The sequence below is a fragment of the Lentzea sp. HUAS12 genome, assembly GCF_024125735.1.
Lineage (GTDB): Bacteria > Actinomycetota > Actinomycetes > Mycobacteriales > Pseudonocardiaceae > Lentzea > Lentzea albida.
In genome coordinates this window covers 399,994-625,659 of the sequence record NZ_CP099738.1, presented here as the reverse complement: position 1 = coordinate 625,659, position 225,666 = coordinate 399,994, and the positions used below count along the sequence as shown (strand labels likewise).

230 protein-coding genes and 3 pseudogenes (2 of these 233 cut by a window edge) are annotated in these 225,666 nt (G+C 70.9%); 106 read left to right on the top strand and 127 right to left on the bottom strand.

The genetic code is table 11. The features are described from left to right. Nucleotides 1-273, top strand: the 3' portion of a protein-coding gene (locus tag ND450_RS03095) for an NUDIX hydrolase (RefSeq protein WP_253324640.1). 201 nt of this gene lie to the left of the window's left edge; 273 of the gene's 474 nt are visible here — the last part of the coding sequence; the start codon falls outside the window, past its left edge; it ends in the stop codon at nt 271-273. Here the strand turns inward: ND450_RS03095 and ND450_RS03090 are convergent. After that, nucleotides 270-734, bottom strand: coding sequence for a formate dehydrogenase accessory sulfurtransferase FdhD (locus ND450_RS03090; protein ID WP_371927635.1), 465 nt, complete (start codon nt 732-734; stop codon nt 270-272). The two genes, ND450_RS03095 and ND450_RS03090, sit on opposite strands and share 4 nt — an antisense overlap. A 138-nt stretch (nt 735-872) precedes the next feature. Next, nucleotides 873-1,166 (bottom strand): hypothetical protein, encoded by a 294-nt coding sequence (locus ND450_RS03085; protein ID WP_253324639.1) that lies wholly within the window; start codon nt 1,164-1,166, stop codon nt 873-875. A 66-nt stretch (nt 1,167-1,232) separates the two neighbouring features. Between ND450_RS03085 and ND450_RS03080 the strand changes: the two genes are divergently transcribed. Further along, a complete protein-coding gene (locus ND450_RS03080; RefSeq protein WP_253324638.1) occupies nt 1,233-1,373 on the top strand; it encodes a hypothetical protein in 141 nt (46 codons plus the stop codon). 7 nt (nt 1,374-1,380) lie between these two features. Here the strand turns inward: ND450_RS03080 and ND450_RS03075 are convergent, their stop codons facing one another. From ND450_RS03075 to ND450_RS03050, 6 genes are all read right to left on the bottom strand, one after another. Continuing rightward, nucleotides 1,381-2,550 (bottom strand): 4-hydroxybenzoate 3-monooxygenase, encoded by a 1,170-nt coding sequence (locus ND450_RS03075; protein WP_253324637.1) that lies wholly within the window; start codon nt 2,548-2,550, stop codon nt 1,381-1,383. Nucleotides 2,551-2,573: 23 nt separating this feature from the next. Further along, nucleotides 2,574-2,933 (bottom strand): 4-carboxymuconolactone decarboxylase, encoded by a 360-nt coding sequence (gene pcaC, locus ND450_RS03070; RefSeq protein WP_256557431.1) that lies wholly within the window; start codon nt 2,931-2,933, stop codon nt 2,574-2,576. A 9-nt stretch (nt 2,934-2,942) separates the two neighbouring features. Then, nucleotides 2,943-4,070: a lyase family protein gene (locus ND450_RS03065; RefSeq protein WP_253324636.1), complete on the bottom strand. Its 1,128-nt coding sequence runs from the start codon at nt 4,068-4,070 to the stop codon at nt 2,943-2,945. Beyond that, the gene (locus ND450_RS03060) at nt 4,067-4,561 is read right to left on the bottom strand and encodes a protocatechuate 3,4-dioxygenase subunit alpha (protein ID WP_253324635.1); all 495 of its coding nucleotides are present in this window, start codon (nt 4,559-4,561) and stop codon (nt 4,067-4,069) included. Before ND450_RS03060 ends, ND450_RS03065 begins: the two co-directional genes overlap by 4 nt. Continuing rightward, nucleotides 4,554-5,291 (bottom strand): protocatechuate 3,4-dioxygenase subunit beta, encoded by a 738-nt coding sequence (gene pcaH / locus ND450_RS03055; RefSeq protein WP_253324634.1) that lies wholly within the window; start codon nt 5,289-5,291, stop codon nt 4,554-4,556. The genes ND450_RS03060 and pcaH overlap by 8 nt, the downstream gene beginning before the upstream one ends. Before the next feature lie 70 nt (nt 5,292-5,361). Beyond that, complete coding sequence (locus tag ND450_RS03050; RefSeq protein ID WP_253324633.1) at nt 5,362-6,168, bottom strand: cellulose binding domain-containing protein; 807 nt, start codon at nt 6,166-6,168, stop codon at nt 5,362-5,364. A 222-nt stretch (nt 6,169-6,390) separates the two neighbouring features. Here ND450_RS03050 and ND450_RS03045 point away from each other — a divergent pair, with 222 nt between their 5' ends. After that, nucleotides 6,391-6,804 carry a ribonuclease domain-containing protein gene (locus tag ND450_RS03045; protein WP_253324632.1) on the top strand — a complete coding sequence of 138 codons (414 nt, stop codon included), beginning with the start codon at nt 6,391-6,393 and terminating at the stop codon, nt 6,802-6,804. 3 nt (nt 6,805-6,807) lie between these two features. On the opposite strand, the gene ND450_RS03040 is transcribed toward ND450_RS03045, so the two are convergent. Beyond that, the gene (locus tag ND450_RS03040) at nt 6,808-7,938 is read right to left on the bottom strand and encodes a CdaR family transcriptional regulator (RefSeq protein ID WP_253324631.1); all 1,131 of its coding nucleotides are present in this window, start codon (nt 7,936-7,938) and stop codon (nt 6,808-6,810) included. Between the two features lie 163 nt (nt 7,939-8,101). Here ND450_RS03040 and ND450_RS03035 point away from each other — a divergent pair, with 163 nt between their 5' ends. Continuing rightward, entirely contained in the window at nt 8,102-9,883 is a 1,782-nt protein-coding gene (locus ND450_RS03035) for an FAD-binding dehydrogenase (protein ID WP_253324630.1), read from the top strand. Nucleotides 9,884-9,921: 38 nt separating this feature from the next. Here the strand turns inward: ND450_RS03035 and ND450_RS03030 are convergent, their stop codons facing one another. The 4 genes from ND450_RS03030 to ND450_RS03015 form a co-directional block, all read right to left on the bottom strand. Next, nucleotides 9,922-10,524, bottom strand: a complete 603-nt coding sequence (locus ND450_RS03030) for an AAA family ATPase (protein WP_253324629.1) — start codon at nt 10,522-10,524, stop codon at nt 9,922-9,924. Nucleotides 10,525-10,532: 8 nt separating this feature from the next. Beyond that, nucleotides 10,533-12,467: a potassium transporter Kup gene (locus ND450_RS03025; protein ID WP_253324628.1), complete on the bottom strand. Its 1,935-nt coding sequence runs from the start codon at nt 12,465-12,467 to the stop codon at nt 10,533-10,535. 135 nt (nt 12,468-12,602) lie between these two features. Next, on the bottom strand, nt 12,603-13,625 hold the full coding sequence (locus ND450_RS03020) for a glycosyl hydrolase (RefSeq protein ID WP_253324627.1): 1,023 nt from the start codon (nt 13,623-13,625) through the stop codon (nt 12,603-12,605). Between the two features lie 135 nt (nt 13,626-13,760). Further along, nucleotides 13,761-14,792 carry a LacI family DNA-binding transcriptional regulator gene (locus tag ND450_RS03015; RefSeq protein ID WP_253324626.1) on the bottom strand — a complete coding sequence of 344 codons (1,032 nt, stop codon included), beginning with the start codon at nt 14,790-14,792 and terminating at the stop codon, nt 13,761-13,763. A 443-nt stretch (nt 14,793-15,235) separates the two neighbouring features. On the opposite strand from ND450_RS03015, the gene ND450_RS03010 reads away from it, so the two are divergent. The 5 genes from ND450_RS03010 to ND450_RS02990 all read left to right on the top strand — a co-directional run bounded on the left by ND450_RS03010 (nt 15,236) and on the right by ND450_RS02990 (nt 20,589). After that, entirely contained in the window at nt 15,236-15,517 is a 282-nt protein-coding gene (locus ND450_RS03010) for a metal-sensitive transcriptional regulator (protein ID WP_089919890.1), read from the top strand. 57 nt (nt 15,518-15,574) lie between these two features. After that, on the top strand, nt 15,575-16,405 hold the full coding sequence (locus ND450_RS03005) for a hypothetical protein (protein WP_253324625.1): 831 nt from the start codon (nt 15,575-15,577) through the stop codon (nt 16,403-16,405). Then, entirely contained in the window at nt 16,395-18,590 is a 2,196-nt protein-coding gene (locus tag ND450_RS03000; RefSeq protein WP_253324624.1) for a cation-translocating P-type ATPase, read from the top strand. The genes ND450_RS03005 and ND450_RS03000 overlap by 11 nt, the downstream gene beginning before the upstream one ends. Nucleotides 18,591-18,644: 54 nt before the next feature. Continuing rightward, entirely contained in the window at nt 18,645-19,502 is an 858-nt protein-coding gene (locus tag ND450_RS02995; RefSeq protein ID WP_253324623.1) for an SGNH/GDSL hydrolase family protein, read from the top strand. A 133-nt stretch (nt 19,503-19,635) separates the two neighbouring features. Next, nucleotides 19,636-20,589 (top strand): class I SAM-dependent methyltransferase, encoded by a 954-nt coding sequence (locus ND450_RS02990; RefSeq protein WP_089919880.1) that lies wholly within the window; start codon nt 19,636-19,638, stop codon nt 20,587-20,589. 51 nt (nt 20,590-20,640) lie between these two features. On the opposite strand, the gene ND450_RS02985 is transcribed toward ND450_RS02990, so the two are convergent. Beyond that, nucleotides 20,641-21,252: a TetR/AcrR family transcriptional regulator gene (locus ND450_RS02985; RefSeq protein WP_253324622.1), complete on the bottom strand. Its 612-nt coding sequence runs from the start codon at nt 21,250-21,252 to the stop codon at nt 20,641-20,643. A 71-nt stretch (nt 21,253-21,323) separates the two neighbouring features. On the opposite strand from ND450_RS02985, the gene ND450_RS02980 reads away from it, so the two are divergent. The 3 genes from ND450_RS02980 to ND450_RS02970 are packed head-to-tail and all read left to right on the top strand — an operon-like array spanning nt 21,324 to nt 24,693. Beyond that, nucleotides 21,324-22,181, top strand: a complete 858-nt coding sequence (locus tag ND450_RS02980) for a metal-dependent hydrolase (protein WP_253324621.1) — start codon at nt 21,324-21,326, stop codon at nt 22,179-22,181. Continuing rightward, nucleotides 22,181-23,077: a PDR/VanB family oxidoreductase gene (locus ND450_RS02975; protein WP_253324620.1), complete on the top strand. Its 897-nt coding sequence runs from the start codon at nt 22,181-22,183 to the stop codon at nt 23,075-23,077. The genes ND450_RS02980 and ND450_RS02975 overlap by 1 nt, the downstream gene beginning before the upstream one ends. A 2-nt stretch (nt 23,078-23,079) precedes the next feature. Next, the gene (locus ND450_RS02970) at nt 23,080-24,693 is read left to right on the top strand and encodes an SDR family oxidoreductase (RefSeq protein ID WP_253324619.1); all 1,614 of its coding nucleotides are present in this window, start codon (nt 23,080-23,082) and stop codon (nt 24,691-24,693) included. 38 nt (nt 24,694-24,731) lie between these two features. Here the strand turns inward: ND450_RS02970 and ND450_RS02965 are convergent, their stop codons facing one another. The 6 genes from ND450_RS02965 to ND450_RS02940 form a co-directional block, all read right to left on the bottom strand. Then, complete coding sequence (locus tag ND450_RS02965; protein WP_253324618.1) at nt 24,732-25,169, bottom strand: M48 family metallopeptidase; 438 nt, start codon at nt 25,167-25,169, stop codon at nt 24,732-24,734. Further along, complete coding sequence (locus ND450_RS02960) at nt 25,166-26,638, bottom strand: carboxylesterase/lipase family protein (RefSeq protein ID WP_253324617.1); 1,473 nt, start codon at nt 26,636-26,638, stop codon at nt 25,166-25,168. The genes ND450_RS02965 and ND450_RS02960 overlap by 4 nt, the downstream gene beginning before the upstream one ends. Nucleotides 26,639-26,678: 40 nt before the next feature. Continuing rightward, nucleotides 26,679-27,185 (bottom strand): DUF4231 domain-containing protein, encoded by a 507-nt coding sequence (locus ND450_RS02955; RefSeq protein ID WP_253324616.1) that lies wholly within the window; start codon nt 27,183-27,185, stop codon nt 26,679-26,681. 53 nt (nt 27,186-27,238) lie between these two features. Beyond that, nucleotides 27,239-28,207 (bottom strand): NAD(P)-dependent alcohol dehydrogenase, encoded by a 969-nt coding sequence (locus ND450_RS02950; RefSeq protein ID WP_253324615.1) that lies wholly within the window; start codon nt 28,205-28,207, stop codon nt 27,239-27,241. Between the two features lie 116 nt (nt 28,208-28,323). Beyond that, the gene (locus ND450_RS02945; RefSeq protein WP_253324614.1) at nt 28,324-28,917 is read right to left on the bottom strand and encodes a VOC family protein; all 594 of its coding nucleotides are present in this window, start codon (nt 28,915-28,917) and stop codon (nt 28,324-28,326) included. A 29-nt stretch (nt 28,918-28,946) separates the two neighbouring features. Continuing rightward, nucleotides 28,947-29,393, bottom strand: a complete 447-nt coding sequence (locus tag ND450_RS02940; protein ID WP_253324613.1) for a VOC family protein — start codon at nt 29,391-29,393, stop codon at nt 28,947-28,949. A 104-nt stretch (nt 29,394-29,497) separates the two neighbouring features. Here ND450_RS02940 and ND450_RS02935 point away from each other — a divergent pair, with 104 nt between their 5' ends. Then, nucleotides 29,498-32,164, top strand: a complete 2,667-nt coding sequence (locus ND450_RS02935; protein WP_253324612.1) for an AAA family ATPase — start codon at nt 29,498-29,500, stop codon at nt 32,162-32,164. 7 nt (nt 32,165-32,171) lie between these two features. On the opposite strand, the gene ND450_RS02930 is transcribed toward ND450_RS02935, so the two are convergent. From ND450_RS02930 to ND450_RS02910, 5 genes are all read right to left on the bottom strand, one after another. Further along, entirely contained in the window at nt 32,172-33,155 is a 984-nt protein-coding gene (locus ND450_RS02930; protein WP_253324611.1) for a hypothetical protein, read from the bottom strand. Between the two features lie 97 nt (nt 33,156-33,252). Continuing rightward, nucleotides 33,253-34,212 carry a DUF3466 family protein gene (locus ND450_RS02925; RefSeq protein ID WP_253324610.1) on the bottom strand — a complete coding sequence of 320 codons (960 nt, stop codon included), beginning with the start codon at nt 34,210-34,212 and terminating at the stop codon, nt 33,253-33,255. Nucleotides 34,213-34,359: 147 nt separating this feature from the next. Then, entirely contained in the window at nt 34,360-35,106 is a 747-nt protein-coding gene (locus ND450_RS02920) for an SDR family oxidoreductase (RefSeq protein WP_253324609.1), read from the bottom strand. A 68-nt stretch (nt 35,107-35,174) separates the two neighbouring features. After that, nucleotides 35,175-36,041, bottom strand: a complete 867-nt coding sequence (locus ND450_RS02915; protein ID WP_253324608.1) for an RNA polymerase sigma-70 factor — start codon at nt 36,039-36,041, stop codon at nt 35,175-35,177. Between the two features lie 63 nt (nt 36,042-36,104). Next, nucleotides 36,105-37,073 (bottom strand): hypothetical protein, encoded by a 969-nt coding sequence (locus tag ND450_RS02910; RefSeq protein ID WP_253324607.1) that lies wholly within the window; start codon nt 37,071-37,073, stop codon nt 36,105-36,107. A gap of 122 nt (nt 37,074-37,195) precedes the next feature. Here ND450_RS02910 and ND450_RS02905 point away from each other — a divergent pair, with 122 nt between their 5' ends. The 6 genes from ND450_RS02905 to ND450_RS02880 all read left to right on the top strand — a co-directional run bounded on the left by ND450_RS02905 (nt 37,196) and on the right by ND450_RS02880 (nt 39,871). Next, nucleotides 37,196-37,702: a DinB family protein gene (locus ND450_RS02905; protein WP_253324606.1), complete on the top strand. Its 507-nt coding sequence runs from the start codon at nt 37,196-37,198 to the stop codon at nt 37,700-37,702. A 147-nt stretch (nt 37,703-37,849) separates the two neighbouring features. Further along, nucleotides 37,850-38,104: an enolase C-terminal domain-like protein gene (locus ND450_RS02900; protein WP_253324605.1), complete on the top strand. Its 255-nt coding sequence runs from the start codon at nt 37,850-37,852 to the stop codon at nt 38,102-38,104. Next, nucleotides 38,041-38,403 (top strand): enolase C-terminal domain-like protein, encoded by a 363-nt coding sequence (locus tag ND450_RS02895; RefSeq protein WP_253324604.1) that lies wholly within the window; start codon nt 38,041-38,043, stop codon nt 38,401-38,403. Before ND450_RS02900 ends, ND450_RS02895 begins: the two co-directional genes overlap by 64 nt. Nucleotides 38,404-38,405: 2 nt before the next feature. Further along, complete coding sequence (gene catC, locus ND450_RS02890; RefSeq protein WP_253324603.1) at nt 38,406-38,693, top strand: muconolactone Delta-isomerase; 288 nt, start codon at nt 38,406-38,408, stop codon at nt 38,691-38,693. After that, a complete protein-coding gene (locus tag ND450_RS02885) occupies nt 38,690-39,433 on the top strand; it encodes an adenylyltransferase/cytidyltransferase family protein (protein WP_253324602.1) in 744 nt (247 codons plus the stop codon). The genes catC and ND450_RS02885 overlap by 4 nt, the downstream gene beginning before the upstream one ends. Before the next feature lie 24 nt (nt 39,434-39,457). Continuing rightward, nucleotides 39,458-39,871, top strand: a complete 414-nt coding sequence (locus ND450_RS02880) for a hypothetical protein (protein WP_089919825.1) — start codon at nt 39,458-39,460, stop codon at nt 39,869-39,871. Between the two features lie 116 nt (nt 39,872-39,987). Here ND450_RS02880 and ND450_RS02875 read toward each other — a convergent pair whose 3' ends face one another. Further along, nucleotides 39,988-40,899 (bottom strand): serine protease, encoded by a 912-nt coding sequence (locus ND450_RS02875; RefSeq protein WP_253324601.1) that lies wholly within the window; start codon nt 40,897-40,899, stop codon nt 39,988-39,990. A gap of 97 nt (nt 40,900-40,996) precedes the next feature. Here ND450_RS02875 and ND450_RS02870 point away from each other — a divergent pair, with 97 nt between their 5' ends. The 9 genes from ND450_RS02870 to ND450_RS02830 all read left to right on the top strand — a co-directional run bounded on the left by ND450_RS02870 (nt 40,997) and on the right by ND450_RS02830 (nt 49,070). Next, on the top strand, nt 40,997-41,677 hold the full coding sequence (locus ND450_RS02870) for a response regulator transcription factor (protein ID WP_253327847.1): 681 nt from the start codon (nt 40,997-40,999) through the stop codon (nt 41,675-41,677). Continuing rightward, nucleotides 41,670-43,352 carry a cell wall metabolism sensor histidine kinase WalK gene (locus ND450_RS02865; RefSeq protein ID WP_253324600.1) on the top strand — a complete coding sequence of 561 codons (1,683 nt, stop codon included), beginning with the start codon at nt 41,670-41,672 and terminating at the stop codon, nt 43,350-43,352. The genes ND450_RS02870 and ND450_RS02865 overlap by 8 nt, the downstream gene beginning before the upstream one ends. Before the next feature lie 40 nt (nt 43,353-43,392). Then, nucleotides 43,393-43,926, top strand: a complete 534-nt coding sequence (locus tag ND450_RS02860; protein WP_253324599.1) for a hypothetical protein — start codon at nt 43,393-43,395, stop codon at nt 43,924-43,926. Continuing rightward, nucleotides 43,923-44,948: a peptidoglycan-binding protein gene (locus tag ND450_RS02855; protein ID WP_253324598.1), complete on the top strand. Its 1,026-nt coding sequence runs from the start codon at nt 43,923-43,925 to the stop codon at nt 44,946-44,948. Before ND450_RS02860 ends, ND450_RS02855 begins: the two co-directional genes overlap by 4 nt. Next, on the top strand, nt 44,945-45,619 hold the full coding sequence (locus ND450_RS02850) for an ABC transporter ATP-binding protein (RefSeq protein ID WP_253324597.1): 675 nt from the start codon (nt 44,945-44,947) through the stop codon (nt 45,617-45,619). Before ND450_RS02855 ends, ND450_RS02850 begins: the two co-directional genes overlap by 4 nt. Further along, nucleotides 45,616-46,842: an ABC transporter permease gene (locus ND450_RS02845; protein ID WP_253324596.1), complete on the top strand. Its 1,227-nt coding sequence runs from the start codon at nt 45,616-45,618 to the stop codon at nt 46,840-46,842. The genes ND450_RS02850 and ND450_RS02845 overlap by 4 nt, the downstream gene beginning before the upstream one ends. Nucleotides 46,843-46,865: 23 nt before the next feature. After that, on the top strand, nt 46,866-47,534 hold the full coding sequence (locus ND450_RS02840) for a DUF4328 domain-containing protein (RefSeq protein ID WP_253324595.1): 669 nt from the start codon (nt 46,866-46,868) through the stop codon (nt 47,532-47,534). Nucleotides 47,535-47,583: 49 nt separating this feature from the next. Next, nucleotides 47,584-47,997, top strand: coding sequence for a MarR family winged helix-turn-helix transcriptional regulator (locus ND450_RS02835; RefSeq protein WP_256557429.1), 414 nt, complete (start codon nt 47,584-47,586; stop codon nt 47,995-47,997). A 104-nt stretch (nt 47,998-48,101) separates the two neighbouring features. Further along, nucleotides 48,102-49,070, top strand: a complete 969-nt coding sequence (locus ND450_RS02830; protein WP_253320933.1) for an IS481 family transposase — start codon at nt 48,102-48,104, stop codon at nt 49,068-49,070. Between the two features lie 10 nt (nt 49,071-49,080). Here ND450_RS02830 and ND450_RS02825 read toward each other — a convergent pair whose 3' ends face one another. Next, nucleotides 49,081-50,019, bottom strand: a complete 939-nt coding sequence (locus ND450_RS02825; protein WP_253324594.1) for an NmrA/HSCARG family protein — start codon at nt 50,017-50,019, stop codon at nt 49,081-49,083. A gap of 110 nt (nt 50,020-50,129) precedes the next feature. Between ND450_RS02825 and ND450_RS02820 the strand changes: the two genes are divergently transcribed. After that, nucleotides 50,130-50,546 (top strand): hypothetical protein, encoded by a 417-nt coding sequence (locus ND450_RS02820; RefSeq protein ID WP_253324593.1) that lies wholly within the window; start codon nt 50,130-50,132, stop codon nt 50,544-50,546. A 14-nt stretch (nt 50,547-50,560) separates the two neighbouring features. On the opposite strand, the gene ND450_RS02815 is transcribed toward ND450_RS02820, so the two are convergent. Continuing rightward, nucleotides 50,561-50,890: a hypothetical protein gene (locus ND450_RS02815; protein WP_253324592.1), complete on the bottom strand. Its 330-nt coding sequence runs from the start codon at nt 50,888-50,890 to the stop codon at nt 50,561-50,563. A gap of 100 nt (nt 50,891-50,990) precedes the next feature. Then, a complete protein-coding gene (locus ND450_RS02810) occupies nt 50,991-51,356 on the bottom strand; it encodes a hypothetical protein (protein ID WP_143091689.1) in 366 nt (121 codons plus the stop codon). Between the two features lie 121 nt (nt 51,357-51,477). On the opposite strand from ND450_RS02810, the gene ND450_RS02805 reads away from it, so the two are divergent. Further along, the gene (locus ND450_RS02805) at nt 51,478-52,509 is read left to right on the top strand and encodes an NAD(P)/FAD-dependent oxidoreductase (RefSeq protein WP_253324591.1); all 1,032 of its coding nucleotides are present in this window, start codon (nt 51,478-51,480) and stop codon (nt 52,507-52,509) included. Nucleotides 52,510-52,587: 78 nt separating this feature from the next. Here ND450_RS02805 and ND450_RS02800 read toward each other — a convergent pair whose 3' ends face one another. From ND450_RS02800 to ND450_RS02775, 6 genes are all read right to left on the bottom strand, one after another. Further along, the gene (locus ND450_RS02800) at nt 52,588-53,217 is read right to left on the bottom strand and encodes a DedA family protein (protein WP_253324590.1); all 630 of its coding nucleotides are present in this window, start codon (nt 53,215-53,217) and stop codon (nt 52,588-52,590) included. Nucleotides 53,218-53,406: 189 nt separating this feature from the next. Then, a complete protein-coding gene (locus tag ND450_RS02795) occupies nt 53,407-56,121 on the bottom strand; it encodes an AbfB domain-containing protein (RefSeq protein ID WP_253324589.1) in 2,715 nt (904 codons plus the stop codon). 7 nt (nt 56,122-56,128) lie between these two features. After that, nucleotides 56,129-57,097 carry an ABC transporter permease gene (locus ND450_RS02790; protein ID WP_253324588.1) on the bottom strand — a complete coding sequence of 323 codons (969 nt, stop codon included), beginning with the start codon at nt 57,095-57,097 and terminating at the stop codon, nt 56,129-56,131. After that, nucleotides 57,094-58,065, bottom strand: a complete 972-nt coding sequence (locus ND450_RS02785; protein WP_089919789.1) for an ABC transporter permease — start codon at nt 58,063-58,065, stop codon at nt 57,094-57,096. The genes ND450_RS02790 and ND450_RS02785 overlap by 4 nt, the downstream gene beginning before the upstream one ends. After that, complete coding sequence (locus ND450_RS02780; RefSeq protein ID WP_253324587.1) at nt 58,022-59,548, bottom strand: sugar ABC transporter ATP-binding protein; 1,527 nt, start codon at nt 59,546-59,548, stop codon at nt 58,022-58,024. Before ND450_RS02780 ends, ND450_RS02785 begins: the two co-directional genes overlap by 44 nt. Next, nucleotides 59,538-60,578, bottom strand: coding sequence for an ABC transporter substrate-binding protein (locus ND450_RS02775; protein WP_253324586.1), 1,041 nt, complete (start codon nt 60,576-60,578; stop codon nt 59,538-59,540). Before ND450_RS02775 ends, ND450_RS02780 begins: the two co-directional genes overlap by 11 nt. A 125-nt stretch (nt 60,579-60,703) precedes the next feature. On the opposite strand from ND450_RS02775, the gene ND450_RS02770 reads away from it, so the two are divergent. Then, nucleotides 60,704-61,693 carry a LacI family DNA-binding transcriptional regulator gene (locus ND450_RS02770; RefSeq protein ID WP_089920249.1) on the top strand — a complete coding sequence of 330 codons (990 nt, stop codon included), beginning with the start codon at nt 60,704-60,706 and terminating at the stop codon, nt 61,691-61,693. Beyond that, nucleotides 61,690-62,244, top strand: a complete 555-nt coding sequence (locus ND450_RS02765; RefSeq protein ID WP_253324585.1) for a hypothetical protein — start codon at nt 61,690-61,692, stop codon at nt 62,242-62,244. The genes ND450_RS02770 and ND450_RS02765 overlap by 4 nt, the downstream gene beginning before the upstream one ends. Here the strand turns inward: ND450_RS02765 and ND450_RS02760 are convergent. From ND450_RS02760 to add, 5 genes and pseudogenes are all read right to left on the bottom strand, one after another. Then, nucleotides 62,220-62,725 (bottom strand): annotated as a pseudogene (locus ND450_RS02760) (O-acetyl-ADP-ribose deacetylase). The gene ND450_RS02765 and the pseudogene ND450_RS02760 overlap by 25 nt on opposite strands. 4 nt (nt 62,726-62,729) lie before the next feature. Next, entirely contained in the window at nt 62,730-63,995 is a 1,266-nt protein-coding gene (locus ND450_RS02755; protein ID WP_253324584.1) for a tannase/feruloyl esterase family alpha/beta hydrolase, read from the bottom strand. A gap of 11 nt (nt 63,996-64,006) precedes the next feature. Beyond that, nucleotides 64,007-64,375: an STAS domain-containing protein gene (locus tag ND450_RS02750; protein ID WP_253324583.1), complete on the bottom strand. Its 369-nt coding sequence runs from the start codon at nt 64,373-64,375 to the stop codon at nt 64,007-64,009. A 70-nt stretch (nt 64,376-64,445) separates the two neighbouring features. Continuing rightward, complete coding sequence (locus ND450_RS02745) at nt 64,446-65,363, bottom strand: AraC family transcriptional regulator (protein WP_253324582.1); 918 nt, start codon at nt 65,361-65,363, stop codon at nt 64,446-64,448. 52 nt (nt 65,364-65,415) lie between these two features. Further along, nucleotides 65,416-66,411 carry an adenosine deaminase gene (gene add, locus ND450_RS02740; protein ID WP_253324581.1) on the bottom strand — a complete coding sequence of 332 codons (996 nt, stop codon included), beginning with the start codon at nt 66,409-66,411 and terminating at the stop codon, nt 65,416-65,418. Between the two features lie 189 nt (nt 66,412-66,600). Between add and ND450_RS02735 the strand changes: the two genes are divergently transcribed. Continuing rightward, nucleotides 66,601-67,083, top strand: a complete 483-nt coding sequence (locus ND450_RS02735) for a nucleotidyltransferase domain-containing protein (protein ID WP_253324580.1) — start codon at nt 66,601-66,603, stop codon at nt 67,081-67,083. Nucleotides 67,084-67,093: 10 nt separating this feature from the next. Beyond that, on the top strand, nt 67,094-67,816 hold the full coding sequence (locus ND450_RS02730) for a class I SAM-dependent methyltransferase (RefSeq protein ID WP_253324579.1): 723 nt from the start codon (nt 67,094-67,096) through the stop codon (nt 67,814-67,816). Here ND450_RS02730 and ND450_RS02725 read toward each other — a convergent pair. Next, the gene (locus ND450_RS02725) at nt 67,806-68,201 is read right to left on the bottom strand and encodes a nuclear transport factor 2 family protein (RefSeq protein WP_253324578.1); all 396 of its coding nucleotides are present in this window, start codon (nt 68,199-68,201) and stop codon (nt 67,806-67,808) included. The genes ND450_RS02730 and ND450_RS02725 overlap by 11 nt on opposite strands. A 57-nt stretch (nt 68,202-68,258) precedes the next feature. Between ND450_RS02725 and ND450_RS02720 the strand changes: the two genes are divergently transcribed. Both ND450_RS02720 and ND450_RS02715 read left to right on the top strand, forming a co-directional pair. Beyond that, nucleotides 68,259-68,831, top strand: coding sequence for a PadR family transcriptional regulator (locus ND450_RS02720; protein WP_253324577.1), 573 nt, complete (start codon nt 68,259-68,261; stop codon nt 68,829-68,831). Nucleotides 68,832-68,846: 15 nt separating this feature from the next. After that, nucleotides 68,847-69,155 (top strand): hypothetical protein, encoded by a 309-nt coding sequence (locus ND450_RS02715; RefSeq protein WP_089919765.1) that lies wholly within the window; start codon nt 68,847-68,849, stop codon nt 69,153-69,155. A 7-nt stretch (nt 69,156-69,162) separates the two neighbouring features. On the opposite strand, the gene ND450_RS02710 is transcribed toward ND450_RS02715, so the two are convergent. Next, the gene (locus ND450_RS02710; RefSeq protein ID WP_253324576.1) at nt 69,163-69,555 is read right to left on the bottom strand and encodes a GNAT family N-acetyltransferase; all 393 of its coding nucleotides are present in this window, start codon (nt 69,553-69,555) and stop codon (nt 69,163-69,165) included. A gap of 216 nt (nt 69,556-69,771) precedes the next feature. On the opposite strand from ND450_RS02710, the gene ND450_RS02705 reads away from it, so the two are divergent. Both ND450_RS02705 and ND450_RS02700 read left to right on the top strand, forming a co-directional pair. Continuing rightward, nucleotides 69,772-70,791: a YbaB/EbfC family nucleoid-associated protein gene (locus ND450_RS02705; RefSeq protein ID WP_253324575.1), complete on the top strand. Its 1,020-nt coding sequence runs from the start codon at nt 69,772-69,774 to the stop codon at nt 70,789-70,791. A gap of 53 nt (nt 70,792-70,844) precedes the next feature. Then, on the top strand, nt 70,845-72,176 hold the full coding sequence (locus tag ND450_RS02700; protein ID WP_253324574.1) for a M28 family peptidase: 1,332 nt from the start codon (nt 70,845-70,847) through the stop codon (nt 72,174-72,176). 56 nt (nt 72,177-72,232) lie between these two features. Here ND450_RS02700 and ND450_RS02695 read toward each other — a convergent pair whose 3' ends face one another. Next, nucleotides 72,233-74,209 (bottom strand): bifunctional diguanylate cyclase/phosphodiesterase, encoded by a 1,977-nt coding sequence (locus tag ND450_RS02695; protein ID WP_253324573.1) that lies wholly within the window; start codon nt 74,207-74,209, stop codon nt 72,233-72,235. 139 nt (nt 74,210-74,348) lie between these two features. Between ND450_RS02695 and ND450_RS02690 the strand changes: the two genes are divergently transcribed. Together ND450_RS02690 and ND450_RS02685 are read left to right on the top strand one after the other, a co-directional pair. Beyond that, the gene (locus ND450_RS02690; RefSeq protein WP_253324572.1) at nt 74,349-75,404 is read left to right on the top strand and encodes a sugar ABC transporter substrate-binding protein; all 1,056 of its coding nucleotides are present in this window, start codon (nt 74,349-74,351) and stop codon (nt 75,402-75,404) included. Between the two features lie 42 nt (nt 75,405-75,446). After that, nucleotides 75,447-76,868, top strand: coding sequence for an amidohydrolase family protein (locus ND450_RS02685; RefSeq protein WP_253324571.1), 1,422 nt, complete (start codon nt 75,447-75,449; stop codon nt 76,866-76,868). On the opposite strand, the gene ND450_RS02680 is transcribed toward ND450_RS02685, so the two are convergent. The 5 genes from ND450_RS02680 to ND450_RS02655 form a co-directional block, all read right to left on the bottom strand. Then, nucleotides 76,855-77,841 (bottom strand): alpha/beta fold hydrolase, encoded by a 987-nt coding sequence (locus tag ND450_RS02680; protein ID WP_253324570.1) that lies wholly within the window; start codon nt 77,839-77,841, stop codon nt 76,855-76,857. The genes ND450_RS02685 and ND450_RS02680 overlap by 14 nt on opposite strands. A gap of 63 nt (nt 77,842-77,904) precedes the next feature. Further along, nucleotides 77,905-80,418, bottom strand: coding sequence for a LuxR family transcriptional regulator (locus ND450_RS45840; protein ID WP_305885203.1), 2,514 nt, complete (start codon nt 80,416-80,418; stop codon nt 77,905-77,907). Nucleotides 80,419-80,448: 30 nt separating this feature from the next. Further along, on the bottom strand, nt 80,449-81,333 hold the full coding sequence (locus ND450_RS02665) for a DUF5829 family protein (RefSeq protein ID WP_253324568.1): 885 nt from the start codon (nt 81,331-81,333) through the stop codon (nt 80,449-80,451). Nucleotides 81,334-81,444: 111 nt separating this feature from the next. Beyond that, nucleotides 81,445-82,137 carry a MerR family transcriptional regulator gene (locus ND450_RS02660; RefSeq protein ID WP_253324567.1) on the bottom strand — a complete coding sequence of 231 codons (693 nt, stop codon included), beginning with the start codon at nt 82,135-82,137 and terminating at the stop codon, nt 81,445-81,447. 7 nt (nt 82,138-82,144) lie between these two features. After that, nucleotides 82,145-83,440, bottom strand: coding sequence for a serine hydrolase (locus tag ND450_RS02655; RefSeq protein WP_253324566.1), 1,296 nt, complete (start codon nt 83,438-83,440; stop codon nt 82,145-82,147). 221 nt (nt 83,441-83,661) lie between these two features. On the opposite strand from ND450_RS02655, the gene ND450_RS02650 reads away from it, so the two are divergent. Genes ND450_RS02650 through ND450_RS02630 form a run of 5 tightly spaced genes read left to right on the top strand, consistent with a single transcriptional unit; the run spans nt 83,662 to nt 87,716 of the window. Further along, nucleotides 83,662-85,170 carry an Hsp70 family protein gene (locus ND450_RS02650; protein WP_253324565.1) on the top strand — a complete coding sequence of 503 codons (1,509 nt, stop codon included), beginning with the start codon at nt 83,662-83,664 and terminating at the stop codon, nt 85,168-85,170. A gap of 2 nt (nt 85,171-85,172) precedes the next feature. Continuing rightward, complete coding sequence (locus ND450_RS02645) at nt 85,173-86,327, top strand: tetratricopeptide repeat protein (RefSeq protein WP_253324564.1); 1,155 nt, start codon at nt 85,173-85,175, stop codon at nt 86,325-86,327. Next, entirely contained in the window at nt 86,327-86,806 is a 480-nt protein-coding gene (locus ND450_RS02640) for a nucleotide exchange factor GrpE (RefSeq protein ID WP_253324563.1), read from the top strand. Before ND450_RS02645 ends, ND450_RS02640 begins: the two co-directional genes overlap by 1 nt. Beyond that, complete coding sequence (locus tag ND450_RS02635) at nt 86,788-87,375, top strand: toll/interleukin-1 receptor domain-containing protein (RefSeq protein ID WP_253324562.1); 588 nt, start codon at nt 86,788-86,790, stop codon at nt 87,373-87,375. Before ND450_RS02640 ends, ND450_RS02635 begins: the two co-directional genes overlap by 19 nt. Continuing rightward, on the top strand, nt 87,372-87,716 hold the full coding sequence (locus ND450_RS02630; protein WP_253324561.1) for a hypothetical protein: 345 nt from the start codon (nt 87,372-87,374) through the stop codon (nt 87,714-87,716). The genes ND450_RS02635 and ND450_RS02630 overlap by 4 nt, the downstream gene beginning before the upstream one ends. 64 nt (nt 87,717-87,780) lie before the next feature. Here the strand turns inward: ND450_RS02630 and ND450_RS02625 are convergent, their stop codons facing one another. Both ND450_RS02625 and ND450_RS02620 read right to left on the bottom strand, forming a co-directional pair. After that, nucleotides 87,781-89,466 carry a glycosyl hydrolase family 8 gene (locus ND450_RS02625; protein ID WP_253324560.1) on the bottom strand — a complete coding sequence of 562 codons (1,686 nt, stop codon included), beginning with the start codon at nt 89,464-89,466 and terminating at the stop codon, nt 87,781-87,783. Nucleotides 89,467-89,628: 162 nt separating this feature from the next. Beyond that, on the bottom strand, nt 89,629-90,459 hold the full coding sequence (locus ND450_RS02620) for a patatin-like phospholipase family protein (RefSeq protein WP_253324559.1): 831 nt from the start codon (nt 90,457-90,459) through the stop codon (nt 89,629-89,631). Between the two features lie 160 nt (nt 90,460-90,619). Here ND450_RS02620 and metH point away from each other — a divergent pair, with 160 nt between their 5' ends. The 3 genes from metH to ND450_RS02605 all read left to right on the top strand — a co-directional run bounded on the left by metH (nt 90,620) and on the right by ND450_RS02605 (nt 97,272). Continuing rightward, nucleotides 90,620-94,192, top strand: a complete 3,573-nt coding sequence (gene metH, locus ND450_RS02615; RefSeq protein ID WP_253324558.1) for a methionine synthase — start codon at nt 90,620-90,622, stop codon at nt 94,190-94,192. Between the two features lie 126 nt (nt 94,193-94,318). After that, nucleotides 94,319-95,353, top strand: coding sequence for a sugar ABC transporter substrate-binding protein (locus tag ND450_RS02610; protein ID WP_253324557.1), 1,035 nt, complete (start codon nt 94,319-94,321; stop codon nt 95,351-95,353). After that, entirely contained in the window at nt 95,350-97,272 is a 1,923-nt protein-coding gene (locus tag ND450_RS02605) for a bifunctional diguanylate cyclase/phosphodiesterase (protein ID WP_253324556.1), read from the top strand. The genes ND450_RS02610 and ND450_RS02605 overlap by 4 nt, the downstream gene beginning before the upstream one ends. On the opposite strand, the gene ND450_RS02600 is transcribed toward ND450_RS02605, so the two are convergent. Beyond that, on the bottom strand, nt 97,263-98,198 hold the full coding sequence (locus ND450_RS02600) for a phosphotransferase (RefSeq protein WP_253324555.1): 936 nt from the start codon (nt 98,196-98,198) through the stop codon (nt 97,263-97,265). The two genes, ND450_RS02605 and ND450_RS02600, sit on opposite strands and share 10 nt — an antisense overlap. 54 nt (nt 98,199-98,252) lie before the next feature. On the opposite strand from ND450_RS02600, the gene ND450_RS02595 reads away from it, so the two are divergent. From ND450_RS02595 to ND450_RS02575, 5 genes are all read left to right on the top strand, one after another. After that, nucleotides 98,253-98,687 carry an NUDIX domain-containing protein gene (locus ND450_RS02595; protein WP_253324554.1) on the top strand — a complete coding sequence of 145 codons (435 nt, stop codon included), beginning with the start codon at nt 98,253-98,255 and terminating at the stop codon, nt 98,685-98,687. 282 nt (nt 98,688-98,969) lie between these two features. Continuing rightward, the gene (locus ND450_RS02590) at nt 98,970-99,857 is read left to right on the top strand and encodes an AraC family transcriptional regulator (RefSeq protein WP_253324553.1); all 888 of its coding nucleotides are present in this window, start codon (nt 98,970-98,972) and stop codon (nt 99,855-99,857) included. Between the two features lie 21 nt (nt 99,858-99,878). Then, a complete protein-coding gene (locus ND450_RS02585) occupies nt 99,879-101,690 on the top strand; it encodes an FAD-dependent monooxygenase (protein WP_305885202.1) in 1,812 nt (603 codons plus the stop codon). Further along, complete coding sequence (locus tag ND450_RS02580; RefSeq protein WP_253324552.1) at nt 101,687-102,691, top strand: maleylacetate reductase; 1,005 nt, start codon at nt 101,687-101,689, stop codon at nt 102,689-102,691. The genes ND450_RS02585 and ND450_RS02580 overlap by 4 nt, the downstream gene beginning before the upstream one ends. After that, the gene (locus ND450_RS02575; protein ID WP_253324551.1) at nt 102,688-103,563 is read left to right on the top strand and encodes a dioxygenase; all 876 of its coding nucleotides are present in this window, start codon (nt 102,688-102,690) and stop codon (nt 103,561-103,563) included. The genes ND450_RS02580 and ND450_RS02575 overlap by 4 nt, the downstream gene beginning before the upstream one ends. Here the strand turns inward: ND450_RS02575 and ND450_RS02570 are convergent. The 3 genes from ND450_RS02570 to ND450_RS02560 all read right to left on the bottom strand — a co-directional run bounded on the left by ND450_RS02570 (nt 103,557) and on the right by ND450_RS02560 (nt 108,391). Next, nucleotides 103,557-106,568, bottom strand: coding sequence for an amidohydrolase family protein (locus tag ND450_RS02570; RefSeq protein ID WP_253324550.1), 3,012 nt, complete (start codon nt 106,566-106,568; stop codon nt 103,557-103,559). The two genes, ND450_RS02575 and ND450_RS02570, sit on opposite strands and share 7 nt — an antisense overlap. Nucleotides 106,569-106,674: 106 nt before the next feature. After that, nucleotides 106,675-107,928, bottom strand: a complete 1,254-nt coding sequence (locus ND450_RS02565; RefSeq protein ID WP_253324549.1) for a PIN-like domain-containing protein — start codon at nt 107,926-107,928, stop codon at nt 106,675-106,677. A gap of 73 nt (nt 107,929-108,001) precedes the next feature. Further along, nucleotides 108,002-108,391, bottom strand: coding sequence for a hypothetical protein (locus tag ND450_RS02560; protein ID WP_253324548.1), 390 nt, complete (start codon nt 108,389-108,391; stop codon nt 108,002-108,004). A gap of 191 nt (nt 108,392-108,582) precedes the next feature. Between ND450_RS02560 and ND450_RS02555 the strand changes: the two genes are divergently transcribed. Beyond that, the gene (locus tag ND450_RS02555) at nt 108,583-109,737 is read left to right on the top strand and encodes a metallophosphoesterase (RefSeq protein WP_253324547.1); all 1,155 of its coding nucleotides are present in this window, start codon (nt 108,583-108,585) and stop codon (nt 109,735-109,737) included. On the opposite strand, the gene ND450_RS02550 is transcribed toward ND450_RS02555, so the two are convergent. From ND450_RS02550 to ND450_RS02535, 4 genes are all read right to left on the bottom strand, one after another. Continuing rightward, the gene (locus ND450_RS02550; protein ID WP_253324546.1) at nt 109,724-110,254 is read right to left on the bottom strand and encodes a histidine phosphatase family protein; all 531 of its coding nucleotides are present in this window, start codon (nt 110,252-110,254) and stop codon (nt 109,724-109,726) included. The two genes, ND450_RS02555 and ND450_RS02550, sit on opposite strands and share 14 nt — an antisense overlap. Continuing rightward, complete coding sequence (locus ND450_RS02545) at nt 110,251-111,165, bottom strand: hypothetical protein (protein ID WP_253324545.1); 915 nt, start codon at nt 111,163-111,165, stop codon at nt 110,251-110,253. Before ND450_RS02545 ends, ND450_RS02550 begins: the two co-directional genes overlap by 4 nt. A 556-nt stretch (nt 111,166-111,721) precedes the next feature. After that, complete coding sequence (locus ND450_RS02540) at nt 111,722-112,906, bottom strand: MFS transporter (protein ID WP_253324544.1); 1,185 nt, start codon at nt 112,904-112,906, stop codon at nt 111,722-111,724. Between the two features lie 64 nt (nt 112,907-112,970). Beyond that, nucleotides 112,971-114,323 (bottom strand): gamma-glutamyltransferase, encoded by a 1,353-nt coding sequence (locus tag ND450_RS02535; protein ID WP_253324543.1) that lies wholly within the window; start codon nt 114,321-114,323, stop codon nt 112,971-112,973. A 159-nt stretch (nt 114,324-114,482) separates the two neighbouring features. Between ND450_RS02535 and ND450_RS02530 the strand changes: the two genes are divergently transcribed. The 3 genes from ND450_RS02530 (at nt 114,483) to ND450_RS02520 (ending at nt 117,637) form a co-directional block, all read left to right on the top strand. Beyond that, on the top strand, nt 114,483-114,932 hold the full coding sequence (locus ND450_RS02530) for a MarR family winged helix-turn-helix transcriptional regulator (RefSeq protein WP_253324542.1): 450 nt from the start codon (nt 114,483-114,485) through the stop codon (nt 114,930-114,932). Nucleotides 114,933-115,016: 84 nt separating this feature from the next. Then, nucleotides 115,017-116,228, top strand: coding sequence for a glycosyltransferase (locus ND450_RS02525; RefSeq protein WP_253324541.1), 1,212 nt, complete (start codon nt 115,017-115,019; stop codon nt 116,226-116,228). Next, nucleotides 116,225-117,637 (top strand): UDP-glucose/GDP-mannose dehydrogenase family protein, encoded by a 1,413-nt coding sequence (locus tag ND450_RS02520; protein WP_253324540.1) that lies wholly within the window; start codon nt 116,225-116,227, stop codon nt 117,635-117,637. The genes ND450_RS02525 and ND450_RS02520 overlap by 4 nt, the downstream gene beginning before the upstream one ends. Here the strand turns inward: ND450_RS02520 and ND450_RS02515 are convergent. Then, nucleotides 117,584-118,153, bottom strand: coding sequence for a DNA-binding protein (locus tag ND450_RS02515; RefSeq protein WP_253324539.1), 570 nt, complete (start codon nt 118,151-118,153; stop codon nt 117,584-117,586). The two genes, ND450_RS02520 and ND450_RS02515, sit on opposite strands and share 54 nt — an antisense overlap. Before the next feature lie 59 nt (nt 118,154-118,212). Further along, nucleotides 118,213-118,635 (bottom strand): annotated as a pseudogene (locus ND450_RS02510) (hypothetical protein); the annotation flags it as partial. A 215-nt stretch (nt 118,636-118,850) separates the two neighbouring features. On the opposite strand from ND450_RS02510, the gene ND450_RS02505 reads away from it, so the two are divergent. Beyond that, a complete protein-coding gene (locus ND450_RS02505) occupies nt 118,851-119,444 on the top strand; it encodes a DedA family protein (protein ID WP_253324538.1) in 594 nt (197 codons plus the stop codon). Here ND450_RS02505 and ND450_RS02500 read toward each other — a convergent pair. From ND450_RS02500 to ND450_RS02490, 3 genes are all read right to left on the bottom strand, one after another. Beyond that, nucleotides 119,351-120,559 carry an MFS transporter gene (locus tag ND450_RS02500; RefSeq protein WP_253324537.1) on the bottom strand — a complete coding sequence of 403 codons (1,209 nt, stop codon included), beginning with the start codon at nt 120,557-120,559 and terminating at the stop codon, nt 119,351-119,353. The two genes, ND450_RS02505 and ND450_RS02500, sit on opposite strands and share 94 nt — an antisense overlap. A gap of 209 nt (nt 120,560-120,768) precedes the next feature. Continuing rightward, nucleotides 120,769-121,980 (bottom strand): MFS transporter, encoded by a 1,212-nt coding sequence (locus ND450_RS02495; protein WP_253324536.1) that lies wholly within the window; start codon nt 121,978-121,980, stop codon nt 120,769-120,771. A gap of 159 nt (nt 121,981-122,139) precedes the next feature. After that, nucleotides 122,140-122,874, bottom strand: a complete 735-nt coding sequence (locus ND450_RS02490) for a carbonic anhydrase family protein (RefSeq protein ID WP_253324535.1) — start codon at nt 122,872-122,874, stop codon at nt 122,140-122,142. Between the two features lie 324 nt (nt 122,875-123,198). Between ND450_RS02490 and ND450_RS02485 the strand changes: the two genes are divergently transcribed. Further along, on the top strand, nt 123,199-123,549 hold the full coding sequence (locus ND450_RS02485) for an MmcQ/YjbR family DNA-binding protein (RefSeq protein ID WP_253324534.1): 351 nt from the start codon (nt 123,199-123,201) through the stop codon (nt 123,547-123,549). Here the strand turns inward: ND450_RS02485 and ND450_RS02480 are convergent. After that, nucleotides 123,546-124,454, bottom strand: a complete 909-nt coding sequence (locus tag ND450_RS02480) for an MBL fold metallo-hydrolase (protein ID WP_253324533.1) — start codon at nt 124,452-124,454, stop codon at nt 123,546-123,548. The genes ND450_RS02485 and ND450_RS02480 overlap by 4 nt on opposite strands. Before the next feature lie 82 nt (nt 124,455-124,536). On the opposite strand from ND450_RS02480, the gene ND450_RS02475 reads away from it, so the two are divergent. Next, nucleotides 124,537-125,367, top strand: coding sequence for a LysR family transcriptional regulator (locus tag ND450_RS02475; protein ID WP_253324532.1), 831 nt, complete (start codon nt 124,537-124,539; stop codon nt 125,365-125,367). Here ND450_RS02475 and ND450_RS02470 read toward each other — a convergent pair. Next, nucleotides 125,337-125,882: a bifunctional 2-polyprenyl-6-hydroxyphenol methylase/3-demethylubiquinol 3-O-methyltransferase UbiG gene (locus tag ND450_RS02470; protein ID WP_253324531.1), complete on the bottom strand. Its 546-nt coding sequence runs from the start codon at nt 125,880-125,882 to the stop codon at nt 125,337-125,339. The two genes, ND450_RS02475 and ND450_RS02470, sit on opposite strands and share 31 nt — an antisense overlap. A gap of 55 nt (nt 125,883-125,937) precedes the next feature. Between ND450_RS02470 and ND450_RS02465 the strand changes: the two genes are divergently transcribed. Both ND450_RS02465 and ND450_RS02460 read left to right on the top strand, forming a co-directional pair. Continuing rightward, nucleotides 125,938-127,113, top strand: coding sequence for an SGNH/GDSL hydrolase family protein (locus ND450_RS02465; RefSeq protein WP_253324530.1), 1,176 nt, complete (start codon nt 125,938-125,940; stop codon nt 127,111-127,113). 88 nt (nt 127,114-127,201) lie between these two features. Next, nucleotides 127,202-127,777: a DUF4232 domain-containing protein gene (locus ND450_RS02460; protein ID WP_253324529.1), complete on the top strand. Its 576-nt coding sequence runs from the start codon at nt 127,202-127,204 to the stop codon at nt 127,775-127,777. Here ND450_RS02460 and ND450_RS02455 read toward each other — a convergent pair. The 11 genes from ND450_RS02455 to pdxY all read right to left on the bottom strand — a co-directional run bounded on the left by ND450_RS02455 (nt 127,774) and on the right by pdxY (nt 139,512). Further along, on the bottom strand, nt 127,774-128,691 hold the full coding sequence (locus tag ND450_RS02455; RefSeq protein ID WP_253324528.1) for a LamG domain-containing protein: 918 nt from the start codon (nt 128,689-128,691) through the stop codon (nt 127,774-127,776). The genes ND450_RS02460 and ND450_RS02455 overlap by 4 nt on opposite strands. Then, entirely contained in the window at nt 128,688-130,745 is a 2,058-nt protein-coding gene (locus tag ND450_RS02450) for a sorbosone dehydrogenase family protein (RefSeq protein WP_253324527.1), read from the bottom strand. The genes ND450_RS02455 and ND450_RS02450 overlap by 4 nt, the downstream gene beginning before the upstream one ends. Nucleotides 130,746-131,079: 334 nt before the next feature. Continuing rightward, nucleotides 131,080-131,871 (bottom strand): ABC transporter ATP-binding protein, encoded by a 792-nt coding sequence (locus tag ND450_RS02445; protein ID WP_089915844.1) that lies wholly within the window; start codon nt 131,869-131,871, stop codon nt 131,080-131,082. After that, on the bottom strand, nt 131,868-132,875 hold the full coding sequence (locus tag ND450_RS02440) for an ABC transporter substrate-binding protein (RefSeq protein WP_253324526.1): 1,008 nt from the start codon (nt 132,873-132,875) through the stop codon (nt 131,868-131,870). Before ND450_RS02440 ends, ND450_RS02445 begins: the two co-directional genes overlap by 4 nt. Before the next feature lie 2 nt (nt 132,876-132,877). Then, nucleotides 132,878-133,693: an ABC transporter permease gene (locus ND450_RS02435; RefSeq protein WP_253324525.1), complete on the bottom strand. Its 816-nt coding sequence runs from the start codon at nt 133,691-133,693 to the stop codon at nt 132,878-132,880. A gap of 124 nt (nt 133,694-133,817) precedes the next feature. Then, the gene (locus ND450_RS02430) at nt 133,818-134,507 is read right to left on the bottom strand and encodes a phytanoyl-CoA dioxygenase family protein (protein ID WP_253324524.1); all 690 of its coding nucleotides are present in this window, start codon (nt 134,505-134,507) and stop codon (nt 133,818-133,820) included. Between the two features lie 2 nt (nt 134,508-134,509). Beyond that, nucleotides 134,510-135,493 carry an ABC transporter ATP-binding protein gene (locus ND450_RS02425; protein ID WP_253324523.1) on the bottom strand — a complete coding sequence of 328 codons (984 nt, stop codon included), beginning with the start codon at nt 135,491-135,493 and terminating at the stop codon, nt 134,510-134,512. Next, nucleotides 135,493-136,314, bottom strand: a complete 822-nt coding sequence (locus ND450_RS02420) for a carbohydrate ABC transporter permease (protein WP_253324522.1) — start codon at nt 136,312-136,314, stop codon at nt 135,493-135,495. The genes ND450_RS02425 and ND450_RS02420 overlap by 1 nt, the downstream gene beginning before the upstream one ends. Beyond that, nucleotides 136,311-137,177: a carbohydrate ABC transporter permease gene (locus ND450_RS02415; RefSeq protein ID WP_253324521.1), complete on the bottom strand. Its 867-nt coding sequence runs from the start codon at nt 137,175-137,177 to the stop codon at nt 136,311-136,313. The genes ND450_RS02420 and ND450_RS02415 overlap by 4 nt, the downstream gene beginning before the upstream one ends. Beyond that, a complete protein-coding gene (locus ND450_RS02410; protein ID WP_253324520.1) occupies nt 137,170-138,549 on the bottom strand; it encodes an extracellular solute-binding protein in 1,380 nt (459 codons plus the stop codon). Before ND450_RS02410 ends, ND450_RS02415 begins: the two co-directional genes overlap by 8 nt. Nucleotides 138,550-138,660: 111 nt before the next feature. Then, nucleotides 138,661-139,512 (bottom strand): pyridoxal kinase PdxY, encoded by an 852-nt coding sequence (pdxY, locus tag ND450_RS02405; protein WP_253324519.1) that lies wholly within the window; start codon nt 139,510-139,512, stop codon nt 138,661-138,663. Between the two features lie 25 nt (nt 139,513-139,537). On the opposite strand from pdxY, the gene bla reads away from it, so the two are divergent. Continuing rightward, nucleotides 139,538-140,431: a class A beta-lactamase gene (gene bla / locus ND450_RS02400; protein WP_253324518.1), complete on the top strand. Its 894-nt coding sequence runs from the start codon at nt 139,538-139,540 to the stop codon at nt 140,429-140,431. Here bla and ND450_RS02395 read toward each other — a convergent pair. Together ND450_RS02395 and ND450_RS02390 are read right to left on the bottom strand one after the other, a co-directional pair. After that, on the bottom strand, nt 140,424-140,825 hold the full coding sequence (locus tag ND450_RS02395; RefSeq protein WP_143091570.1) for an ATP-binding protein: 402 nt from the start codon (nt 140,823-140,825) through the stop codon (nt 140,424-140,426). The genes bla and ND450_RS02395 overlap by 8 nt on opposite strands. 82 nt (nt 140,826-140,907) lie before the next feature. Further along, a complete protein-coding gene (locus tag ND450_RS02390) occupies nt 140,908-141,303 on the bottom strand; it encodes an ATP-binding protein (RefSeq protein ID WP_253324517.1) in 396 nt (131 codons plus the stop codon). Nucleotides 141,304-141,428: 125 nt separating this feature from the next. On the opposite strand from ND450_RS02390, the gene ND450_RS02385 reads away from it, so the two are divergent. Together ND450_RS02385 and ND450_RS45950 are read left to right on the top strand one after the other, a co-directional pair. Continuing rightward, entirely contained in the window at nt 141,429-142,607 is a 1,179-nt protein-coding gene (locus ND450_RS02385) for an MFS transporter (RefSeq protein ID WP_253324516.1), read from the top strand. 25 nt (nt 142,608-142,632) lie between these two features. Next, entirely contained in the window at nt 142,633-143,193 is a 561-nt protein-coding gene (locus ND450_RS45950) for a copper resistance protein CopC (RefSeq protein WP_371927749.1), read from the top strand. On the opposite strand, the pseudogene ND450_RS02380 reads toward ND450_RS45950, so the two are convergent. The 6 genes and pseudogenes from ND450_RS02380 to ND450_RS02355 form a co-directional block, all read right to left on the bottom strand. Next, nucleotides 143,176-144,330, bottom strand: a pseudogene (locus tag ND450_RS02380) (RNA polymerase sigma factor); the annotation flags it as partial. The gene ND450_RS45950 and the pseudogene ND450_RS02380 overlap by 18 nt on opposite strands. Further along, entirely contained in the window at nt 144,330-144,677 is a 348-nt protein-coding gene (locus ND450_RS02375) for a YciI family protein (RefSeq protein WP_253324515.1), read from the bottom strand. The gene ND450_RS02375 and the pseudogene ND450_RS02380, both read right to left, overlap by 1 nt. Nucleotides 144,678-144,745: 68 nt before the next feature. Then, complete coding sequence (locus ND450_RS02370) at nt 144,746-145,426, bottom strand: DJ-1/PfpI family protein (RefSeq protein WP_253324514.1); 681 nt, start codon at nt 145,424-145,426, stop codon at nt 144,746-144,748. Nucleotides 145,427-145,572: 146 nt separating this feature from the next. Beyond that, nucleotides 145,573-145,899, bottom strand: a complete 327-nt coding sequence (locus ND450_RS02365; RefSeq protein WP_253324513.1) for an HPF/RaiA family ribosome-associated protein — start codon at nt 145,897-145,899, stop codon at nt 145,573-145,575. An 80-nt stretch (nt 145,900-145,979) separates the two neighbouring features. After that, nucleotides 145,980-146,453, bottom strand: a complete 474-nt coding sequence (locus ND450_RS02360) for a redoxin domain-containing protein (protein WP_253324512.1) — start codon at nt 146,451-146,453, stop codon at nt 145,980-145,982. 6 nt (nt 146,454-146,459) lie between these two features. Beyond that, nucleotides 146,460-147,251: a cytochrome c biogenesis CcdA family protein gene (locus ND450_RS02355; RefSeq protein ID WP_253324511.1), complete on the bottom strand. Its 792-nt coding sequence runs from the start codon at nt 147,249-147,251 to the stop codon at nt 146,460-146,462. Nucleotides 147,252-147,274: 23 nt separating this feature from the next. Between ND450_RS02355 and ND450_RS02350 the strand changes: the two genes are divergently transcribed. Both ND450_RS02350 and ND450_RS02345 read left to right on the top strand, forming a co-directional pair. Continuing rightward, nucleotides 147,275-147,958 (top strand): DedA family protein, encoded by a 684-nt coding sequence (locus tag ND450_RS02350; protein ID WP_253324510.1) that lies wholly within the window; start codon nt 147,275-147,277, stop codon nt 147,956-147,958. A 606-nt stretch (nt 147,959-148,564) separates the two neighbouring features. Beyond that, nucleotides 148,565-149,083, top strand: a complete 519-nt coding sequence (locus ND450_RS02345; protein WP_253324509.1) for a lytic polysaccharide monooxygenase auxiliary activity family 9 protein — start codon at nt 148,565-148,567, stop codon at nt 149,081-149,083. Here the strand turns inward: ND450_RS02345 and ND450_RS02340 are convergent, their stop codons facing one another. Genes ND450_RS02340 through ND450_RS02325 form a run of 4 tightly spaced genes read right to left on the bottom strand, consistent with a single transcriptional unit; the run spans nt 149,084 to nt 152,668 of the window. Next, nucleotides 149,084-149,491, bottom strand: coding sequence for a DUF1992 domain-containing protein (locus ND450_RS02340; RefSeq protein WP_253324508.1), 408 nt, complete (start codon nt 149,489-149,491; stop codon nt 149,084-149,086). Further along, nucleotides 149,488-150,405, bottom strand: coding sequence for a prolyl aminopeptidase (gene pip, locus ND450_RS02335; protein ID WP_253324507.1), 918 nt, complete (start codon nt 150,403-150,405; stop codon nt 149,488-149,490). The genes ND450_RS02340 and pip overlap by 4 nt, the downstream gene beginning before the upstream one ends. Before the next feature lie 54 nt (nt 150,406-150,459). Beyond that, nucleotides 150,460-151,665 carry an MFS transporter gene (locus ND450_RS02330; protein WP_253324506.1) on the bottom strand — a complete coding sequence of 402 codons (1,206 nt, stop codon included), beginning with the start codon at nt 151,663-151,665 and terminating at the stop codon, nt 150,460-150,462. Nucleotides 151,666-151,669: 4 nt separating this feature from the next. Then, nucleotides 151,670-152,668 carry an ABC transporter substrate-binding protein gene (locus ND450_RS02325; protein WP_253324505.1) on the bottom strand — a complete coding sequence of 333 codons (999 nt, stop codon included), beginning with the start codon at nt 152,666-152,668 and terminating at the stop codon, nt 151,670-151,672. A 78-nt stretch (nt 152,669-152,746) separates the two neighbouring features. Between ND450_RS02325 and ND450_RS02320 the strand changes: the two genes are divergently transcribed. From ND450_RS02320 to ND450_RS02290, 7 genes are all read left to right on the top strand, one after another. Continuing rightward, nucleotides 152,747-153,094, top strand: a complete 348-nt coding sequence (locus ND450_RS02320) for a hypothetical protein (RefSeq protein ID WP_253324504.1) — start codon at nt 152,747-152,749, stop codon at nt 153,092-153,094. A gap of 52 nt (nt 153,095-153,146) precedes the next feature. Then, the gene (locus ND450_RS02315) at nt 153,147-154,190 is read left to right on the top strand and encodes a PLP-dependent cysteine synthase family protein (RefSeq protein ID WP_253324503.1); all 1,044 of its coding nucleotides are present in this window, start codon (nt 153,147-153,149) and stop codon (nt 154,188-154,190) included. Then, nucleotides 154,142-155,371, top strand: a complete 1,230-nt coding sequence (locus ND450_RS02310; RefSeq protein WP_253324502.1) for an MFS transporter — start codon at nt 154,142-154,144, stop codon at nt 155,369-155,371. The genes ND450_RS02315 and ND450_RS02310 overlap by 49 nt, the downstream gene beginning before the upstream one ends. 31 nt (nt 155,372-155,402) lie before the next feature. Beyond that, nucleotides 155,403-155,720 carry a hypothetical protein gene (locus ND450_RS02305; protein ID WP_253324501.1) on the top strand — a complete coding sequence of 106 codons (318 nt, stop codon included), beginning with the start codon at nt 155,403-155,405 and terminating at the stop codon, nt 155,718-155,720. A gap of 155 nt (nt 155,721-155,875) precedes the next feature. Then, nucleotides 155,876-156,847: a C40 family peptidase gene (locus ND450_RS02300; RefSeq protein WP_253324500.1), complete on the top strand. Its 972-nt coding sequence runs from the start codon at nt 155,876-155,878 to the stop codon at nt 156,845-156,847. A 262-nt stretch (nt 156,848-157,109) separates the two neighbouring features. Then, on the top strand, nt 157,110-158,054 hold the full coding sequence (locus tag ND450_RS02295) for a C40 family peptidase (RefSeq protein ID WP_245786124.1): 945 nt from the start codon (nt 157,110-157,112) through the stop codon (nt 158,052-158,054). A 161-nt stretch (nt 158,055-158,215) separates the two neighbouring features. Next, a complete protein-coding gene (locus ND450_RS02290; RefSeq protein ID WP_253324499.1) occupies nt 158,216-158,779 on the top strand; it encodes a LysM peptidoglycan-binding domain-containing protein in 564 nt (187 codons plus the stop codon). An 81-nt stretch (nt 158,780-158,860) separates the two neighbouring features. Here the strand turns inward: ND450_RS02290 and ND450_RS02285 are convergent, their stop codons facing one another. The 3 genes from ND450_RS02285 to ND450_RS02275 all read right to left on the bottom strand — a co-directional run bounded on the left by ND450_RS02285 (nt 158,861) and on the right by ND450_RS02275 (nt 160,859). Further along, the gene (locus ND450_RS02285; RefSeq protein ID WP_089915916.1) at nt 158,861-159,178 is read right to left on the bottom strand and encodes a hypothetical protein; all 318 of its coding nucleotides are present in this window, start codon (nt 159,176-159,178) and stop codon (nt 158,861-158,863) included. A gap of 58 nt (nt 159,179-159,236) precedes the next feature. Next, the gene (locus ND450_RS02280; protein ID WP_253324498.1) at nt 159,237-160,016 is read right to left on the bottom strand and encodes an alpha/beta fold hydrolase; all 780 of its coding nucleotides are present in this window, start codon (nt 160,014-160,016) and stop codon (nt 159,237-159,239) included. A gap of 198 nt (nt 160,017-160,214) precedes the next feature. Then, a complete protein-coding gene (locus ND450_RS02275; RefSeq protein WP_253324497.1) occupies nt 160,215-160,859 on the bottom strand; it encodes a hypothetical protein in 645 nt (214 codons plus the stop codon). Nucleotides 160,860-161,036: 177 nt separating this feature from the next. Between ND450_RS02275 and ND450_RS02270 the strand changes: the two genes are divergently transcribed. From ND450_RS02270 to ND450_RS02255, 4 genes are read left to right on the top strand one after another with little or no spacing between them, the layout of a single operon-like run. After that, nucleotides 161,037-161,738, top strand: coding sequence for a VIT family protein (locus ND450_RS02270; protein WP_253324496.1), 702 nt, complete (start codon nt 161,037-161,039; stop codon nt 161,736-161,738). 25 nt (nt 161,739-161,763) lie between these two features. Beyond that, nucleotides 161,764-161,985 (top strand): hypothetical protein, encoded by a 222-nt coding sequence (locus ND450_RS02265; RefSeq protein WP_253324495.1) that lies wholly within the window; start codon nt 161,764-161,766, stop codon nt 161,983-161,985. Nucleotides 161,986-161,992: 7 nt separating this feature from the next. Continuing rightward, a complete protein-coding gene (locus tag ND450_RS02260; protein WP_253324494.1) occupies nt 161,993-162,670 on the top strand; it encodes an HAD family phosphatase in 678 nt (225 codons plus the stop codon). Continuing rightward, entirely contained in the window at nt 162,667-165,000 is a 2,334-nt protein-coding gene (locus ND450_RS02255) for a glycoside hydrolase family 65 protein (RefSeq protein ID WP_253324493.1), read from the top strand. The genes ND450_RS02260 and ND450_RS02255 overlap by 4 nt, the downstream gene beginning before the upstream one ends. Here the strand turns inward: ND450_RS02255 and ND450_RS02250 are convergent. The 3 genes from ND450_RS02250 to ND450_RS02240 form a co-directional block, all read right to left on the bottom strand. Further along, a complete protein-coding gene (locus ND450_RS02250) occupies nt 164,997-165,332 on the bottom strand; it encodes an SgcJ/EcaC family oxidoreductase (RefSeq protein ID WP_253324492.1) in 336 nt (111 codons plus the stop codon). The two genes, ND450_RS02255 and ND450_RS02250, sit on opposite strands and share 4 nt — an antisense overlap. A gap of 1 nt (nt 165,333) precedes the next feature. Beyond that, nucleotides 165,334-166,032 (bottom strand): SDR family NAD(P)-dependent oxidoreductase, encoded by a 699-nt coding sequence (locus tag ND450_RS02245; protein ID WP_253324491.1) that lies wholly within the window; start codon nt 166,030-166,032, stop codon nt 165,334-165,336. Nucleotides 166,033-166,139: 107 nt separating this feature from the next. Beyond that, complete coding sequence (locus tag ND450_RS02240; protein ID WP_253324490.1) at nt 166,140-167,051, bottom strand: LysR family transcriptional regulator; 912 nt, start codon at nt 167,049-167,051, stop codon at nt 166,140-166,142. A gap of 149 nt (nt 167,052-167,200) precedes the next feature. On the opposite strand from ND450_RS02240, the gene ND450_RS02235 reads away from it, so the two are divergent. Further along, complete coding sequence (locus ND450_RS02235) at nt 167,201-168,250, top strand: YbfB/YjiJ family MFS transporter (RefSeq protein WP_253324489.1); 1,050 nt, start codon at nt 167,201-167,203, stop codon at nt 168,248-168,250. Here the strand turns inward: ND450_RS02235 and ND450_RS02230 are convergent. Then, a complete protein-coding gene (locus ND450_RS02230) occupies nt 168,168-169,139 on the bottom strand; it encodes an alcohol dehydrogenase catalytic domain-containing protein (RefSeq protein ID WP_253324488.1) in 972 nt (323 codons plus the stop codon). The two genes, ND450_RS02235 and ND450_RS02230, sit on opposite strands and share 83 nt — an antisense overlap. Nucleotides 169,140-169,221: 82 nt before the next feature. Here ND450_RS02230 and ND450_RS02225 point away from each other — a divergent pair, with 82 nt between their 5' ends. The 4 genes from ND450_RS02225 (at nt 169,222) to ND450_RS02210 (ending at nt 173,517) form a co-directional block, all read left to right on the top strand. Then, nucleotides 169,222-170,388, top strand: coding sequence for a beta-1,3-glucanase family protein (locus ND450_RS02225; RefSeq protein ID WP_253324487.1), 1,167 nt, complete (start codon nt 169,222-169,224; stop codon nt 170,386-170,388). 81 nt (nt 170,389-170,469) lie between these two features. Then, nucleotides 170,470-171,141, top strand: a complete 672-nt coding sequence (locus ND450_RS02220; protein ID WP_253324486.1) for a response regulator transcription factor — start codon at nt 170,470-170,472, stop codon at nt 171,139-171,141. After that, nucleotides 171,138-172,430: a HAMP domain-containing sensor histidine kinase gene (locus ND450_RS02215; RefSeq protein WP_253324485.1), complete on the top strand. Its 1,293-nt coding sequence runs from the start codon at nt 171,138-171,140 to the stop codon at nt 172,428-172,430. Before ND450_RS02220 ends, ND450_RS02215 begins: the two co-directional genes overlap by 4 nt. A 46-nt stretch (nt 172,431-172,476) precedes the next feature. Further along, nucleotides 172,477-173,517 (top strand): NAD(P)-dependent oxidoreductase, encoded by a 1,041-nt coding sequence (locus ND450_RS02210; protein WP_253324484.1) that lies wholly within the window; start codon nt 172,477-172,479, stop codon nt 173,515-173,517. On the opposite strand, the gene ND450_RS02205 is transcribed toward ND450_RS02210, so the two are convergent. After that, on the bottom strand, nt 173,504-174,670 hold the full coding sequence (locus ND450_RS02205; RefSeq protein ID WP_253324483.1) for a hypothetical protein: 1,167 nt from the start codon (nt 174,668-174,670) through the stop codon (nt 173,504-173,506). The genes ND450_RS02210 and ND450_RS02205 overlap by 14 nt on opposite strands. Nucleotides 174,671-174,791: 121 nt before the next feature. On the opposite strand from ND450_RS02205, the gene ND450_RS02200 reads away from it, so the two are divergent. Genes ND450_RS02200 through ND450_RS02180 form a run of 5 tightly spaced genes read left to right on the top strand, consistent with a single transcriptional unit; the run spans nt 174,792 to nt 178,321 of the window. After that, entirely contained in the window at nt 174,792-175,430 is a 639-nt protein-coding gene (locus ND450_RS02200; protein WP_253324482.1) for a glycosyltransferase family 2 protein, read from the top strand. Then, complete coding sequence (locus ND450_RS02195; protein ID WP_253324481.1) at nt 175,427-176,062, top strand: DUF2064 domain-containing protein; 636 nt, start codon at nt 175,427-175,429, stop codon at nt 176,060-176,062. The genes ND450_RS02200 and ND450_RS02195 overlap by 4 nt, the downstream gene beginning before the upstream one ends. Beyond that, nucleotides 176,059-176,658 carry a class I SAM-dependent methyltransferase gene (locus tag ND450_RS02190; RefSeq protein WP_253324480.1) on the top strand — a complete coding sequence of 200 codons (600 nt, stop codon included), beginning with the start codon at nt 176,059-176,061 and terminating at the stop codon, nt 176,656-176,658. Before ND450_RS02195 ends, ND450_RS02190 begins: the two co-directional genes overlap by 4 nt. After that, nucleotides 176,655-177,692: a molybdopterin-dependent oxidoreductase gene (locus tag ND450_RS02185; protein ID WP_253324479.1), complete on the top strand. Its 1,038-nt coding sequence runs from the start codon at nt 176,655-176,657 to the stop codon at nt 177,690-177,692. The genes ND450_RS02190 and ND450_RS02185 overlap by 4 nt, the downstream gene beginning before the upstream one ends. Beyond that, nucleotides 177,689-178,321 carry a hypothetical protein gene (locus ND450_RS02180; RefSeq protein WP_253324478.1) on the top strand — a complete coding sequence of 211 codons (633 nt, stop codon included), beginning with the start codon at nt 177,689-177,691 and terminating at the stop codon, nt 178,319-178,321. The genes ND450_RS02185 and ND450_RS02180 overlap by 4 nt, the downstream gene beginning before the upstream one ends. On the opposite strand, the gene ND450_RS02175 is transcribed toward ND450_RS02180, so the two are convergent. Then, nucleotides 178,253-179,068 carry an ABC transporter permease gene (locus ND450_RS02175; RefSeq protein WP_253324477.1) on the bottom strand — a complete coding sequence of 272 codons (816 nt, stop codon included), beginning with the start codon at nt 179,066-179,068 and terminating at the stop codon, nt 178,253-178,255. The two genes, ND450_RS02180 and ND450_RS02175, sit on opposite strands and share 69 nt — an antisense overlap. Continuing rightward, entirely contained in the window at nt 179,068-179,928 is an 861-nt protein-coding gene (locus ND450_RS02170; protein ID WP_253324476.1) for an ABC transporter ATP-binding protein, read from the bottom strand. Before ND450_RS02170 ends, ND450_RS02175 begins: the two co-directional genes overlap by 1 nt. A 99-nt stretch (nt 179,929-180,027) precedes the next feature. Here ND450_RS02170 and ND450_RS02165 point away from each other — a divergent pair, with 99 nt between their 5' ends. Both ND450_RS02165 and ND450_RS02160 read left to right on the top strand, forming a co-directional pair. Continuing rightward, entirely contained in the window at nt 180,028-181,077 is a 1,050-nt protein-coding gene (locus ND450_RS02165) for a sensor histidine kinase (protein ID WP_253324475.1), read from the top strand. After that, nucleotides 181,074-181,718, top strand: coding sequence for a response regulator transcription factor (locus ND450_RS02160; protein WP_253324474.1), 645 nt, complete (start codon nt 181,074-181,076; stop codon nt 181,716-181,718). The genes ND450_RS02165 and ND450_RS02160 overlap by 4 nt, the downstream gene beginning before the upstream one ends. Here the strand turns inward: ND450_RS02160 and ND450_RS02155 are convergent. Beyond that, nucleotides 181,704-182,324, bottom strand: coding sequence for a DJ-1/PfpI family protein (locus tag ND450_RS02155; RefSeq protein ID WP_253324473.1), 621 nt, complete (start codon nt 182,322-182,324; stop codon nt 181,704-181,706). The genes ND450_RS02160 and ND450_RS02155 overlap by 15 nt on opposite strands. Then, complete coding sequence (locus ND450_RS02150) at nt 182,324-183,277, bottom strand: GlxA family transcriptional regulator (protein ID WP_253324472.1); 954 nt, start codon at nt 183,275-183,277, stop codon at nt 182,324-182,326. The genes ND450_RS02155 and ND450_RS02150 overlap by 1 nt, the downstream gene beginning before the upstream one ends. A 90-nt stretch (nt 183,278-183,367) precedes the next feature. On the opposite strand from ND450_RS02150, the gene ND450_RS02145 reads away from it, so the two are divergent. Further along, nucleotides 183,368-184,372 (top strand): GDSL-type esterase/lipase family protein, encoded by a 1,005-nt coding sequence (locus ND450_RS02145; protein ID WP_253324471.1) that lies wholly within the window; start codon nt 183,368-183,370, stop codon nt 184,370-184,372. A 73-nt stretch (nt 184,373-184,445) separates the two neighbouring features. Here ND450_RS02145 and ND450_RS02140 read toward each other — a convergent pair whose 3' ends face one another. The 4 genes from ND450_RS02140 to ND450_RS02125 all read right to left on the bottom strand — a co-directional run bounded on the left by ND450_RS02140 (nt 184,446) and on the right by ND450_RS02125 (nt 188,882). Continuing rightward, a complete protein-coding gene (locus ND450_RS02140) occupies nt 184,446-185,252 on the bottom strand; it encodes a carboxylesterase family protein (protein ID WP_253324470.1) in 807 nt (268 codons plus the stop codon). Between the two features lie 38 nt (nt 185,253-185,290). After that, nucleotides 185,291-187,636, bottom strand: a complete 2,346-nt coding sequence (locus tag ND450_RS02135; RefSeq protein ID WP_253324469.1) for a hypothetical protein — start codon at nt 187,634-187,636, stop codon at nt 185,291-185,293. 191 nt (nt 187,637-187,827) lie between these two features. Then, complete coding sequence (locus ND450_RS02130; RefSeq protein WP_253324468.1) at nt 187,828-188,517, bottom strand: hypothetical protein; 690 nt, start codon at nt 188,515-188,517, stop codon at nt 187,828-187,830. Further along, nucleotides 188,514-188,882, bottom strand: a complete 369-nt coding sequence (locus ND450_RS02125) for a YchJ family protein (protein ID WP_253324467.1) — start codon at nt 188,880-188,882, stop codon at nt 188,514-188,516. The genes ND450_RS02130 and ND450_RS02125 overlap by 4 nt, the downstream gene beginning before the upstream one ends. Nucleotides 188,883-188,977: 95 nt before the next feature. Between ND450_RS02125 and ND450_RS02120 the strand changes: the two genes are divergently transcribed. Further along, nucleotides 188,978-189,529 (top strand): DivIVA domain-containing protein, encoded by a 552-nt coding sequence (locus tag ND450_RS02120; RefSeq protein WP_253324466.1) that lies wholly within the window; start codon nt 188,978-188,980, stop codon nt 189,527-189,529. Nucleotides 189,530-189,581: 52 nt separating this feature from the next. On the opposite strand, the gene ND450_RS02115 is transcribed toward ND450_RS02120, so the two are convergent. Then, entirely contained in the window at nt 189,582-190,607 is a 1,026-nt protein-coding gene (locus ND450_RS02115) for an aldehyde reductase (RefSeq protein ID WP_253324465.1), read from the bottom strand. Nucleotides 190,608-190,676: 69 nt separating this feature from the next. Further along, nucleotides 190,677-191,543 carry an SAM-dependent methyltransferase gene (locus ND450_RS02110; RefSeq protein WP_253324464.1) on the bottom strand — a complete coding sequence of 289 codons (867 nt, stop codon included), beginning with the start codon at nt 191,541-191,543 and terminating at the stop codon, nt 190,677-190,679. Nucleotides 191,544-191,859: 316 nt separating this feature from the next. Between ND450_RS02110 and ND450_RS02105 the strand changes: the two genes are divergently transcribed. Together ND450_RS02105 and ND450_RS02100 are read left to right on the top strand one after the other, a co-directional pair. Then, complete coding sequence (locus ND450_RS02105; protein ID WP_253324463.1) at nt 191,860-192,786, top strand: zinc-binding dehydrogenase; 927 nt, start codon at nt 191,860-191,862, stop codon at nt 192,784-192,786. Nucleotides 192,787-192,809: 23 nt separating this feature from the next. Then, a complete protein-coding gene (locus ND450_RS02100) occupies nt 192,810-193,415 on the top strand; it encodes a TetR/AcrR family transcriptional regulator (RefSeq protein WP_253324462.1) in 606 nt (201 codons plus the stop codon). Here the strand turns inward: ND450_RS02100 and ND450_RS02095 are convergent. Beyond that, a complete protein-coding gene (locus ND450_RS02095; protein ID WP_253324461.1) occupies nt 193,403-195,523 on the bottom strand; it encodes a discoidin domain-containing protein in 2,121 nt (706 codons plus the stop codon). The two genes, ND450_RS02100 and ND450_RS02095, sit on opposite strands and share 13 nt — an antisense overlap. 187 nt (nt 195,524-195,710) lie before the next feature. On the opposite strand from ND450_RS02095, the gene ND450_RS02090 reads away from it, so the two are divergent. Continuing rightward, entirely contained in the window at nt 195,711-196,619 is a 909-nt protein-coding gene (locus ND450_RS02090) for a DUF1996 domain-containing protein (RefSeq protein WP_253324460.1), read from the top strand. Between the two features lie 55 nt (nt 196,620-196,674). On the opposite strand, the gene ND450_RS02085 is transcribed toward ND450_RS02090, so the two are convergent. The 6 genes from ND450_RS02085 to ND450_RS02060 all read right to left on the bottom strand — a co-directional run bounded on the left by ND450_RS02085 (nt 196,675) and on the right by ND450_RS02060 (nt 205,107). Further along, nucleotides 196,675-197,226, bottom strand: a complete 552-nt coding sequence (locus ND450_RS02085) for a malectin domain-containing carbohydrate-binding protein (protein WP_253324459.1) — start codon at nt 197,224-197,226, stop codon at nt 196,675-196,677. Nucleotides 197,227-197,253: 27 nt separating this feature from the next. Further along, nucleotides 197,254-198,015, bottom strand: a complete 762-nt coding sequence (locus ND450_RS02080) for a substrate-binding domain-containing protein (RefSeq protein ID WP_253324458.1) — start codon at nt 198,013-198,015, stop codon at nt 197,254-197,256. Further along, on the bottom strand, nt 198,012-200,030 hold the full coding sequence (locus ND450_RS02075) for a discoidin domain-containing protein (RefSeq protein WP_371927629.1): 2,019 nt from the start codon (nt 200,028-200,030) through the stop codon (nt 198,012-198,014). Before ND450_RS02075 ends, ND450_RS02080 begins: the two co-directional genes overlap by 4 nt. 286 nt (nt 200,031-200,316) lie before the next feature. Further along, nucleotides 200,317-201,330, bottom strand: a complete 1,014-nt coding sequence (locus tag ND450_RS02070) for a LacI family DNA-binding transcriptional regulator (RefSeq protein WP_253324456.1) — start codon at nt 201,328-201,330, stop codon at nt 200,317-200,319. Between the two features lie 8 nt (nt 201,331-201,338). Further along, nucleotides 201,339-203,717, bottom strand: a complete 2,379-nt coding sequence (locus ND450_RS02065) for a glycoside hydrolase family 3 C-terminal domain-containing protein (protein ID WP_253324455.1) — start codon at nt 203,715-203,717, stop codon at nt 201,339-201,341. 178 nt (nt 203,718-203,895) lie between these two features. After that, nucleotides 203,896-205,107: an ROK family transcriptional regulator gene (locus ND450_RS02060; RefSeq protein WP_253324454.1), complete on the bottom strand. Its 1,212-nt coding sequence runs from the start codon at nt 205,105-205,107 to the stop codon at nt 203,896-203,898. Between the two features lie 202 nt (nt 205,108-205,309). On the opposite strand from ND450_RS02060, the gene ND450_RS02055 reads away from it, so the two are divergent. From ND450_RS02055 to ND450_RS02020, 7 genes are read left to right on the top strand one after another with little or no spacing between them, the layout of a single operon-like run. Next, nucleotides 205,310-206,962 carry an ABC transporter substrate-binding protein gene (locus ND450_RS02055; RefSeq protein ID WP_253324453.1) on the top strand — a complete coding sequence of 551 codons (1,653 nt, stop codon included), beginning with the start codon at nt 205,310-205,312 and terminating at the stop codon, nt 206,960-206,962. After that, nucleotides 206,959-207,990 carry an ABC transporter ATP-binding protein gene (locus ND450_RS45945; RefSeq protein ID WP_371927628.1) on the top strand — a complete coding sequence of 344 codons (1,032 nt, stop codon included), beginning with the start codon at nt 206,959-206,961 and terminating at the stop codon, nt 207,988-207,990. Before ND450_RS02055 ends, ND450_RS45945 begins: the two co-directional genes overlap by 4 nt. Further along, the gene (locus tag ND450_RS02040) at nt 207,987-208,967 is read left to right on the top strand and encodes an ABC transporter permease (RefSeq protein ID WP_089916026.1); all 981 of its coding nucleotides are present in this window, start codon (nt 207,987-207,989) and stop codon (nt 208,965-208,967) included. Before ND450_RS45945 ends, ND450_RS02040 begins: the two co-directional genes overlap by 4 nt. Further along, on the top strand, nt 208,967-209,848 hold the full coding sequence (locus ND450_RS02035; RefSeq protein WP_089916028.1) for an ABC transporter permease: 882 nt from the start codon (nt 208,967-208,969) through the stop codon (nt 209,846-209,848). The genes ND450_RS02040 and ND450_RS02035 overlap by 1 nt, the downstream gene beginning before the upstream one ends. Beyond that, nucleotides 209,845-210,846: an ABC transporter ATP-binding protein gene (locus ND450_RS02030; RefSeq protein ID WP_253324452.1), complete on the top strand. Its 1,002-nt coding sequence runs from the start codon at nt 209,845-209,847 to the stop codon at nt 210,844-210,846. The genes ND450_RS02035 and ND450_RS02030 overlap by 4 nt, the downstream gene beginning before the upstream one ends. Nucleotides 210,847-210,898: 52 nt before the next feature. Further along, nucleotides 210,899-211,354: a VOC family protein gene (locus ND450_RS02025; RefSeq protein ID WP_253324451.1), complete on the top strand. Its 456-nt coding sequence runs from the start codon at nt 210,899-210,901 to the stop codon at nt 211,352-211,354. Next, nucleotides 211,351-211,683, top strand: coding sequence for a hypothetical protein (locus ND450_RS02020; protein ID WP_253324450.1), 333 nt, complete (start codon nt 211,351-211,353; stop codon nt 211,681-211,683). Before ND450_RS02025 ends, ND450_RS02020 begins: the two co-directional genes overlap by 4 nt. Here the strand turns inward: ND450_RS02020 and ND450_RS02015 are convergent. After that, nucleotides 211,592-212,455 (bottom strand): helix-turn-helix transcriptional regulator, encoded by an 864-nt coding sequence (locus ND450_RS02015; protein ID WP_253324449.1) that lies wholly within the window; start codon nt 212,453-212,455, stop codon nt 211,592-211,594. The two genes, ND450_RS02020 and ND450_RS02015, sit on opposite strands and share 92 nt — an antisense overlap. 66 nt (nt 212,456-212,521) lie before the next feature. On the opposite strand from ND450_RS02015, the gene ND450_RS02010 reads away from it, so the two are divergent. Next, complete coding sequence (locus ND450_RS02010; protein ID WP_253324448.1) at nt 212,522-213,223, top strand: SDR family oxidoreductase; 702 nt, start codon at nt 212,522-212,524, stop codon at nt 213,221-213,223. Here ND450_RS02010 and ND450_RS02005 read toward each other — a convergent pair. Then, nucleotides 213,161-213,778: a TetR/AcrR family transcriptional regulator gene (locus ND450_RS02005; protein WP_253324447.1), complete on the bottom strand. Its 618-nt coding sequence runs from the start codon at nt 213,776-213,778 to the stop codon at nt 213,161-213,163. The two genes, ND450_RS02010 and ND450_RS02005, sit on opposite strands and share 63 nt — an antisense overlap. A 65-nt stretch (nt 213,779-213,843) precedes the next feature. Here ND450_RS02005 and ND450_RS02000 point away from each other — a divergent pair, with 65 nt between their 5' ends. After that, complete coding sequence (locus ND450_RS02000) at nt 213,844-214,716, top strand: DMT family transporter (RefSeq protein ID WP_253324446.1); 873 nt, start codon at nt 213,844-213,846, stop codon at nt 214,714-214,716. Here the strand turns inward: ND450_RS02000 and ND450_RS01995 are convergent. The 11 genes from ND450_RS01995 to paaA are packed head-to-tail and all read right to left on the bottom strand — an operon-like array spanning nt 214,696 to nt 222,826. Further along, nucleotides 214,696-215,310, bottom strand: coding sequence for a TetR/AcrR family transcriptional regulator (locus ND450_RS01995; RefSeq protein WP_089916048.1), 615 nt, complete (start codon nt 215,308-215,310; stop codon nt 214,696-214,698). The genes ND450_RS02000 and ND450_RS01995 overlap by 21 nt on opposite strands. A gap of 25 nt (nt 215,311-215,335) precedes the next feature. After that, on the bottom strand, nt 215,336-216,073 hold the full coding sequence (locus ND450_RS01990; protein WP_253324445.1) for an enoyl-CoA hydratase/isomerase family protein: 738 nt from the start codon (nt 216,071-216,073) through the stop codon (nt 215,336-215,338). Continuing rightward, nucleotides 216,073-216,447 carry a hydroxyphenylacetyl-CoA thioesterase PaaI gene (gene paaI, locus ND450_RS01985; protein WP_253327842.1) on the bottom strand — a complete coding sequence of 125 codons (375 nt, stop codon included), beginning with the start codon at nt 216,445-216,447 and terminating at the stop codon, nt 216,073-216,075. The genes ND450_RS01990 and paaI overlap by 1 nt, the downstream gene beginning before the upstream one ends. 23 nt (nt 216,448-216,470) lie before the next feature. Continuing rightward, the gene (locus ND450_RS01980; protein WP_253324444.1) at nt 216,471-217,292 is read right to left on the bottom strand and encodes a 3-hydroxyacyl-CoA dehydrogenase family protein; all 822 of its coding nucleotides are present in this window, start codon (nt 217,290-217,292) and stop codon (nt 216,471-216,473) included. Then, nucleotides 217,289-218,026 (bottom strand): enoyl-CoA hydratase/isomerase family protein, encoded by a 738-nt coding sequence (locus ND450_RS01975; RefSeq protein WP_253324443.1) that lies wholly within the window; start codon nt 218,024-218,026, stop codon nt 217,289-217,291. The genes ND450_RS01980 and ND450_RS01975 overlap by 4 nt, the downstream gene beginning before the upstream one ends. Next, nucleotides 218,023-219,189 carry a thiolase family protein gene (locus ND450_RS01970; protein WP_253324442.1) on the bottom strand — a complete coding sequence of 389 codons (1,167 nt, stop codon included), beginning with the start codon at nt 219,187-219,189 and terminating at the stop codon, nt 218,023-218,025. The genes ND450_RS01975 and ND450_RS01970 overlap by 4 nt, the downstream gene beginning before the upstream one ends. Nucleotides 219,190-219,205: 16 nt before the next feature. Continuing rightward, entirely contained in the window at nt 219,206-220,255 is a 1,050-nt protein-coding gene (gene paaE / locus ND450_RS01965) for a 1,2-phenylacetyl-CoA epoxidase subunit PaaE (RefSeq protein WP_253324441.1), read from the bottom strand. A 1-nt stretch (nt 220,256) separates the two neighbouring features. After that, entirely contained in the window at nt 220,257-220,742 is a 486-nt protein-coding gene (gene paaD, locus ND450_RS01960; RefSeq protein WP_256557544.1) for a 1,2-phenylacetyl-CoA epoxidase subunit PaaD, read from the bottom strand. Between the two features lie 47 nt (nt 220,743-220,789). Beyond that, nucleotides 220,790-221,617, bottom strand: a complete 828-nt coding sequence (gene paaC, locus ND450_RS01955; RefSeq protein WP_253324440.1) for a 1,2-phenylacetyl-CoA epoxidase subunit PaaC — start codon at nt 221,615-221,617, stop codon at nt 220,790-220,792. A gap of 7 nt (nt 221,618-221,624) precedes the next feature. Next, nucleotides 221,625-221,906, bottom strand: coding sequence for a 1,2-phenylacetyl-CoA epoxidase subunit PaaB (paaB, locus tag ND450_RS01950; protein WP_089916069.1), 282 nt, complete (start codon nt 221,904-221,906; stop codon nt 221,625-221,627). Then, a complete protein-coding gene (gene paaA, locus ND450_RS01945; protein WP_253324439.1) occupies nt 221,903-222,826 on the bottom strand; it encodes a 1,2-phenylacetyl-CoA epoxidase subunit PaaA in 924 nt (307 codons plus the stop codon). The genes paaB and paaA overlap by 4 nt, the downstream gene beginning before the upstream one ends. Nucleotides 222,827-222,921: 95 nt before the next feature. Here paaA and paaZ point away from each other — a divergent pair, with 95 nt between their 5' ends. Beyond that, complete coding sequence (gene paaZ, locus ND450_RS01940) at nt 222,922-224,949, top strand: phenylacetic acid degradation bifunctional protein PaaZ (protein WP_253324438.1); 2,028 nt, start codon at nt 222,922-222,924, stop codon at nt 224,947-224,949. A gap of 49 nt (nt 224,950-224,998) precedes the next feature. Here paaZ and ND450_RS01935 read toward each other — a convergent pair whose 3' ends face one another. After that, on the bottom strand, nt 224,999-225,334 hold the full coding sequence (locus ND450_RS01935; RefSeq protein WP_253324437.1) for a hypothetical protein: 336 nt from the start codon (nt 225,332-225,334) through the stop codon (nt 224,999-225,001). Between the two features lie 239 nt (nt 225,335-225,573). Here ND450_RS01935 and ND450_RS01930 point away from each other — a divergent pair, with 239 nt between their 5' ends. Next, nucleotides 225,574-225,666, top strand: partial view of a TetR/AcrR family transcriptional regulator gene (locus tag ND450_RS01930; RefSeq protein WP_253324436.1) — the 5' end (the start) only. It continues 504 nt past the right edge of the window; only the first 93 of its 597 coding nucleotides appear in the window; it begins with the start codon at nt 225,574-225,576; its stop codon lies off the right edge, out of view.

The following is a 225,666-nucleotide window of genomic DNA, read 5'->3' as shown; positions in this document are numbered from 1 at the left end:
GGCGTGGACTCCCGGTTCATCCCCGCGGCCGAACGCCACATGCCCGAGAAGGGACCGCACCAGAACATCGGCGTCTTCTACCAGGTCCGGATCACCGGGGAGCCGCGGCCCGAGCCGAACGGGGCGACCTCCGATCCTCTGTGGACACCGCTCGCCGACGTCGCGGGCCTGCGCCGGGCGGCACTGGTCGACGTCGGTCTCGCGCTGGCGGCGGGAAGGCCGCCGACCGGGCATGTCGCTGCGGTCCCGGTCGGCGGCCTGGTCATCTACTAGCGGGCGGCGGCGGTGAGTCCCAGCCGGTGGCCGCCGGTGTAGACGTTCATCGAGGTGCCCCTGAGGAACCCGACGAGCGTCACGCCCATCTCCTCCGCCAGGTCGGCGGCCAGCGACGACGGCGCGGACACGGCCGTGAGCACCGGGATCCCCGCCATGACCGCCTTCTGCACCAGCTCGAACGACGCCCGTCCGCTCACCTGCAGCACGGTGCCGGTGAGCGGCAGCCGGCCGCCGCGGGTGGCCCAGCCGACGACCTTGTCGACCGCGTTGTGCCGGCCGACGTCCTCGCGCAGGCACAGCAGGTTGCCCCGCCCGTCGAACAGGCCGGCGGCGTGCAGGCCGCCGGTGCGGTCGAAGACCCGTTGCGCGGCACGGAGTTTCGTCGGGAACTCGGTGATCAGCTTCGGGTCGACGCGGAGCGGGTCGTTCGCCACCTGCCAGGTCGCGACGGTGCGCACCGCGTCGAGACTCGCCTTGCCGCACAGGCCGCAGGACGAGGTGGTGTAGAAGTTGCGCTCGATCGACGGGTCCGGCGGTGCGACGGCGAGCGCACCACGCCCTCGCTGACCAGGAACCCCGCGGCGAGGTCGAAGTCGTCACCCGAAGTCTGGTGCCACCCCGGCGTGAGCCGTGACACGCGGCTCACGCCGGGGCATTCCGGGTCGGGACTGGTGCCTCGTGAGCACGGCGCCCGCCAGCCCGAGCACGCCCGCCGCGGTGAACGCGAACGAGGGTCCCTGCGACGCGAGGACGACGGCCGCCAGCAGGCCGCGAGCACCGCTGCCCAAGCGGCCCAGAGCACCGTGCGGCGCGAACGCCCCGACGTCGGTCTCCTCCACGCCGCCGTGCTGACGCTGCTCCAGCCGCTCCTCGACACGCTCGGCGGTCACGCCGCGAGGCCACCGGTCACCGCCTGACTGGGCGACGGCGGCACGCACCGCACGGACACGCGACTGGTGCCGGTCACGCGATCAGGCGGCCTGGCGGTGACCGTCGGGCACGACCGGCCGGGGTCGCTGCGGGATGCGGCGCCGGCCGACGTGCTCACGGTCGTGCCGCCCGGTCATCGCGGCGGTGAGGTGGAGGTGCTGGGCTGACCTCGGTTCAAGCGGGCCAGCAGCCCGTGTACCCCTCCGCCAGGAACCGCGACCCCGCCTCCGACCCCACCACCGACCGCAGCTCCCCGAGCTGCCGCCGCACGTCGAAGTCCGTCGCGGCCGGCAGGGCGTGCAGCATCGTGGTCATCCAGTACGAGAAGTGCTGCGCCCTCCACACCCGGTCCAGCGCGCGGGGGCCGTACTCGTCGAGGGCGTCGTCGTCGTTCTTGACCAGCGCTCGTTCGATGACCTCGGCGAGCACCCGGACGTCCTGCAGGGCGAGGTTGAGGCCTTTCGCGCCGGTCGGGGGGACGGTGTGGGCGGCGTCGCCCGCCAGCAGCAACTTGCCGTGGCGCATGGGTTCCGCGACGAACGAGCGGAAGCGCAGCACGGTCTTCTCGGTGATCGGGCCCTCGTTCAGGGTGAAGCCGTCGGGGCCGGCCACGCGCGACTGGAGTTCCTCCCAGATGCGGTCGTCGGTCCACTGGTCGGCGTTCGTCTCGGGCGCGCACTGGAAGTACATGCGCTGGTGGGTCTCGGTGCGCTGGCTGATCAGGGCGAAGCCGCGCGGCGAGTGGGCGTAGACCAGTTCGGGGGCGCTGCGCGGGGCCTCGGTGATGATGCCGAACCAGGCGAACGGGTACTCGCGGTAGCTGTGCGTGCGGAGGGCCTCCGGGACTTCGGCGCGGCAGATCGAGCGGGAGCCGTCCGCGCCCACGAGCAGGTCGCAGCGCACCTCCTGCCGCACGCCGTCGCTGTCCACGAACCGGATCGCGGGCGCGTTGACGTCCACGGACGTGTCGCTGACGCCGAACCGGACGTCGCCGCCGTCGCGTTCGCGGGCGTTAGCCAGGTCCACGAACACGTCGGTCTGCGGGTAGAGCCACACCGACTCACCGACCAGCGCGCGGAAGTCGACGCGGTGGCTCTCGCCGCCGAAGCGCAGGTCGATGCCCTCGTGCGGGTGACCGTCGCGCAGCACGCGGTCCGACACGCCGGTGTCGACGAGCAGCCTGGCGCTGTCGGCCTCGAGGATGCCGGCGCGGACCGTGGTCTCGATCGCCCGCCTCGTCCTGTTGTCGACGACGACGCTGTCGATGCCGTTGAGCGACAACAGGTGCGAGAGCATCAGCCCTGCAGGGCCCGCGCCGACGATGCCGACCTGGGTGCGCGTCATGGGAGTCCCTCCAGCGAAAGTGTTCACAAGCCCTCCTGCAACACCTGCCGCGCCACCGAGAACGCGTGGTTGGCCGCGGGAACCCCGCAGTAGATCGCGCTCTGCAGGAGCACCTCGGCGATCTCGTCCTGGCTCAGTCCGTTGCGCACGGCCGCCGCGACGTGGAGCTTCAGCTCGTCCCAGTGCCCCAGCGCGATCAACGCCGTGAGCGTGATCGCGCTGCGCGTACGCCGGTCGAGCCCCGGCCGCGTCCAGATCTCGCCCCACGCGTACTTGGTGATGAGCTCCTGGAAGTCCTGCGTGAACGCGTCGGGCCGCGCCCTGTCGACGTGCGCGTCGCCGAGCACCTCACGCCGGACCTTCATGCCGTCGTCGTAGGACACCGCTTCTCCTCAAACGCCTCGGTCATCGCGCCACTCCCACCGCTTCAGCGCCTCGTCCACAAACACCTCGGCCGCACCGAGGTACGAGCCGGGGTCGTCACCGCCGCCGCGCTCCGCCAGCAGGTCCGAGGCGGCCTCGCGGGCCCGGCGCTCCATCACGTCCGCGTGCACCTCGAGCCCCTCCACCAGTTCGGCCGCCTGCGACGCCGCCACGACCGCCAGCTCCAGCAACGCCCGCAGGGCCGGCCACTCGGCGTGCCAGGCGCCGTCCGGCCGTTCGTCGACCGCCCGCGCCGCGCACAGGTGCAGCTGCGCCCCCAGCCCGGGGGCTCGCATGGCCGCGCTGTTGACGAGCACCGACAGCACCGGGTTCCGCTTGTGCGGCATGGTGGACGACCCGCCCCGCCCGGCCACGAACCCCTCGGCGACCTCGCCGATCTCCGGCCGTCCCAGCGTCAGCACGTCCGCGGCCAGCACGCCGAGCGCGTCGCACGCGCGCACCACCGCGTCGCCGAGCCGGGTGATCGGTGCGCGGCAGGTGTGCCACGGCATGCCCGGCCACACCAGTCGCAGGTGACGGGCCAGCGCCGACGCCGACTCGACCGGGTTGTCGACGCGCGACAGCGTTCCGGCCGCACCCCCGCACTGCACCGGCAGGTTCCGCACGACGAACTCCAGCTCGTCCAGCGCGTCGAGCACGCCGACGAGCCACCGCGCGGCCTTGAGCCCGAACGTGATCGGCACGGCGTGCTGGGTCAGCGTCCGCCCCGCCATCACGCTGGACCGGTGCTCGCCGGCGAGCCGGGCGAGCGCGGCGGCGACCCGTTCGAGGTCCACCGACACCCGCCGCAGCGCTCCGCGCGCCAGCAGCACCAGCGCGGTGTCGAGCACGTCCTGACTGGTCAGTCCGGTGTGGACGGGTTCGGAGACCCTGGCGCGCAGCGCGGACACGAGCGGCAGCACCGGGTTGCCCGCCGCCTCGACCTCGACGGGGTCGAGCGAGGGCACCCAGTCGCCCAGGTCCAGCTCCGACCCGAGCACGCGCGCCCAGGCGACCTCGACCTCCAGCATCGCCCGCACCAGCGCGGTGTCGTCGAGGAGGCCGGCGGCGCGGTGGGAACCGGGGAGCACGATCACGTCCGCGGGAACGTGAAGAACGCCGTCTCGGACGGACCCTGCAGGTGGATGTCGAACCGCAGCCGGCCGTCGTCCTCGCGCGAGGCGACCAGCCCGTCCACCGCGTCCGCGGCACCGGGCAGGTAGATGCGCGTGAACAGCCGGTCGAGCAGCCCGCGGGCGAACACCGTGACCGCGAATAACGGCAGTCCGGGCTCGACGGTGCTGAACCAGTAGTGCCCGGCGCCGTCGGTGCAGGAGCGGCCCCAGCCGGTGAACCGGGCTCCGCGCCGCCGCAGCGACCCGCCCACCCGCGGCACGACCCCGGAGGCGTCGGCCTGGCGGATCTCGATCATCGCGTCGGGCACCGGCTCCCCCGCGCCGTCGTGGACGTACCCGTGCAGCACCACGGATCCGGCCGAGCCGAACGGCACCAGCTCGGAGTCGCCGGGGAACGCCAGCGCGTGGTGGAAGAACGGCCCGACGGTCTGGCCGGGCGTCGCGTCAGTCATCGGACGGCTCCAGGTAGGTCGCGTGGCTGCCGGTCAACACGATGTCCCACCGGTAGCCCAGCAGCCACTCGTGCTCGGACCGCGAGTGGTCGTAGGAGGCGATGAGCCGGTCCAGCGCCGCGGGGTCGGTGATCGACTGCGCGATCGGGTCCAGCGCCAGCAGCTGGTCGCCGGGGAAGTACATCTGCGTGATCAGCCGCTGGGTGAAGTCCGTGCCGAACAACGAGAAGTGGATGTGCGCGGGCCGCCAGGCGTTGTGGTGGTTGCGCCACGGGTAGGGGCCCGGCTTGATCGACGTGAACGAGTACCAGCCGTCGTCGTCGGTCAGGCAGCGGCCGACGCCGGTGAAGTTCGGGTCGAGCGGCGCCGGGTGCTGGTCGCCCTGGTGCGCGTAGCGGCCCGCCGCGTTGGCCTGCCAGATCTCGACGAGCTGCCGGCGCACCGGGCGGCCGTCGCCGTCGAGCACGCGGCCCTGCACGCGGATGCGTTCGCCGATCGGCTCGCCCCCGCGCTGCAGCGTCAGGTCCGACTCGACGGCCGCGACGTCCGAGTGGCCGAAGACGGGCGCGAACAGCTCCGCGCCCTCGGGGTCGACGTGCAGCGGCTCCTTGGTCGGGTGGCGCAACGTCGTGCTGCGGTACGGCGCGAAGTCCAGCAGCGGCGCACCTCCCGGTGAGTCGGCCTGGATCTTCGCGATCTCGTCGCTGATCTCGTGCTGGCTGGTCGTCACGTGATCAGAGGTTAGGCAACCGTCGCGCCCGCGTCGACAGCGTCTTTCCACCCAGTGGAAGCCCCCGCCGCTACCCGGTGGTGCAGGCGTTGCCGTTCAGGCTGAACGAGACCGGCGGCGTGCTGGGCGTCGTGGCGACACCGTTGAAACCGAACGACACCGAGCCGTCCGTGACGATCAACGCGTTGTAGTCGGCGTTGGTCACGCTCACGTTCACGCCGGACTGGGACGCCGTGCCGTTCCACAGCTGCGCGATGCTCTCCCCCTCCGCGAACCGCCACCGCACCGTCCAGCCCTCGATCAACGCGCCGCTGACGTTGCGCACGGTGACCTCGGCCTGGAACGCGCCGGACCACTGGCCGGTGATCCGGTAGACGACCACGCAGGAAGGCGGGGGCGGCGGCGTGGACGTCGGGGCGGCGCAGTCGCCCTGCCCCCACAGGCCGAGTTTCGCCTGGGACGCCTTGCTTTCCGCCTCGACCAGCGGACCGCCGTCGGCGCCGCTGACACGCAGGGCACCGCTGCTCACGGCGAGCAGCGCGTAGTCGGTGCCTTCCGGCAGCTCCAGCGAGACCTCGCCGGGCGTGATGCTGCGCACGCGGACTTCCTTGTCCAGCAACGTCTTCGTCGCGAACTCGAGAGCGGCGGGGGCGGCGCACGACGTCGGTTCGGCCAGCAGCGCGACGCGCACGCGTGTGCCGTCGGCGAGCTCGACGTTGCGGGCGTCCAGGACGGCTCGCACCTTTGTGGACGGTTCGCTCTCCGCTGTGGACGACGAAGGGGCCTGCGCCGCGGGGAGGGGCCTGCCGTCCTGCGAGGCCGTGCACCCCGCCACGAGCAAGGTCAACAGCACAATGAAGTGCTTCCGTGCTGCCATTCGACAAATCTATCGCCGGAGGCAGCGTCCGCAATCGGCTGTTCGGAGTTGATCAACTCGGGCTTTCGGAGTCGTCGGACGATCAAGCCGTGCGCCACGTCACCTGGTGTGCGAGCGTGGGGAGGCCACAGTTGTGCGGATGGTTCCCTGCCGTTCATCGGCTCGTGGTGATCAACAGAAAAGATCAGGACGTTCCTCGTTCCCTGCCGATGGAGGTCTGAAGTGCAGTCCCTGCAACCACATCGAACTCGTCGCCTGTTCGCCGCCCTCGCCGTCGTCGCGTCCGTGCTCGGCGTGACCACGGCCGTCGCACCCGCCGCCGACGCGGCCGTCTACCAGTCCTGCACGCAGTCGCGGTGTGACGCGGCCAGGAGCGCCAACACCTCCTGGAAGTCCAGGAGCTACCCGAGCACGCGCGGCTGGGTCAGCGGCTGGCCGAACGGGCAGTGCAACTACGCGGGCGGTGTGCACCAGAACCGCGAGGGCCAGCTCCCGGCCGGCCACAGCTACCTCGAGTTCGACGTCTACCCGCGCGCGTGCGGCGCGTCCCGGGACGCGTACCGGATCATCGTCGACCGCACCGCGAACGTCGTCTACTTCTCCCCCGACCACTACGCGAACTTCTACCGGCTCTGAGCCCTACCGGGCGCTGCGGTCGAGCCACGACCGCAGCGCCCACCAGGTGTGCAGCGTCGTCAGCACGTGGGATCGCCCCGCGTCCGGGTCGTCGCCGAGGTCGGCACCGCTCAGCTCCACGAGCCGGTCCAGCCGGTACCGGACGGTGTTCGCGTGGATGTGCAACGCCGTGGCCGTCGCGCTGAGCCGGCCGCCGTTGTCCAGGTAGCACAACGCCGTCACCACCATCTCGTGGTGGAACGAGCTCTTCGGGTCGAGCTGGCCGAGCACCGAGTCGGCGAGCGTCTCCGCCAGGGCGGGGAACGCCGCGAGAGCGGTCTCACCGGCGAGGTCGGTCAGCAGCCGCACACCGCAGGAGGCTCCGGCGGCCGTCAAGGCCTGCGTGCACATCGAGTACGTGTCCCGCAACGACTTCAGCGCGGTCGCGGGTGACACCACGAGCAGGTCGTCCGACCACGCGGGCGGCACGTGCGTGAGTCCCGCGAGCCGTCCCTCGACCAGTCCGAAGACACCACCGGACGTGTGCAGCCGCTGCTCCAGCGTCCGCGCGTGGCTCGGGTCGGTCACCCCGGACACCACGCAGTGGTACCGGCCGTCGGGGCGCAGTCCGGCCCGCGCGAGCTCGGAGACGTCCGGGAAGTCGCCCGAGACCAGCAACCGCCGCAGCACCTGGGCGTTCAGGTCGCGGGCCGTGCGGGACAGCTGCAGCTCGGCGGTGTGGTAGCCGCTGACGATGTGCCGTTCGACCGCGCCGACGTAGTGGTCGAGGTCGATCATGAAGTCGAGGATCGTGCCGTCGTCGACGCCCAGTGACCGCGCGAGCTCGACGGCCGCCCTGATCAGCTCGGTGCGCCCGGCGTGCACCCCGCGCAGCAGTCCCGCCATCGACACGCCCTGCGCGGCGCGGTCGGCCCCCAGCGCCAGCGCCGCGGAGAAGTCGCCGTCGTCGGGTGTGCCGCCGCGTTCGAGGTGCGCGATCCCTTCGGACAGCAGGAACGCGATGTGCCGGCGGTTCTCCTCGGCGGGCAGCCGGGCGACCTCGGGCGAGTGGCCGCGGGCGGCGTCGACGACCCTCTCGACCACCTTGTCGTCCGCGGCGACGGCTTCGAGCACCTGGCGGACCATCGCGGACATCCCCGGCACAGCACCTCCGCAAACACCACGTTGTGCGACGGCCACAACACAGCCGTCGCCGTTTGGGGACGGGACCCTATGCCCCGCTCTCCCGTTGCTGGTTAGTTGCTTTACGCGAGAGTAATTCGCGTTGGCACCACCCTTCAACGAGGAAGGCCCTGGGATGTCAGACCGGAACATCAGCCGTCGCAACCTGCTGGCCGCGAGCGGCGCGATCGGTGCGATCGCCGCGAGCGGGACCCTGGGGCAGGCCGTCGCCGGAGCGGCACCGCGCGTCGACGCGGACGTCATCGTCATCGGGCACGGCCTCGCGGGCCTCGTGGCGACCTCCGAACTGGCCGCGGCGGGCCGCAAGGTCCTGCTGCTCGACCAGGAACCCGAGGCCAGCCTGGGCGGACAGGCGTTCTGGTCGCTCGGCGGCCTGTTCTTCGTCAACTCCCCCGAGCAGCGCACCGCGGGCATCAAGGACTCGCTCGAACTGGCGCGCGCCGACTGGTTCAACACCGCCGGTTTCGACCGCGGCGTGAACGACCCGCTGGGCGAGGACTTCTGGGCCGCCAAGTGGGCCGAGGCGTACCTGAACTTCGCCGCCGGCGAGAAGCGCGACTGGCTCTACGGGCTCGGCGTCCGCTGGGTGCCGATCGTCGGCTGGGCCGAGCGCGGCGGGCAGCTCGCCGACGGCCCCGGCAACTCGGTGCCGCGCTTCCACATGACGCTCGGCACCGGACCGGGCGTGATGGAGCCGTTCGAGAAGAAGGTCCGCGACGCCGTCCGCGACAACAAGGTCACCTTCAAGTTCCGACACCAGGTCGACGCCCTGATCACGTCGAACGGCGCCGTCACCGGCGTGCGCGGCAGCGTTCTGGAGGCCAGCAGCGCCGCCCGCGGCACGCCCAGCTCCCGCAAGAAGGTCGGCGACTTCGAGCTGTACGCGCCGATGGTCGTCGTCACCTCGGGTGGCATCGGCGCCAACAAGGACCTGGTGCGCCGCAACTGGCCCGCTCGCCTGGGTCCCGCGCCGCAGCGGCTGGTCACCGGTGTGCCCGCGCACGTCGACGGCCGCATGCTCGCGATCTCGGAACTGGCCGGGGCGCGCCTGGTCAACCGCGACCGCATGTGGCACTACACCGAGGGCATGATCAACCACACGCCGATCTGGCCGGACCACGGCATCCGCGTGCTGGCCGCGCCGTCGTCGCTGTGGTTCGACGCCCGCGGGCGCCGGTTCGCGAACCCCGGCATCCCGTCGCTCGACACGCTCGGCACGCTGGAGCTGATCGGCAGGTCGGGCCACGACTACTCGTGGTTCATCCTCAACAAGAAGATCATCGACAAGGAGTTCGTGCTCTCCGGCTCCGAGCAGAACCCGGAGATCACCGCCAAGAACCTCGTCGCCTACCTCGCCATGCGACTGCTGAACAGCACGCCGCCGCCGGTGAAGGCGTTCATGGACAAGGGCGTGGACTTCGTCATCAAGAACAACCTGCCGGACCTCGTCGCCGGGATGAACGCGCTGACCGGCCAGAACCTGATCAACCTCGACGAGCTGCGCCGCCAGATCGTCGCGCGCGACCAGCAGGTCGACAACCCGTTCACCAAGGACCTGCAGGTGATGGGGATCCGCAACTCCCTGGCCTACAGCGGGGACAGCCTCGCGCGCACGGCGTCGTTGCACAAGATCCTCGACTCCGGCTCCGGCCCGTTGATCGCGATCCGGATGAACATCCTGACCCGCAAGACGCTGGGCGGCCTGCAGACCGACCTCACCGGCCGCGTCCTCGGGTCGAACGGCCAGCCGATCCGCGGCCTGTACGCGGCGGGCGAGGTGGCCGGGTTCGGCGGTGGCGGCGTGCACGGCTACCGCGCGCTGGAGGGGACGTTCCTCGGCGGCTGCCTGTTCTCCGGGCGCGCGGCGGGCCGGGATGCGGCGGCGGAGAGCGCCTGACGCCCCCACGGCGAGCCGGGAATCGCGACGACGAGCGCCTAGCGGCTCACGATCCCGGGGTCTGCGGTCTCCCCTGTTGACCGCAGGCCCCGCACCACCTCCAGCACCTTCGCGAGCGAGCCCTCCGGCGTCTCCACGGCCGAGTCGAGCACGAGGTGGTCGTCCTCCCACGGCTCCCACAGCCCGCGCATCCGTTGCACGTGCTCCCACGGCACCGTGGGGTACCACCCGGGAATGCCCCTGTCACGACCCTCGACGCGCTCGCGGTGCAGGCGTTCGTCGGAGCACATGCACTCGACGCCGACGAACACCCCACCCAGCCGTTCGACGAGCTCACGCCACCACGCACGAGCCTCGACGGTGTGTGCTGCCACGTCGACGACCACGTCGATCCCCAGCGTGACGTGCCGCGCCACGGAGGCCGTGAGATTCAGGTCCACCAGCCCACTCGCCGTGTCGTCCGACAGCTCGGGGAACTGCGTGACCGTGCCCTGCACCCAGTCCATCGAGACGATCGGACCGCGCCACGCACGGGCCAGCGACTCGGCGAGCGTGCTCTTGCCCGCGCCGGGGATCCCCGCCACCAGCACGACCACAGGGCCTTCGGTGGTCGGTTCGAGCTTCAGATAGGCGTCCGTCATGACCCCGCCTAAACAGCGATGTGCGCGCCCATGATCACTGTTCGCTCTCGGGGCAATCCGAAGTGCTCGGCCGCGTCCGCCGTGATGTACGAGGTGGCCACGAACAACCGCTTACGCCAGCCCGCCATCGTCCGCTTCGGCCCGCGCTGCAGCTCGATCTTCGACAGGAAGTACCGCGCCTGCGCGAGGTCCAGCCCGCCCTCTGTCCTGGCGGGGTCCAGCAACGCGAGCGCGGCGGGCACGTCCGGCGTCTCCATGTAGCCGAACCGGGCGCTGACGTGGATGATGCCGTCGTCGGTGTAGCCGAGCTCGTCGACCTCGACCCGCCGCTCGTCCGGCACCCTCGGCACGGGCTCGGTCTCGATCGACACGATCACCACCCGCTCGTGCAGGACGTGGTTGTGCTCGACGTTGGCGCGCATGGCGAGCGGCGCGGTCTCCTTGCCGCGGTTGAGGAACACCGCGCATCCCGGCACGCGCGTCAGCCGCTGTTCGTGCAGTTCCTCGATGAACGCCTGCAACGACCCCTCGGCCTCGCGCCGGGCCTTCGTGACGATCGCTCGCCCGCGCTGCCACGTCGTCATCACCGTGAACGCCGTCAGTCCGATCAGCAACGGCAACCAAGCCCCGTGCAACAGCTTCGTCAGGTTGGCGGCGAGGAACAACAGGTCCACACCCAGCAGCAGCACGCAGCCGAGCCCGATCGCCCACGCCGGAGCCCCGAACTTCCACCGCGCGATGAACAGGAACAGCGTCGTGGTGATCGTGATCGTCCCGGTGACCGCCATGCCGAAGGCGAACGCCAGCGCGGCGGACGTGCGGAAGGCGAACACCAGCGTCAGCACCGACACCAGCAGGACCCAGTTGATCCACGGCACGTAGATCTGCCCGATGGTCGACTCGGACGTGTGCGCGATCCGCAATCGCGGCAGGTACCCGAGCTGCGCGGCCTGCGAGGCCACCGAGTACGCGCCGGTGATCACGGCCTGCGAGGCGATCACCGTGGCGGCGGTCGCCAGCACCACCGTCGGCCACCGCCCCCACTCGGGCACCAGCAGGAAGAACGGCCCGCTGATGTTCGCCGGGTCGTCCAGCACGAGCGCGCCCTGCCCCATGTAGCTGAGCACGCAGGCCGGGAACACCAGGAACAACCAGCCGCGCGCGATCGCTGGCCGTCCGAAGTGCCCCATGTCCGCGTACAGCGCCTCGGCGCCGGTCACCGCGAGCACCACGGCCGCCAGTGCGAAGAACGCGATGCCGAAGTTCCCGAACAGGAACCCGACCGCGTACGTGGGAGACAACGCCTTCAGGATCTCCGGATGAGCGGCGACGCCCCCGATCCCGGCGATCCCGATCACCGCGAACCACAGGATCATCACGGGCCCGAAGAACCGCCCGACGACACCGCTCCCCCGCCGCTGCACCAGGAACAGCCCGATGATGATCACGGCCGTGATCGGCACGACGAACCGCTCCAGCTCCGGCTCGACGACCTTCAGCCCCTCCACGGCCGACAGCACCGAGATGGCCGGCGTGATCATGCTGTCGCCGAAGAACAACGCGGCGCCGAAGATCCCCAGCGCGGCGAGCGTGGCCGCGGCCTTGCGCCCCTGCCTGGCCTTCCACCGCCGCAGCAACGTGATGAGGGCCATGATCCCGCCCTCACCGTCGTTGTGCACGCGCATCGCCAGCAGCACGTACGTCACCGTCACGACGATCGTCACCGACCAGAAGATCAGCGACACGACCCCGTAGACGTTGTCGACGCTGACCGGTACCGGGTGCGGGTCGGCGGGGTTGAAGACCGTCTGGATCGTGTAGATGGGACTGGTCCCGATGTCCCCGAAGACCACGCCGAGCGCCCCGACGACCACACCCAGCCGAACGGTGTCGTGCACGAGCTTCCGCCGCGAAGGCGCCTCGGCAACCTGCTGATCAGCCACGAACACTCCCTCGACCGCCGGTGCCCGCAAGATAACCGCGCACCCCACCACCCGCAGAGCACTTCCGGGTGATCTTCACGCGTTCCTGACGGCTGCCGCGCGACGGTCGGGAGAGCTGTCCGGGAGGACGCCGTGTCAGCCCCGCGCCGCGACGCCGGGGACGGTGAACTCGCCCTGGTTCAGGGTGCGCGGGTGGAAGTAGCCGGCCTGGACCTCCGCCGCGGTGTTGTTGCCGCGCAGGTGTTCCGACCACACCATGAAGTAGCTCCAGCGGGTCTGGGCGTCCAGGAACGCCGCGGTCGGCACCTTGCCGGTCTCGGCGAGCGCCACGGGCTTGCCGGCCGCGATGTTCTGGATCTGCTGGTAGTCGCCTGACGTGGGCAGGCCCTTGTACCAGACGTCGAGCGACACCACGTCCACGTACTGCGCGCCGGGGTAGTACGACGCCCAGTTCCCCGCCGGGTTGTCCTGGACGTTCCACACCCAGATCAGGTTGTCGAGCCCCTGGGACACCAGGTGGTCGCGGGTGATCCGGTAGAGCTTCGCGCCGCCCTCGGGCCCCGGCCGGTTGCCCCACCAGTTCCAGGACTCGTTCATCTCGTGCAACGGGCGGAACAGCACCGGCACACCCGCGTCCTTGAGCTGCCGCAGGTACGGCACCACCTCGTCGAGGCGGCGCTTCCACGCGGTGTTGAGCGCGGTGCCGTTGGTGACGACCTCGGTGAACTGGCTCTGGCTGATCTGCGTCTTCACGCCGCCGTCGAACTGGCAGGTGCTGCCGCCGGTCGGTGTGCACACGTGCCAGGTCAGGGCCACCAGCGAGCCGTTGGCCCACTCGGTCTTGGCCTGGTCGACCACCCGCTGCCGGTTGGCCACGTCCTCGGGCCGGAACATCAGGTCACCGCCCCAGAGACCGGGGTACTGGCCCGTGATGTCCTTGACCTGCTGGGTGTACTGGCCGGGGTTGCTCGCCGGTTCCTTGTTGTGCTGGCCGGACACGACGTACCGGCCGGTGATCGAGGTCAGGTAGTTGATCACGTTCTGCCGCGACGACCTCGGGAACGCCTGGGCCTGCGGTGCCACCGCGACCAGGACGCCGAGGAAGGTCAGGACCGCGGTGAACGCCGTGCCGTACCGATGAAGCGTGGTGTGTCGCACTCGCTCCTCCTCGTGGTGACGACTGCGGCGGCGAGCCGAATTGACTAAAACGCTTAACCTGCTGTGCCGCCTCAACGTAGAGGCGCTCCAGCGGGAAGTCCATAGAACGCTTCAGTTCCGGTCGACCGGACCGGTTCAGCCGCGGGGCGGGGCGGTCGACGCGCGCGGGACCAGCGCCGGGGCGTGCACCAGGCGTTCCGCCGGAGGCCTGTTGGTCATGACCCCGAACAGCGCCTCCGCGGCCTGCGCGCCGAACGAGAACACGTCGTGCCGCATGGCCGAGAGGGTCGGCCGGGTGAGCTGGCACAGCTGCGAGTCGTCCCAGGCCAGCAGGGACAGGTCGGCCGGCACCGACAGGCCGAACTCCGCGGCCACCCCCAGCGCCGCGACCGCCATGACGTCGTTGTCGAACACGATCGCGGTCGGCCGGTCCGGCGAGAGCAGCAGGGTGCGGCAGGCCCGGCTGCCCTGGTCAGCCGAGAAGTCCGCGACGACCGTGCGGGCCTCCAGCCCGAGCTCGCGCGCCACCTCGGTGAACGCGGCCGTCCGGATCGCGCTGTGCCCCAGTTCCGGCGGACCGCTGACCCGCGCGACGCGCCGGTGCCCCAGAGCGGCGAGGTAGCGCACGGCCTCGGTGATCGCCTCCGCGTCCTCGGTCCACACCGAGGTGAACGGGCCCGCGAGGCTCGGGTGCCCGACCACCACGGCGGGAAGCCCCAGCTCCGCCAGCGCGGGGATGCGCGGGTCGTCCACGTGCAGGTCGACCAGGATGCTGCCGTTGACCCGCCCGCCCTGCCACCACTCGCGGTGGACCTCGATCTCCTCGCCGCCCTCCACCAGGCGCAGCAGCAACGAGCACGAGCGCCGCACCAGCACGCTCTCGATGCCCGAGATGAACTCCATGTAGAACGGCTCCAGCCCCAGCAACCGGGCCGGCCGCGCGATCACGAGCCCGACGGTGTGCAGCCCGCGCCCGGACAGCGAGGAGGCGGCGAGGTTCGGCCGCCAGCCCAGCTCGCGCGCGACGGCCAGGATCCGCTCCTTCGTCGAGGCCGACACCCCCGGCCGGTCGTGCAGGGCGATCGAGACGGCGGCGGTGGACACCCCGGCCCGCGCGGCGACGTCCTTGATGGTCACCCTGCGCTCACCGGAGACGGATTCGGTCACGGGGTGAGCCTACTCGGGAGCGGCGCTGGTCGGGCTGGGTGGTTAAACGCTTCAGCCGTTGTGGGAGAAGGGCATGGGGCCGGCCGGGTGATGGCCGACGGCGGCTGGGGCGCGTGCGGCGGGCGCGCGGGCCGCAAGCCCGCTCGCGGGCGGAGTGCGGGCCGCAGGCCGCAAGCCCGAGCAGGCCGCACGCCGCAGGCCGGAGAACCGCGAGCCGCAGCCCCCACCTCAGGCCACAGGACCGCGGACCGCAGGCCAGATCGCGCGCGGCACCCAGTCGGCACGCCCCGCCACCGCCGCCCGTCCCACCGCCGCCCATCCCCCACCCACCCGGCACCCGCCTTTGACATACCCATACCCCCCTAGGGTATAAATGGGTGGCGAGCCCACCGCGCCCCCGGGATGACCACCCGGCCGAGCGGTGGCCGGAGAAGGAGCGAGACATGCACGGCTACGCCCCCACGAAGGACGCCCACCTGCGCCGCCTCCGCCGAATCGAGGGCCAGGTCCGCGGCCTGCAGCGGATGATCACCGAGGACGAGTACTGCATCGACGTGCTCACCCAGATCTCCGCTGCCACCAAGGCGTTGCAGGCGGTCTCACTGGGGCTGCTCGACGAGCACCTCAAGCACTGCGTGAGCCAGGCCATCACCGAGGGCGGCGACACGGCCGACGCGAAGATCGCGGAGGCCAGTGACGCCATCGCCCGCCTGGTCCGCTCCTAACCCGCGAGGAGAAGGCTTCATGACCGTCCACACCGGCACGACCCCGGACGTCCTCCGATGAGGACTGGCTACAAGGTCGCGCTCTACGCCACCGCCCTGGCCGTGATCTTCGGCGGCACCTGGGCCGCGGGCGCCGCCACGGGACCCGCACCGGCCGAATCCCCGGCCCCACACGCCGAGACGCACGGTGGCGGCCACGACTCGGCACTCCCACCGGGACTGTCCGTTTCGGACAACGGCTACACGTTGCGCCTGAAGGAGACCGCGCCGCTCACCTTCACGATCGAGGGTCCGGACGGCAAGCCGGTCACGAAGTTCGCGGTGGAGCACGAGAAGCGCCTGCACCTGGTCGCGGTCCGCCGGGACGGCTCGCACTTCCGGCACGTCCACCCGCAGATGGCCCCGGACGGCACCTGGTCGACGCCCCTCGAGCTGCCGGACGCGGGCAGTTACCGCGTCTTCGCCGACTTCAGGCCGGAGAACGGTCCCAAGCTCACGTTGGGCGCCGACGTCCAGGTGCCGGGTGACTACAGGCCGCAGAACCACGTGGACAGCCGCACGTTCACGGTCGACGGCTACGAGGTATCCCTGTTCGGGGACCTGAAGGCGAACGCGGCGTCGACCGTCACGATCGAGATCTCGAAGGACGGCAGGCCGGTCACGGACCTGCAGGACTACCTGGGTGCCAAGGGGCACCTGGTGGCGCTGCGGTCGGACGACCTGGCGTACCTGCACGTGCACCCCGAGGAGGGCGGGCAGGTGAAGTTCGCGGTGGAGGTGCCGACGGCCGGGAAGTACCGGCTGTTCCTGGACTTCCAGCACGACGGCGTGGTCCGCACCGCGGAGTTCACGCTGACGACCCACGAGGAGGACGGTCATGGCCACTGACACGGTCGAACTCTCGATCGGCGGCATGACCTGCGCCTCGTGCGCGGCGAGGATCGAGCGCAAGCTCAACAAGCTGGAGGGCGTGCAGGCGTCGGTCAACTACGCGACCGAGAAGGCGCGGGTCAGCTACGCGGGCGACCTCACCCCCGCCGACCTGGTGAAGGTGGTCGAGGCCACCGGGTACACCGCCGAACTCCCGGCCGAGCCCACCGAAACCGAGAAGGAGGACGACCCGACGAGGACGCTGCGGGAGCGGCTGGTCACGTCGGCCGTCCTCTCCGTGCCGGTGATCGCGCTCGCGATGGTGCCGGCGCTGCAGTTCACGTACTGGCAGTGGCTGTCGCTCGCGCTGGCCGGACCGGTCGTCACGTACGCCGCGTGGCCGTTCCACAAGGCTGCGTGGACGAACCTCCGGCACGGCGCCGCCACGATGGACACGCTGATCTCGCTCGGCGTCGGGTCGGCGTTCCTGTGGTCGCTCTACGCGCTGTTCCTGGGCACGGCGGGCACTCCCGGCATGACGCACGGGTTCACGTTCACCGTCGAGCGGATGGCCGGCACCGGCAACATCTACCTCGAGGTCGCGGCGGGCGTCACGACGTTCATCCTGGCCGGGCGGTACTTCGAGGCGCGCTCCAAGCGGCGTGCGGGGGCGGCGCTCAAGGCGTTGCTCGAGCTGGGCGCCAAGGACGTCGCGGTCGTCCGGGACGGCCGCGAGGTGCGCGTCCCGACGGAGGAACTGGCGGTCGGCGACCGGTTTGTCGTGCGGCCCGGCGAGAAGATCGCCACCGACGGCGTCGTCGAGGAAGGCACCTCGGCGGTCGACGCGAGCATGCTCACCGGCGAGTCCGTGCCGGTCGAGGTGCGCCCCGGTGACGCGGTGGCCGGCGCGACGGTCAACGCGGGCGGGCGGCTCGTCGTCAGGGCGACCCGGATCGGGTCGGACACGCAGCTCGCGCAGATGGCGAGGCTGGTCGAGGAGGCGCAGAACGGCAAGGCCGAGGTGCAGCGCCTCGCGGACCGGATCTCCGCCGTGTTCGTGCCGATCGTGATCGCCCTCGCCGTGGGCACGCTGGGCTTCTGGCTCGGCACGGGCGGCGGCGCGGGAGCGGCGTTCACGGCCGCGGTGGCGGTGCTGATCATCGCCTGCCCGTGCGCGCTGGGCCTTGCGACGCCGACGGCGCTGCTCGTCGGCACGGGTCGAGGTGCCCAGCTGGGGATCCTGATCAAGGGACCGGAGGTGCTGGAGTCCACCCGCCGCGTCGACACCGTGGTGCTCGACAAGACCGGCACGGTGACGACCGGGCAGATGAGCCTGGTGGGCGTCCACACCGCCGAGGGCGAGACCGAGGCCGAGGTCCTCAGGCTCGCCGGGGCACTGGAGAACGCGTCCGAGCACCCGATCGCCAGGGCCATCACCCGGGCGGCGGGAGACGTGCCCGCCGTCGAGGACTTCCAGAACGTCGAGGGGCTCGGCGTTCTGGGCGTCGTGGACGGCCACGCCGTGCTCGTCGGCCGGGAACGCCTGCTCGGTGAGTGGAGCGTCCCGCTCGGCACGGACCTGCGCGAGGCCAAGGAGGAGGCGGAACGGCAGGGCCGCACGGCGGTGCTGGTCGCGTGGGACGGCAAGGCCCGCGGCGTGCTCGTCGTCGCGGACACCGTGAAGCCCACCTCGAAGGAGGCGATCGAGGGCCTCCGCGGGCTCGGGCTGCGTCCCGTGCTGCTGACCGGCGACAACTCCGCGGCGGCGGAAGCGGTCGCGGCCGAGGTCGGCATCAGCGAGGTGGTCGCCGAGGTGATGCCGGCCGACAAGGTCGACGTCGTGAAGAGGCTCCAGGACGAGGGCCGCGTCGTGGCCATGGTCGGCGACGGCGTGAACGACGCCGCCGCGCTCGCCCAGGCCGACCTGGGCCTCGCCATGGGCACCGGCACGGACGTGGCGATCGAGGCCAGCGACCTGACGCTGGTGCGGGGCGACCTGAGGGCCGCCGTGGACGCGATCAGGCTCGCGCGGCGCACGCTCTCGACGATCAAGGGCAACCTGTTCTGGGCGTTCGCGTACAACGTCGCCGCGCTGCCGCTGGCGGCGTTGGGCCTGCTCAACCCGATGATCGCGGGCGCCGCGATGGCGTTCTCCTCGGTGTTCGTGGTGAGCAACAGCCTGCGGTTGCGCGCCTTCCGCTGAGAAGGCAACACGCCCCTCACGGCCGGTTTCGTAGCCTCGGCACATCAGCAACCGATGGGAGTGGATGTGCCGAGGCTGGCCCTGGTCATGGCCGCGGTGGTCACGCTGCTGACCGCGTGCACCTCAACACCGCCCGCGCAGGTCCCCGCACCGGCGCGGAGCAGCAGCGCTCCCCCACCGGCCGAGCAGGTCCACGTGTCGATCGGCGACTCCTACGCGACGGGCTTCGGCCCGGACGGCACCACGGAGAGCTTCGCGCAGATCGTCGCGAAGGAGTCCGGCTTCAAGCTGATCAACCTCGCCTGCAACGGCGCCACGTCCGCCGACCTGGCCACCAAGCCCGCCTGCGGCCCCGACGCGGGCGGCAAGACGCAGCTGGACGCCGCCGTGGAGGCGTTGCGCGGCAAGAAGGCGGCCCTCGTCACGGTGGTGATCGGCGGCAACGACCTGACGCCGTGCGCGCTGGTGCAGGACCCGCTGGACTGCGCGTCCAGGACCGTCGCCGGCATCCAGACCAACGTCGCGGGCACCCTCACCGAGCTCCGCGAGGCCGCGCCGGACGTGAAGATCGTCGGCCTGACGTACCCCGACGTGTTCCTCGGCGCCTGGGTGAACCCGTCGTTCCCCAACGGCAAGAACCTCGCCCAGGTGTCGGTCACGATGTTCAAGGACTTCAACACCAGGATCGCGGCCCAGTACGCCAGGTTCGGCGCGAAGTTCGCCGACGTCACGGACGCGACCGGCGGTTACGGCGCGCTGACCGAGCTGGCCCAGGACCCGAAGTACGGCCAGGTCCCGGCCTCCGTGGCCAAGGTGTGCGCTCTCACGCACTTCTGCGACCGCACCGACGTGCACCCGACGCCCGCGGGACACCAGGCGATCGCCGAGGCGGTCACGGCCGCGAGCCGCTGAACCCGGCCACCCGCGAGGGGCCCCGCCCGCGAACCGGAGCAGGCTTTTCCCCGTATTACCCGAAAGACCCTGTTGATCAGCTCGCGCCTCTGACAGGCTCTGGATCCGTTGCCGCAACGAGGAAGAGTGCTTGATGACCGTGCTCCCGCACACGACCGACGCCCTGCACCGGATCAGCGACGCCGTCGACGGCTTCTTACGCGCCGAGCGGGAGCTCAACCTCGCTGACCCGTCGGCGCACATGCAGGTCGGCGGCCGGGTGCACGCGCTCGGGGTGCAGATCCACGGCGGTGTGCTCGCGGGGATTCCGGAGGAGGACATCGCCGCGATCGTGCAGCCCGCGCGGTCGGCGTGCGCGCGGTCGCCGTTCATGCGCGACGAGAACGAGTGGGCCCGCGGCTACCCCAGCGACTTCCGGTTGATCGAGCACGTCCTCGCGCAGGCGAACAAGGCGACCCCGGGCACGCTCGGCTGGCACGTCGAGACGCACCTGCAGGGCGTGGCGATCACCCACCAGCTGCGCAACCGGGTGATGCACCAGACGCGGCTGATCGGTGACACGCTGACGGCGCCCCGCAACGAGCCCCGTTCGGTGCTCGTCATCGCCGCCGGTTCCGCCCCCGACCTGCGCAAGATCCCGCCCGGCATCGTGCGGCCCGGCGACAGGTTCGTGCTCACCGACGTCGACCCGGACGCGCTGGAACTCGCGCAGCAGCGGCTCGGGCCGCTCAACGACTTCACGACCGCGGTCAGCGGCAACGTGTTCCGCGCGATCCCGAAGCTCGCCGAGCTCGGCCCGTACGACCTGGTGCTGGTCAACGGCCTCTACGAGTACCTCAACGACCGGGCCGCCGCGCGCCTGACCGAGGCGGTGCTGACCCGGCTCTGCCGTCCCGGCGGCCTGTTCCACTTCTCGAGCCTCACCGGCGGCAACCCGTTCCGCTGGGCGCTCGAGTACCTGATGGAGTGGCAGGTCGTCGAGCGCGACGAGGCCGCCGTCCGCGCGTTGCTGCCGGGCTGCGACGTGTCGGTGGGCTTCGACCAGACCGGACTGGCGCTGCTCGCCCACGTCCGCACGAGGCGATGACTCCTCGCGGTTGATCAGCTGGACGGCCTTCGCCGTGGTGTCCGGGCCTGCTCAGCGCAGGCCGTGGGCGATCCGGGTCACGAAGGCCACCAGCCGGTCGGGCGTGAACCTCTCCGGATCGGTGAGCACGAGCCGGCCGGACATCTCCGCCAGGGCGAGCATCGCGTGGCCGAGCAGGGTGGAGTCGAGGTCGTCGAGGCGGCCCAGCTCCTTCAGGCCGAGCGCGGCCAGCTCCTCGATCTGGGCCAGGACGCCGGCCCGGACGAGTTCGACCTGCGCGCGGAACTCGGCCGGCGTGCCCTCGGGCGGCAGCAGCACGAGCCGCCAGCGGTCGGGAGCCTCCACCACGGCGTTGACGAAGACGCGGACGGCGTCGGCGAAGGCGTCGTCCGGGGAGCGGGTCGCGAAGTCGGTGGGCAGGGCGGCGACGACCTGGTCGGTGGCGCGGCCCGCCTCGCGTTCGAGCAGGGCGCCGATGAGCTCGGCCCGGTTCGCGAACAGGTCGTAGAGCACGGGCTTGGTGACCTGCGCTTCCTTGGCCACCGACTCCATCGTGACGGTGTCGAAGCCCGCCGCGATCAGGCCCAGGGCGGCGTCCAGCAACTGCTCGCGGCGCTGCTCCGGCGGCAGGCGGCGGGCGTACTTCCGACGCGTTGTGCTCACCGGACCATATTGCTACGGTGGCGTAGCTTTCACAAAGCTACGGGCGCGTAGCAATTGGCGGAGGTGTTGCGATGGAGCCGGACAACCTCGTACTGCAGCCTCGTGACGTGCGGTTCGACTGGTCGACCCTGCCGATGCACTGGGTCCCGGACGAGCCGGTGGCCACGCACGTCATGAACGTCCTGCACCTGCTGCTGCCCGAGGGCGAGCGGTGGTTCGTGCGGACGTTCCAGCAGGCCGTGCCGCTGATCTCGGACGACACCTTGCGCGAGGACGTGCTCGGGTTCATCGGGCAGGAGGCGATGCACGCCGAGGCCCACAGCGAGGTGCTCGACCACCTGCTCGCCCACGGGCTGGACCCGCGGCCGTTCACGCGGCAGATGGAGCACGTGTTCCAGCGGATCCTCGGTCCCGGGACGGGGCTGGGCCCCGAGCAGGCGCGCGAGCAGCTGATCGAACGGGTCGCGATCGTCGCCGCCATCGAGCACTTCACCGCCTACCTGGGCGACTGGATGCTCAACGCCGACGCCCTCGACCGCGCCGGCATCCACCCCGTGATGCTGGACCTGTTGCGCTGGCACGCGGCCGAGGAGGTCGAGCACCGCAGCGTCGCGTACGACCTGATGTGCCACCTCGACCGCCGATACGTGCGGCGTGCGCGCACGATGCTGCTGGTCGCGCCGGTGCTCTTCTGGCTGTGGGTGCGTGGCGCGCGGTTCATGGTGCACGCGGACAAGACGACGAACGTGCGGCTGACGTGGCGCGAGGCCATGCGGGCCGGTCGGCGCGGGCTGCTGCCGAAGCTGTCGGAGATCTTCCGGGCGTTCCTGCGGTACTTCCACCCGGCGTACCACCCGAAGCAGGAGGGGTCGACGTCGCAGGCGATCGCGTACCTGGCTTCGTCGCCCGCGGCGCGGGAGGCGCACTGATGCTGGGCGGCCTGACCCGGTTCGGCGCGCTCTACGACGCCGCGGTGACCCGGTTCGGCGGCCGGGCGCGCCCCGGTGCCGCGCGGGACGCGTTGTGGCTCACCGTGGCCGAACGCTCCCAGGTCGCGGACGGCGTGGTGGCCCTCCGCCTCGGCGGTCCGGCGCTGCCCGCCTGGCAGCCGGGCTGTCACGTCGACCTGCACCTGCCGTCCGGGCTGCGCCGCCAGTACTCGCTGTGCGGCGACCCGGCCGAGGACACCTACCGGATCGCGGTCCGCGAGGTCGGCGCCGGCTCCCGCGAGGTGCAGGCGTTGCGGGTGGGCGACCGGATCCAGGTGCGCGGGCCGCGCAACGCGTTCCCGTTCGCGGGGATCGGGCCTGTCCTGTTCGTGGCGGGCGGCATCGGGATCACCGCGATCCTGCCGATGGTGCACGCGGCCGCGCGGCGGGGCCTCGACTGGCGGCTCGTGTACCGCGGGCGCTCGACGACCACCATGCCGTTCCTGGACGAGCTCCCGGCCGGCCGGGTCGACGTGCGGATCGGGCGGGGCAGGGCGTTGCTGGCGGACGCGTCGCCCGGTGGCGCGGTGTACTGCTGCGGGCCGGCGTCGATGCTCGACCAGGTGCGGGCCGAGTTCTCCTCGCGCTGGCTGCACTTCGAGCGCTTCAGCCCGCCGCCGATCGTGGACGGGCGCCCGTTCGCGGTGGAACTGCGCCGCAGCGGGGTGACCCTCGACGTGCCCGCCGACCGGTCGGCGCTGGACGTGATCAGGGACTTCCGGCCGTCGGTCGCCTACTCGTGCCGGCAGGGGTTCTGCGGCACGTGCGACGTCGGCGGCGTGCGGATCTGCGTGGACAGGCCCACCGGTGATCGACTGGTCTTGGAGGAGCTGTGAAGGTGCGTTCCGGCGATGTCGACCTGGCCGTGCAGGTGCGCGGCACGTCCGGTCCGACGGTGGTGCTGGTGCACGGGTACCCGGACACGCACGAGGTCTGGGATCGCGTGGCCGCGGTGCTGGAGAAGGACTTCCGGGTCGTCACCTACGACGTGCGGGGCGCCGGCGAGTCCGGTGTTCCGTCCACTGAGGACGGCTACCGGCTCGAACGGCTGGCGGCCGACCTGTTCGCGGTGATCGACGCGGTCAGCCCGGACGATCCGGTGCACCTGGTGGGCCACGACTGGGGCTCGATCCAGTCGTGGGAGGCCGTGACCACGCCCGGCGCGCGGATCGCCACGTTCACCTCGATCTCCGGTCCGTGCCTCGACCACATGGGCCACTGGTCGCGGAAGGGTCTGTCGATCGCGCACCTCAAGCAGTTCTTCCGCTCCTGGTACATCGCGGCGTTCCACCTGCCGGTGCTCGCGCCGTTGTTCTGGCGGCTCTACCTCGGCCCGCGCTGGGCGGGGGTGCTGCACCGGCTCGAAGGCGTGAAGGTCAAGCCCGCGCGCACGCTGACGTCCGACGCGGTGCGCGGGATCTCGTTGTACCGGGCCAACATCCGGCAGGTCATGCGCGCCCCCAGGCAGCGCTTCGCCCCCATGCCCGTGCAGGTGGTCCAGCCGACCCGTGACCGCTACATCCGCACCGAACCGCTCGACCTCGAACGCTGGGTGCCGTCCCTGACGCGCCGCAAGATCGCCGCCGGCCACTGGGCGCCGCTCAGCCACCCCGCGGCGCTCGCCCGGATGATCAGCGAGTTCGTCACGGACTCCGCTCCCCGCCGCGAGCTCGTCGTGATCACCGGTGGCGGCAGCGGCATCGGCCGGGCGACCGCGGTGGCGTTCGCCGAGGCGGGCTCACGGGTCGTGGTGTCCGATGTGGACCTCACGGCGGCCGAGGAGACCGCCGCGCTGGTCGGCGGCCACGCCTACGAGGTCGACGTGCGCTCCGAGGACGCGGTGCGCGCCTGGGCGAAGCAGGTCGCCTCCGAACACGGCGTGCCGGACGTGGTCGTGAACAACGCCGGCATCGGCCACTCCGGCTCGTTCCTCTCGACCTCCGCGGAACAGTGGCAACAGGTGCTGGACGTCAACCTGTCGGGCGTCGTGCACGGCTGCCGAGCGTTCGGCGAGCTGATGGTCGAGCGCGGCGAGGGCGGTCACATCGTGAACCTGGCCTCGGCGGCGGCGTACCTGCCGTCGAAGATCCTCTCCGCGTACGCCACCAGCAAGGCGGCGGTGTTCATGCTCTCGGACTGCCTGCGGGCCGAACTCGCGGAGCACGCCATCGGCGTCAGCGCGATCTGCCCTGGGATCGTGAACACGAACATCACGGCCACCACGACGTTCTCCGGGGTCAGTTCCGCGGAGGAGAGCCGCAAGCAGGAGCGCGCCTCGCGGATGTACGCGCGGCGGGGTTTCGGTCCCGAGGGGGTGGCGCGGGAGATCGTGCGGGCGGTGCGGGGCAACCGGGCCGTGGTGCCGGTGACGGTGGAGGCCAGGGCGGCGCGGATCGCCGGGCTGGTCGCGCCGGGGTTGCTGCGCACGTTCGCCAAGCTGGACGTCACGTGACGGTGTGGCTCAGCACGCCGTGCTGAGCCACATACCGCCTAAACGTCCGCCAGCTCCCCGCCGAAGGCAGCCGCCAGCCGCAGCCACGGCGCGGCCTCCTCCGGCCGGCCCTGCCGTTGCAGCGTCCGCCCCAGCAGCAGGTGCGCGTAGTGCTCGACCGGGTCGCGGTCCACGATCTCGCGCAGCTGCGTCTCGGCCTTGCCGAGCTGCGCCGAGTGGTAGTACGCGCGGGCCAGCAGCAGGCGGAGGTCCGTCTGGAACGGCACCTCGCCGGCGACGTCGGCCAGCAGTTCGGCGGCCCGGATGTAGTCACCGGACTCGAACACCAGCTGTCCGCGCTCCCACTTCTCGGCGGGAGTCTCGACGTGGCCCTCGTCGAACAGGTGCCTCACGGTCACCCAGCGGTCCGCCGCCACCCCACCAGGCCGGAAGCTGCTGAAACCCGTGCTGTCGTGCACCGAGAACTCGTTGTTCATCGATCCTCCCTTCCGGCCCGTACAACGTCTTGCAGGGCAAGGTATTCCCAGGTGTGGTCCTGCCAGATCCGCCGCGACCGCTCCTGCGGGTAGGCGGTGACCGAGTCCTCGACGTCGAACACCCGCGTCAGGCGGTCCGCGGCGTAGGCGGGCCACCCCGGGTCGCCGTGCACCGCGAAGCCCGTCCACGCCTGCCGCAGGTGGTCGGACACCTGGTGCGCCTCGGGTATGACCTCGCCGAGCACAGCGGACGACTGCCCGCGGTCGACGTTGCCGAACACCAGCGGCACGTCGATGCCGTGGCACGCGCGGAACGTCTCGGTCGGCGACCAGGCCACCACGTAGACGTGCGCCCGGCCGCCTCCTGCCACCTGTGCCTCCGCGAGGTGCAGCGACGGCATGCGGAAGAGCCAGTCGGAGCAGACCAGTTCGAACAGTTCCTCCGGCTCCAGGTCCGGGTAGGCGAGGCCGGGCGCGAACACCGCTGCCGCCTCCGCCGCCTGCTCCGGCGTCACGCGGCCTACCAAGCCCTCCAGCACGGACAGCAGGCGTTGCTCGTGCAGCGTGTGCCCGCAGACCAGCTCGACGTCCCGTGCCGCGCCCGCTCTCAGCGCTTCCCACGGCGTCACCGGGAGGACGTCGCCGTCGACCACGGGCGCGAACGGGATCCTCTTGTGCGCGGCCTGACCCCACCTCGAGACCTCGTGCATCCGAGCCATGACCTCGTCGCCCGCTGCGGGCAGGAGTTCCGGTTCCACAGTGGACAGATCGGCGGCGGTGGGGCGCAGCCCGAGTTCGGCGGCGCAGGAGGCGGCGATGTCGGCGGCCAGCTCCCTGCTGAAGAACACGCCCGGCACGCTGCTCGCGATCGCCCGGTGGAACAGGCCTTTCGCGCGCGGCATGGCGAGAAGTGCCGCCACCGAACCGCCTCCCGCCGACTGCCCGAAGACCGTCACGCGGCCCGGATCGCCGCCGAACGCGCGGATGTTGTCGCGCACCCACTCCAGTGCCGCGACCTGGTCCAGCAACCCGCGGTTCGCCGGTGCGCCCTCGATCTGCCCGAAACCCTCGATGCCGACGCGGTAGTTGAAGGTCACGACCACCACGCCGCCGGACGCCAGCCGCGTGCCGTCGTACTCGGGCAGTCCGGACGTGCCGACCGTGTAGGCGCCGCCCTGGATCCACACCATCACCGGCAGGTCAGCGGTGAGATCGGGCGACCAGACGTTCAGCGTCAGCCAGTCGTGCCCCGCGGACCCGATGGTGTCCATGCCGAACACCCCGGCCTGCGGTGGCGGCGGCCCGAACTCCAGCGCGTCCCGCACGCCGTCCCACGGCTCGACCGGCTGCGGCGCGGCGAACCGCCGGGGGCCGACCGGCGGCGCGGCGAACGGGATGCCCCGGAACACCGCCGTCCCCGACCCGGTGGCGCCACGAACCGTTCCCCCGGTGACCCGAACCTCGACCATGCGCGGATGGTGGCCCGATCGCCCGCGGAAAGCGAGGGAATTACGTCTTGGCGCCGTTCAGGTCCGGGAACGCGACGTCCTTGAAGTACGTCGTCGCCTCCTGCCGCCGCAGCTCACCGAGCTTGTCGATGAACGCGCACGCGGCCTTTTCCTGCACCGCCCGTTGCTCGGCGTCCTCGCTCACGGGGAAGTTGCCCGGCGCCGTCTTCCACTCCAGGTACGCGGCGGTGACGGCCATCTCGCTGTTGCGCAGCAGGATCCACGACTGGTCCCAGCGGTAGAACGCGCGCAGCCCGGTGAGGCCGGCGACGACCACGCCCGCGAGCGAGATGACCACCTCCTTGCTCGCGTAGTCGAGGCTCGTCAGCACCGGCAGCGAGGCGCCGACGAGGATCACCAGCATCCCGCTGATCCGGTAGAAGCGCCGGTGCCAGCGGGCCCGGACGTCGTAGAACGTCCGCAACCACATGGCGTACGCGTCCGCGGTCGCGACCACGCCGTCGTTCATCTCCGCGATGCGCCTCGGAAAGATCGGGATGGTCCTCATCTGGTCCCCCCTCGCCCGAAAACGGCTTCCCGATGCGCAGAGTAGGGGACGAGTCAGGCCGTGACGACGACTTTCGCCCGCGCGTGCTCCGATTCCACGTGGCGGATCGCGTCCGGCGCGTCGGTCAGCGGGTAGGTCCGCTCGATCACCGGCACCAGCTCCCCCGACTCGGCCAGCTCGCGCAGCGCGGCCAGGTTCTCCTTGCTGGGCTTGGCTTCCAGCACGACGAGCCGCTGCCGGGTGAACGACGACAACACCTTGCCCTGGATGATCAACCGGTACGGGCCGAACAGCACGCCGCCGGTGAAGCTACCGCCTCCGGACAGCACCAGCGTGCCGTCCGGGGTGAGCAACGACCGCAGCTCGCTCATCGACCTGTTCCCCACCAGGTCGAACACGACGTCGTAGACCTGCCCGGTGCGGGTGAAGTCCGTCGTCCGGTAGTCGACGACGTGGTCCGCGCCGGCCGAACGGACCTGCTCGACGTTGCGCGTGCTGCACACCCCGGTCACGACGGCCTTGCGCGCCTTGGCGATCTGCACCGCCATCAGCCCGACCCCGCCGGACGCGCCGTTGATCAGCACCTTCTGCCCCGCCTGGAGCTCCCGCAGGCCCATCCACGCGGTGTTGCCCGCCAGCGGCAGCGTCGCCGTCTGCTCGAACGTGAGGTTGGAGGGCTTGTGCGCCACCAGGTGTGCGGGCACCCGGACGTACTCGGCGAACGCCCCCTCGACCTCGCCGAACACCTCGTCCCCCACCTGGACCATGCCGCTGACCCCGGGCCCGACCTCCTCGACCACACCCGCGAAGTCCATCCCCCTGATCCGCGCCCTGGGCCCCCTGAGCCCCAGGAACAGCCGGGCGAAGTACGGGTCGCCGCGCATGACGTGCCAGTCGGCGGCGTTCACCGACGACGCCCGCACCCGCACCAGCACCTCGCCGGCCGCGGGCACGGGCCGGTCCACCTCTCTCAGCTCCAGCACGTCCGCGGAGCCGTACCTGTCCTGCACGATGGCCTTCATCGCGTCCTCCCTCGCTTGCGGGAGAAGGTAAAGCGCGGGAACGCCCTCGCACATCCGGGACGTTCCCTAGGTCGTGTCCCGGGGCGCGACCTGGTGCCCACCGACATAACTCGGACCTATCGCGGGAGCTGCTCGCCCGTCTGCTCCTTGACCAGGTACTCGGCGTACCACTCGGGCCAGTTCTCGTCGTACTCGCCGCCGTTGCGCTTCTCGTGCTCGCCGTGGGCCACCGCGGCCCTGCGCAGCGCCGCGGCCACGTCGGCGATCGACGCGTAGGACGTCTCACCGGGCTCGATGCGGCCGGGCAGGCGGGTCGTGACCTCCTGCAGGACCCAGGTGTTGCCGTCCGGGTCGGCGAACTCGGCGCGGGTGACGTAGCTGCGGCGCTCGGGGTCCGCGCCCTCGACGGGGCCGTCCGGCGTCGGGTGGTAGAGCGGGCCGACCTCGATCCCCGCGGCCACCAGGGCCTCGTGCGCTCCGACGACGTCCGAGACGACCAGGAAGTGCCGGCCTGAACCGGGTTCGGCGGTCGTGACGCCCTCGCCGAAGTGGATGGAGGCGTCGGAGCCGCGCGGGGTGAACTGGACGACCCACGGCGGCGTGACGTCCTGGCGCCAGCCGAGTTTGGTGTAGAAGGCTTTGGCGCGCTCCACGTCCGTGACGGGGATGACGGTGACTTCGAGCTTCATGTCGATCTGGTCGAGCTTCACGGCAGTGCTTCCTTCGCGGTAGTCGGTCATCACACACGTCCCGGGAGGCGCGTCGTGACCTCCTGGAGCACCCAGCCGTTGCCGTCCGGGTCGCTGAACGAGGCGAACGAGCCGTAGCTGGTGCGGGCGAGGTCCGGGCCGGAGATCCGGCCGGTGGTGCCGGCGTGGTGGAAGACGCCGGTCTTGTCGTGGAAGACCTCGCTGACCCGCACGCCGCGTTCGGCGAGGTCCTCGCGGGCCGCCTCGATGTCGTCGACGACCAGGTGCAGGCCCTCGGCGCTGCCCGGTTCGGCGTTCGAGACGCCGGTGCCGAAGATGATCGAGGCGGGCGAGCCGGGCGGGGTGAACTGGACCAGGCGGTAGCCCTCGTCGTCGGCGAACTCGGCGTCGAAGCGCCAGCCCAGCGCCCTGTAGAAGTGCACGGCCCGGTCGACGTCGCCGACCGGGATGACGGTCACCTCGAACTTGTAGTCCATCGGGGTTCATCTCCTTCGGTTGATGACACGAGACTGCTCCCGCAGGGGGCCGCTTCGAACCCGTGGAACACCCTGGTCACCCCCTGGCCCGTAGGCTCGGGCCCGTGTCGGACGAAGGTCTGCTCGGCAGAAGCGCCGAGGGCGAGGCGCTGGATCGGCTGCTCACGCGGGCGCGGTCCGGCGCTGGTCAGGTGCTCGTGCTGCGCGGTGAGGCCGGGATCGGCAAGACCGCGCTGCTCGACCGGGTGTCGGCGAGGGCCTCGGGTTTCCGCGTCGCGCGGGCCGCGGGCGTCGAGTCCGAGAGCGCGTTCCCGTACGCCGGGCTGCACCAGCTGTGCGTGCCGTTCCTCGACCGGCTGGACCGGCTGCCCGCGCCGCAGCGCGAGGCGCTCGGCACCGCGTTCGGGATGGCCTCCGGCCCGCGCCCGACGCGGTTCCTGGTCGGGCTGGCGGTGCTGACGCTGCTCGCCGAGGTCGCCGACGAGCAGCCGCTGGTCTGCCTGGTGGACGACGCGCAGTGGCTCGACTCCATGTCCTCGGCGGTGCTCGGGTTCGTCGCCCGCCGGTTGCTCGCCGAACGGATCGCGCTGGTCTTCGTGCTGCGCGAGACCAACGACTACCTCGACGGACTGCCCGAGCTGTTCGTGCGCGGCCTGGACGACGCGGACGCGCGGGCGTTGCTCGAGTCCGTGGTCAAGGGGCCGGTGGACGGCCGGGTGCGCGACCGGATCGTCGCCGAGGCGCGGGGCAACCCGCTGGCGTTGCTCGAGCTGCCCCGCGCGTGGACCGCGGCCGAGCTCGCCGACGGGCTCGACGCCGAGCCGCTGACCAGCCGCATCGAGGCCGGGTTCGCCCGGCAGATCGCGCCGCTGCCCGCCGGCACCCGGCTGCTGATGCTGACCGCGGCCGCCGAACCGCTGGGCGACGCGACCCTGCTCTGGCAGGCGGCCGGCCTGCTCGGACTGGGCGCCGACCCCGCCGCCGCCGCGCTCGAGACCGGGCTGATCGAGTTCGGCGCGCGCGTCCGGTTCCGGCACCCGCTCGTGCGCTCCGCCGTGTACCGCTCGGCGTCCACTTCGGACCGGCTGCGCGTGCACCAGGCGCTGGCCGACGTGACCGATCCGGCCATCGACCCGGACCGCCGCGCGTGGCACCGGGCGCAGGGCACCGCCGCGCCGGACGAGGAGGTCGCGGCCGCGCTGGAGAACACCGCCGGTCGCGCACAGGCCCGTGGCGGGTTGCTGGCCGCGGCCGCGTTCCTCGAACAGGCCGCCGTGCTCACCCCCGAACCCGGCCGCCGGGCCGCCCGCGAGCTCGCCGCCGCACGGGCCAAGCGCGACGCGGGCGCATTGGACGCGTCGCTGCGGTTGTTGTCCGCGGTCGAGGCGGGGCCGCCGGACGAGCTGCGCAGCGCCCAGGTCGAGCACCTGCGCGGGCACATCGCGTTCGACCGGCGTCAGGTCGCCGAGGCCGCTCCCCTGCTGTTCAGCGCGGCCCGCAGGCTGACGCCGTTCGACGCGGACCTGGCCCGCGAGACCCATCTGGAAGCGCTCTCCGCGTCGATCTGGGCCGGTGCGCCGCTCGCCGACGCCGCCCGCAGCGCTCCCCCGGCACGCACCCCGGCCTGCGCCCTGGACCTGGTGCTCGACGCGTTGACGACCCGCATCACGTCGGGCTACGCGGACGCCGTGCCGCTGATGACGCGCGCCCTGGACGAGCTGCGCGCGGTGAAGGTCGGCGCCGACGACGTCAGCCGCGCGCCGTGGCTGTTCGGCAACCGCGCCGGCGGGATCGTCGCGACGGAGCTGTGGGACTTCGACACCCGCCGCGCGTTCGCCCAGCAGCAGGTGCGCCTGTCGCGGGACGCGGGCGCGCTCGTGCAGCTGCAGTTCGCGCTGAACTTCCTGGCGGACAACGAACTCCTCGCAGGCGACCCCGCCGCCGCGCAGGCGTTGATCGAGGAGGACCGCCGCATCGCGGAGGTCACCGGCACCCCGCCCGTCGGCTACGCGTTGCTGCTGCAGGCCGCCTACCGCGGCGAGGACCTGGCCACCGCGGCACGGGAGGAGGCCCTGCGCGACGGGCAGGGCCGGCTGGCCGTGATCGCCGACTGGACCGCCGCGATCCTCCACAACGGACTGGGCCGCCACGACCTGGCCCGCGACGCCGCACTGCGCGTGCCCGACACCCTCGTCTACAGCTGCCTGATCACGTCCGAACTGGCCGAGGCGGCCTCCCGCACCGGCGACACGGCACTGGTCTCCCAAGCCCTGCAACGCTCTTCGGGCTGGGTCGACACCCACTGGTCGTCGGGGATCACGGCCCGGCTCCGCGCGTTGAACGGCGACCCCGGCGCCTTCGCCGAGTCGATCGCGCACTTCGAACAGACGGCCCTGCGCGGCGAACTCGGTCGCTCGCACCTGCTCTACGGCGAGTGGCTGCGCCGCGAGGGTCAGCGCGTCGAGGCCCGCGAACACCTCCGCACCGCACACGAGCTGCTTGTGGCGTCAGGGATGTCGGCCTTCGCCGACCGCGCGGTGCGGGAACTGCACGCCACCGGCGAGACAGCCCGCAAGCGCACCGCCGAGCCCACCGACGAGCTGACCTCGCAGGAGTACCAGATCGCGCGGCTGGCGCGGGAGGGGTACTCGAACCCGGAGATCGGGACACGGCTGTTCCTCAGCCCGCGCACCGTGGAATGGCACCTGCGCAAGGTGTTCGGGAAGGTGGGGGTGACCTCGCGCCGGCAGTTGCGCGACGCGAGGTTCTGAACTCAGGTCAGCTGACGACCCACTTGTACGCGCGGTCGCTCGCCGTCCCCACGATCACACCGCTGTTGTTGATGTCGATGGATTCCACGCGGTCAGCGCCTTCGGGAAGTCCGAGCGCGAGTTCGTCGCCGTCCTTGGTCCAGCGGTACGGGCGCGGTCCGCTCTCCCCAGGGCTCCACCCGACCGCCACACCCTGGTCGTTGATGCTCTGCGGCTCGGCGTCAGGGCCGTACCTGTTCATCGACCCGTCAGCGTTCCAACGAACGCCGAACGTTCCCTCCTCATTCGAGATCCTGCCGGTGCCGACCACGTCACCGTGCCGGTTCACCGCATACGCCCTGGTCGGTTCGCCGTCGGCCATCCTGGGGAGCGAGGTCACGCTGCCATCGGGGTTCCACCGCACCGCCAGGATGTTCAGCTCACTGCCGGAAACGAGTCCGCTCACGTATCCGTTCGGCGAAGCGTCCGTCACATAGCCCCAGGTGGCTCCCTGCGGCAGCTTCATGCTCGTGAGGATGCCGTTCGGCCGCCACCTCACCGGAATCTGCTTGCCGTCCTCGCTGGTGGCAGTGCCGTAGGCCGTCCCGAAGTCGTCGATCGCGGTTGCTCGCGCGGTGCTGAAACCGAACGGGACGCTCAGCAGTACGTAGGTCCCGTCCGGGTTGAACCGGATGGGCACGATACGCGAGGACACAGAGGTGGAGCCTACGGCGGCACCGAGGTTGTTGACCTTGTAAAGCCTGGTGACATAGCTTTGCGGGCCGACCAGTTCGGACGCGCCGTTGCCGTCGAACTTCACGGCGCGGAGCACGTTGTTCCCGAAGGAAGCACCCACCGCGACGCCCGAGTCGTTGATCGAGTACACCCGGTTGCCGGTAGCGCCCGGCAGACCGCCCAGGTCCGTGATCGTGATGTCCGCGTGGGCCGGCGCGGTGACGGCCGCGGTGGCCAGAAGTGCCGCGGACAGCGCGAAGAAGAGTCTTCGACTCATTTCAATCCCCCAAGAGTTCGTGAGCCGTGCGGTGGCCACGATATAGAGGGGATGATCGCGTTGGCCAGCGTTCTGGGAGGCAGCCGTGACGCTCAGGTCAGCCGACGGTCCACTTGACGGCGCGTGATCCCGCGGATCCCACGACCACGCCGTTGTTGTTGATGTCCTGCGCACTCGCGGTGGAATCTCCCGCGGGGAATCCGAGCTCGAGCCTGCTGCCCGACTTCTCGTGGAGGACGGGCACCTGGTCGCCGTTCACCACGACGGAGCCGACCACCGTGCCGTGGTCGTTGATGCCCGTGGGACCGAAGCCCTGTTCGTACTTGTTCAACGAGCCGTCGGCGTTCCACCGCACGCCCCACGCGCTGAAACCGGCGTCCAGTGCGGCCCCGGCCACCTCGCCGAGCTGGTTGACGGCGGTCGCCCAGGCCGCCTGGTCGACCGCCAGTCCACTGAGGACGGTCGCGCTGCCGTCCGGGTTCCACCGCACGGCCGTCGTCGGGATGGTGGGACCGGAGACGCGTCCGACCACGTACCCGTTCGCGGAGGCGTCCTTCAGGTCGGCCCCGTTCGCACCGGCCGGAAGCACCATCGCCGTGACGGCACCGGCTGGGCTCCAGGCCACCGGGACCTGGCGGCGGCCTTCGGTGGCAACGCCGTACACAGTGCCGGAATCGCTGATCGCCTGCCCGATCGCGCCGGTGAAGCCGGCGGGCGTGGGGAGCACGACGTGCGTGCCGTCCGCGTTGAACCGGAGTGCTCGACTCCCGGACTTGTCCGTGGTGGTGCCCACGGCGATGCCGCTGCTGTTGACCGCCTCCACCGCTGTGTCGGCGTTGGCCGGCCCCACGAGCTCGACCGCACCGCCGTTGCCGTCGTAGCGCACCCCACGGGTCGGCACGCCGCTGCTGTACGCGATACCGACCGCGGCACCGGCGTCGTTGACCGACGTGGCGACGTGCCGACCGCCGGACGGCAGCGCGCCCAGGTCGGTGATCGTCGTGGCCGCGTGCGCCGGTGTGCTGACGACCGCGGCTGCCAGAAGTGCGGCAGACAACGCGAAAGAAGCTCTTGCACTCATCTCGTCCCCCAGAAGTCGGTGAGTTCAACGACGAGGAACGTAGCCAGACGAGGTCGAGATGACCAAGCACGACGTCCGCAGATGAACAGGGGGCCGCACCCCGTTCATCCGCGGTGGCGCCGGTCAGTTCCCGGCGTCGAGCCACTCCCGCAGGCTGGTCGGCTGCAGCTGCGCGCCGGCGTTCGGCACGAGCTGCCTGCCCGTCAGGAACGTGCCGAAGTACTTGGCCCGCGGGTCGCCCACGACCTCGCGCTCGTCCTGGCGGTGCGCCAGAACCGTGCGCACCCAACCGTCCATTGTGAACTCCTCCGGCCCGCCGATCTCCAGCACGCCACCGATCGGCGCGGTCGCGGCGGTCCTGCCGACCACGGCGGCGACGTCGGAGGCCGCGACCGGCTGGACGCCGCCGTGCGGGAGGCGCACGACGCCGTCCTGCTCGGCGGAGTTCGCGATGGCGCCCGCGAACTCGAAGAACTGGGTGGCGCGGACGATCGAGTACGTGAGGCCCGACTCCCTGATGAGCTCCTCCTGCGCCACCTTCGCGCGCAGGTAGCCGGACTCGGGCAGCTCGTCCGTGCCGACGATCGACAGCGCGACGTAGTGGCCGACGCCCGCCGCGGCGGCGGCCTTGGTCAGGTTCGTGGTGGCCGTGGTGAAGAAGTTCATCACGTCGTCGTCAGCGAACGACGGCGAGTTCGACACGTCCACCAGCACGTCGGCGCTCTTCAGCACCTCCTCGACGCCTTCACCGGTCAGCGTGTTCACGCCGCTGTTCGGGGACGCGGGCACGGCGTCGTGGCCGTGCTCGCCGAGCCGCTTCACGACCTGGCTGCCGATCAACCCGGTGCCGCCGATGACAACGATCCTCATGGGTCCATCCCTCTCGTGTTCGGGTGTTCACGAGCTAAGACAGGACAGGCCCCGAGGTTGTGACAGCCCTACTGGAACGCTCCCAGCTTCGACGGGTTGACCAGCCACAACACCTGGTCGATGCCCTCGGAGGAGGCGGAGACGGTGATCACCGCGTAGGTGCCGTCCTCCTTGCGCAGCCGCACCGCGCTGAGCCCGTTCGCCTCCACGAAAGACGCCTCGGCGCCGGCCCAGAACGACGGCGCCCAGCCCGAGATGATCTTCGCCAGGGAGGCCGCGCCGACCAGCGGGCGACCGGCCGCCCGGATCGCGCCGTTGCTGTCGGACCAGCTCACGACGTCCTGCGCGAACAGCTCCTCCAGCGCCGCCAGGTCACCGGCCTGCGCCGCCGCCACGAACGCCTCCAGCAGCCTGCGCTGGTCCGCGCGTTCGACGGGCACGCGCCGTTCGTCCGCGAGGTGCTTGCGCGCCCGGCTGACCAGCTGCCGCGTCGCGACCTCGCTGGTCCGCACGATCTCGGCGATCTCGCGGTACGGGTAGTCGAACGCCTCGCGCAGCACGTACGCGGCCCGTTCGGTCGGGGTGAGCTTCTCCAGCAGCATCAGCACGGCGAGCTCCAGCACGGCGCCCCGCTCGGCCCCGACCTGCGGGTCCGCGGAGGTGTCCACGGGCTCGGGCAGCCACGGCCCGACGTAGGTCTCGCGGCGGGCCCGCGCGGTCTGCGACTCGTTGATCGCGAGGCGGGTGATCGAGGTCGCCAGGTAGGCCTCGGGATTGCGCACGGCCGCGCGGTCCGCGAGCTGCCAGCGCAGCCACACCTCCTGCACCAGGTCCTCGGCGTCCGCCACGCTGCCGGTCATGCGGTACGCGATGCCGAACAGCCTGGGCCGGGCCGCCTTGAACGCCGACTCGGCCTCGTCGAGCTGCTGCGTCATCAGCCACCTCTCTCCTCACGGCCACCGTAGCGCCGCGAGGAGAGAGGTGTGCTGTGGCGCTTCCTACTCGCAGCTCCAGCGCAGCGGCCCGGAACCCGACTTGCTGAACAACGTCTCGTCGTCACCCGCGACGAAGAGCTCCGACACACCGGAGACCCCGTTCGGCAGCGGCAGCTCGGTCATGAACCTCGTGTCGCGCCAGATCGCCGCCTTGCCCGTCAGCGAGCCGCGCTGACCGGTGACCAGACCGCCGCCGTTGATGGTGTAGGCGGACGCGGCACCCGCGATGCGCTTGATGGCGCCGTTGCCGTCCCACAACAGGCCCTGCGGGCTGGAGAACTCGAACTCGAACTGGTAGCCGACGACCTTGCCGCCCCGGATCGCCTGGACGTACTGGCGCTTGCCCTCGTGCGCGAGCTCCGTCACGACACCGTTGCGCCACAGGCGTCCGCCGTTGCTGCTCGGGTGGCGCAGCAGGACGGTGCCGTCGTCGTCCAGGTCCTGGCTCAGCCCCGCGGACCGCTCGATCACCTGGGGCGCGCCACCGGTCGCCGGCCACAGGAGTCCCACGCCGTCACCGCCCGACGCCGATGTGGCGTTGCCGAGGACGTCGCCGCGTTCGTTGAGCGCGGTGGCGGGGTTGATCTGGTACCCCTCCAGGCCGGGCAGCTCGGTGATCGTGCCGGACGCCTCGTGCGCGTCCTTGTAGAGCAAAGTGGCCGTGCGGTCCGGGAAACGGCCGAACAGCAGCACCGTTCCCGACCGGTTCTCGTCGATCACCTGCAGGTCCGTCAGGTCTCCCGGCGCCTGGAGCACTCTCGGCTGCCCGCCGGTCCAGATCACCGCGTCGAACGTGAAGCCCGTGCCTTCGCGCCGCGAGTTGCCCGAGTAGTTGCCGAAGCTGTCCGTTCCCTTCACCGTCGTGAACTTCGGGTCGTGACCGGAAGGCACCGGCACGTCCGACACGACCCACTCGCACGCCGACTGCTCCGCCGCCACCGCGGCGGAAGCCGTGAAAGTCGTGCACCCCAAGAAGATTGCAGCGGTCAGCGCTGATCCACGCATCGTTGATTCCCCCAGAACCACGTAGACGACGCTCTACACCTACACCAAATCCGCGTGCGGCAGAGCCGTTTCGTGAGCAAACTGACGCGGTGATCACCGAACGTCCCAGCCCGCCGCTGCAGGCGGGCGAACGCGAGACCCTGCGCGCGTTCCTCGACTTCCACCGCGCCACCCTCGCGATGAAGTGCGACGGCCTGAGCGACGACGACCTGCGCCGCCGCTCGATGCCGCCGTCCGCGCTGACGTTGCTCGGTCTCGTCCGGCACATGGCCGAGGTGGAGCGCACCTGGTTCCGCAAGGTCATCAACGGCGAGGACCTGCCACTGGTGTGGTCGCGGGACAACGACTACCAGGTCGCCTACGACGCCTCGGACTCCACGCGGTCCGAGGCGTTCGCGGCGTGGCAGGCGGAGGTCGAGCACGCGCGCCGGATCGAACGCGAGGCCGAATCCCTTGACGTGACGGGCTTCCAGCCGCGCTGGGGCGAGGAGGTCTCGCTGCGGCTGGTCATGCACCACCTGTGCCACGAGTACGCGCGGCACAACGGCCACGCGGACTTCCTGCGCGAGGGCATCGACGGCGTCACGGGGGCGTGAGCCCGGCCGCCGCGGGTGGCAGGTCGGCCTGGGCGAGCGTGATCCCGCGGTCCGGCACCACGCCGAAGTGCGTGATCTGCCGGCCCGCGCGGAGCTCGGTGATCCAGTTCGCCGCTGCTCGGCGGGCTCGCGCGCACGTCGATCCCGGTGACGTGGGCGCTCGGCACCGAGCCGGCCGCCGTCGTCATCGAGGAGGCGATGGCCAAGCTCGACGCCGGGCACCGCAGCTTCAAGCTCAAGATGGGCGCGCAGGACCCCGCCGACGACGTGCGGCGCGTGTGCGCGATCGCGGAGAAGCTGGCCGGCGTCGCGGGCGTGCGAGTGAACATCAACGCGCGGTGGGACCGGCTCACGTCGTTGCGCTACCTGCCCAGCTCGCCGACGCGCTGCCGATCCCGGTGATGGCGGACGAGTCGCTGCGCGCGACCGCCGCGATGGCATCGATCGCCGCCGCGGCGGGTATTCCGTGTCACGGCGGCACCTCGATCGAGAGCCCGGTCGGCACGGCGGCGTCGCTGCACCTCGCCTGCGCCTCTCCGGCCGTGACGTGGGGCAGCGAGCTGTTCGGGCCGTTGCTCATGCGCGAGGAGCTGCTGACCACGCCGCTGCGCTACGACGGCGGCGACCTGCACCTGCCGGTCGGTCCGGGGCTCGGCGTCGAGCTGGACCCCGCGGCCGTCGCGGCCTTCACCAGGAGGTGACCGTGCTCTTCCACGTGCGGATGGACGTCTCGCTGCCCCACGACCTGGACCCGAACCGCCGCGCCGAGCTGGTGCGCGCGGAGAAGGACCGGGCGCTGGAGCTGCAGAAGATGGGCGTGTGGCCCCACCTGTGGCGGGTGGTCGGGCAGTACAGCAACATCAGCGTCTTCGACGTGCCCACCCACGACGAGCTGCACGCGTTCCTGTCGTCGCTGCCGTTGTGGGAGTTCATGCGGGTCGAGGTGACACCGCTCGCGACCCATCCTTCCGATCTGGCGGCCCAACCATGACGGCAGTCCGTGAACGCGTCGTGTGGCGCTCTCTCACCGAGGTGCCCGCCTCCTGGCCGGGGTGCGTGGTGACGATAGGGGTGTTCGACGGCGTCCACCGAGGTCACGCGCACCTGATCGCGACCGCGCGCGAGGTCGCCGGGGACCGGCCGGTGGTGCTGGTGACGTTCGACCCGCACCCGGCCCGGGTGCTCGGGCTGCCGCGGGACACATCCGCCCTGAGCACCGTCTCCCGGCGAGCCGAGCTCGGCCACCTCCTCGGGGTGGAAGCGGTCCTGGTCCTGCCGTTCACGCCGGCGCTGGCCGCGGTGACGCCCGCGTCGTTCGTGGCGGACGTGCTGGTAGGGGCGTTGCACGCCGAGGCCGTCGTGGTGGGGGCGAACTTCACGTTCGGCCACCGCGGCGCCGGGACCGTGCAGACGCTGCGGGACCTCGGACTCCCGGCCGTCGGCGTCGAACTGGTGCACGGGTGTTCGTCGACGAGGGTGCACGAGCTGGTGCGCAGCGGAGACGTGCGCGCCGCCGCACTCCTCCTGGGCAGACCGCACCGCGTGGAGGGCGTGCGCGCCACCGGCGTCATCGCGGTGCCGCCGGGAACCGCGCTGCCTCCCGACGGCCGCTACACGGGCACCGTGGACGGTCACGCGGTGCAGCTGGTCGTCGCCGCCGGCACGGTGCTGGCCACAGGCCCGGACGGCCCCGCCGCGGTGGAGTTCGCGGACCGATTTACCACCGCCTAACCGGCTTGGACCAGCGTGGGCGGCATGCGCAAAGTCATGTTGCTCCTGCCCGCCGTGGCACTGGCGGCCCTCGCCGGCGTCGGCACGGCCCAGGCCGAGTCGGCTCCGGGATGCGCCGGCACCGTGCAGATCGGGTCCACTGGGTACGTGAAGAAGAACGGCACGATCATCGCGTCGGTCAAGCAGTTCAAGGGCTGCGGCAAGAACTGGGCCTACACCTACGTGTGGGACTCCCACGCCGGGCAGCCGGGCTCGTTCAGCTCCAGCGCCGCGATGGTCGTCAACGGCTCCCGCGACTACAGCAGCAACGTCAACGGGTACAACAAGCAGGACGTGTGGTCCAAGGGCACCAGCACGCTCTCCCAGTGCACCCGCGCGTACGGCGAGGTGTGGGGCGACGGCAACGTCTACTGGGGACAGACCGACGAGCGCTGCTGACGCCGGGGCGTGGAGTCCCGCGGAGCCGGCGCACGAGGGGTCGCCGGCTCCGCGACCTGGGCTTCGGGGCCTGCGGCCGGCGGCCGTCCTCAGGTCCGACACCAGGCCCCGCCCACCTACCCCCGCTGCGCCCGCGCGTACAGCGCCCCGGTCACCTTCCCCGAGAACTGCGCCCCACCCAGGTGCCGCACGCACTGGCCGATCGGGCACCACCGCCCATCCGAGTCCACGTTGAAGCTCTGGATGTTCACGCCCACCACGGCACCACCGCTGATCCGCGGCCCACCGCTCGACCCGCCGCCCATGTCGCACGGCACGCCCCAGACGTTCTCCGGCCCCACCTCGGGGTGGCCGGGGTTGAGCACCGGCGTGCCCCAGCACTGCGCGAGCCGCTGACCGGTGAACTCCGGCCTGCCCTGGTGACCGGGCTGCCCGGCCGCGCGGGGGTAGCCGTACTCGCGGGCGAAGCGGTCCGCCGGGCGGTCGAAGGCGATGTGCTCGGCCGCGGGAGACGGCCTGTCGAGCACCACGAACGCCTGGTCGTACTCGGTGCGCTGGTCGTCGGTGGTCCAGGTCCTGTGCACGACGGCCTGGCGCACGACGAACTCCCCGAACGGCCTGGTGCCGTCGTGGAAGCCCGGCACGAAGAGCATCTTGGTGTGCCAGCGGGGGTCCTGGCCGATGAGGTCCGCCGTGTGGACGCAGTGGCCGCCGGTCACCGCCGTGCGCCTGTTCGCGCTCGCCACGACGGTCGCGGTGCAGCTCGAGTCCTCGCCGTCGCGGTCGACGAAGAACAGGCGGCCGATGGTGCGGCTCGCCGGTGCGGGGGCGCCGGTCGCGTCGTCGACCGGTGGCGTGCCGGGCGGGGCGGTGGGGCCGGTCGGCATCGCCGCGATGCGTTCCGGGGTCCAGTAGGCCGCCACGCCGTTCGTGTCGAGGTCGTGGACGACCACGTCGTCCTGGGGAGAGGCCACGGCCGCGCCCGGCACGCCGAGCAGCAGCAACGCGACCACGCTGATCATTCGCATGCCGCCGACCGTGGCAGTCGGTTGTGAGGATCCTGTGCGGAAGAGGTCCTCGTCCCGTGCGGTGGCGGCGCCGATGACTATGTTGCGACGCATGGGCATGTGCGTGCTGGTGGCCGAGGACAACGTGATGCAGGCCGACATGCTCGGCCGGTACCTGCGCCAGGAGGGTTACCGGGTGCGGATCGTCCACGACGGACTCGCCGCGCTCGACGAGATCCGCCGCGACCCGCCCGACCTGCTCGTGCTCGACGTGATGATGCCCGAGGTCGACGGGCTGGAGGTCGTGCGCACGTTGCGCAACGAGTCGGACATCCCGGTGCTCATGCTCACCGCGAGGTCCACAGAGGACGATCTGCTGCACGGGCTCGACCTCGGCGCCGACGACTACGTCACGAAGCCGTACAGCCCGCGTGAACTCGTGGCGCGCGTGCGCACGTTGCTCAGGCGCGTGCGGCGCCCGGTCACCACCGAGCTCTTGCTCGGCGACCTGTCCGTCGACCCCGACCGCCACGAGGTGCGGGTGCGCGGGGAACTGGCCGAGTGCACCGCGTCGGAGTTCCGGATCCTGCACACGATGGCCGCGAGCCCCGGGCGGGTGTTCAGCCGTGCGCAGCTGCTCAGCGCGGTGCACGGGCTGGACGGGTACATCACGGCCCGCACCATCGACGCGCACGTCATGAACCTGCGCAAGAAGATCGAGGTCCAGCCTCGCACGCCCGCCTACCTGCTGACCGTGCACGGCGTGGGCTACAAGCTCGTGGACGGGTCCGGTGCATAGCGTCCTGGCGCGGCTGCTGGCCGCGTCCGCGCTCGTCGCGCTGTGCTCGATCACCGCGACGGCGTGGCTCGCCGCGCAGAGCACCTCGACGTCGATCAGGCAGGAGCTCGGCAACGCGCTGGCGGGCGACGCGGCCACCTACCGGGACCTGGTGACGTTCGCCGTCGAGCACCGCGACTGGACCGGCGTCGCGCTGCCGCGGGGCGGGAGCCGCCTGATCCTCACCACGACCGACCGCAGGGTCATCGCCGACACCGGCACGAACCTCGACCCGGCCCAGCTGCCGGCCGTGCCGTCCGCGGAGGTCGACCCGCTGCGGCTCGACCCCGCGCAGGCCCGGGACGCGCCCGCCGACCGGATCGACCCGAGGGTCACCGGCCCGTTCCAGCTCAGCGACCGGGAGAAGGCGAGCCTCGCCCAGGACGCGGACGTCTACCGGACGCGGTGCCGCGGCGCCGCCGAAGCCTCTCCGCCGGAGGGGACCACCACGGCCTGGGGCCGCCCGATCGTGAACGTGGACAGGACGAGCGCCGCCCCCGCGACGCCGTCCTGCACCGAACTCCAGGAGACGCTGAGCACGCTCACCCTCGGCGAGTCCGCCGCGTTCAACGAGCTCGGCCTCCTCGTGAACGACTGCCTGCGGCAGCGCGGCCTGCCCGCCGAGCAGATCACGATGAACGCGCTGTGGCAGCCCGTCGCGTCCAACGCCGAGTGCCTGGCGAACGCCCGCCGCACCCAGTTGCAGCCGTACGTGGCACCACCCGCGTACCTGTTCGTCACCGACGCCGCCGGCAGGACCACCCAGGCCACCGTCGTCCGGTTCGACGCGGGCCGCGTCGTGCTGGTCGCCGCGGTCGTGCTGGTCCTGACCGTCGGCGTCAGCGTGGTCGTGGCACTGCGGATGACCAGGCCGTTGCGCACGCTCACCACCGCTGCGGAGAGGCTGCGGCACGGCGGCGACGCGCGGGTCGACATCCGGTCGCGCAGCGAGATCGGGCAGCTCGCGCGGGCGTTCAACGACATGGCGGAGCACCGGGCCCGCACCGATGCCCAGCGCAAGGCCATGACCAGCGACATCTCCCACGAGTTGCGCAACCCGCTCGGCACGATCCGCAGCTGGCTGGAGGGTGCGCGCGACGGAGTGGTCGAACTGGACCGCACGACGCTCACGTCGTTGCTGGACGAGGCGATGGTGCTGCAGCACCTGATCGACGATCTCCAGGACCTCGCCCTGGCCGACGCGGGCGAACTGCGGCTGCACCCCGAGCCCGTCGACCTGCGGGACCTGTTCGACCAGCTCGCCGCGGCCCACCCCGGCCTCGTGGTGGAGGGAGGAGGGGTCGTGACCGCCGACCCGGTGCGGCTGCGGCAGGTCCTCACGAACCTCGTCACCAACGCGTTCCGCCACACCCCCGCCGGCGGGACGGTCCGCCTCGTCTCGTCGGGCGGCCGGATCAGGGTGGCCGACACCGGTTCCGGCATCGCCGCCGACGACCTGCCGCACGTGTTCGACAGGTTCTGGCGCGCCGACCGCTCGCGGACGCGGGACACCGGAGGCAGCGGGCTCGGACTCGCGATCGTGCACGCGATCGTGAGCGCCCACCACGGCACGATCACCGTGGAGAGCGAGGTCGGGCGCGGGACGACGTTCACGATCACGCTCCCGGCACGCTGAGCGCACATCTTCCGCACAACCGCCCGGCAGCATCGCCGCCATGAACCCCAGGCTGGTGATCGGCGCCGCCGTGCTGCTGCTTTCGGCGTGCAGCCAGGCCGCGCCCGCGCCCTCGAACGTGGCGTCCCTGCAGTCCTCCGGCGTCGTCGCGCCCTCCACCGCCGTGTCCCCCTCGGACGGTGAACAACCGCGGCTGCGCATGGACATGACCGAGGAGGAGAAGAAGCGACTGCACGACGCCCACACCGCGTGCCTCGCCCAGAACGACCCGAACGCCACGGGCACCGGCCCCGGTCCCGGCGGCGCCCTGCGGCCCGCGCAGTACAGCGACGAGGCGTGGAAGGCGTGCGCGAAGAAGTGGCCGCTGCCGCCGTGGGAGATGGACTCGCGCAACCCGACGTTCAAGGACAACTGGCACAAGAACGTCCAGTGCCTCAACAGCCGCGGCATGAAGGTCATCGAGACCGAGCCCGGCAGCTGGACCTACGACGGCGAGCAGACCCTGCCGCACGACCAGCGCCTGCAGATCGAGAAGGACTGCGAGCAGGAAGTGTTCGGCGGAGGGCGCAGGTGAAGCGGTGGCTCGTCGCCGCCGGCGTCGCGCTCGTGCTGGTCGGTGGCGTGTCCGCGCTCACCTGGACGCGCCGCGCGCCCGCCGAGCCGCCGCGGCCACCGGCGCCGAAGACCATCGCGGTGGTGAAGACCGACCTGACCGACGTCCGCGAGTTCAAGGCCACCCTCGGTTTCGGCTCCGCGCAGGAGGTCACGGGACGCCGGCCGGGCACGCTCACCTGGCTCCCCGCACCCGGCACGGCGATCGGCCGCGGCGCCGCGGTGTACAAAGTGGACAACCGCCCGGTGTGGTTGTTCTTCGGCGACACCCCGTTGTGGCGCAAGCTCGACAAGACGGGCCTCAGGGGGCCGGACGTCAAGATCGTGAAGGACAACCTCGGCGCGCTCGGCTACCAGCTCGGTGGCGCGCCCGACGAGCTGACGCAGGCGACGGTCGACGCGGTCAAGCGGTGGCAGAAGACCGAGAAGGCCGAGGAGAACGGCGTCGTCGACCCCGGTGACGTCGTCGTGCTGCCCGGAGAGGTGCGCGTCGAGGCGGTCACCGCGACGCTGTCGGCGTCCGGCGAGGGCCCGCTGATGAGCGTCACCGCGACGGGCAAGGCCGTCGACGCCTCGATCGACGCGCGGCAGGCCGCGGTGTTCAAGAAGGACCTGAAGGTCACCGTCGTGCTGCCCAACGGCACCGAGACCACCGGGACCGTGCGCTCGGTCAGCACCGAGGCCAAGGCCGAGAAGAACGGCACCGGCGAGGAGGCCCCGGTGGTCGCCGTGGACGTCGGCCTCGACGCCGACGTGGGCGAGTTCGACTCGGGCCCGGTGCGGATCCGCCTGACGAGCACCGAACGCCGGGGCGTCCTGGCCGTGCCGGTGACCGCGCTGCTGGCGTTGCGCGAGGGCGGTTACGCCGTGCAGACCGAGCAGGGCGGCCTCGTCGCGGTGAAGACCGGCCTGTTCGCCGGAGGGCTCGTCGAGATCAGCGGTGGCGGCGTCACCGAGGGCCTGCGGGTGGTGACGACGTCATGACCCCCGTTCTGCAGGTCGTGGACGCCGTCAAGGAGTACCTGGGCGGGGTGCGAGCGCTCGACGGCGTCTCCCTGACGGTGCGCTCCGGCGAGGCGGTGGCGATCGTCGGCCCCTCCGGCTCCGGCAAGTCGACGCTGCTCAACCTCCTCGGCACGCTCGACCGCCCGTCGAGCGGCACGGTGATGCTCGACGGGCACGACATCGCCGCGCTGTCCGACCGGCGGCTCTCGGCGTTGCGGGGACGGCGGATCGGCTTCGTGTTCCAGCAGTTCCACCTCGCCGACGGCCTCACCGCCCTCGACAACGTGGCGACGGGCCTGCTCTACGCGGGCACCGCGCGCAAGTGGCGTGCCGCGATGGCCACCGAGGCGCTCATGCGCGTGGGTCTCGGCCACCGGCTCCGGCACCGGCCGCACGAGCTGTCCGGCGGCGAACGCCAGCGCGTCGCCATCGCACGCGCCGTCGTGAACCGCCCGGCGCTGGTGCTGGCCGACGAACCGACCGGCGCCCTGGACACGGCGACCGGCCGCGCGGTGCTGGACCTGCTGCTGGACCTGAACCGCGAGGGCACGACGTTGGCCGTGATCACGCACGACCGCGAGGTGGCGGCCCGGCTGCCGCGGCAGGTGGAGATCCGCGACGGACGCATCCGCGAGGAGGTGACGGCGTGAGCGTCAGCACCCGGCCCCGCACCGAGGCCGCCGCGTCCCGCGACGTCACCCCCGCCCGCCTGACCCCGGCGGACCTCCTCCTGCTGGGGCTGTCCCCGTTGCGCACCAGGCCGATGCGCGCCGTCCTGTCCGCCCTCGGCATCTCCATCGGCATCGCGACGCTGGTCGTCGTGACGGGCATCCCGGCGTCGAGCCGCGCCGCGCTGATGGAGGAGTTCGCCGCCCTGGGCACGAACCTGCTGCGTGCGGAGGCGGCCACGGGCATGAACGACGAACCCGCGTCGCTGCCACCGGAGTCCGTCGCCATGGTCGAACGCATCGGGCCGGCCAGTGCTGTCAGCGCGGTCGCCAACACCCACGCCGTGGTCCGCCGGTCGGACCGGATCCCGGGCTCGGAGACGTCCGGACTGACCGTGCTGGCCACCGGGCTCACCCTCCTCGACACGCTCAACGGCCACGTGCGGTCGGGGGTCTTCCTCAACGAGGCCACCGCCCGGTTCCCGGCCGTGGTCCTGGGGGACGTGGCCGCGGCGCGGCTCGGCATCACCGGCCCGGACGCGCAGGTCAGGATCAACGACACGTGGTTCACGGTGGTCGGGGTCCTCGCCCCGCTGCCGCTCGCGCCCGAGGTCGAACGGTCGGCGCTGGTCGGCTGGGAGGCGGCGAAGGTGCTCGGCTTCGACCAACGGCCCACCGTGCTCTACCTCAGGGCCGACGAGCCCGCGATCGACGACGTGCGGGCGGTGCTGCCGCAGACGATCCACCCCCAGCAGCCGGCGCGGGTGCGGGTCAGCCGCCCGTCCGACGCCCTCACGGCCAAGCGGCTCACCGAGAACACCTTCTCGGCGTTGGTGCTGGGGCTCGCCGGGGTCGCGTTGCTGGTCGGCGGCATCGGGGTGGCGAACACGATGGTGATCTCGGTGCTCGAACGCAAGCGCGAGATCGGGTTGCGCCGGGCGCTCGGCGCCCACCGCGGCCAGATCAGGACCCAGTTCCTCACCGAGTCGGTCGTGTTGTGCGTGCTGGGTGGCGTCGCCGGTGTGGTGCTGGGGCTGGCGGGCACCGCCGCGTACGCGTACGCGCACGGCTGGCCCGCGGTCGTCCCGGTGGAGGTGGTCCTCGCCGGGCTCGGGGCGGCCGTCGTGACCGGTGTGGTGGCAGGGGTCTACCCGGCCGTGCGGGCGTCGCGGCTCACCCCGACGGAAGCGCTCGCCGCGCCCTGATCGCCGCCGCCCGGCCTATCCTGGTGAGGCCCAGGAACCGGGGGAAGAACGTGGAGCACTTAAAGTCCGTGCGCGGCCTGGGTTTCGCGGCGTCCGTCCTCATCGGGCTCGTGGCGCTCGGCAACGTCGCCGAGGCCGCGGCGGACTGGCTCACGTACGCGACGATCCGCGACTACCGCGCCCAGAACGCCACGACAGCCGAACTGGCCCTGCACTACCGGGTCAGGGTGCTCACCAACTGGCCGCCCGCGGTGATCACGTTCGCGGCGATCACCGTGTTCGTCCTGTGGCTGCACAACGCCCGCGTCAACGCCGAGCGCGGAGATCCCGCCGCCGAGCACCGCCTCCGCCGCGACTGGGTGTGGCTCAGCTGGTTCGTGCCGGTCGTGAACCTCTGGTTCCCCAAGGTCGTCGTGGACGACGTCTGGCGCGCCTGCGATCCGCGGCTGCGGGGCCTGCCGATGGACGAACGGCCGCTCCCCGCCACGACCACGAGGTGGTGGGCGGCCTTCGTCTCCATGTGGGTGCTGGACTTCGCCCACCTGCCCTCCTACCAGGACGGGGACCCCGCACTCGGCTCCTACCTGATCGCGGCCGTCGTCACGACGCTGTGCGCGGCCGTCGGCATCGTGGCCGCGGTCTACGCCATCCAGGTCGTGAGGCAGATTTCCGCCTTCCAGCGCCCAGGTTGAGTCGTCCGTCCTCTTCGGACCGGCCGGTGGCCGGGTTAACATCGTTCCCATGCCCGACGTCGGCGTCCTCTCCGCACACCTGCTCTCGGGGTTCCAGAAGGAGCTCTTCACCCGCCTGGCCGAGGCGGGCCACGAGAACCTGCGCCCGCGCCACGGCGCCGTCATGGCGTACATCGCCACCACGGGCACGCGCGCGAGCGAGCTGTCCGAACGGTCCGGCCAGCACAAGCAGGTCGTCGGCACGCTGGTCGACGAGCTCGAGAGCCTCGGCTACGTGGTCCGCAAGCCCGATCCGGCGGACCGGCGGGCGAAGCTGGTGGTACCCACCGACCTGGGCCGCGACCAGATGGTCCAGGCCCGGCGGATCGTCACCGACATCGAGGACCGCCTCGCCGGGCTCGTCGGCGCCGACCGGTTCGCGGAGTTCAAGGCGGTCTTCGCGGAGGTCACGCGCTCCTACTAGCTGTACTTGGCCAACACGTTGGTGACGGTGTGTTGGCTTGATCATGGGTGAGGCCTCCGGTGCGGTGGTGATTGCGAAGTCAGTCACCACAGCCGGAGGCCTCGATGGCACACGCTAACGCCCGCCTGACTGTGCACGGACGCCTGGTCCTGGTTTCCAGGGTCGCCGCGGGCAGACCGGTCGCCCACGTGGCCAAAGAGCTCGGTGTGTCACGGCAGTGCGCGCACCGCTGGGTCCGCCGATTCCGTGACGAAGGCGCCGCCGGCCTGGCCGATCGGTCCAGCCGACCGCATCACATACCGTCGCGGACATCGGCTCGAACGGAGCAGCAGATCGTGACGGCACGCAGCGAGCTGCGGTGCGGACCGGCCCGGATCAGCGCCCGCACCGGCGTACCCGCTCGCACTGTGTCGCGGGTGCTGGCCCGGTATGGCGTGCCGAGGCTGGCCGAGTGCGATCCGCTGACCGGGCAACGCATCCGCGCCAGCCGACACACCACCCGCCGCTACGAACACCCGCAGCCAGGTGACCTGATCCACCTCGACGTCAAGAAGATCGGCAAGATCCCGCCCGGAGGCGGCTGGCGCGCTCACGGCCGCGGCCTGCGTCCCGGCTCCCGCCGCGGCCTGGGCTACGACTACGTCCACGCCGCCATCGACGACCACTCCCGGCTCGCCTACGCCGAAGTCCTCGCCGACGAACGCGGCACCACCTGCGCCGGGTTCCTGCTCCGCGCCACAGCCTGGTTCGCCGAGCAAGGCATCCCACGTGTTCACCGAGTCCTGACCGATAACGCCAAGAACTATCTGATCTCCCGCGACTTCGCCGCCGCGATCGCGGCGATCGGCGCTCGCCACAAGACCATCAAGCCACATTGCCCCTGGCAGAACGGCAAAGTCGAGCGCCTCAACCGCACCCTGCAAACCGAGTGGGCCTACCGCGAAATCTTCCTGGACAACGACGCCCGCACCGCAGCGCTGGCGCCCTGGCTCAACCACTACAACACTGAACGCGGTCACCACGCACTCAACGGGCACCCACCCATCAGCCGCGTTCAGTCACCAACCTCATGACCAAGTACAACTAGCCGATCACGATCTCCCCGCGGTGCTTGGTGAGGAACTCACCGAGCGTCAGCCACCCCGGCACCAGCTCGCGGGTCCGCACGGTGTCGCGGCGCGGCAGGATGTGTCCCGCGAACTCCGCGTAGTACTGGAACATGTTGCCCAGGTCCTCCGCCGCGGGGAAGCCGAGCGCACGGAAGTCGTTGTGGGACATGGGTTCGTACGCGACAGGCTCCCCGAGCACGTCGCTGAACGCCTTCGCGACCTCCTCGCCGGTGAGGTGCTCGGTGCCGAGGCCGATCGTCTGCCCGATGGTCTCGGCCGGGTGCTTGAGGATGCTCACGACCGCCTTGCCGATGTCCTCGGCGGCGATCCCGGAGATCCTGCTGTCCCCCATGGGCAACGACAGCGCGAGCGTGCCGTCCGCACGCCGGTGCGGCGCGGAGCCGTTCAGCAGGTTGTTCCAGTAGAACGAGTTCCGCACGTACGTCGTCGGCAGGCCCGCCTGCGCGAACAACGGGTCCGCCTCGCCGCCCTTCACGTCGAAGTGCGGCACCTTGTACTTGCCTTCGAGCGTCGGCATCGGCTCGTAGTCGAGCGGCACCGCCTCGCGGGTGTCCTCCAGCGTCGACCACACGACGTGCCGCAGACCTTCCGCCGCCGCGACGAGGTTGCGGACCTCCTCGACCTCCTTGGCCGGGGACATGTGGGTGAAGTACGGCGTGACCAGGTAGGCGCCGTAGGCACCGGAGAACGCCTTCCGCAGGCTGTCCACGTCGTACAGGTCGGCCGCGACGACCTCGGCACCCAGTTCGGCGAGCTCCCTCGCGGCTCCTGATTCGGGATCGCGGGCGAGCGCGCGCACGGCGAACTCACCGTCGGTCAGCAGCGCCCTGGCGACCGACCCGCCCTGCGCACCGGTCGCCCCCACCACGGCAATGATCTTCTTCTCGCTCATGCCCTCAACCCTATAGTCATTCTTAGTGACTATCAAGTTGAGTGACCATGTGATTTACCCGCGGCTAACCGGCGTGGCGCAGGCTCGCGGCAAACGAGGAGGAGCATCGAATGCGCAAGATCCTGGCCGCGGGTGCCGTCGTGGCGGCCGCCCTGAGCACGACGGCCGGCACCGCCCAGGCCGAGTCCAACCCGTCCTGCGGCAGCGTCACGCAGATCGGGGCGACGGCGTACGTGAAGAACGGCAGCACGACCGTCGCGTCGGTGAAGCAGTACAAGGGATGCGGGAAGAACTACTCCTACGTCTACGTGTGGGACCAGTGGATTTCGAGCCACGGCAGGGACTTCACGCTGCGCACGTACGTCCAGACGCCGCCGAACCTGACGCACGGGTACAAGACGGGTGCGCGCGGGCAGCGGGAGCTGTGGTCCGGCGGCGCGGACACCCTCGACCAGTGCACGCGTGCGCACGGCGAGGTCGACGGCAGCAGCTACTTCCTGTCCGCCAAGACCAGCGAGCGCTGCTAGGAACACAGCACGCACTAGTTTACCGAGCGGAACTCCGCTACGCCTTCCACCACAGCAACGCTGACGGTGCTGCGCCCGGCCGGGCTGTGCCGGTCGGGCCCGTGCTCCGGCAGCCGCGTCTTGTTCACGCGCACACTCGTGTCGTAGGCCCGGACGTGCTGCGGGCACCCGCACCCGCCCGCTAGCGGGGTCGGGCAGGTGAAGGCCGCGCGCAGCCGGTCGACGTCGGCGGCGGGCAGGACCGAGGACCAGACCATGACCTCGTCCTCCTCGCCGAACACCACGAAGCCGTCGTAGCTGAACGAGCGCAGCTCACCGACCGCGCACGCGGCGCAGAACAGCACGCGCGGTAGTCGTGGCTGCGTTCGTACGGCCCGGCCTCGTGGACGTTCACCACGAACTCCTGCTGCCCCTCGCAGGCCAGGCAGAGGTCGGACCAGGTCCTCATCGCCGCATGCTGATCAGGAGCGCCAGCCCGGCCGACAGCGCGATCAGGGCGCCCACGACCAACTGGTTGAGCCAGACGACGGCGGTGCCGCCCTCCGTTCGCAGCAGCGCCACCACGATCAGCGACAGCGCGAGCCCGATCGTCACGTGCCGGATGAACGGCACGTCGAGCGGCGCCATCGCCCGCACCATGCCGAGCAGCATGATCACGACAGCCAGCCCCATGGACACCCAGTACGGCCGGAAAGCGTGCAGCGACGCGCCGAAGTGCAGGACCGGCGGTGCGGCGATCAGCCACACGCCCGCCAGGAAGGCGGTGACACCGGCCCTGCTCTCGACAGTTCGTCCGTGTACATCCCCCACACGGGTAATTCTGGCCTCCGGGCGCCCGTCTGGGAACACCCTTGTGGAGATGTCGTGCAGATCCGGTGAAGGTGTTCGCGGGAAGGGGAAACTGCCCGGCCGGCCGTTCTAGCGTCGGCGGATGGACACCGTGGACGTGCTCGTCGTCGGCGCCGGGCTGGCCGGCCTCACCACCGCGCGCCTGCTCGCGCAGGCAGGTCTGGACGTGGCCGTGTGCGAGCGCAGGACGAGCGTCGGCACGGGCATCCGCACGACCGGCATCTTCGTCCGCCGCACGCTCGACGACTACGACCTTCCGCACCTGGGCCCCGCGGTCCGGCGCGTGCTGCTCTACCCGCCCTCGCTGCGCGAGCCCGTGGAACTCGTCAGCGAGCGCGACGAGTTCCGGGTCGGTGACATGGAGAACATCTACGCCACCGCGGTCGCGGACGCCGAACGGGCGGGCGCGCGGGTCAGTCTCGACTCCAGCTATCCGGCGAGGTCCACCCGGGCCCGGTTCACCATCGGCGCGGACGGTGCCAGGTCGACGGTCGCGAAGAACCTCGGCCTCGACGTCAACCGGAGGCTGATCACCGGCATCGAGGAGGTCTACCCGGTCAGGACGGGTTCGACGCCCACGTTCCACTGCGTCGTCGACCCGCGGCTCGCCCCCGGTTACATCGCCTGGGTCGTCGACGACGGCGAGCACGCGCACGTCGGCCTCGCCGGCCGCCCCGACCGCTTCAGCGCACCGCTCCCCCAGCTGCTGCAACGCCTCCGCGACAGCTTCCCCACCCCGGAGCCCGCCGGACCGGTCAGGAGGCGGGGCGGCCCGATCCCGGTGGGCGGGCTGCTGCGCCGGATCGTGTCGCCGGAAGGGCTGCTGGTCGGGGACGCGGCAGGGGCGGTCTCGCCGCTCACGGCGGGTGGGCTCGACCCGTGCATGCGGATGTCCGAGCTCGCGGCCTCGGTCACGTTCGACTACCTGCGCAGCGGCAACAGGTACGTGCTGGAGCACTACGACGGGGCGGCGATGCGGCGCCGGTACCTGCTGCGGTCCCAGCTGCGGCGCGGTCTGTCGCTCGTCCGCGGACCAGGCCTCGCCGAGGCGGCGTTCGCGGTGCTGCGCACGTCGCCCGGCAGGAGCGCGGCCAGGCGGATCCTGTTCACCTGAGGCGGCCGCGGACCCGCTTCTCAACTGTTCCGCGAAGTCCTGGAGTGTCGACGAAAGCCTGACAGAACCGCTGTCCCCTCAGCCGACCTCCTCCAACTCGGGCGTCCTCCTGCGGCGGCGCAGCACGACGATCACACCGGCCACCACCGCAAGACCCAGCACGATCCACATGGCACCGTTGAAGACCGACTCGACGTACTTCGCCGACGCACCGGCGGTCGCACCGATGCCGATGTGCAACGCCGACCAGCACGTCGCGCCCGCGATCGAAGCCGGCAGGAACCTCCGGTACTCGAGCTTCGAGGCCCCCGCGGACGCCGGGACCAGGGTTCGCACGACCGGCATGAACCGGGCGGCGAACACCGCCCACGCGCCACGACGGCGCAGCAGGTCGCCTGCCTTGTCCCAGTGCTGCTGCCCCACCTTGCGGATGATCCGGCTGTCGCGCAGCCGATCACCGTAGCGGCGGCCTAGGTGGTAGCCGATGCTGTCACCGGCGATCGCGCACACCGTGACCACCAGCCACATGACCAGGAACCTGGGCACGCTCGTCACGGTCGTCGACGCCAGCAGCAGGGCGCTTTCGCCCGGAGCAAGGAAGCCGATGCCGAGTGTGCACTCCGCCAGCGTCAGCGCACCCGTCACGGCGAGCACGGCGGGCTGCGGCAGGCCGGCCAGGCCTTCGAGGGCATCGGTCAAGAAGGACATGAACTCTCCCCGGAGGAACGAACGTCCGGGACAGTTCACAAGGGCGGGCGGTACGCGCACATCGAACCGTGGTCTGACCTGCCGGTAGACCTCAGGACCAAGGGACACCCTGAGGAGAGCTCCAGCACTGCGGCGGCCGGTTCACCTGACGGCTGCCGGGAACTCCCCCGGCAGCCGTCAGTCGGTCTCCTACGGGGTCCAGGGTGAGCTCACGGCCCAGCTCACGTCCTGGTTGTACGAGGAGGGGTTGTCGTACGCGTGGGCCCCGCCGTTCGAAGCGACCCAGACCTCCTCGGAGTAGTGCCGCACGCTGGTCCCGAGTTCGTTGATCGACTCCAGCCGCACGCCGCCGGTGCCCTGCTGGGCGCAGAAGGTCGCGTCCCTGCGGAACAGGTCGGTGTTGTCGTTGGTGCCGAGCCGGACGCGGAAGTCCGCGTGCCGCAGGAACTGTCCCGGGATGTTGCGCGACTCGAGCGAGTAGCAGGTCGGGTCGGCGAGCCCGCGGCGCACCACGAACGTCGCGTCGGCCTTCGTCAGCGCGTCACTCGTGCTCGTCACGACGTCCGTGCGCGCCAACGACTCCCGGTGCCGCAGGTAGCGGTCCGTGAAGCCGGGCGTGGTCACCCGGAACGACCGGGCCTGGTCGAGCGGCAGGTCCGCACCGCTGCGCCACAGGCCGGTGCCGACCGCCCAGGTGGTGTCCGCCGCGAAGGAGTTCGCGGTGTCCCAGGGGTTCGTGCCACCGGAACGCGCCAGGTACACGCCCTCGTTGTAGTGCCGGATGAACGAACCCCGCACGTTGAACGACTCCAGCGCGGTGCCGCCGGAGCCCTCCCGCGCGCAGAACGTGGCGTCGCCCGCGATCGTGCCGTTGTTCGGGTCGATGCGGACGCGTCCGTTGCTGTGCCTCAGGAACTGGCCGGGGAAGTTGCGCGACTCGAACGACAGGCAGGCCGCGTCGGCGAGTCCGGGACGGAGGTTGAACGTCGCGTCCAGCCTGGCCAGGTCCGTGCCGATCACGTCGGTGCGGGCCAGTGAGGACTGGTGGCGCAGGTAGCGGTCGGTGTAGCCGGACGTGGTGACGCGCAACGACACCACGTCGTCCGGGCTGACGGCCGTGCCGCGGGCCACCGCGAGCACCCCGAGGTTGACGGCCCGCACGCGCGACTCCGTCATCTTCAACACCTGCCGGTCGTAGGTGTAGAAGCCGTTGACCTCGTTCTCGACGTCATACGGCTCGGTGTAGACCATTGCGGACAGGCCGCGGGTGTGGATCAGCCGCTGGACCTGTTTGACGACCTCCTCGTAGCGCTTGGTCAACGACGTCTCGTCCGGGTACAGGGCGCCGTAGGCGAATCCGGCGCCGGGCTGGTACTCGTGCCCGACGACCCTGCGGCCCAGACCACCGAACTCACCGAGCATCGCGACGCGGTTGGCGTCGGGCTGCCGGGTATTGGCGGAGATCTGGTAGTGGTGGTCGTCGATGACGTCCCCGTTGCCGGGGTCGGGGTCCGAGACGCAGCAGTTGGAACCGGAGTTGTGGTTGATCAGGCGGGTGTTGTCGATCGAGCGGATCAGGTTCACGATGCGGCCGGCGTCGTACTCGCCCCAGCCCTCGTTGAACGGCACCCACTGCACGATCGACGTGATGCCCTTGAGCTGGTCGACGATCCGGCGCAGCTCCGACTCGTAGTTCGCGTGCGAGTTCGGCGCCTCGTCGATCGAGTCGACGGACGGCATGTCCTGCCACACCATCAGGCCGAGCCGGTCCGCGTGGTAGAACCAGCGAGCCGGTTCGACCTTGATGTGCTTGCGGACCATGTTGAACCCCAGCGCCTTCTGGCGTTCGAGGTCGAACCGCAGGGCCTCGTCGGTAGGCGCGGTGTAGATGCCGTCCGGCCAGTAGCCCTGGTCCAGCGTGCCGCTCTGGAAGACGAACTTCCCGTTCAGCAACGGCCGCATGACACCGCCGACCATCGCCTTGCCGAGCGAGCGCATGCCGAAGTAGCCGGTGACGGAGTCACCGCTGCCGAGCGTCACGCGCAGGTCGTAGAGGAAGGGGTCGTCCGGCGACCACAGCCGGGCGTTCGGCACCGGCACCCGCAACGACGTTCCGGTGGTGCCGGTCTGCCGGCCGACCACCTGCCCGCCGCTGTGCACCTCTGCCGTGACCGACTGGCCCGCGGTGCCCTGCACGACCAGGTCGAGCGCGCTCGCGCCGAGGTTCGGCGTGGTGTCGAGTCGCGTGATGTTCGCCGCCCGCACGGGTTCCAGCCACACCGTCTGCCAGATGCCGGACGCGGCGGTGTAGAAGATGCCGCTCGGGTTCCGGCGCTGCTTGCCGATCGGGTAACGGCTGCCGTCGACCGTCGAGGTGACGCCGACGACGATCTCGTTGGCGCCGGAGACCAGCGCCGAGGTGATGTCGAACGAGAACGCGTCGAAGCCGCCGGTGTGCGTGCCGACCTGCCTGCCGTTGACCCAGACCCTCGTCTCCCAGGTCACCGCGCCGAAGTTCAGCTTGACCTGACGACCGTTCCAGGAGGACGGAACGGTGAAGGTGCGGCGGTAGAACATGTTGTCCTCGTGCCGCTTGATCCCCGACAGAGCGGACTCGATCGGGTACGGCACGAGGACGCCTTCGGCCAACGGCCTGCCGATCGGCGGGTTGTTCAGGTTCGGTGCACCCGCGAACTCCCAGACGCCGTTGAGGTTCTGCCATTCAGGGCGCTGGAGCTGCGGGCGCGGGTACTCGGGCAGGGCGTTCGCCGGCGACACCTGGGAGGTCCAGGGTGTCGTGAGCGGAGGGGTCTTGGGGACCCACTCCGCCGCGTGCGCCGTCGGTGTCAGGAAGGTTGCTGTGATGAGGATCGAGACCAATACGCCCAGGACGCGTCTGGTCATGGCTCTCCTATCTTCGCAATATCCGTTGGAGGACAACGACGATGAGAAGGAACACGCCGCTGACCACTGACTGGTAGTTGCTGTCGAGCGTGCCGATCTGGTTGATGACGTTCTGGATGACCTTGATCAGGCCCACGCCGATCACGGTGCCGAGGACGGTTCCCATGCCACCGGTCAGCAGGGTGCCGCCGATGACGACGACCGCGATGGCGTCCAGTTCGAGGCCCACGCCGATGACCGTGACGCCCGACTGGAGATAAGCGGCGGTCAGGGCGCCGGCGAGACCCGCCAGCGTGCCGCTCATCGTGTAGACGAGCACCTTGGTCTTCGCCACGGGCACGCCCAGGAGGACCGCCGACTGCTCGGCGCCTCCGGTGGCGAACACGTTCTGGCCGAAGTTGGTGCGGTTGAGCAGCATCCCGCCCACGAGGGCGAGCGCGGCGGCGATGAAGATCGGGTAACCGAAGCCGAACACCGTGCCGCGGCCCAGTTCGACGAACGCGCTGTCCGACGCGATCTTGTAGGTGGTCGCGCCCTCGTCGGTGATCACCAGCAGCAGGCCGCGGGCGAACAGCAACGAGGCCAGCGTGACGATGAACGGCGCCATGTTCGTACGGGCGATCAGCAGGCCGTTGATCAGCCCGATGAGCCCGCAGACCACGAGCGGCAGCAGCAGCGCCACCAGGAACCCGTACTGGGAGCCCCAGGCCGCGAGCACGCCGCCCAGCGCGTAGACCGAACCGACGGACAGGTCGATGCCGCCCGTGATGATCACGAACGTCATGCCGATCGCGATCACCGCGAGGAACGAGCCCTGCAACGCGAGGTCGCGCAGGTTGTCGAGGCTGCCGAAGCGCGGGAACACCAGCCACGACACCGCGACCATCAGCACGAGCGCTACGGCGGCGCCCTGGCGTTGCAGGACCTTCGTCCTGGCGGCCACGGTCGGCGTCGTCTTGGTCAGGGTGGCGGTCATCGGCGCTCCCGGGCCACGTACACGGCGGCGACGATGATCGCGGCCTGGATCATCTGCGCGATGGAGTCCGGCAGGTTGTGCTTGATCAGGGTCGCCCTGACGAGCTGCATCAGGATCACGCCGAACACCGTGCCGAGCACCCGCACCTTGCCGCCGGTCAGCGGGGTGCCGCCGACGACGACCGCGGTGATCGCGGACAGTTCCATCAGCAGGCCCATGTCGGCGGGGTCGCTCGCGGCGAGCCGCGAGGTGGCGAGGACGCCGGCGATCGCGGCCAGCACACCGGTGATCGCGTAGACGCCGATCAGCACGCGGGTGACCGGGAGCCCCGCGAGCGTGGCCGCCTTGCGGTTGCCGCCGATCGCGACGAGCTGGCGGCCGAACGTGGTGCGGTTCGTGACGGCCGCGATGACGAGCGCCAGCACACCGGCGATCAGCACGCTGATCGGGATGCCGAACACGTCGTCGGTGCCGAGAGACAGGAACGTCGGGTCCCGCAGCTGGACGAGCTGGCCGTTCGCGATCACCAGTGCCAGGCCGCGCCCACCCACCAGCAGAGCGAGGGTGGCGACGATCGGCTGGATGCCGACCTTGGCGACGAGGAACCCGTTGAACGCTCCCGCGAGCACCCCGACGACGAGCGCCATGGTGATCGCCATGAGCCACCCGGCACCCAGGTAGAGCGGGATGATCGCGGCGGCCAGCGCCATCACCGCGCCGACGCTCAGGTCGACGCCCTCGGTACCGATCACCAGTGCCATGCCGAGCGCGACGATGAGCACCGGCGCGGCCTGCACGAGCTGGGTGGTGAAGTTGCCGACCGTCAGGAAGTTGGCGGTGAACACCGCGTTGAACAGCAGGAGCACGCCAACGGCGACGTAGACACCGTTGTCCTGCAACCACCGCGTCCGCGCGGCCGCGGCACTAACGGCTGTGCTGGGGGCTGCCTGCGTGGTCGCCTGAGTCATCCGTCACCTCCGCCGCGATCGCCTTGAGCACGTGCTCACGGGTGAGCTGGTCTCCTTCCAACTCGCCGGCGACCGAGCCGTCGCGCAGCACGATGAGCCGGTCGGCGCCGTCGAGCAGTTCGTCCAGTTCGGAGCTGATCAGCAGCACCGCCAGGCCTTCCCGCGCGAGTTCGTCGATCAGCGCCTGCACCTCTGCCTTGGCGCCGACGTCGATGCCGCGCGTCGGTTCGTCGAGGAGCAGGATCTTCGGTTCGGTGCAGAGCCACCTGGCGAGCAACACCTTCTGCTGGTTGCCGCCGGAGAGCTCCGCGACCTTCTGCTCCGGGCTGGACACCTTGATGTGCAGCCGTTTGATGAACGCGTCCACGATCCGGTCCTGTTTGGACCGGCTGGTCACACCGAACCGGCTGAGCCTCGGCAGCGCGGCCAGCACGATGTTCTCGCGCACGGACAGGTTCGGGATGATGCCCTCGGTCTTGCGGTCCTCGGCGAGCATGCTGATGCCCGCCCTGGTCGACGCCTTCACGGTGCGCGCCACCGGGGTTCCGGCGACGAGGACCGTGCCGCCGTCGACCGGGAGCGCGCCGATGATCGCTTTCGCGGTCTCCGTGCGACCCGACCCGAGCAGGCCGGCGAGGCCGACGACCTCGCCGGGCCGGATCGTGACGCTGACGTCGTCGATGCGCGGCTTGCTCGTGAGACCCTTCGCCTCGAGCACCGGTTCGGCGTCGGCGTGGTGGTCCTCGCCGAACGCCGTGGTGCCGTGGCTCTCGATCTCCTTGACGGACCTGCCGAGCATCAGCGAGACGAGCTCGATGCGCGGGAGTTCCTTCAGGGGACCGCTGTGCACGTTCACACCGTCCCGCAGCACCGTGACGGTGTCGCAGATCCGGTAGAGCTCGTCCATCCGGTGGCTGACGTAGATGATCGCGATCCCCTGCTCGTGCAGCTTGCGCACGACACCGAGCAGCGTCTCGACCTCGCGCGGCTCCAGCGACGACGTGGGCTCGTCCATGATCACGACGTCCGCGTTCGCGTCGACGGCTCGTGCGAGCGCGACCATCTGCTGCTCACCGACCGCGAGCGTCCCGAGTGGACTGCTCACGTCCGCGGTGATGCCGTAGCCGCGCAACAGCTCCGCGGCGTCGGCGTCCCGGCGGGCCCGGTCGATGAGGCCGAACCTGTTCCGCGGCTCGCGGCCGAGGAACAGGTTCGCGGACACGCTCATCAGCGGGACGAGGTTCACCTCCTGGTAGATCGTGGAGATGTTCCCGTTGCGGGTCACCCGACCGGCATCCGTGGAGTGGATGCCGGTCAGCACCTTGATCAGCGTCGACTTGCCGGCGCCGTTCTCCCCCACCAGCGCGTGGATCTCCCCGCGCTGGAGGGTGAAGTCGACATCGCTGAGGGCGCGGACGCCGGCGAACGTCTTGGTGACGCCGGCGACCTCGATCACCGGAGAGGAAGGCATGTCAGTAGGCATTGGCGAGCTTCTGCGCGGCGTTCGTGGAGTCGTACTCGTCGTCGGAGATCACGATGGTGTTCGGGATCTCGTCGCCCTTGCCGAACTTCTCCAGCGTGTCGAACGCGAGCGGGCCGAAGCGCGGGTTGGACTCGACGACCGCGGTGTAGCTGCCGTCGGCGATGAGCTGCACGGCGTTGCGCGTGCCGTCGACGGACACGATCTTGACGTCCTTGCCGGGCTGCTTGCCCGCGGCCTTGAGCGCGGTGACGGCGCCGACGCCCATCTCGTCGTTCTCGGCGTAGACGGCGGTGATGTCCGGGTTGCTCTGGATGAGCTGCTCCATCACGGCCTGGCCCTTTGACCTGTCGAACTCACCGGTCTGCTCCGCGACGACGGTGAGGCCCGGCGTGCCGGCGATGCCGTCCTTGAAGCCCTTGGTGCGGTCGACGGTGACGTTGTTGCCCGACGCTCCGAGCAGGATCGCGACCTTGCCGGTGCCACCGGTAGCCTTGATCATCTGCTGGGCGGCCCGCTTGCCCTGCTCGACGAAGTCTGAGCCGATGAAAGTCAGGTAGTCCGTGCACGGCTGCGACGACACCTTGCGGTCGATCGTCACGACCGGCACCTGCTTGGCCTTGGCCGCGTCGAACGCCGGCTGCAGGCCGTCCGAGTTGAGCGGCGCCACGATCAGCAGCTTCGCCCCGCGGTCGATCAGCGACTTGATGTCGCTGATCTGCTTGTTCAGGTCGCTCTGCGCGTTCGTGTACAGCAGTTCGGCACCGCGCTTCGCGGCCTCGTCCCTGATCGACTGGGTCTCCGCGGTGCGGAACGGGTTGGCCTCCTTCTCCGACTGGGAGAAGCCGACCACGGCACCCTTGAGGTCGATCTGGGGGTACCCGGTCTTGCTCCGAGCACAGCCGGGACCAGTGCTTTGGTTCTGCGCGGCGGACGCGGCAGGACCTTCGCTGGACGCGGTGGTCGGGGTTTCTCTGCTGGTGCATCCCGTCACGAGCAAGGCTGCGACGGCGATGAGCAGGATGCGAGACATCGTTGGCTCCTACACACGGGGCTGTACGTGGACGCGCTCTCTGGCGTTAGATTTGCATCGTTGTTCCAACGATGTAAAGACCCGAGACCGTCCCGGTATGTTTCCCGGTACTTTTTCTGGAGGTTCTGTTGGCCACGCTCAAGGACGTCGCCCGGCTCGCGGGCGTGTCGGTCAAGACCGTGTCGAACGTGGTCAACGGCTACTCGTTCGTGAAGCCGGACAACCGCCGGCGCGTCGAGGAGGCCCTCGAGGCGACCGGCTACCGGCCGAACCTCGGGGCCCGCAACCTGCGCCGCGGCCGCACCGGCTTCATCGCGCTGGTCCTGCCCGAACTCTCGATCCCCTACTTCGCGGAGCTGGCGAGCCTCGTCATCGCCGCGGCCCAGGAGCACGAGTGGAACGTGCTCATCGAGCAGACGTTCGGCACCCTGGCAGGCGAGCGCGCGGCGCTGACGTCGCTCGGCCCACACCTGGTCGACGCCGCGATCCTCAGCCCCGAGGCGCTGCAGGTGGACGACTTCCAGCTGTCCGTGCCCGCCGTCCTGCTCGGTGAGCACGCCGTCGACGTCCCGATCTCCCGCGTCGGCATCGACAACGTGGCCGCCGCCCAGGCCGCCGTCCGCCACCTCATCTCGTTGGGCCACGAACGGATAGCCGCGATCGGCGCCCACCCCCACCGAGGCACGGCCGCCCTCCGCCTCGAGGGCTACCGCCGGGCTCTGGCCGAGGCCTCACTGCCGTTCGACGACGACCTCGTCGTGCCGGCCCTGAACTACCACCGCGCGGACGGCGCCGCCGCGATGAGGTCGTTGCTCGACCTGCCCACCCGGCCGGACGCGGTGTTCTGCTTCAACGACCTCCTGGCCATCGGCGCCATGCGGGCCGCGGCCGAGCGCCTCGTGCGCGTGCCGGCCGACCTCGCCGTCGTGGGCTTCGACAACAACGAGGAAAGCGTTTACAGCTCCCCGTCCCTGACCTCGATCGCGCCGGACAAGTCCGCCATCGCCCATGCCGCGGTGGACCTGCTGCACCGGCGGGTGGAGTCCGGGGAGCTGCTCGACGACGTGGAGACGCCGTTCTCCCTCCAGGTCAGGGAAAGCACCGTGGCGCGGTGACGGTGACGTTCGGCCCGGACCACATCGTGTTCGCGGCCTACGAGTTCCCTTGGGCCAGCGTGCACCCGCACGGGCTGCTGCCCGCATCGGCCGTGCGCGATGTTTCGGTCTCGGGCCAGCCCGAGATCCGGACCGTCCTGGGCGAGACGTTGTTCCTGTCACCTCAGGACTCGTCCGGCCTCGCTGAGTTCTGCCTGCGCCACGGGATCCCGGACGTCGTGCGCTTCGACGTGTGGGGCAACCTGCTGGAGCCGTTCCTGGACACGACCTTCAGCGCGGAGGCCTCGGCTGCGACCTGTGCGCGGCTGCACTCCGCCGGCCTGTCCCAAGATCTGATCGACTCGATCCGGGAGCGGATCGCGCCGCTGATGCGCGCGTACAACTTCGACAGCATGTTGTGGGAGTGGGCCGATCTCGGGTTGTACGACCTGTTGAGCGCTGTGAACGGCAGGCTGGTGCCGGCTTCGTTGCCCGCTGCGCTCGGGGATCCCGCCGAGGTGTACCGGTGGGCGATGGAGATCGCGGACTACGGGCGGGCGAAGGCGTCGTAGGTCCGCTGGTCGAACAGGACGAACCTGATCAGGTCCAGCTCGGTGTCCCCGACAGCCTCGTGGGCGATCCTGGCGGCGTCCTCGACCGGCCAGCGGTAGATGCCGGTGGAGATCGCGGGGAACGCGATGGTGCGGGCGCCCAGTTCCGCCGCGAGGTCCAGCGAGTTGCGGTGGCAGTCGGCGAGGAGCGCGGAGCGGTCCTCGGTGGCCGACCAGACGGGACCGACGGTGTGGACGACGTGGCGGGCGCGGAGCCTGCCTGCCGTCGTGGCGACGACCTGCCCGGTCTTGAGGCCGCCTCCGTAGTGGCCCGCTCGCAGCTTGCGGCATTCCGCCAGGATCTCCGGCCCCCCTTGCGGTGGATGGCGCCGTCCACCCCTCCCCCGCCCAGGAGGGAGGAGTTGGCGGCGTTCACGATCACGTCGACTTCCTGCTCGGTGATGTCGCCGAGGACGTACTCGATGGTTGCCACGTGCACGATTGGATCACGTGAGCGGGCACGTGCTCACGTCGAGCGGCCGCGCCAGCGTCGCCGACCGAGGCGGCTCCACCCCGTCCAACCACCGCTCCAAAGCCAGGAACGCCTCCCGATGACAGGGCGCAAGGGGCCGCAACCGATCCGGGTAGGCGTCCACCAGCCCGTCGACGTGCGTTCCCTGCTCCACCCGGTAGTACCGGTGCAGCCGATCGGGCGTCATCCCCGCGTACACATCAGAGTCCTGACTGATGGGCAGCAACACGTCGTACGTCCCGTGCACCGTCAGCAACGGCCGCTTCACCTTGCCCGTCAACGCAACCCGCGAAACAGCAGGCCCGGCGACGCGGCGCCGCGAGGCGTAGGAGTAGTCCGCGTCGCACGCGGCCGAACCCGAGACGCAGAACGGCACGCCCGCTTCCAGGGCGCCGTCGAAGGACGGGTCGAACTCCTCGCGGTAGATGCGTTGCGTGAGGTCCCAGTAGTAGCGGTAGTGGTAGTCCCACAGGAACTCCGTGCCCGCCGGGAAGCCTGCCGCCACCATCTCCTCGTGCGCGCCCGGCTCGCCCGCCAGGTACCTCGGGTAGGCGCGCAGGACCGGCGGCAGGAAGGTCAGGGGATTCGGGCCCGCCGAGGTCCAGAGCGTGCCCTCCCAGTCGACGCCGCCGTCGTAGAGGTGCGCGCGGTTCTCCAGCTGCCAGCGGACCAGGTAGCCGCCGTTGGAGATGCCGGTGGCGATGGTGCGCTTGGGGGCGCGGCCGTAGCGTTGGGCGACAACGGACTTGGCCGCGACGGTGAGTTGGGTGAAGCGGTGGTTCCACTCCTCCATCGCGCGGTCGTCGCGGTAGAACTGCGCGCCGGTGTTGCCCTTGTCGGTGGCGGCGAAGGCGTAGCCGCGGGAGAGGACCCAGTCGGAGATGGCCCTGTCGTTGGCGTACTGCTCGCGCACGCCCGGTGAGCCCGTCACGACGAGGCCGCCGTTCCAGCGCTCGGGCAGCCTGATCACGAACTGGGAGTCGTGCCAGCCGTGGTTCGTGTTGGTGCGCGAGGTGTCCGGGAAGTAGCCGTCGATCTGCATTCCCGGTACGGCGGCGGGGACGGGCAGCGCGGCGCTCGTGAGGCCCGCCCAGTCGGCCGGGTCGGTGTGGCCGGTCGCCACGAGACCCGTCGTGGTCAGGTCGGCGAGCCTCACCGACTCCTGGTGTTCGGCGCCGGGGACCGCCATCGCGGACGTCGGCGGGGTCAGCGCGAGTACCAGCACCAGCGGAAGCAACATAGCTGGTCAAGCTAGTTGCGGTGGCCCTTCGGCGACATGGTTGCCTCCCACACAAGGCTCGCTTTGAACGTGGTGAAGCCGAACAGGTCGAGCACTCGGCGGACCTGCGGCTGGGTGTCGTGCACGGAGAACGACTTGCCGTTGTGGTGGGCGGCGCAGAGCAGGACGAGCAGCGTGCGCAGGCCTCCCGCCGACAGGAACGTCACCTCGGCCATGTCGATCGAGACGCGGTCGGTGGTGGTGTCGGTGATGCCGGGCAGCACGGCCGCGAAGAACAGGTCGCAGGTCGTCATGTCCATCTCACCGCGGCAGGTGGCGACGAAGCGGGTGCCGGAGCGTTGCGTCCGCACCGCGAACGGGCTGGTCTCACAGGCGGTCATGAACCACCTCACCGCACTCCCGAGCGTCACCGATAGCAGCGGAAGCGAAGGCACGACCGGGAAAACGAAGTCAGCACGACCGCAGGGTCCGCGACGGCGAGACGCCGTAGGTGGCCCGGTACTGGGCGGCGAACACACTCGGGCGAGCATAACCCCATCTAGCCGCTATCGAAGTAACGGAACCCTTGCCCGCCTTCAGGTCCGCGTGCGCACAGGACAGCCGCACGGCACGCAGGTAGGCCATCGGCGTCGTGCCGAGATGACGGCGGAACGCCAGCTGCGACGCGCGGATGGACACGCGGGCGGCACGGGCTATGTCGGCGGCCGAGATGTCCGTCGCGGCGTTGTCCTCGATGAAAGCGATGGCACGGCGCAGGCTCGCCGGGTGCGCGTCACGCCGGTCGGCGGACGTCGGCGGGGCGAGGGTGGTGTTGGGGAAGGCGGCGAGCGTGGCGGACACCAGCAGGTGGCCGGCGTTCGCGCGCACCAGCGGGTTGTCACCGAACAGGGGCAGCACCTGGTCGCGCAGGTGCACGCACGTGGACCACCAGACCGCCCCCGCTTCCGGTGACACAGGCCGGAAGCCGGAGAAGCTCACGTCGTCGGCCACCTCGTCGACCACCGACTGGGTCAGCGTGACGGTCGACAGGCCCGGGTCGCGGATCGCGCCGACGAACGGTCTGTCGGGCGGGGCGCTCAGGAAGGCCTCGCCCGGCAACCAGAAGCGGTCCTCCCCGTCAGAGCCGTAGTAGACCATCCCGGAGTCCGTGTGCCCGAACACGTAGCTGCGCAGGGGATCGACGGCGACCTCGAGGCCGATGTGCCCGCGCACCTCGTCGAACCGGACCTGGCCGTACACCTGTGACGACATCCGCATGCGCGGGTGCTCGATGCCCCCGTTGAGGCGCATCGGGCCATATGCAGCGCTTAACAACTCGTTGGCCGCGTCCAAGTCCGTGACCTCGACGACCTGCTCCACAGGCTGCACGATCCCCGCCCTTCCGGCCGGTGTCCACCACCCAAAGGACTGGTTCCGCCGGTCAGACCAGTCGCCGGATCTCCTGCCGCAGCGAGGTCTTGCGGCTGTCCGGCAGGAACGACGCCAACACGGCGTTCTCGGCCAGCCTCGCGACCTCCGCGGGCCCGAGGTCCAGCGCCGTCGCCACCGCCAGGTACTCGCCTTCCAGCGTGGCGCCGAAGAACGGCGGGTCGTCGGTGTTCAGGGTGACCACGACACCGGCGTCGAGCATCTGCCGCACCGGGTGCTCCTCGACGGACGTCACCTGCCGGGTGCGGACGTTGGACGTGGGACACACTTCCAGGGGAATTCCCTTCAACGCCAGATGTTCCACGAGCGCGGGATCCCGCACGCAGCTCGTGCCGTGGCCGATCCGCTCGGCGCCCAGGTCGCGCAACGCCGACCAGACGGTCTCCGGGCCGGTGGTCTCGCCCGCGTGCGGGACGCTGTGCAGGCCCGCTTCCCTTGCGGCGTCGAAGAAAGGGGCGAACTGGGCGCGCCCGACGCCTTCCTCGGGGCCGCCCAGGCCGAACGAGACGAGGCCGACGGGGCGTTCGGACAGCGCGAACGCCAGTGTCTCCCGGCCGGCCACGACACCCTTCTCGCCCGGAATGTCGAAGCACCAGGCCAGGTCGACGCCCAGCTCTGCGGCGGCGGCACGTCCTGATTCGAGGCCTGCCAGGAGGTCGTCACCGGACATGCCGTCAGTCAGGTGGTTGTGCGGCGTCACGGTGACCTCGGCGTACCGGACGTTCTGGCGCGCCAGTTCGCGGGCCAGACCGACGACGAGGGCGTGGATGTCCTCACGGCCCTTCAGCATCGACTGGACCGCCCAGTACACCTCGAGGAAGTGGTCGAAGTCGCGGAACGCGTAGAACCGCTCCAGTTCGGCGCGCTCGGCGGGCACACCGGCCTCCGGGTGGCGGCGGGCCAGTTCCAGCACGGTGTCGAGGCCGGCCGAGCCCACGAGGTGGACGTGCAACTCGACCTTGGGCAGGGCGTGGACGAACGACCGCATGGCGAAGCCCCCTGTGTGCTGCGACGGTGATGAGGTGTGGCGGAGGAGCGGGACGACTCAGGGAGCGAGGTCGCCGCGTTCGGTGTCAGCGCCGTAGAGCGGCAGCTTGAAGTCCGGCACGACCCCAAGCTAGCAGCAGCGCGCGAAACGCGGTGGCGGCTTTTCCCCTTCCCCTGCACGCTGTGCGGCGTGACCGGTGAGGACGTGCTGGAGATCTTGGCTGCACTTGAACGCTTCGACGTCTGCATCGGAGGCGGTTGGGGCGTCGACGCCCTGGTGGGCGAGCAGACGCGCCCGCACGGGGACCTCGACCTCATGCACCGCGAGGAGCAGGAACCGCGGGTCCTCGCGGCGCTGGCCGCGCTCGGGTTCGCCGAGACCCTCTCGTGGCGCCCGGTCCGGTTCGTGGTCACCGATCCCCGCGGGCGAGAGATCGACCTGCACCCGTTGCGCTACGCCGAGGACGGCAGCGCCGAGCAGTCCTCGCTGACGCCCGGTGAGCCGTTCCGCTACCCCGCCTCGTGCTTCGTCACCGGCACCGTCCTGGGCACGAGGGTGCGGTGCCTGTCGGTCGAGCAGCAGCTGCACTTCCACCAGGGCTACGAGCCGCGGGAGCGGGACCTGCACGACCTGGCGCTGTTGCGGCTGAAATTCACTGGCCACGAGGTCTAGCGTCGGGGTCGTGAAGGGATTCAACCCGAGTTTCAGTCCCGAAACGGCGAAGACCTACGACAACCACCCCCGCGGCGACGAGGACGAGACCGTCCGCTTCCTCGCGTCGTTCGGCGACAGAGCGCTCGAGTTCGCGATCGGCACCGGCCGGATCGCGTTGCCGCTGCGGGAATGCGGCGTCGCGGTCGACGGCGTCGAGCTGTCCCCGCACATGGTGGCGCGCCTGCGCGAGAAACCCGGCGGCACGGACGTCGACGTGACGATGGGCGACATGTCCGTGGCCGGCACGGGCCGCACGTATCCGCTGGTGTACCTCGTCTACAACACGATCTCGAACCTGCTCACCCAGGACGACCAGGTCCGCTGCTTCGAGAACGCGGCACGCCACCTCACCCCGGACGGCGTGTTCGTCGTGGAGTGCGGCCTGCCGAGCTGGGCGGCACGGCAGCGGCACGACTTCGTCGACGTGGAGGCCGTCGAGGTCGACCACGTCCGGCTCGACGTGAACCGCTACGACCCGGTGACGCAGATGCTCGACGAGAACCACGTGCACATCGGCGCCGACGGCATCCGGTTCGGCCCGATCCGGCAGCGGCTGAGCCACCCGTCCGAGTTCGACCTCATGGCGCGGATCGCGGGACTGCGGTTGCGCGCGAGGTACGGCGGGTGGGAGGGCGAGTCGTTCACCGCGGACAGCAAGCGGCACGTGAGCGTGTACGAGATCAGGAGCTGAGCTCCTCCAGGGCCTCGGCCTTGATCTGCTCGAATTGGGCGGCCATCGCCTCGGACAGGGCCTGGGCGCCGGACAGCGGGCGCACCATGACGGTGAACTCGTCGATCAGCCCGTTCTCGTCGAGGTGCAGGAAGTCGCAGCCCTGGACCTCCTTGCCGTTGACCTCGGTGCGGAACACCAGCGCGTGGTTGGGGCCGTCGATGATCTCGCGCTCGTAGCGGAAGTTCTCGAAGACCCGCATGACGCCGCGCAGGATCGCCGCGGTGAGCGGCTTGCCGGGGTACGGGGCGAAGGCGACGGGGCTGGTGAACACGACGTCGTCGGCCAGGCACGCCGCCATCGCCTCGGTGTCGCGCGCCTCGACTGCCTTGCGGAATGCGTTCACGGCACGCCCTCACATACTCAACTTGTTGACTAGGTGATGGCACCGTAACCTGCTGCTATGTCGCTGCGCAACGCCGTGATGGCCGCCCTGCTCGACGGGGAGTCGTCCGGCTACGACCTGGCCAAGGTGTTCGACGCGTCCGTGGCGAACTTCTGGATCTGCACGCCGCAGCAGCTCTACCGCGAGCTCGACCGCATGGAGGCGGACGGGCTGATCACCGCGCGGACGGTCGAGCAGGAGCGCCGGCCGACCAAGCGGCTGTTCTCCCTGACCACCGCCGGGCTCGAGGAGTTGACGGCGTTCACGGCCGCGCGGCACAAGCCGACGGCGATCCGGGACGAACTGCTGGTGGCGGTGCTGGCGGTGGACTCCGGCGACGCCGAGGCGGTGAAGGCCTCGATCCGGGAGCGCAAGCAGTGGGCCGAGGCGAAGATCGAGCGCTACGAACGCCTGCGCGCCAAGCTCCTCGACGGGCGGGCGGAAGAGGAGTTCCTCGCCACCGCCGAACGGGTCGGGCCGTACCTGACGTTGTTGCGCGGCCTGTCGTTCGAGCGGGACAACGTCCGGTGGTGTGCGCGGAGCCTCACCGTGCTGGAGCGGCGTGGTGCGCGGCTCGACGCGGCCGGGTGAGGTTGAATCGGGTCCATGAACGGCATCTCGGTCTTGCAGGAGGCACTGAGCGCGCCCGCGGCGGAAGCGCGCAACCGGTTCGCCGGGCGGCTCAACGGGTACCTCGACGGGTCCGACGTCGTGCACGCCGTGCGGTTGCAGGGCTGGCTCGGGCTGGAGGTGCCCGGACCGGGCTGCCACGTCGGCACGGGCAGCTGGGACTTCACCCGGTTCAAGGCGACGACCTCCCCGGTGACGTGCGGGCGGTGCCGTTCCGCCGGTCTGCTCACCAGCTCGTTCACCGGCGGCCCGCACCAGCAGACCCTGGACCTCGAAGGCATCTAGACCGCGTCTAGATCGCGTCGCGGTTGCGCAGCCCCATCCCCGTGAACGCGATCATGCCGAGGCGTTCGTAGAACGGCCGCAGCTCGTCGTCGCACGCGAGGTCGATCGAGTACATGTGCCCGGCCTCGGCCACGATCCGGCGCATCAGTTCGGTGCCGACGCCCTGTCCCTGGAACGACGGCCGCACCTCCAGCCAGGGGATGAACGCGGTCAGCACGCCGTCGCTGATCATGTTCGCGAAGCCGACGACCTCGCCGTCCGAGCGCGCGATCACCACGCGGTAGCTCCCGCGCAGCACGGCGAGGTGCTGTGCGGGTGTCGGCGGCTTGGGCCAGCCGACGAAGAACCCGGCCAGGTCGGCCTCGGTCAGGTCGCTGAGATCGGTGCTGTACGAGATCACCGCCGCATTGAACCAAGTTCGTTCGAGTCGCGCGAAAGCATTTCGGCACAACGGATCGGCGGTCGTCCACGGCCAGCGCTCGTGCCGTCCACAGTGGACAACACTTGCCTGATCTGGACATTTACGTCATATTTACGGGCAGGTGAGCCGGGAAGTCTGGTCGGCCCGCACGTCACAACCACGTGATGAGCGGCGAGCTGACGAGGGGCGCCCGAAATGACTCTCATCCCCCACGCCATCCCTTTGATCAACGATCCCCAGGTCGTGCACGCGCTGGCCTCGCGCTGGCGCCGCACCAGGACGTTGCTGCTCCTCTCCGCCGGTGTGCTGCCCGTCGCGATCGGGATCGTCTGCGTCGTGCTCGCCGGGATGACCTCCGCCGGGCAGCAGGTCATGCCGTGGTGGTCGGCGATCCCGGCCGTGGCCGCGGCGGCGTGCGCATGGGCCTTGCTGACGTGGTTGCGCCGCAACGGGTTGAGCGACCCGCACTCCTGGCTGCCCGCGACGACGTTGATGACGGGCGCACAGCTCGTGCTCGGTGTGCTGCCGGGATCGGGCATCGCGCTGCGGCTCAGTCCGGGCGCGGCGATCGCGGTGAAGGCGTTGTGCGCGGCCGGGGTGCTCGGCGCGGGGTCGGCGAGCGCGCTCGCCCGGCTGGCCCACCGCTCGCTGCTCTCCTCGCCCGTCCTGGAACTCGGCTCGACGGCGTTCCCGCTGGTGCTGGCGGACGGCGGCACGCGTCTGGTGATCGGCACCGACCGCGTCGACTGGACCACGCGGCACGGGTCCCGGGTCGACGCCGGGGTCTCGTTCGCGCGGATCCTCCGCGTCACGGCCCACGCTCAAGCGATCGCACTGCACACGGCGTCCGGTTCGTGGACGGTCCCGGTGTCCGACCCGGCGGCCACTCAGGCCTTGCTGCGCCGCCGGATCGCGTGGTGGGAGGAGCGCAGGGACGCGGCCGCCGAACGCGAGCAGCGCCGCTACCTCGACCTCGTCACGCTGCTCGCGGCGGTCACCGGTGAGGCCACCCGCGGCGGCGTCAGCGTCACGGTGGACTCGAACGGCCTCACGACCGGCATCGCGCTGAGCCCGGAGGTCCGCGAGCTCGCCCCCGAAGTGCTCGCGGCGCAACTGATGGCGTGCGTGCAGAAAGCGCGGGCACACGCGCGCAGGCAGGTGCAGGACCTCGTCCTCGAACACTCCGGCGACCACAGGGTGAAAGCCAGCCGCTAGTCGGTTGTCGCGCGCCCGCCGCCCTGCCTACGTTCGCCTCAGGACTTCGGGAGATGGGGGACGACTTGCGCAGACGTGACTTCTTCGCGGCGGCGGCCGGAGTGGCCGCCGTGGTGGCCAACCCCGCGAGCGCACTGGCGGCAGGCGACCAGCGGCCCGGCGCCTCGCACCTGCCGGACCTCGACCTCGGCGACTTCCCGGTGGTGGCAAGGGTTCGGGCGCGCAAGGCGCTCGAGCACCTCGAGGTCCTGAGCGACCGGATCGGTCCGCGCATCGGCGGCACCGCGTCCGAGCACCGGGCGCGCGACTTCCTGGTGCGCGAGCTGAAGGCGTTGCGGTACCAGGTGACGACGCAGCCGTTCACCGTGCCGGACAAGTACCTCGCCGAAGTCAACGGCACGTGGCAGGCGGGCGCGTCCCGCTTCGGCAAGCTCGGCGTGACCGTCAAGGCCCCGTTCGTCGAGGTCGTCGACGGCCAGCTACCCGACCTGACGGGCAAGATCGCGTTCTACGTCAACGCCCCGACCGGTTCCGCCCCCACGCACGCGGCGATCGAACGCGGTGCCGTGGCGGTCGTCCTCGGCCGGATCTCCGCCACGGCGAGCAGGTCCAGCGCCTTCTCCCCCACCCTCGACCGCGACGTCGCCGTGCCCGTGATCGGCCTGGCCCAGGCGCACACCGAGAAGCTGCGCGCCCAGGGCACCGGCGAGCTGGCGATCAGCACGGTCCACCACCCGAACCTGACGTCCTACAACGTGATCGCGGACCGTCCGGCGACGTTCCCGTGGCGCGACAACGGGGTCGTGATGGTCACCGCGCACTACGACACCGTGCCGGGCTCTCCGGGCGCCAACGACGACGGCAGCGGCACGGTGCTGACCCTGGAACTCGCGCGTGTGCTGCGCCACCTGCCGACGCACAAGGCGTTGCGGTTCGCGCTGTGGGGCTCGGAGGAACAGGGCCTGCTCGGGTCGCGGCACTACGTCTCACAGCTGCCGCCGGAGGAGATCGCGCGGATCAAGGGCGTGTTCCAGAACGACATGGTCGCCACCAGCCACGACCCGGCGACGGCGTACTGGCTGCTGTCCGTCGACGGCGCCGACAACGCGACGACGGCCGCGGTCCGCGCCGCCGCGCAACGGCTGGGCTACGACCCGCGGGTGCACGGGCCGGTGGCGCGCGGGTCGAGCGACCACGTGCCGTTCCACGAGAAGGGCATGGCGTCGGCCAACTTCAGCTGGCGCGGGGAGGGCGGGCCGGCGCAGCTGGAGCCGATCTACCACACGCCGGAGGACACGATCCGGGACAACATCAGCCCGGAGAGGTTGCAGGTGTCGCTGGAGCTGATCGGGGCGGCGGCGTACCGGCTGGCGACGCAGCGGTAGGGGCGGCGGGCCGGGGCGGGGTTGCGGGTCGGGGCGGCGTGTCCCCGGCCCGCCCTTCACGGAGCCGGTGCTCCCACCCCGTTCGACACCCCGTTCGACACCCTGTCGCGCAGCCACGTCCCGAACTCGTCCGCCGGCAGCGGCTTGCTCAGGCAGTACCCCTGCACGATGTCGCACCCCAGGGCGGCGAGGACGGACCACGTCTCCTCGTCCTCGACGCCCTCGGCCACGACCTCCAGCTCCAGGTTGTGCGCGAGTCCCAGCAACGAGCGGGTGATCGCGCCGCTGGAGGCGTCCGTGCGCATGTTCGTCGTGAACGAGCGGTCGATCTTCATCTCGTGCACCGGCATCGTGCGCAGGTAGGCGATGGACGAGTAGCCGGTGCCGAAGTCGTCGATCGACAGCCGCACGCCGAGTTCCCGCAGCCGCGTCAGCACGTCGCACGCGCGGTGCGGGTCGGCGATGATCGCGCTCTCGGTGATCTCCAGGGTCAGCACGTCCGCAGGGCGGCCGTGGTGCTCGAGCAGTGCGGCGACCTGGTCGGGGAACGTCCTGTCGTGCAGGCACTGGGCGCCGACGTTGACCGAGACCGGGACGTCCCAGCCGGTGAGGTGCCACGTGCGGCACTGGGCCAGTGCGTGGTCGAGCACGTACTGCGTGAGCGGTTCGATCAGGCCGGTCTCCTCGGCGGCCGGGATGAACCTGTCCGGTCCCAGCAGGCCGTGGCGCGGGTGCTGCCAGCGGCACAGGACCTCGGCGCCGCAGACCTCGCCGGTGCGCAGGTCGGCCTTCGGCTGGTAGTGCAGGACGAGCTCGCTCTGGTCGAGGGCGCGCCGCAGATCGCTGATCACGGTCAGCTGGGCGGCGCTGTGCTGGTCGAGGACCGCCTCGTAGACGGACGTGCCGAGCCGGGCGCGCTTGGCCGCGTACATGGCGAGGTCGGCGTGCTTGAGCAGTTCGTGCGCGTCGGCCGAGTCGGTCGGGTACAGCGCCACGCCGATGCTGCAGCCGACGTCGACCGCGAGCCCGTCGACGGTGGCGGCCTCGGCCAGTGCGCGGTGCACGCGTTCGGCGACGATGAGGGCGTTCGCGGACGTGCTCACCGACGGCAGCAGGACCGCGAACTCGTCGCCGCCGAGCCTCGCCACCGTGTCGATCTCGCGGACGGCGCCGGTCAGGCGGTTGGCGACGAGTTGCAGCAGCTTGTCGCCGAACGCGTGGCCGAGGGTGTCGTTGATCGGCTTGAAGCGGTTGAGGTCGATCAGGAACAGGCCGAGCGGGTCGCCGGTCTGGTTGCTGCGGCGGATGGCCTGCTCGGTGTGCTGGGTGAGCAGCGTGCGGTTGGCGAGGCCGGTCAGCGCGTCGTGCAGCGCCTCGTGCTCGCTCCTGGCGGCCTGGCGCAGGATCTGGCGGCGGTGGCCGAGCAGGACCACGCCGCACAGCGCGACCAGTCCCAGGTCGACGGCGAACGCGATCAGGGCGGCGAGGCGGAGGTTGCCGTTGCGCACTTCCGCGGCGCGCAGGTACTCGGTCGTCTCCAGGCGCTTGAGCTGCACGACGGTGGACAGTTGTTTGCGCAACGACACCAGCGTCAGCTCGGCCTGGTACGCCTTCTGCAACGACGTCGTGGGGTCGTCCCGGTCCCCTGCCGCGACCGTCTCGCGGAGCAGACCGCTGTAGTCGCGGTAGAGGTCGCCCACGATCGTGGCGGCGCGGACGTCGGCCGGGCCTCCGTTGTCCCGCAACCAGCGCAGGCTCTCGTCGGCGGCACCGGCGGCGTTCGCGACGGGCTCGCGCATCACCTTCGTCCCGGACCGGACGTAGTCGGTGAGGGCGTGGTCGGCCACGTCGACGTTCTGGACGACGAGACCCCAGTGGTCGCTCATCTCGTTGAGTTCGTGCACGTGCGTTGCGGCTTGTTGCATGCTGAGGCTCGTCCACAGCGCGAGGCCGGCCAACGCGGCGAGGCCGACCGTCAGGCTGACGACGGTCGTCTGCACGGTCGTCCGGGCTTCGACCCAGTTGGACAGCATCTACGGGCGCCTCACGTGGACATCGCTTCGGGGGAAGGTGCTATTGGTACGCAGCCAAAGGATTCCGCGCAAGCCGACACCACGGTCCGATGTGCACTAGCCTTGTCGGCTTTCCACGACCAACTGATGGGGCTCGTTCATGGTCCGCACCGTCCGTGCCGTCCTGCCTGCGGTTTTGCTCGCGGTGACGGGGGTGACCGGCTGCGGGACCGCCCAGACGTCCGATGACCCGCCCACAATCGGGTTCCTGGCGCAGAACAACAGCCGCGACTTCTCGAAGGAGATGAGCGAGGGGTTCCGCGCCGGCGCGGCGATCGCGGGAGGTGTCATGACGGAGGTCACCGGACCGAACACGCACGACGGCCTCAAGCAGGTCGAACTGCTCGAAGACCTCGCGACGCGGGCCAAGGGCGGCATCGGGGTGTCGGCGGTCGCGCCGGAGCTCGTGGCCGAGCCGATGGCGCGGGTGGTCGAGCAGGGCGTCCCGGTGATGGCGGTCGCGGGCGGTCAGGTCGCGCCGGGCAGCGGCGTGAAGCTCATGATCGAGAACGACGGCTTCGAACTGGGCGCGCTGCTCGCGGACGCGACGGCCGACCGGTTGCCGCCGGACGCCGCGGGCAAGGTCGTGATCGGCAGCAACTCCCCCGCCATGCCCGCGCTCGACCAGCGCGTGCTCGGGATGCGCGCCCGCCTCGCCGAGCGCTTGCCGAAGCTGCAGGTGATCGGCCCGCTCGACACCGGCCGCGACGAGGCGACGAACCTCGCGACGTGGCAGCGGCTGGCCGACGCGAACCAGGACGCGCTCGCGTTGCTGGGCGCCGGTGACGTCGACGCGGTCACCCTCGCCGCCGTGCACGCGGAGAAGAACGCGCGGTGGCTCGCCGGGGCGTTCAGCATCGACCCCAAGGCGTTGCAGGGCGTCAAGGACGGCCACCTCGTCGCGACGATCTCCGCCGAGCACTTCCTCAAGGGCGCGGTGGCCGGGTGGATGCTCGCCCAGCACGCCAAGAGCGGCAGGAGCCTGCCGGAGGGCTGGTTCGTCGCGCCGGGACTGCTGGTGCAGGCGTCCAACGTGGACGAGGTCATCCGCCGCCAGGCGAGCGAGGCGAGCCGGCTGGAGGCGGCGCGGCCGCAGATGGAGGCGCTCACCGCGAACGCCATGAAGCACCTGAGGCCACTGGACCAGGCGCGCTGAGGCGGGTGAGCATGGCGGCACTCCCCTGCCTCTGGAGGCCGCATGATCAACCGACGGACCCTCACCACATCGCTCGGTGTGGCACTGGCCGCGTCCGCCGCCGGTGGCGTCGCTAGCGCCGAGACCGCGGACACCCGGCGCCGGCGCTACCTGATCCGCAACGGCGCCGTCGTCACCGTGGACCCCGCGCTCGGGGTCTTACCGCGCGCCGACGTCCTGATCGACGACGGCACGATCGCCGCGATCGGGCGCGACCTGCACGCCCGGGGCGCGCAGGTCGTCGACGCCTCGGACATGATCGTCCTGCCCGGCTTCGTCAACACCCACTTCCACCTGTGGAGCGCGCTGGGCCGCAACTTCGTGGCCGACGGGTTCCCGTACTTCGCCGCGAAGCGCGCCACTTCCACGCTGTACGAACCTTCCGACGTCTACCGGTCCGTGCTGCTGGGGCTCGCGGAACTGGCGAACGCGGGCGTGACGACGGTGCACAACTGGTCCAACAACACCCGCTCCCCCGCGCACGCCGACGCCGAACTGCGTGCGCACCGCGACGGTCTGCTGCGGGCACGGTTCTCCTACGGCCACGTCGACCAGATGCCGCGGGACGTGCCGATGGACTTCTCCGACGTGGATCGCGTGCGGCAGCAGTACTTCGCGGGCGGCACGGCGTTCGAGGGGCTGGTGCACCTCGGTGTGTGCGTGCGCGGTCTGTCGCAGAGCGACGAGCCGGCGTTCTTCGCGGACATGGACGCGGTGATGGCGCGCGGCCTGCCCGTCGCGATCCACGCGGGCCAGTCGCCGCCCCGGATCGTGGACGCGGCGGACTACGAGCGGCGGGGCTGGCTCGGGCCGAAAACCCTGTTGTGCCACTACGTCACGGCGCTGGACAGCGACATGGAGGTCATGGCGCGGACCGGGACCTCGTTCTCGTGGTCCCCGCACTCGGAGTTCCGGCTGGGGTCGGCCGGCGACCCGCGGGACGCGTTGCTGCGGTTCCGCAGGGCCGGGGTGCCGGTGTCGCTGTCGTCGGACGCCACCTCGATCGCGCCGTCGGACGTGTTCGAGTCGATGAGGCTCGTCTGGAACACCGGCATCCCCTGGGCCGGCACGCCTTCCGCGGGTCTGCCCGAGGTGGGGTTCGCCGAGGTGCTGAGGATGGCGACGCTGAACGGCGCCCGCGCGCTGGGGCTGGGCGACGTCACCGGGTCGATCACCGTCGGCAAGCGCGCGGACGTCGTCCTGGTGCGCGCCAACGACATCAACCTCGCTCCGGGCGGGTTGGTCGAGACGACCCTCGTGCAGGCGGCGACCGCGGCCAACGTCGACACGGTGTTCTCGGACGGCCGGATCGTCAAGCGCGGCGGCCGTCTGGTGGCCTACGACGTCGACCGGATCGTGCGGGACGCGCGGGTGTCCTCGCTGCGCATCCGCACGGCGGCCGGCGGGATCCTCACGCCCCCTTGACGACGTCGAGGACGGCTTCGGTGAACGCCACCGGGGCCTCCTGCGGCACGTTGTGCCCGATGCCGTCGAGGACCCGGTGCTCGTAGCGGCCGCTGAACTGCTTCCGGTACGCCGCGCCGTCCTTGTTCGGCCCGTCGAAGTCGCTGGCGACGGTGATCGCCGGAACGCTGATCACCGGCTTGGCCTGCAGCGCGCGCTCGAGCCCGTCGTAGCGGTGCTCGCCCAGCGCGAGCTGCAGGCGCCAGCGGTAGTTGTGGACGACGATCGCCACGTGGTCGGGGTTCTTCCACGCCGTGGCGCTCCGCGCGTACATGGCCTCGTCGAAGTCCCACTGCGGCGAGGCGAGCCTCCAGATGAGCTTGTTGAACTCGTACGAGTTCTGCTCGTAGCCCTTCACCCCGCGGTCCGTGGCGAAGTAGTACTGGTACCACCAGCCGAGTTCCGCCTGCGGCGACAGCGGTTGCTGGTTCTGCTCCAGGTTGACGACCAGGTAGCCGCTGACCGACACGAGCGCCTTCACCCGCTCCGGCCACAACGCCGCCGTGACGCAGGCCGTCCGCGCGCCCCAGTCGAACCCCGCCAGGGTCGCCTTGCGGACCTTCAGGGCGTCCATGAACGCGATCAGGTCGGCGGCGATGGCGGACTGCTGGCCGTTGCGCTTCGTGTGCGCGTGCAGGAAGCGGGTGGGGCCGTAGCCCCTGAGGTACGGGATGAGCACGCGGTGGCCCTTCGCGGCCAGGGCCGGCGCCACGTCGACGAAGCTGTGGATGTCGTACGGCCAGCCGTGCAGCAGGATCGTGACGGGACCGTCCGCGGGGCCGAGCTCCGCGTAGCCGACGTCGAGCAGGCCGGCCCTGACCTGCTTGAGCTCGCCCCAGGCAGGGGTGGAGGCGTGGGCGGTCGCGGTGGCCGCCGCGGTGGTGGCGAGGCCGGCCACGGCCAGGGCCTGGGAGAACTGTCGCCTGCTGATCATGTCGGCGACGGTAGGGGCGGGGTGGCGGGGGTCGCGAGCGTCAGGTGACGGTGGCTCGGTACGTCATGGACGTGGTTCGAGCGCCTCCCTCAGCTCCGCCCGTGCCGTCACCCCCAGCTTCGGGAAGATGCGGTGCAGGTGCGTGCTCACCGTCCGGTGCGACAGGTGCAGCCGCTCCCCGATCTCCTTGTTGGTCAGCCCGTCCGCCGCCATCCGCGCGATGGTCAGCTCGTGCTCGGTCAGCTCGCCGTTGCCACCGCGCGACTCCCCCGACGCGCGCAGCTCCTCGCGCGCCCGCTCCGCCCAGTCCCTCGTGCCGAACGCCTCGAACGCCTCCGCGGCCGCCTTCAGGTGCGGCCTCGCCTGAGCAGCCCGTCGCTGTCGGCGCAGCCACGCCCCGAACGCCAGCTGCACGCGCGCACGGTCCCACGGCGAGCTCTCGGCGTTGAGGGCGACGTCGAACAGGGCCTCGGCCTCGTCGTCGGGCGCGAGGAGTGCCCGCGCGTACCGCAGGCCGGCGGCCAGGGCGGGTGAGCTGGTGGCGGTGTCGAGTTCCTCGACGAGTTTGCGGGCCTCATCGGTGTTGCCGCTTCGGGTCGCGGCCTCGACCAGTTCGGGCAGCACGTACCGGCGCAGCGCCAGCTGGTAGGCGGGGTCGACGGGGTCGTGGACGCGGCGGACGGCGGCGAACGCGTCGGCGTAGCGGCCCTCGCCCAGCGCGGCCAGGCTCCGCGCGAGCTGCACGGTGGCGAGGACGGGGCGGGCGCCTGCCGCCAGGCCGATGCGTTCTGCGGTGGCGGCCAGGCGCGCGGACTGCTCGTGGTCGCCGTGCAGGGCGGCGATCTCGGCCTGCACGGCGACCGCCAGGCCGTGCATGTAGGGCTGGCCGGTCTCCTCGGCGAGGCGGACGGCCTCGGCGGCGACGGGTTCGGCGGCGGCGATGTCGCCGAGCCGGGTGCGGCTCCAGGCCTCGACGGCCAGGGCGCGGGCGAGGAGCGCGAACCGGCCCTCGGCGCGGAAGCCGCGCTGGGCGGCGTGGGAGAACCGGACGGAGTCGGCGAACGCGCCCACCTGGAGGGCGGCGCTGCCGAGCAGCCGGAGGGTGGCGGGGTCGTCGGGAGTGAGCGGACGGACCCCGGTCTGGTCGTCGCCACCTCCACCAGCCGCGCGCAGCCCCGCCACCACCGCGTCCCCCTGCTGCACCGGGCACACGTACGCCATCATCGCCAGCATGCGCGGGTCGCCCGCCTCGATCGGCAGCCTGCGCGCCACCGCCGCGATCCGCTCCCGCACGGCCGCCCCCGGCTCCACCCAGAAGCAGCGCATCGCGACGCTCCAGAAGATCCGCAGGCCGAGCTCGACGTCGCCGCCCGCCACCACGGACTCGGCGAGGCCCACCAGTTCGCCCGCCCCCGCCACGCCCACGCCGTCGTCGAACGCCGTCGGCAGCCACGTCACGAGCGCCCGCTCGCGGTCGTCGAGGTCCAGGCCGCGCACGGACAGCAGGATCCGCTCCACGTCGTCGCGGCGGCCCGCCTCGCAGGCGAGTTCGGCCGCTCGCAAGAGCCGCCGGGGGCGTTCGCCGGGGACTCCGAGCGCGGCCGACCGTTCCAGCGCGCTCACCGCCGCCGAGGCACCACCCCGTCGCAACGCGCGGTCGGCCGTCTTCTCCAGCAGGCAGGCCACGTTCTCGTCGGGGCCGGTGGCGGCGCCCGCCAGGTGCCACGCGCGGCGGTCGGCCTCGCCGGTCGCGAACGCGAGGCGGCGGTGGGTTTCGCGCAGCTCGTCGGCGCCCGCCCCGCCGACGACCGCGGACCTGATCAGCGGGTGCCGGAACGTGCCGTCCCGGTCCACCAGCCTCGCCTCGACGGCGGGAGTGAGGTCCGTGCCGGGCGCACCGCCGAGGGCCAGCACGAGCAGCGCCGAGCGCACGGGCGCGGACAGGGCCGCGACGCGCGCGGCGAAGGTCTCCGCCAGGGTGTTGCCGCCGAACGGGAGCTCCACCAGCGCCAACGAGTTGCCGGCGGCCTGGGCCAGCACCCACGAGCGGCGTTCGGCGTCCAGGCCGGGGGCGACGGCGTCGAGCACGGCGACGGCGTCACCGGCCGCCAAGGGCTCCAGGGACAACGTCGGCACACCGGCGAACAGAGCTCGGGAGGCCGTCGCGATCAGAGCCCCCGCGGTGAGCCGGCGCGCCACGAAGCCGAGGACGTCCCGGCTCTCCCGGTCGAGCCGGTGCGCGTCGTCGACCAGCACGACGGCCCGCGCCTCCGTCAGCACCTCCAGCGCCGCGAGCCCGACCAGGTGGACCGGCGGCACGGGGCCGTCGGCGAGTCCGAACACGACGTCGAGCGCACGCCGGGGACCGGACAGGAACGGGTGCAGCACCTGGTGCAGTCCGGCGTAGGGGAACTCCGCCTCGGCCTCGACTCCGACGACCCGGTGACCGTCCACGCAGGACAGCAGCGCCGACTTGCCGACGCCGGGCTCGCCGACGACCTGCAGCGCGCCGCCCGTCTCCGCGAGCGCGGTCAGCCGTTCCCGCTCACGATCCCGCCCGACCAGCGACACCGGCACCCCGTTCGTCCGTCCGTGCGGACCAGGGTGTCAGAACGTCCAGACGGCGTGCTTGCCCGGCCCCACGACCAGCGTCGACGTGCCCAGCCGCTCGACGTGGAGGCCGACGGGGCGGTTCAGCTCGAACTCGGCGCGCTTGAGCCCGATCCGCTCGACCGGGGCCTCGTCGATCCGCAGCGTGGTGCCGCCGCACGTCGCGACGACCGTGCGGCCCTCGGTCCGCAGCGAGAACCCACCGGCCCGCAGCAACGGCACGGTGTGGGTCATGTCGGCGGCGGTGATGGCGACGTGGACGAACGTGACGTCGCGCATCAGCCGGTTCCGGTACTCGTCGGGCATGTACCGCTCGCGCGTGACGTCGCCGGGGAACTTCGCGGGCCCCACCTTGCCGCGCGGGTCGTTGAGGTACTCGTCGCGGTACTCCATGGCCCAGGCACCGAACCGCTGGTAGGTCTCGGCCAGGTACACCGAGTCGAACCACGGCACGGGCCTGCCGTCACCGAAGTCGCGGGTCTGCAGGAAGTCGATCGGGCTCGCGCCGGCGCCGCGCAGCCGGGTCTTGAGCTTCTCGATGTCACCGTCGTGCTCGGTCGAGAGCCCGAGACCGGCGGATCCGGGTTCGCCGTCCGAGCCCGGCACGTCCCCGTTGCCGAAGATCTCGAGGTAGGTCTCGCGGCCGCGCAGGTAGCGCCCGGTCCAGGTCTTGCCGTCCGCGCCCGTGGTGGTGCGCACCTCGAAGTCCGCGAAGTCCCTGACGTACGGCGAGTGCGCGACGGCGTCCGCCGTGGCGCGGTCGAGCGTGCCCCAGGCGTGGTTGTAGTACAACAACTGCCGCCCTCCCGCCTGGGCCGGACCCGCACCCGACACCGCCAGAACCACGGCCAAGACCACGCACGTCACCGGTCGGATCCCCATGGATCCGCATCGTAGGGCGGACCGCTCAAGCGGGACTCGAGTCAGATGAAGGGTCTTCGTGTTCGACACCGAACGGTGGACGGTTCTCCAGGCCGTCACCACCGCGCCCTCCTACCGGCGCAACGCGTCCCACGCCGGTGAGGAGGCGCCCGCCGCCTCCAGCGCCAGCGCGCTGATCTCCGGGTCCGCCGCGGGCACCTCCGGGCGCCTCGCGAGCCACGCCGCCGTCCGCGCGGCCAGCGCGGGCAGCCGCGGGTCGTCGGGCGCGTAGTCGAACGCCTCGTCGTGGGCCAGGTAGATCTGCCGGAACTCGGGGTCGGCGAGCGCGTCGACCTTGTCCGCGAGCCACACCGCGGCCTCGTCGGGCGCGACGGTCCGCATCAGCACCCAGACCTCGTGTTCCACCCGCACCCCGCGCTCGCTGACCCCCATGTCCCGCAAAGTCTCCAGCATGGAGGCGACCTCGGACGTCACGAACAGCGAGTTCCCGGCGCGCAGCCGCACCACCCGTTCCCGTGCCAGCCGGATCTCCTCCTCGCGGCGGCGCAGCGCCTCGTCGATCTCGCTGACCGCCGCGGCGAACTCCTCCTCCCCCGCGACGAGGAGTTCCTTCACGCGAGCGAGCGGCACCCCGGCCTCGGCGAGCGTGCGGATCTTGACCAGGTCGACGGCGTCCCGGGCGGTGTAGCGGCGGTAGCCCGAGTGGTCGCGGCCGGGCTCCGCGAGCAGCCCCACCCTGTGGTAGTGCCGCACCGCCTTGATCGTCACCCCGGCGTACCGGGCGAGCCGGCCGATCGTGATCACCGCGGCATCATCGCACCCGGCCGAACGTCCGTCCGGCGAGATCGACACCGACGACCGCGCCGGACGCGTCCCTGCTGAAGAACCCGCGCTGCCCGCTGAAGGCACCGGAGGTGAGCACGTACTCGTCGCGCGGCAGCAGCCCCATCGGGAACGGCGCGTGGTCGGCGGGCAGCTCCGCCTCCGCCGACTCCCGGATCTCCGGCCGGATCAGCACCTCCAGCACCAGTCCCGACCCGGTGTCGTCGATGGTCATCACCATCGCGTCGTTCGCGTACCCGCCCGCGACCTCCGAGGCCGCGGAAGCGTTGTACGGCAACGGTTCCGGGTCGCGGTCGACCACACCGAGGCAGCTCTCCAGCGCCCGCCGCACCACCGCCTGGTTGAACGGGATCCCGTCCGGCCCCTGGTTCGCGACGGACACCACCGCGAAGTTCCGCGACGGCACGATCAGCAGCTCCGCGAACTGCCCGTTGGACGAACCACCGTGCCCGATCGTCCGCACGCCGTCGATCTCGCGCAGGAACCAGCAGACCCCGATCGCGTCACCGAGGTTGCTGCCGCGCAGCACCGCCGTGGGCCGCCGCATCTCCTCGAGTCCGTTGTCCCCCAGGTGGAACCGCGCCCATCGCAGCACGTCCGCGACCGACGCCGCGATGCCGCCACCGGGGTTGTTGGCACGCCAGTGCCGCCACGGCCGCGCGACCTCCCCCTTCTCGTGCCCGACGGCGAACCGGCGCGTCATCACGGCGTCCCGGTCGAAGTGCGTGTTCCGCAGGCCGAGCGGCTCCAGCAGCAACGTCGTGATCGCCTGCTCGTAGGTCTGCCCGGTGACGTTCTCGATGATGCGCCCCGCCAGGTTGAAGCCCGCCTGGCTGTACGACGGACGTTCCCCGGCCTCGCCGACCAGCTTGAGGGTGGCCAGTTCCCCGACGTGCCTGCGCAGGGCGTCGTCGCCCTCACCGGTGCTCGTCATCGTGCCCCAGTCGAGGCCCGACGTGTGGTTGAGCAGCTGGCGGACGGTGCACTCGCGACCGTCCGCGAGCCGCAGCTCCGGCACGTACTCGCGCACCGGGGAGTCCAGCGCCACCCGCCCGTCGGCGACCAGGCGCATGATCGCGGTGGCGGTGTAGGTCTTGGTGACCGAGCCGAGGAGGAACAGCGTGTCCTCGTCGACCGGCAACGGGTTCTCGAGGCTGGTGACGCCGTGGCTGAAGAAGCGCTCCTCCCCGTCGTGGAAGACGCCGACGGCGGCACCGGGGACGGCGAAGCGGGCTGTGGTCGTGGCGAGGAAGTCGTTGTCCATGACCACAGCCTCGAACCTTGACCCAGGGTCAAGGTCAACCCGACATCACCGGTGATCCGGATCACGAAGACCACGTGAAGTCATGTGTCCACAATCTGTCAACTATTTCCGTTAACGCCCTCGCCGAAGCCCGCGATGTAGCACCCAGAATCACGACGAGCCATCAACGGATTCAATGTCCGACTACGTCCGAGGAATTCGACAGAAATGGGGTGCCGAGGTTGGGGTACCTGATAGGCATCGACCTGGGCACCACCTACTCCGCCGTCGCGGTGGTCGGTGAGCTGGGAAGACCCGAGATCATCACGAACCGCGAAGGCGAGAACATCACCCCTTCCGTGGTCCTCTTCCAATCCGACTCGACCCTCGTCGGCACCATGGCGAAAAGGTCTGCAGCCATGGCCCCGCTCGACACCGTTCAATTCGTCAAACGCGCCATGGGCGATCCCGCGTGGCGTTTCGAGACGAGCGACGGCGTCGCGTTCCGGCCCGAGGAAATCTCCGCTCTCATCATCAAGAGGCTCAAGGAGGACGCCGAACTCCACCTCGGCGGGCCGGTCGACCAGGCCGTCATCACGGTGCCGGCGTACTTCGACGACGGCGCGCGGCGTGCCACCAAGGACGCCGGAGCTATCGCCGGGCTGACCGTGCACCGGGTGCTGAACGAACCCACCGCCGCCGCCCTCGCCTACGGCCTCAACGCAGGCGACGCGGGCACGGTGCTGGTCTACGACCTCGGCGGCGGCACCTTCGACGTCACGGTCATGCGGATCGAGGACCGCGAGTTCTCCACCATCGCCACCAACGGCGACCGCAACCTCGGTGGCTTCGACTGGGACAACGCGGTGATGCGGCTGCTCAACACGCGATTCCAGGAACTCGGCGGCCCCGACCTGCTGGAGGACGAGCACACCGAGGCCGACCTGCGGGAGAAGGCCGAGAACGCCAAGCGGGCGCTCACGACCATCGCGAAGACCAAGGTGGTGCTGAGCGCCGGCGGGGTGACCAAGACCGTCGAGGTGACGCGCGAGGAGTTCGAGGAGGTCACCTCCAGCCTGCTCAGCCGCACGCGTGACCTGACCGCGATCGTGCTGGAGGACGCCGGGCTGTCGTGGTCCGACGTGGACAGGGTCCTGCTGGCAGGCGGGTCGACCCGCATGCCGATGGTGCGCGACATGATGGAGTCCTTCTCCGGCATGCAGCCCGAGCGCGCGGTGAACCCGGACGAGGTCGTCGCGCTCGGCGCCGCCGTCCAGGCGCACCTCGTCGACGTCGAGCAGACCGGCGTCACGTCCGCGCTGCCCGTGATCACGGTCAAGGACGTCACCTCGCAGGGACTCGGAACCCTGGCGAAGGCGGACACGCACGGCATGGAGAACGTCGTCATCATCGCGCCCAACACCAGGATCCCGGCCAAGCACACCAGTTCGTTCCGCACGGTCTCCGACCAGCAGACCGAGATCAGGGTGTCGGTCACGCAGGGCGACGACCTCGATCCCCAGTACGTGAAGGTGATCGGCGAACAGATCCTGCGCATCCCCGCCTACCCCGCGGGGGCACCGGTGGACGTCACGTTCGCCTACGACATCGACCAGACGGTCTTCATCGAGGTCACGGACCTCACCACCAACCGTTCTCTCGGCACGTTCGAGGTGCACGACGTGTCCAACATGGACAGTGCGGAGAAGGACCTGGCAGCGGAGAAGATCCGCATGTTGGAAGTGAGCTGAACTTGACCACGTCCCAGTTCGTCAACCTCTACGAGGTGCTCCAGATCGGCCAGACCGCGAGCGCCGACGAGATCCGCAAGGCGATCACGGCCCAGCGCCGGCAGTGGATCAAGCGGCAGGGCAGCGCGGATCCGGACCGGCGAGCGGAGGCCGAGTCGCGGGTGCGTGACATCGACCGCGCCGAGAAGGTGCTGCTCGACACAAGGACGCGGGCCGCGTTCGACCGCGAGCTCGCCGACTACCGGCCGCCGGAGAGACCCACCGACCGGGGTGGCGGCATCGACTGGCTCGACCGCGCCCGCGCCTACCTCGACCAGGACAACCCGAGCGCCGCCAACTACGCGGCCCGCGAGGCGATCAACCTGCGCGGCGACCACGACGCCGCCTGGTTCCTGCGCGCGCACTCCTCGTTCCTGCTGGGCAACGCGGGCGACGCGGAGTACGAGTTCGCCGAGGCGATCCGGCTGGCACCGCAGAACCCCTCCTACCACTACGGTCTCGGCGAGGCGTACGCCGCGATGGGCAAGTGGGACAGGGCGATGCGCAAGTACGAGGACGCGCTGCGGATCGATCCGGGCAACCCCGAGTACCGGACGTCGATCGCTCAGGTGTTCCTGCAGAACGAGATGGCCGCCAAGGCACTCGAGATCATGGAGTCGGTGGTGCGGGAGCACCCCGACAACCCCGCGTTCCTCTACTACCTCGCCATCGCCCTGCACGACGAACTGCTGGACCACCTCGGCAAGATCGGGCCACTCGTGCTGCACGGCCAGGTGCTGAACGAGGGCGGCTTCTACATCCTGTCCGAGGAGCAGGCGTCGCTGGTGATGAAGCGCGCCGACAACATCGACAACCTCAAGACCGGCGACCCGGACATCGCGAAGATGGTCGAGGAGCTCCGCCAGATGGTCCACGAGGCGCGCGAGCCGAAGTGGAACTGGACCAACTGGCACAAGTGGTTCCTGGCCCTGCTCATCTTCGGCATCGTGCCGTTCGTCGGCGGAGTCGGTGGTGGAGGTGCGGGCGCCGTGTTCATGGGATTCCTCATGATCATCGCCATCGGCGGCCTGTTCTACGTGTTGCGGCACAAGCCGATGTGGCAGCACCGGCTCAAGGCCGCCACCGAGTTCGGCCGCGTCGAGCGGAAGGGGCGCTAGTGGACACGGGCACCGTCGAACAGGAACTCTCCGAACTGCGCGACCTCTTCCAGCGCAGGCTGCTCAACGACAAGCTGCAGAAGCAGATGTACGACGAGCTGTGCCGGCAGCTCGACCAAGCGGGCGACGACCGCGCCCGGCAGATCCTCACCCCCGTGCTGCGCCAGGTGATCCTCGTCCTCGACCGGATCGAGTCCACGCCCCAGGGCGGTGATGTGGACTCCATCTCGAACGAGCTGGAGGAGCTGCTGGCACGCCAGGGCGTGAGCAGGATGACGTGCGTCGGCACGCCGTTCACGCCGAGCCTGCACCAGGCGGTGCGCGTCACGGAGGTCGAGAGCGCCGAGCACGACGGTGTCGTGGTGAGGGAGTTGCGCGGGGGCTACCAGCTCGGCGACAAGGTGCTGCGGGCGGCCGAGGTGGAGGTCGGGCGGTTCACACCGGCGGAGGGAGACACGTCGTGCGCCGGATCTTCCTGAGCTACCGGATCAACGACAGCGTCCACGCGACCGCGGCGATCGCCGGTCTGCTCGCCCAGCACTACGGCGCCGGCAACGTGTTCCGGGACCGGGACTCCCTGCCGCTGGGCTCGGTGTACCCGCGGCGCATCCGGCGCGAGCTGGAGCGCGCCGACGTGGTACTCGCCGTGATCGGCCCGTCCTGGCTGACCATCCGCAACAAGAACGACGAGCGCTGCCTCGACGACGAACGCGACTGGGTCCGCACCGAGTTGCGCATGGCGTTCGAGCGCGACATCCCGGTGGTGCCGGTGCTGCTCGACGGCACGCCGCTGCCCGACCGCTCGCAACTGCCCGCCGACATCGCGCTGATCAGCCTGTCGATGTACTGGCAGGTGCGGCACCGGACGTTCGAGTCCGACGTGCGCGGCCTGATCGCGAACCTGGAGGGTGGTGACCAGGCCGCTCCCGCGGGCGGCGCCGGCGGGCAGCGGGTGATGACCAACACCGCGTCCCACGGCGGCACCGTGATCTCCAACCAGGGCGACGGGCCGATGAACGTCACCCAGCACGGCGGAGGTGGAGGATGAGCCGTGCCGACGACCCCTTCGGACGCGGTGCGCGCAACCGCGCGTCCGAGGGGAGCAGCATCTTCAACCACCAGGGCGACGGTCAGATGAACGTCAACCAGGGTGGCCGCATGAACATCGACAACAGCATCACCAACCACATCCAGGCGAAGGTGCACACCTGGACCGGCTGGGCCGTGGTCGTGATGCTCGTGGCGGACGTCGCCTTCTTCTTCTACGGCATGACCGCCTACACCGGCGGTGTGGACGTCAACGGCGACGGGTTCCGCGCGTTCGGTTTCATCGGGATGGTCGCCATCACGATCAGCCTGATCCGCCGGTGGTTCCGCCAGCGGCTGTGAGCACCGCAGGAACCGGTTCCCGTCCCGGGACACGAGCGGTGGCCCGGGACGGGAACGCACAGGGCTACGGCACCCAGTGGTTGCCGGTCACCGTGATCATCACCTGTAGCTGGATGCTCGCGGAGAAGTAGCTGCCGCCGTCCACCGGCGTCTGCACCATCTTGCTCCACAACGCGTCCAGCCACGCCTGGCTGCCCGGATCGGTCGCGGCCACGACCGCGAACGGCGCGAAGTACGCGGCGGCGCTGCCACTGGAGATCTGCGTGCCGTTCAGCTGGTAGCCGATCGCGATGTTGTTCGGGTTGCCGCCGGTCTTGGCCTTCACCCACGTGTTGAGCTTGCGGGCGGCCGTGAGCGACGAGGAGTCGCCGCTGGTCACCGCGTCCGCACCGATGCGCCACGGCACACGGCAGGCGTTCCAGTAGTACTTGCCGTCGTTGGCGCTCTCCAGCACCTGCCCGGCGGGCGGGCGCGGGGAGGAGTTCGTGTTCTCCACGAAGTCCGGCAGCAGACCGGTGCCCGGCGCGTAGTTCTGCTGCAGCGTGGTGATGAGGTTCTGGTGCGCGGTGCGGATCGTGTCCCACGCCCCGTCGCCCGTCGCCTTCCGGAACGCCCGGAAGTGGTCGACCATCCAGTCCGACGACCGCGAGAGGTAGTAGTACTGGTCGCCCGCGCTGGACCAGTCGCCCAGCTTGAGCAGGCTGGTCTGCGGGTTGACCTCGCTCGCCTTGATGGCGTTGATGTGCCGGACCGCGAGCTGCTTGTAGTTGTACGTGCCGGTACTGCCCCACTGGCGGTCGGCGAGCAGCAGCCCGTAGGCCACGTCCATGTCGCCGTCGGTGGCGCCGTCGCCACCGTTGACGCTGCGGCAGTTCACGTCCTGCTCCGCCGCGAGGAGGTCCGGGTTGATCGACGACGGGTGGTCGATCTTCCACTTCACCAGGCCGTCGAAGATCCTGCGGGCGTCCGGGTCGGCGCCGGCCATCGTGGCCACGACGACCATGCCGTAGCCCTGGGCCTCGGCGACGTACGGGTGGTCGGCGTCCGGCGAGATGATCTGCGACCAGCCGTTGCCGCAGTTCTGGCGCACGAACGCGGACTTCCAGCGCTGGTAGTAGTCCACGACCTGCGCGTCCAAGGTGGACGTGCTGCCGGACGGGCGCAGCACACCCGACGCGTACGGGGTCTTGCGGCTGCCGAACGCGTAGCCGAGGCCGTTCGACGGCGGCGTGGTCGTCGTGGTCGTGGTCGTGGTCGGCGGGGTGCCGCCCGCCACGCCGTAGACCTCGAGCTCCCACAGGGAGTAGCCCCACTCCGTGCCGCGGGCGGTGCCGAGGACGCGCACGTACCTGCCGGAACCCGACACGGTCAGGTCGTCGACGCCGCCGTCACCGGTGCTGGTCGAGAACACGTCCGTCCACGCCGAGTCGTCGGCGGAGGTCTGCACGCGGTAGCCCTTGCCGTACGCGGCCTCCCAGTTCAGGCGCACCCGGCTGATCGCGTGCGAGGTGCCCAGGTCGACGCGGATCCACTCCTGGTCGCGCCCTTCCAGCGATGCCCACCTGGTGGTCGTGCTGCCGTCGACGGCCTTCGCCGCCTCCAGCCCGGCGCCCTCGACCGAGGACGCCGTCATCGCTTTGCCCCGGGAGACCAGGGGGTCCGCGGCCGTCGCGCTGGTCGTCCCCGCCACCAGGAGACCCGCCACGAGTCCGGCCGCGCTCACCGCCGCCCACACCGATCGTCTGTCCACGACCACCTCCACCCAATTGGTTAACAAACCTGCCTGAAGGCCGGATGGCGGCGACCCTAGGCGGGTGGTCAACGGCGGACAAGAGGTGTGGACCGGTCATCTGGACCGGAACCGGTTACGGCACCGGTGGCCGGCGGTGAGTCGTGCCCGACCGGTCAGGACCTACGACCACACCTCCCGCACGGCCTCCGCGACCGACGCCGCCTGCACGCGCCCCGCCTCCGCGGCGGGCTTGCGGCGGGCCGGGTCCAGCAGGTTCGTGCCGATCGCGGCCAGCGCGGTGCCGTCCGGGCTGATCACGATCGACGGCACCCCGAGCTTCGCGGCCTGTGCGCCCGGGGTCGCCGCCAGGTTGGCCGACCTCGTCAGCGGCGCGACCACCACGACCCGCTCGTACCCGGCCGCGAGGTCGACGTTCGCCACGGACCGCATCCCGCCGTCCATGTACCTGCTGCCGTTGATGCTGACCGGCGGCCACACCAGCGGCACCGCGCAACTCGACGCGACCGCCTTCACGAGCGGCACCCCGCTGTCCCGGTCGAACGCCACGAACTTCCCGGTCACGACGTCCACGGCCGTGACCTTGAGGGGACGCTCCGGCCAGTCCTTCGTGGACAGCCGGCTGTCGAACACCGCGAGCCGCGACTCCTCGGACGGCGTGCGGGCCTTCAGAGCCGCCCGCCCGAGCCTCGCCCGCTTGGCCGCCGGGGTTCCCGGCATCACGTAGGAAAGCGCGTACCTGACGAGCATCCACGGCGTGAGACGGGCCGGGATCTCGCCGTCCGGCGGCAGCAACTGCCCCGCGTAGAGGTCCGCGAGCGGCGCACCTCCCGCCAACTCCGTCGCCACCACGGATCCCGCGGACGTCCCGACGAACAGGTCGGCGTCGCTCAGGTCGACCCCCTGTTCGGCCAGTCCGTGCAGAATCCCGGTCTCCCAGGCGATTCCGGTGACACCACCGCCACCCAGCACCAACGCGCGTCGTCCTGTCACGACGACCATCCTATGGAGTGGGACGGGTTCCTGGTCCATGGTCGGAGTTGGTAGCCTTGACCGCGAAACCGAGAAGCGCTGCAACGGGCTCGCACGCCTGCCACGCTCGGCTTCGTTCCACCACGAACAAAGGGCGCTTCCGACGTCTTCGGGAGCGCGCGTGAGTGGACTCAAGTCCCTGCTGGACCAGCGGATCGCTGTGCTGGACGGCGCCTGGGGCACGATGTTCCAGCAGGCGAAGCTCTCCCCGTCCGACTACTACGGCGACGAGTACGAAGGCCACGTGCCCGACGTCGCGGGTGACCCGGACCTGCTCAACCTGACCCGCCCCGACCTGGTGCTCGACGTGCACCGGCAGTACCTCGCGGCGGGGGCGGACATCACGACCACCAACACGTTCACCGCCACGTCGATCGGCCAGGCCGACTACGGGCTGGAGAGCCGCGTCCGCGAGATGAACCTCGCCGGCGCGCGCCTCGCCCGCCAGGCCGCCGACGAGTTCGGCGGGAAGTTCGTGGCGGGCTCGGTCGGCCCGCTCAACGTCACGCTCAGCCTGTCGCCCAAGGTCGAGGACCCCGCGTTCCGCGCCGTCACGTTCGAGCAGGTCAAGGCCTCCTACGCGGAGCAGATCTCGGCGTTGCACGAGGGTGGCGTCGACCTGCTGCTGATCGAGACGATCTTCGACACGCTGAACTGCAAGGCCGCCATCGCCGCGGCCCGCGAGGTCGCTCCCGACCTGCCGCTGTGGATCTCCGTGACGATCGTCGACCTGTCCGGCCGCACGCTGTCGGGCCAGACCGTCGAGGCGTTCTGGGACTCGATCGCGCACGCCGAGCCGCTCGTCGTCGGCGTCAACTGCTCGCTGGGCGCCGAGGAGATGCGCCCGCACGTCACAGACCTGGCGCGGCTCGCGGACACCTACGTCGCCTGCCACCCCAACGCCGGCCTGCCCAACGCCTTCGGCGGCTACGACCAGACCCCGGACGAGACCGCCGCCCTGCTGAAGGACTTCGCGGGCAAGGGCATCGTCAACGTCGTCGGCGGCTGCTGCGGCACCTCCCCCGCGCACATCAAGGCCATCGCGGACGCCGTGAAGGGCGAGACGAAGCGAGACGTGGTGCAGCCACGCCACACCACCCGCTACAGCGGCCTGGAGACGTTCGAGATCGGCCCGGACACCGGGTTCGTGATGATCGGCGAGCGCACCAACGTCACGGGCTCCGCCAAGTTCCGCCGGCTCATCGAGGCCGACGACCACAACGCCGCGCTCACGGTGGCACTCGACCAGGTGCGCGGCGGCGCGAACCTGCTCGACGTCAACATGGACGCCGACCTGCTCGACGGCGAGCAGGCGATGACGACGTTCCTGAACCTCATCGCGACCGAACCGGAGATCGCCCGCATCCCGGTGATGATCGACAGCTCCCGCTGGACCGTGCTGGAGGCCGGGCTGCGGTGCGTGCAGGGCAAGGGCGTGGTCAACTCGATCAGCCTCAAGGAGGGCGAGGAGTCCTTCCTGCGGCAGGCCCGCACGATCCGCGACTACGGCGCCGGTGTCGTCGTGATGGCGTTCGACGAGCAGGGCCAGGCCGACACGACCGACCGCAAGGTCGAGATCTGCGCCCGCGCCTACGACCTGCTCACCCAGCAGGCCGGGTTCCCCGCCGAGGACATCATCTTCGACCCGAACGTGCTCGCGGTCGCCACCGGCATCGAGGAGCACAACGGCTACGCCAAGGCCTTCATCGACGCCCTGCCGCGGATCAAGGAGCGATGTCCCGGGGTTCGCATCAGCGGCGGCATCTCGAACCTGTCGTTCTCCTTCCGCGGCAACGACGTCGTCCGCGAGGCCATGCACTCGGCGTTCCTGTTCCACGCCGTCAAGGCGGGCCTCGACATGGGCATCGTCAACGCGGGCCAGCTCGTCGTCTACCAGGACATCCAGCCCGAGCTGCTGGAACTGGTCGAGGACGTCATCTTCGACCGGCGCGAGGACGCGACCGACCGCCTCGTCGCGCACGCCGAGACCGTCAAGGGCCCCGGCCAGAAGCGGGTCGTCGACCTGTCGTGGCGCGAGGCGCCGGTCGCCAAGCGGCTGGAGCACGCGATCCTGCACGGCGTCGTCGACTTCGTCGAGGAGGACACCGAGGAGGCCCGCCAGGCCCTCCCCCGGCCCCTCGACGTCATCGAGGGCCCGCTGATGGACGGCATGAAGGTCGTCGGCGACCTGTTCGGCGCGGGCAAGATGTTCCTTCCCCAGGTCGTGAAGAGCGCCCGCGTGATGAAGCGCGCGGTCGCGTACCTGGAGCCGTTCATGGACGCCGAGCCGAAGGCCACGGCGGGCGGCAACGGCAAGGTCGTGCTCGCCACGGTCAAGGGCGACGTCCACGACATCGGCAAGAACATCGTCGGCGTCGTGCTGGGCTGCAACAACTACGAGGTGATCGACCTCGGCGTGATGGTCCCCGCCGCCAAGATCCTCGACACGGCCATCAAGGAGCACGCCGACGTCATCGGCCTGTCCGGGCTGATCACGCCGTCCCTGGACGAGATGGTCTCGGTCGCCGAGGAGATGCAGCGCCGCGGCCTGAAGCTGCCGCTGCTGATCGGTGGCGCGACGACCTCGCGCCAGCACACCGCCGTGAAGATCGCCCCGGTCTTCGACGAGCCGGTCGTCCACGTCCTCGACGCCTCCCGGGTCGTCGGCGTCGTGTCCGACCTGCTCGACGACCGTCGGTCGCACGAACTGGACCGCACCAACCGCACCGAGCAGGCCCGGCTCCGCGAACAGCACGAGAACCGCAAGTCGGTGCCGTTGCTGAAGCTCGACGTCGCGCGCGCGAACTCGGAAAAGGTCGACTTCTCCGAATTGCCTACACCGGCATTCACCGGAACGCGCGTGCTGACGCCTTCTCTGGCCGAACTGCGCGAGTTCATCGACTGGACGTTCCTGTTCCTCGCCTGGGAACTCAAAGGCAAGTTCCCGGCGATCCTGGACCAGCCCGTGGCGCGCGAACTCTACGACGACGCGACGGCGTTGCTCGACGAAATCGTCGCCGGAGAGCTGTTCGAGGCGAAGGGCGTTTACGGATACTGGCCCGCGCATTCCGACGGCGACGACATCCTGCTCGACAACGGCGTGCGCATTCCGATGCTGCGCCAGCAGACGCAGAAGCCGCTGTCGCGCCCGAACCGCTGCCTCTCCGACTACGTGGCGCCCGAGGGCGACCACATCGGCGGGTTCGCGGTGACGATCCTCGGCGCCGAGAAGCTCGCCGCGAAGTACGAGGCGCTCAACGACGACTACCGCGCCATCATGGTGAAGGCGCTGGCGGACAGGCTCGCCGAGGCCTTCGCCGAGTGGATCCACTTGCGGGCGCGGCGCGACTGGTTCGAGCCGGACGCCCAGCCGGAACTGGCCGACCTGCACGCCGAGAAGTTCCGCGGGATCCGCCCCGCGCTCGGTTATCCGGCCTGCCCCGACCACACGGTGAAGCGGGAGTTGTTCGACCTGCTGGGCGCGGAGGAGATCGGGGTCGGGCTCACCGAATCGTTCGCGATGAACCCGGCGGCCAGTGTCAGCGGCCTGATCTTCCAGCACCCCGAGGCGAAGTACTTCACGGTGGGGCGCCTCGGCCGCGACCAGGTCGAGGACTACGCGAACCGGTACGGCAAGCCGCTCACGGAGGTCGAGCAGTGGCTGCGGCCGAACCTCGGGTACGAGCCCGCCTGACGGTTTCCGCTCGCTGAAAGCGCTTGCCGGTGGCGGTGGCCCTCGTCCCGGTTCGGCACCACGCGCTGTAGCATCGGCCGATCTGGAGATCGATCACCCGTAGGTCGAACGAGCCCGAGGTCGTCAATGCGCGCTGCGGCACTGGTGCTGGGTCTGGTGCTGCTGGCAGGCTGTGGTGGTGCTGCCCGGTCCGAGGCGTTGCCGCACGTCGGTTTCGTGGTCAAGCGCACGGGTGGCTCCTTCGCCCAGGAGATGACCAGCGGTTTCCACGAGGGCGTCGGCCGCATCGGCGGGGTCAGCGCGACGGTCACGGGTCCACCCGGCCAGGACGGGCACAAGGAAGTCGAGTTGTTCCGGGATTTGACGCTCGCAGCGAATGGCGGAATCGCCGTGGCGACCTCCGAGCCGGCGCTGATGGCGCCGTCCATCGGTGAGGCGCTCGCCCGGCACGTCGCCGTCATCGGGGTCGACATGCGCCTCACCGCGAGTTCCGGCGTCAAACTCCACATCGGTAACGACAACTACGAACTCGGCGAAAAACTGGCTGACGAGTTGATGCGCCGATTGCCGTCGGACGCGACCGGAACGGTTGTGTTGGGAAACACAGTTCCGGGACTCGCCGGGTTCGACGACCGGGCGGACGGAATCCGCGGTCGATTCGCCGAAAAGCTACCGGGAGTAGTGGTGCTGGGGCCGTTCGACACCCAACGTGACGACGCCGCGAATCGGGACGCGTGGAGACGACTCGTCGCGGCGAATCCCGACGCCCTCGCGTTCGTTGGTACGGGCGACTGCGACGGGGTCAGCCTCGCCGCGCTGAGGACCGAGAAGTCGGCGAGGTGGCTGGTGGGCGGGTTCGGGGTCGACCCGAGGACGTTGCAGGCGGTGCGGGACGGCGCGATGGTCGCGACGGTCTCGCCCGAGCACTACCTCAAGGGCGCCGTCGCGGGCTGGCTGCTCGCACGGCACGCGAAGGGCGGCGCGGCGCTGCCGCAGGGCTGGGTCGAGACGCCCGGGCTCACGGTGACCACCGCGAACCTGGACGCGATCCTGCACCGGCAGGAGTCGGAGAAGGCCCGCAGGGACTTCTTCCAGCCTCAGATCGACAGCTTCGTCGAAGATCCGGCGAGCTGGGTGCGACCGTTGGAGCAGGCACGGTGAAGTTCGGGGAGGGCCGCGCCACCGCACGGGTGGCGACGGTGGGGCTGACGGCCGGACTGCTGGTCCTGGCGGGACTGGCGCTGTGGAGCAGCGTCGACGCGCGGGCCACGACCGCGCACGTGCGGCAGGTCAACGAGATCAGCGAGCGGTGGTCCCGCGTGCTGGAGCACATCATCGTCTCCGACAACGCGCTGCGCGACCTGCAGGTCGCGCGGACCGAGCAGACCGTCCAACCGCTCGCGAACTCGCTCGGCTCCGCGCGCGCCGAGCTCGAGTGGCTGCGCACCGAGGCCACCCCGTCCGACGCGGCCGTGGCCACGCGCCTGTTGCCGCTCTACGACCAGACGACGGACCTCCTGCGCAAGGTCGTCGCCGGCACCGACCCGCTGCAGGCGGACCAGGCGGGGCTGGCGCACTCGTCGCTGCGGCGCCAGATCACCGCGGCGATCAGCGCGAAGCGCCTCGACAACAACGAGTACCTGCGCGCGGCCGACGAGCGCAACGCACGGCTGCGGATCGCGCAGATCGTGGTGTTCGTGCTGGACGCGGCGCTCGTGGCGGTGTTCGGCATGGTGCTGCTCGGCCAGCGCCGCATGATCCTGCGCCAGGCCGCCAAGAACGAGCACGAGGCGCACCACGACGCCCTGACCGGCCTCGCGAACCGGACGCTGCTCGCGCGGCGGATGGAGGTGGCCGTCGACAAGGCGCGCAAGAAGGACGAGCCGCTGGCGTTGCTGATCGTGGACCTCGACAGGTTCAAGGAGGTCAACGACTCCCTCGGGCACCACACCGGCGACCTGCTGCTGCGCCAGGTCGCGAACCGCCTGTCGTGGGCGGTGCGCGACACGGACCTGGTGGCCCGGCTGGGCGGCGACGAGTTCGCCGTGCTGCTGCCCGGCGTCGGCTCGGCGGAGAACGCGACGATGGTCGCGGAGAAGATCCTCCAGGCGCTCGCGATGCCGGTGACGCTGGAGGGCCTGGAGCTCGAGATAGCGGGCAGCGTCGGCGTGGCGCTGTGCCCGGCGGACTCGGGCGACGGTCACGAACTGCTGCGGCACGCGGACATCGCGATGTACGCGGCCAAGCGCGAGAAGTCCGGCGTGGCCGTGTACGACGCCCGCCTGCACGAGCGGGGCGCCGCGCACCTGACGGCCGTCACGGAGCTGCGGCACGCGATCGACCGCGGTGAGCTGTTCCTGCAGTACCAGCCCAAGGCGCTGGCGAACACGGGCGCGGTGTGCGGCGTGGAGGCGCTGGCCCGCTGGCAGCACCCGACACGCGGTCTGGTGCGCCCCGACGAGTTCATCCCGGTCGCCGAGGAGAACGGCCTCATCGAGCCGCTGACCCGGTACGTGATCGACGCGGCGCTGCGCCAGTGCCGCACCTGGTCGGACGCGGGCTGGGAGGTGCCGGTGTCGGTGAACGTGGGCGCGGCCTGCCTGCACCACACCGAGTTCCCCGGCGACGTGGCCGACCTGATCAAGCGCCACGGCCTGCCCGCCCGGCTGCTGACGCTGGAGATCACCGAGAGCGCCATCATCTCGGACCCGGAACGCGCGGTGGAGGTGCTGCGCGGCCTGACGGACCTGGGCGTGCGGCTCTCGATCGACGACTTCGGCACCGGCTACTCGTCGATCTCGTACCTGCGCAGCATGCGGGTGCACGAGATGAAGCTCGACCGGTCGTTCGTCACGCACATGTGCACCGACGCCGGCGATTCGGCGATCGTGCACGCCCTGGTGGCGCTGGCCCGCAACTTCGGGCTGCAGGCCGTGGCGGAGGGCGTGGAGGACCAGGACACCTGGACGGCGCTGGCCGAGGCCGGGTGCGACGTGGTGCAGGGGTACTTCCTCAGCGAGCCGCTGCCCGCCGAGGAAGTCGTGTCCTGGCTCGGGGATCGGGCCGCGGCTCACGCGTAGACGTCGGTGTCCCGCCACTGGTCGATGAACGGCTGCATGAAGTCGACCATGGCGGGCAACTGGTCCGCGACCGACAGGTACGCGATGACCCGGATGGCGCCGACCACGTTGACGAACCGGAGCACCTCCCCGTCGAGCTCGCGCAACCCGTTCTTGCGAGCGCCCCGGTTGTAGGCGGCTTCGTACTCCGGGCCGAGGCCACCCAGGTCCCACTCGACCGGCCCGTACGTGATCAGCTCGAAGTCGGAGAACAACGGGCCTTTCGTGCTCGCGAAGATGTTGGCGGGCGGCGAGTCCCCGTGGATCGGCTGAAGGCCGATGCTCGGAAACCTCTCCCGGAACGCGGCCTCGGAACTCACGAGCGGCTCCAGGACCTCCCACTCGGCGCGCGCCCTGCGGAGGTCCTCGGGCGTGACGATGTCCAGGCCTTCGAGCCGTTCAAGGCCCTCGCGCACGAACCGGGGTTCGGCCGACGACAGGAAGTCGAGCTCGCCGGGGTAGTCCTCCAGCGCCTTGTGCAGGTCCGCGGTGAGCTCGGAGTTCCTGACGTAGTCGGGTTCCTGCGACCTGTCCTCGTCGGTGAACGGCCAGAACGTGATGGAGAAACCGTCCCGCCGCACCGGTTCGCGGGGCACGAGGGTGCTCGGCGGGATCACCGGGGTGCCCTGGTCGTGCAGCCACTGCGCGACGTCGAGCTCCTGCTGCTGGCGCCGGGCCAGCGACTCGGGGGTCGTGGTGTGCGGCAGGACGGTCGGGACGCGCGCCACGACCGGCGAGGGCGCGAGGTGCACGACGACGGAGAACAGTTCGTAGAGGACCGCGCCCTCACCGATCTCCAGGCCGAGCTCACGACCCGCTGCCACAGCGGCCTCTTTGGCCGCCTCGGTGCGCGCGGCGATGTCTTCCGGGGTCGCGAAGGCTGTCATGGCACGATCGTGTCACGACGGCCGGGCCGATCGCAGATCATTTACGGTGGCCCCATGGCCGACCGCCACCTGATCGACGTCCACGTCATGCTCGTCCGCGACGACGAGGTGCTGCTCAGCCGCCGCCGCGACACCGACCCCCGCTTCGACGGCCGGTGGCACCTGCCGTCCGGCAAGCTCGACGCGGGTGAGTCGGTGCTCGCCGCCGCCGCGCGCGAGGCGCTGGAAGAGATCGGCGTGGTGATCGAGCACGCCGACCTGCGGCACGTGCACACGGTGCACGCCAACGGGTCCGGGGTGGAGCCGCGGCTCGGGCTGTACTTCGAGGTGCGGCGGTGGAGCGGCGAGCCGGTGAACCGCGAGCCGGAGAAGTGCTCGGAGCTGGGGTGGTTCGGGGTGGAGGCGTTGCCGGCGGACATCATCGGGTACTCGGCGGCGGGGATCGCGGGGCACCTGGCCGGGGAGTCGCTGGGCGTGCTCGGCTGGTAGGCGCCGGTTCTGGCGGTGGCACGCGACGCGGGAGCGCGCTCCGCGGGAGCGCTCCGCTTTCACGCGGGCCGCCCGCCACACCGCACCGACCCGGCAGACGGCGACCGCCAGCCGCACCGCGCACGTCCGGCACAGCGGACCCGCCCGCCTCCTCACACCCGCCGGGCACACGCACCGCCGCCACACCGGACCCGCCCGCCGCACCGCCACCCAGCCACACCACGCCCGCCCGGCACAACGCACCCGCCCGCCACACCTCCGCCGCCGGGTTACCGTGAACGGATGGCACTCGTGCACCCACCCGGCCTCACCAGGTTCCGGACGCACGACCTGCCCGGCGCCCGCAGGCTCGCCGGGTGGGAGGAGCACAACGCCCGCGCCCTGGTGGGGCTGCGGGTCGAGGCCGACCGGCCGTTCGAGGGCACCGAGGTCAACCTGGCGCTCCCCCGCCTGCACGTGGCACGCGTCAGCGGGTCGCCGCACGCCGTCGAACGCGGCGTCCGGCAGATCGCCGAGCACCCCGCGGACGGGGTGGTCGTCTACTTCATGCTCGCCGGCGAGAGCCGCCTCGAGCACCGGGGCGGCAGTGAGCTGGTCGTCCCCGGCCAGGCCCTGGTGCTGGACGGCGACCGGCCGTTCCGCCGCGAGTTCTCCACCGGGCTGACCGAGCTCGTGCTCAAGGCGCCGCGGCGTGGTCCGGTGCGGCCGCGCACCTTCGGCTTCCGGGATGACGCCCATGCACGGGCGTTGGTGGCGGCGCTGGCGGGTGCGTTGCGCGGGCCTGCCGACTGGGAGGGGCTCGAACGCACCGCCACGGCGTTGCTGGACGCGGTGCTGGGCACCCGCTCCCCCAGCGCGGACCTGGCCGCCGCCCACGCCTTCATCGAGGCCCACCTGCACGAGCAGGAGTTGTGCGCGCAGCGGATCGCCGAGGCCGTCGGGTACTCGGACCGCCACCTGTCGCGGCTGTTCGCGAAGTCGGGGCAGAGCGTGCCGCAGGCGATCCTGAACGCACGGCTCGACGCGGCACGGCGGCTGCTCGGCGAGCCGATCCCGTTGGCCGAGGTGGCCGCGCGGACCGGGTTCGTGTCGCAGGCGCACTTCTCGCGCACCTACCGGGCGCGGTTCGGCACCACTCCCCGGCAGGACCGGGCGGCGTTGCGGTCCTGAGTTTTTGCCTGTTTCCGCCACATGCGCACGCGCGCCCCTCCCGGCACCGGAGCGGCTGTCACGGTGTCCGGCATGGTGACGATCGTCGAGACCGATGTGGTGATCATCGGGTCGGGCCCGGCCGGGGCCTCCGCAGCGCTGTTCCTGTCCACCCTGGGCGTTCCGAACATCATGATCACCAAGTACCGGTGGACCGCGAACACCCCTCGCGCGCACATCACCAACCAGCGCACGATGGAGATCCTCCGCGACGTCGGTGTCGAGGACCAGGTGCTCGCCGAAGCCACGCCGCACCACCTGATCGGCGACACGGTGTTCTGCACCTCGATCACCGGCGAGGAGATCGGCCGCATCCTCACGTGGGGCAACCACCCGGCGCGGCACGCCGACCACGTGCTCGCGTCGCCGTCGCTCAACTGCGACATCCCGCAGAACTACCTGGAGCCGATCCTCGTCCGCAACGCCACCGAGCGGGGCACGCGCACGCAGTTCAGCACCGAGTACCTGGGCCACGAGCAGGACTCCGACGGCGTGACCGTGCGGGTGCTCGACCGGCTGACCGGGTCCGAGTACCAGATCCGGGCGAAGTACCTGATCGGCGCGGACGGCGCGCGGTCCGCGGTGGCCGCCGACGTGGGCCTGCCGTACGAGGGGCGGATGGACGTCGCCGGGTCCATGAACATCACGTTCAAGGCCGACCTCTCCGACCTCACGCGGCACCGCCCGTCGGTGCTGTACTGGGTGATCCAGCCGGGCGCGAACGTCGGCGGGATCGGCGCCGGGCTCGTGCGGATGGTCCGGCCGTGGAACGAGTGGCTGATCGTGTGGGGCTTCGACCTCGCCCAGGGCGTGCCCGAGGTGACCGAGGACGACGCGCTGCGGATCGTCCGCAACCTCGTCGGTGACCCGGCGCTCGACGCCGAGATCACCGGGATCTCGTTGTGGGGCAACAACGACATGTACGCGACACGCCTGCACCGCGGCCGGGTGTTCTGCGCAGGGGACGCCGTGCACCGGCACCCGCCGAGCAACGGGCTCGGCTCCAACACCTCGATCCAGGACTCGTACAACCTGGCTTGGAAGCTCGCGGCGGTCCTCAACGGACAGGCGGGGCCGCAGCTGCTGGAGACCTATTCCGACGAACGCGCGCCCGTGGCACGGCAGATCGTCACGCGGGCGAACAGGTCCGCGCGCGAGTTCGGTGCGTTGTTCGAGGCGCTCGGGCTCGACGCCTCGCAGTCCGCCGCCGAGATGGACGCGCGGATCGAGGAGCGCAAGGCAGGCGGCCTCGCGGGTGCGGCCAAGCGCGCGGCGGTGCGCGAAGCGATGGAGTTGAAGAACTACGAGTTCAACGCGCACGGCGTGGAGATGGGCCAGTCCTACGCTTCCAGCGCCGTGATCCCGGACGGGACGGAACGCCCGGCACCGCAACGGGATCCGGAGCTGTACTACGAACCGTCGACCTGGCCGGGAGCACGACTGCCGCACGCGTGGGTCGGCGACAGCAGGACCAAGGTCTCGACCCACGACCTGGTGCCGTACGGGCAGTTCACGCTGCTGACGGGGATCACCGGCGAGCCGTGGGCCGACGCGGCGCAGAAGGTGGCCGACCGGCTCGGCGTGCCGCTGCGGACCGTCGTCATCGGCCCCGGACGCGAGGTCACCGACCTCTACTTCGACTGGTCGCGACTGTCCGGTGTGGACGAGGACGGCGCGGTGCTGGTGCGGCCGGACAAGCACGTCGCCTGGCGCGGCACCACCCTGCCGGCCGACCCCGAGGCCGAACTGATGTCCGTCCTGACGACGGTGCTGAGCCGAGAGGAGAGCGCGTGACCTCCCGTTTCGAGCACGTCACGCTCGGCCAGCGGGTGCGGTTCGGCACCGGCACGGCTGCGGACGACCTGGCGGCGGAGGTGGAGCGCCTCGGTGCGCAGCGGGTGCTGCTGGTCTCCAGGAGGCCCACCGCGGTGACGGCGAAGATCGACGTTGCCGCCCACTGCACCGACGTGGCGCCGCACGTGCCGGTGGAGAACGCCGAACGGGCCCGTGCGCTGGCCGCGGAGTCCGGCGCGGACCTGCTGGTGAGCGTCGGGGGCGGCTCCACGACCGGGCTGGCCAAGGCGGTCGCGCTGACCACCGGGCTGCCGATCGTCGCCGTGCCCACGACGTACGCCGGTTCGGAGGCGACGAACGTGTGGGGACTGACCGAGGCGTCCCGCAAGACCACCGGCGTCGACGACCGGGTGCTGCCCGCGACCGTCGTCTACGACACCGAGCTGACGGCGTCGATGCCGCGGGACCTGGCCGTCGCCTCGGGCTGCAACGCGCTGGCGCACTGCGTGGACTCGACGTGGGCACCGCGCGCCGACCCGATCAACCAGGCGCTGGCGCTGGAAGGCGTGCGCGCGCTGAGCCGCGGCCTGCGCCGGATCGGCGACGCCGAGGGCCGGGAGTTCATGCTCCACGGCACCTACCTGGCCGCCGTGGCGTTCGCGTCGGCGGGTTCCGGCCTGCACCACAAGATCTGCCACGTGCTGGGCGGCGCCTACGACCTCCCGCACGCCGCCACGCACACGGCGATCCTGCCGCACGTGCTGGCGTTCAACGCCTCCGCGGTTCCCGGGGCGGCCGCCAGGATCACGGAGGCGCTGGGTGGCGAGCTCATCGACCTGTACGACGAAATCGGTGCCTCACATGAACTCCGTGGTGTGCCCGACGTCCACGAGGCAGCCCGTCTCGTGCTGCCCTCCGTGCCCCCGTCGAACCCCCGCCCCGTCACCGAGGACGACCTGATCTCCCTGCTCACCGCTGCCCAGAAGGGGCTTGTCGCATGACCTCCCAGCACCGCATCGAGGAACAGCTCACCGAGGAGGTCATCGCGTCGTTCGCGCGCACCGGGGACCCGCGGCTCAAGGAGCTGATGGAGGCGCTCACCCGGCACCTGCACGCGTTCATCCGCGAGACCCGCCTGACCGAGGCCGAGTGGACGCGGGCGATCGAGTTCCTGACCGCCGTCGGGCACATCACCGACGAGAGGCGGCAGGAGTTCATCCTGCTGTCGGACGTGCTGGGCGCGTCGATGCAGACCATCGCGGTGAACAACGAGGCCTACGAGAACGCCACGGAGGCAACGGTCTTCGGCCCGTTCTTCGTGGAGGAGTCGCCGGAGGTGGGCCTCGGCGGGGACATCTCCGGCGGCGCGTCCGGAACCCCCTGCTGGGTCGAGGGAACCGTCCGCGACACGGCGGGCGACCCGGTGCCGGGCGCGCGGATCGAGGTCTGGGAGGCCGACGAGGACGGCTTCTACGACGTGCAGTACTCCGACGCGCGCGTGGCGGGCCGCGGCCACCTGTTCTCCGGCGAGAACGGGGAGTTCTCCTTCTGGGGCACGACCCCGACGCCGTACCCGATCCCGCACGACGGCCCGGTCGGCGCGTTGCTCGACGCCGTCGGCCGCTCCCCCGTCCGCGCCGCCCACCTGCACTTCATGGTGTCCGCTCGAGGTTTCCGCACGCTCGTCACCCACATCTTCGTGGAGGGCGACCCGCAGCTGGAGATCGGCGACTCGGTGTTCGGGGTCAAGGAGTCGCTCGTCAAGCGGTTCGAGGAGCAACCGGCGGGGGCGCCGGCGCCGGACGGGAGGGCCCTCGGCGACAAGCCGTGGGCGCGCTCCCGTTTCGACATCGTGCTGGCACCCGCTCAGTGATCGCAGCAGACCCGCTCGGCCCACTCCGGTTCGTGCCACCAGTGCCGGTTCTCCGCTGAAGCCGCCGCCGGCAGCACGGCGGTGTGGGCGGCGAGCACCTGCTGGTCGCGGTACGGCGCGAGCAGGTCCGGGATCTCGTGGACGCGCCCGCCGACCGCGACCAGTTCGACGGCGGCCGCCGCCTTGATGTCGGCCAGCGGGTTGCCGCGCACGAACGCGATGTCGGCCGGTGCGCCCGGCTTGATCGCGCCGAGCGGGAGCCCCAGCCACCTGGCCGGGTTGCGGGTCGCGGTGATCAGCGCCTCCCTCGGTGTGAAGCCGAACTCGACCAGGGCGCGCAGGTTCGTGTGGGTCGCGGTGGCCGGGCTGTCGAGCGGCGCGTCGGTGCCGGTGATGACGAACCCGCCGCCGCGGTGGACCTCCAGGGCGAACTCGACCCAGCCGCGCAGGATCTCGAGCGACGACGTGCCGGCGGGGGTCCTCTGGTTGTCGGCGTCGGTGACGAAGCGCTCGTACTCCCACGGCGGGTAGAGCACGCGGGTGCGTTCGTCGGTGACGATCGACTTGTCCTTGGCGTACAAGGCCCTGGACTGGAAGAGCGTGGGTGTGATGGACATGCCGGAGGCGGTGAAGAGCGCGATCACGTCCTGGTAGGCGCGGCCGACGCGGGTGACGGTGTGGGAGTAGCCGAGGCGGTTCGTGGCGCCGACGTGTTCCATGCCGTCCATGCCGAGGTTCGCGGCCGGGTAGAGGTAGTGCGACGACAGCGGCACCCGGGACCGTTGCACGGCAGCGCGTTGCAGCTCCACGGGCAGGCGCACGTAGGTCTTGATCAGGTCGTAGTCCAGCTCGTGGGCACGGCGCAGTTCGAGGTCGAGCTGGGCCTTGCCGAGCGTCGGGCGCATGAAGTTGTAGTAGACGCGGGAGCCGTCGACGGCCTCGCCGGTGGCGTAGAACCGCGGCCCCACCAGGGTTCCGGCCGCCAGGGCCTCGCGGGTCTCGACCATCTGGTAGACCGGGTCGCCGGGTGAACGGACGGTCGTGATGCCGTAGGCGAGCCACGCCAGGCCCTGCCGCGCGCCCCACTGACGGCCACGCAAATGCCAGTGGTTGTGCGCGTCGATCAGGCCGGGGATGGCGGTCAGGGCACCGGCGTCGACGTCGGCCTTCCCGCGCTGCGGGCGGATCTCGCTGACCTTGCCGTCCTCCAGGACGAGGTCGACGTTCCGCTTGAGCTCGTGCGCCTCGCCGTCCCAGTACGCGCCGACGCGGACCACCTTGCGCCCCGGCGCTTTCGGCCTGCGCCACGTCAGGTCGTGCCGGATCGTCGTGACCCGTCCATCCAGTGTGGACTTCCGGATGCGGCCGTTGTTCAGGTACACCAACGAGTCGTTGCCGCTCCACGCCAGCGAGTCGGTGACCTCACGGGTGACCTGGCGGGGTTCGGCGAGGAACGTGCCCTTCGCGTCGACCGGGACGACGAACGCGACGCTCTCCACCACGAACGCGATGTGCCTGCCGTCCGGCGACCACACCGGACCGTCGTCGCCGCGCGTCGCGATCGACCGGAACGGCAGCGGTTCGGTGTAGGTCAGCGTGCCGCCGACGAGGTCGACGAACAGCAACTGGCTGGTGCCTTCGCGGAACCGGCGCGAGAACGGCTTCACCGCGGCCAGCGCCACCGTCTTGCCGTCCTGGGACCAGGTCGGCCTGCCCGGCTGGAACAGGGTCGGCGTGACCTGGCGCAGTCCGGCGGGGTCGGCGATCCAGGCCTGGCCGTCCTGGTCGAGGTAGGCGACCTTCGTGCCGTCCGGGGAGAACCTCGGTGTGGTCTGCGCGTGCGGTGCGGGCGCGAACGCCTTGTCCTCGCCCGTTTTCAGGTCGCGGACGTACAGCTGCGCGATGCCGCCGCGGTCGCTGGCGTAGAGCAGTTCCCTACCGTCCGGCGAGAAGTCCGGGTCGGAGTCGAAGTACGCGTTGTCGGTCAGCTGCACCGCTTTCCCGCCGCTCAGCACGTAGAGGGCGTTGAGGGCGCGGAACGCGATCTTCGTCCCGTCCGGGGACACGACCGGGCTCGCGATGCCCTTCACCGGACCACCGGTGAGGTTCTTCGTGCGGTGCGGCCGCCGGGTGGTGCGCACGGGGACCGTTGCCTCGAAGGGGATGTCCCGGACAGCACCGCCGGTGCGCGACCGGAGCTTGCCGTCGGCGGTGTAGAGGACCGTGTCACCGTTCCAGAGCGGCGCGAACCCGAACACGTCCTCGTTCGCCGTGATCGCGGTCGTACCGAGGACCAGTTCCGCCTGGCCGGGCTTGATCCGCGTGTAGCTCGGCTGGTCACCGGGCCCGAACGCGGCGCCGAAGAACTGCGTGCCCGCCGGCGCCGTGACGAGCCGTTCGCGCTCACCGTCCACCGAGACCACGTCCACCGCCGCGTTGCCGACGGTGAAGATGATCCGCTTGCCGTCACCCGACCACTGCGGCGCCGCGGCCTCGTCCGGCACGCCGGTGAGCTGCGTGATCTTGCCGCTGGACAGCTCCAGCACGTGCACGCCGTAGCTGCCCGCCCGGTCGCTGACGAACGCGAGGTGCTTGCCGTCCGGCGAGAAGGCGGGCTCGCGGTGGTCGTACTTCCCCGAAGTCAGCTGCCTCAGCCCGCGTCCGTCGAGGCCGATCACGTACAGGTGGTAGTTGCCGTCCCGATAGGACTGGAAGGCGATCTGGCCGCCGGGCCCGAACGACGGCAGCGTGGCGTCCTGCAGCTCGTCGGTGAGCTTGCGCGCCTCGCCGCCACTCGCCGGTAACACCCAGATGGCGGTGACGAGGTCGATGGCGAGCCACCTGCCGTCCCGCGACCGCGACACCGAGATGTTGGTGCCCTGCGTCAGTTTCACGCGCTCGCCGGACTCCGCCGCGGCGGTGCCGATCGTGAGCGCGGACGCGGTGGTGGCGACGGCGGCGGCCTGGCCGGTGCGGGTCAGCAGTTCGCGGCGCGACAGTTCCATGGCGGCACACTCCCCAGTGTCGATCCCCTAGGAGATCCACCCTGGCACCGCGAAATTCGCGCACAGCCGCCATTCGGACCAGCACCCACCTGGTGGGACGCCCGTCTCAGGACCGCGCGAGCGCGTCCAGCAACGGCGGCACCTCGTCGGGCACGCTGAAGTACGAGGTCTTGACCCCGTCGGGATAGCGGGCGACGAAGATCTGCGGAACGCCCGCCGGGATCAGCCCCCTGGCCTGCAGGCTCGCCGTCAGCCGGCGGTACGGGCGGGTGAAGCCGCGCAGCATGCGGTCGTCCGCGTAGTCGCCCAGCGCGTACACCTCCTCGCGGCTGACCCGGCCGCGCCGGTCCGGGGTGGCGAGCCGGAGCGCCTCCGCCTGCACCGGGGCCTGTTCGTCGAGCTGGTCCAGCAGCGCGGACAACGCTTCCAGCGTCCACTCCGCGGTCGGTTCCTCGGCGGCGTCCTCGTCCTCGGCGACCCGGCCCGCGTCGGCGGACGAGTCCTGGTCCACGTCCACCTCCAGCACGGACGCGCGGGCCAGCAGGTCGGTCGGCCGCATGAGGAACAGCCGGCGGCCGGTGAGGTCGCTGTACTCCAGGGACAGTTCGGGGCGCGGGCCGATGAACTCCGCGCCCTGCCGCCACCACCAGTCCTCCTTCTCGTCCCGGGTGACGATGAGCAGGTCGCGTTCCTTCTCCTGCGCGTAGCGGGTGGCCTGGTACCAGACGAGGTAGTCGCCCGCGCCGCCGTCGGCCGAGTCGTCCTCCTGCTTGCCGGCGTCCTTGTAGCCCGGCGGGATCTCGGCGTCGATGCGCCGGTTGGCCTCGGCGACGCAGTCCACGTGCTCGTCCTCGGCCAGCGGCGCGGTGACCCGGCCGCGCAGGAGCTCTTCCAGCTGTTCGAGGATCGGGTCGCCGGTGCGGTCCGCGTCGGCGTGCGCGAGGACCTGCTGGAGCTTCTGCTGCAGGCCGTTCACGAGCTCGTTCACCTGACCGGTGAGCTCGGCGAGCTCGCTGTTGTTGACGCCCACGGCCTTGGCCCACGTGGCGAGGCAGTCGTTCATGGACCGGGCCGACTTGGCGAGGGCGTCGGTCGCGGCCTTCGTGGCGCCGCGCGGGCTTCCCTGCGCCCGCTGGCGGTGCCGCCAGAACTCGCGCAACGCCTGGTGCGGCACGACGAGCCGGTCTCCCAGGCTGGTGAAGGTCTTGATCAGGTCGCTCGACGTCTGCGGGCTGAACCTGTACAGGTCCAGCAGCACGTTCGCGTCGACGGCGACCACCGCCTCCCGCAACGCCCCGTCGAGCTCCTCGGGCGAGGCGATCTTGTATCCGGCGAACTCCCCGTCGTACAAGCCGTTCATGCCGGAATGATCGTGCCCGTGCCATCGGCCCGTTAGCGATATGTGGGCCGTTCATTCGAACGGCCCACCCGGCCTACAGAGCCAGCGCGTCCTCGATGCGGGCCACCATCGCGTCCTCGGCGTCGACGACGACACCGTCGGCCTCGGCGACCTCGCGGCAGATCGCCAGCACGGCGCGCGGGAAGTCCTTGGCGTCCTCCGGCGACTTGGCCGCGAGGACCTTCATCGAGGAGCGCAGCGCCTCCAGGATGACGGGCTCGATCTCCTCGTCGGTGCCGGCGGGCACGGACGGGCGGGCCGCGCCCATCACGCCGCGCAGGTCGGGCGACAGGTGCGTGAGCGCGCGCAGGCCGGCGAAGCGTTCCTCCAGCACGGGGCCGGGGTCGGCGTGGGAGACCAGCAGCATCGCGCCGTACACGGCGGTGCGCAGCGTGCGGCTCTCCTCGTCGGTGTAGAAGATCATGTCGCTCACTCTAGGTCGTCGGGTCAGCCGGTTGTTCCGGTGTTGTTAAGAGGACTCCCGAGCGCTCGCGCGGTTGCTCCCCGACTGGGAGAACGCCTGTGACGGAGGTCTATCGGGGCCGAAGCGAACAAACTGGGTGGTTTGTGCGTTGAGATGGATTGAGACTTCCCGGCCCAGGAGGATGCAGGCACATGACGACCACCGCTACCCGGCCCCGCGTCACGGTTCGGCGGGTGGTGTTCACGCTCGTCCTCCTCACCGTGACGACGCTGCTGTTCTGGGTGCCGTTCGAGGGGCTCTTCGCCGCCAGTGCGGAGTGGCCCGACCCGGTGCGGCCGATCGCCGCGGTCGTGTTCGCCGCCGCGGCCATCACGATGATCTTGCTGTTCACGCAGCGCGGCAGCGACCGAGCGGCGCGGATCTCGCAGTTCCTGCTCGGCTTCGTGTGGATCGCGTTCGTGTGGACGCTGATCTCCGACGTCGTCCGGCTGGGCATGGCGCTCGCGGGCGTCGAGAACCCGTTCCGCTCCCGTTTCATCGCCGTGCTGCTCGCGGTCCTCATCGTCACCGTGACGGTGTACGGCGTGTACGAGGCCATGCGTGTGCCGCGGATCAAGCGGCAGGACGTGACCCTCCCGAGGCTCGACCCGGCGTTCGACGGCCTGACCGTCGCCGTCATCACCGACACGCACTACGGCGCCATCAACCGCGCCAAGTGGTCGCGCGGCATGGTCGACGCCGTCAACGGCCTCAACGCCGACGTCGCCGTGCACGTCGGTGACATCGCGGACGGCACCGCCGAGCAGCGCCTCGAGCAGGCCACGCCGCTCGGCGACGTCAACACGCCGCACCGCTTCTACATCACCGGCAACCACGAGTACTACTCGAACGGCCAGGGCTGGGTCGACCTCATGACCCGCCTCGGCTGGAAGGCGCTGCGCAACGAGCACGAGACGCTCGAACGCGGAGGCGCCAAGCTCGTGTTCGCGGGGACCGACGACATCACGGCGAGCCACTCCGGCGAGCCCGGCCACGCCGCGGACCTCGGCCACGCCCTGCGCGGCGCCGAGCCCACCGCGCCGGTCGTGCTGCTCGCGCACCAGCCGTCGGAGATCCGCAAGGCCGTCGAGGCGGGCGTGGACCTGCAGCTGTCCGGGCACACGCACGGCGGGCAGATCTGGCCGTTCCACTACCTGGTGCGGCTGCAGCAGCCGGTGGTCGCGGGCCTGTCGAGGCACAGCGACCGCACCCAGCTCTACACGAGCCGCGGCTCCGGCTTCTGGGGCCCGCCGATGCGCGTCTTCGCGCCGAGCGAGATCACGCTGCTCACTCTCAAGTCGAGCTGAGATGACCGCTGTCGTTGAACCTGATCAGGCGGGGTGACTCGCCGGTCGTGTAGCGGATGACCGTGAGGGCCGCGTTGTCGTGGTTCAGCGTCAGCCAGCTCTCGGGCGGGGCGTCGAGCGCGTCCCGCACGAGCCAGCTGATCAGGAACGCGTGCGTCACGACCAGCACCGGGCCGTCGCCGGGGCGCGCGAACCGCGTCTCGGCCTCGTGCGCGAGTGCCGGTCCGCGCGTGCGTTCCGACTCGGGGAACCGGTCGAAGAACTCGTCGTGGTCGGGGACGAAGTGCGGCACGTAGTCGTCCGCCGCCGCCTCGACCCGGCAGGGCACGCGCAGCACGCCGGCGATGATCGCCGCGGTCTCGGCGGCACGCGCCGCCGGTCCGTGGTGCACGGCCGCGAAACCCTTGTCCCGCAACCGTTCCGCGACCGCCTCGGCCTGCTTGCGGCCGCGCGCCGTCAGCCGGGACTCGTCCTTCGTCGCTTCGCCGTGGCGGACCAGGTGCAGTTCTCTCGTCACGCCGTGCAGTCTGCCTTGACCGCGCTGGCGGCGTGATGGGCGTAGGTCGGTCCGGAGCCGTTCCAGTCCTGACCTCGGCTGAGCAGCTGGACGGTCAGGTTTCCGCTGGCCTTGAACTTCCCGGCGACGACCCACTGGCCGCGCTTGTCGACCTGCTTGATCGCGAACGACGCCATCGGGGTGCCGCCGACACCGTTGCGGTCGAACACGTAGTACACGGTCGGGTTACCCCCGACCTGTTCCAGGCTGCCGTTCGGCACGTGCACGGAGACCTCGCACGTGCCGGTGACCGCGAACGTCCACATGCCGTAGGCCGTGGCGTCGTCACGGCGGGCGTCACCCGACATCGGGATCGACACGAACGACGTGCCGCACCGGCCGTCGCCGTGGTCGACCCAGCCCTTGCGGCCGTCGCGGTACGCACCGACGCTGGTGTAGCCGCCGCAGCCGGGCCCCGTCGTGAACGACTTGGTGCCGCCGGGGGCCCTGCCCGTGTCCCCGGCGGGCGGGGGCACGGCGTTCTGCGTGCTCGTGGGCATCAGGCCCAGGGCGGACGAGGCCAGCGTCGGGTCGAGGCTGTTCGACGCGGACTCCTCGGGCAGTTCCTCCGGCGGGGTGATCAGGCCGGGGACGTAGCTGTGCGAGGGCTGCGCGACGTTCGTGTTCCCCTCACCCGAGCCGCCGTCGAACGTCACCACCGCGACCGTCGCCAGCACGAGCAGCGCGGCGATCGCGGCGATGGCCGCGGTGCGCGGCTTGATCGGGCCGCCCGGCGGCTTCTCCTCCGGCGCGCGCTGGTCGCCGGCCGCGGCCCAGCGCGCGGCTCCCCTGGCGCGGGCTGCCTGCATCAACGCCGGGTCGGGCGCGAAGTGGCGCTCGGTCGGTGGTTCGTCGGGGAACTGGGTGGGCACGGAGCGCAGTGTGCCAGGAGCACAGGGCCACTCGAACGTGTGGTTCTTTCACGATCGGGTCGTTTGCCCTCAACAGAACACACACCGCGACTGTCAACGGCTCATTTCGTCCACACAGCGTCATTTTCGGTGGTCCGGACGGGCGCCGATAACTGACTCGTGAGTCAGGCTAAGCACCGTCCCGCACCTGCGGGCACCGGTCGTGGGAGCGCGCACACCCCGATCTTGTGCCGGTCCCCCGTGTCACGAGGAGGAAACACCTGCGGAACGCCTTGGTATCGCGGCGCTTCCGGGCGGCGGAACCGGCGTGTCGACGTCGTCGCACCACGCGGTCCCACCGGTCAGAACGGTGGTGGCCAAGCCGTCCTCGGGTGCCCGCCATGCCCTGCACCAGACCGGCCGTCGTGCTGCTCGCCGCCCTCGTGGCGGGCTGCGGCACGGCGATCCCCGGTTCCCCCGCCCGTGGAGAGGTTCGGCAACCCGGCGGGCACCTTCGGCTTCGGCTTCGAGACCGTGAAGGGGATCTTCTACCTCGGCGCCGACGAGACGCCGGGGATCACCGCCTCGACGGTGCGGTGAGCCTGCCCGCGACCAGCAGCAGCACCAGCCCGCACACGCACATCGCCAGGCTGAAGCCGTAGACCCAGCGGAAACCCAGTCCCTGTGAGACGCCGAGCAACGCGCCCGCGACCATGCCGCCGACGATCTGGGTGTTGCTGAACATCGTCGTCGCGTGGCCGGGCCGGCCGGGGTCGAGGCCCTGGAAGTACGTGATGCCGACGCCCATGATCAGCGAGATGACCGCGGCGTGCAGGACCTGCGCGGCCATGACGTGCCAGACGGAGTCGGTGAACAGCATCAGACCGTGGTAGCTCAACGAGATCGCCGCGCCGATGACCACGAGCCGGTGCTGCGACGTGCGGTTCGCCAGCGAGCCGAACCACAGCATCATCGGGATCTCCAGCGCCGCGCACAGACCCATCGCGAGCCCGGCGTCCCCGGCCGTGCCGCGCAGTTCGGTCGTGATGAACAGCGGCAGGCCGCTCACCGCGAGTGCCACAGCCCCTTGCAGGAACAGGAAAGCCGCCGACACGACCACCATGTTGCCGCGCGCGGGCCCCGCCGCCTCTTCCTCCTCCGCAGCCTCATCTTCGTTCCGGGCGGGAGGAACCGGGAGCGCGAGGGCGAGGGCGGCGACCCCGAGCTGGAGGATCGCGGTGGAGGCGAAGAGGCCGACCCACCCGGTCTTCGCGACGAGCAGCGCGGCCACCGGCGGTCCGGCGACCCACGCGACCGACAGCAGCGTGCGCAGGACGCTCACGACCATCGAGGGTCCCCGGGAGACCTGGCGGCCGTACGCGAAGAGCTGCGGCAGCAACGCCCCCGTGAGCGCGATGAACACCACGGACGTCCCGAGCAGGAACCAGTAGTCGCGCAGCACGGCGAACAGGCCGTACCCGACCGCGCCCGCGACACCGCCCGCTGCGAGCAGGTACCGGCGCTGCACCCGGCCGTCCGAGAGCCTGCCCATGACCGTGCTCGCCACGACCTGCGCGAGCGGGCTCACGATCAGGAAGAAGCCGAGCTGGAACGGCGAGACCTTGATCTCCTGCGTCAGGAACAAGGAGCCGAACGGCAGGGCGAACGCCATCGACACGCCGGAAACGACGCTGATGACGGAGAGTTGGAGGAACGTACGGGACAGGAGCGGCGAGGATCTTCTCTCGCTGAGTGCCGTCACCCGTTCATCGTGCGCGTTGACCCGTGAATCAGGAAACTCGATATCCCATTATGCGGGCAACATCTCACACGACGACGATCGCGCCGTCGCGACGGTGATCTGCACCACCCCTGAGCAGCCCGGATCCGGTCATCTCCACCACCTGGCAGCCACCGAAGAACATGTTCGGCGCCCGGAATCGCGTGACCGGCAATTCACTTTCCGGTCGAATTCCCGGCTCGACGTGGAGGTGGTCCCCGCTCAGGTGCATCCGGGGCGCGTCGACGGCCGCCTGGGCGGGCATGCCGCGGTCCAGGACGTTCACGAGCACCTGCAGGATCGCGCCGCAGATCCGGCTGGACCCGGCGCTGCCGAGCACGAGCTCCGCCTGGCCGTCGTTCGTCACGACCGTCGGCGCCATCATCGACGGCAGCCGGTCACCCGGCGCGTGGCTGAAGAACCCGTCGGGCGACAGGTCCTCCTCCCCCATCATGTTGTTGAGGTGCACCCCGGCGATCGAGATCCCGGACCCCGCGCCGTTCGTGGTCGTGACGCTGCACGCCGTGCCGTCCGCGTCGAGCACGGAGATGTGCGTGGTGGACCCGAGCCGGTTGAGGTGCGTCTTCGGCGTGGCCAGCGCCCGGAGGAGGTCCTGCTGCGAGGGATCGTCCGGCAACGCTTCGAGCATCTGCGCCAGCAACGCCCCACCGGCCGCGGGCGGCGGGTTCGTGCGGATGTCACGGCCGCGATGCCGGACGTGCAGCGGTTCCCTGGCGACGACTTCGTAGGCCTCCAGGTCCGCTCTGGTGAGGTCGCCGCCCCGGCTCGCGATCCAGTCGGTGACCGCTGTCGCGACGTCACCGGAGTAGAACGGCTCCGCGCCGTCGGTTCCGAGCCGTTCGAGGGCCTCGGCGACCTCGGGCTGGACGAGGATCTCGCCCTCCTCCAGGGCGTTGAGGCCCGCACTGCGCGCGAGCGGCAGCAGCAACGACGTCACGTACGCCTGGTACCGGTTCACCCGATGGCCTTCACGCGCGTGCTTCACCGCGGCGGCCACGAGTTCGTGCAACGGCGCCCGGCCGTAGGTGGCGGCTTTCGAGGCGCCTGCGGGCATCCCGTACGCGGCGACCGACGACGGTCCCACGTGGAACTCCTGCTGCGCGTCACCGAAGTGGACGGTGATGGGGTCGAGCGGAGCCCGGTCCCCTGTCGTCCCCCGACCCGGCGCCACAGCCGAGAAGTCCAGCAGCACAGGCGTTTCCCCGGCGGGCGCGATCATCATGTACCCGGCCGACCCGAGCCCGGTCAGCAGCGGTTCGGTGACGCACGAGGTGAGCATCGCCGCGACGGCCGCGTCCACGGCGTTCCCACCGGCGCGCAGCATCGCCGCGCCCGCTTGTGCGGTGAGCGGGTGGCCCGCCGCGATCGCGCCTCGCACGGTCTACCTCCACGAAGAGAAGGCAGCCCACGGTAGACCCGTGCGGAACCGGCCTGCCACCCGGCGGCGGCGTGGTCCGTCGAGGACCACCGTCACCGGCCCCGCCCGCGCGTCGTCTCCGGCACCCGCACGCGGCTGACGGATGAAAAACTGCGCGGTATGTCAGATTCACTGTCAATTTCCACGGCCGAGAACCTGCGCGAGGTGTTCATCATGCTGACGCGCGGCTCGGTGGAGGCGATGCGCCCCGTGGACATGACGCCTTCCCGGTTCCGGGTCCTGGCGACGCTGCACGGCGCGGGTCCGCTGCGCATGAACGACCTGTCGGCGATGCTCAGCATCGTCCCGAGGTCGGTGACGGACACCGTGGTGCCGCTGGAGCGCCAGGGACTGGTCCAGCGGGAGAGGGACCCTCGCGACGGCCGTGCGCAGGTGGTGTCGCTGACCCCCGCCGGACGTGCCACGTACGACGCGGTGTCGGCGAAGTTCTTCGCGGCGGCGTCCGAGGTGCTGTCCGTGCTCGACGACGACGAGAAGCGTCAGCTCGAAGGCCTGCTGAAGGCCGTGAGAGACCGTCAGCCGACGAACGGCAAGCCATCGCAGCGGTGACTCTCCGAACACGATCACTTCTTGACAGTGACGAGAATGCTGAGGAGCCTCAGTATTAGCGTTGCTGACAAGGGGAGCTCCACCATGAAGTTGTTGTTCACGAGCACGTCCGCGGAGTCGCATCTGAGGACGCTGCTGCCCGTCGTGCAGACCGCCGTCGCCGCGGGTCACGAGGTCCGCCTGGCCGCGCCGGCCGACCTGGCACGCGTCATCGAGGCGCTGGGGGTGCGGCACGTCGAGGCGGGGATCGACCTGATCGCGGCCGCTCCGCCCGCGATGGCCTCGATGATGGCGGCCGTGCGGGACGACCCCGCGGCGATGACGGCGATGATGCGCGAGCCGAAGGTCGACGTGGTCAACACGGTGATGGCCTCGCCGGAGGCGGCCGTACCCCTGGCACGGGACGTGCTGGAACACGGTGAGCGGTGGCGGCCGGACGCGCTGGTGCGCACGGCGAGCGAGATGGGCGGCGCCCTGGCCGCGGAGGTCTGGGGGATCCCGCAGGTCATGGTCGCCACGGGGGCGGCGCTCATGCTGGACTTCGACGTCGCGGCCCGGACGCTGGAGCCGGCGCGCGCGGCACTCGGGCTCGCGCCCGCCTCCTCCGCCGAGTGGCTCGTGCCGGACCTGACGGCAGCGCTGATGCCGGACGCGTGGGCGCTGCCGAAGCTGCGCGGACGCGTCGAGCACTACCAGCACACGAACATCCGCACCGACTCCGTCCTGGACGCCCGGTACGCCTCCGCCGACGGCGCAAGGCCCTTCGTCTTCGCCGCGCTCGGCACGCAGGCCGGCCGCGGCCACTTCGCCGGCTTCTCGTCGGGCCTGCTGCGTGCCGTGATCGCCGGGCTCGGCCGGCTCGACTGCGACGCGGTCGTCGCGGTGGGAGCCCAGCGGGACCCGGAGGCGTTCGGTCCCGCACCGGCGAACGTCACGCTCGTCAAGGTCGCACCGCAGCAACAACTGCTCGGCGGATGCGACCTGTTCGTCACCCACGGCGGCTTCAACAGCATCCGCGAGTCGGTCCGCGCGGGCACCCCGGTCCTCGTGACGCCGTTGTTCGGTGACCAGCCGGTCAACGCCGAGCGGTGCGCCGAGTTCGGTTTCGGCCAGGTCCTCGACGTCGACGGCATCACCGCGGACGCGGTGGCGGACGCCGTGCGCACCGCGCTCGCCACACCGAGCCTGGGGTGGCGTGCCCGCGCGTGGCAACGCCGGATGCTGTCGCTGCCCCCGCTGGAAGCACTCGTCTCGGACGTCGAGAAGCTGGTCGTCGACGCGGCGGTGACGAGGTGACCGCGTGGGAGGAGCTGACGATCAGCGTCATCGGCACCGGCTACCTGGGTGCCACCCACGCCGCGTGCATGGCCGAGCTCGGGCACCGCGTCATCGCCGTGGACGTCGACGAGGACAAGATCGCGGCCCTCTCGGAGGGACGCCTGCCGTTCTACGAGCCGGGACTGAGCGAGCTCGTGGCGAAGCACGTCGGGTCCGGCGCGCTGCGGTTCACCACGTCGTTCCGCGAGGTCGCGCCCGCCACGATCCACTTCCTGTGCGTCGGCACTCCCCAGCGCCCGCGCGGGGACGGCGCCGATCTGTCCCACCTCGACTCCGCGGTGCGCTCGCTCGCCCCGTTCGTCACGGAGAAGTCCCTGGTGGTCGGCAAGTCGACGGTGCCGGTGGGCACGGCGGACCAGGTGCGCGCGCGGTTGCGGACGCTCACCGGCCGTCCGGTGGAGGTGGCGTGGAACCCCGAGTTCCTGCGTGAGGGACACGCCGTGGCCGACACGGTGCGCCCGGACCGCATCGTGATCGGCAGCGTCAGCGCCGAGGCGGACGAGGCGGTGCGCCGGTGCTACGGGCGCATCACGTCCGAGAACCCGGACCTGCCGGTGGTGAGCACGAACTACGCCAACGCCGAGCTGGTCAAGACCGCGGCCAACGCGTTCCTGGCCACCAAGCTCTCGTTCATCAACGTGGTGGCGGACATGTGCGAGGCGGCGGGCGGCGACGTGGCCGTGGTGGCGGAGGCGCTCGGACACGACCCGCGCATCGGCGGGCAGTTCCTGCGGGCGGGCCTCGGGTTCGGCGGCGGCTGCCTGCCCAAGGACCTGCGCGCGTTCCGCGACACCGCGGCACGGCTCGACGTCGTGGCGGGAGCGGACCTGCTGAGGCAGGTCGACCACGTCAACAACGAGCGGCGGCGGCACGTCGTCGACCTCGCGACCGAGCACTGCGGTGGCAGCGTGCTCGGCGTGCGCGTCGCGGTCCTGGGCGCCGCGTTCAAGCCCGGCTCCGACGACGTCCGCGACTCCCCCGCGCTCAACGTCGCCGCGTCGCTGCACCTGCGCGGCGCACAGGTCACCGTGCACGACCCGCAGGCGTTGTCCAACGCGCGCAAGGAGTTCCCGGCGCTGGACTACGCGGAGAACCTGACCGACGCGCTCACCGGGGCGTCACTCGCGCTCGTGCTCACCGAGTGGGAGGACTACCGCGGGCTCGACCCGGCCGCGGTGGGCGCGCTGGTGGAGCGGCGTGTGGTGCTGGACGCCCGCAACGCGCTGGACCGGGTCAGGTGGACCGCCGCGGGGTGGACCGTGCACACCGTGGGACGCTCGCAGCAGCCGCACGCCCGGCGGCCGCATCCCCCGTCACCGCGAGGCGTGGGAGCCGATCAGCTCGGCGAGCCGGTCGGCGTCGGCTGAGCCGGGTGCGGCGCTGAAGACGATCGCGCACAGGCCGTCCCGCAGGCCGACGACGTCGCTGCCGATCGTGATCGGCCCTGTCCCGAAGTCGAGCACGACCCGCCCGCCGGCCGGACCGGGTGCCGAGGCCACGCTCCAGAGCGCGTCGAACGCCTCGCTCCCCGTGCGCAGCCCCGTGACGAGGTCCGCCAGGGCCTCGTCACGCGGGTGGCGCAGCACCGCCCTGCGCAGGTCGTCGACGAGCAGCCGCCGGAACTCCGCCTCCTCCTCCGCCGCGCGGCGGATCCGGCTCCCCGTCCCGGTGAAGACCTGCCGGGCGACGTTGCGCCCGGCCGGGTCGGCGCCGGAAGCGTTGCGGCACATCGACCGCCACGCGGGAGTCCAGGCGACGATCGTCCACGACGCGTCGACCAGGCACACGGCGCTGCCGGCGTGCCGCCGCAGGAAGCGCTCGGCACCCGCCCCGCCTCTCGCGGCACGGTGCCGGCGGTGGGCGCGAACCCGGCGAGCGCGCACAGGCGTTCGTAGTCCGCCGCCGGCAACCGCAGCGCACGGGACAGCGCGTTCACGACGTCCGCGGGCGGGTGGCGACGGCCCTGCCCGACGCGCTTGAGGTAGTCCTCGGACACACCGGCGAGCCCGGCCGGCTCCTCACGCCTGAGCCCCGGCGCCCGCCGCCGGCCGAGGTCGTGCAGACCGAAGGCACCGGGAGAGGTCCGGTCGCGGAACTCGCGGACCGCGGCGCCGAGGGGAGCGAGACCATCCTGTCCGGACTGGGCGTGCCGAAGGGGCAACGGCCGGGCGTGCTCACCGCGGGAGCACGCGCCGCCGTCGGGACGGGCGCCAGGGTCATCTGGCTGGGCGCCTACGGCACCGGCCCGTCGGCGGAGGTCGCGAGCCTGCTCAACCGGCTCGTCCTCAAGGGCCTGGGTGCGGAGATCGCCGACAAGGAGGCGTCGGACGCGACCGTGCCGGCGGCCGGGGGCACCGTCTTCCACGCCGGGCCGCTGTCGCGCGACCTGCTCAGCCCGGCGCGGCGCACGGTCGGGCTGGACGAGTCACCGAAGAGCCTGCCGCGCCTCCGCGTGAGCCGCGAGACGGTGGCCGCCGCCATGCTCGACGAGGCCGAGAACCCCCGGTTCGCCGGACGGGTCGCCGTACCGCTCACGCGCTGAAGGTTGGAAGCCCGGTCAAAACGGGTAATTCGACAACCATGGAGTGGATCACTCGGCTGATGGAGGCGCTGGGCTCGCCCGGCGCGGGCATCGCGGTCGCGCTGGAGAACGTGTTCCCGCCGGTGCCGAGCGAGGTGATCCTGCCGCTGGCCGGGTTCACCGCCGGCCAGGGCAAGATCTCGCTGGTCGCCGCGATCCTGTGGACGACGGCGGGGTCGGTCGCCGGCGCCCTGGTGCTGTACGGCCTGGGCGCGTGGCTCGGGCTCGAGCGCCTGCGCGAGGTCGCCGACAAGATCCCGTTCGTCACCTCGTCCGATGTGGACAAGTCCGACGCGTGGTTCGACAAGCACGGCAACAAGGCCGTTTTCATCGGGCGGATGGTGCCGGTCGTGCGGAGCCTGATCTCCATCCCGGCCGGGGTGTCCGGGATGCCGGTCGTGAAGTTCACGCTCTACACGGCGGCGGGCAGCCTGGTGTGGAACACCGCGCTGATCCTCGCCGGGTACGCGCTCGGGGACAACTACGAGCTCGTCGACCGCTACCTGGGCTGGGTCTCCATGGTGGTGCTGGCCGCGCTGGCCATCGCCATCGTCTGGTTCGTCGTCTCGCGCGCCAAAGCACGCCGTTCGTAGAACACCGACGCCACCGCGATCGCGAGGCCGGCCAGCGACAACGCCACGCCCACCCAGGCCGTCGAGGTGTAACCCCAGCCCGCGGCGATCGCGAGACCGCCGAGCCACGCGCCCGCGCCGTTCGCGACGTTGAGCGACGAGTGGTTCGACGACGCCGCGAGCGACGGGGCGTCCGGGGAGGCGTCCATCAGCCTGATCTGCAGGGCCGCCGCGAGGATCTGGATGGTGAAGCCCAGCAGGAACAGGAACGCGAAGAGGAACACCGGGATGGTCGCCGTGAGACCGAACAGCACCAGGATCACGCAGACGGCGATCAGGCCGCCGAACACCGAGCCGGTCACCGAGCGGTCGACGAACCGGCCGCCGAACGTCGCGCCGAGCGTCATGCCGAGGCCGAACACCGCCAGCACCCACGGGACGACGCTCGCCGGCAGGCCGCCGACCTCGGTCGTGAGCGGGGCGACGTAGGAGTAGACGGCGAACATGCCGCCGAAGCCGATCATGCCGGTGAAGATCGCGAACCAGACCGTCGGGCGGCCGAACGCGCGGACCTCGCCCTTCATCGACGCGCCCTCGGCCTTCGGGACCCTCGGCACCCACGCCGCGATGGCCAGCGCGGTGATCACGGCGATCACCGCGACCGCCAGGTACGCCGTGCGCCAGCCGATCTGCTGGCCCGCGGCCGTTGCGAGCGGCACGCCGACGAGGTTCGCCACGGTCAGACCGACCATCACGCGCGCAACTGCCGTGCCTCGCCGTTCGGGAGCGACGAGCGCGGCGGCGACGACGGCCGCGATGCCGAAGAACGCGCCGTGCGGCAGTCCGGCGACGAACCGCGCGATGAGCAGCAACGTCTTGTCCTGGGCCGCGGCCGACAAGCCGTTGCCCAGGGCGACCGCGAGCATCAGGCCGATCAGCATGCCCTTGCGCGGGAGCTTGGCGCCGAGCACGGCGATCAGCGGCGCGCCGACGACGACACCGGCGGCGTAGAGGCTGATCGCGTGGCCGGCCTCGTAGTCGGGGATCCCGAAGGTCTCCGCGATCTGGGGCAGCAGGCCCATCGTCGCGAACTCGGTCGTACCGATGCCGAACCCGCCGAGCGCGAGAGCGGTCATGGCGCGGGTGGTGTTCAAGGCTTCCCCATGGCTGGTAGTAGCGGGCTAGGGCCTGTGTCGAGGTCCGGTTCGATGAGGGTCGAGCTTGAGGTGGTTCCTGGTGGTGCGGCCGGGACGGCCGCGTACCGGTGTCGTACGTGGGCGTCCCGGCCGTGCTGCCAGGGGCCGCCTCGGGCCCGGCTGTCGCGGATCGGACTTCGACACAGGCCTTAGTTAGCTACTGGAACCACTTTACGGTCCTTCTGACGCGCTTCAGAAGACTCCGGGCCGGTGCCGATGCTCACACGCCGGTCGAGGAATACCGACACGCCCGCGACCACCAGGCCACCGACCGCGAGCAGCGCGCCGATCCAGTTCGGCGAGGTGTAGCCGAGTCCCCGCTCGATCGCGAGACCGCCGAGCCACGCACCGCCCGCGTTGCCGAGGTTGAACGCCGCGATGTTGGCCGCACTCGCCAGCGCGGGCGCGCCTTCCGCGGTCTGCATGACCCGCATCTGCAACGGCGGCACGGTGGCGAACCCGGCCGCGCCGAACAGCACGATCGTGACGGCGGCGAGCACGGGCGAGTGCGCGGTGAACACGAACGCCGTCAGCACGGCGGCCAGCGAGATCAGGATGACGACGACGCTCTTCATCACCGACCGGTCCGCCGCCCTGCCGCCGAGCAGGTTGCCCGCGAACAGGCCCACGCCGAACAGCACCAGCAGCCACGTCACGGCTCCGGACGAGAAGCCCGCGACCTCGGTCATCATCGGCGCGATGTAGGTGAACGACGCGAAGACGCCCGCGAAGCCGAACGCGGTCATCAGCAGTGCGAGCCACACCTGCGGATTGCGGAACACGGCGAGCTCGCCGCGCAGGTCGCCGGACCTCGCTTCCTGCTTCGGCACGAGGAACACGATGCCGAGCAGGCCGATCACGCCGAGCGCCGTCACCGACCAGAACGTCGAGCGCCAGCCCAGTTCCTGGCCGAGCGCGGTGCCCATCGGCACGCCCAGCACGTTCGCCACGGTCAGACCGGTGAACATCAACGCGATGGCGCTCGCCCTGCGTTGCGGCGCAACGAGGTCAGCGGCGACGACCGAGCCGACGCCGAAGAACGCGCCGTGCGCCAGCGCCGCAATCACGCGTCCGCTCATCAGCACGCCGTAGGTGTCCGCGAGCGCGGAGACGAGGTTGCCCGCGATGAACAGCACCATCAGCCCGAGCAGCATCTTCTTGCGGGGCAGGCGTCCGCCGAGCACGGTCAGCAGCGGCGCGCCGATCACGACGCCGAGCGCGTACCCGGAGATCAGCAGTCCCGCGCCCGGGATCGAGACGCCCAGGTCAGCCGCCACCTCGGGCAGCAGACCCATGATCACGAACTCGGTCGTGCCGATGGCGAAGGCGCTGATCGCGAGGGCGAGCAGAGCGACAGGCATGTCACACAGTCCTTGAAGTCGTAGGTTGTCCGCGTGAGCAATAGTTGCACACGCGGGCAATTGCATGCGACTTGTGAATCGGTGAAGCCCGTCACGCTCGTGGGAGACACGAAGAAGGCCGGCCCCAGCGCCGGGACCGGCCTCCGCTCCGGGACGACCTCAGATGCGCGGGACCTCCACGAACGTGCGCCCGTTGAGCGGCTGCGTCGCACGGGCGTTGCCCGCGGTGAACAGACCCTTGAAGCGCGCGATGGTCGCGGCCGTCACGTGCCGCTCACCGGTGAGGTACCACTCGACGCCCTCGGTGAACGGCGCCGTGGTCAGCGAGCCGGTGTAGTGCAGCGTGTGGTGACCCGACGGCAGCAGGCGGTTGAGGTCGATCGGCGCGATGTCGACCGGCGCACCGCACTCCGGCGAGAGCCTCGCCAGCACGTCGTCCACGACCGAATGCGAACCGACCACCAGCGGGACGCCGACCACCAGTAACTTGCCGACGGCGCTGCGGTGCACGAGGTGCATCTCGAGCGGCGTGTTGCGGCCGCCGAACTGGTGCTCGGACGGCGTGTGGAAGTGGAACTGCACCAGGTCGTATCTTGTGCCGGCCACCGTGACGTGACCGGCGCCCGGTTCGACCTCCGCCTCCTCCGTCTCCTCGTGGTTGCGGATCGAGCAGCCGTTGTCGTCGGCCGTGTCCTTGCGGATGTACTTCAACTCCAGGGCGGAGTGCCCGTAGGACACGTCGAGCTTCGGCGCGTGGGGATCGAGCCGGATCGCGCCCGGCGTGACGTTGACGGGACTTTGCTTCGGCGTCGCCGACTCGGCAGAGCCACCCGCGAAGAACGCGGCGGTGAGCACGAGCGGAAGAACAGCCGGAAGTGACCGCTTGATGTTCATGAGGTCACTTTTCACCCGATCGGGTGAAATGGGGAAGTGGAGTGTGGTTGCGCTCTCATCGGTCGGAAATATTCCCGCCGCTCCTATCGGGACCGGACGGGACTGATTCAGCGCCCGGAAGTGCGTAGATGCAGGTCAGGCTCTTGCAAATCACTTGCGAAAAGCGGATTTCAACTGCGTTCGTTGACCATGCAAATTCGAATTGAGACGACCTCGCCATTGATGAACGAAAGCGTTCTCGATCACCATTGTCCGATTCACGGCGATTTGCCGAATTTGCCTGAAACGACTCCGACTAGGGAGCGCGTGCGGCAGGATTGCGCGATGGTCACCGTCGCCGACATCCGCGCCGTCGCACTGACACTGCCGCGCACCACCGAACACCTCATCCGCGACCGCGTGAAGTTCCGCGTGGGCCAGATCGTCTACGCCGCCCTCTCCCGCGACGAGACCGTGCTGGGCTTCGGCTACCCGCGCGAGGAACGGGAGGCGCTCGTGGCGAGCAACCCCGTCAAGTTCGCGCTGCCCGGCCAGTCCGACATGCGCTTCCAGTGGGTGCACGCCTCGATGGCCGAACTGGACGTCGAGGAGATGACCGAGCTCGTCTGTGGCGCTTGGGCTCTGTGCGTGCCGAAGAAGCTCATCCGCCAGCGGCTCGGCGACGATCTTTTTTAGTCGACACTGAAGCTATCGAGCACACCATCGGATGGAGGCTGCTCAGCGCACAGGCACCCGACCCCGGGCTCGATCCACTCCCGCCCCGTCCACTCCGGATGCCGCTCCACCAGCACCGCCCGCACCTCGGCCACGACCTCCTCCACTCCCGCAGCGGAGTCCCGCCGCCGCCAGGTCTCGTCCCGCAGCTCCCCCAGGTAGTCCCGAACGCCGCGCACCACCTCCACCCCACCCACCGATCCGTGGCCCGGCACGACAACGCGGGGTTCGCGAGCGATCAGCCCGTCCAGCACGCCGATCCACGCGAGGCCGGAGACGTCGGTGTCGTGCGGCGGGAACCACGGGAAGATCGCGAACTGCCCGGTCTCGGCCAGGTCTCCGGTGAACAGCACGCCGGCGTCCGGCACCTCGACGACCTGGTCGCCCAGCGTGTGCCCGCGCCCGGTCGGCCGCAGCACCACCGTGCGACCGCCGAGGTCGAGCTCGTGGACGCCGTCGGCCACCTCGTCCGGCACCGGCACCTCGACGTCCGCCAGCCGTTCCGCGACCGCGCCGCCGAAGCCGCGGAACATCTCCAGGTAGCCGGATCCCTTGCGGCGCAGGTCCTCCGCCTGCGCGCGGTTCACCACGTAGTGCTCGAACACGGACGCGCCGAACGCGTGCTCGGGGTGGAAGTGCGTCGTCGTCAGGTGGATCCGGCGTCCGCGGGCCACCTCCTCGGCGAACGCGCGCACGGCGGAGGCGTTGGTGTGGCCGAGGCCGGTGTCCACGACGAGGACGGCCTCGGTGCCGCCGATGATCCCGATGTTGGGCACCAGGCCGACGTGCTCGTTGGGGATCACCAGGACGTCCGGCGCGACTTCGACGGCACCGGACGTGTGGACCACGGGGTCGGGGAGGTTCATGTCCCCACTCCACCGGCGGGACGGGTGGCGCGTCCAAGACCGTCTGCGCAGGCCCGATACCGGGCGAGTATCGTGCCTGGTCATGGAGCTGCGGACCCTGCGCTACTTCGTCGCTGTCGCCGAGGAGCTGCACTTCGGCCGCGCGGCTCAGCGGCTGCACCTGAGCCAGCCGCCGCTGAGCCGGGCGATCAAGCACCTCGAGAACGACCTGGGTGCCACGCTGCTGCACCGCTCCCCCGCCGGGGTCACGCTCACCGACGCGGGCCGCGTCCTGCTGGCCGAGGCGAGGGCGCTGCTGGAGCACGCCGACCGCATCCGCGCCAAGCTCGCGCGCACCACCATCACCGTCGGCATGCTCGGCGACCACGCCGCCGGGCTGGCCGAGGCGTTCCGGCGCCGGCACCCGGACGTCGAGATCCGCGTCCGCGAGACCGACCTGACCGACCCCACCTGCGGCCTGCGCACCGGCCAGGTCGACGTGGCCCTGACGCGCGGACCGTTCGACGAGACCGGCCTGAGGACCCTGGTGGTGCGCCGGGACCCGGTCGGCGCGGTGCTGCGGCGTGACGACCCGCTCGCCGCCAGGGACCGGATCACCACCGCTGACCTGGAGGACCGCGACTGGTTCCAGTTCCCGGACGGCACCGACGAGGTCTGGCGGAACTACTGGAACGGCGGGCGACCGCGCACCGGCCCGACCGTCCGCGCGGTCCAGGAGTGCGTGCAGTCCGTGCTGTGGAACGGTTCCGTCGGCCTGGCCCCGCTCGGCCACGACCTCGGTGAGCTCGTGGTCGTGCCGTTGAGCGACATGGCGCCGAGCCCCGTCGTGATCGCGTGGACCGGGGACGACCCGCTCACCCGCGACTTCGTCGAGGCGGCGGCTCAGGCGTACCGGCTCACGGTGACCGCGTAGTCGCCGCCCTCGAACGGCTTGCGGTCCCACGTCGCGAAGCGTTCGACCAGCGTGAGCCCGGCGTCCGCGCAGTGCGCGTCGTACTGCTCGACGGTGTAGCCCCGGTTCAGGCCGAACCCGGCGATCAGCACGTTCCCGACGTGCCTCGCGACGCCTGCAACGAGCGCGCCCTGCGTGCCCGGCGGCGTGAACAGCGGCACGTTGCCCGCCATCACCACGACGTCGAACGTCCGTCCCAGGTCCAGCTCCGCCAGGTCCGAACGCACCCAGGTGATGTCCGGCGCCTGCTTGCGCGCGTACGCCAGCATCGACTCGTCGAGGTCGGCCCCGACCACCTCGATGCCGTGCCTCGCGAGCTCGATGCCGACCCGTCCGGTGCCGCACCCGGCGTCCAACACGGACGCCGGCTCGAAGGCGCGCACGAACGTCGCCTCCCCGTGCACGTCCACCCCGGACTCGGCAAGTGAGTCGAACCTGCGCTGGTACTCGGCCCCGTTCCACACGTCTGCCAGCATAGAACCGAAGATCGGCGGATACCGGACGTGTGGGAGCGCTGCCAAGGTCGAGGTCATGACCCGCTTTCTGCTGGCAGTGGCGTTGCTCGTGGCCGTGGCCTCTCCCGCGCAGGCCGCACCGCCCAGATGGGTCGGCACGTGGGCGGCCGCACCCTCCTCGGCCGTACCCGGCACCGACAACGGCTACGTGAACTACACGATCCGCAACATCGTGCACGTCAGCGCGGGCGGCAAGGAGGTCCGCGTCCGCCTGTCCAACGCCTTCGGCCGCACCCCGGTGCTGTTCGGCCAGGTCACGGTCGCCCGCGCGGCCGGTCCGGACACGCCCCTCGCGCTGCCCGGCACCGTGCGCACGCTGACGTTCGGCGGCTCGCAGTCCATCACCGCCCCGGCCGGCGCCGACGTGGTCAGCGACGGCGTGGCGCTGACCGTGCCCGCCGACTCCGACCTGCTCGTGAGCGTCCACACGCCCGAGCCCGGCGGCCCGGTCACCCACCACAACCTGACCATGCAGAACTCGTACTTCACCCGCGACGGCAATCACACGGCCGACGAGTCCGCCCTGGCGTTCCGCGAACGCACCACGAACTGGCACTACGTCTCGGGCGTCGACGTGCGCAGCTCGACCCTGCAGGGCAGCGTGGTCGCGCTCGGCGACTCGATCACCGACGGCGCGAACTCGACCTTCGGCGCGAACCTGCGCTGGCCCGACCAGCTCGCCGACCGCGTGAACACGCGCCTGGGCGTGCTGAACGCGGGCATCAGCGGCAACCGCCTCCTGCTCGACGGCGGCGGGGCCGGCGTGAACGCCCAGGCCAGGCTGAACCGCGACGTGCTCACCCAGTCCGGTGTCCGGACGGTGATCGTGTTCGAGGGCATCAACGACATCCAGCAGACACCGCACCAGACCGACCCGGCCAAGATCATCGCGGCGCTGCAGCAGATCGCCGCCCGGTCGCACGACCGCGGCCTGCGGGTGGTCGGCGCGACGATCACGCCGTTCAAGGGCTGGAACAGCTACACCGAGGAGCTGGAGCAGGTCCGCCAGAGCGTGAACGCGTTCATCCGCACGAGCCGCGACTTCGACGCCGTGGTCGACTTCGACCAGGTCATCCGCGACCCGGCGGACCCGCAGCGGATCAGGCCGGACTACGACGAGGGCGACCACCTGCACCCCGGTGACAAGGGCTTCGAGGCGATGGCGAAGGCGGTGAAGCTCGCCACGCTCTGACACCCGATCGGGCGGAACCGGTTTGCGGGACCCCTCACCCCGGTTATTCGACGGAGATCAACACGAACCACCGGTAAGGGGTCCACGCATGCGTCTCACGATCCTCGCCGCCGTCCTGGCGGTCGGCGCCACGGCCTGCGGAACGTCGAGCTCCGCGCCCCAGGGTCAGGCTGCGTCCACAACCGGCTCGGCCACGTCCACCCCGGCGTCCTCCACCGCCGCCTCGGCCTCCGACAAGCAGCAGGCGGCGGTGAAGGCCGAACTGACCATGCAGGGCAAGCCCGGCCTCGGTCTGCTCGCCGCGACGAACCAGAGCGGCGCGCCCATCACCTTCCAGGGCTGGCCGAAGCTCACCTTCACCAACCCCGCGAACGAGCCGGCGAACATCCCGGTCGAGCAGAAGCTGGTGCCGGGTGAGGGTCCGTCGATCACGCTGCAGCCCGGCCAGACCGCGTTCGCCGGGGTGCAGCTCGACGTGGACGACGACACGAACTCGTTCGCCATCAACGAGATGACGGTCGAACTGCCCGGCCTGGTGCCGGCGAAGGTGACGTTCATCGGCACGGACGGCCAGCCGATCGCCGACCTGACCAAGCTCAAGGTGAGCGAGGCCAAGGTCGGGACGATGCAGCCGGCCGCCCAGGGCGTGACGGTGTTCGACTAGCGCATCCAGCGGTACTGGAGCTCCACCTCCTGCGGATGGGCGGCCCGGTCCAGGAACATGAGGCTGTCCATCCGGCAGTTGCACGCGTTGCCCTCGCGGGTGTTCTGCGGGTAGCTGCCGCCGATCTTGTAGCCGCGCGGGTCGGTCGCCGTCGCCAGGTCGGGTTCCGGCTCGCCTTCGAGCTGCCACGGGTCGCCCGCCGTGACGTACCGGCCCGCGAGCGGCTTCCCGTTGCGGTACAACGCCATCGTGCCGGTGTCGAAGTCGAACGTGGCCGCGAGGTGCACCCATTGCTCCTGCGGCAACAGCTTCTGCCAGTCCTCCACGGCCGCGAACGTCTGCGAGGCGCCGCCGTCGAGTCTGCGTGCCAGGGCCACGAGCTTCAGTTCACCGTCGACCTGGATGAGCTCGAGCAGTGCGCGCACCGCGTGGCCGTTGGAGTCGCCGGTGAGAACGCCCGCCAGGCCGATGGCGTTGTAGAGGTCTGACGGATCGGCGGTGACCGAGTTCGGGGCGGGGTTCTGGCCCGTCATCTTCACCCAGCCCAGGATCGACGCCTCGCGTGCGCCGTTGAACGCCCTGAGCGTGGGCACGCCGGTCTCGCTGTAGAGGCCTGCCTTCCAGTCGTCGTTGCCGACTGTCTCGGGGTTGATCTGCTTGAGCTGCAACGAGGTTCGGCTCGACACGCCGTCGCGCACGCGCATGTCCGCGCCGCCGTTGATCAGGTGCAACGGCGTTCCCGAGCGGCCCCTGTCCTGTTCCAGGGCCCTGTTGCCGCGCACCGGGTGTTCGAAGTCGTAGTAGGACACCAGGTTGCGGGACAACGACGGCAGCACCGGGCCGAACGTCGCCTGAGCCGGTGCGGCGAGACCGAGGACGAAGGCCGCGGTCACCCCGAGAACCGCCGCCCTCATCGGATCGCCTTTCCCTGCACGCGCAGGTCGCGCAGCCTGCCGATGTTGTCGAACGAACCGAAGCCGACGCGACCCGACGCGAACGTCTTGTCCACAGCCGTCATCAGCGGATGCTGCGACCTGTCGACGTACACGGCGATCTCGCCACTGTCGGTGCAATGCTTGACCCGCACGCGATGCCACGCCGTGTCGGTGACGGCCGGAGGTGCGCCGACGGAACGCACGGCGTCCCACTGGTGGTCGAGGCGCAAGCGGTCGGCGTTGTTCAGGACGAAGATCCCGTTGTGCGGGTAGATCTTGTTGTCCGACGAGAGGTGCGCGTAGTAGAACTCGGTGTCGGAGCGGTACCCGAACACGATGATCACGTCCCGGTTGGACTCCGCGACGGGCGTGTCGAGCCGCACCGAGGCGTCCACCTGCACCGAGCCGAACGCCGGTCCCCTCCGCAGCACGGCGTACTCGAACGGGCGGCGCGGGCCGGGGCGGGCGACGCCGGGTTCGGCGAGCACGACCTCGCGGCCGGGGAACCGCCACAGTTCCGGGGTCACCGGCTGCCACGCACGCGCGTTCCCCGTTCCCGTGACGAGGTCGTGGCCGGAGCGGCAGGAGGCGAACGCGCGGGCGCCCGTCACCTTCCAGACCTTGCCGTTCGCCTTGGCCAGCACGTACAGCTCGCCCTCGGCGTCCTGGCCGAAGCGCAGGTCGACGCGGTTCGGATCGCCGACCAACGCCTTCATCGTCGTGAGCTCGCCGCCGGCGTACACCATCAGCTCGCGGGAGACGGCCATCGGCTGCCCAGCGCGCATCTCGCGTTCGTCGGCGAGGTAGAGCAGCCCCTTGACGCCCTCGCCGTAGATGTACTTGCCGCGCAACGAAGGGATCTTCGAGCCGCGGTAGACGAAGCCGCCCATCAACGCGTTGCCGCTGTCCGCACAGGGCTGCTGGGTGGACAGCCGGTTGTGGTCGAACGCCGTCACCGGGTAGGTGAAGCCGTACTTCGCGTCGTCGGCGGGCAGCGGGAACACCCCGCACGACGGGTCGCCGCGCCGGTACTCCCAGATCCCCTCGCGCTCGCTCCAGCCGAGGTTGGCGCCCTTGCGGACCTCGTACACCGAGTCCACGGCCTTCTCCCCGATGTGCCCCAGGAACATCCGGCGCGTCACCGGGTCCCAGCTGAAGCGGTACGGGTCGCGCATGCCGTACGCGTAGATCTCCCCCAGCGCCCCTGGTTTCTGCACGAACGGGTTCTTCGCCGGAACGCCGTAACGGCCGTTCACCCCGTTCGTACCGGCGGGGTCGATGCGCAGGATCTTGCCCTGCGGCAACCCGAGGTTCTGCGGCTCGGTGGTCGAGAACCCGGTGCCACCATCGCCGGACGCGACGTAGAGCAGGTGGTGGTCCTCATCCCACGGACGTGCCGTCGGGTTGAAGCCGATCTCCTGGAACCCGTGGATGAACGACCCGAAGCCCACCCTGAGCAACTCGCGCCGCGTGCCCGCGAAGACGTCCGCACGCGGGTCGTCAGCGGTCCACTCGGTGATCACCCCGTGCACCTGCGTGTTGCTCGGTGACGGCAGGTCCGGCTTCTTCGTCGTGAGCGCGGCCCCGGTCTCGGTGTGCACGGTGTAGAACTTGCCGTTGCGCCGGAAGTCCGGGTGGAACGCGGCGAACCCGAACCCGCTGCCCAGACCGCGGTGCGTGTGGAAGTCGGGCCCGACCGCCGCCCCCAGGTCGAGGAACGCGTGCTGGACCCCGTTCTCCAGCAGGTAGAGCTTGCCGTTCATGTCGGGCACGAACAGGCGGCCGGACCCGTCCGGCAGCTCGCCGAGGTAGTTGATCCTGTTGTACCGCACCAGTCTGCTGTCGGTCGGCGGCGGGACCGGCTGGGACTTCGGCAGCTGCGCCACCTCGGTCAGCTCCAGGCCGAGGCCGGACGGGCCGGGAGTCGGCAGCGGGTCGGCGATCGGCACGTCCACTTGCGCCGACGCGATGGGCGTGAACAGCGAGGAGAGCACGAGGGTTGTGACGGCTAGACGGGAAAGGCGTCGGTACATCCCCACCACCCTGTGGGCCAGGCCGTGTCCGCGGGCACGGCGACGGAAAGCGCTTTCCAACACGGCGGAGTTCGGACGCTACCCAGCTAATAGGGGTGTTACAACCCCCAGAGCGGAGTGGAGGGAGGTGCGGCGTGCGGTCTTGCGGGGGCGCGGGCGGAAACGGGTACGAGGCCTGCCGCGGACGCGTTGCGCCGCTTGGTGATGGTGGCGGCGGGTCACGGCAGCCACGCGCCGCACGGCGGCGTGTCAAGGCGGGACGCCCCCTCCCAGCCATGACTGGCAGCGACGCCGCCGCACCTCTCCACCACCCGCCTGCGGCGCCCCACCCCTCTCACTCCTGCCCCGTAGCCGCCCCCAACAGATCCCGGATCCGCGCCGTGGCCGAAGCGAACTCCGGCCGGGCCATCGTCGCGGTGTAGTCCCGCACCCCCGGCAGGTCCACCTCGATCACCTCGTGCACCACCGCGGGCCGTTGCGTCAGCACGATGACCCGGTTGGCGAGGTACACCGACTCCGCGATCGAGTGCGTCACCAGCAGCACCGTCGTGCCGGTCTCCCGCCACACCCGGTGCAGCTCGACGTTCATCTGCTCGCGCGTCAACGCGTCCAGCGCGCCGAAGGGCTCGTCCATCAGCAGCACGCGCGGTTGGTGCAGCAGGGCGCGGCACAGGGCCACGCGTTGCTGCATGCCGCCGGACAGCTCGTGCGGCAGGGCGTTCTCGAAGCCGGACAGGCCCGTCATCTCGATGAGCTCGTCGGCCCGGCGCGCCGCCTCGGCGCTGTTCATGCCGCGCATCTCCGCCTGCAGCAGGATGTTCCGGCGTGCGGAACGCCACTCCAGCAGCGCGGCTCGCTGGAACACGAAGCCGATGTCGTGTCGTGGGCCGCGTACCTCGGAGCCCAGCAACGTGACCGTGCCCGAGGACGGTTTCAGCAGGCCGGAGACGAGTTTCAGCAACGTCGACTTGCCGCAGCCGGAGGGGCCGACGATGGACACGAACTCGCCCGGCGCGACGTCCAGCGAGACCTGCTGGATCGCGGTCACCTCCGCGCGCTTCGAGCGGAAGCGCACGGAGACGTCGTCGATCGCCACGGAGGCGGCCATTTCCAAGGTTGCGCTCATCCCTGTGGTGCCACGCTTTCTTCCCAGTACGCGGAAGGCTTGGACGCCTCTTTGATGATGCCGGTCTGCTGGAAGGTCTCGATCGTCTTCTTCCAGTCCTCCACGGAGTTGACGCCCGGCGCCTTGCCCTTGGTGGCGTCGGTGTGCAGCAGCGTCAGCGTCGTCTTGAACTGCTCCAGCACGACGGTCGGTGACGGCAGCTGCTCGGCGGCGCCCTTCATCGACTCGGCCGCGGCCTCCGGCGCCTTCTCGGCCTCCGCCCAGGCCTCCTGGGTGGCCGCGACCATCTTCTTCACGAGCTCGGGGTTCTTCTGCAGCATGGACTTCGAGGTGAGCAGGCCGTTGCTGAAGTAGTTCAGGCCGAACTCGGAGAACCGGAGGTAGCCGACGCCCTTGCCGGCCTTCTCCGCGATGGTCGGGCCCTGGTCGGACGCGAAGCCGAGGAGCACGTCGGTGCGGTTCGAGATGACCGCGGCCATCTTGCCCGCCGGGTCGATGTTCTGGATCGAGACGTCGGACTCCTGCAGGCCGTTCTGCTTCAGGAACGCCGGGAACGTCTTCGTCAGCGCGTCGCCCGCGGTGGTGGCGACGGACTTGCCCTTGAGGTCGGACGGCTTGGTGATGTTCTTGTCGGTGAAGAACTGCACCGACGCCGGGGTGGTCTGCAGGAACACGCCGATGCTCTTGGCCGGCACGCCCTGCTCGACGGCCGTGGCGAGGGCGGACGTGTCCGCCCAGCCGAAGTCCGTCTGGCCGGCACCGGTCGCTGTGACGGTCTTGCCGGAGCCCTGACCTGCCTGGATCTTGAGGTTGATGCCGTGCTTGGAGTAGATGCCCTGCTTGACCCCGTAGTAGAACGGCGCGTGCTCGCCGTACGGGTACCAGTTGAGGGTCAGCGTGACCTCTCGGGCCTCACCGCCGGACCCGGACGTCGTGCCGCCGCCCCCGCCGCAGGCGGCGAGCACCAGCAACGCGGGGACGAGACCAGCGAGCAGCTTCTTCATCGTCAGCCTTTCGCGAGAAGGGTGGTGACGGCGGCGCCGCGCCTGCTGGCGTGCCACGGCAGCAGCAGCTTTTCGGCGAGGTCGAGCAGGAGGAAGAGCAGGACGCCCACGACGGAGATGACGATCAGGCCCGCGAACAGCATCGGGGTGTCCATGTTGCCGTTGGCCTGCAGGATCACGTAGCCGAGGCCCTCGTTAGAGCCGACGAACTCACCGACCACGGCACCGGTGACGGCGAGCGTGACCGCGACCTTCAGGCCCGCGAACAGGTGCGGGAGCGCGGCCGGGAAGCGGATCTTCACGAACGTCTTGACCGGGCCGCCGCCCATCGTCGCCGCGAGCTCGAGCATCTCGGTGTCGACGGACTTCAGGCCCGTGACCGTGGAGATGACGACCGGGAAGAACGCCATCAGCACGGCCACGACCACCTTCGGCTCGAAGCCGAAACCGAGCCACACCACGAACAGCGGCGCGATGGCGATCTTCGGGATGACCTGCGCGAACAGCAGGATCGGGTAGGCCGTGCTCTCGACCGTCCGCGAGTAGACCATCGCCACGGCCACGAGCACGCCGAGGACGCCCGCGATCACGAAGCCGAGGATCGTCTCGTAGGTGGTCACCCACGTGTGACCCCACAGGTAGGACCACTTGTCGGCGAGCAGGCCGAAGGTCTTGGCCGGCGACGGCACGAGGTAGGCCTCGACCAGGCCGGTCGCGGTGATGAGGTGCCAGACCACGAGGCACGCGGCGAGCAGCGCGACAGGGCGCCACGACCGCTCCACCAGGCCGCGCCACGGATCCGTCCGAACCTTGTCCATCGGGCTCCCTGAGGTCGGAAAGCGCTTTCCAGTACGCTATGTCCGGTCCTCACAGCGGTCAAGGTGGAGGATCACAAGAGACGACTGAATCGATTTTTGATTAGCAGCCATTAGTTCCAGAGCGTCACACGCCGGCGGGGCTGTAGGTGTTGCCCGCGTGGTCGCGGCCGCGGGCGAGGTAGATCCGGTGGTCGCCGGACTTCAGGAACCGGACGCTCGTCGGCATGTACCGCATGGTGTAACCGCAGCGGCGCAGCGTGCTGCGGTTCGGCGGTGAACCGTGCACGAGCATGGCCGAGTGCACGCTGCACGCCCCGCGTTCCAATTCCACGTCGACGGCACGGGACTCGTCGACCGCCGTCTCCTGGTTGAAGAACGAGTCCTCGGTGCCGGTGTGCTCGACGGCCGCGACGTGGCTGCCCGGGATGACGCGCAGGCAGCCGTTCTCGGCGGTCGACCGGTCGATCGCGAGCCACACCGTGATCGCGTCCGAGGCAGGCGCGATGGTGTCGCGCCAGAAGTGCGCGTCCTGGTGCCAGGGCACGGGTTTGCCGTCGCCGGCGGGCTTGCAGATGAAGTGCGACGAGAACAACGCGATGTCCGGTCCGATCAGCGACTCGACCAGGTCCAGCACGCCGGGGTCCAGCAGCCATTCGAACAGTGCCGGGTCGGTCAGGTGCGGCACGTCCATGTGTTCGGGCCGCTGCCCCTCCGGCAGGGCCGCCAGCTTCGCTTCGAAGTGCGCGGCCAGCGCCTCGAACTTCGCCGGGGCCAGCACGCCGGAGTGCGTCTCGTAGCCGTCGGTCTGGAACATCGTCACCTCACGAGTAGGCCGGACTCCTTGTCGTACCGCAGAACGCGTGCGGGTGGGGCGTCCACCGTCACGGAGGTGCCGACGGCGGGTTCGTCGTCCTCGGGCACGACGTAGCCGATCTGGTCGTCACCGCAGTCGAGCGTCACCAGTGACGTCACGCCGAGGTTCTCCACAATGGACACCGAACCGGTGAACAACCCCTCGGCAGCGGGCGTCAGGTACTCCGGCCGCACGCCGACGATCTCCGCGCCGCGCGGGACCAGGTTCATGGGCGTGGAGCCGATGAAGTTCGCGACGAACGTGTCCGCGGGCCGCTGGAACACCTCGCGCGGGGTGCCGAGCTGCCGGATCCGTCCCGAGTCCATCACCGCGATCCGGTCGGCCAGCGCCAGCGCCTCGGCTTGGTCGTGCGTGACGAACACGGTCGTCAGCGCCAGCTCCCGTTGCAGCTTCTTCAGGAAGGTCCTGGCTTCCAGCCGAAGCCGTGCGTCCAGGTTGGACAGCGGTTCGTCGAGCAGCAGCACCTCGGCCGACGCCGCGACCGCACGGGCGAGCGCCGCCCGTTGCTGCTGACCGCCCGAGAGCTGGCCGGGCCGCCGGTCGAGCAACTCCCCCAGGCTCAGCCCGGCCGCGGTGCGCGCGGCCGTCTCCCGCTGCGCGGACTTCGCGGCACCCCGCACCCGCAGCGGGTAGGCGATGTTCTCCGACACCGTCATGTGCGGGAACAGCGCGTAGTCCTGGAACACCATCGCCACCCGCCGGTCACCGGGCTGCAGTCGCGTCACCTCGCGAGAACCGATGTGCACCGCGCCGCCGGTGGCGGCCTCCAGACCCGCGATCGTGCGCAGCAACGTGGTCTTGCCGCAGCCGGACGGGCCGAGCAGGGCGAACAGCTCGCCGTCGGCGATCTCGAGATCCAGTTCGTCCACGGCCCGCACGCCGTTCGGGTACACGGTGGACAGACCCTCGACAGTGATGCCCGCCATCAGCTCTTGATGCCTCCGTGGAATCGGAACCCGTACCGCTTGTTCACGAACAGGTACAGCACGACCACCGGGATCGAGTACAGCAGCGAGAACACCGGGATCACCGTCAGGTTGGCGCTGCCGCCCTCGTCGTACAGGGTGCGCAGCAGCACCGCCGCGGGCTGCTGACCGACGTCGCGCAGCAGCAGGAACGGCAGCAGGAAGTTGCCCCAGGCGTTGACGAACGCCCACACGAAGATCGTCGCGACACCAGGCCGCGCGACCGGAAGCACGACGTGGCTCAGCACCTGACGGGGTGAGGCCCCGAACACCCGCGCCGACTCCTCGTACGACCGGGGCACGGCGTCCACGAAGTCCTTCAGGATGAAGATGGCCGCGGGCAACATGCCGCCCGCGATCACCAGCGCCGTCCCGAACTGCGAGTTGATCAGCCCGAGCTGGAGCATCATCACGAAGATCGGCACCATCGCGGCCGTGCCCGTGACGACCGACGACAGCAGCAACAGCAGGTACAGCAGCAGGTCCCGCCCCGGAATCCGCACCCGCGACAACGCGTACGCCGCCAGGGCGGCCAGCACCGTCGTCACCACGGTCGCGATCACGCACAGCACCAACGAGTTCACCAGCGACGTGAGGGCGTACGGGTGGTCGAACGTCGCCACGACGTTGCGGAGGGTCCAGTCCGGCCAGCGCAACCCCAGGCCGGGCTTCGAGTCGAACGGCGCGGAGGCGAGCCACAGCATCGGCACCGCGAAGAACGCCAGCACGAGCGTGACCAGCACGTAGAAGCCGATCCGCCGCACGATCCACAGAGGACTCACGACCGCCTCCGCAGGAGCCGCAAATACACCAGGGCGATGACGAGGTTGCCCACCAGCAACAGCATCGACATCGCGGACGCGTACCCGAGCTGACCGCCTTCCAACGCCTGCCGGTAGATCAGCACCGGCAGCACCTCGGACCGGTGGTTCGGCCCGCCGGCGGTCAGCAGGAACGGCGTGAAGTCGTTGGCCGTCCACAGGCTGATCAGCAGCGTGTTCGTCAGGACGTGCCCGCGGATGTGCGGGAACACCACGTCCCGCACGGTCTGCCACCCCGAGGCGCCCATCAGCCGCGCGGTCTCGAGCTGCGACGGCGGCACCGCGGCCAGCGCCGAGGTGTAGAGCAGCATCGAGAACGCCGTGCCGCGCCAGACGTTGAAGACGATCAGGCTCGTCATCGGGTACTGCACCAGCCACGCGGTCTGCGGCGACCCGAGCAGCAGGCCCAGCGTGCCGGTGTCGCGGCTCAGCACCGCGAACCACAGGTAGGCCACGACCGTGCCCGGCAGGATCCACGAGAGCAGCACGAGCCCCTCGACGGTCCGCCGCAGGCCGGGCCGCACCGTGCGCAGCAGCCACGCCAGCCCGAACCCGAACAGGTTCTGGCCGATCACCGCCGACCCGAGCACGAACAACGCCGTGAGCCACAACGAGTTCGTGAACAACGGGTCGCGCACGGCCTCCACGACGTTGTCCAGCCCGACGACCTGCGGATCAGCCGCCGCCGGTCCGGTGAGCTGGTAGTTCGTGATGCCGATGTAGAGCGTCCAGAGCGCGGGGAAGACCAGGAACACCCCGATGAGCACGAGCGCGGGCGCGACGAACCCGATCGCGCGCCGGACGCCCAGCCCGGAGCTATCCAACGTTGCCCTCGCCGACGGCCTTCACCAGCGCCGCGCGGTAGGCCGTGGCGACCTCGTCCGGACTCCTGCCCGCCACGACGTCCGCCGTCGCCTGCTGCAACGCCGCCGAGACCTTGGGGTAGTCGGCGAGTCCCGGCCGGTACCGGGTGATCGGGAGGACCTTCTCCGCGATGAACGTCAGCATCGGGTCGCCCTTGAGCACCTCGTCGTTGACGTCCTGCCGTTGCGTGAGCTGCGCCGTGCCCGCCAGCGACTCCTTGACGGCCTCGGCGGAGTTGAGGAACTGCAGGAACTCCCAGGCCTGCCTGGGGTACTGCGTGTTCGGGTTGATCACCCGCACGCCGCCGCCCGACATGCTGACGAAGTCCTGCCCGCCCACCCCGGCCCCGGCCTGCTTCGCGGGGATCAGCGCCCACCCCACGGCGGCGTCGCGGTCGGCCATCTTCGCGACACCGTTCCTCGGTTCCACCACGGAACGCCAGAAGTAGTCGCTCTCCAGCAGGATGCCGATCCTGTTCTCGCTGAACAGCTGGAACGACCGGTCGCGGCCCTTGGCCTCCTGCTGCAGCACGGGATCGCCGAGCCCGCCGCCGTAGACCTCCCGGTACAGCCCCAGAACGTCCTTCAGCTGCGCGGAATCCCCTTGCCACTTCCCGTTGTCGAAGATCGGCCTGCCGGTGCCGGCGAGCGCGGGCAGCACGCCCTGCATGGTCGTGGCCTCGCCCATCGCGCTGCCCGCGTTGAGCTGGACCGGCGTGACGCCGGGCAGCGCCTTGAGCTTCGCGCCCGCCTCGAGGACGTCCTGCCAGCTGCGAGGTTGCCAGTCCGCGGGCAGTCCGGCCTGTGCGAACAGCTTCTTGTTGAAGAACAGCACGCGCCCGTCGGTGCCCATCGGCACGCCGTAGCGCTTGCCGTCGAACTCGCCGAGCCCCTGCACGGCCTTCGGGATCTGGTCCCAGCCGTCCCAGTCGGTGTTCCCGACGACGTCGGCGAGCGGCTTGATCTGCGCGGCCTGCGCGAACTCGCCGAGCCAGATGCCGTCGATCTCGATGACGTCGCCGCCACCACCGGTCTTCAGGTCGAGCGCGACCTTGGTCTTGAAGTCCTCGTCACCTGCGCCGTTCTGCTCGAACTTGATGGTCGCGGTGACGCCTTTGGCCTTCTGCAGCTCGGTGAACTTCGGGATCACCCAGTTCTGGATCCAGTTCGCGCCCCGCGCGTTCTTCCCGCCGACCGCCGAGTTGGCGACGATCGTCAGCGTGATCTCCTCGGCGTCGGCGTTGCGCGCCTGATCACCGCCCTGCGTCTGTCCCAGACATCCCGCCAGCAGCCCGCACACCGCCAGCAGCCCGAACACCGTTGTCCGCCGCATCCGTGATCTCCCCACCGAGAGCACCAGCTGGTACGTCACCCTCCAACCTGGCACCCGATCACGGCGGCCACAAGGTCTGGCCGGGTCACGCGGCCAGACCTGACGGCATCGTCAGCGCACCTGCTCGGCCTTGAACTGCATCCGCGGCGAGGCGTAGAACTCCTGGGCCTGCACGAGCCGCAGCTCGCGCTCACCGGAGCGGTAGGTGAGGTCGATCAGGTCGAAGACGCTCGACGCCGTGCGCTCCAGCGCCACCGCCGCGTCCTTGGACTGCACGTAGTGGGCGGTGAACAGCGCCGCCGTGACGTCGCCGGACCCGTTCGCCTTGAACGGCAGGTGCGGGGTGCTCACGACCCAGGCGCCGGCGTCGGCCACGACGAGCATCTCGATCGTGCCCTCCTCGCGGTCCGGCCGCTCGACGCTCGTGACCAGCACGGTCGACGGGCCCATGTCCCGCGCGAGGTCGGCCGACACGAGCGTGGACTCGATGCTCGCCGGCTCGGTGCCGGTGAGGAACCCGAGCTCGAACTGGTTCGGCGTGATGATGTCGGCGACCGGCACGACCTTGTCGCGCAGCAGCACGGGGATCTCGGGGGCGACGAAGCAGCCGGACTTGGCGTTGCCCATCACCGGGTCGCACGCGTAGACCGCCGCCGGGTTCGCGGCCTTCACCCTGCGCACCGCGTCGATGATCACGTCGGCGATGCCCGCCCCGCCCTGGTAGCCGGACAGCACGGCGTCGACCTGGGGGAACACCCCGCGCTCCTCGACACCGAGCAGGATCTCGGCGACGTCGGACGGCGGGAGGAGCGGCCCGCGCCAGGCGCCGTACCCGGTGTGGTTGGAGAACGCCACCGTGGGGATCGGGACGACCTCGACCCCGATGCGTTGCAGCGGGAAGACGGCCGCGGAGTTCCCGACGTGGCCGTGGGCGACGACGGACTGGATGGACAGAACCTTCATCCGGCCAGCCTAATAGGCTGAACGGGTGGCCGATCGACGCGCAGTCCTGAAGACCCTGGCCCTGCTCCCCCTCGCCGGCTGCGCCGCCCCGCAGGTGACCGAGCCCGTGCGGCCGGTCAGCCCGGCGACCACCAGCGCCGCGCCCGTGCGGCACGACGCGTTGGCCGAGCTCGAGAAGAAGTTCGACGCACGGCTGGGCGTCTTCGCGACGGGCGGCGGGGGGACGGTCGAGCACCGGGCCGACCAGCGGTTCGCGTTCTGCTCGACGTTCAAGGGCCTGGCCGCGGCCGCGGTGCTGCACCGCAACCCGATGGCGCACCTGGACACCGTCGTCACCTACACCGAGGCCGAGCTGATGAAGAGCTCGGCGATCACCAGGCAGCACGTCCGGACGGGCATGAGGCTGCGCGACCTGTGCGACGCCGCCGTCCGGTACAGCGACGGCACGGCGGGCAACCTGCTGCTGCGCGAGGCCGGCGGCCCCGCCGCGCTCACCGGCTACCTGCGCGAACTCGGAGACACCGAGACGAGGGTGGACCGGATCGAGCCGGACCTCACCTCGGCCGTTCCCGGCGACCCGCGCGACACCGCCACCCCGCGCTCACTCGGCGCGGACTACCGGCGGCTCGTGCTCGGCGACGCCCTGGAGCCGCCGAAGCGGGACTTCCTCGTGGACCTGCTGGAACGGTCGGTCACCGGGGCGAAACGCGTCCGGGCGGGGGTGCCGGAGGGCAGCAGGGTCGCGAGCAAGACGGGCACCGGCTCGTACGGCACCGTCAACGACATCGCGATCGTGTGGCCGCCTGCCGGCGAGCCGCTGCTGATCGCGATCATGTCGAGCAAGGCGTCCGCGGACGCCGAGTACGACGAGGCCCTCGTCGCCGAAGCCGCCGCCTACGTCGTCCAGACCCTCACCTGACGGACGAGACGTCCGCCCACACGGTCTTCGAGTCGGGGAACCGGTTGTGCCCCCACACCTGCGCCAAGCCGTTGACCAGCAACAATCCGCGCTGGCGGCGACCGAGGAACCCGATCCGCCCCAGCTGCGGGAACCTGCCGGGCGTCCCGTCGTCGACCTCGACCCGCACCACTTCGCGTTCGGGCAGGCGGAGGATGCGCGCACTGCGCCGCGGGGCGGCGTGGTGGTAGGCGTTGCTCACTAGCTCCGTCGCCACGACCATCACGTCGACCACGACGTTCTCGTGCAGTCCTCTCAGCAGGCGGCGCACCTCCGCCCGCACGTCCGCGAGCGGCAGAACACCTTCCGGTAGGACGAGGTCCACTCGTTCGCTGGACCGTCCTGCAATACCCATCAGCATCTCCCCGCGCCCCGTTCGTACGGAGCAGGAGCTTCCATACCCCGGAGCGCGCACGTTGAAACCTCGCGAACTTCGCTCACGTCGTCCTCGGCAGATCAGCCCACACCACGGTGCCGCCGTGGGCCCTGTCCACACCCCACCGGTCCGACAGCCGGGCCACCAGGACCAGGCCGTATCCGCGCTGGGGACGGGACACCTTGCGCAACGGCGGGTGGGCACGGGCGTCGTGCGCGATCTCGACGCGGATCTTCTTGAGTTCCACGACCACGCGCAGGAACGACGGTTCCGACGTGTACCGGTACGCGTTGCTGACCAGTTCGTTGACCACCAGCAGCACGTCAGCGACCGCGTCGGCTTCCTCGCCCATCAGCTCCAGCCGCACCCAACGACGGACGGCTGCGAGTGACGGCCTTTGCCTGCCCAGTGGCAGGTCCGCCGCCTCGCCCGTCCTCGCTGCCTGGTCGCGAGCCAAACCGCTCCTCGGTCAGTTGATCAGTTCGGGCGCGGGTTACCCCGTTGCATCGAGCGCCAAACCAACCCTTTCGTTCATCGAGATCATCTACCCTCACGGCTCCGCCGCAACTCCAGGGGGAACGCGTGCCCAGATCCTTGCCGCCGGTGCTGGCCGCCGTGCTGGTCGTCTACTCGGCGCACCAGGTGCTGAGCGCCCTGAGCGCTCCCGTCGTCAGCGTGCTCTCCCTGACCACGTCCCAGCTGGGACTGGTGCTGTCCATCGCCTCCGTGACGATCGCGGTGGCGAGCCCGGTGTGGGGAGTGCTGGTCGACGCCGTCGGCGTGCGTCCGGTGCTGCTCGTCGGCCTGGGCCTGTGCGTGGTGGGGTCGGCCGGTTTCGCCGTCGCGGTGACGTCCGCCGTCGGCGAGACGCTGACCGGTGACGTGGCGTTCGCGTTCGTGCTGGTGTTCCGCAGCGTGCTGTTCTCCGCGGGCCTCGCCTCGGTGCTCGTCGGGGCGCTCGCCGTCGCGGGCCTCTCGACCAGCGGGGAGACCGGGCGCACCAGGGCCGTCGGCTTCGTCGGGGCCGCCCAGGGAGTCGCGGTGCTGCTCGGGCCGGTCCTCGGTGGAGCGCTCACCGTCGCGTCGCTGGCGTTGCCGCTGTACGTGGCGCCCGTGTTCGCACTGCTGGCCGCGTTCGTCGTCTTCACCGCGCTGAAGCCTCCGGCCGTGTCGCAGGAGCCGGTGCGGTTCCGCCCGGCGGAGGTGGTGCCCGCGTTCGGTGCCGGCTTCTTCCTCCACCTGTCGCTCGCGGTGGTGCAGGCCGTCGTCGTGTACCTGGCCGCCGACCGGCTCGACACCCGTGTCGGGTCCGGCTCCGTCGAGAGCCTGCTGTTCGCGTCCGGCATCGGGTTCCTCGTGGCGCAGGGCCTGCTGGTGCCGTTGCTGAAGTGGTCCCCCGCCCGGCTGCTGCTGGTCGGCGGGCCGCTCGCGCTGGCCGGGTACGCCCTCCTGGCGTTCGCACCGTCGACCGCCCTCATGGCGTTGGCGTTCCTGGTGGTGTCGCTGGGCGTCGGCCTCGCGGTCACCGGGTTCGGCGCGGCGGCCTCGCTCGGGGTGGGGGCGCGGCGCCAGGGTCTGGTGGCCGGACTGGTCACGGCGGTGAGCGGGCTGGCGTTCCTCGGCGGACCGGTGCTGAGCGCGGTGCTCTACGAAGTGGAGCCGCTCGCGCCGGTGCTCCTCGCCGGCGCGGCCGCGCTGGTCGCGACGGGTCTGGCGGTCGTCCCCGCGCTGGTCCGGTCCGAAACGAGTCTGCCGAACTGATCGACACAGCCACTACGCTGCGCACGTGACGCGTTACTTCAGCGCGCTCGTGCTGGCCCTGCTGACCGCGACGGCCTTCGTCGTCCCCGCACAGGCCCACGCCGAGCTCAAGAGCAGCAACCCGGCCTCCGGCGCGACCCTGGACGCCCCGCCCAAGACCGTCGAGCTGGTGTTCAGCGAGTCGATCAGCCTGCCGGACGGTGACGCGATCACCATCACGGGAGCGGACGGCACCAAGGTGCCCGTCACCCAGGCGAACGCCGTCGACTCCACGATCACGGCGACGATCGACGCGTCCGCGGCGAAGTCGGGTGTGCACACCGTCGACTGGGCGGCCAAGTCCGCCGACGGCGACACCGTCACGGGCAAGTTCACGTTCACGATGACCGTCGCGGCGCAGACCTCCTCCTCGGCCGCCGCCCCGACGACGACCACGACGAGCGCGGCGACGTCGACCGCTCCCCCGGCTGCCGCGGCCGAGGAGGCAGGTGGCGTGCCGATCTGGGTGTGGCTGCTGGTCGCGCTCGTGGTGGTCGTCGGCGTGATCCTGCTGGTCCGCCGCCGCAAGCCCGCCGAGACGCTCTAGCCGTTCCCGCAGGAGGTCGCGCTCCGCCGGGTGTTCGGCCCGGTCGAGCGCGGCCTGCAGCGCTGCCGCCGGGTCCTCGCCGAGCCGGTGCAGCAGGTCCGCCCGGACGGCGTGGAACAGGTGGTAGCGGTCGAGGTCGAGCGCGTCGACCTCCCGCAACGCCGCTCGCGGCCCCTCGGTCTCGGCCAGCGCGACTGCGCGGTGCAGCGCCACGACCGGGCTCGGCGTCATGGCCACCAGCTGGTCGTAGAGCGCGACGACCTGGTGCCAGTCCGTGGGCGGGTCGCTGTGCACGGCGTTGATCGCGGCCTGGAGCTGGTAGGGACCGGGCCGGTTCCAGCGCAGGCAGCGGCGCACCAGCTCCTGCCCCTCCGCCACGAACTCCGCGTTCCACAACGCCCTGTCCTGGTCTTGGAGCAGGACGATCTCACCGTCGCGCAGGCGTGCGTCCCGGCGTGACGCGACGAGCAGCATCAACGCGAGCAGGCCCCACACCTCGGGCTCGTCCGGCATGAGCTCCGCGAGCACCCGGCCGAGCCGGATCGCCTCGTCCGCGAGGTCGGCCCTGTCGAGCCAGCCCTCGTTGAAGATCAGGTAGACGACGGCGAGCACGGCCTTCAGGCGGTCGGGGAGATCGGCGTCGCGCGGCACCCGGTACGGGATGCGGGCCGCGCGGATCTTGCCCTTGGCGCGCACGATCCGTTGCGCCATCGTGGGTTCCGGCACCAGGAACGCCCTGGCGATCTCCGCCGTGGTCAGGCCGCCGAGCAGTTTCAGCGTCAGCGCGACCCGCGCCTGCGTCCCGAGCGACGGGTGGCAGCAGGTGAAGATCAGCCGCAGCCGGTCATCGGCCACGTCCCCCACCTCCCGCGCTTCCGGTTCGTGGCGCAGCAGTTCGGCCTGCGCGTGCTTCTCGTGGCCCTTGGCCTCGCGGCGCAGCCTGTCGACCGCGCGGTTGCGGGCGGTCGTGATGATCCAGCCCGCGGGCGACGGCGGGACGCCCTCGGCGGGCCACCGCCGCACGGCCGTGGCGAAGGCGTCCTGCACCGCCTCCTCGGCGAGGTCGATGTCGCCGAGGAGACGGGTCAGGACGGACACCGCACGGCCGTACTCGGCCCGGAAGACCTCCTCGACCATCAGCCCGCGATCGGCCTGACCTCGATCGGCAACGGGCTGAGCACGCCCGCGAGCCGGCGACCCCACTCGAGCGCCTCGTCGAGGTCCTCCGCCTGGATGACCGTGAAGCCGCCGATGTGCTCCTTGCCCTCGGTGAAGGGCCCGTCGGTCATCAGCACGTCGTCGCCCTTGGCCTCGAGGACGGTCGCGGTCGACGGCGGGTGCAGGCCGACGGCGAACACCCACGCGCCTTTCGCCCGCATCTCCTCGTTCAGCGCTTCCAGGTTCGCCATGATCGGCCCGAGGACCTCGGGCGGCGGCGCGTCGCCGTCGGGCTGGTAGATGCTGAGCAGGTACTTCTGCGTCATCGTGATCTCCTCTCACCCCTTGTACGAACGCGGGCCGCCCGTTTCGACAACCGCGGCGAATCGAGTTCCTAGCGCCGCCAGACCGTGCCGCGGCGTTCGTACTCCAGCACCGTCTCCGCCCGCTGCGCCACCTGAGCGCCGGCGAACCGCTCCACCAGCCACAGCGCCACGTCCAGTCCCGAGGTGACGCCGCCGCCGGTGACCAGGTCTCCGTCGTCGACCACGCGGGCCTTGACCACGGTCGTGCCCTGGGCGGCGAGATCGGCCTGGGCGGCGTGGTGCGTGATCGCGTTGCGGCCGCGGGTGACGCCGGCGGTGGACAGGATCATCGTGCCCGTGCAGATGCCGGCCTTGAGCACCTCCGCCCCGGCCAGCCGGCGCAGGAACGCCTGGTCGCGGATCACCGGGTGCACGCCGGGGCCGTTCGTGTTGGCGTACCCGCCGCCGGGCACCACGAGCACGTCCGCGTCCCGGGGCGACCACCCCGTCGGCACGTCGACCTTGGTGCCGTAGGTGCAGGTGACGGTGCGAGGGCGGTCCATCGACACCATGGTGGTGCGGATGGCGCCGTTGCTGAGCTTGCCCGCGAGGCCGAACACCTCGACGGGGGCGACGAAGTCCTGCTCCTCGACGCCGTCGAACATCAGGACCTGGACCCGCAGCGGGGACGAGGCCGAGGCGAGGGCGGAACCGGTCGCGGTGATTCCCACGGACAACGCGGAGGCGCGCATGAAGGTTCGACGTTCCATGCTTCAGAGGTCGGACCGCAAACCCGTTCGGTTCCTTGCGGTGCTGTTCGGTTTCTGAAGATTCCTGTTCGCCCGGTCCGGCGGGCTCGGGGCGCGGAGAACCCACCCCTCGTCCGCCGGCGAGAGGCGGGGACGGTTCTCCGAGGTCAGTTGTGCACCAGCACGTCCCGCATCGAGACGAGCTGCCGCCGCATGCGTTCCCGCACCAGGTCGATCACCTCGGTGACGGTGTGGCCCTCCGCGTACGCCTGCACCTCGACCCACTTGAGGTCGAGCCGGGCGTGCGCGTGGATCACGGTCTTGTCCGCGGTCAGGTTGACCCACGCGAAGTCGACCCGGTCCGGCGCGTACCGGTCGAGCGACCCGATCCGCGCGGACGCGTAGTCCCTGGCCTGCTCGGGGATGGCCTCCGCGAGCGAGACCTGGATGTAGTCCATCGGGGTTGCCTCCTCAAGGCCACGCGGCAGCGCCACGCGGCCTCCTCGAAGGTACGGTCGCGACCGCGTCGCCGAACCAGGCCTTGGTCCCTACCTCGAAGGACTTTTCGCCGAGCTCACGCCTTCGACACCAGCGAGGACACGCGCCCGTCGAGCTGCTCCTCGGTGGGCGCGCCGGTGAGCAGCTCGACCGAGCCGTCGGCGCGCACGAACGCGAACGTCGGCTGCGCGGTGACGCCGAACCGCTTCCACACCGCCCCGTCGAGGTCCGCCAGGTGCGGGAACCCGGTCATCTGGTGGTCGCTCACGAACTTCTTCATCGCGTCGAGCTGGTCCTCCGCCGCGACACCGACGAACTGCACCTCCGAGTGCTTCTTCGCGACCTCCGCGACCGTCTCGGCCTCGGCGTTGCACGACGGGCACCACGGCGTCCAGAACCAGAGCACGGCGGGCTGCCCGACGAGCTCGTCCCCGCGGAACTCGGCGCCGTCGAGCGTCGTCGCGGTGAACTGGAACTTCTCCGGCGCCGGCGCCTTCTCCGCGCAACCGGCGAGCAGCAGGATCCCCAGCAGCAGTCCGAGGACGCGCATGTGCCCTCACCTCCTGCCAGGGCGTACGGCCTTGCGCCTCCTCCGGTTCAGCCACCACAGCCCTGTCACGCCGAGCACCCCGAGGAACGGCCACGGCCCCAGCGCGCCGACGACCTGCACCAGCGCGTTCTGGAACCGCCCGATCGCCTGGACGACCGGATCAGCCGGACTGCCACCCGCGAGGAACAACCGCAGCTCGTAGACGCCGTAGTACGTCACGTACGCACCCACGGCCACGAGCACGACACCACCGATGCGACCGACGTGCGGGAGCACCTTCCTGATGTGTGGCGCGACCGCCGAACCCGCGACCGCCACCACGGTCACGACCAGCCCCATCCCGAGCGCATAGGCCAGAAACGCCATCACACCCGTCTGCAGTGATGCCCCCACCACGGCGAGAAACGGCCCGATCGCGCACGAGAGAGAGGCGATGGCGAACGCGACGCCGTACCCGTACATGGACCACAAACTCTTCGGCGCCGCCCGCAACTTCGGCAACCGGACGTAGAGGTCCTTCCCCAGCAGCAGGAGCACGCCGACGACGACCATCACGAGCCCGATCACGACCGTCACGAACGGCAGGTAGCGCTTGAGCGTGGCGGCCACGGGCGACACCAGAACTCCGAACGCGCCGAAGAAGGTGACGAATCCGGCCGTCATCACCAAACCGGACATAAATGCTCTTATTGGACTGTCCCGCGCCACCAACGCCACATAGGCGGGCAGCATCGCGAATCCGCACGGGTTGACCGTGGCCACCATTCCCGCGACGACCGCGAGCGCGAGCTCGTTCACGCCGCTGAGGCTAGAGTTGCGACGTGCCGATCGAACAGTGGCTCGAAGCCATCCCACCCCTGCTCGTCTACGCGATCGTGGGCCTGGTGATCGGCTTCGAGTCGCTCGGCATCCCGCTACCGGGCGAGATCGTGCTGGTCACGGCATCCCTGCTGGCATCGCAGCACGACGACCTGAGCCCGCTGTGGATCGGCGTCTGGGCGACCGGGGGCGCCATCATCGGCGACAACTTCGGCTACCTCATCGGCCGCAGGGGCGGCCCGAGGCTGTTCGCGTGGATGGGCCGCAAATTCCCCAAGCACTTCGGCGAAACACAGCTCGACCACGCCCGCCGCGTGTTCCAGAAACGCGGTGCCTGGGCCGTCTTCTTCGGCCGGTTCGTGGCACTGCTGCGCATTCTCGCCGGCCCGCTCGCGGGCTCGTTGCACATGAACTACGGCAAGTTCCTCGTGGCGAACGCTTTGGGCGGTGTCGTGTGGGCGGGCGGCACCACGGCGGCCGTGTACTACCTCGGTGTGGTGGCGGAGAAGTGGTTGAAGGGCTTCTCGTACGCGGGGCTGGCGATCGCCGTGGTGTTCGGGATCGCCGGGGTGTTCGTGGTGAAGCGGCGGCTCGCGAAGGCGGCCGAGAAGGCTGAGAAAGCGGAGAAGAGCGAGAAGTCGGGGGCGTCGGGGACGTCGGTGGAGGACGAGGCCGCGGCGGTTTAGGGGCGCTGGTCCTGGGGCGCAGGGCGCGGCGCGCGTGGTGTGAGGCGCGGCGCGCGTGGTGTGAGGCGCGGCGCGCGTGGCGCTGGCGTGCCGTGCGAAGCGCTGGCGTGCGGGGGCGTGAGGCCCGAGGCGCGGCGCGCGTGCCATGAGGCGCGGGGCGCGGGGCGTGAGGCGCGGGGCGTGAGGCGCGGGGCGCGGGCGCGAACTGCGAAGGCGCTCGCTTAAGCCGCAGCCCCGCCACACACCGGGCATCAGCGGCAACGCACCCACCTCCCCCTCGGCTCCAACGCCAGCCCTCCCCTCCCCGCCCCTCCTGCCGAGCCGCTCACCCTCCGCTCACACCCCACCGAACTTCCCGGCCCCCGTCCCGGCCCATCCCCACCGCCCCGGCCCCACAACCCAACGCGCCCAAAACCCACACAACCCAACGACTTCGCGCACAACCGCCGAAGCTTCGGGGCTGTACGAAGCTGTCCGCAGACCGCTTACCTGTCCGATCTATCCGACACGTCTTGTGGCGCCCCGATTACGCGCGGTATGGTCTAGACCTTCAATCGCCGCCGCGATGTAACGGGAGTACGCACACATCAAGGCAAAGGAACTCACATGAAGATTGGACGCAGGATCGCGGCCGCCATGGCCGGCGTTCTCGCTGCACCGGTGATCGTCGTGGCTCTCCCGACCGGAACGGCGTTCGCACACGGGTACATCTCCTCGCCGCCCAGCCGGCAGGCGCAGTGCGCCAACGGCACCGTGAAGGACTGCGGCGCGATCCAGTGGGAGCCGCAGTCGGTCGAGGGCCCGAAGGGCCTGCAGAGCTGCCACGCCAACCTGTCGCAGTTCTCCGTGCTGAGCAACGACAGCAAGGGCTGGCGGGTCACCAACACCGGCCGCACGGTGACGTTCAACTGGGTGTTCACCGCCCGGCACCGCACCGCGGACTACGTCTACTACGTCGACGGCCGCAAGGTCGCCACGTTCAGCGGCAACAACCAGCAGCCGCCGGCCACCGTGCAGCACAGCGTGAACGTGGGCTCGGCCGGCAAGCACAAGGTCCTGGCCGTGTGGAACATCGGCGACACCGCCAACGCGTTCTACTCCTGCATCGACATCAACGCGAGCTGATCACCGGCCGCGTGAGGTCCCCTTCCTCTCACGCAGCAACTCGTCGACGTCGAACGGCATGAGGTTCAACGGCGGGCCGGACAACGGTTTCCGCAGCGCGTCGAGGATCTTCGCGTTGATCTCGACGACGATCGCGCGCGCTTCCTCGTCGGTCGTGGCCGCCAGGGCCTTCGCCCTGGCGGTCTCGGCCTGCTTGCGCAGCACCAGGGAAGGGGGCAACCCTGTCGTGCCCTCTTCCTCCCTGACCTTCCTCTTGATCCACCAGTCCTCGTCGAGCGGCTCGCCCGCGCCGGGCAGCGGTGTGCCGGCGCCCGGCAGGTCGTCGAACTCACCTCGTTCCTGGGCCTCGCGGATCTGCCTGTCGATCCACGACTCGAACCCCATTCCCGCCGGTTTCCGTTGTGTCACGGGGAAAACCTCCTGACCGCGGTCGCGATCGCCTCGGTGAAGGCGGGGCTGCCCTTGTGGCCACTGTCGTCCACGAGGGTCAGCTCGGCGTCCGGCCACGCCTGCGCCAGCGCGTACGCCGTGTCCGCCGGGCAGCTCAGGTCGCGGCGGCCGTGGATCAGGGCGGCCGGGATGCCGACGAGTTTTGCCGCGCCGCCCAGCAGGTCGTCCACGAAGCCGTGGTTCGCGTAGTAGTGCGCGATGATCCGCACCAACGCGATCAAGTCGGCGGAGGCGCGGTCCGCGAACACGGCGGGCTTGCCGAAGTTCTCCAGCGACAGCACCGTGTCCTCCCAGCGGCACCACTCGAGCGCCGCCTGCTCCCGGACGGCCGGGTCCGGGTCCTCCATCAGGTTCGCGTAGGCGCGCACGACGTCCGGTGCGTCGCCCGCGTGCGCGCTGAACCGGGCCCACGACTCCGGGAAGAACCGGGACACGCCGCGGTAGAGCCAGTCCACCTCGCGCGGCGACGACAGCGTCACCGCGATCAGGATCATCTCCGAGACGCGCTCGGGATGCCGCTGTGCGTAGGCGACGGCGAGGGTGGTGCCCCAGGAACCGCCGTACAGCAACCACTTCTCGATGCCGAGGTGCTCGCGGAGCTGCTCCACGTCGGCGATCAGGTGGTCGGTGGTGTTGACGGACATGTCCGCGGCCGGGTCGCTCGCGTGCGGGGTGCTCAGGCCGCAGCCGCGCTGGTGGAAGATCACGATGCGGAACTTCTCCGCGTCGAGCGACTTCCGCGCGCCCTTCGCCGGGCTGCCGGGACCGCCGTGCAGGAACACGGCCGGCTTGCCGGCGGGGTTGCCGACGACCTCCCAGTAGACGCGGTTGCCGTCACCGACGTCGAGCAGGCCGTGCTCGTAGGGCTCCATGGAAACGAGCGTACCGAGCCGCACCGACGAGATCGTCCAGGTCGGCGCGGCGCCCTACCTCGAAGGGGCTGTCCCCCACTCGACACCTCGCGCACGGGACGCGGCGGCCGCCCACAACGCCACCAGGACCCCGGCCACACCCGCGGCCACCAGGATCGTCCGCGGCCCCAGCACGTCGATCAGCAGACCGCCGGCGACGTACGACACCGCCGCCGCCACACCGATCCCGCCGTAGAAGTTGCCGAACACCCGGCCCGTCCGGTCGGCGGGCACGAGCCGCTGGACGAGCGTGCTGTGCGCGACGTCCATGGCCGCGATGCCCAGTCCCCGCACGGCCTGCAGCGCGAACGCCGACGCCACGCCCCACGCCAGGCCGGTGAACAGGTTGCCCGCGCTGCTGATCACGAACCCCGTGACGAGCAGCGCGACCATGCTCCACCGCGCGGATCCCCTGACCAGCAAGGCGTAGCCCGCCAGCAGGCCGATGCCGACCGCGCCGAGGACGAACCCGGCCACGCTCTCCGACTCGCCGAACACCCCCATCGTCAGCTGCAGCACGGCGACGTCGTCGATGGCGGTGCAGGCGACGACACCGCAGAACCCGGCGAACACGATCCGCAGCGGCCTGTTGCGCCAGATTTCGCTCACGCCGGCCTTCACGTCGGTGAACACCGCCTCCCGCGTCTCCCCCGGCACGACGAGCTTCGGCAGGCGCAGCAACAACAACGCCGACAGGCCGAACGACAGCGCGTCCACGAGCAGCACGCCCCGAGTGCCGAGGAACGGCAACAGCAGGGCGGCGAGGAACGGCCCGATGACGTCGGCGCTGTTGGACCCCAGTCCCAGCGCGGTGTTCGCCTGCGCCAGGTCCTTCTCCGCGACGAGGCTCGGCACGGCGGCCCGCGACGCCGGGACGAAGACCTGCCCGAGCACCGCCCGCACGCCCACCAGCGCGAGCAGGAGCGGCAACGGCGGCAGTGTCAGCGCGATGACCGCGAGCAGCACGCACTGCGCGACCTCGCAGACGATCATCACGGTCCGCCGGTCGAACCTGTCGCTGATCACACCGGTGAGCGGGCTGAGCAACGACGGCGCGAAGTCGCCCACGAGCAGCAGCGCCGCCACCGCGATCGCTTTCCCCAGCACGGACTGCACATGCACCATCAACGTGACGAGGCTGAGCGCGTCCCCCACAACAGAAACGACCCGTGCGGTGCTGAGCACGCGCAACGGGCCGTTTTCCTTCAGAAGCGTCAGCACACGGCTACTTTGCCAACACCTGCTCCAACTGGTCAGCCAGTTTTTCCATGATCTTGGAGTAGGAGGCGTAGCTCAGCGGGGCCACCGCGTTCCACTCGACGAACCGGCCTGCCTGCACGGAGGGCAGCCCCGCGAAGACCGGGTGCCCCTCCTTCATCTTCTCCGGGTCGAGCACGTGCGCGCGGGTGTCCCACATCAGCACGTGCTCCTTGTACGTGCCGGAGTTCTCCCACGACAGCGACTGGAAGTAGCCACCGCCCTCGGCGTCGGGCTTGTCCGGCGTGAGCAGCGGCAGGCCGAGCTCCTTGGCGTACCAGTCGAGATCCGGGTTGCGGGCCGGGACGGCCACGTAGAAGAGCTTCGGGTCGCCGGCCACGACCTGGATCTTCTGGCCCGCGTCCGTCATCTTCTTCCCGACGGCCCTGAGCCGGTCCGCGGCCTTCGTGAACGCCGCTTCATCAGCCTTGACCTGCGCCGACTCGACGTCCGCGCCGAGGGACTTCGCGAGCTCCTTGAAGCGCTTGACGCCGTCCGGGAGCTGGATCTTGGACTGGCCGATGCCGACGGTCGGGGCGACCTTGAGGACCTTCTCCTCGAACTCGGCCGTGAGGTGCCAGAGCCCGGTGACCTCCGGGTAGTAGCCCGCGACGACCAGGTCGGCGTTCAGCGCGGCGAACTTCTCGAAGTCGATCTCGCCGTAGCCGGGGCCGGTGATGTCGGTGACCTTGCTCGGGTCGATGCTGCCGGCCTCCGGGTCGGTCGATCCGTCGGCGCGCTTGAGCGGGCCGAACGTGCCGACGACGTTGACGCCGTAGTCCTTCAGGGCGCCCGCGGCGGACACCTGCGCGACGACGCGCTCCGGTCGCTTCTCCGCGGTGACCTCCTTGCCCCGATCGTCCTTGAAGGACCACTGGCCACTTCCCGTGCCCTGCTCCGCGGGAGCGTTCCCACCGCACCCGGCCACAAGGCCGAGCAGCAGAACCGCGGCGACTGTCCTGCGCACCTGTCCACCTCCTGATTTAGGCTTGCCTAACCTATCAAGCCCCTTTCGGAACCGGAAAAGTGCGGTACGGTGATCACCGTGCGGAACCGAGTGACGACAGGGCGTCGCCATGCTGTCGTTCTCGCGCTCCTGTTGCTCGCGGTGTTCGTCCTGCACCCCGCGTGCCCGCCGGAACCCACGCACCACGGCGCGTTCACGCCCGGCATCTCCGGCGAGATCTGCCACCACGGCGACACGCACCACGCCGCGGCCGCCGCACCCGCGCAGGCCGCGGTGCAGGCCGGCGCGTTCGCCTTCAGCACACCGGACGCGGACGGCGAGCCCGTCGCGCGTCCCGCCGCGAGAGCGCGCTCGTGTCCGTCGCGCTCCGAGCACGTCAGCTCGGGGCGCACACTCCTGCTCGACCTCGGAATCTCCCGGACGTAGGCCGGCCCCCGCCCCCTTCACCGGCCTGTCACCACACTTCCGAGGAATCCCCATGTCTGTTCCCGTGCTGCACGCGAGCACGCCCGTGCTCTGGATCGACGAGCTGTCGCGCACGTCCCCCGCCGGCTTCTGGGCGAAGCTGGAGAGCGCCAACCCCGGCGGCGGGATGAAGGACCGCGCCGCCCTGCACATGATCGGACGCGCGCTCGACCGCGGTGACCTCCTGCCGGGTGGTCACGTCGTCGAGTCGACCAGCGGCACCCTGGGTCTCGGGCTCGCGCTCGCCGGGATCGTGCACGGCGTCCCGGTCACCCTGGTCACCGATCCCGGCCTGGAGCCGATCATCCAGCGGATGCTCCGCGCGTACGGCGCGACCGTGGACGTCGTCGACCGTCCACACCCGACCGGCGGCTGGCAGGAGGCCCGGCGAGAACGCGTGTCGGCGCTGCTGGAGTCGTTGCCCGGCGCGTACTGCCCCGACCAGTACAACAACCCGGACAACGTGGCCGGGTACGCCCCGCTCGCCCACGAGCTCGCCGACCAGCTGGGGCACGTGGACGTGCTCGTGTGCGCCGTGGGCACGGGCGGGCACAGCGCGGGCGTGTCCTCCGTGCTGCGCACGCACTTCCCGTCGTTGCGCCTGGTCGGCGTCGACACGATCGGGTCGACGATCTTCGGCCAGCCCGCCCGGCCGAGGCTCATGCGCGGGCTCGGCTCCAGCATCTACCCGCGCAACGTCGACTACCCGGCGTTCGACCAGGTGCACTGGGTGAACCCGGCGGAGGCCGTGTGGGCGTGCCGGACGCTCGCCGCCCGGCACTACGCGAGCGGCGGCTGGAGCGTCGGCGCGGTGGCGCTGGTGGCCTCCTGGGTGGCGCGGACGTCCCCGCCCGGCACGCGGATCGCCGCGGTGTTCCCGGACGGGCCGCAGCGGTACTTCGACACGGTGTTCAACGACGAGTACTGCGCCGCCCACGGGTTGCTGGGCGTGGTGCCCGCGTCCGACCCGCTGGAGGTGGCGTCGCCGGACGAGCGGGAGGTGCTGTCGTGGACGAGGTGCGAGTCCGTCGTGGACCCGCTGGCGGTGACGGCGTGATCACCCGGTTCCGCTCGTTCGACCGCAGCGTGCAGTTGTTGCTGCTCAACCAGTTCAGCATCAACGTCGGCTTCTACATGCTGATGCCGTACCTCGCCTCGCACCTGTCGGTGACGCTGGCGCTCGCCGGGTGGGCCGTCGGGCTCGTCCTGGGTGTGCGGAACTTCGCGCAGCAGGGCATGTTCCTGATCGGCGGCACGCTCGCGGATCGGTTGGGGTACAAGCCGTTGATCGTGGCGGGCTGCGCGTTGCGGACCGGCGGGTTCGCGTTGCTCGGTCTCGTGGACGGCGTGCCGGCGCTCGTGATCGCCTCGGCCGCCACGGGGTTCGCCGGGGCGTTGTTCAACCCCGCCGTGCGCGCCTACGTGGCCGCTGACGCCGGGCCACGGCGCGTGGAGGCGTTCGCGCTGTTCAACGTCTTCTACCAGACCGGGATCCTGGTCGGACCGCTCGTCGGGCTGGCGCTGACGGCCGTCGACTTCCGGCTGACGTGCCTGGTGGCGGCCTTCGTGTTCCTGGTGCTGACGGTCCTGCAGTGGCGGTCGCTGCCCGCGCGGGCCGGGTCGCCGTCCGGGGACTCGGTGCTGGCGGACTGGCGGCTGGTCCTCTCGAACCGGCGGTTCGTGCTGTTCGCGCTCGCGATGACGGGGTCGTACGTGCTGTCGTTCCAGGTCTACCTGGCGCTGCCGCTGGCGTCCGGGTCGGCGGTGCTGACGGCCGTGCTGTTCGCCGTGTCGGGCGTGCTGGCGGTCGTGGGCCAGCTGCGGGTGACGGCGTGGGCGCGCGCCCGGCTCGGGCCTGACCGGTCGCTGGCGGCGGGGATGGCGGTGCTGGGCCTCGCCTTCCTGCCCGCCGTCCTCGGCGGGTGGGCCGGTCTGGTGCTGTGCGCCGCGGTGCTCGCGCTGGGGACGATGGTGGTGTTCCCGTTCGAGATGGACAAGATCGTCTCGTTGTCGGGCGACCGGCTCGTGGCCACGCACTACGGCTTCTACAACACGGTCGTGGGCGTCGGGATCCTGCTCGGCAACCTGCTCACCGGCGTCGGCTTCGACGCCGCCGCACGGGCCGGCGTGCCGTGGCTGCCGTGGCTCGTGCTGACGGCCCTGGGGCTCGGCTGCGCGTGGGCGCTGAAGAACCTGGCGGCGCGTGTCGATCCGGTGGCCGCCGGTTCGACGAACTAGCAGAGGCAGGTTTCCGGATCGGAGGGTCGCCATGATCGCCACGCTCATCGCCACACTGGTCGAGGAGGACCACGCGGAGGACGACGGCGTCCTGGCACCCGACGACCGGCTGACCTGCCACGTGCACGGGCGGTGGATCCACCAGTGCGTCTCGTCGCCCGTCCACGTCAACCCGGTCACGCGCCACCGCTGGTGCCGCGGCTGCGACTCGCCACTGGGCGTCGTGGTCGACGAGCTCGGTGGTGACGTGGCGATGCGCTGCCCCCGCTGTGGGCGCGGGGGCAGCGCCGCCACCACCCGCCTGATCGCCGCGTGCCGCGCCTCGATCGAGGCACACCGGGCCGCCTGACCACCCGAGTCGTCCCTGGTCGGCGATCTCCTGAGGGTCGAGGTCCGGGGCTCCGCCGCCGAAGTCGGTGGACCGCTCGTCGACTTCGGCTGAACCCCTGCGCCCGTTCGGCCGTACGCCTCCTCAGAAGCCGATCCGACTCCTGAGGAGGCCGCGTGCCCGGCCGACGTGCTGCCAGAACCACCGCCTTCGCCGCTGTGCTCGCCGCGACGGTGGTGTCGATGCCCTCGGCGCATGCACAGCCCGCCGACGACGCGCTGAAGGTCTACACCGACCTGACGCGGGAGGCCGAGAAGCTCAGCCAGGACCACCTCAAGGCGCAGGACGACCTGGCGAAGGCGAACCAGACCGTCGTCACCGCCACCGAGGCGGAGAAGAAGGCGCTGGCCGAGTCGGAGCAGTTCCGCGGCCAGGTCGACGTGCTGACCGAGGCGACCTTCGAGGGCGCGCGGTTCAACAACATCTCGGCGCTGCTGACCTCGACGTCGCAGCAGGACTTCCTGGAGCGGATGCAGGCGATGAACATCATCGCCTCCGACCAGAACGAGGCGGTGGCCCGCCTGGACGCCACGCTGAGCGCCGCGACGAAGGCCCGCTCGGACGCGGCCACCGCCGCCTCGGAGGCGGAGAAGATCGCCGCGGACGTCTCCACCCGCAAGGTCGCCATGGACCAGCAGGTCTCGACCGCGCGGGCCAAGTACCAGTCGCTGTCGGCCCCGCAGAAGCAGACGCTGGCCGCCCCGACGCCCAAGATCACCGTCAACGCGCCGGCGGGCGCGGCCGGGACAGCGCTGAACTTCGCGCTGAGCCAGCAGGGCAAGCCGTACGTCTTCGGTTCGAACGGTCCGAACTCGTGGGACTGCTCGTCGCTGATGCAGGCGTCCTACCGCGCCGCCGGGGTGACCATCCCGCGCGTCACCTACGACCAGGCGAAGGTCGGCCGCGGGGTGAGTCGCGGCGAGATCGCGCCGGGTGACCTCATCATCTACTACGCCGGTCAGTCGCACGTGGCGATGGCCGTGGACGGCACCCGCGCGGTGCACGCGTCCACCGAGGGCGTGCCGGTGAAGATCGCGAACATCGACTCCATCGGACCCATTTCGGTGATTCGCCGGGTTGTCGGGTGACGCGTCTCTCCACCCCGCGATAAAGCGACGTAGACGACTGTGAGAGCGTGCTGACCGGTGAACCGCTGGCATTCGGTGCTGGACGAGGACAAGGTCATTCCGTAACCTGTCCGAGACCTTCGGCCCAGCAGTTAACCCACTCGGGGCACACGCCAAGGTTGCCGTCTTACGCGCAGTAGTTGTCGCGGGGCGGCTGCCAGGAAAAAGGAGGACCCGCGACGTGGTGTCGCAACCCTCACGCCGCATCGTGCGTGGAGCACTCGTGGCGACGGCGGCTGTCGTCGCAGCAGCACTCCCCACGGCTCCGGCCACCGCACAGCCCAACGCCGCCGACGCGCTCAAGAAGTACAACGAGCTGCAGGAGCAGGCGTCCAAGCTCAACCAGGACCACCTCAAGGCCCAGGACGACCTGAAGGCCAAGCAGGGTGAACTGGACAAGGCCAAGGGCGACCTGGCCACCGCGCAGAAGGCCGAGGAAGAGCTCCGGGGCCAGGTGGACCTCCTCACCGAGGCCACCAACTCCGGCGCGAACTTCAGCCAGATCTCCGCGCTGCTCGTGAGCGACTCGCAGCAGGACTTCCTCAACCGCATGTCGGCCATCAACATCCTCGCGGCCGACAACGCCGAGGCGCTGCAGAAGCTGACCGACGCCGTCAACGCCGCCGACAACGCCACGAAGACGGCGAACGAGGCGACCGAGACGTCGAAGAAGCTGCTGGCCGAGATGGACCAGAAGAAGGCCGAACTCGACAAGCAGCTGGCGGACGCGAAGAAGGTCTACGACGGCCTGAGCAACACCGTCAAGAACCAGATGCTGCAGAACGGCGACATGTCGAACATCTCGGTGCCTGCCGGCGCCGCGGGTCAGGCACTGTCGTTCGCGCTCGCGCAGCGCGGCAAGCCGTACGTCTACGGCTCGAACGGCCCGAACTCCTGGGACTGCTCCTCGCTGATCCAGGCCGCCTACCGCTCGGCGGGCGTCTCCATCGGCCGCACCAGCTACGCGCAGGCCGCGGCGGGTCGCTCGGTCTCCCGCAGCCAGGTCCAGGCGGGCGACATCATCGTCTACTACTCGAGCCAGTCCCACGTGGCGATGGCGGTGGACGGCATCCGTGCCGTGCACGCCTCGACCGAGGGTGTGCCGGTGAAGATCGCCGACATCGACTCGATCGGCCCGATCTCCGTGATCCGCCGCATCGAGGGCTGAGAAGTTCGTCTCGAGGAGCGCCTCCTGCCTGCGGGCAGGGGGCGCTTTTCACTCCCTCGGGTGCTCGTTGCCCGGTGACCCGGCGAACCGGGCCCGGCGTGACTAGGTTCCGCTTCGGGCGCCGCTGCTCCGGCGCGTCCTCGTCCGAAGTGGAGTGTTGAGTGGACACCTTGCAAGCCGGCCAGGAACTGACCCGAGGCCAGCAGCTGACCAGCGCCAACGGATACATGCTGACGCTGCAGTCCGACGGGAACCTGGTGCTCTCGGAGAACGCCGGCACCGTGTGGGCCAGCGGCACCGACGGCAAGGGCGCGGTGCGCGCCGCGTTGCAGCCCGACGGCAACTTCGTGCTCTACACGAGCGACGAGAACGCCGTGTGGTCCACCGGCACGCAGGGCAACGAGGGCTCGCGCCTCGTCCTGCAGGACGACAGGAACCTGGTCGTGTTCGCCGCGGACGGCAGCGCCAAGTGGGCCACCGGCACCAACACCGACTCCCCGCAGGCCGCCCCTGCGGCCGCCGCCCCGGAACCGGCTCCCGTCGAGGAGGCCCCGGCCCCCGCCGCTCCCCAGGTGCGCACCCACGAGGTCGCGAGCGGCGACACGCTGTGGGCGATCGCCGAGAACTACTACGGCGACGGCAACCGGTACGGCGAGATCGCGTCCGCCAACGGGATCTCGAACCCGGACCTCATCCACCCCGGTCAGGTGCTGACCATTCCCTGATCCCGGGGATCGCACGGAACGGGCCGGACCCCTCGTCGGGAGTCCGGCCCGTTTCGCGTGTCAGGTGTCCTCCTGACCAGGTCAGCTCTGCTGGCCCTCGCCGGGCGGGTCCTGGCGCGCGATGGCGAAAGCGGGGTTGCCCTCGTCGTCCTGGCGGACGTCGAGGACCTTGTCGTCCAGGTACTGGGCGGCCGCGGGCTCCATGATGACCTTGGCGCCCGCAGGGGCCGCCACCACCTCGTCGCCGTCGACGACCTCGCTGAGCGACAGTTCGAGCGCGGCCTGGCTGTCCTGCTCGGTGGCCAGGGCGAAACGCAGGCCGATGTCGTCGCTGGTGCCCTCTGACTGCGAGGTCAGCTCGTTGATGACCTCGGCAGCCATCGGAGTCACTTCGAGCATGTCGGCCCCTTACATCGGAAACAAGAAACTCGTTCGGTGTTCCCGACCTGGGCCGCTTTCAATCACCGTTCACCGAAGTCGCAGGTGGAAGGGGGCCTACCAGCAGCTTCACGAACCCGTCGAGGTCGTCGTCCATCATCAGGTGGCCGGCTCCGGGCACCACCCCCACATCGCAACCGGTCGCGCGCACCGCGTCGAGGTCCTCGCCGCTGCGCCCACCCGCCACGAACCGCTTGGGCATCGTCAGCGCGGTCAGTTGAGCGCGGAAGGTGGCCGGGCGCTCGGCCAGCAGCGACACCGCGGTGCGGTGCAGTCCCCTCGGCGACCAGCGGCTCAGCGTCCGCGCGCCCATCGTCCGGCCCTCGGCGTCGAGGAGGTACCGCATCCCGGTCTTGACGAAGGTGTCCTCGTCGAGGCTCGCGATCTGGGCGGACGTCGTGCCGACGCCGGGGTCGAGGTTGGGTTCGGCCACGACCAGCTCGCCCACCAGGTCGGGACGCCGGGTCGCCAGGCTGATGGCGATCGAGCCGCCCAGGGAGTGCCCGACGAGCCTGACCGCGCGGAGGTCCAGGGCGTCTGCCACCTTCGCGACGGTCGCCGCGTGGTCTTCGATCGTGTGGGAGAAGGTGTCGTCGTGGTCGCTCCAGCCGCTGCCGACCAGGTCGACCAGGACGTGCCGGCCGGCGTTCGCCAGTGCCGGGTGGCCGATGACCGGGGCGAAGGTGACGGTGCTCGCCAGGCCCAGGCCGCCCAGGTAGACGGTGGTGGGGCCGTTCCTGGGGCCTACGTCGAGGTAGGCGGCTCGGGCGCCGGACGGGGTGACGGGCAGGAGTTTCACGCCCGTGATTATCGGGTTCGGGGGGTGGTGGGCGGTGGGTGGCGGCTGAAAGCCGCACGGCGAGAAACGCCCTGGCCGACCCGCCACGCCGGCGCCCCACGACACCAGCACCGCACAACCGCGGCCCGCGACGCTCCTGCCGCCTCACCGCGGCACGCCGTACGAGGCACGTCAGCCTCTCCCGTACGCCTCGCGCGCCTACGCCACGCGGTGCGCCGGCCGCGCCACCTCGTTGCGCACGTGCCCGCAGGCCGAGCACACCCGCGGCACCGGCACCAGCTCGGCCACGAGCTTCCACGAGTCGGCGAACGACGGGACTTCCTGCCCCGGCACGAGCAGGCCGTCGAGCACCTCCTGGCGGCGGCGGCCCTTCTCGCGGCTGCGCGCCACCGGATCTCGGCGGTGGGCCAGGGCCCTGGTCTCCGCCCTGGCCTGCCTGCCCTCGGCGGACAGGCCGCCGCCTCGGCGCGGGGCGTGCAGGGCCGCGTTGCGGCGGTTCACGCGGTACCACTCGCCCAGGGTGGTGCCCTTGAGCGGTGGGGTGGCGAGGCCCGCGCCGTCCGCCGTCCAGGTGCGCAGGCGCGCCCGCAGGAACTCGTGGGCCACCTGCGCCCGTGAGCGGGGGCGGCCCTGGCGGGTGCCGTCGGGCTTCGTGTCGATCGCGACCAGCAGGGCGTCGACGCTCCAGCCCGCCGTGAACCACGGTTCGAGCAGGCGCCGGACCCAGCGGCGGTCGGCGTCGGGCCAGGAGGCGCGCTCGCACAGGGACTCGACGGCGACGGCGACGTCGGCATCGGTGGACGGCACCACGCGGCCTGGCCAGCGACTGGGTTCGATCTGCATCGGGAACTGACCTCCTCTAGCTCGCACACGAACACCTGTTCGACATGCTGCCACGGGGGTCTGACAAAAAATGAACCTCCGGGGTCTGACCTGGGAAAACTCACCCGTTCAGCAGAGTCCCGGCCCGTCACCCGGACGTCGCGCGCACCGCGCGGACCTCACCGCTAACCTGCGGAAATGACGCACCACGAACCTCATGACGAGGTCACCGGCGATCGGATGAACTGGCTTCGCGCGGGCGTCCTCGGGGCGAACGACGGCATCGTGTCGACGGCCAGTCTGGTGGTGGGCGTCGCCGGTGCCACGACGGACCGGGCGCAGATCCTCGTCGCGGGCCTCGCCGGGCTGTTCGCGGGCGCGATGTCGATGGCGAGCGGCGAGTACGTGTCGGTCAGCAGCCAGCGCGACGCCGAACGCGCCCTCCTCGCGCAGGAGCGCCGTGAGCTGCGGGACATGCCCGAAGAGGAGCTCAACGAGCTGAAGGAGATCTACGAGGGCAAGGGTCTCGACGAGGACACCGCCGAAGAGGTCGCCAAGCAGCTCACGAAGCACGACGCGCTCGCCGCCCACGCCGAGGCCGAGCTGCACATCGACCCGGACGAGCTGACGAACCCGTGGGGTGCCGCGATCGCGAGCTTCATCTCGTTCACGATCGGCGCGCTCCTCCCCCTCGCCGCGATCGCCCTCACGCCCGTCAGCCTGCGCGTGCCGGTCACGGTCGCCGCCGCCGTCCTCACCCTCGCCCTCACCGGCTTCGTCAGCGCGCGGCTCAGCGGCGCCGGCAAGCGCCGGGCGGTCGTGCGCAACGTCGTGGGCGGCCTGATCGCCATGGGCGTCACCTACGCGATCGGCTCGCTCGTGGGTCAAAGCATCGGATAGCGACTTAGTGGGTATTGCCGTGGACATGAGTGAAGAACGCGGCGCCTACGTCCCCGAAGACCTCGACTACGAGGGCTTGGACGAGGACAACCTCCAGAAGGACCCGCTCGAGGAGGGCATGGACCCGCCGGAGGGCTGGGCCGAGTCCACCAAGTACGGGATGACGGAGTACGAGCAGGCACACCCCCGCCCGCTCGATGAACGTCTCGCGGAAGAACGAAGCGACAACAACGAGACGGGTGCATGATCGACGTATGAGCCTCGGCATCCCGGAGAAGATCACGGCGTTGCTGTTCGACCTCGACGGTGTGCTCACGAGCACGGCGGTGCTGCACCGGCAGGCGTGGCGGCAGACGTTCGAAGCCCTCGGTCAGTCGTTCAGCGAACAGGACTACCTCGCGTACGTGGACGGAAAGCCGCGCTACGACGGTGTCCGCAGCTTCCTCACGTCGCGCGGCCTCACGCCGTCGGAGGACGAGGTCCGCCGCATCGGCGACCAGAAGAACGACCTGGTCAACACGATCATCGACGAGCAGGGCATCTCGCCGTACCCCGGTTCGGTGCGCTACCTGCAGGCCGCGCGCGAGGCGGGGCTGCCGATCGGCGTCGTCACGTCGTCGGCCAACGCCATGCGCGTGCTGCGCGCGGGCAACCTGCTGGACTACGTCGACGCGTTGGTGGACGGCAACGTCATCGTCGCGTCGAACCTGCGGGGCAAACCGGCCCCCGACTCGTTCGTCGAGGGCGCGAGAAGACTCAAGACACCACCGGAGAACGCCGCCGTGTACGAGGACGCGCTCGCGGGCGTGAAGGCGGGCCACGACGGCGGTTTCGGGTTCGTCGTCGGTGTCGACCGCGGCGACCAGAGGGACGCGTTGAAGGCCAACGGCGCCGACGTGGTCGTCGACGAGCTCGACGAGCTCCTGTCATGAGTTACGCCGTCGAACCGTGGCAGCTGCGCTGGCAGGGCCTCTCCGTGGGCAACCTGCACCAGACCGAGTCGACGTTCGCGCTGTCCAACGGCCACATCGGCATGCGCGGCACGCTCGACGAGGGCGAGCCGCGCGGCCTGCCGGGCACCTACCTCAACGGTTTCTACGAGGAGCACCAGCTGCCGTACGGCGAGGGCGGCTACGGCTACCCCGAGGCCGGGCAGACGGTCGTCAACGTCACCGACGGCAAGATCATCCGGTTGCTGGTCGAGGACGAGCCGCTGGACATGCGCTACGGCGACGCGATCGAGCACGAGCGCACGCTCGACTTCCGCACCGGCACGTTGCGCCGCCGCACGGTCTGGGAGTCTCCGACGGGCCGTCGTGTGACCGTGCTCAGCGAACGGCTCGTGTCGTTCTCCCAGCGGGCGGTCGCGGCGATCCGGTACGAGGTGCGGCCGGAGGACGACCTGCAGCTCGTCGTGCAGTCGGACCTGCTGGCGAACGAGCCGATCAAGAGCCGCAGCGACGACCCGCGCGTGGCCGCGGCCCTGGACGCGCCGCTGGTCAGCGACTTCACCATGGCGGAGAAGTCGCGGGCCGTGCTGTGCCACCACACCAAGGTGTCCGGGCTGCGCATGGCCGCCGCGATGGACCACGAGGTCGCCGTCACGCCGTCGTCGAACGAACTGCACGACGAGCCGCGCACGGAGATCCGCGCCGAGGACGACCTGGCCCGGTTCACCGCGGCCGTGGACGTGCCCGCGGGCGGCAGCCTGGTGCTCACCAAGTACATCGCCTACGGCTGGTCCGGTCAGCGGTCGACGCCGGCGCTGCGCGCCCAGGTGGAGGCGGCGCTCGCGGGCGCCTGCCAGACGGGGTGGGACGGGCTGCTGAAGGAGCAGAAGGCGTTCCTGGACGACTTCTGGGAGGTCGCCGACATCGAGGTCGAGGGCGACGACCAGCTGCAGCAGGCGATCAGGTTCGCCCTCTTCCACATCCTGCAGGCCGGTGCCCGCGGGGAGACGCGGGCGATCCCGGGCAAGGGGCTCACCGGGCCGGGTTACGACGGGCACGCGTTCTGGGACACCGAGATGTTCGTGCTCCCGGTGCTCACCTACACGGTGCCCGACGCCGCCCGCGACGCGCTGCGGTGGCGTCATTCCACTTTGGACAAGGCACGGGAACGCGCCGAGGTGCTGGGGCTCAAGGGAGCCGCGTTCCCGTGGCGTTCGATCAACGGCGCCGAGTGCAGCGCGTACTGGCCGGCGGGCACGGCCGCGTTCCACGTCTCCGGTGACGTCGCGTACGCCGTGCAGCAGTACCTCAACGCCACGAACGACGAGGACTTCGACCGCCACGAGGCCACCGAGATCCTGGTGGAGACCGCACGGTTGTGGGCCTCGCTCGGCCACCACGACCCGCACGACGGGTTCCGCATCGACGGCGTGACGGGCCCGGACGAGTACTCGGCGATCGTCGACAACAACGTCTACACCAACCTGATCGCCCAGCAGAACCTGTGGGCCGCCGCGGACGCCGCGGAGCGGAACCCGGGTGACGTCAGCGAGGAAGAGATCGCGAGGTGGCGCAGGGCGGCCGACGCGATGTCGATCCCGTACGACGAGATGCTGCAGGTGCACCCGCAGGCGGACAACTTCACCAAGCACGCGGAGTGGGACTTCGAGAACACGCCGCCGGAGAAGTACCCGCTGCTGCTGAACTACCCGTACTTCGACCTCTACCGCAAGCAGGTCATCAAGCAGGCCGACCTGGTGCTCGCGATGCACGTGCGCGGTGACGCGTTCACCGACGAGGAGAAGGCGCGCAACTTCGCCTACTACGAGGCCCGCACCGTGCGCGACTCGTCGTTGTCGGCGGGCACGCAGGCGGTGCTGGCGGCCGAGGTCGGGCACCTCGGGCTGGCGTTCGACTACCTCGTCGAGGCGGCCTTCACCGATCTGCACGACCTGCACGACAACGTCACCAACGGCCTGCACATGGCGTCACTCGCGGGTGCGTGGACGGCGCTGGTGGCCGGGTTCGGCGGCATGCGCGACCACGGCGGCGAGCTGACGTTCGCGCCGCGGCTGCCGGACGAGCTGACGCGGTTCTCGTTCCGGATGTCGTTCCAGGGCACGAGGATCGCCGTGGAGGTGCGGGCGGACGAGGCCACCTACCGGATCGTGGACGGGACCGAGCTCACCACCCGCCACCACGGCGAGCCGATCACGATCACCTCGGAGAACCCGGTCACCGTGCCGATCCCGAAGGCTCCCGACCTCGAGCGACCGAAGTCGCCGTTCGGCCGGGAGCCCCGCAGGCACTAGCCGAGTGCGGAGACCTGGTAGTGCGCGATCAGGTCTCCCCTCAGCACCACACTCAGATAGACGTTGCGCGTCGGCCGGTCGGTGAACGAGAAATCGACGTTCAGATAACCGAGGACCAGGTCGTCGGCCAGCCGGCGCGTTTCGAGAACCTTGTACTCGGCCTTCAAGCCGATGGGCTGGGAATCGTAATAGGCGGCCACGGCGGCTTTCCCGACCCCGTACTGCTTCAGCCCCTGGAAAACGGCGTCGTCGGTGAAGTTCGCGGCCACGCCCTCGGGGTCGTGCGCGTCCACCGCGGCCTTCCACCGGTCCATGACGTCCTCGAGCACCATGTCAGTGCCCCGCGCTCTGGCCGCCGTCGACGTGCAGGACCTCACCCGTCACGAAACCGGCCTGCTCGAGGAACGTGATCGCGTCGACCACCTCGGAGATCTCGCCGATGCGGCCGGCGGGGTGCAGCCCGGCGAGCGCCTCGTGGGTCTCCGGGGCGTGCATCGGCGTCTTGATGATGCCGAGCGCGACGGTGTTGAAGCGGATGTTCCTGGCCGCGTACTCGACCGCAAGCGACCTGGTGACGGCGTTCAGACCGCCCTTGGTCAGCGACGCGAGGGCCGACGGCACCGCCGACAGCGCGTGGTCGACCAGGCTCGTGGACACGTTGACGACGTGACCGGCGTCTTCCATGGCCGCGACGGCGCTGCGGGTGATGTCGAAGAACCCGGCGAGGTTCGTGCCGACGACGTTCGCGAAGTCCTCGTCGGTGTACTCGGTGAACGGCTTGGCGACGAAGACACCGGCGTTGTTCACGAGCGAGTCGACCCGCCCGAACCGCGCGAGCGCCTCCCGCACGACCCGCGCGCCCTCCCCCGGCCTGCTGAGGTCGGCGCGGATCGCGAGGACCTCCGGGTCGTCGGAGGGCTCGACGGAACGCGAGACCGCGACAACCGAATAGCCGAGCTTGCGATAGGCGGGAACGAGTTCCGCACCGATTCCCTGCGACGCTCCCGTGACGATTGCCACCTTGCTGGTCATTGTCCTGCTCGCTTTCGAAGTGGGGAAGTGGAACTGACCCTCACAACGGCGAGCGCCCGCGAGTTCATTTCGCGGAATTGCGACCCGTTTCCTCCCTGGTGGGAGGCTCAGCCTCGCAGGCGGCGGTGGGGGTCGTCGGCCGGGAGCCATCCCGGGGCGAGTCCGTCGACGTCGCGCACGATGGCCTCGGCGGCGGCGAGGACGTCCGCGCGTTCCTCGTCCTCGCGGCGCACCAGCGACCAGGTCCACAGCACCTCGGGGTCGACCACCGGCCGCGCCACCAGGTCCGGCGGCAACGGCGTGGTCTGGCCCTTGGGCGAGTTGAGGACCGGCGTCGTGCACACCCGCACGTGGTCGAAGAACGCCGGACCGGTGATCGCCCCGTTGTGGATGCGCCGGACCGTCGCGCCGGTGTCCCGCGCGAACTCCTCGGCGTAGTCGTTCCAGGACTGCCACGACGTGACGTCGTCGTCGACCAGCACGGCGATGTCCTCGGCCCGGACGGGACTCGTGTCGGTGCCGACGGCCACCGCGTAGAGCCGGTCGGCGCCGAGCAGGTCCGCCGTGAGCCCGAGTTGTGCCGCGTCGGTCCCGCGGATCCAGCACACGGCGAGGTCGAGGCTGCCGTCCGCCACCCGCGCCGCCTGCTGATGCGACGGCACGACCCACGCGTCCACGTACAGCTGCGCGACCCCGGCCGTGCGCTGTGCGAGGTCCGGCGGCAACCAGTTCACGTACCCGATCCGCACCGGCCTCGACCCGGACAGCTGCCGCGCGTGCCGTTGCAGCTCATCAGCCCGTTCGAGCAACGCCCGCACCTCCGGGACGAGCGCGGCGCCGGCCGACGTGAGCGCGACCGTGCGGCGATCGCGGGTGAACAGCGGCACGCCGAGGTCGCGTTCGAGCGCCTTGATCTGCTGCGACAACGACGGCCCCGCGATCAGCAGGCGCGCCGCCGCCCGCCCGAAGTGCAGCTCCTCGGCGACGGCGAGGAAGTACCGGAGTTGACGCAGTTCCACGCCTCGCATCCTAGGAGGCCGAGGCTCCCACGCAGGAGAAAGCCGGTCGTGGCCATAGCCGGAGCGCGGTCGGACGATGGCGTCATGGACGAGTTCACCAATCGCGTCGCGCAGTCCGAAGTGGACGCGACGCGACCGTCGGGCACCTCATGAGCGTCCGGGCGGCGGCGGCACTCGCGGCGGCCATGGGCATCGGCCGGTTCGTGTACACGCCGATCCTGCCGCTGATGACCGCTCAGGCGGGTCTCTCGCCCACGTCCGCCGCGTCGCTGGCCACCGCGAACTACCTCGGCTACTTCGTCGGTGCGCTGGTCACGGTCGTGCGTGCGCCCTCGCGGGCGGTGAACCGCGTGGCGCTCGTGCTGCTCGTGGCGACACTTGCCGGGATGCCGCTGGTGCACGGGATGGGTGCGTGGTTCGTGCTGCGGCTGGTGGCCGGGGTGGCGAGCGCGGTGGTGTTCGTGGCCGCGGTGAACGCGCGGCCGGGGTGGGGCATGAGCGGGGTCGGGGTGGGGATCGCGCTGTCCGGGCTGGTGGTGCTCGGGTTCGGGCAGTGGCGGACGGCCTGGTGGGTGGCGGCGGGGGTGGCGGCGGCGCTGGCGGTCGCGGCCTGGAACCTCCGGCCGGAAGAGCCGCAGCGGCGGCCCGGCACCACGAGACGACGCGGGTTCGCCGCCCTCTTCACCTCCTACACCCTCGAAGGCGTCGGTTACGTCATCGCCGCCACCTTCCTCGTCGCCGCCATCAGCGGCCCGCTCGGCAGCGCCGCCTGGGTCCTCGTCGGCCTCTCCGCCGCCCTCTCCCCCGCACTGGTCAGGCCGCGCCGCCACGCCCTCCGCGTCGCGCTGGCCGTCCAGGCGATCGGCATAGCACTGCCCGCACTGGTCGACGGCTCGGCGCTGGTCGCCACGGTCCTGTTCGGCGGCACGTTCATCGGCATCGCGGCGACCGCGCTCAGGCAGGGCGCCGACCTCGGCGTCCCCACCGCGGCCGCCATCCTCACCGCCGGCTACTCGGCGGGCCAGGTCCTCGGTCCGCTCGTCGCCACCCCGTTGCTGCACAATGGATACGACCAAGCCCTGCTGCTCGCCGCCGGCATCGTCGCGCTGGCCGCGGTCACAGCTCCAGCACCACCTTCACGTCGTCCGGCCGGTGCTCGAACGCCTCCGCGTACGACTCCAGCGGCACCCGCCGGGTGATCAGGGCGGACAGCCACGCGTCGTCCGCGCGGTCGAGCACCGCCGACGCCTCCCGGTAGTGCCGCACGTTCGAGTTGACCGTGCCGAACACGATGCCGTTGCGCAGCACCAGGTCCCGGTTGATCTGGCCGACGTCGGCGGGGACCACCTCGGTGGACGGCACGCCCGTCAGGCACACCAGGTCCCGCCCGAGCAGCCGCGCGACCAGCGAGGGCGCGCCGGTCGCCTCGATCACGACCGGGCAGTCCGGGAGCGTGCGGTGGTAGGTGGCGCCCAGGGACTCGACCAGGCCGGGCTTCGGACCGGAGGAGGCCAGGTCGAACACGTGCACGTCCAGACCGCGCTGCACCCCGACCAGCGCCGCCAGCAGGCCGATCGGGCCCGCGCCCGTCACCAGCACGCTGTCGAACGGGTACAGCGCCAGCGCGTCGAGCCGCTCCCAGGCCTTCACGACCACCGACGCGGGTTCCACCAGGACGCCCGTCGCCGAGCTGACACCGACGGCGTAGGCGGAAGGCACCGTCCACAGCGTCGAGCCGTAGCCGTCGAGGCCGGTGATCCCCCGCTCGGTGTACCGGCCGTTGCGGCACATGTCGAACTCACCGCGCGCGCACGCCACGCACGGCACCGGGTCCGGCCTGCGGACGACCCCCGCCACCAGCGAGCCGGGTGCGAAGCCAGGTCCACTGATCACCCGTCCGAGCGACTCGTGACCGATCACGAGCGTGCCGCCGACGCCGAACTCCCCGCGCACGATCTCGCGGTCCGTCCCGCAGATGCCGATCGCCACTCCCTCGACCAGCAGCTCGTCCGGTCCCGGCACCGGGTCGGGCAGATCGGCCAGCGACAGGGAGCCGGCTCGGGCGAGATCAACGGTCAGTGCGCGCATGAAGACCATTCTTGACACATCAACACGTCCGCGCTGAATATGAGAGCGCTCTCACGACCCTGTCTCAGTGAGGAGATAGTCGATGCGCAAGCTCCTGCTGCTCGCGACATCGGCCCTGCTAGGGCTGACAACGATGTCCGCACCGGTGCACGCGGCTCCCCCGAGCCAGCTCCCGCTCACCGTCACGAACAACTCGGGGCGCGGCGACGCGGTCCACCTCTACATCACCGGGATCTACAACGGCCGTCTCGGCTACGTCAACGGCAACGGCCAGTTCACGGCGTGGTCCGGCGGGGCGATCCCGCCCGTTCCGGCGCCGGACTTCTCGATCCCCGGCCCGGCCAACGGCGCCAGCAAGACCGTGCAGATCCCGCTCAACCTGGCCGGCGGCCGGATCTACATGTCGTTCCGGGACAAGCTGAAGTTCAGCCTCGTGCCCGGCGGTCTCGTGCAGCCGGCCCCGTGGGCGGGCGGCGACCCGAACCGCGACATCCTGTTCGACTGGAGCGAGTTCAGCTACGACGGCGGCGGTCTGTGGCTCAACAGCTCCCAGGTCGACATGTTCGCGGTCCCGCACGCGGTCGAGGCGACGTCGCAGGGCGGTGCCACGAAGAAGGCGGGGCAGCTCGTCGCGAACGGGCGCAACCGGATCTTCGACCAGCACCAGCAGCAAGGTGGTGACTGGGCGAAGCTCGCCTACAGCCGTTCCGACGGCACCCGGCTGCGCGTGCTGAACCCGAGCAAGGGCCTCGACGCGGGCCTGTTCTCCAGCTCGTACTTCCAGAGCTACGTCGCCAGCGTCTGGTCGACCTACCAGAACACGCCGCTGACCGTCGTGCCGTACCAGGCGGAGCCGAACCGCAGGTTCACCGGCCGCGTCAGCGGTGGGGTCATGCGGTTCACGAACACCTCCGGCCAGCAGGTGGCGGAGTTCCAGCAGCCGTCCACCCGCGACGTGCTCAACTGCGACGGGCGGCTCGCGGCGCCGAACAACGAGCTCGGCGCGATCTCGCGGTCGCTGTGCGCGGCGCTCAACCGATCGACGCTCGGCTACCTCCACACCCAGCCGACGTACGACGCGAGCCAGTTCTACACCCGCGCGACCACGAACCACTTCTCCAGGATCGTGCACGCCAACATGACCGACGGCCGGGCCTACGGGTTCGCCTTCGACGACGTCGGCGGCTTCGAGTCACTTGTCCACGAACCGAACCCGCGTTCGGCAAAGATCACGCTGACCGCTTTTTAAACCGAAGCAATCTTGCTTTTGATCGACTTTCACTCCACTGTGTGAGAGCCGTCGCCGCGGCTCTCACACAGTGGAGTCTTTGTGTGCGTACGGGTCCTGCTGGTCGAGGACGACGAGCGAATCCGGCAGGCGTTGTGCCTCGCCTTGTCCGACGAGGGTTTCCGCGTGGACGAGGCGGGTTCGGGAGAAGAGGCGTTGCCGCGTCTGGAGGCGGAACCGTTCGACGTGGTGCTGGTCGACCTGACGCTGCCCGGAATGGACGGCCTGGAGGTCGTGCGGACGCTGCGGGAACGCGGTGACCTGCCGATCATCGTGGTGACGGCGCGCACCGACGCCCGCGACGTGATCGCCGGACTGGAGGCGGGAGCGGACGACTACGTCACGAAACCCTTTCTGGCGGGCGTTCTCGCGGCACGCGTCCGCGCGTTGGTGCGCAGGCGCGGACCGGGCAGGGAAGCCGTTCGCGTGGGAGCGCTGGAAATCCGTCCGCAGGAAGGCGTCGTGCACCGTGCGGGCGAACGGGTTCACCTCACCAGAACGGAATTCCGGCTGTTGCTGGAACTCGCTGGTGCGGCCGGGCGAATCGTCACCAGGGAGCAGCTGCTGCACAAGGTTTGGGGATATGACTACTTCGGTGACACGCGCCTGCTGGACGTGCACATAAGAAGGCTCCGCCGCAAGATAGAGGCGAACCCGGACGATCCGGAGCTCCTGCTCACCGTGCGCGGCAGCGGTTATCGGATCCGCTCGTGAGACTCACCCTGCGCTGCCGGGTCACCCTGTCCTTCTGCCTCGGCCTGCTGGTCGTGACGGGCGTGCTCGCGTTCGCGACCTGGGACCTCGCCACCGGCTCGATGCTGCGGCAACGGGAGGCGAGCGCCGTGCGGCAGGCCGAGGTCAACGCGCGGCTCGTCGAGAGGTCACCGGACCTCGACACCCTCCTCACCGGACCGGACTCGGCGATCCTCGTGCTGGGCCCGGCGGGCACGCGGACGGCGGGCAGGCCGGTCGACCCGGCGCGGTTGCCCGCCGGGGTGGTCGAGCACCCGCCCGCGACCGCGCGGACCACCGTGGACGGGCTGCCGGCGCTCGTCGTCACCCGGCCGCTCGCGGACGGGGCCGTCTACGTCGAGCTGTTCGGCCTGCAGCAGCTCGACCGGACGTTCACGTCGCTGAGCGCGGTGCTGATCGCCGGCACGGCCGGATCGGCGCTGCTCGGCGCGGCACTGGGGTCGTGGGTCTCGAACCGGGCGTTGAGACCGCTGGCGGAGCTGAGTTCGGCGGCGGGCCGGATCGCCGGTGGTGACCTCCACGCCCGGCTGCCCGACCAGGACGACCCGGAGCTCGCGGCGCTGGCGGCGGAGTTCAACTCCACGGCCCAGGCGCTGGAGCGCAGAGCGCTGCGGGACGCCCGGTTCGCGTCGGACGTGTCGCACGAGCTGAGGTCCCCGCTGACGACGATGGTGAACGCGGGCGAGGTGCTGCGCCGCCGGGGTGGACACCTGCCCGGCACCGCGGGAACGGCGCTGGAGCTGCTCACCTCGGAGGTCGACCGGTTCGCGCGGCTCGTCGCCGACCTGCTGGAGATCTCCCGGGACGACCAGACCGGCGACCCGGCGCCGGAGGAGATCGCGCTGGACGTGCTGGTGCGCACCGTGGTCGCGACCCGTGCCCCGGTGTCGCTCGACCTGGAGCACGCCGTCGTGCCGGGCGACCGGAGACGGCTGGAACGCGTGGTGACGAACCTGCTCGACAACGCCGAGCGGCACGCGGGCGGTGCGGTCCTGGTGTCCGTGCGGGTCCTCGGCCCCCGCGTGCGGCTCGAGGTGGAGGACGCCGGACCGGGTGTGCCGGAACCGTTGCGGGAGGAGATCTTCGAACGGTTCGCGCGCGGTGCCGCGGCGGGACCGGGCAGCGGACTCGGGCTGGCGCTGGTCCGCGAGCACGTGCACCGGCTGGGCGGCCGGGTGTGGGTCGAGGACCGGTCGCCCCGTGGTGCGCGGTTCGTGGTGGAACTGGTCTTACGGAGTTCTGACGGCTAACCGTCTGGCGGAGCCCACCACCGCGTGCGGCCCTACGGTCGGGTCCATGCGAGTACTGATCACTGGCGGAGCCGGGTTCATCGGGTCGCACGTCGCGGACGAGCTGACCTCTCAGGGCCACGAATGCGTGGTGCTCGACGCACTGCTGCCGGAGGCGCACGGTGCCGTTCCCCAGCTGGACCACGAGCTCGTGGTCGGCGACGTGACGGACCCCGGGGTGCTGCGGCCACTGCTGTCCACTGTGGACGCGGTGTGCCACCAGGCCGCGATGGTCGGGCACGGCGTGGACCCGTTCGACGCGCCCTCCTACGCGCGGCACAACGACCTCGGCACGGCGGTGCTGCTGGCCGAGATGCACCGGGCCGGGGTGTCGCGGCTGGTGCTGGCGTCGTCCATGGTCGTCTACGGCGAAGGCCGGTACCGCTGCCTCTCGCACGGGATCGTGCGGGCCGAGCGGGCCTCCGTCGACGTCGAGTGCGGCCTGTACGAGCCGCGCTGCTTCTGCGGTGACTTCGTGGTGTCCGAGCTGGTGCCCGAGGACGCGCCGCTGGAGCCGCGCAGCACCTACGCGGCGACGAAGCTGGCGCAGGAACACCTCGCGTCGGCCTGGGCGCGGCAGACCGGCGGAAGCGTGTGGGCGTTGCGCTACCACAACGTCTACGGCCCGCGGATGCCCCGCGACACGCCGTACGCCGGGGTGGCGTCGATCTTCCGGTCGGCGCTGCAGAACGGTCTCGCGCCACGGGTGATGGAGGACGGCCGGCAGCGGCGCGACTTCGTGCACGTCACGGACGTGGCGCGAGCGAACGTGCTGGCGCTCGCCTCCCCGCGCCCCGGGTTCGAAGCGGTGAACGTCTGTTCCGGCACCCCGCACACCATCGGCGACCTGGCGTTCGCGCTCGCCGACGCCTGTGACGGGCCCACGCCGGAGATCGTCGGCGGGGCGCGGCCGGGCGACGTCCGGCACGTCGTCGCGTCACCCGCGAAAGCGTTGGAGGTGCTGGGCTTCGAGGCCCGCGTCGGGTTCGAGGACGGTGTGCGGGAGTTCGCCTCGGCTTCGCAACGGGAGCCCGTCACCAGTTCGTGAGCACGAGGTGGTTCACCGCCAGGGCCGTGATCGCCTGGGCGGTGAGCCACCTCCTGGGGTGGTCGAGCTTCGCGGCGCCGACGAGGAGCCAGACCGCGAACGGCAGCCAGATCCGCTCGGTCTCGGCCTTGCTCAGGCCGGACAGGTCGGCGGCGAGGATCGCGACGCCCGCCGCGAGCACCCACCTGTCCCCGCGCAGTCCCCTGATCCCCGCGGGGCCGATCACCAGCGCGAGCGCGGCCAGGTTCGCCCACACCCAGTACCAGTACGGCCGGGTGTCGCCGATGCCCTGGTAGTAGCGGAGTTTCACGAGCTCGTAGCCGTCGAGCCACCAGAACCCGCTCAGGGCGAACGCCGCCACGACCGCGAGCGCGCCCGCGACGGCCCAGCCGATCCTCCTGCCCACGGCGACGAGCGCGAGCGGGGCCAGCAGGACCAGGCCGTAGGACAGGAACAGGCACCAGCCCAGCACGATCCCGCCGAGCAGCGGCTTCCTGGTGAGCAGGTAGATCCCGACGGCCGCGACGCCCATGAACATGCCGTCCGCCGACGCCCCGACCCACACCGCTCCGGGGAACAGCACGAGGAACGGCAGCAGCGCGTTGTTTCCGACGGTCTTGGGAATCGCGACGACGGCGAGCGAGCCGACGAGGACGCAGAAGATCGACGCCGCCGCTCCCCCGCCGAGACCGACGCGGTCGAGCGCCACGAACGTGAGCAGCGCGCCCGGCGGGTGGCCCGAGACGTGCGTGGCCCACGAGTCGGGCTGGAAGTCGGGGATGCGCGCGGCGAACCCCCGGATCATCGCGGGGACGTCGGTGACGCCGGGAACCTCGTGCAGGTACTCGTCGTCGGTGGTGAGCCGGGTGACGAACCTGCCCCAGCCGTCGACCATCGCCAGCGAGAAGGTGAACGCCACCGACGCGGCGTAGGCGATCGGGAAGGCGAACCGGTGCCGTGCGAGCTCCGGTCCCTTGGCCACGACGAGGAACGCGATCAGGACCGCGGCCGGGGTGCCCGGCCCCAGATGTGGTTGCCAGTCACCGAAGAGCGGCGCCGCCGCGGCGAACAGGACGCCGGGGTCGCGGAGGTTGACGACGATCCCGGTGATGACGGCGGCGACGACGAGCAGGCCCGCGATGACTAGACGCACCGCGCCCAACCTAGGGGGTCCGCCGGGTGCCCGCCGACCGCGCAAGACAATCGTAAGAACTCTTTCGTGCGTCACAATTCCGTAAGCACCACAACGCTTTCCGGTGGTCCAGGGTGGACCGATGGATGTCGTGTTGCCCTGCCTCGACGAGGCCGCCGCGCTGCCCGCGGTGCTCGCCTCCCTGCCTCCCGGACACCGCGCGATCGTCGTGGACAACGGGTCCTCCGACGGCTCGCCCGAGGTCGCCGCCGCGTGCGGTGCCCTGGTCGTGCACGAGTCCCGGCGCGGTTACGGCGCCGCCGTGCACACCGGCCTGCTCGCGGCCACGTCCGACCTCGTGGCGTTCGCCGACGCGGACGGCTCGCTGGACCTGGCCGAACTGCCCGCGATGGCCGAACTGCTCGCCGACGCCGACCTGGTCGTGGGCCGGCGACGGCCCGTCAGCGCCGCCGCCTGGCCGTGGCACGCGCGGGCGGGCAACGCCGTGATCGCGTCGTTGTTGCGGCGCAGGGGTTTGGAGGTGCACGACATCGCTCCGCTGCGCGTGTGCCGGCGGGAAGCGTTGCTGGCGCTGGACGTGCGGGACCGGGCGTTCGGCTATCCGCTGGAACTGCTGGTGCGCGCGGCTTCGGCCGGATGGCGGGTGCGGGAGGTCGACGTGGCCTATCGGCCGCGCGCGGCGGGGACGAAGTCGAAGGTGTCGGGTTCGGTGCGCGGCACGCTGCGTGCGGCGCGGGACATGGCGGGGGTGCTGCGGTGAGGTTCTGCTTGCTGGTCATGGCCAAGTCACCGGTGCCGGGTCAGGTGAAGACGCGCCTCTGCCCGCCGTTGAGCCCGGAGCAGGCCGCGGACGTCGCGGCGGCGGCGTTGCTCGACACCCTGGAGGCCGCCCTGGAGACGCCCGGCGCGGTGCCCGTGGTGGCGCTGGCCGGGGTGGTGCGGCGGGAGGACGTGCGGACCGCGCTGGCGCAGTGCGTGGTGATCCCCCAGCGCGGCGAGACGTTCGGCGACCGCCTGGCGAACGCGCACGCCGACATCGCCCGGTTCCGGATGCCCGTGCTGCAGATCGGGATGGACACGCCTCAGGTGACGCCGTCGCTGCTCCAGGCGTGCGCCGAGTTCGACGAGGCGGCGCTCGGGATGGCGGCCGACGGTGGTTGGTGGGCACTCGGCTTGCGGGACCCGCTGCGGGCCGACGTGCTGCGGGACGTGCCGATGTCACGCGCGGACACGGGCGCGTTGACGCTGGAGGCATTGCGCGTGCGCGACGTGCGCATGCTGCCGGTGCTGTCCGATGTGGACACGATCGCCGACGCCGGCGCCGTGGCCGCCCACATCCCGGACAGCCGGTTCGCGGCCGCCCTGGCCTCCGCCGCGGTGGTGGCGCGATGATGTTCGACCAGGCCCTGAAGGGGCGTCCGAGCTGGCTCGACCTCGTCGGCACCACCCCGCGCGAACTGTCCGTCGCCCGCTGGCACGCCGACGCCGCCGGCGGCGACTCCGCGCTCCTCGACGCCTGCGCCGGCCCCACCCTGGACGTCGGCTGCGGCCCCGGCCGTCTCGTCGCCGCCCTCCTGTCCCGCCACGTCGAGGCGCTCGGCGTGGACGTGTCCCCGGAGGCGGTCCGGCGCACGACCGAACGCGGCGGCATCGCACTCCGCCGCGACGTGTTCGACCTGCTGCCCGGCGAGGGGCTGTGGCAGCACGTCCTGCTCGCCGACGGCAACATCGGCATCGGCGGCGACCCGGCAGCCCTGATGCGGCGCGTGCGGCAACTCCTCCGGCCGAGCGGCACCGTCGTCGTCGAGGTCGAGCCGCCGGGCTCCGGCCTGACGGTCGGCCAGGCGCGCGTGCGGGCCGAGGGCTTCGAGGGCCAGTGGTTCCCGTGGGCCTGGAGCGACGCCGAGTCGCTCCCCGCCGACGGGTTCTTCCTGATGTGGCAGCGCGAACGCGCCGGCCGCTGGTTCGCGTGTTGGGAGAAGCTGTGAGGTTCAGGGCACCCGCGCACCACGTCGGTGTGACGAGCCGGATCGGCACGTGGCTCGGCATCGCGTTCGGCCTGTGCTTCGTCACCGGCCTGCTCAGCCACGGCGTGCAGCACGACTGGCCGTGGCCGACCCGCCCGGTCGACCTCTACCGCGTCACGCAGGGCGTGCACGTGATCTCCGGCGTGGCGTCGATCCCGTTGCTGCTGGCCAAGTTGTGGAGCGTCTACCCGAAGCTCTTCGAGCGCCCGCTGGTGAAGTCCGTGCCGCACGCCCTGGAGCGCGGCTCGATCTTCGTGCTGATCGCGGCGTCGTTCTTCGAGCTCGTCACGGGCCTGTTCAACGCGGCGCAGAACTACCCGTGGTCGTTCTACTTCCCGACCGCCCACTACGCGGTGGCCTGGATCGTGGTGGGCGCGCTGCTCGTGCACATCGCGGTGAAGATCCCGCTGATCCGCCGGTCCCTCGAACCCGCGTCGACCGAGAAGACCGTGTTGTCCCGCAGGGCTTTCCTGCGCACGACGGCTCTCACGACCGGCGTCGCGGTGGTGGCGACGGCAGGCGTGACCGTGCCATGGCTGCGGAAGGTCTCGGTGCTGGCGTGGCGGTCGCCCCAGGCGCTGCCGGTCAACCGGACCGCGCGGGCCGCGCAGATCGTCGTGCCCCCGGACTGGCGCCTGCGGGTGGGCTCTGCGAGCTACTCGCTGGCCGAGCTCCAGGCCATGCCGCAGACCACCGTCGAGCTGCCGATCGCGTGCGTGGAGGGGTGGAGCCAGAACGCGACCTGGACCGGCGTGCGCGTGGCGGAGTTGGTCGGGCGCGGAGACGTGCGGGTGGAGTCGCTGGAGAAGGACGGGCTGTACCGGGCCTCGACGCTGCCGGAGGCGTTCGCGCAGGACCCGCTGACGTTGCTGGCGCTGCGGCTGGACGGGGAGGAGCTGACGCCGGACCACGGGTACCCGTGCCGGCTGATCGCGCCGAACAGGCCCGGGGTGTTGCAGACGAAGTGGGTCACGTCGCTGGAGGTGCGGGGATGAGGAGCCTTGGTGGGGATGAGCGGGATGGCGGTCGGGTCGTGGGAGGCGGTGGGGCGAGCGCCGGCGGGGACCAGGGTCGAGACGTCGGGGGCGGCGCCGATGCGGGCGGTGTGAGCGCGGGCAGCGACGTGGGCGCGCCGGGCGGTGGGGCGAGCGACGTGCGGTCGGGCGGTGCCGACGCGAGCAGCGTGCCCGCGGAAACGCCAAGCCGCTCCACCACCACCCTCGTGGCACGGCTCGCCCTAGGCGCCGCCGGCACGGCCCTTGGCGCCTGGGGCGCCTGGCTCCTCCTCCCCCAGGTCACCCTCGAACTCCTGCTGTGGCTGGGCGGCGGCGTGGTCCTGCACGACTTCCTGATCGCCCCGCTCGTGGGCCTCACCGGCCTGCTCGTCACACGCCCGTCCATCGGCATCGGGCTGGTCGTCACGGGCGTGCTCACCCTCATCGCGGTCCCGTTGCTGTGGCGGGAGCACAGCGGGCCGGTCAACCCCGGGCTGCACGACCGCGACTACCCCACCGGAGTCGCGGTCGCGCTGGCACTCGTCTGGGCCGCGGTGGTCCTATACGAGGTCGCGGCGCACCTTCAGAAGCGTCGCCGCGCCCACGAACACCACCGCGTAGCCGACTAGGAACAGGGCCGCCGTGGTGCCGCTCAGGTCGGTGAGCACACCCGGCGCGCCCGCTCCGCCCACGGCTCCGGCCAGGTTGCCCGCGGAGCCGCCCGGCAGGACCTTCGTCAGCGACTCGACCGGGCCGAGCAGGGAACCGACGCCGCGCAGCAGGTTCTCCGTCACGATCGCCCACATCAGGCCGAGGCCCACGGCGAGGGCGGGGCCCCTGGTGACGACGCCGAGGAACACGCCGAAGCCCGTCCACATGGCGGCGATCAGCACTGCCGCGCCCAGCGCCTCGAAGACGCCGAGGCCCGGCAGGCTCCAGTCCCAGCCCTCCAGGGACGCGACCGCGATGGCCGCGGCGAGGTCCACCACGAACGTCAGTGCCACCAGGACCAGCACGACGATCCCCAGGGCTCCCAGCGTGCCGGCCACGGCGGAGACGCGGCGCGGGCCCGCGGTCAGGGTCGTCTTCCAGGTGCCCCAGCCGTAGCCGCTGCCGACCGCGAGGGCCGCCAGCACCAGGACGATGGCACCGCCGAACATCGGCAGGCCGCGCACGACGGCCGCGCCGACGTTCTCCGGCTGCATCGAGCTGATCAGCTGCTGCTGCGAGAGGTCGGCCCTGGTGGTGCCGCCGTTGAGCGCCAGGTAGTTGAACACGTAGCCGAACGTCAGCGTCATCACCAGCCAGACGCCGATCAGCACCCAGGTCGCCGGCCACTTCCACAGCCGCAGCAGCTCCGCCTTCACGCTGCCCATCACGCCGCTCCCGTCATCTCGAAGAAGACCTCTTCCAGCGTCCGGCGCAGCGGCCGGACCTCCCGCACGTCCACGTCGGCCGCCACCAGCACGCGCACCAGGGCGCCCGCGTCCGTCTCGCGCACGTGCAGCACGTCGCCGTGGACGGTGCTGCCCTCGATCAGCACCTGCGCCTTCTCGATCGGGTCGGCGCGGATCAGCAGCACGCTGTCGCCGCGCAGCTGCTCGACCGTGCTCTCGGCGACGAGGCGGCCCTGCGCGATCACGCCCACCCGGTCGCAGATCTCCTCCACCTCGCCCAGCAGGTGGCTCGACAGCAGCACCGTCTGGCCCTGGGCCGCGAGGGCGCGCACCAGGTCGCGCATGTCGGCCATGCCCGCGGGGTCGAGGCCGTTGGTCGGCTCGTCGAGGACCAGCAGCTCCGGCCGGCCGAGCAACGCGGCGGCGACGCCGAGGCGTTGCTTCATGCCGAGCGAGTACCGGCGGAACTTCTCGCCGGCCGCCGCCACGAGGTCGACCTGCTCCAGCGCGGCCTCGACCTGCGCCCTGCCGACGCCCCGGCGGTGCGCGTGCACGCGCAGGTTGTCGCGGCCGGACAGGTACGGGTAGAAGCCGGGGCCCTCGATCAGCGACCCCACCTTCAGCAACGCCTTGGGCGCGCCCGGTGCCTCTCCCAGCACGGACGCGGTACCGCTGGTCGGCTTCACGAGCCCCAGCAGCATGCGGATCGTGGTCGTCTTGCCCGCGCCGTTCGGACCGAGGAACCCGTAGACCTCGCCCCGCCGCACGGACAGACTGACCTCGTCCACCACGGCGCGGTCGCCGTAGCGCTTCGTCAGCTTCTCCGTCGTCACGATCATGGGACCGATCGTGGTCGCGGGACGACGCGCGGGCGTCCGCTCCGGAGCGTCATGAAGATACGCACATCTGCGTACGCCCGCGGTCGTATGGTCGGCACCATGCGGTTCCCATGGCAGGACGTCGCCGTGGCGGCGGCCCTGCTCGTCTTCGGCCTCGGCGGGACGAGGTTCGCCGCGCGCCTGCAGGGCGCGGAGAGCCTCGACGTGCTCGCCTACCTGCTCATCGCGCTGGCGGCGGCGGGCCTGCTGTTCCGCTCGGTCCGTCCGCTGTGGACGGTCGGGGTCACGGTCGTCGCCATCTCCGCCTACCTGGCGCAGGGGTATCCGTTCGGGCCGATCCTGATCAGCGGTGTCGCGGCGATGTACGCGGTGGCCCTGTACGCGCGCGTCGAGTTCGCGGCGGCGAGCGCCGTCGTCTACGCCCTGGCGATCCTGCCGTGGTGGAACGACTCGACCACCTCGTGGATCACCTGGTCCGCGGGCTGGATCCTGCTGCCGGCCGCGGCGGGCGTGCTGATGAGGCTGCGCCGCAAGTCCGTTGTGGACGTTCGCGAACGAGCCGTGATCTCCGAACGCCTCAGGCTCGCCCAGGAGGTCCACGACGTCGTCGGCCACGGCCTGAGCGTGATCGCCATGCAGGCCGGGGTCGCGCTGTACGTGCTGGACCGGGATCCCGCGAAGGCGCGCGCCTCGCTCGAGGCCGTCCGGGACACGGCGAAGGAGGCGTTGGACGGCCTGCGGTCCGAACTGGACACGTTGCGCGGCTCGGCGCCCCTGACCCCGGCCATCGCGCTCGCGGACCTCCCGGCGCTGGCGTCGCGGATGCGCGAGGCGGGGCTGGAGGTGTCGGTCGAGGTCGAGGACGTCGACCTGCCCGCGGGACACCAGCTCGCCGTCTACCGGATCGTGCAGGAGTCGCTGACCAACGTCCTGCGCCACGCCTCCCCCGGCGTCACCGCGTCCGTGCGCGTCTACACCGTGCGCGGTGACGTCGTGGCGCACGTGAGCGACACCGGCACGCCCACCGCGTTCACCGAGGGCCACGGCATCACCGGCATGCGGTCGCGGGCGGAGGCGCTCGGCGGCACGCTCGACGCCGGCGGATCCCCCGGTTTCTCGGTGATCGCCCGGATACCGTTGCCGTCATGATTCGCGTGGTGGTGGCGGACGACCAGCCGCTGGTCCGGATGGGGCTGCGAACGTTGATCGAGACCGAGGACGACGTACAGCTCGCCGGGGAGGCCGCCGACGGGCGCGAGGCGCTGGCGCTGATCCGGTCCACCAAACCGGACGTGGTGTTCCTCGACATCCGCATGCCGCTGATGGACGGCCTGGAGGTGCTGCGCCGAGTCAGCGCGGATCCCGCGTGCGCCGACGTCCGGGTCGTGATGCTCACGACGTTCGACCTCGACGAGTACGTGTTCGAGGCGCTGCGCACGGGCGCGTCGGGGTTCCTGGTGAAGGACTCCGACCCCGCGGACCTGCTGCGCGCCGTGCACGTGGTGGCCGACGGCGGGTCGCTGCTCTCGCCGTCCGTCACGCGCCGGGTGATCGACCGGTTCGCGTCCGGCGCGTCGGCGAGGCCGGTGCCGCACCTCGACAGGCTGACCGAGCGCGAGCGGGAGATCATGCGGCACGTGGCGTCCGGCGCGTCCAACGACGAGATCGCGGCGGTGCTGGTGATCTCGCCCGCGACGGTGCGCACGCACGTGTCGCGGGCGATGGTGAAGCTGGGCGCACGCGATCGCGCCCAGCTCGTCGTGTTCGCCGTGCAGTCAGGCCTGACGTGAGTCGAACGCGCCCTTGAGCCCCGCCGCGATCTCCGGCGGGATCGAGTCGTAGGACCGCGGCGGCTGCGGGTCGTACTCGATGCCGACCTGCACGGCCTGCGCGACCACTTCGCCGAATTCGGCCTCCACCAGCCGCAACGCCATGTCGATGCCCGCCGACACGCCCGCGCCGCTGACGACCTTGCCGTCGAACACGACCCGGTCGGTCGAGACCTCGACGCCGCAGACCTCCAGGTCCTCCCGCGCGGCCCAGTGCGTCGTGGCCTTCGAGACCAGACCGGCCTCGGCGAGCAGCGTCGACCCCGTGCACACCGACGTCGTCCACTTCGTCGTCGGGTGGACCTCTCGCAGCCACTCGACGAGCGCGCCGGAGTCCCGCAGCACCTCCCGCCAGTGCCCGGAACCCGGCACCACCACGATGTCGGTCGACTTCAGCGAGTCGAACGTGTCCGTCGGCGTCACGACGAGCCCGTTGTCGGACCTCACCGGGTCGAGCGTCGCGGCGACGAACCGCGCGGTGACCACCGGCACGCTGGCGATCACCTCGTACGGGCCGACGAAGTCGAGTGCCGTCATGTTCGGGTAGAGCACGAACGTGGCTTCCATCAGGCGACTCCGGTCGTCCGGAAACGGGCGCGGTAGCTGCCCGGCGACACGCCGAGCACGCGCAGGAAGGCCCGCCGCAGGGTCTCGGCCGAGCCGAACCCCGACTGGCGGGCGACGAGGTCGAGCGGGTCGCCGGTGCTCGCCAGCCGGTCGGCGGCGGCCTCGACGCGGGCCCGTTCGACGTACTGCGCGGGCGAGATGCCCGTGCTGCGCGAGAAGACGCGGGCGAAGTGCCGCACGCTCATCATCGCCCTGCGCGCCATGACCGGCACCGTCCACTCGCGCGTCGGGTCGGCGTGGATGTCGTCCAGCAGCGCGCGCAGCGAGCCGTCCCGCACCGGTTTGGAGCGCGTGTGCACGCTGAACTGCGACTGGCCGCCCGACCGTTGCAGGAACACCACCAGGTACTGCGCGATCCTGCGGGCGAGCGCCGGGCCGTGGTCCTGCTCGACCATGGCGAGCGCGAGGTCGATGCCCGCCGTCACCCCTGCGGACGTGGACACCTCCCCGTCGCACACGAAGATCGCGTCCGGCTCGACCTCGACCCCGCGGTTCTCGAGCTCACCGGTGAACGCCCAGTGCGTGGTCGCCTTCTTGCCCTGCAACAACCCCGCGCTCGCGAGCACGACCGAGCCGGTGCAGACGCCCGCGACCCGGCGCGACCGGAGCGCGAGCCGCCGCAGGTTGCTCGTGAGCACCGCGTCGGACGCGGCCTCGTCGTAACCCCAGCCCCCGACCACGAGCAGCGTGTCGATCGGACGGTCGAGCGTGCGCAGGTCGGCCCCTGCCTCGACGCGCACCCCCGCCGTCGCGGTGAACGGTCCTCCCCCGAGCGTGGCGACGGTGACCTCGTACCGCGGCTCGCCGTGGTTGGCCGCCTGGAACACCTCGATCGGCCCCGCCAGGTCGAGCAGGGCCGTGCGCTCGTACCCCACCACCACTACTTCCCTCAAATTCCCCACACCTCCACTTTCCTCACCCTCGCGTGAGGCGGCAACGCCATATCCCCCTCGCATTCGGCCACCCCCGTAAACTGGGGCGCGATGCGCAAAGTGCTCTTCCTCGCGGCGATCGGCCTGCTCACGATCGTGCTGGTCGTGAGCGACCACGTGTTCCCGCCACCCTCGGCTCCGGACAGGGAGACCAGGACCGCGGTCGTGGCGCTCGGCGACAGCACGATGTCCGGTGAGGGCGCGGGCAGCTACGAGCCGGGAACCGACGGCGAGGCCGGCGGCGACTGGTGCCACCGCTCCCGCGAGGCCGAGATCGAGAAGACCTCCTTCGAGGCCGACCAGAAGATCAACCTGGCGTGCTCGGGCGCGAACTCGGAGAAGCTGCGCAACGAGCAGCTCCCCCGGCTGCGCGAGATCGCCGGGCAGAACCAGGTCACCGCGATCGTCGTGGCCATCGGCGCGAACGACGATCCGCGCTTCTCCGAGATCCTCAACAAGTGCTTCGAGGCGTGGGGCAAGCGCAGCGACTGCACGTCGTCGGTCGCGCCGGAGTGGACCAAGCGCGTGCGGCGGATGGTGCCGAAGGTCGAGAACACGCTGAACGCCATCCGCCAGACCATGCGCGACTCCGGCTACCTCGACTCCTCCTACCAGCTGGTCGTGCAGTCGTACGCGGCGCCGGTGTCGCCGAAGATGCCGCAGTCGCTGCAGAACCTGTCCGGCTGCCCGCTGCGCACGGGCGACCTGAAGTGGGTCGTCGAGGAGGCCGTGCCGGAGCTGTCGAACGGCCTGCGCGCCGCCGCCGGGAAGGTGAACGCGCGGTTCCTGGACCTCGCGCGGGCCGGCGAGGGCCACGAGGCGTGCGTGGGAGGCGACGACCCGTCCACGGAGTGGTTCACGCGGCTGTCGGTCGACTGGGACGGTCTGAGGGACGAGCGGCGCGCTTCGCACGCGTTGCAGGAGTCGTTCCACCCGAACGAGCGCGGGCACGAGCAGATCGGGCGCTGCCTGACCGAGTTCCTGGCGTCGGCGAAGCGGGACGGGGCGTGCGTGCCGCGGCTCGACGGCACGCTGGGGCTGACGACCGAGGGGTGACGCGTCGCGGCTGGGCGGGACGCTCGGGCCCACGACCGAAGGCCGGCGCCTCGCACCCGCCCACCGGCGAGAACTACACCCAGCGCTTCACTTCGTCCCGCGGCCAGCCCGGATCACCCGTGCGCGCGAACTCCGCCCACGCCCGCGCGATGTCGCCGCGGAACATGTCCGGCACGTCCGCGCCGTGGTGAGCGGGCGCGCGGCAGTAGACCGACCGGTACGCGCGCCCGTGCTCGTCGGCCAGCCGCGTGGTCGGCTCCTGGAACAGCCCGGCGTCCTCGTCGGCCGTGTGGCACACCATCAGGTCCACGTCGTACGGGCCTTCCAGCGGGCTGCGCGGCAGCGAGTCGCCGTCCACGATCGGTTGGTACAGCACGACTTCCGGGTCGGCGGCCCGCTGGACCTCGACCGCCTCGTCCGGCGTGAAGAACCGGCCGGCGAGGCTGTGCACGACCGCCCGCTGGAACAGTCCCCTGGCCGACGGCATGACCATCAGGCTCGCGACGGTCTGCGCGCCGGACGACTGCCCCGCCACGGTGACGTTCGCCGGATCTCCGCCGTACCGGGCGATGTTGCGCCGGATCCAGCGCAGCGCCGACACGACGTCGAGCAGCCCGCGGTTGTGCGAGAAGCCTTCCAGCGCACCGTATCCGTCGACCGCGAGCCGGTAGTTGCAGCTGACGAAGACGATGCCCAGCGAGGCGAGGTGGTCTCCCGCGTACTCCGGCTGGGACGACGAGCCTACGGAGTTCGCGCCGCCGTGGACCCACAGCAGGACCGGCGCGCCCGGCTCCGCCGCGGACCAGACGTTCAGCGTGTGCGCGTCGCCGAACGCGCCCGCCGGCTCGCCGTCGCGGTCCACCGGTGGGTGGAGCCGCAACGGGCCGACGGGCGGTTCCGCGTACGGGATGCCGAGGTTCAGGCCGTCACCTGGTGCGAGACCGGGAGCACGCGCAGGTTCGCCGCCGCCCGTTCCAGCTGGGAGAGCACGCTCGGCCGCAGGCCCGCGATCTCCTGGTCCGCCGCCGGTCCGGCCATCTCCTGCAGCAGCACCTGCTGCGGGTGGTCGCCCTCCGCGTCGGCCACGGCCAGCACGCGGAACGGCGTGCCGGGCGCGAAGAGCACGCGTTCCTCGGTCGCCACGGCGACGCGGTCGGCCACCTCGACCCGGCGGCCGGTGACCGACCAGATCAGGTACTCCGTGACGCCCTCGATGCGCTGGGACGGGTTCGCGACGGCGTCCAGCAGGCCGTGGTCGACCAGGACGTCGCCGCTGCGGTAGCGGCGCGGGCCGGTCGGGCCGTTGACGCCCCACACCGCCGCCACGCCGCTGTGCACGGGCAGGCGGTTCAGGCCCGAGACGATGCACGCGACATACGGGCGCAACCGCCCCAGGCGTCCCATGCGGAGCGTCTCCACGACCATGTCCTCGTCCTGCGACACGCACGCCAGCAACGCCGTGAGGTCGGTGACCATGGCCTCGAACGCGGCCGGGTCCTCCTCCGCGTCCGGGCGCTGGGAGAGCAGGCGCACGACCGTCGCCGCGTGCGCGCCGTAGCGTTCGCCGAGCGCACGCCGGACCGTGTCGCGTTCCGCGTCCGAGCTGCTGTGCTCCCGGGAGACGGTCTCGCGCTCGCCGTTGTCCTCCGGCGGGATCTCCCACATCGCGAGCGGCTGCAGCGGCAGCGGGCCGTCGACGCGGAACCTGATCGGGGTGGAGTCCGGGTCGTCCGACGGGAACGCGGCCTCGTCCGGGTCGTCCAGCGCGTGCGACGTCACGGCCGCCATCGCCGGACCGGCGCTCATGCTCGCGTACGCGGGCCGTTCCGCCTCGGACTCGACGGGCGTGGCGGGGGTGAAGAACCCGGTGCCGCCATCCGCGGAGTCGCGCTTCGCGTGCGCGGCCCCGCTCAGGGCCGAGACGATCTGCGCCGAGGGGGTCGGGACGGGCTCGCTCACCGGAGGGGGCGGCGGCGGTGCCATCACCTTGGAGTCGCAGAACACCAGCCGCAGCAGCTTGCGCACCTCGGGCTCGAGGCGTTCCACGAGAGCAGCGCCGTGCACCGCGACCGCACCGGGCGTGGTGCGCCCAGGCGTGCCCACGGTCAGACGTGCCCACTCCGGGTCCAACGGCTGTGTGCGGACCTCGGCCGCGTTGTACGGCTCGTCCTGCTCACGCACCCACAGACCGGAGGGCACGACCTCGAGCACGACGCCGTCGCCGAGCGCGAACACACCGGGCGAGACCTCGTTCAGGCCCTGCACCGGCGTGCGGTAACCCGACACGACGGGCACGGACTCGTTGGGCACGCACAGCACCTCGGTGACGAACGGGCGCCAGGTCTGCTGCCCGCGCGGGTCGACCGCGATCACCGCGGGCCCTCCGCCGCGCACGCTGCCCACCGGCAGACCGGTGAACATCGCGATCGGCTCGCCGATCTGGTCGGCGACGCGGCTGACGATGCCCGCGTCGACGCCGTACGGGACGAGCCGCACGCGCGAGCGGGCCGCCTGGGGCAGCGCCGTCAGCAGGCGGCACACCTCGTCGATCGGGATCGACGACTGGCCGGGCCCGCCGACGACGACCGTCAGCACGTTGTCGCGGCACGGCAGCGCCACGATCGGCCGCGAGTCCTGGGAGGCCGGGTCGAACGGCGGGTTCTGCGCGCGCAGCCACAGGCCGGACGGGATGGGCTCGGAGATGCCGATCTCGCCGGTGGGCCACGGGGAGTTGGGGTCCATCGCCTCCCACTGCGGCACCGGGAAGCGGCGGCCGAACGGCATCGGGGACGCGTTCGGCTGGAACTTCACCCAGCTGCCGTAGCCCTGGGTGCCGACGACGAACGCGGCACCGGGCACCGTGGTGAGCACGCCGTCCGGCGCGACGACCTCGGCCTGCAGTTGCTCGGAGAGCCACTGCGCGGGAGCGGTCGGCCGCATCGACCCGGCGTGCGAGACCGCGAGCCGGACGGGCCCGCGACCGTGCAGCGCCGTGACGACGTGCGGCCAGAAGGTGCTCTGGTCCCCGCCCGGGAAGTCGACGACGACCACGGTCCGGCCGGCGTCGGCCGGGAGTGCGCGGGCGAGGCCCTGGGCACCTTGGCTCGGGCCCTCGGGAGCGGAGACGACGAGCGTCGCCCCGACGAGGTTGGCCGCGAACGGCTGCCTCTGGGGTACCGGCTCCGGCTGCGGCGTCGCGGCCGGGGGCTGCTCGACGGGGTACGGATCCAGGTCCTGGTCCGGAGCGCTCGTGATGGTCTGCACGCCGAAACTGCTCTGGCCAGGGTTCTGGGTCTGTGTTTGCTGGTCGCCATGGGCGGCGGCACGTCGGCCCATCAAGCGCCTGATCACCTCCGTGCCATCCCGGTCACTCGCCCTTTCGGTGTAATCGGGCAACGATCGTGCACGCTATCAAGACGCGCTGCGTAACCGTTACCCAGTCGGGTTATTTGATCTCATCCGATCGAGACCCACACCGCCCGCGCTCGTCCGCACACACCGTGAGGACCGACGATCGCGGACGCGGAGTAGGCCTTGCGCCCTTCCCTGCCAAGTTCCCACGCCAGCAGCACGTGGTCCACGCCCAGTTCCACGGGTTGCTCCACCTGAGCGACGAACGTGCCGAGCACGAACGCCGGACCGCCGTCGGGCGCGACGGGTTGCGCGGACGGGCAGTCGAGTGCGGCCCACACGACCTCGGGCAGCACGGTCGTCCCGTCGTTCGGCAGCACCTCGGACGGCCGCCACACACCGGCCCACTCGGCGCGGCCGTCGAGCGGCCCGAGCAGCGCGCCGATGCCGTCCTCCCGGGCGGGACCGCACCCGAAGCAGGTCGGGAACGGGTGCCGGTCGCGCCACGGCACCTTCGCGGACGCCTTGAGCGCCTCGTCGAGCGTCGGCGCGGCGGGGACGTCGAGGTCGAGCGCCGCCGGCTCGGCCGAGGCGATGAGCACCTCGCCGTCGAGCAGCTGCCCGTCGCGGACCTGCAGCTCGCGGTCGAGCGGGATCGGCTTGCGCAGCCGGACGCTCACCGCGGCGGCGTCGACGTGCGCGGCGAGCAGGCCGGCCGAGTAGCCGCCGTTGCCCGAGCCGGGAGGCCCGTTGAACCTGCTCGCGACCGTCACGGTGGCAGTCCCGGGGGTCATTCGAGACCCTCCGCGTACACCCACTGGCCGTTCTCCCTGATGAACTTGCTCCGCTCGTGCACGACGCCCCCGACGTAGTGCGCCCGGAACTCGACGACGCCCTCGTTCTGGAGCATTCCGCCGTTCTCGGTGGCCAGGACCTCGAGCTTCAGCCACCGGTCGGTCGAGTCGATCCCGGCGCTCGACGGGCGGTGCCGAGAGGCCCACGTGCGCAGCAGGTAGTCCTCATCGGACACCGCGAAAGCGCTGTAGCGGGACCGCATCAGCTGCTCGGCCGTCGCCGCCTTGCGGGCTCCGGAGTGCAGCGCACCACAGCAGTCCACATAGGACTGCCCGGTGCCACAGGGGCACAGTTTGTTCGTCACGCCGACATTGTGCCTGGTGAACCCGTTAGAACCGATGCCGCGCCCCGTACGTACCCCTTGGCAAGACTGACTCGCGGGAGGCAGAGGAGACGGCAGTGAGTGTCGACGGCAGGACCGAGCTCGTACCGCTACGCACCTGGTTCGGGCTCCGATGGCGCGGCTACGACCGCGACGAGGTGGACGACTACGTGGCCGAGCTGGAGGCCGAGCTCCGCCTGGTCACGGCCGACCGCAACGCCTCGGAGGCCCGCGCGGACGCCCTGGCCAGCAGACTCGGCTCGGTCCAGGAGGAGAACGCCGCCCTGCAGGACGGCCTGCACCGCATCTGCCTCACCCCGATCGACCTCAAGGGCCTCCCGGAACGCCTGGCCCGCATGGTCGCCCTCGCGGAGGAGGAGCGCCGGGAGGTCATCAGGGACGCCCAGCTCAAGGCGTTGATGATCGTGGGTGAGGCCGAGCAGCGCGCCCGTCAGCTGGACGAGGAGGCGGCCGCGAAGCGCGAGGGGATCCGCGAGGACTTCCGCCTCGCGATGTCGGCCCGCCGCGCCGAGGCGATGCGGGCGCTGGCCGAGCTGCGCAACGTCGCCCGCGACGAGGCGGAACGCATCGTCGCGGAGGCGAAGATCCAGAACCTGCACATCGAATAGCGCTCGGGGGTGCGCTGGGCGGGAGTTCGCCCAGCGCACCGCACCCGCGGTGTCAGCGCGACCGGCTCGGCACCTGGTTCCGCCCGCCCCGCGGCGTCACGAACCCCTCCGCGATCAGGCTGTCGGCGGTGTCCACGACGGTCTCGCGCAGCGGTCGCATCGCCCACCCCAGCTCCGTCCGCGCCTTGGCCGACGTGACGAGTTCCCGGCGGTCCAGCAGGCTCAGCACCACCCGCAGTGGCGGCGCGAACCGGGCCGCGAACCGCACCACCGGGCTGGGGATCGTGGTCGTCGAGACCCGGAGGCCCCGGCCGTTGTACTCGTCGGCGAGGAGCCGGGCGAGTTCGGGCATCCACGTCTCGCCGCCGGCGAGGATGTAGCGCTGTCCGGCGGCCCGCGGTGACTCGAGGGCCAGGCGGTGGCCCACAGCGAGGTCGCGGACGTCGACGACCGCCAGCGCCATGCGCAGCGGTGCGGGGATCTCGCGCGTCATCAGGCGGCGCACGACCTCGACCGTCGTGCTGGTCGCGGCGCCGTCCAGCGGGCCGAGCACCGAGCCGGGGTTGACCACGACCAGCTCGACACGTCGCGGCGACTCGGCCACGAAGTCCCACGCGGCGCGTTCGGCCAGGGTCTTGCTCTTGGCGTAGGCGGCGCAGTGGTCGAGGTCGGACCAGTCGGCCTCCGTGTGCACCCTCGGGTCCGCACGGTCCGGGCGGATGCGGATCGCCGCGATCGACGACGTCAGCACCACCCGTTTCACCGTGCCCGAGGCCTCGGCGGCGCGCAGCACCCTCAGCGTGCCGTCGACGGCGGGGCGGATCAGGTCGTTCTCGTCAGCGGGTTCGCTGGAGGGGAACGGCGACGCCACGTGCATCACGTGGTCGCAGCCGGCGACCGCCTCCGCCCAGCCGTCATCCGACCCGAGGTCGGCCCGGACCACCTCGACGCCCTCGGCGAGCGCGGCGGTGGCGGAACGGACCGTCGCCCGCACCGCGTAGCCGTGGGCCAGCAGTTCGCGGGTGACGTGGCGGGCGATGAAGCCGGTGCCACCCGTCACGAGGACGCGTTGGGGCATTTCGGTGCTCCGGAGGTGGGATGGGCACGCGCCCGGTCAGGGCGTGTGTCGACGATGTCCTCGTACCGTTCAGGGCTTGGCCCCGAGCACCCAGCGGGACATCCGGATCGGGTCGTCGACGGACGGATCGGGACCACGGCCGTAGCGCGCGGTGTAGTCGGCGACCGGCCGTTCGTCGATCTCCCACCCGGCCGCCCTCAGCGCACCCGCCGAGTCGGGACGGGCGCCGTCGTCGAGCAGGCTCGGCAGGTGCGAGCCGATGGCGTCCCCCGTGCCCGAGTACAGCTCGTGGTCGCGGAACTCCGGGGACTCCTGCCCGAGCAAGACCTCGTAGCCGAGGTGGCTGCCGGGCGCGGACAACCGGTCGACCAGGCCGAGCACCCGTTCCTCCACCGCGCGCGGCAGGTAGGGCAGCACCCCTTCGGCGATCCAGGTCGTCGGCAGGCCGGGTGAGAAACCGGCGTCGAGCAGAGCGGCGTCCCACGCGTCGGCGAGGTCGACGACCAACCGGTCGCAGCGCACGTCCCCGCTCGCGCCGACCGCGTCGAGGACCTCGGTCTTGAACGCGAGCACGTCCGCGCGGTCGATCTCGAACACCCGCACCGCGTCCGGCAGGCCGAGCCGCAGGACGCGGGTGTCGAGCCCGGCGCCGAGGAGCACGACCTGAGGGGTCGCCGCAGTCCGTACAACGTCGTCGAAAACCCTTGTGCGCAAAGCGCAGTAGGCGCCCAGACGGCCCCACACGGGATGCGCGTCGCCGCCCTCGACGTCCTCGATGCGGGTGGGCATCGCGACCCCGGAACGCGCGTGCCGGACGAAGTGCTCGGCGTACTCGTCCCGGACGAGGCCGTCCGGGCGACGGGTCTCGATCGCCCTCATGGCGGTGATCATGAGGGCGGTGGTGCTCACGCCCTCGGCCAGCACGGCATCGGTCACGACGGTTCCTCCGATCGGGAGCGCGCGCGGGCGCCGCGCGATGAACGCGACGCCCGACTCAGCCGTTTCGCCAGGTGTGGCAACGGTTTCCAGCACCGAGTCCTCTGTGGAGCGCTCGCAAGATCGACACTATCGCCACCTGCCACACGGGTCAAGACCGAACGTTCTATCTCACACTCAGGCGGGCGCGTCGGGCCGGCCAGGCGGTGCCCGCACGGTTCCGCCGGGGCGTGCGGCGGTCTCACGGCAGTTGCGCCGGGCGACCACTCGACGATAACGTTCCGTTCCGCATCGGAACGTTATTCGGGAGGTCGTTGTGCGCGCTGCTGTCGTGCAGGAGTCCGGGGAACTCGCCACCGCCGAAGTGGCGGACCCCGTGCCGGGGCCGGGTCAGGTGCTCGTGGACGTCGAGGCGATCGGCGCGGGTTACGTCGACGTGATGATCAGCCGGGGTGAGTACCCGGGAGCCACCGGCGGCGCGGGCACGGTGCCCGGCGTGGAGGTCGTCGGCAGGGTCCGGACCGGCGACCTCGCGGGTCGGCGCGTGCTGGCGTTCGCCGGCAGCGGCGGCTACGCGGAGCAGTTCGTCACGGGCGCCGACGCCGTCCTGCCCGTGCCGGAGGACGCCGACGCCATCGAGGTGGTCGCGCTGGGGATGAACGCCCTGGTCGCCCACCTGGCGTTGCGCCGGGCCTCGGCGGTGGCCGGGGAACGCGTGCTCGTCCGGGGTGCGGGTGGCGGGATCGGTGTGCTGGCAACACAACTCGCGCGCGCCATCGGAGCGGACGTCACCGCCATCACCTCCTCGCGGGCCCGCGGCGAGCGCCTGCGGGAGCTGGGGGCGGCGCGGATCTTCGACCGGACCACCGCCGAGGTGCCCGGTGATTCGTACGACGTGGTGATCGACACCGTCGCCGGGCCCGGCACCGCGCGCCACCTCGGTCTGCTGGGCGCCAACGGGAGGTACGTGCTGGCGGGCGCGGCCGGTGGCCTGCCGTCGGACGACGTCGTCGGCACGTTGCTGCGCGACTTCCACCGGTCGCCGTCGCTGTTCGCGTTCAGCCTCAACTCCGTGGCGGCGCCGGACCTGCTGCGGTCGTGGGAGGAGGTCGTCGCGCTGTGGCGGCGGGGCGACCTGACGCCGGTGGTCCACGACCGGCTGGAGCTCACCGACGCCGCGCAGGTCATCGAGCTGCTGGGACGTGGTGCGCCGTTCGGCAAGGTGGTCCTGCTGCCTCGTTAAGCTGGGCGGGACCGGGAGGTGGAATGGCACGCCGACGCGACGAGCGCATCGACCACGCCGTGCTGGACGCGGTGTCCGCTCTGGTGCGCGAGGTCGGCTACCCGGCGCTGACGATGGAGGCCATCGCCGCGAGGGCGGGCACCACCAAGCCCGCCATCCGCCGCCGCTGGCAGAGCCGTCAGCAGTTGGTCGTCGCGGCCATGGCGCGCGACCGCATCGGCCTGACGGAGATCGACACGGGCTGCCTGCACTGCGACCTCGTCGGCCACCTGGAGGCCCTGCGAACCGGCCTGGAGGACCCCGCGCTCGGTCCGGCGATCCCGGCGCTGCTGGCCGACCTGGCCGACGATCCGGTTCTGCACGAGGAGTTCCTCGCCGTGTTGTGGGAGCCGCGGCGGCAGGCGTGCGTGGCCACCCTCCGCAAGGCGCAGGACCGCGGGGAGCTGGAGCCGTCCGCCGACGTCGACCTGGTGCTGGACCTCTTCGCGGCGCCGGTCATGTTCCGGGCGTTGTTCCGCCACGCCCCGATGGGGCCCGACTTCGCGGAACTGGTCACGGGAGCGGTGCTCGACGGCGTCGGGGCAACGGCCGGGGTTCCCGGCCGTTGCCCCTCACGTCACCTGCGGTAGACGCCGAACTCGTAGAGCGAGTAGCCCCAGCCGGTTCCGCGCTGGGTCGCGTGCAGTCGGACGTATCGGCCGGTCGCCGTCACGTCGATCGAGTCCACGCCGCCGTTGCCCGTCGTGGTGCCGTAGACGGAACGCCAGTTGGTGCCGTCGTCGGACACCTGGATCTCGTACGCCCGCCCGAAAGCGCCTTCCCACACCAGCTGCACGTGCTGGAACGTCGTCACCGCGCCGAGGTCGACCCGGATCCACTGCGGGTCGGCCCAGTCGGTGGCCCAGCGGGAGCCCGCGTTGCCGTCCACCGCGTTGGACGGCGGGTACGGCGCGCCGTCACCCACCTGCTGGTACGACGACGCCGTGGTGGGCTTGTTCAGCGCCACGTTCGTGCCCGCGGGCTGCGGTGCCACGACCCGCACCGACTTCGTCTCGATGCCGATGTTGCCGCGGCCGTCCTCGGCCATCACGTACACCTTCCACACGCCGAGCCGGTCGGGTGCCGTGACGGTGAGCCGGTTCCCGTTGACCTGCACGGGAGCGTTGGCGAGACCACCGCTGTTGTCGATGTACTTGCTGTTGAACGCCGCCGACCACGCGATCGCGTCACCGTTCGGGTCGGACGCGGCCACGTCGATGTTCAGCTGGGCGCCCGCCGCGATCGTCCGCGGCAGGTTCATGGCGGTGATCACCGGCGGGGTGTTGGCCGGGGTCGCACCACCGAACGCCTGCTGCACCGAGTAGAACGACAGCCGCTTCTTGCCCGCGGGCGTCAGGTTGAACCAGACGGCGCCGAAGTCGTACTCGGTGCCGTAGTGGAACAGCGTGCCGCCGAAGGACACTCCCCTGTGGCCGATGATGCAGTTCCAGGCCTGGGTGTAGCCGTCGCGCTTCTGGACGTCCGTGGGCTCGTCGGGCACGCCGTTGACGTCGTTGGGGACCTCCCACTCACCGGCGGGGCCGGCCTCGGTCAGGATGTACGGCTTGGTGTAGCCGCCGTCGATCCAGTCCTGGCGGACCTTGCAGACGTTGCCGTAGGAGTTGACCGAGTACAGGTCGAGGTCGGGCGTGTGGGCCTTGAGGTACACCCACGCACCGGTCCAGGCGTCCGTGTTGGTCACCGGGTGGTTCGTGTCGATGGCGTGGATCGCCTGCGCGGCCTCGTTGATGTACCTCGCGTACGCCACGCGCTGGTTCTCGAGCTCCGTGCCGGAGTAGCAGTTCTGCAGGCCCAGGATGGACTCGTTGCCGACGTTCCACATCAGCACGCCGGGGTGGTCCTTGTAGGTCGTGACCCACTGGCGGATCTGCCCGAGCATGTCGGCCTTGTAGGCGCCGTCCGTCACGTAGTTCACGCAACCGCCGGAGCCGGGACCACCGCCGGGCTGCAACCAGAAGCCGTTGATCACGCGCAGGCCGTTGGCCGCGGCCGCGTCGAGCAGCGGGCGGGTCGTGGCGTCCGTGCCCCACGTGCGCACCGTGTTGACGCCCATGGACTTCAGCTCGGGCATGTACCGCGCCGCGTCGGCGGCGGGCGGACCCCAGGTGAGGCCCTTGACGGTCCACGGCTGGCCGTCGACCGTGAGCTGCCAGTTGCCCTGGGAGCCGGTGACGCGCACGCCGGTGCCGGGCTGCGGGTTCGAGCCGCCCTGCTCGCCGTAGACGCGGAACTCCCACAGCGAGATGCCGTAGCCGTTGGCGCGCTGGGTCGAGTGGACGCGGACGTACCGGCCGGTGCCGGTGACGTCGAAGCCCTGCCGGCCACCGGTGCCCCCGGTGACGGAGCGGATCGACGTCCAGCTGTCGCCGTTGGCCGAGACCTGGATCTCGAACGCCGTGGCGTAGGCGGACTCCCAGTCGAGTTCGACGCGGGTCACGGTCGAGGTGGCGCCGAGGTCGACCCGCAGCCACTGCGGGTCGCTCCACGTGCTGGACCACCGGGTCCCGGGATCACCGTCGACCGCGGCCGAGGCGGGGGTGCCCCCGCCCTCGGTGGACGACGCGGTGGCGGGTTTGCCTTGGGAGAGCAGTGAGGGCGCGGCGCTGACCGTGCCCGGTACCACTGCCAGTCCCACGAGCACGGCGAGCACCGTGCCGACAGAGCGGAGGCGGAACATTGCGTCTCCTGCAGGGTCTAGTGAGGGGGTGAAGTGCGGGAGAGCGCTCTCACAACCCTGGCGGCGAATGTTACGAACACACCACGCTCATGTCAACGAACCCCTTGACATCGTCCCGACACGAGCGGGACATTACTTGGGAGAGCGCTCTCCCAGCCGGTTTTCCCACGTCGGCAGGAGGACACAGTTGTCCCGAAAACTCAGCGCGCTGACCCTGGCGGCCAGCCTCGTCACGGCGGTGCTCGCGGTGGTCACGAGCGCGGCCCAGGCCGATGACTACGTGAGCCACCACGAGTTCCAAGCGAACTGCTCGTTCACCGCGGACCGCCCGGACGACCCGATCGTCTTCCCCGGTCTGCCCGGCGCGTCACACCTGCACACGTTCATCGGCAACCACTCCACCAACGCCAACAGCACGAACGACTCGCTCAAGCAGGCCACCACGAACTGCGTCACGCCCGACGACAAGTCGGCGTACTGGTTCCCGTCCGTGCTGAACGGCGACCAGGTCGTGCGGCCGGACGGCAACCAGGTCGTCTACTACAAGTCCGGCATCCTGCGGTACCAGGACGTCGTGCCGTTCCCGGCCGGCATCCGGTTCGTCGTGGGCAGCCCGACGTCAACGCAGGAGGAGTTCCGCACGCACCCCGGCGCCATCGAGGGCTGGGAGTGCGGTGACAGCTACAAGAACTGGGACATCCCGTCCTGGTGCATGCCCGGCAGCCAGCTCACGGTCCGCTTCCAGGCCCCGAGCTGCTGGAACGGCCGTGACCTCGACTCGGCGGACCACAAGTCGCACATGGCCTACCCGGACCGCGCGACCCTCGTCTGCCCGCCCAGCCACCCGGTCGCGGTGCCGATGATCGAGTTCAAGATGGCGTTCCCGGTCTCAGGCGACATGTCCCGCGTACGACTCGCCAGCGGCCGCGGGTACACCTGGCACTACGACTTCATGAACGCCTGGGACGCACCCACCCAGGCCGCACTCGTCCGGCACTGCATCAACGGCGGACTGCAGTGCGACCCGCGCGGATTCGACCTCTACAAGCCGCATCGAGGTGCCGCACTCGGACCGGACTACCGGTTGCCGCGGTAGAAGCAGAACGTCCCAGGGCGCGGGTGCGCCCTGGGACGTTCTCCGTTTCCGGCCGTTACGCGGCGGGCACCAGCACGATGGCGTTGATCTGGGGCTGCTCGACCGCGCCGCGCACCAGGTCGACGCGCACCTCGCCGTTCGCGTCCGCGGTGACGGCGAAGTCCTTCTCCACTCCGAACGCGGTGAGCGGGGCGTCCGCGCCGGCGGCGACGGCGGTCCCGATGATGTCGAAGTCGCTCAGCACGCGCTGACCGTTCACGTCGACGTCGAAGACCCGCTGGCCGGGGCGGGTGAAGTACCAGTCGAGGAAGTACAGCCGCAGCTCGTACGACGCCCCCGCGGTCAGGCCGGTGAGCGAGTAGGACGACTCCAGGTACCGCGAGGTGTTCCAGAGCGCGCTGTCGATCCGGTTCGTGACGGTGCGGCTGAAGACCACGTTCGACCGCTTGTCCGCGGGCTTGGTCTCCGTGAGTCCCCCGACGCCGACGTCACCGGGTCCTCCCGCGTCCACCACGACGGGATCGGCGGCCGGGGAGGCCTGTGCCGTGCCGAGCAGGAGCGCGGTCGCCGCCGCGGTCGCCGCGATCACTCGAATGAAGTTGCGCATGCGTGTAGAGCACCACCTTGTTCGTTTTCAACGGGAATGCGGAGCCGGCGTGGGTGCCGCCAGGGTCGTGCCCTCGACGAACTCGCACGCCAGCAGCACCTGGGACCGCTTCTGCGGCAGCCGCGCCAGCAGGTGCACGGCACGCCGGCCGGTCTCCCACCTCGGCACGCGCAGGCCGGTGAGGCCCAGCAGGTCCTGCTCGGACAGGTCGAGTGCCAGCACGGAGAGATCTCCGGGCACGGCCAGGTTCCGGCGGCGTGCCGCGCGGACGAGCGCCGCCGCGTCGTCGGAGTGCTCCGCGATCACCGCCGTCACGCCGATGCGCAGCAACTGGTCGAGCCAGACGGCGGGTGCGTGCAGCCCCGTGACGCCGAAGGCGCTTGCGGCGGCTCGGAACTCGTGCAGGCGTTCCACCGAGGTGGTGCCGCTCGGCAGTCCGATGTAGACGATCTGACGATGGCCGAAAGCCGCGGTGCGCGAGACCAGGTCGCGCACGCCCGCGGCGTGGTCCACGTCCACGTAGGGGATCTGTCTGAGCGCACTGTCCCGCCTGCCGATCGACACGAACGGGATGTCGTGGTCGATCAGGCAGGTCAGGTCGCGGTCGTCCGCGGTGCGGTCGAGCAGGACGCAGCCCGCGAGGGCCACGTCCCGGGTGTCGACGAAGTCGAGGTCGGCGCAAAGGAGCAGGCCGTTGCCCGTCCTGTGCGCCGCGTGCCCGATGCCCGCCAGAGCGGGCGTGCTCTCACCGGGAAGGGTGTCCCGGGAGAGCACGCCGATCAGACTCACGGATAGTTCACCAGGTAACGGACCTGGTTGGCGGTGTTCGCCACACCACCGACGCCGTTGATGACGTTGGCGATGGTGCCCACCCCGCCGAGGGACACGGTGACCAGGTGCCGGAACCGCACACCCGACCGGTTCGGCGCCTCGAAGCCGTTGTCCGTCACGATGCTCGGATCGGCCTGGTTGAAGGCGTAGACGCCGACACCGAACGCTTCGTGCGTCGTGACGTTGTCGGAGACCTTGTAGCCGGCCCAGCCGCGCTTGGAGCCGTTCATCCACGCGGCCTGGTTGGGCGGGTCGTACGGCAGCTCGTTCTGGTACAGGTACACGCGGCCGCCGTTGCCGTTCCAGACCAGGTTGTGCTGCTGGTAGTGCTCCACGAACAACCCGTACGCCGTCACGTTGTCGCCGTTGACGACCACACCGTTCTGGCCCGGGTTGGCCGTCCAGCTCACACCGTCACCGTGGTCGGCACGCCACACCCAGGTGTGGTCGATGATCGCGTCCCGGCTGTTCACCCGCATGCTCACCGTCGCCTTGCCCGCCTGCGACCCGCCGACGCGCAGGTACACGTCGTGCAGCGAGGTGGGGTTGGCGGCGTGCGAGTTCGCCGACGAGTCACCGATCTCCAGCAGCACCGGCGAGTTCTGCACACCGGCGTCGACGAGGAATCCGGCCAGCTTGACACCGTCCACATCGGACGTCGTCAGCGCCGCCTTGCCCGTGGTCGGCGTCAAGGTCGCGAGACCCAGACCCAGCACCACCGTGTTCGGACGGGTCACGCGGATCGTGTCGTCGAGCTGGTGGATCCCCGGCGTCAGCAGCAGGTGCTTGCCCTGGCTGAGAGCCGCGTTGATCGTCGCCGCCGGCGTACCCGGCTTCACGATGAAGAAGTCCGCCAGCGACACCGACGAACCCGGGTTGCCGTTCTCCCAGCTCGTCCCCCGCGAGTTCTGCCGCAACGCGGGAACGAACACCCGGTACTCACCGGAGCCGTCGATGTAGAGGTACGGCTTCTCGCGCGTCACCGGCGAGGTGTCGACGGTCGTGTGCGACGGGTTCGGGAAGTTGTCCACGGGCGCGCCCTGCGTGCCGGCGAACACCATGTTCCACACCGAGCCGGACCAGCCGTTGACCAGGTTGCTGTTGCGCGTGAGGAACTGCTGCTGCGACCCGGAGATGACCGTTCCGTCGATCTTGCTGTCGACGATCAGACCACCACTCGCCCAGCCGTCGTAGCCGTTCCACAGGTGCGCCTGCCCACGCAGGTGCATGCGCCGGTAGGCCGTGGCCTGCGACACCGCCCAGCGCTCGATCTGATTGGCCGGCAACGTCACCGACAGGTTCTCCGCACCACGCCAGAAGTTCTGCGTCGCGTTGCCGAGGTTGTTGGGGTCGCTGCCCTGCTGCAACCAGTCGGCCTCGACGCGGATGTGGCCGTTGATGTTGACGTCGTCCGGGTTCAGGCCCAGACCGGCGACCTGGGTGTAGAACCGCAGGTTCACGTCGGCGTTGTAGGTGCCGGGCTTGAACAGCACGGCGTGCCGCTGCGGCCCGAACTGGTTCGTCTTCATCTGCGCGGAGATCGCGTCCAGTCGCGACTGCATCTCCGACTGCGACGAACCCGGACCGTACACGTACACGTTCGGACCGAAGTCCGGGTTGCGCGGGTCGGTCGGCGTCACGCCCGGAGTGTCCGGCGTGGTCGCGTAGACACCCAGCTCCCACAACGAATAGCCGTAGCCGGTGCCGCGCTGGGTGCCGTACACCCGCACGTAACGACCCGACCCGGAGACGGTGAGCGACTGGGTGCCGCCCGTGCTCGTGGTCGTCGAGTAGACGTCACGCCAGGAGTTCGCGGCGGCGGTGTCGGACACCTGGACCTGGAAGGCCTTGCCGTACGCGCCTTCCCAGGCCAGGGAGACGCGGCAGACCTCCTGGGTGGAGCCGAGGTCGACCTGCAGCCACTGCGGGTCGGAGAACTGCGACGACCAGCGGGAACCCGCGTTCCCGTCCACGGCGGCGGAAGCAGGGGTCCCACCGTTCTCCGTCGACGACGCGGTCGCAGGCCTGTTGAGGGCGACGTTGGAGGTACCGCACGCTGCGGCACCCGCTTGAGTGGTAACGCTGACGGTTGTCACGAGGCACAGGGCGGAGGCCGCGAGTACGGCCGCCCTGGTCAGGGGAGAGCTCATGATCCTGCCTGACACGTTGGGGCGCGTGAGCCCAGACGATGACGTCCGTGGCACCGGACATCGGGAGAGCGCTCTCCCACAGGTTAACCCCTGGTGTCGGGCAGGTCAATCAAGCAGACGCCCGAATGACGAGTTCCGGTTCGAAGATGACGGACGTGGGTCGCTGTTCCGGGTCCTCGAGACTCGTGATCAGCACCTCGGCCATCTTCGCGGCCATCGCCTCGACGGGCTGGCGCACGGTGGTGAGCGGCGGGCGGCAGGCGAGAGCGGGCGCGCTGTCGTCGAACCCGACCACCGCGACGTCCTGGGGCACGCGCAAACCGTGCTCCAGCAACACGTCCACGGCTCCCTGAGCCATCAGGTCGTTGGCCGCGAACACGCCGTCCACCTCGGGGTGCTCGACGAGCAGGCTGCCCATCGCGGCGTGCCCGCTGGCCGCGGTGAAGCCGCCCTCGACGACGGGGACGTACGGGAAACCGTTGCGCGCCATGGCCTCGCGGAACCCGGTGAGCCGGTCCTGGCTGGCGAGCACGTCGAGCGGTCCCGAGATCGCGCCGACGGTCGTGCAGCCGAGCTCCATCAGCCGCGCCGCCGCGAGCCTGCCGCCCGCCTGGTGGTCGAGGTCGACGTAGCTGACGGGCAGCGGGCGGCCCGGCCGCGCGTACAGCACCGTGGGCACACCGGCCGCCAGCAGCCTCTCCGGCAACGACTCCGCCGCGTGCGTGGTCACCAGCAGCGCTCCGTCCGCGCTGCCCTGCCGCAGGAACTCGACCACGTCCGCCCTGGTGCGGTCGGTGTCCGCGAGCATCAGCACCGGGTGCACCCCGCGGGTGCGCAGGAAGTCGACGACACCGGCCGTGACGCGGCCGAAGAACGGGTCGACGAAGACGTCGGACCCGCCGCCGGCCCCGGAGATGACCAGCGCGACCGTGCCGGTGCGGCGCGTGACGAGCGAGCGGGCGGCGTGGTTGGGCGTGTAGCCGGTCTGCTCGATCGCGTTGCGCACCGTCTCCTGGAGGTTCGGGTCGACGTTGCGCGTGCCGTTCACGACGCGGGAGACGGTCGCACGGGACACGCCCGCGATCCTCGCGACGTCCTCGAGCGTCGGGCCGACCTTGGTCATGATCCGTTTCACCACGACAGGAGAGCGTTCTCCCGCTCGAGCCGCAGACGTGTGTCACCGGCGTTGGGGCCCGCCAGCACGGTGAACGCACCGGGTTCGACCACCCACTCCCCCACCCAGTGGCTGATGGCCCGCTGCGGGATCTCGACCACCGCCTCCACGCTCTCCCCCGGTCCGGCGGTCACGGCCGCGAACCCCGCCAGCCACCGCGCCGGTCTGACCACGGCGCTGTCCGGCCGGGACAGGTAGACCTGCACGACCTCGCGTCCGGGCCGGTGCCCGGTGTTGCGCACCCGGACCCGGACGACGTCGCGCTCGACCCGTGCTTCCTCGTAGTCCCAGGTGGTGTAGCCGAGTCCGTGGCCGAACCAGTACGCGGGCGCGACGTCCGTCGCCGCCCAAGCCCGGTAGCCGACGTCGAGACCTTCCCCGTACGGCAGCTTCTGAGCGACCGGCAGGTAGTCCTTCACCGGCACGTCGGCTTCCTCGGCGGGCCACGTCGTCGGCAGCCGCCCGCCGGGTTCGCGATCACCGAACAGCACGTCCGCGAGACCGCCGCCGCCCTCCTGCCCCGGGAACCACGTCAGCAGCACGGCCGCGGCCTGCCCGCGCCACGGCAGCAGCACCGGACCACCCGAGTTGACCACGACGACGGTGTTCGGGTTCACCGCGCACACCGCGCCGACCAGCGCGTCCTGCCCACCCGGCAACGCGAGGGTGTCCCGGTCGCGCCCTTCGCTCTCGATCGCGTCCGTGGTGCTGACGACGACCACCGCGACGTCACACCTCTTCGCCGCCTCGACCGCGGCCGCGAACTCGTCGTGTGCGGGCGGCGGCGGATCGGCGGCGAGCATCGACGCCATGCCGGTGTCCTCGCCCAGCTCGCGGCGGGCCACCACCTCCACGACGGTCCCCTCGGTGAGCGGCACCTCGACGTCGTGGTGCGGCGGCCGAAGGTGCTTGACGGCGGGGTCGTCGGTGTCGACGGGCTGCACGACGTCAAGCACCCGCACGCCGTCGACGTCCAGCGTCAGCCGCCCGTACCCCGCGACCGCGAGCCGCCACGCCCCGGTCCGCGTGACGTGCAGGGCGGTGCTGATCTCCAGCACCTCCGCGCCCGGCACCTCCCGGGTCTCGAGGATGCGGCCGGTCAGCCGGTGCTCGCGGAACAGCACCTCGTCGTCCGCGCCGAGCACGCGCACCAGCACGGGCGCGTCGACCGGCGTCGGCCGGTCGTCGATGCGGGGGCCGGGCGCGTGCACGGTCTCGGTCCGCCGGGTGAGGGCGTCGAGCAGGGAGTTCTCGGCGGACGGGTACAGACCGGAGCTGCCGCCGCCCTGGACGCGCGCGGCGGTCGCGCCGGGGCCGATGACCGCGGTGCTCAGGCCTGGGGCGAGGGGCAGGACGCCGTTGTTGTGCAGGAGGACCGTGCTGGCGGAGACCGCCTCGCGCAGGAGGCGCGCGTCGGCGTCCGGCGACTCGGCGGAGCTCGCACCTGCCGCCCCAGACAGCGCGACTGGGTCCGCCCCCTCCAGCGCCCCGACCCGCGCGGCCAGCCGCAGCAGCCGGAGCACCTTGTCGTCGACCAGCGCCTCCGGCACCTCCCCGGCCTCGACCGCCGCGACCAGCCGCTCCCCCCACGGCCCCCAGGGCCCCGGCATCGACAGGTCCTGCCCGGACACCGCCGACGCGACGGTCGTCCGCACCGCGCCCCAGTCCGACACCACCAGGCCGTCGAAGCCCCACTCGTCCTTCAAAGGGCTCGTGAGCAGCGGGCTCTCCGACATCGAGTGGCCGTTCACCGCGTTGTAGGCCGACATCACCGCCCACGCGCCCGCCTGGACGGCCGCCTCGAACGGGGCCAGGTACACCTCGCGCAGGGCTCGCTCGCCGACCAGCACGTCGTGGGTGAGGCGGTCGGTCTCGGTCTCGTTGGCGACGAAGTGCTTCGGCGTGGCGGCGACGCCGCCGGCCTGCACACCGCGCACGTACGCGACGCCCAGCCTCGCCGTGAGCAGGGGGTCCTCGGAGAAGCACTCGAAGTGGCGCCCGCCGTAGGGCGTGCGGTGCAGGTTGAGCACCGGTGCGAGCAGCACGTCCACGTCCTTGCGCCGCGCCTCGGCAGCCAGCAGGCCGCCCAGCCGCTCGACGAGGTCCTCGTCCCACGTCGCGCCGAGGGCGGACGGTGACGGCAGGGCCAGTGACGTGCGGCGTTCGTCCCAGCCGGGGCCGCGGACGCCCGCCGGACCGTCGGAGAACGTCATCGCACGCAGACCGACCAGCGGCTCGGCGCAGCTCTGCCAGACCGTTCCGCCCGCCAGCAGCCGCACCTTCGCGGGCAGGTCGAGCTTGCCGACCAGGCGGACCAGCTCGTGGTCGTCGTGCACCGGGAAACCTCCTTGGAGAGCGCTCTCCAAAGAGTCGGGGTGCAGGACGCCGCTGTCAATGCGTCGGAAGGCGGCTTTCTGGCGTGAGGTCGCGCGCGGGGGACGGGAGACGTGGAGGCCCCGACCTGGGCGCCCAGGCGGCAAACCGCTGGTCAGCGTCCTGACCGGCGAAACCGCGTCAGAACCCCGAAACCCGTGCCGATCGCGGGTCCGCCCCGGAGTCCAGCAACGCCGCCACCGGCAACGTCGCCGCGCCCACCGCCACCGCGTCCGGCCCCGTCCGCCCCAACTCGATCCGCACCCGCCCGTACGGGTGCCGCAGCGCGTGGTCCGCGGTGGCCGCCACGATCTCGTCCAGCTTCCGCGCCCCGAGGACGAGGCCCGCCCAGCCGCCGAGGACGACCCGCTCCGGGTTGAACAGGTTCACCAGGTTGGCGATGCCGGCACCCAGGTAGCCCACCGACTCGTCCACCACCCGGCGGGCGACGGCCGAGCGCGACGAGAGCAGGGCCTCCAGCGCCGACTGCTGGTCGACCTCGGGATCGTTGCGGCGCAAAGCTTCCCGGTACCGGGCGAGCATGGCCTCCGCTCCCGCGTACGCCTCCAGGCAGCCGCGCACGCCGCACCGGCAGCGCCGCCCGCCGTAGACGATCGTGGTGTGGCCCCACTCCCCCGCGTTGCTGGTGGCGCCCCGGTGCACCACGCCGTCGGTCACCACGGCGACGCCGACGCCCGAGCCGACCAGCACGATCACCGCGTGGCCCGCGCCGCGGCCCGCGCCGAACCACATCTCGGCCTGCCCCTGGGTCTTCGCGCCGTTCTCGACGAACAGGGGCGGCTCGACGCCGGCCTCGCGGATCATCTTCTCCAGCGGGACGGCGTCCCAGCCGATGGTCTGCGCGTGCACGACGGCGGACGTCCCGCGCTCGACCGTGCCGGGCACTCCGACGCCGACGCCGAGCACCGAGGAGGCCGCCACTCCCGTCGCGGCGAGGACCTCGCCGACACCCGAGGCGATCAGCTCGCTGACGGCCACGGGCTCCACGAAACCGAGCGGGCGATCCACTGTGGACAGACGGGTCATGGCGAGGTCGAACAGCTCGACCTTGATCCCCGTCTCGCCGACGTCGACCCCGATGACGTGCCCGAACGCCGGGTTGACGCGCAGCAGCACGCGCGGCCTGCCGCCGTCGGACTCGACCGAGCCGGCCTCGACCAGGAGGCCCTCGTCGAGCAGTTCGCCGGTGATCGTGCTGGCGGTCGCGGCGCTCAGCCCGGTGCTCGCGCTGAGCTGCTGGCGGCTCAGCGGGCCGTCGAGGAAGAGCGCCGTCAGGAGCACGGAACGGTTCTGCTTGCGGAGGTCCCGGACGGTCGCCCGTGTACGCACCATGAGCGCCAAGTTACTTCGCGCCTAAAAATAAGCCTCGGTTCGTGACCTGTTCGTTATTGACTTGCCCTCGCTGACAGGCGTCTACTCTACGGCGACCAGAGGGCCACCACGGCCTCACCCGCGATGGCACGCGCGGTCAACCTCTCCCAGCGCTCACTTGATTCTTCTCGCTTTCGTTGGAGAACAAGGAGTTTCCATGAGAATGAGGCGTGTTTGCGCTGCCGTCGCCGCGACCGCCCTGGCGTTCACCGGCGCCTGTTCGGCCACGAACCCGGGCTCGGGCGGGAATTCCGCCGGGGTCCTGAACGTGGGCATGCCGAACGGACCGCAAACGGAGAACAACAACCCGTTCCTCAACTCGTCGGCGTCCTCGTCGCTCGGCTACCGGCGGTTGCTCTTCGAACCGCTCGCCATGGTGAACGAGGTCAAGGTGACCGACCAGCCGAAGCCTTGGCTGGCAACGAAGTTCACCTGGTCGGACAACTTCCACAAGCTGTCGCTCACCATTCGTGACGGCGTGACGTGGTCCGACGGCAAGCCGCTGACGGCCGAGGACGTGGCGTACACCTTCGAGCTGCTCAAGAACAACCCCGGGCTGAACATCGAAGGCGTGCCGTACCAGGACATCTCCTTCTCTGGCAGCGAGGTCACCGTCGGCTTCCCGAAGTCGCAGTTCGTCAACCAGAAGAAGATCCTCGAGCAGTTCGTGGTGCCCAAGCACCAGTGGTCGACGTTTTCCAACCCGTCGACCGAGACGCTGAAGGACCCGATCGGCAGCGGGCCGTACACGCTGAAGTCGTTCACGCCGCAGACGGTCACGCTGTCGATCCGGGACAAGTACTGGCAGGAGCTCCCGAAGGTCAAGGAGCTGCGCTACACCTCCTACAGCGACAACAACGCGCAGACGAACGCTCTCGCCACCGGCGCCGCCGAGTGGAGCTTCGTGTTCATCCCCAACTACCAGGCCGCCTACACCGGCAAGGACCCGCAGAACCACAAGCTGTGGTTCCCGCCGGTGCTCGGCGTGCACGGCCTTTGGTTCAACACCAAGGCGAAGCTGTGGGACGACCCCGCGCTGCGCCGTGCCGCCAACATGGTGGTGAACCGCGACGACATCTTCATGCAGGGCGAGGCGGGCTACTTCTACCCGAAGGTCGACAACATCACCGGCATCCCCACGCCGGCCGGTGAGTCGTTCATCGCCCCGCAGTTCAAGGACAAGAAGATGACCGTCGACGTCGAGGGCGCGAAGAAGGCGCTGACCGAGGCCGGTTACACCTTCGACGGCACCACGTTGAAGGGCAAGGACGGCGCCCCCGTCACGATCGAGCTGACCGTGCCCTCCGGCTGGTCGGACTACGTCACCGACCTGGAGATCATCAAGGACAACTTCTCCAAGATCGGCATCAACGCGACGGTGAACCTGCAGAACGCCGACGCGTGGACCAAGGCCCTCGACACCGGCGACTTCGGTGCCGCGATGCACTGGACCAACAACGGCCTGACGCTGTACGACATCTACCAGTCCATCATGGACGGTGCGCTGTACAAGCCGATCGGCGAGGCAGGCGTGAACGGCAACTACGGCCGCTTCGAGAGCCAGGCCGCGACCAAGGCGCTGGACGACTTCGCGAACGCGCCCGACGAGTCGGTGCGCAACGCGGCACTGCAGGAGCTGCAGAAGATCTTCGTGCAGGAGATGCCCGTCATCATCACCTCCGCGGCCAACGGCGGCGGTCAGTACAGCACCAAGAACTGGATCGGCTGGCCGAGTGACCAGGACCAGTACGCTCCGGTGCAGCCCACCCTCGAAAACGCACTCGACATCGTCATGAAGCTGAGGCCTGCCTCGTGACGGCCGAGGTAGCGCCGGCGGTCTCCGGGGCGGTCTCGACAGAGATCGTCCTGGAGGCCGACGGCCTCACCAAGCACTTCCCGATCAGCAAACCGTTCTCGCGTGACAAGAAGGCCGTGCGCGCGGTCGAGGGCGTCTCGCTCCAGCTGCGCCGCGGCAGCGTCACGGCGCTCGTCGGCGAGTCCGGTTCCGGCAAGTCGACGGTCGCGCGGCTGCTCGCCCAGCTCTACCCGCTGACGTCGGGCGAGATCCGCCTGCACGGTGAGAACGTCGCCGTGCAGAAGGGTCTCACGCGCGGGCGGAAGTTCCGCGCGTACTGCCGCCGGGTGCAGATGATCTTCCAGGACCCGTTCGCCTCGCTCAACCCCGTGCACACCATCCGCTACCACCTGACCAGGGCCCTAACGATCCACGGCAACCGCGGCGACGACCTGGAGTCCTCGCTCGCGGACCTGCTGACCCGCGTGCACCTGACGCCGGCGGAGCGGTACCTCGACCGGTACCCGCACGAGCTCTCCGGCGGGCAACGGCAGCGCGTGGCGATCGCCCGCGCGCTGGCGGCGAGCCCGGAGGTGCTGCTGGCCGACGAGCCGGTGTCCATGCTGGACGTCTCGATCCGGCTCGGTGTGCTGAACCTGTTGCGGGATCTGAAAGAGCGCCTGCACCTGTCCATCCTGTACATCACGCACGACATCGCGTCCGCGCGCTACTTCGCGGACGAGACGGTCGTGATGTACGCGGGTCAGGTCGTCGAGGGCGGCGAGAGCGAGACCGTCACGCAGAAGCCCGCACACCCGTACACGCAACTGCTGATCGAGTCCGCACCAGACCCCGACCGCCCGGCGGTGGAGGAGAAGGACGGCGGGGCCGGCGAACCCCCCTCCCTGATCGCACCGCCGCCGGGCTGTCGGTTCCACCCCCGCTGCCCGTTCGCGATGGACGTCTGCCGCACCGAGGTCCCGCCGCGCTTCGAGCTGGGCGACGGGCACTTCGCGGCGTGCTGGCTGTACCGGGAGGAGGCGTCGTGAGCTACCTCCTCAAGCGCATCGGGTTCTACCTGCTCACGGTCTGGGCCGCGGTCACGATCAACTTCTTCGTGCCGCGGATGATCCCCGGCGACCCGGTGCAGGCGCTCATCACCAAGCAGCGCGGGCAGATGACGAGTGAAGCGGTCCGCTCGCTGTACGTCCTCTTCGGACTGGACAAGGACGAGAGCCTGGCGAGCCAGTACTTCTCCTACCTCGGCCAGCTCCTGCGCGGTGACCTCGGGATGTCGTTCACGTTCTTCCCGAGTCCGGTCGCGGACGTGATCGGCGACGGTCTGCCGTGGACCGTCGGGCTGGTCGGCATCACGACGGTGATCGGGTTCTTCCTCGGCACCGCCGCGGGCGCCGTCGTGGGCTGGCGGCGCGGCACGTGGGCGGACTCGCTGATCCCGGTCACCACGTTCGTCTCGTCGATCCCGTACTTCTGGCTCGGTCTGGTCGCCATCGCGCTGCTCACCGGCCCGGGGAGCTTTTTCCCCGCGTCCGGCGCGTACGAGATCGGCCTGGTGCCGAACTGGGACTGGCAGTTCATCGGCAGCACCGTCCAGCACGGCCTGCTGCCCGGCTTCACGATCCTGATCTCGTCGGTCAGCGGCTGGATCCTCAGCATGCGCAACATGATGGTGACGGTGTCGTCGGACGACTACGTGACCGTCGCGCACGCCAAGGGCCTGCCGGAACGCCGGGTGATGCTCGCCTACGCCGCCCGCAACGCGTTGCTGCCCAACGTGTCCGGCTTCGCGCTGGCACTCGGGTTCATCGTCGGCGGCACCTTGCTGGTGGAGATCGTGTTCTCCTACCCGGGCCTCGGCCTGCAGCTGTTCCAGGCGGTCGGTGCCAAGGACTACCCGCTGCTGCAGGGCATCTTCCTCATCATCACGCTGTCCGTGCTGCTGGCGAACCTCCTCGCGGACGTCGCCTACCTCGCGCTGGACCCCCGCACCCGCAGGGAGGGCTGATGCGCAACAACCCCAAGGCGCTCACCGGTCTGGTCGCGCTCGGCGTCTTCGTCCTGTTCGCCGTCGTCGGTCCGTGGCTCGCGCCGTTCGACCCGTCGACGCGCAGCAACGACCTGTTGCAGCCGCCGTCGTCCGCGCACTGGTTCGGCACGACCCACCTGGGCCAGGACATCTTCAGCCAGGTCCTCGTGGGCACGCGCAGCGTCATCTTCGTCGGCGCGGTGGCGGGCGTCGTCGCCACCGTGCTGTCGGTGCTGGTCGGCGTCACGGCCGGCTACCTCAGCGGGTCGGCCGGTGAGGGACTCTCCGCGCTGTCCAACGTGTTCCTGGTGATCCCGGCTCTGCCGTTGATCGTCATCATCACCTCGTCGCTGCCCGAGACGAGCAACCTCACGATCGCGCTGGTGATCGGCCTGACGTCGTGGGCGTGGAACGCGCGGGTGCTGCGCGCGCAAACGTTGTCGTTGCGCCGCAGGGACTACGTGGAGGCGGCGCGGGCGAACGGCGAGTCGACCTGGCGGATCATCCTGTTCGAGATCCTGCCGAACCTGACCGCCGTCATCGCGTCCGGTTTCGTCGGCACGGTGCTGTTCGCGGTCATCTCCGAGATCACGCTGGCGTTCATCGGCGTGTCCGACGCGGGCGGCTGGAACTGGGGCACGGTCCTGTACTGGGCCCAGTCGCAGCAGGCCCTCACCCAGGGCGCGTGGTGGTGGTTCGTCCCGGCCGGTCTGGCGATCGCGCTGCTCGGCACGGCGTTGTCGCTGGTCAACTTCGGCATCGACGAGTACGTCAACCCGCGCCTGCGCACCCGTTCCTCGACGCGGGGCGTGCGGATGCGCGTCGGCTTCACCCCCGTGCTCGCCAAGGAGACGTCATGAAGGAACGCATTCTCGAAGTGCGCGGGCTGAACGTCGACTACGGCCTCGGCCCCGAGTCGGTCCGCGCGGTCCGCGACGTCGACCTGACCCTGCACCGGGGCGAGGTCCTGGGCCTGGCCGGGGAATCCGGCAGCGGGAAGTCCACTCTGGCCTACGGCATGACCAGGCTGCTGCCGCCGCCGGGCATCGTGGCGGGCGGCGAGGTGATCTACACCCTCGACGACGGCTCGACCGTCGACCTGCTGCGGATCCGCGACGCGGACCTGCGGCGGCTGCGCTGGTCCGAGATCGCCATCGTGTTCCAGGGCGCGATCAACTCGCTCAACCCTGTGCAGCGGATCTCGACGCAGCTCGCGGACGTGCTCAAGGCGCACTCGGCCTGTTCGACGCCGAAGGCCCGGCAGGACCGCGCCCGCGAACTGCTCGGCCTGGTCGGCATCGCCTCCGACCGGCTGCACAGTTACCCGCACCAGCTCTCCGGCGGCATGCGGCAGCGGGTGATGATCGCGATGGCGCTCGCGCTGGAACCCCGTGTCGTGATCATGGACGAACCGACCACCGCGCTGGACGTCGTGGTGCAGCGCCAGATCCTGCGCACGCTCGTCGAACTGCGCGAGCGCCTCGGGTTCTCGGTCGTGTTCATCACGCACGACCTGTCGTTGCTGGTCGAGTTCTCGGACCGGATCGCGATCATGTACGCGGGCCAGGTCGTCGAGGAGGCGACGTCGGCCGACCTGTACCGCACTCCCCTGCACCCCTACAGCGACGGGTTGCTGCACTCGTTCCCGGCGCTGAAGGGCCCGAGGCGCGAGTTGTCGGGCATCGCCGGATCGCCGCCGGACCTGCGGTCGATGCCCTCCGGGTGCCCGTTCCACCCGCGGTGCGGCCGCGCGATGGACGTCTGCGGCACGCAGACGCCCGTTTTGGGGCAGAGCACGGCCGGCCGGTCGGTGGCCTGCTGGTTGCATCCGGTCTCGGTGGACATCAGGGTTCCCTGAAGGAACTCGGGGGTGTTACCTTCCTCGGCACGGGAACCGGGGAGGGAGTCCGATGACGTTCGTGAGGCGTTTCGACCACGTGGGGATCACCGTCGCCGACATCGACGCGGCGACGGCGTTCTTCGTCGGTCTGGGCCTGCGGGCCGACGACAAGATGGCCGTGGAGGGCGAGTTCCTCGACACGGTGATCGGGACGACCGGCGCGCGCACCGAGATCGTCATGCTGCGCACGCCGGAGGGCGGCACGACCCTGGAGCTCTCCAGCTTCACGCGGCCCGACCACCTGCCCGGCTCGCCCGCCGCACCGGCGAACGAGCTGGGCCTGCGCAACGTCGCGTTCGAGGTGACCGACCTCCAGGCGGCCGTCGACCACGCTGCCGCAAGCGGTTACGGCCTGGTAGGAGGCATTGGCGAGTACGAGGGCGTGTGGCGCATGGCCTACGTCCGCGGTCCTGAGGGGATCATCGTCTCGCTGGCCGAACGACTCGAAGGGCAGGACCCCCGATGAGCGTGACCGACGAGCAGATCCAGGCCCTGGCCGCGACCGCGAAGCCGTACAGCATCGCGATCCTCCACTGGGGACCGCGGCGGACGGTGGACGGCGCGGACGCGGTCGAACTCGAACACCAGCGGCGCATGGTGGCGCTGCGCGCCGACGGCGTGATCGCGGTCCTCTGCCCGGTGGTGTCGGACACCGTCGCCGGTGTCGCGATCATGACCGTCCCCGCAGAGGAGGCCGCGGAGATCATGGCCGGGGACCCGTGCGTGCAGGCGGAGATGATGCGCTGCGAGGTCCACCCGTGCCACGGCTTCCCGGGGGACGCGCTTCCCGGGTGAGCCGGTCCAGCGCCTGTGCCGACCGCGTGCCGGGATCGGCCGTGACCAGCACGACCTCCTGGTCGTCCTCCGGCACCAGCAGCACGTCGCAGTTCAGGTGCAGGGTGCCGGCCTCCGGGTGCTGGACGGTCTTGGCGCGGTGACCGGGAGCGTGGACCGGGCGCGTCCGCCAGATCCGCCGGAACTCCTCGCTGCCGGCGTGCAGGTCGGCGAGCAGGCCGGCCAGCCGCTCGTCGTGCGGGTAGCGGTCGGCGGAGCGGCGCAGCCGGGCGACGAGGACGTGCCCGAACTCCTCGGCGCTCGAACTCTCGTACGCGTGGCCCTCGCCCAGGAAGCGGCGCCGGGCGAGGTTCGTCCCACCGACGCAGCCGAGCACCGTCCCGGCCAGCGGGTTCCACGCCACCACGTCGTACGCCGCGTTCGTGACGATGGCGGCGGTCGCGGGCAGCCGTTCCAGCATCCCCGCCACGTGCGGGCGGACGTCGCTCGCCGCGGTCCCGCTGGGTGGCGCCAGCGCCCCGGCCAGGCGGAACAGGTGGCTGCGCTCGGCACGGGTGAGTCCGAGCGCCCGGGACAGCCCTTCCAGGATCGTGGGCGACGGGCGCGGGCCCCGCGCCTGTTCGAGGCGCGTGTAGTAGTCGACCGACATGTGCGCGAGCGCCGCCACCTCCTCGCGGCGCAGCCCCGGCGTGCGGCGATCGGCGCCCGTCTCCGGCGGGCGCAGGGCGTCGCGGCGGTCCCGCAGGAAGCGGGCCAGTTCCTGCCTCGGCATGCCACCTCCTCCGACTGGTACAGGTTATCCCTGGCAGCGCTCGCCGCCGAGCGGGACGGTGGTGGCATGAACGATCGCACCGCCCTGGTCACCGGCGCCAACAAGGGCATCGGCAAGCACATCGCCCGGCTGCTCGTCGCCGAGGGCTTCACCGTCCACATCGGATCGCGCGACCCCGGACGCGGACGGCTGGCCGCGGAGGAGGTCGGCGGCCTCCCCCTCGTCCTCGACGTGACCGACCACGACAGCATCACCCGCGCGGCGTCCCAGGTGGACAGTCTGGACGTGCTGGTCAACAACGCCGGGATCTCGCCGTCGCTCGCACCGCCCGCGGAGACCGGGCTCGACGAGCTGCGGAACACGTTCGAGACCAACGTGTTCGGGGTGGTGGCGGTGACGAACGCCTTCCTGCCCGCCCTGCGCCGGTCGCCGCACCCGCGGGTCGTGAACGTCTCCAGCGGCACGTCGTCGCTGGTCTGGAGCACGAACCCGAACCCGCAGTTCCCGCACGGCAACGGCGGCGGGGCCGCCTACCGCTCCTCCAAGGCCGCGTTGAACGCCCTGACCGTCTTCTACGCCCAGACCCTGACCGGCTTCAAGGTCAACGCGCTGGCCCCCGGTCTGCGGGCGACCGACCTGAACGCGCGCGCCGCGGCCGGCGGCGACCCGGCCGAGGCCGCGGCCGGAGCCGTCCGCCTCGCCCTGCTACCCGACGACGGCCCCACCGGGGGTTTCTTCTCCTGGGACGGGACGGCCGTGCCCTGGTGAGGCCGCGAGGAGCGTCGCCGCCTGGTCCCGGGCGTGCCCGATCGCGTCCGGGAACGTGCCGAAACCGTTGGCCACCAACGCGCCCTCGTGCAGCAGCAGGAGGGTCTGCCCCACCCGCTCCGCGTCCGGTGTGACGTCCCGGACCAGGTCGGTGAACAGGGCGAGCATCCACTCCTTCTGCCCGATGATGATCGGGTGCGCGGGGTGGGAGGTGTCGCTGATCTCCGCGTGGGCGTTGACCATGCCGCACCCCTTGGGGCTGTGCTGCGCCGCCCACGCGCGGGACGCGTCGAAGACTGCCAGCACGCGAGGTCCCTCGGCGGCGTCGAGGTACCCGTCCAGGAACACCCGCCAGCGTTCGTCGCGGTCGGCCAGGTACTCGACGACGATCTGCTCCTTCGAGCCGAACCGGTCGTAGAGCGTCTTCTTGGTGACCCCGGCCTCGGCGGCGATCAGGTCGACACCCACCGCGTGGATCCCGTGCTCGTAGAACAGCCTTCCGGCGGCCTCCAGGGCGCGGGAGGCCGCGGGCGTCATCGTGATCCGTCGTACCACCCCACCAGTATACCGATCTGTATAGTCATTCGGGTATACAGATCGGTATAGAGGAGGTGTGGTGGGTGAACTTCCTGCTCTCGGCGGCTTTCGTGCTCTGCTGGAGTTCCGGGTTCATCGGGGCCAAGCTCGGGGCGGGGAGCGCGTCCGCCGTCACGGTCCTGATGTGGCGCTTTCTGCCGCTCGCGGTCGTCCTGCTGGTCTTCGTCGTGGTCAGCAGGGCGTGGCGGGGCCTCGCACCGCGGGACCTGGGCCGCCAGGCGCTGATCGGGGTGCTGTCGCAGAGCGGCTACCTGCTCACCGTCTACCACGCGATCCAGCTCGGGGTCTCGAGCGGCACGACGGCGCTGATCGACGGGGTCCAGCCGCTGGTCGCGGGCGCGCTGGCCGGACCACTGCTGCACCAGTACGTCTCGCGCCGGCAGTGGCTCGGCCTGTGCCTGGGCGTGGCCGGCGTCGTGGTCGTCACCGGGGCCGACGCGGCAGCGAGTTCCGGGGTGGCGTGGTGGGCCTACCTCATCCCGTTCCTCGGCATGTTGTCGCTGGTGGCGGCCACGTTCCTGGAAGGCCGCTCACGGACGGAGGTGGCACCCTCGGTGGCGATGACCACGCACTGCCTCACGAGCGCCGTCGTCTTCACCGCGCTCGCCGTGGGCACCGGCAGCTCCGTCCCGCCCGCCGAGCCCGCGTTCTGGGGCGCGATCGCCTGGCTCGTGGTGCTGCCGACGTTCGGCGGGTACGGGCTCTACTGGATCATCCTCCGGCGTTCCGGGGTCACCCGCGTGAACACGCTGATGTTCCTCATGGCTCCGGTCACGGCCGTGTGGGGAGCTTTGATGTTCGGTGAGCACTTCGGCGTCCAGACCGCCGTGGGCCTCGCGCTCGGCCTGGTGGCCGTGGTCGTCGTTCAGCGCCAATCAGTTCCCGCGCACGCGTAGGCCGTCGAACGCCACCGTGGCCACCATGTCCGCGAGGTCGGCGGCGCTGAGACCGCCCTGCGGCCGGTACCACTCGATCACCGAGTTGACCATGCCGAACAGCAGCCTGGTCGTCGTCGCGGGGTTGATGTCCGGACGCAGGTCGCCCTCGGCCGCCGCGTCGGCCACCAGCGCCGTGACGATCTGGTCGAACTCGCGGCGGCGGGCCAGCGCCTCGCGCTCGGTCTCGCTGTTGCCGCGCACCCGCAGGAGCAGCGTCACGAACGGCAGCTGCTCGACCAGCACCGTGACACTGCCGCGGACGAGGTGCTCGAGGCGCTCGACCGCCCGGCCGCCGACGGTGTCGAGCTTGGTCACCTCGGCGAACAGGCCGTCGAGCGCTCGGTCGACGGCCAGGCGCAGGAGGGCCTCCTTGCCGGAGACGTGGTGGTAGATGGCGGACTTCGTGACGCCCAGCCGGTTCGCCAGGTCCTGGATGCTGGTGCCGTCGTAGCCGCGCTCGTAGAACAGCTCGGCGGCGGCCTTGAGCAGCGTCTCCAGGTCGTAGCCCGGGCGGCCGCGGCGCCTCGTCCCGCCGTTCTCCGTCGTGGTCATGCCGTGCAGTCTCCCAGTGCCGCGCTCACCGGGCGTGGAAGACCGGCGTCTCCTTGGCCAGGAACGCCTCCACCGCGCCCCGGTGGTCCTCGGTCACCCCGAGCCGCGCCTGCGCCGCGCCTTCCGCCGCGAGCACCTGTTCCCACGCGAAGGCGTTGGCGCGCTTGGCCTCGGCGTAGGCGAGGGTCGGGCCGGCGGCGAGACGCCCGGCCAGCTCCAGTGCGGCGGGCAGCACCTCGGCCTGGTCCACGAGCCTGCCCGCGACGCCCCACTCGACGGCCTGCTCGGCGCCGAACGGTTCGGCGAGCAGGACCAGTTCGGAGGCGCGGGCCGAGCCGACCGCGCGGGCCAGGGAAGCCGACAGGCCCGAGTCGCAGGTCAGGCCGATGCCCGTGAACGCCGTGCCGAAGCGGGCGGTGCGCGAGATGACCCGGAGGTCGCACGCGAGCGCGAAGCCCAGGCCGGCGCCCACGCAGGTGCCGTTGACCGCGGCGACGACCGGTTTCGGCATGGTGGCGAGCAGGGTGACGATCGGGTTGTAGTGCTCGTCGATGGTGGCGAACGCCGTCGTGGGGTCGTGCCGCAACGCCTCGGCGTGCTCGGCCAGGTCCTGGCCCACGCAGAACGCCTTGCCGGTGCCGGTGAGCACCACGGCGCGCACCGACGGGTCGGCGGCGGCCGCGGCGAGCTCGTCGCGCAGCGCGTTCTTCGCCTCCAGGGTCAGGCTCGGACGGCTCAGCGTCACCGTCGCCACCGCGCTCATCAGGACGTCTCCTTCACCGTGCGGCTCCGGCCGCGGAACTCGGCGATCACCGTGTCGCCACGCCTCACCGTGACGTCGTAGATGCCGGAACGGCCGCGCAGCACCACTTCCCGCGCCTCCGCGACCAGCACGTCACCGAGGCGGGCCGGTTCGAGGAAGTCGATCTGGAAGCCGGACGCGACGGTCACGCCGCCGTGGCTGTTGCACGCCACCGCGAACGTGCTGTCGGCCAGCGTGGCGATCAGGCCGCCGTGGCAGATGTCCCAGCCGTTGACCATGTCCTCGCGCACGCGCATCGAGACGCGGGCCGAACCGGGGCCGACGTCGTCGATCTCCATGCCGAGCGCCTTGCTCGCGGTGTCGGTCGCCCACATGGCGTCGGCGTGCTGACGTGCGCTCACCACTCGTAGAACCCCTCTCCGGTCTTGCGACCGAGCTTCCCCGCCGCGACCTTGTCCCGCAACAGTCGTGGCGGGGCGAAGCGCGGGCCGAGTTCGCGTTCGAGGTGTTCGGCGATGGCGAGTCGCACGTCGAGACCGACGATGTCGGTCGTGCGCAACGGTCCCACCGGATGCCGGTAGCCGAGGACCATGGCGCTGTCGATGTCCTCGGCCGAGGCGACGCCCTCCTCCACCATCCGCATGGCTTCCAGCGCGATGGCGACGCCCAGGCGGCTGCTCGCGAAGCCGGGTGAGTCCCGCACGGTGATCGCGTGCTTGCCGAGGCCGCGCACCCATTCCTGCGCCCGCGCCACCAGGTCGGCGGAGGTCCGCTCCCCCACCACGACCTCGACGAGGTCGCTCGCCGGCACCGGGTTGAAGAAGTGCAGTCCGATGAGGACGGACGGGTCGGGCAGGACACCGGCCAGCACGTCGATCGACAACGAGCTGGTGTTGGTGCCGATCACGGCGTCCGGCGCGGACCGCGTGATGGTGGCGAGCACGGAGTGCTTCAGGTCGACCAGTTCCGGAACGGCCTCGACCACCAGCGGTACCCCGCCGAGCGCCGCCGGGTCGGTGACCACGGTGACGGTGCCGGGGACCTCGACGCCCTTTTCGGCGGCCTTGGCGAGGCTCTTCTCCACACGGGCGCGGGCGGCGTCCGCGGCGGCCTCGGTCTCGACGACCGTCACCGCGCTCCCGGCCACGGCGAACGCGTGGGCGATGCCCGCGCCCATGCGGCCGCCGCCGTACACACCGACAGTTGCGGGAACGGTCATCGGGACTCCTTGCGGCGGTCGAGGAACGCGGTCATGCGGTCGGTCTTGTCCTGGGTCTCGAACAGGACGGCCTGGGCGAGGTCGTCGACGAACGGGTGCGCCTCGCGCGGCGCGTGGAAGACGGACTTGGTCAGGCGCAAGGCCAGTGGCGCCTGTTTGAGGATCCGGTCGGCAAGCCGGTGTCCCGCGGCCTCCAGGTCGTCCGCCACCTCGTTGAGCAGCCGGACGTCCAGCGCCTCCTGGGCGGTCAGGACGCTCCCGGCGAGCAGGATCTCCTTGGCCAGCGGCTCGCCCACCAGCTCGCGCAGCCGCCAGCAACCCCCTGCGGCGGCGAGGATGCCGAGGCCCGGCTCGGGGTTGCCGATCTTGGTCGTGGGCGTGCCGATGCGGAAGTCGCAGGCGTACGCCAGTTCGGCGCCACCGCCCAGCGCGTAGCCGTCGACCAGCGCGATGACCGGCATCGGCAGCCGGTGGACGCGGTCGAAGACACCGGAGTTGATGCCCCGCAACGCGTCGTCGCGGCGCCGCTCGCGCAGCTGCGCGATGTCCGCGCCCGCGGCGAACGTCCCGCCCTCACCGATGATCAACGCGAGCCGGGGGCGGCGTTCGAGCTCGGCGCAGGCCTCGTGCAGCGCCTGGACCATCGGCAGGTCGATCGCGTTGCGGACGTCCGGGCGGTTGAGCCGGAGCACGACGCGGTCGTCGTGCTCCTCCACCAGCAACGGCGCCGTCACACCCGCTCCAGCAGCAGGGCCGAGCCCTGGCCGACGCCGACGCACATGGTCGCGAGACCGCGGCGGGCACCCGCGCGTTCGAGGCGGCCCAGCAACGTGACGGCGAGCCGCGTGCCCGAGCAGCCCAGCGGGTGGCCCAGCGCGATGGCGCCGCCCTCGGCGTTGACGATCTCCTCGTCGAGTCCGAGGTCCCGCACGCACGCAAGCGATTGCGACGCGAACGCCTCGTTCAGCTCGACCGCGTCGAGGTCGTCGACGGACCACCCGGCGCGCTCCAAAGCCTTGCGCGTGGCCGGAACCGGTCCGATGCCCATGATCTCCGGAGCGACCCCGGCGTTCGCACCGGCCACGAGCCGCGCCCTCGGCCGCAGGCCGTGGGCGGCCGCGTACCGCTCGCTCACCACGATCACGGCCGCCGCGCCGTCGTTGAGGGAACTGGAGTTGCCCGCGGTGATCACGCCGCCCGGCCCGTGGATCGGCCGCAGTCCGGCGAGCTGCTCCAGGCTGGTGTCCGGACGCGGGCCCTCGTCCTCGGTGACCTCGCCGACCGCCACGATCTCGGCGGCGAACCGGCCGTTCTTGCGCGCGTCCACGGCCCGCTGGTGCGAGCGGTACGCGAAGGCGTCCAGTTCCTCGCGGGTCAGGTTCCACCGCTGCGCCACGCGTTCGGCGGTCTGCGGCATGGACAGCGTCGTGTCGGCGTCGAAGGCCGGGTTGGTGAACCGCCAGCCGATCGAGGTGTCGAACGAGGCACCGGGCCGTGCCCAGGCCTTGCCGGGCTTCTCCGTCACCCACGGCGCACGGGTCATCGACTCGACACCGCCGGCGATCACCACGTCCGCGTCCCCGGCGGCGATCATCTGCCGTGCCGTGGTGATGGCGGTGAGTCCCGAGGCGCACAGGCGGTTGACGGTGAAGCCGGGCACGGAGTCCGGCAGACCGGCGAGCAGACCGGCCATGCGGGCGACGTTGCGGTTGTCCTCGCCGGCCTGGTTGGCGGCGCCGAACACGATCTCGTCCACATCGGACGGATCGACGCCGGTGCGCTCGACGACGGTGCGCACGACCAGTGCGGCGAGGTCGTCGGGGCGGGTCCTGGCGAGCGCGCCGCCGAACCGGCCGATCGGCGTGCGGACGCCGTCGAGGAGGAAGGCCTCGGTCACGAACTGCTCCTGGATCTCAGGCGTCGAAGTCGACGGTCACGGTGTCGCTGACGGGGAACGTCTGGCACGTCAGCACGAAGTCCTGGGCGACCTCGCCGGGGTCGAGGGCGTAGTTGCGGACCATGTCGGCCTCGCCGTCGCAGATCTTGGCCCGGCACGTGCCGCACACGCCGCCCTTGCAGGCGAACGGCAGGTCGCCGCGCACCTGCTGCGCCGAGTCGAGGATGGTGGCGTCGCGGCGCATCGGTGTGGTCGTCTTGCGTCCGTCGAGCACGACGGTGACCTCGCTCGTGTCGCCCTCGACGACGTTCTCCGCGTGGCGCAGGGCCGGCGGTGGTTCGTCCACGTAGAACAGTTCGAAGTGGACTCGTTCGGCGGGGACGCCCAGCTCGGCGAGCACCGCGCGGGCGTCGGTGAGCATCTCGAACGGTCCGCAGAGCCACACGTGGTCCATCGCGGCGACCGGCACCAGCACCGTGAGCAGCTGCCGCAACCGGTCCGCGTCGAGCCGCCCGGAGAACAGCTCGACGTCCCGGGGTTCGCGGGACAGCACGTGCACCAGGTCGAACCGGCTGGTGTGCGCGTTCTTCAGGTCCGACAGCTCTTCGGCGAACATCACGGTGTTCGTGGTCCTGTTGCCGTACAACAGGGTCACGCGCGCGTCGGGGTTGGCCAGCACCGACGACGCGATCGACAGCATCGGCGTGATGCCCGACCCGGCGGCGATGCACAGGTGACGGCCCCCGGCGGCGGGGTCCGCGCGGAAGCTGCCCGAGGGCGCCTGCACCTCGACGGCGTCGCCCGGCCGCACGTTCCGCACCAGCCACTGCGAGAACAGCCCGCCGGGGATCTCGCGCACGCCGATCCGGGGCGCCTGCCCGACCGGCGCGCAGATCGAGTAGGTGCGGCGGTGTTCCACGCCGTCCACGACCTTGCGCAGGGTGAGCGACTGCCCGGCCGCGAACGCGAAGACGTCCCGCAGGTCGTCCGGCACGGCGAACGTGATGGCCGCGGCGTCGTCGGTCACCCGGTCGACCGCGGACACGGCCAGCGAGTGGAACGCCATGTCAGATCTCCTTCACGTGGTCGAACGGCTCCAGGCACGCGCGGCAGCGGTAGAGCGCCTTGCACGCGGTCGAGCCGAACTCCGAGGTCAGCTCCACGTCGCCGGACTCGCAACGAGGACAACGGATCGCGCGCCGGGTGGGCTTGAGCGCGAGCAGCACCGGGCCCTCGCGGCGGGCCGGTCCCGGAGGGGAGATCCCGGCCTCGGTGAGGGCCGCCCGGCCGCGTTCGCTGATCCAGTCCGAGGTCCAGGCGGGGCTCAGCGCGACGCGCACCTGAACGTCGGCGAACCCCTCGCGGTGCAGGGCGTGCACGAGGTCGTCGCGCATGGTCGCCATCGCCGGGCAGCCGGAGTAGGTCGGGGTGATGTCGACGACGACGGTGCCGTCCGCGAGGGCGACGTCGCGCAGGACGCCGAGGTCGGCGAGGGTGAGCATGGGCAGTTCGGGGTCGACGACGGTCTCGGCGACCTCGCGTGCCCGCGTCAGGTCGGGGGCGAGGGCGGCCGCGCCCTCCCCGGTCTTCGTCAGCACCGTCACCACAGCCCCCTGGGGTGGGCCCGCGCCACGCTCTGCATGTCGGCCAGCAGGTCGGTCAACGCCGCGGTGTGCCCACCCCCGCGTCCACCGTCCTCCGCCGCCGGTACCTCGGGCCGTTCCACCCGAGCCGCCGCGAACACCTGCTCCAGCACGACGTCGACCTCCGCCGGCACGTCCAGCGCCGACCACCACGGCCACAACGCGTCCACCGCCGTCAGCACCCGCCGCCGCGACTCCTCGGTCCCCCTGGCCAGCGTCACGAACCAGCGCGCCGAGAAGTCCCGGTGGTACGACAGCTCCTTGCGCCCCTTGGCCGCGACGGCCGCCAGCACGGCGTCGGAGTGCGTGACCAGCTGCTCGAACACCTCCAGCCGCCACGTGCTGAACAGCAGCAGCCGCGTGACCGTCTCGGCGAAGTCGCCGTTCGGCAGCTCCGCCAGCACGACGTTGCGGAACTGGCCGGCATCGCGGAAGAACGCGAGCGCGTCCTCCGCGGGCACCGGCGATCCCTCCGGCAACCCAGGCACGAGCGACGGGTCGGCGGCCGCGGCGCGGGCGAGCAGCAACCGCGCCTGGCCGAGGAGGTCGAGCGCGATGTTGGACAGCGCGATGTCCTCCTCCAGGTCGGGGGCGCGGCTGCACCACTCCGAAAGCCGTTGGGAGAGCACGAGGGCGTCGTCGCCGAGCATCAGGCAGTAGCGGGCGAGCCCCGCCGCGTCCACGCCCTCCGGCACGGTGGTGTCCACGCCGGCCAGCGGGTCCTCGAAACCGGTGCCGAACGCCCAGTGGGCGTCGTTCACCAGCAGATCGGCATCGTTGATCATCAAGGCCTCACATGTGCGGGACGTGCTCGGGGATGTCGTAGAACGTCGGGTGCCGGTAGACCTTGTCGCCGCTCGGGGCGAACAGCGGGTCCTTCTCGTCCGGTGACGACGCGGTGATCGCGTCGGCGCGCACGACCCAGATCGACACGCCCTCGTTGCGGCGGGTGTAGACGTCCCGCGCGTGCATCAGGGCGAGCTTGTCGTCCGGCGCGTGCAGCGATCCGACGTGCACGTGGTTGAGGCCGCGCTTGCTGCGCACGAACACCTCGTAGAGCGGCCACTCACTCACAGCTCTTCCTCCAGTCGAGCGAACGCCACGGCTGCCTCGCGCACCCACGCACCGTCGTCGTGCGCCTTGCGCCGGTGCCCGAGCCGCTCGGCGTTGCACGGCCCGTCTCCCTTGACCACGGCCCAGAACTCGTCCCAGTCGGGCTGGCCGAAGTCGTACGACCCGCGTTCGGGGTTCCACTTCAGGTCCGGGTCGGGCAGCGTCACGCCGAGCGCCTCCGCCTGCGGCACGGACATGTCGACGAACTTCTGGCGCAGGTCGTCGTTGGTGTCGCGCTTGATGCCCCACGCCATCGACTGCGCGGTGTTGGGCGAGGCGTCGTCGGGCGGGCCGAACATCATCAGCGCGGGCCACCAGAACCGGTTCACCGACTCCTGCACCATCGCGCGCTGCTCGTCGGTGCCGCGCATCATCGTCATCAGCAGCTCGTAGCCCTGCCGCTGGTGGAACGACTCCTCCTTGCAGATGCGGATCATCGCGCGGCCGTACGGGCCGAAGGAGGTGCGGCACAGCGGGACCTGGTTGCAGATCGCGGCGCCGTCGACGAGCCAGCCGATCGTGCCGACGTCGGCGTAGGACGGCGTCGGGTAGTTGAAGATCGACGAGTACTTCTGCTTGCCGGCCAGCAGCTTGTCCGTGAGCTCGCGGCGTGACGTGCCGAGCGTCTCGGCCGCCGAGTACAGGTACAGCCCGTGGCCCGCCTCGTCCTGGACCTTCGCCAGCAGGATCGCCTTGCGCCGCAACGAGGGCGCGCGCGAGATCCAGGCGCCCTCCGGCTGCATCCCGATGATCTCGGAGTGCGCGTGCTGCGCGATCTGCCTGACCAGCGTCTTGCGGTAGGCGTCGGGCATCCAGTCCCGCGGCTCGACCCGGTCGCCCCGCTGGATCGTCGCCTCGAAGTACTCCGCGAGCTCCGTCATCAAGCAGCTCCTCAACGATTTACTGACCGAACGGTCTGTTATACAGTGGCACACGAGAGCCGCGAAGTGCAACAGTCAGCGAAGGGACCCGCACAGTGACCGCACTGTTGGAGAGCTACGCCGCCGGCCGGTGGTTCCGCGCCCGGGCCGAGGGAGAACCGCTGCTCGACGCGGTCACCGGTGAAGAGGTCGCGCGGTTGTCGAGCGAGGGCCTCGACCTGCGCCAGATGACCGACCACGCCCGGCGCGTCGGCGGCCCGGCGATCCGCGAGCTGACGTTCCACCAGCGCGCCCTGCTCATCAAGGAGCTCGCCAAGCACCTCAGCGCGGACAAGGACTCGCTGTACGAGTTGTCGTACCGCACGGGTGCGACCAAGCGCGACTCGATGGTCGACATCGACGGCGGGTTCGGCACGCTGTTCAGCTTCGCCAGCAAGGGCGTGCGCGAGCTGCCGAACGACATCGTCGTGCTGGACGGCAACCTCGAACGCCTCGGCCGCGAGGGCACGTTCCTCGGCCAGCACATCTACACCTCACGCCCTGGTGTGGCGGTGCAGATCAACGCGTTCAACTTCCCCGTGTGGGGCATGCTGGAGAAGCTCGCGCCCGCGTTCCTCGCCGGCCTGCCGAGCATCGTGAAGCCCGCGTCGCAGACCTCGTACCTGACCGAGGCCGTGGTCCGCCGGATCATCGAGTCCGGCATCCTCCCCGAGGGCTCGCTGCAGCTGCTGTCCGGCAGCCCGCGCGGTCTGCTCGACGTGCTCGACGAGCAGGACTCGGTGGCGTTCACCGGTTCCGCGCACACCGCCGGGATCCTGCGCAATCACCCGAACGTCCAGCACAGCGGCGTGCGCCTGCAGGTCGAGGCGGACTCGCTGAACTGCTCGATCCTCGGCCCCGACGTGCGGCCGGAGGACCCCGAGTTCGACCTGTTCGTCAAGGGCGTCGTCGCCGAGATGACCGTCAAGGCGGGCCAGAAGTGCACGGCGATCCGGCGCGCGATCGTGCCGGAGCAGATCGCCGGCGAGGTGACCGAGGCCATCGCCGCGCGCCTGGCGAAGATCACCGTCGGCAACCCGGCCGACGAGAGCGTGCGGATGGGCGCGCTGGCGTCGCTCGGGCAGCGCGACGAGGTCCGCAAGGCCGTCGAGTCGCTGCGCAACTCCGCCGAGATCGTCTTCGGCGACCCGAACGACGTGCAGCTCGTCGACGCGGACGCCGAGCGCGGCGCGTTCCTCTCCCCCGTGCTGCTGCGCGCCCGCGCGGACGCCACCGAACCGCACGACGTCGAGCCGTTCGGCCCGGTCAGCACCGTGATCACCTACCGCACCACCGCGGAGGCCGTGGAACTCGCCGCCCGCGGCAAGGGCAGCCTGGTGGGCTCGGTCGTGACGCACGACCCCGCCGTCGCCCGCCAGGTCGTGCTGGGCGTAGCGCCGTGGCACGGCCGGATCCTGGTGCTGGACCGCGACGACGCCAAGGAGTCGACCGGGCACGGATCCCCACTCCCGATGCTCGTGCACGGCGGTCCCGGCCGTGCCGGTGGCGGCGAGGAGCTGGGCGGCGTGCGCGGCGTGCTGCACCACATGCAGCGCACCGCGATCCAGGCGTCGCCGGACATGCTCACGGCGATCACCGGCCGCTGGACCACCGGGTCGCAGCGCCTGGCCGACGACGTGCACCCGTTCCGCAAGTCGTTGGCGGAGCTGAAGATCGGTGACTTCGTCGAGTCGGGCACGCGGCAGGTCACGCTCGCCGACATCGACCACTTCGCCGAGTTCACCGGCGACACGTTCTACGCCCACACCGATCCCGAGGCGGCGGCCGCGAACCCGTTGTTCGGCGGGATCGTGGCGCACGGCTACCTGGTGGTGTCGCTCGCGGCCGGGCTGTTCGTGGAGCCGAACCCCGGTCCGGTGCTCGCGAACTTCGGCGTGGACGGCCTGCGGTTCCTGACGCCGGTGAAGGCGGGCGACACGATCTCGGTGACGTTGACGGTCAAGCAGATCACGCCGCGGTCCAACGCCGAGTACGGCGAGGTGCGGTGGGACGCCGTGGTGACGAACCAGGACGGGGACCCGGTCGCCACCTACGACGTCCTCACACTGGTGGCCAAGAACTAGAACGGGAGGACGGGGCAGCCGCAGGCCGCGGCTGCCCCGGGCGGGCCGCTCAGAACGGCAGGAGCGGCCCCGCCCCGGTCGTCAGCAGGCCGTGGTTCTCGACGGTGAGGTACGACGTGGTCTGGGCGTGCCGGGCACCGACGTTGAGGTCCCGCCAGAACCGCTGCAACGGGTTGTCGAGGGCGAAGGCGCTGGAACCGTGCAGGTCCAGCAGCAGGTCGACGGCGCGCTGGAACTGCTGGAGGACGGAGACCAGCTCCATCCGCAGCGCGGACCGCCGCACGTCGGTGACCTCCTCACCGGGAACCTGGTCGGTGATGCGGCCCGCCAGGGCGAGCAACCGGTCGGCACCGCTGGTCACCATGTGCTCGGCCGTGGCGAACACGTGCCCCGCCGAGGCCCTGCACTGTCCTGCCCGCGTCCAGCAGCCGGCGCGCGAGCGCGCTCCCCGCCGATCCGGCGCCGACGATGACGTAGTCGCTGCTGCGCATGGCAACCCTCTCCACTCGGTGACGGGTGCCACTGTGTGACGCGGACGGGCCCGCGAGTTGACGTGCGGCGCACCGGAGTTGCCGTCTCGCGCACCCGCCGCGGAACGCGATCACCGCGTGGGACGATGACGGGGTGAGCGAGACACCCCGGCGCGGGCGCTGGCAGACGCCCTACACCCTCGAGCGGTTGCTGGAGGTCGCCGTGCGGGTGTTCACCGAACGCGGT

Excerpts from the sequence above, each read along its gene's own strand:
- ND450_RS02010 (WP_253324448.1), top strand. The coding sequence starts at position 212,522 with ATGAACGATCGCACCGCCCTGGTCACCGGCGCCAACAAGGGCATCGGC.
- ND450_RS02775 (WP_253324586.1), bottom strand. The coding sequence starts at position 60,578 with ATGTCTCGCATCCTGCTCATCGCCGTCGCAGCCTTGCTCGTGACGGGA.
- ND450_RS03075 (WP_253324637.1), bottom strand. The coding sequence starts at position 2,550 with ATGACGCGCACCCAGGTCGGCATCGTCGGCGCGGGCCCTGCAGGGCTG.
- ND450_RS02250 (WP_253324492.1), bottom strand. The coding sequence starts at position 165,332 with ATGGTGCTCGAGGACGTCATGGACCGGTGGAAGGCCGCGGTGGACGCG.
- ND450_RS02915 (WP_253324608.1), bottom strand. The coding sequence starts at position 36,041 with ATGACGCAGCAGCTCGACGAGGCCGAGTCGGCGTTCAAGGCGGCCCGG.
- ND450_RS02995 (WP_253324623.1), top strand. The coding sequence starts at position 18,645 with ATGGGAGTGGATGTGCCGAGGCTGGCCCTGGTCATGGCCGCGGTGGTC.
- ND450_RS02555 (WP_253324547.1), top strand. The coding sequence starts at position 108,583 with ATGACGACCACCGCTACCCGGCCCCGCGTCACGGTTCGGCGGGTGGTG.
- ND450_RS01990 (WP_253324445.1), bottom strand. The coding sequence starts at position 216,073 with ATGAGCGCGGTGGCGACGGTGACGCTGAGCCGTCCGAGCCTGACCCTG.
- ND450_RS02175 (WP_253324477.1), bottom strand. The coding sequence starts at position 179,068 with ATGGGCAGCGTGAAGGCGGAGCTGCTGCGGCTGTGGAAGTGGCCGGCG.
- ND450_RS02560 (WP_253324548.1), bottom strand. The coding sequence starts at position 108,391 with ATGATCTTCTACACCGACGAGGAGAGCCGCACGCTGCGCACCGCCGTG.
- ND450_RS02180 (WP_253324478.1), top strand. The coding sequence starts at position 177,689 with ATGAGGAGCCTTGGTGGGGATGAGCGGGATGGCGGTCGGGTCGTGGGA.
- ND450_RS02275 (WP_253324497.1), bottom strand. The coding sequence starts at position 160,859 with ATGCAGATCGAACCCAGTCGCTGGCCAGGCCGCGTGGTGCCGTCCACC.
- ND450_RS02885 (WP_253324602.1), top strand. The coding sequence starts at position 38,690 with ATGACGGCAGTCCGTGAACGCGTCGTGTGGCGCTCTCTCACCGAGGTG.
- ND450_RS03040 (WP_253324631.1), bottom strand. The coding sequence starts at position 7,938 with ATGTCCGCGATGGTCCGCCAGGTGCTCGAAGCCGTCGCCGCGGACGAC.
- paaI (WP_253327842.1), bottom strand. The coding sequence starts at position 216,447 with ATGTGGGCGACCGACACCGCGAGCAAGGCGCTCGGCATGGAGATCGAC.
- ND450_RS02920 (WP_253324609.1), bottom strand. The coding sequence starts at position 35,106 with ATGAGGATCGTTGTCATCGGCGGCACCGGGTTGATCGGCAGCCAGGTC.
- ND450_RS02450 (WP_253324527.1), bottom strand. The coding sequence starts at position 130,745 with ATGTACCGACGCCTTTCCCGTCTAGCCGTCACAACCCTCGTGCTCTCC.
- ND450_RS02060 (WP_253324454.1), bottom strand. The coding sequence starts at position 205,107 with ATGGTGCGTACACGGGCGACCGTCCGGGACCTCCGCAAGCAGAACCGT.
- ND450_RS02700 (WP_253324574.1), top strand. The coding sequence starts at position 70,845 with ATGGGGGACGACTTGCGCAGACGTGACTTCTTCGCGGCGGCGGCCGGA.
- ND450_RS02230 (WP_253324488.1), bottom strand. The coding sequence starts at position 169,139 with ATGCGCGCACTGACCGTTGATCTCGCCCGAGCCGGCTCCCTGTCGCTG.
- ND450_RS02750 (WP_253324583.1), bottom strand. The coding sequence starts at position 64,375 with ATGACCGCCTGTGAGACCAGCCCGTTCGCGGTGCGGACGCAACGCTCC.
- ND450_RS02095 (WP_253324461.1), bottom strand. The coding sequence starts at position 195,523 with ATGTTCCGCCTCCGCTCTGTCGGCACGGTGCTCGCCGTGCTCGTGGGA.
- ND450_RS02575 (WP_253324551.1), top strand. The coding sequence starts at position 102,688 with ATGACCTCCCAGCACCGCATCGAGGAACAGCTCACCGAGGAGGTCATC.
- ND450_RS02165 (WP_253324475.1), top strand. The coding sequence starts at position 180,028 with ATGCGGTTCCCATGGCAGGACGTCGCCGTGGCGGCGGCCCTGCTCGTC.
- ND450_RS02790 (WP_253324588.1), bottom strand. The coding sequence starts at position 57,097 with ATGACCGCCACCCTGACCAAGACGACGCCGACCGTGGCCGCCAGGACG.
- ND450_RS02255 (WP_253324493.1), top strand. The coding sequence starts at position 162,667 with ATGAGTTACGCCGTCGAACCGTGGCAGCTGCGCTGGCAGGGCCTCTCC.
- ND450_RS03060 (WP_253324635.1), bottom strand. The coding sequence starts at position 4,561 with ATGACTGACGCGACGCCCGGCCAGACCGTCGGGCCGTTCTTCCACCAC.
- ND450_RS03000 (WP_253324624.1), top strand. The coding sequence starts at position 16,395 with ATGGCCACTGACACGGTCGAACTCTCGATCGGCGGCATGACCTGCGCC.
- ND450_RS03035 (WP_253324630.1), top strand. The coding sequence starts at position 8,102 with ATGTCAGACCGGAACATCAGCCGTCGCAACCTGCTGGCCGCGAGCGGC.
- ND450_RS02160 (WP_253324474.1), top strand. The coding sequence starts at position 181,074 with ATGATTCGCGTGGTGGTGGCGGACGACCAGCCGCTGGTCCGGATGGGG.
- ND450_RS02705 (WP_253324575.1), top strand. The coding sequence starts at position 69,772 with ATGACTCTCATCCCCCACGCCATCCCTTTGATCAACGATCCCCAGGTC.
- ND450_RS02940 (WP_253324613.1), bottom strand. The coding sequence starts at position 29,393 with ATGGACTACAAGTTCGAGGTGACCGTCATCCCGGTCGGCGACGTCGAC.
- ND450_RS02445 (WP_089915844.1), bottom strand. The coding sequence starts at position 131,871 with ATGAGCGCAACCTTGGAAATGGCCGCCTCCGTGGCGATCGACGACGTC.
- ND450_RS02470 (WP_253324531.1), bottom strand. The coding sequence starts at position 125,882 with ATGCTGGCAGACGTGTGGAACGGGGCCGAGTACCAGCGCAGGTTCGAC.
- ND450_RS02960 (WP_253324617.1), bottom strand. The coding sequence starts at position 26,638 with ATGGTCGAGGTTCGGGTCACCGGGGGAACGGTTCGTGGCGCCACCGGG.
- pdxY (WP_253324519.1), bottom strand. The coding sequence starts at position 139,512 with ATGAAGGTTCTGTCCATCCAGTCCGTCGTCGCCCACGGCCACGTCGGG.
- ND450_RS02100 (WP_253324462.1), top strand. The coding sequence starts at position 192,810 with ATGGCACGCCGACGCGACGAGCGCATCGACCACGCCGTGCTGGACGCG.
- ND450_RS02595 (WP_253324554.1), top strand. The coding sequence starts at position 98,253 with ATGGCCGACCGCCACCTGATCGACGTCCACGTCATGCTCGTCCGCGAC.
- ND450_RS02315 (WP_253324503.1), top strand. The coding sequence starts at position 153,147 with ATGTCTGTTCCCGTGCTGCACGCGAGCACGCCCGTGCTCTGGATCGAC.
- ND450_RS02570 (WP_253324550.1), bottom strand. The coding sequence starts at position 106,568 with ATGGAACTGTCGCGCCGCGAACTGCTGACCCGCACCGGCCAGGCCGCC.
- ND450_RS02800 (WP_253324590.1), bottom strand. The coding sequence starts at position 53,217 with ATGTCCTTCTTGACCGATGCCCTCGAAGGCCTGGCCGGCCTGCCGCAG.
- ND450_RS02430 (WP_253324524.1), bottom strand. The coding sequence starts at position 134,507 with ATGTTCCAGACCGACGGCTACGAGACGCACTCCGGCGTGCTGGCCCCG.
- ND450_RS02990 (WP_089919880.1), top strand. The coding sequence starts at position 19,636 with ATGACCGTGCTCCCGCACACGACCGACGCCCTGCACCGGATCAGCGAC.
- ND450_RS02190 (WP_253324480.1), top strand. The coding sequence starts at position 176,059 with ATGATGTTCGACCAGGCCCTGAAGGGGCGTCCGAGCTGGCTCGACCTC.
- ND450_RS02950 (WP_253324615.1), bottom strand. The coding sequence starts at position 28,207 with ATGAAGGCCATCGTGCAGGACAGGTACGGCTCCGCGGACGTGCTGGAG.
- ND450_RS02465 (WP_253324530.1), top strand. The coding sequence starts at position 125,938 with ATGACCCGCTTTCTGCTGGCAGTGGCGTTGCTCGTGGCCGTGGCCTCT.
- ND450_RS02020 (WP_253324450.1), top strand. The coding sequence starts at position 211,351 with ATGAGCGTGACCGACGAGCAGATCCAGGCCCTGGCCGCGACCGCGAAG.
- ND450_RS02795 (WP_253324589.1), bottom strand. The coding sequence starts at position 56,121 with ATGACCAGACGCGTCCTGGGCGTATTGGTCTCGATCCTCATCACAGCA.
- ND450_RS02345 (WP_253324509.1), top strand. The coding sequence starts at position 148,565 with ATGAAGATTGGACGCAGGATCGCGGCCGCCATGGCCGGCGTTCTCGCT.
- ND450_RS02235 (WP_253324489.1), top strand. The coding sequence starts at position 167,201 with ATGAGCGTCCGGGCGGCGGCGGCACTCGCGGCGGCCATGGGCATCGGC.
- ND450_RS02055 (WP_253324453.1), top strand. The coding sequence starts at position 205,310 with ATGAGGCGTGTTTGCGCTGCCGTCGCCGCGACCGCCCTGGCGTTCACC.
- ND450_RS02410 (WP_253324520.1), bottom strand. The coding sequence starts at position 138,549 with ATGCGGCGGACAACGGTGTTCGGGCTGCTGGCGGTGTGCGGGCTGCTG.
- ND450_RS02610 (WP_253324557.1), top strand. The coding sequence starts at position 94,319 with ATGCGCGCTGCGGCACTGGTGCTGGGTCTGGTGCTGCTGGCAGGCTGT.
- ND450_RS02500 (WP_253324537.1), bottom strand. The coding sequence starts at position 120,559 with ATGACCGCTCTCGCGCTCGGCGGGTTCGGCATCGGTACGACCGAGTTC.
- ND450_RS02495 (WP_253324536.1), bottom strand. The coding sequence starts at position 121,980 with ATGCCTGTCGCTCTGCTCGCCCTCGCGATCAGCGCCTTCGCCATCGGC.
- ND450_RS02145 (WP_253324471.1), top strand. The coding sequence starts at position 183,368 with ATGCGCAAAGTGCTCTTCCTCGCGGCGATCGGCCTGCTCACGATCGTG.
- ND450_RS02170 (WP_253324476.1), bottom strand. The coding sequence starts at position 179,928 with ATGATCGTGACGACGGAGAAGCTGACGAAGCGCTACGGCGACCGCGCC.
- ND450_RS02395 (WP_143091570.1), bottom strand. The coding sequence starts at position 140,825 with ATGGGTATTGCAGGACGGTCCAGCGAACGAGTGGACCTCGTCCTACCG.
- ND450_RS02210 (WP_253324484.1), top strand. The coding sequence starts at position 172,477 with ATGCGAGTACTGATCACTGGCGGAGCCGGGTTCATCGGGTCGCACGTC.
- ND450_RS02805 (WP_253324591.1), top strand. The coding sequence starts at position 51,478 with ATGGACACCGTGGACGTGCTCGTCGTCGGCGCCGGGCTGGCCGGCCTC.
- ND450_RS03010 (WP_089919890.1), top strand. The coding sequence starts at position 15,236 with ATGCACGGCTACGCCCCCACGAAGGACGCCCACCTGCGCCGCCTCCGC.
- ND450_RS02820 (WP_253324593.1), top strand. The coding sequence starts at position 50,130 with ATGCGCAAGATCCTGGCCGCGGGTGCCGTCGTGGCGGCCGCCCTGAGC.
- ND450_RS02870 (WP_253327847.1), top strand. The coding sequence starts at position 40,997 with ATGTGCGTGCTGGTGGCCGAGGACAACGTGATGCAGGCCGACATGCTC.
- ND450_RS02850 (WP_253324597.1), top strand. The coding sequence starts at position 44,945 with ATGACCCCCGTTCTGCAGGTCGTGGACGCCGTCAAGGAGTACCTGGGC.
- ND450_RS02655 (WP_253324566.1), bottom strand. The coding sequence starts at position 83,440 with ATGGACAACGACTTCCTCGCCACGACCACAGCCCGCTTCGCCGTCCCC.
- ND450_RS02860 (WP_253324599.1), top strand. The coding sequence starts at position 43,393 with ATGAACCCCAGGCTGGTGATCGGCGCCGCCGTGCTGCTGCTTTCGGCG.
- ND450_RS02505 (WP_253324538.1), top strand. The coding sequence starts at position 118,851 with ATGGAGTGGATCACTCGGCTGATGGAGGCGCTGGGCTCGCCCGGCGCG.
- ND450_RS02755 (WP_253324584.1), bottom strand. The coding sequence starts at position 63,995 with ATGTTGCTTCCGCTGGTGCTGGTACTCGCGCTGACCCCGCCGACGTCC.
- ND450_RS02585 (WP_305885202.1), top strand. The coding sequence starts at position 99,879 with ATGCGCACGCGCGCCCCTCCCGGCACCGGAGCGGCTGTCACGGTGTCC.
- ND450_RS02685 (WP_253324571.1), top strand. The coding sequence starts at position 75,447 with ATGATCAACCGACGGACCCTCACCACATCGCTCGGTGTGGCACTGGCC.
- ND450_RS02485 (WP_253324534.1), top strand. The coding sequence starts at position 123,199 with ATGGTCACCGTCGCCGACATCCGCGCCGTCGCACTGACACTGCCGCGC.
- ND450_RS02460 (WP_253324529.1), top strand. The coding sequence starts at position 127,202 with ATGCGTCTCACGATCCTCGCCGCCGTCCTGGCGGTCGGCGCCACGGCC.
- paaA (WP_253324439.1), bottom strand. The coding sequence starts at position 222,826 with ATGACGGAGCTCGCGGAGTACTTCGAGGCGACGATCCAGCGGGGCGAC.
- ND450_RS02265 (WP_253324495.1), top strand. The coding sequence starts at position 161,764 with ATGAGTGAAGAACGCGGCGCCTACGTCCCCGAAGACCTCGACTACGAG.
- ND450_RS02455 (WP_253324528.1), bottom strand. The coding sequence starts at position 128,691 with ATGAGGGCGGCGGTTCTCGGGGTGACCGCGGCCTTCGTCCTCGGTCTC.
- ND450_RS02480 (WP_253324533.1), bottom strand. The coding sequence starts at position 124,454 with ATGAACCTCCCCGACCCCGTGGTCCACACGTCCGGTGCCGTCGAAGTC.
- ND450_RS02425 (WP_253324523.1), bottom strand. The coding sequence starts at position 135,493 with ATGGCGGGCATCACTGTCGAGGGTCTGTCCACCGTGTACCCGAACGGC.
- ND450_RS02490 (WP_253324535.1), bottom strand. The coding sequence starts at position 122,874 with ATGAACATCAAGCGGTCACTTCCGGCTGTTCTTCCGCTCGTGCTCACC.
- ND450_RS02565 (WP_253324549.1), bottom strand. The coding sequence starts at position 107,928 with ATGAACGGCTTGTACGACGGGGAGTTCGCCGGATACAAGATCGCCTCG.
- ND450_RS02260 (WP_253324494.1), top strand. The coding sequence starts at position 161,993 with ATGAGCCTCGGCATCCCGGAGAAGATCACGGCGTTGCTGTTCGACCTC.
- ND450_RS02785 (WP_089919789.1), bottom strand. The coding sequence starts at position 58,065 with ATGACTCAGGCGACCACGCAGGCAGCCCCCAGCACAGCCGTTAGTGCC.
- ND450_RS02720 (WP_253324577.1), top strand. The coding sequence starts at position 68,259 with ATGTCGCTGCGCAACGCCGTGATGGCCGCCCTGCTCGACGGGGAGTCG.
- ND450_RS02590 (WP_253324553.1), top strand. The coding sequence starts at position 98,970 with ATGGCACTCGTGCACCCACCCGGCCTCACCAGGTTCCGGACGCACGAC.
- ND450_RS02965 (WP_253324618.1), bottom strand. The coding sequence starts at position 25,169 with ATGAACAACGAGTTCTCGGTGCACGACAGCACGGGTTTCAGCAGCTTC.
- ND450_RS02630 (WP_253324561.1), top strand. The coding sequence starts at position 87,372 with ATGAGCCGTGCCGACGACCCCTTCGGACGCGGTGCGCGCAACCGCGCG.
- ND450_RS02285 (WP_089915916.1), bottom strand. The coding sequence starts at position 159,178 with ATGCTCGAAGTGACTCCGATGGCTGCCGAGGTCATCAACGAGCTGACC.
- ND450_RS02980 (WP_253324621.1), top strand. The coding sequence starts at position 21,324 with ATGGAGCCGGACAACCTCGTACTGCAGCCTCGTGACGTGCGGTTCGAC.
- ND450_RS02270 (WP_253324496.1), top strand. The coding sequence starts at position 161,037 with ATGACGCACCACGAACCTCATGACGAGGTCACCGGCGATCGGATGAAC.
- ND450_RS02035 (WP_089916028.1), top strand. The coding sequence starts at position 208,967 with ATGCGCAACAACCCCAAGGCGCTCACCGGTCTGGTCGCGCTCGGCGTC.
- ND450_RS02370 (WP_253324514.1), bottom strand. The coding sequence starts at position 145,426 with ATGGAACGTCGAACCTTCATGCGCGCCTCCGCGTTGTCCGTGGGAATC.
- ND450_RS01980 (WP_253324444.1), bottom strand. The coding sequence starts at position 217,292 with ATGACCGTTCCCGCAACTGTCGGTGTGTACGGCGGCGGCCGCATGGGC.
- ND450_RS02955 (WP_253324616.1), bottom strand. The coding sequence starts at position 27,185 with ATGAGGACCATCCCGATCTTTCCGAGGCGCATCGCGGAGATGAACGAC.
- ND450_RS02070 (WP_253324456.1), bottom strand. The coding sequence starts at position 201,330 with ATGACCAAGGTCGGCCCGACGCTCGAGGACGTCGCGAGGATCGCGGGC.
- ND450_RS03050 (WP_253324633.1), bottom strand. The coding sequence starts at position 6,168 with ATGGCAGCACGGAAGCACTTCATTGTGCTGTTGACCTTGCTCGTGGCG.
- ND450_RS02875 (WP_253324601.1), bottom strand. The coding sequence starts at position 40,899 with ATGCGAATGATCAGCGTGGTCGCGTTGCTGCTGCTCGGCGTGCCGGGC.
- ND450_RS02025 (WP_253324451.1), top strand. The coding sequence starts at position 210,899 with ATGACGTTCGTGAGGCGTTTCGACCACGTGGGGATCACCGTCGCCGAC.
- ND450_RS03005 (WP_253324625.1), top strand. The coding sequence starts at position 15,575 with ATGAGGACTGGCTACAAGGTCGCGCTCTACGCCACCGCCCTGGCCGTG.
- ND450_RS02225 (WP_253324487.1), top strand. The coding sequence starts at position 169,222 with ATGCGCAAGCTCCTGCTGCTCGCGACATCGGCCCTGCTAGGGCTGACA.
- ND450_RS02525 (WP_253324541.1), top strand. The coding sequence starts at position 115,017 with ATGAAGTTGTTGTTCACGAGCACGTCCGCGGAGTCGCATCTGAGGACG.
- ND450_RS02830 (WP_253320933.1), top strand. The coding sequence starts at position 48,102 with ATGGCACACGCTAACGCCCGCCTGACTGTGCACGGACGCCTGGTCCTG.
- ND450_RS02690 (WP_253324572.1), top strand. The coding sequence starts at position 74,349 with ATGGTCCGCACCGTCCGTGCCGTCCTGCCTGCGGTTTTGCTCGCGGTG.
- ND450_RS02715 (WP_089919765.1), top strand. The coding sequence starts at position 68,847 with ATGAACGGCATCTCGGTCTTGCAGGAGGCACTGAGCGCGCCCGCGGCG.
- ND450_RS02130 (WP_253324468.1), bottom strand. The coding sequence starts at position 188,517 with ATGACCCCCGGGACTGCCACCGTGACGGTCGCGAGCAGGTTCAACGGG.
- ND450_RS02825 (WP_253324594.1), bottom strand. The coding sequence starts at position 50,019 with ATGAGCGAGAAGAAGATCATTGCCGTGGTGGGGGCGACCGGTGCGCAG.
- pip (WP_253324507.1), bottom strand. The coding sequence starts at position 150,405 with ATGGAGCCCTACGAGCACGGCCTGCTCGACGTCGGTGACGGCAACCGC.
- paaC (WP_253324440.1), bottom strand. The coding sequence starts at position 221,617 with ATGATCAACGATGCCGATCTGCTGGTGAACGACGCCCACTGGGCGTTC.
- ND450_RS02530 (WP_253324542.1), top strand. The coding sequence starts at position 114,483 with ATGTCAGATTCACTGTCAATTTCCACGGCCGAGAACCTGCGCGAGGTG.
- ND450_RS02375 (WP_253324515.1), bottom strand. The coding sequence starts at position 144,677 with ATGACGCAGAAGTACCTGCTCAGCATCTACCAGCCCGACGGCGACGCG.
- ND450_RS02600 (WP_253324555.1), bottom strand. The coding sequence starts at position 98,198 with ATGACAGCCTTCGCGACCCCGGAAGACATCGCCGCGCGCACCGAGGCG.
- ND450_RS02780 (WP_253324587.1), bottom strand. The coding sequence starts at position 59,548 with ATGCCTACTGACATGCCTTCCTCTCCGGTGATCGAGGTCGCCGGCGTC.
- ND450_RS02435 (WP_253324525.1), bottom strand. The coding sequence starts at position 133,693 with ATGGACAAGGTTCGGACGGATCCGTGGCGCGGCCTGGTGGAGCGGTCG.
- add (WP_253324581.1), bottom strand. The coding sequence starts at position 66,411 with ATGCGGTCGTTCGTCCACGCCCTGCCCAAGGTCGAGTTGCACGTCCAC.
- ND450_RS02155 (WP_253324473.1), bottom strand. The coding sequence starts at position 182,324 with ATGGAAGCCACGTTCGTGCTCTACCCGAACATGACGGCACTCGACTTC.
- ND450_RS02880 (WP_089919825.1), top strand. The coding sequence starts at position 39,458 with ATGCGCAAAGTCATGTTGCTCCTGCCCGCCGTGGCACTGGCGGCCCTC.
- ND450_RS02360 (WP_253324512.1), bottom strand. The coding sequence starts at position 146,453 with ATGCGCGTCCTCGGACTGCTGCTGGGGATCCTGCTGCTCGCCGGTTGC.
- ND450_RS02695 (WP_253324573.1), bottom strand. The coding sequence starts at position 74,209 with ATGCTGTCCAACTGGGTCGAAGCCCGGACGACCGTGCAGACGACCGTC.
- paaE (WP_253324441.1), bottom strand. The coding sequence starts at position 220,255 with ATGGCGTTCCACTCGCTGGCCGTGTCCGCGGTCGACCGGGTGACCGAC.
- ND450_RS02975 (WP_253324620.1), top strand. The coding sequence starts at position 22,181 with ATGCTGGGCGGCCTGACCCGGTTCGGCGCGCTCTACGACGCCGCGGTG.
- ND450_RS02475 (WP_253324532.1), top strand. The coding sequence starts at position 124,537 with ATGGAGCTGCGGACCCTGCGCTACTTCGTCGCTGTCGCCGAGGAGCTG.
- ND450_RS02015 (WP_253324449.1), bottom strand. The coding sequence starts at position 212,455 with ATGCCGAGGCAGGAACTGGCCCGCTTCCTGCGGGACCGCCGCGACGCC.
- ND450_RS02440 (WP_253324526.1), bottom strand. The coding sequence starts at position 132,875 with ATGAAGAAGCTGCTCGCTGGTCTCGTCCCCGCGTTGCTGGTGCTCGCC.
- ND450_RS02930 (WP_253324611.1), bottom strand. The coding sequence starts at position 33,155 with ATGAGTCGAAGACTCTTCTTCGCGCTGTCCGCGGCACTTCTGGCCACC.
- ND450_RS02680 (WP_253324570.1), bottom strand. The coding sequence starts at position 77,841 with ATGATCAGCAGGCGACAGTTCTCCCAGGCCCTGGCCGTGGCCGGCCTC.
- ND450_RS02835 (WP_256557429.1), top strand. The coding sequence starts at position 47,584 with ATGCCCGACGTCGGCGTCCTCTCCGCACACCTGCTCTCGGGGTTCCAG.
- ND450_RS02030 (WP_253324452.1), top strand. The coding sequence starts at position 209,845 with ATGAAGGAACGCATTCTCGAAGTGCGCGGGCTGAACGTCGACTACGGC.
- ND450_RS02665 (WP_253324568.1), bottom strand. The coding sequence starts at position 81,333 with ATGGGGATCCGACCGGTGACGTGCGTGGTCTTGGCCGTGGTTCTGGCG.
- ND450_RS02085 (WP_253324459.1), bottom strand. The coding sequence starts at position 197,226 with ATGCGCAACTTCATTCGAGTGATCGCGGCGACCGCGGCGGCGACCGCG.
- ND450_RS02245 (WP_253324491.1), bottom strand. The coding sequence starts at position 166,032 with ATGACCAGCAAGGTGGCAATCGTCACGGGAGCGTCGCAGGGAATCGGT.
- ND450_RS02115 (WP_253324465.1), bottom strand. The coding sequence starts at position 190,607 with ATGCCCCAACGCGTCCTCGTGACGGGTGGCACCGGCTTCATCGCCCGC.
- ND450_RS03030 (WP_253324629.1), bottom strand. The coding sequence starts at position 10,524 with ATGACGGACGCCTATCTGAAGCTCGAACCGACCACCGAAGGCCCTGTG.
- ND450_RS02200 (WP_253324482.1), top strand. The coding sequence starts at position 174,792 with ATGGATGTCGTGTTGCCCTGCCTCGACGAGGCCGCCGCGCTGCCCGCG.
- ND450_RS01995 (WP_089916048.1), bottom strand. The coding sequence starts at position 215,310 with ATGACCACGACGGAGAACGGCGGGACGAGGCGCCGCGGCCGCCCGGGC.
- ND450_RS02305 (WP_253324501.1), top strand. The coding sequence starts at position 155,403 with ATGATCGCCACGCTCATCGCCACACTGGTCGAGGAGGACCACGCGGAG.